This is a genomic window from Pedobacter sp. MR2016-24, assembly GCF_026239655.1.
GTDB lineage: Bacteria > Bacteroidota > Bacteroidia > Sphingobacteriales > Sphingobacteriaceae > Pedobacter.
In genome coordinates this window covers 288,356-518,602 of the sequence record NZ_JAPIVO010000005.1, presented here as the reverse complement: position 1 = coordinate 518,602, position 230,247 = coordinate 288,356, and the positions used below count along the sequence as shown (strand labels likewise).

At 41.1% G+C, this 230,247-nt stretch carries 204 protein-coding genes (1 of these 204 running past the window's edge); 131 read left to right on the top strand and 73 right to left on the bottom strand.

Annotation, left to right across the window (positions count from 1 at the left end):
* Positions 1-262: 262 nt before the first annotated feature.
* From OQX62_RS16305 to OQX62_RS16285, 5 genes are all read right to left on the bottom strand, one after another.
* Positions 263-1,921 carry an Eco57I restriction-modification methylase domain-containing protein gene (locus tag OQX62_RS16305; RefSeq protein WP_265832680.1) on the bottom strand — a complete coding sequence of 553 codons (1,659 nt, stop codon included), beginning with the start codon at positions 1,919-1,921 and terminating at the stop codon, positions 263-265.
* Positions 1,918-2,547 carry an HNH endonuclease gene (locus OQX62_RS16300; protein WP_265832679.1) on the bottom strand — a complete coding sequence of 210 codons (630 nt, stop codon included), beginning with the start codon at positions 2,545-2,547 and terminating at the stop codon, positions 1,918-1,920. The genes OQX62_RS16305 and OQX62_RS16300 overlap by 4 nt, the downstream gene beginning before the upstream one ends.
* Entirely contained in the window at positions 2,547-3,206 is a 660-nt protein-coding gene (locus OQX62_RS16295; RefSeq protein WP_265832678.1) for a hypothetical protein, read from the bottom strand. Before OQX62_RS16295 ends, OQX62_RS16300 begins: the two co-directional genes overlap by 1 nt.
* Before the next feature lie 4 nt (positions 3,207-3,210).
* Positions 3,211-5,376 carry an ATP-binding protein gene (locus OQX62_RS16290; protein ID WP_265832677.1) on the bottom strand — a complete coding sequence of 722 codons (2,166 nt, stop codon included), beginning with the start codon at positions 5,374-5,376 and terminating at the stop codon, positions 3,211-3,213.
* Between the two features lie 730 nt (positions 5,377-6,106).
* Complete coding sequence (locus tag OQX62_RS16285; RefSeq protein ID WP_265832676.1) at positions 6,107-6,667, bottom strand: RNA polymerase sigma factor; 561 nt, start codon at positions 6,665-6,667, stop codon at positions 6,107-6,109.
* A 704-nt stretch (positions 6,668-7,371) separates the two neighbouring features.
* Between OQX62_RS16285 and OQX62_RS16280 the strand changes: the two genes are divergently transcribed.
* The 3 genes from OQX62_RS16280 to OQX62_RS16270 all read left to right on the top strand — a co-directional run bounded on the left by OQX62_RS16280 (position 7,372) and on the right by OQX62_RS16270 (position 10,398).
* Complete coding sequence (locus OQX62_RS16280; RefSeq protein WP_265832675.1) at positions 7,372-8,490, top strand: TlpA disulfide reductase family protein; 1,119 nt, start codon at positions 7,372-7,374, stop codon at positions 8,488-8,490.
* A gap of 70 nt (positions 8,491-8,560) precedes the next feature.
* A complete protein-coding gene (locus OQX62_RS16275; RefSeq protein ID WP_265832674.1) occupies positions 8,561-9,424 on the top strand; it encodes a helix-turn-helix domain-containing protein in 864 nt (287 codons plus the stop codon).
* Positions 9,425-9,450: 26 nt separating this feature from the next.
* Positions 9,451-10,398, top strand: coding sequence for a nitrilase family protein (locus tag OQX62_RS16270; RefSeq protein WP_265832673.1), 948 nt, complete (start codon positions 9,451-9,453; stop codon positions 10,396-10,398).
* Here the strand turns inward: OQX62_RS16270 and OQX62_RS16265 are convergent.
* Both OQX62_RS16265 and OQX62_RS16260 read right to left on the bottom strand, forming a co-directional pair.
* Positions 10,391-11,083, bottom strand: a complete 693-nt coding sequence (locus OQX62_RS16265) for a YjjG family noncanonical pyrimidine nucleotidase (RefSeq protein WP_265832672.1) — start codon at positions 11,081-11,083, stop codon at positions 10,391-10,393. The two genes, OQX62_RS16270 and OQX62_RS16265, sit on opposite strands and share 8 nt — an antisense overlap.
* Positions 11,084-11,118: 35 nt before the next feature.
* Complete coding sequence (locus OQX62_RS16260; protein WP_265832671.1) at positions 11,119-11,730, bottom strand: helix-turn-helix transcriptional regulator; 612 nt, start codon at positions 11,728-11,730, stop codon at positions 11,119-11,121.
* Between the two features lie 418 nt (positions 11,731-12,148).
* Between OQX62_RS16260 and OQX62_RS16255 the strand changes: the two genes are divergently transcribed.
* From OQX62_RS16255 to OQX62_RS16240, 4 genes are all read left to right on the top strand, one after another.
* A complete protein-coding gene (locus tag OQX62_RS16255; RefSeq protein WP_265832670.1) occupies positions 12,149-13,276 on the top strand; it encodes an efflux RND transporter periplasmic adaptor subunit in 1,128 nt (375 codons plus the stop codon).
* 5 nt (positions 13,277-13,281) lie between these two features.
* On the top strand, positions 13,282-16,422 hold the full coding sequence (locus OQX62_RS16250; protein WP_265832669.1) for an efflux RND transporter permease subunit: 3,141 nt from the start codon (positions 13,282-13,284) through the stop codon (positions 16,420-16,422).
* 13 nt (positions 16,423-16,435) lie between these two features.
* Positions 16,436-17,821 (top strand): efflux transporter outer membrane subunit, encoded by a 1,386-nt coding sequence (locus OQX62_RS16245; RefSeq protein WP_265832668.1) that lies wholly within the window; start codon positions 16,436-16,438, stop codon positions 17,819-17,821.
* A gap of 885 nt (positions 17,822-18,706) precedes the next feature.
* Positions 18,707-19,603 (top strand): DUF2797 domain-containing protein, encoded by an 897-nt coding sequence (locus OQX62_RS16240; protein WP_265832666.1) that lies wholly within the window; start codon positions 18,707-18,709, stop codon positions 19,601-19,603.
* A 177-nt stretch (positions 19,604-19,780) separates the two neighbouring features.
* On the opposite strand, the gene OQX62_RS16235 is transcribed toward OQX62_RS16240, so the two are convergent.
* Together OQX62_RS16235 and OQX62_RS16230 are read right to left on the bottom strand one after the other, a co-directional pair.
* On the bottom strand, positions 19,781-22,216 hold the full coding sequence (locus tag OQX62_RS16235) for an outer membrane beta-barrel protein (protein ID WP_265832665.1): 2,436 nt from the start codon (positions 22,214-22,216) through the stop codon (positions 19,781-19,783).
* Positions 22,217-22,329: 113 nt separating this feature from the next.
* Positions 22,330-22,677, bottom strand: coding sequence for a hypothetical protein (locus OQX62_RS16230; RefSeq protein WP_265832663.1), 348 nt, complete (start codon positions 22,675-22,677; stop codon positions 22,330-22,332).
* Between the two features lie 125 nt (positions 22,678-22,802).
* Here OQX62_RS16230 and OQX62_RS16225 point away from each other — a divergent pair, with 125 nt between their 5' ends.
* Positions 22,803-23,369 carry an RNA polymerase sigma factor gene (locus tag OQX62_RS16225; RefSeq protein WP_265832661.1) on the top strand — a complete coding sequence of 189 codons (567 nt, stop codon included), beginning with the start codon at positions 22,803-22,805 and terminating at the stop codon, positions 23,367-23,369.
* On the top strand, positions 23,357-23,770 hold the full coding sequence (locus OQX62_RS16220) for a hypothetical protein (RefSeq protein ID WP_265832659.1): 414 nt from the start codon (positions 23,357-23,359) through the stop codon (positions 23,768-23,770). The genes OQX62_RS16225 and OQX62_RS16220 overlap by 13 nt, the downstream gene beginning before the upstream one ends.
* Positions 23,771-23,809: 39 nt before the next feature.
* Here the strand turns inward: OQX62_RS16220 and OQX62_RS16215 are convergent, their stop codons facing one another.
* A complete protein-coding gene (locus OQX62_RS16215) occupies positions 23,810-24,364 on the bottom strand; it encodes a DUF6843 domain-containing protein (RefSeq protein ID WP_265832658.1) in 555 nt (184 codons plus the stop codon).
* 251 nt (positions 24,365-24,615) lie between these two features.
* Between OQX62_RS16215 and OQX62_RS16210 the strand changes: the two genes are divergently transcribed.
* Together OQX62_RS16210 and OQX62_RS16205 are read left to right on the top strand one after the other, a co-directional pair.
* Entirely contained in the window at positions 24,616-24,864 is a 249-nt protein-coding gene (locus OQX62_RS16210; protein ID WP_265832657.1) for a hypothetical protein, read from the top strand.
* 38 nt (positions 24,865-24,902) lie between these two features.
* On the top strand, positions 24,903-25,079 hold the full coding sequence (locus OQX62_RS16205; protein WP_265832656.1) for a DUF3606 domain-containing protein: 177 nt from the start codon (positions 24,903-24,905) through the stop codon (positions 25,077-25,079).
* Positions 25,080-25,119: 40 nt separating this feature from the next.
* On the opposite strand, the gene OQX62_RS16200 is transcribed toward OQX62_RS16205, so the two are convergent.
* Positions 25,120-25,599: a hypothetical protein gene (locus OQX62_RS16200; RefSeq protein WP_265832655.1), complete on the bottom strand. Its 480-nt coding sequence runs from the start codon at positions 25,597-25,599 to the stop codon at positions 25,120-25,122.
* A 103-nt stretch (positions 25,600-25,702) separates the two neighbouring features.
* On the opposite strand from OQX62_RS16200, the gene OQX62_RS16195 reads away from it, so the two are divergent.
* Positions 25,703-26,185 carry a hypothetical protein gene (locus tag OQX62_RS16195; protein WP_265832654.1) on the top strand — a complete coding sequence of 161 codons (483 nt, stop codon included), beginning with the start codon at positions 25,703-25,705 and terminating at the stop codon, positions 26,183-26,185.
* A gap of 48 nt (positions 26,186-26,233) precedes the next feature.
* Here OQX62_RS16195 and OQX62_RS16190 read toward each other — a convergent pair whose 3' ends face one another.
* Entirely contained in the window at positions 26,234-27,163 is a 930-nt protein-coding gene (locus OQX62_RS16190; protein ID WP_265832652.1) for a beta-carotene 15,15'-dioxygenase, Brp/Blh family, read from the bottom strand.
* A gap of 214 nt (positions 27,164-27,377) precedes the next feature.
* Between OQX62_RS16190 and OQX62_RS16185 the strand changes: the two genes are divergently transcribed.
* The 5 genes from OQX62_RS16185 (at position 27,378) to OQX62_RS16165 (ending at position 31,976) form a co-directional block, all read left to right on the top strand.
* Positions 27,378-27,818: a LexA family protein gene (locus OQX62_RS16185; protein ID WP_265832651.1), complete on the top strand. Its 441-nt coding sequence runs from the start codon at positions 27,378-27,380 to the stop codon at positions 27,816-27,818.
* 3 nt (positions 27,819-27,821) lie between these two features.
* On the top strand, positions 27,822-29,066 hold the full coding sequence (locus OQX62_RS16180) for a Y-family DNA polymerase (RefSeq protein WP_265832650.1): 1,245 nt from the start codon (positions 27,822-27,824) through the stop codon (positions 29,064-29,066).
* A gap of 78 nt (positions 29,067-29,144) precedes the next feature.
* Positions 29,145-30,068 carry an alpha/beta fold hydrolase gene (locus tag OQX62_RS16175; RefSeq protein WP_265832649.1) on the top strand — a complete coding sequence of 308 codons (924 nt, stop codon included), beginning with the start codon at positions 29,145-29,147 and terminating at the stop codon, positions 30,066-30,068.
* A gap of 114 nt (positions 30,069-30,182) precedes the next feature.
* On the top strand, positions 30,183-30,878 hold the full coding sequence (locus OQX62_RS16170) for an SOS response-associated peptidase (protein WP_265832648.1): 696 nt from the start codon (positions 30,183-30,185) through the stop codon (positions 30,876-30,878).
* A 318-nt stretch (positions 30,879-31,196) separates the two neighbouring features.
* Positions 31,197-31,976 (top strand): hypothetical protein, encoded by a 780-nt coding sequence (locus OQX62_RS16165; protein WP_265832646.1) that lies wholly within the window; start codon positions 31,197-31,199, stop codon positions 31,974-31,976.
* Between the two features lie 586 nt (positions 31,977-32,562).
* On the opposite strand, the gene OQX62_RS16160 is transcribed toward OQX62_RS16165, so the two are convergent.
* On the bottom strand, positions 32,563-32,988 hold the full coding sequence (locus OQX62_RS16160; protein ID WP_265832645.1) for a hypothetical protein: 426 nt from the start codon (positions 32,986-32,988) through the stop codon (positions 32,563-32,565).
* A gap of 496 nt (positions 32,989-33,484) precedes the next feature.
* Between OQX62_RS16160 and OQX62_RS16155 the strand changes: the two genes are divergently transcribed.
* Complete coding sequence (locus tag OQX62_RS16155) at positions 33,485-34,243, top strand: hypothetical protein (protein ID WP_265832644.1); 759 nt, start codon at positions 33,485-33,487, stop codon at positions 34,241-34,243.
* Positions 34,244-34,285: 42 nt separating this feature from the next.
* Here the strand turns inward: OQX62_RS16155 and OQX62_RS16150 are convergent, their stop codons facing one another.
* The 3 genes from OQX62_RS16150 to OQX62_RS16140 are packed head-to-tail and all read right to left on the bottom strand — an operon-like array spanning position 34,286 to position 36,833.
* A complete protein-coding gene (locus OQX62_RS16150) occupies positions 34,286-35,302 on the bottom strand; it encodes an NADP-dependent oxidoreductase (protein WP_265832643.1) in 1,017 nt (338 codons plus the stop codon).
* Positions 35,303-35,314: 12 nt separating this feature from the next.
* Positions 35,315-36,079, bottom strand: a complete 765-nt coding sequence (locus OQX62_RS16145; RefSeq protein ID WP_265832642.1) for an SDR family oxidoreductase — start codon at positions 36,077-36,079, stop codon at positions 35,315-35,317.
* Between the two features lie 25 nt (positions 36,080-36,104).
* Positions 36,105-36,833, bottom strand: a complete 729-nt coding sequence (locus OQX62_RS16140; protein ID WP_265832641.1) for an SDR family oxidoreductase — start codon at positions 36,831-36,833, stop codon at positions 36,105-36,107.
* 95 nt (positions 36,834-36,928) lie between these two features.
* Here OQX62_RS16140 and OQX62_RS16135 point away from each other — a divergent pair, with 95 nt between their 5' ends.
* Together OQX62_RS16135 and OQX62_RS16130 are read left to right on the top strand one after the other, a co-directional pair.
* On the top strand, positions 36,929-37,345 hold the full coding sequence (locus OQX62_RS16135; protein WP_265832640.1) for a winged helix-turn-helix transcriptional regulator: 417 nt from the start codon (positions 36,929-36,931) through the stop codon (positions 37,343-37,345).
* Between the two features lie 182 nt (positions 37,346-37,527).
* The gene (locus tag OQX62_RS16130; RefSeq protein WP_265832639.1) at positions 37,528-38,175 is read left to right on the top strand and encodes a hypothetical protein; all 648 of its coding nucleotides are present in this window, start codon (positions 37,528-37,530) and stop codon (positions 38,173-38,175) included.
* Between the two features lie 134 nt (positions 38,176-38,309).
* On the opposite strand, the gene OQX62_RS16125 is transcribed toward OQX62_RS16130, so the two are convergent.
* Positions 38,310-38,780: a BLUF domain-containing protein gene (locus OQX62_RS16125; RefSeq protein WP_265832638.1), complete on the bottom strand. Its 471-nt coding sequence runs from the start codon at positions 38,778-38,780 to the stop codon at positions 38,310-38,312.
* 186 nt (positions 38,781-38,966) lie between these two features.
* On the opposite strand from OQX62_RS16125, the gene OQX62_RS16120 reads away from it, so the two are divergent.
* The 4 genes from OQX62_RS16120 to OQX62_RS16105 all read left to right on the top strand — a co-directional run bounded on the left by OQX62_RS16120 (position 38,967) and on the right by OQX62_RS16105 (position 42,260).
* Positions 38,967-39,227 carry a hypothetical protein gene (locus tag OQX62_RS16120; protein WP_265832637.1) on the top strand — a complete coding sequence of 87 codons (261 nt, stop codon included), beginning with the start codon at positions 38,967-38,969 and terminating at the stop codon, positions 39,225-39,227.
* Between the two features lie 116 nt (positions 39,228-39,343).
* On the top strand, positions 39,344-40,975 hold the full coding sequence (locus OQX62_RS16115; RefSeq protein ID WP_265832636.1) for a response regulator: 1,632 nt from the start codon (positions 39,344-39,346) through the stop codon (positions 40,973-40,975).
* Positions 40,976-41,068: 93 nt separating this feature from the next.
* On the top strand, positions 41,069-41,608 hold the full coding sequence (locus tag OQX62_RS16110) for a DinB family protein (RefSeq protein WP_265832634.1): 540 nt from the start codon (positions 41,069-41,071) through the stop codon (positions 41,606-41,608).
* A 193-nt stretch (positions 41,609-41,801) separates the two neighbouring features.
* Positions 41,802-42,260: a DUF6934 family protein gene (locus OQX62_RS16105; protein WP_265832633.1), complete on the top strand. Its 459-nt coding sequence runs from the start codon at positions 41,802-41,804 to the stop codon at positions 42,258-42,260.
* A 2-nt stretch (positions 42,261-42,262) separates the two neighbouring features.
* On the opposite strand, the gene OQX62_RS16100 is transcribed toward OQX62_RS16105, so the two are convergent.
* The 3 genes from OQX62_RS16100 to OQX62_RS16090 all read right to left on the bottom strand — a co-directional run bounded on the left by OQX62_RS16100 (position 42,263) and on the right by OQX62_RS16090 (position 43,472).
* Positions 42,263-42,541 carry a hypothetical protein gene (locus OQX62_RS16100; protein ID WP_265832632.1) on the bottom strand — a complete coding sequence of 93 codons (279 nt, stop codon included), beginning with the start codon at positions 42,539-42,541 and terminating at the stop codon, positions 42,263-42,265.
* Between the two features lie 118 nt (positions 42,542-42,659).
* Positions 42,660-43,064, bottom strand: a complete 405-nt coding sequence (locus tag OQX62_RS16095) for a hypothetical protein (protein ID WP_265832631.1) — start codon at positions 43,062-43,064, stop codon at positions 42,660-42,662.
* A gap of 42 nt (positions 43,065-43,106) precedes the next feature.
* Complete coding sequence (locus tag OQX62_RS16090) at positions 43,107-43,472, bottom strand: hypothetical protein (RefSeq protein WP_265832630.1); 366 nt, start codon at positions 43,470-43,472, stop codon at positions 43,107-43,109.
* 567 nt (positions 43,473-44,039) lie between these two features.
* Between OQX62_RS16090 and OQX62_RS16085 the strand changes: the two genes are divergently transcribed.
* From OQX62_RS16085 to OQX62_RS16060, 6 genes are all read left to right on the top strand, one after another.
* Positions 44,040-44,411, top strand: coding sequence for a helix-turn-helix domain-containing protein (locus OQX62_RS16085; RefSeq protein WP_265832629.1), 372 nt, complete (start codon positions 44,040-44,042; stop codon positions 44,409-44,411).
* A 212-nt stretch (positions 44,412-44,623) separates the two neighbouring features.
* Positions 44,624-44,827, top strand: a complete 204-nt coding sequence (locus tag OQX62_RS16080) for a hypothetical protein (RefSeq protein WP_265832628.1) — start codon at positions 44,624-44,626, stop codon at positions 44,825-44,827.
* A 517-nt stretch (positions 44,828-45,344) separates the two neighbouring features.
* Positions 45,345-45,854, top strand: a complete 510-nt coding sequence (locus tag OQX62_RS16075; protein WP_265832627.1) for an RNA polymerase sigma factor — start codon at positions 45,345-45,347, stop codon at positions 45,852-45,854.
* Between the two features lie 67 nt (positions 45,855-45,921).
* Positions 45,922-47,001, top strand: a complete 1,080-nt coding sequence (locus tag OQX62_RS16070) for a PAS domain-containing protein (protein WP_265832626.1) — start codon at positions 45,922-45,924, stop codon at positions 46,999-47,001.
* 63 nt (positions 47,002-47,064) lie between these two features.
* Positions 47,065-47,856 carry a hypothetical protein gene (locus OQX62_RS16065; RefSeq protein WP_265832625.1) on the top strand — a complete coding sequence of 264 codons (792 nt, stop codon included), beginning with the start codon at positions 47,065-47,067 and terminating at the stop codon, positions 47,854-47,856.
* On the top strand, positions 47,822-48,235 hold the full coding sequence (locus OQX62_RS16060; RefSeq protein ID WP_265832624.1) for a hypothetical protein: 414 nt from the start codon (positions 47,822-47,824) through the stop codon (positions 48,233-48,235). The genes OQX62_RS16065 and OQX62_RS16060 overlap by 35 nt, the downstream gene beginning before the upstream one ends.
* Positions 48,236-48,280: 45 nt before the next feature.
* Here OQX62_RS16060 and OQX62_RS16055 read toward each other — a convergent pair whose 3' ends face one another.
* The 5 genes from OQX62_RS16055 to OQX62_RS16035 all read right to left on the bottom strand — a co-directional run bounded on the left by OQX62_RS16055 (position 48,281) and on the right by OQX62_RS16035 (position 54,110).
* On the bottom strand, positions 48,281-49,342 hold the full coding sequence (locus OQX62_RS16055) for an HNH endonuclease domain-containing protein (RefSeq protein WP_265832623.1): 1,062 nt from the start codon (positions 49,340-49,342) through the stop codon (positions 48,281-48,283).
* Positions 49,343-49,467: 125 nt separating this feature from the next.
* Positions 49,468-50,223 (bottom strand): LytR/AlgR family response regulator transcription factor, encoded by a 756-nt coding sequence (locus OQX62_RS16050; protein ID WP_265832622.1) that lies wholly within the window; start codon positions 50,221-50,223, stop codon positions 49,468-49,470.
* Positions 50,216-51,304 carry a sensor histidine kinase gene (locus OQX62_RS16045; RefSeq protein WP_265832621.1) on the bottom strand — a complete coding sequence of 363 codons (1,089 nt, stop codon included), beginning with the start codon at positions 51,302-51,304 and terminating at the stop codon, positions 50,216-50,218. Before OQX62_RS16045 ends, OQX62_RS16050 begins: the two co-directional genes overlap by 8 nt.
* A 6-nt stretch (positions 51,305-51,310) precedes the next feature.
* Complete coding sequence (locus tag OQX62_RS16040; protein WP_265832620.1) at positions 51,311-51,958, bottom strand: hypothetical protein; 648 nt, start codon at positions 51,956-51,958, stop codon at positions 51,311-51,313.
* 43 nt (positions 51,959-52,001) lie between these two features.
* Complete coding sequence (locus OQX62_RS16035) at positions 52,002-54,110, bottom strand: TonB-dependent receptor (RefSeq protein WP_265832619.1); 2,109 nt, start codon at positions 54,108-54,110, stop codon at positions 52,002-52,004.
* A gap of 744 nt (positions 54,111-54,854) precedes the next feature.
* Between OQX62_RS16035 and OQX62_RS16030 the strand changes: the two genes are divergently transcribed.
* From OQX62_RS16030 to OQX62_RS15995, 8 genes are all read left to right on the top strand, one after another.
* Complete coding sequence (locus OQX62_RS16030) at positions 54,855-56,123, top strand: DUF6734 family protein (RefSeq protein ID WP_265832618.1); 1,269 nt, start codon at positions 54,855-54,857, stop codon at positions 56,121-56,123.
* A 22-nt stretch (positions 56,124-56,145) separates the two neighbouring features.
* Complete coding sequence (locus OQX62_RS16025) at positions 56,146-58,347, top strand: peptidase domain-containing ABC transporter (RefSeq protein ID WP_265832617.1); 2,202 nt, start codon at positions 56,146-56,148, stop codon at positions 58,345-58,347.
* A 1-nt stretch (position 58,348) separates the two neighbouring features.
* Positions 58,349-59,656: an HlyD family secretion protein gene (locus tag OQX62_RS16020; RefSeq protein WP_265832616.1), complete on the top strand. Its 1,308-nt coding sequence runs from the start codon at positions 58,349-58,351 to the stop codon at positions 59,654-59,656.
* Positions 59,657-59,689: 33 nt separating this feature from the next.
* Positions 59,690-60,790 carry a UDP-galactopyranose mutase gene (gene glf / locus OQX62_RS16015; RefSeq protein ID WP_265832615.1) on the top strand — a complete coding sequence of 367 codons (1,101 nt, stop codon included), beginning with the start codon at positions 59,690-59,692 and terminating at the stop codon, positions 60,788-60,790.
* Positions 60,791-60,993: 203 nt separating this feature from the next.
* Positions 60,994-62,526, top strand: a complete 1,533-nt coding sequence (locus OQX62_RS16010; protein ID WP_265832614.1) for a vitamin K epoxide reductase family protein — start codon at positions 60,994-60,996, stop codon at positions 62,524-62,526.
* Between the two features lie 113 nt (positions 62,527-62,639).
* Positions 62,640-62,831: a hypothetical protein gene (locus OQX62_RS16005; RefSeq protein WP_265832612.1), complete on the top strand. Its 192-nt coding sequence runs from the start codon at positions 62,640-62,642 to the stop codon at positions 62,829-62,831.
* A gap of 53 nt (positions 62,832-62,884) precedes the next feature.
* Positions 62,885-63,574, top strand: a complete 690-nt coding sequence (locus OQX62_RS16000) for a hypothetical protein (protein ID WP_265832611.1) — start codon at positions 62,885-62,887, stop codon at positions 63,572-63,574.
* A 3-nt stretch (positions 63,575-63,577) separates the two neighbouring features.
* Positions 63,578-64,747 carry a peroxiredoxin family protein gene (locus OQX62_RS15995; RefSeq protein ID WP_265832610.1) on the top strand — a complete coding sequence of 390 codons (1,170 nt, stop codon included), beginning with the start codon at positions 63,578-63,580 and terminating at the stop codon, positions 64,745-64,747.
* Between the two features lie 119 nt (positions 64,748-64,866).
* Here the strand turns inward: OQX62_RS15995 and OQX62_RS15990 are convergent, their stop codons facing one another.
* The 3 genes from OQX62_RS15990 to OQX62_RS15980 all read right to left on the bottom strand — a co-directional run bounded on the left by OQX62_RS15990 (position 64,867) and on the right by OQX62_RS15980 (position 70,072).
* Positions 64,867-66,468 carry a RagB/SusD family nutrient uptake outer membrane protein gene (locus tag OQX62_RS15990; RefSeq protein WP_265832608.1) on the bottom strand — a complete coding sequence of 534 codons (1,602 nt, stop codon included), beginning with the start codon at positions 66,466-66,468 and terminating at the stop codon, positions 64,867-64,869.
* A gap of 18 nt (positions 66,469-66,486) precedes the next feature.
* A complete protein-coding gene (locus OQX62_RS15985; RefSeq protein WP_265832607.1) occupies positions 66,487-69,465 on the bottom strand; it encodes a SusC/RagA family TonB-linked outer membrane protein in 2,979 nt (992 codons plus the stop codon).
* 154 nt (positions 69,466-69,619) lie between these two features.
* The gene (locus tag OQX62_RS15980; protein ID WP_265832606.1) at positions 69,620-70,072 is read right to left on the bottom strand and encodes a GNAT family N-acetyltransferase; all 453 of its coding nucleotides are present in this window, start codon (positions 70,070-70,072) and stop codon (positions 69,620-69,622) included.
* 259 nt (positions 70,073-70,331) lie between these two features.
* Here OQX62_RS15980 and OQX62_RS15975 point away from each other — a divergent pair, with 259 nt between their 5' ends.
* From OQX62_RS15975 to OQX62_RS15960, 4 genes are all read left to right on the top strand, one after another.
* Positions 70,332-70,757 carry a DUF6892 domain-containing protein gene (locus OQX62_RS15975; RefSeq protein WP_265832605.1) on the top strand — a complete coding sequence of 142 codons (426 nt, stop codon included), beginning with the start codon at positions 70,332-70,334 and terminating at the stop codon, positions 70,755-70,757.
* A gap of 355 nt (positions 70,758-71,112) precedes the next feature.
* Positions 71,113-73,527, top strand: a complete 2,415-nt coding sequence (locus tag OQX62_RS15970) for a TonB-dependent receptor (RefSeq protein WP_265832604.1) — start codon at positions 71,113-71,115, stop codon at positions 73,525-73,527.
* Positions 73,528-73,715: 188 nt separating this feature from the next.
* Complete coding sequence (locus tag OQX62_RS15965; protein WP_265832603.1) at positions 73,716-74,180, top strand: helix-turn-helix domain-containing protein; 465 nt, start codon at positions 73,716-73,718, stop codon at positions 74,178-74,180.
* A gap of 33 nt (positions 74,181-74,213) precedes the next feature.
* Positions 74,214-74,738 (top strand): hypothetical protein, encoded by a 525-nt coding sequence (locus OQX62_RS15960; protein ID WP_265832602.1) that lies wholly within the window; start codon positions 74,214-74,216, stop codon positions 74,736-74,738.
* Here OQX62_RS15960 and OQX62_RS15955 read toward each other — a convergent pair.
* From OQX62_RS15955 to OQX62_RS15940, 4 genes are all read right to left on the bottom strand, one after another.
* A complete protein-coding gene (locus OQX62_RS15955) occupies positions 74,722-76,095 on the bottom strand; it encodes a PAS domain S-box protein (RefSeq protein ID WP_265832601.1) in 1,374 nt (457 codons plus the stop codon). The two genes, OQX62_RS15960 and OQX62_RS15955, sit on opposite strands and share 17 nt — an antisense overlap.
* 241 nt (positions 76,096-76,336) lie before the next feature.
* A complete protein-coding gene (locus tag OQX62_RS15950; protein ID WP_265832600.1) occupies positions 76,337-77,434 on the bottom strand; it encodes a GAF domain-containing protein in 1,098 nt (365 codons plus the stop codon).
* Between the two features lie 13 nt (positions 77,435-77,447).
* A complete protein-coding gene (locus tag OQX62_RS15945; protein ID WP_265832599.1) occupies positions 77,448-78,560 on the bottom strand; it encodes a GAF domain-containing protein in 1,113 nt (370 codons plus the stop codon).
* Between the two features lie 161 nt (positions 78,561-78,721).
* Positions 78,722-79,393, bottom strand: coding sequence for a DUF6766 family protein (locus OQX62_RS15940; RefSeq protein WP_265832598.1), 672 nt, complete (start codon positions 79,391-79,393; stop codon positions 78,722-78,724).
* 85 nt (positions 79,394-79,478) lie between these two features.
* Between OQX62_RS15940 and OQX62_RS15935 the strand changes: the two genes are divergently transcribed.
* The 4 genes from OQX62_RS15935 (at position 79,479) to OQX62_RS15920 (ending at position 84,117) form a co-directional block, all read left to right on the top strand.
* Positions 79,479-80,321 carry a transporter gene (locus OQX62_RS15935; RefSeq protein ID WP_265832597.1) on the top strand — a complete coding sequence of 281 codons (843 nt, stop codon included), beginning with the start codon at positions 79,479-79,481 and terminating at the stop codon, positions 80,319-80,321.
* A 155-nt stretch (positions 80,322-80,476) separates the two neighbouring features.
* A complete protein-coding gene (locus OQX62_RS15930) occupies positions 80,477-82,954 on the top strand; it encodes a histidine kinase dimerization/phosphoacceptor domain -containing protein (protein WP_265832596.1) in 2,478 nt (825 codons plus the stop codon).
* 110 nt (positions 82,955-83,064) lie between these two features.
* Positions 83,065-83,766: an AIM24 family protein gene (locus OQX62_RS15925; RefSeq protein WP_265832595.1), complete on the top strand. Its 702-nt coding sequence runs from the start codon at positions 83,065-83,067 to the stop codon at positions 83,764-83,766.
* Between the two features lie 57 nt (positions 83,767-83,823).
* Positions 83,824-84,117, top strand: coding sequence for a hypothetical protein (locus OQX62_RS15920; protein ID WP_265832594.1), 294 nt, complete (start codon positions 83,824-83,826; stop codon positions 84,115-84,117).
* Between the two features lie 32 nt (positions 84,118-84,149).
* Here the strand turns inward: OQX62_RS15920 and OQX62_RS15915 are convergent, their stop codons facing one another.
* From OQX62_RS15915 to OQX62_RS15905, 3 genes are all read right to left on the bottom strand, one after another.
* Positions 84,150-86,096, bottom strand: a complete 1,947-nt coding sequence (locus OQX62_RS15915) for a sigma 54-interacting response regulator (protein WP_265832593.1) — start codon at positions 86,094-86,096, stop codon at positions 84,150-84,152.
* Positions 86,097-86,239: 143 nt separating this feature from the next.
* Positions 86,240-88,168 (bottom strand): sigma 54-interacting transcriptional regulator, encoded by a 1,929-nt coding sequence (locus tag OQX62_RS15910; protein WP_265832592.1) that lies wholly within the window; start codon positions 88,166-88,168, stop codon positions 86,240-86,242.
* A 112-nt stretch (positions 88,169-88,280) separates the two neighbouring features.
* The gene (locus OQX62_RS15905; RefSeq protein ID WP_265832591.1) at positions 88,281-89,888 is read right to left on the bottom strand and encodes a sigma-54 interaction domain-containing protein; all 1,608 of its coding nucleotides are present in this window, start codon (positions 89,886-89,888) and stop codon (positions 88,281-88,283) included.
* A gap of 332 nt (positions 89,889-90,220) precedes the next feature.
* On the opposite strand from OQX62_RS15905, the gene OQX62_RS15900 reads away from it, so the two are divergent.
* From OQX62_RS15900 to OQX62_RS15850, 11 genes are all read left to right on the top strand, one after another.
* Positions 90,221-90,853 (top strand): hydrolase, encoded by a 633-nt coding sequence (locus OQX62_RS15900; protein ID WP_265832590.1) that lies wholly within the window; start codon positions 90,221-90,223, stop codon positions 90,851-90,853.
* Between the two features lie 17 nt (positions 90,854-90,870).
* Positions 90,871-92,253 carry an alginate export family protein gene (locus OQX62_RS15895; RefSeq protein ID WP_265832589.1) on the top strand — a complete coding sequence of 461 codons (1,383 nt, stop codon included), beginning with the start codon at positions 90,871-90,873 and terminating at the stop codon, positions 92,251-92,253.
* A gap of 16 nt (positions 92,254-92,269) precedes the next feature.
* The gene (locus OQX62_RS15890) at positions 92,270-93,013 is read left to right on the top strand and encodes a M17 family peptidase N-terminal domain-containing protein (RefSeq protein WP_265832588.1); all 744 of its coding nucleotides are present in this window, start codon (positions 92,270-92,272) and stop codon (positions 93,011-93,013) included.
* 30 nt (positions 93,014-93,043) lie between these two features.
* Positions 93,044-94,927 (top strand): amidohydrolase, encoded by a 1,884-nt coding sequence (locus tag OQX62_RS15885; RefSeq protein ID WP_265832587.1) that lies wholly within the window; start codon positions 93,044-93,046, stop codon positions 94,925-94,927.
* Positions 94,928-94,935: 8 nt separating this feature from the next.
* Positions 94,936-95,373 (top strand): DoxX family protein, encoded by a 438-nt coding sequence (locus OQX62_RS15880; protein WP_265832586.1) that lies wholly within the window; start codon positions 94,936-94,938, stop codon positions 95,371-95,373.
* 26 nt (positions 95,374-95,399) lie between these two features.
* A complete protein-coding gene (locus tag OQX62_RS15875; protein WP_265832585.1) occupies positions 95,400-95,873 on the top strand; it encodes a Dps family protein in 474 nt (157 codons plus the stop codon).
* 12 nt (positions 95,874-95,885) lie between these two features.
* Complete coding sequence (locus OQX62_RS15870; RefSeq protein ID WP_265832584.1) at positions 95,886-96,569, top strand: YoaK family protein; 684 nt, start codon at positions 95,886-95,888, stop codon at positions 96,567-96,569.
* 88 nt (positions 96,570-96,657) lie between these two features.
* On the top strand, positions 96,658-97,596 hold the full coding sequence (locus OQX62_RS15865) for a ring-cleaving dioxygenase (protein WP_322973756.1): 939 nt from the start codon (positions 96,658-96,660) through the stop codon (positions 97,594-97,596).
* Positions 97,597-97,607: 11 nt separating this feature from the next.
* Positions 97,608-97,913 carry a GNAT family N-acetyltransferase gene (locus tag OQX62_RS15860; RefSeq protein ID WP_265832583.1) on the top strand — a complete coding sequence of 102 codons (306 nt, stop codon included), beginning with the start codon at positions 97,608-97,610 and terminating at the stop codon, positions 97,911-97,913.
* A 12-nt stretch (positions 97,914-97,925) separates the two neighbouring features.
* Complete coding sequence (locus tag OQX62_RS15855; protein ID WP_265832582.1) at positions 97,926-98,540, top strand: alpha/beta hydrolase; 615 nt, start codon at positions 97,926-97,928, stop codon at positions 98,538-98,540.
* A 12-nt stretch (positions 98,541-98,552) separates the two neighbouring features.
* Positions 98,553-99,173, top strand: a complete 621-nt coding sequence (locus OQX62_RS15850; RefSeq protein WP_265832581.1) for a TMEM175 family protein — start codon at positions 98,553-98,555, stop codon at positions 99,171-99,173.
* A 51-nt stretch (positions 99,174-99,224) separates the two neighbouring features.
* On the opposite strand, the gene OQX62_RS15845 is transcribed toward OQX62_RS15850, so the two are convergent.
* Together OQX62_RS15845 and OQX62_RS15840 are read right to left on the bottom strand one after the other, a co-directional pair.
* A complete protein-coding gene (locus OQX62_RS15845; protein WP_265832580.1) occupies positions 99,225-100,292 on the bottom strand; it encodes an SDR family oxidoreductase in 1,068 nt (355 codons plus the stop codon).
* Between the two features lie 107 nt (positions 100,293-100,399).
* Positions 100,400-100,966: a Crp/Fnr family transcriptional regulator gene (locus OQX62_RS15840; protein ID WP_265832579.1), complete on the bottom strand. Its 567-nt coding sequence runs from the start codon at positions 100,964-100,966 to the stop codon at positions 100,400-100,402.
* Between the two features lie 180 nt (positions 100,967-101,146).
* On the opposite strand from OQX62_RS15840, the gene OQX62_RS15835 reads away from it, so the two are divergent.
* The 3 genes from OQX62_RS15835 (at position 101,147) to OQX62_RS15825 (ending at position 105,927) form a co-directional block, all read left to right on the top strand.
* Positions 101,147-103,309, top strand: a complete 2,163-nt coding sequence (locus OQX62_RS15835; protein ID WP_265832578.1) for a multicopper oxidase domain-containing protein — start codon at positions 101,147-101,149, stop codon at positions 103,307-103,309.
* Positions 103,310-103,421: 112 nt separating this feature from the next.
* Positions 103,422-104,267: a bifunctional helix-turn-helix domain-containing protein/methylated-DNA--[protein]-cysteine S-methyltransferase gene (locus OQX62_RS15830; RefSeq protein WP_265832577.1), complete on the top strand. Its 846-nt coding sequence runs from the start codon at positions 103,422-103,424 to the stop codon at positions 104,265-104,267.
* 229 nt (positions 104,268-104,496) lie between these two features.
* Positions 104,497-105,927: a TonB-dependent receptor gene (locus OQX62_RS15825; protein WP_265832576.1), complete on the top strand. Its 1,431-nt coding sequence runs from the start codon at positions 104,497-104,499 to the stop codon at positions 105,925-105,927.
* A gap of 14 nt (positions 105,928-105,941) precedes the next feature.
* Here the strand turns inward: OQX62_RS15825 and OQX62_RS15820 are convergent, their stop codons facing one another.
* Together OQX62_RS15820 and OQX62_RS15815 are read right to left on the bottom strand one after the other, a co-directional pair.
* A complete protein-coding gene (locus OQX62_RS15820; RefSeq protein WP_265832575.1) occupies positions 105,942-106,634 on the bottom strand; it encodes a response regulator transcription factor in 693 nt (230 codons plus the stop codon).
* Positions 106,631-108,079 (bottom strand): sensor histidine kinase, encoded by a 1,449-nt coding sequence (locus tag OQX62_RS15815; protein ID WP_265832574.1) that lies wholly within the window; start codon positions 108,077-108,079, stop codon positions 106,631-106,633. The genes OQX62_RS15820 and OQX62_RS15815 overlap by 4 nt, the downstream gene beginning before the upstream one ends.
* A 145-nt stretch (positions 108,080-108,224) precedes the next feature.
* On the opposite strand from OQX62_RS15815, the gene OQX62_RS15810 reads away from it, so the two are divergent.
* The 9 genes from OQX62_RS15810 (at position 108,225) to OQX62_RS15770 (ending at position 122,147) form a co-directional block, all read left to right on the top strand.
* A complete protein-coding gene (locus OQX62_RS15810; protein ID WP_265832573.1) occupies positions 108,225-110,612 on the top strand; it encodes a TonB-dependent receptor domain-containing protein in 2,388 nt (795 codons plus the stop codon).
* A gap of 95 nt (positions 110,613-110,707) precedes the next feature.
* On the top strand, positions 110,708-111,544 hold the full coding sequence (locus OQX62_RS15805; RefSeq protein ID WP_265832572.1) for a phytoene/squalene synthase family protein: 837 nt from the start codon (positions 110,708-110,710) through the stop codon (positions 111,542-111,544).
* A 60-nt stretch (positions 111,545-111,604) separates the two neighbouring features.
* Positions 111,605-112,243, top strand: a complete 639-nt coding sequence (locus OQX62_RS15800) for a flavin reductase family protein (protein ID WP_265832571.1) — start codon at positions 111,605-111,607, stop codon at positions 112,241-112,243.
* Complete coding sequence (locus OQX62_RS15795; protein WP_265832570.1) at positions 112,240-112,911, top strand: MarR family winged helix-turn-helix transcriptional regulator; 672 nt, start codon at positions 112,240-112,242, stop codon at positions 112,909-112,911. The genes OQX62_RS15800 and OQX62_RS15795 overlap by 4 nt, the downstream gene beginning before the upstream one ends.
* A gap of 175 nt (positions 112,912-113,086) precedes the next feature.
* Positions 113,087-115,087 (top strand): tetratricopeptide repeat-containing sensor histidine kinase, encoded by a 2,001-nt coding sequence (locus OQX62_RS15790; RefSeq protein WP_265832569.1) that lies wholly within the window; start codon positions 113,087-113,089, stop codon positions 115,085-115,087.
* A 204-nt stretch (positions 115,088-115,291) separates the two neighbouring features.
* A complete protein-coding gene (locus OQX62_RS15785; RefSeq protein WP_265832568.1) occupies positions 115,292-115,687 on the top strand; it encodes an acyl-CoA thioesterase in 396 nt (131 codons plus the stop codon).
* A 120-nt stretch (positions 115,688-115,807) separates the two neighbouring features.
* Positions 115,808-118,492 carry a DNA ligase D gene (gene ligD, locus OQX62_RS15780; protein WP_265832567.1) on the top strand — a complete coding sequence of 895 codons (2,685 nt, stop codon included), beginning with the start codon at positions 115,808-115,810 and terminating at the stop codon, positions 118,490-118,492.
* A gap of 154 nt (positions 118,493-118,646) precedes the next feature.
* Entirely contained in the window at positions 118,647-120,740 is a 2,094-nt protein-coding gene (locus tag OQX62_RS15775) for an ATP-binding protein (RefSeq protein WP_265832566.1), read from the top strand.
* A gap of 87 nt (positions 120,741-120,827) precedes the next feature.
* Positions 120,828-122,147, top strand: coding sequence for a DUF6055 domain-containing protein (locus OQX62_RS15770; RefSeq protein WP_265832565.1), 1,320 nt, complete (start codon positions 120,828-120,830; stop codon positions 122,145-122,147).
* Positions 122,148-122,173: 26 nt separating this feature from the next.
* Here the strand turns inward: OQX62_RS15770 and OQX62_RS15765 are convergent, their stop codons facing one another.
* The 4 genes from OQX62_RS15765 to OQX62_RS15750 form a co-directional block, all read right to left on the bottom strand.
* The gene (locus OQX62_RS15765; protein WP_265832564.1) at positions 122,174-122,950 is read right to left on the bottom strand and encodes a hypothetical protein; all 777 of its coding nucleotides are present in this window, start codon (positions 122,948-122,950) and stop codon (positions 122,174-122,176) included.
* 137 nt (positions 122,951-123,087) lie between these two features.
* The gene (locus OQX62_RS15760) at positions 123,088-123,513 is read right to left on the bottom strand and encodes an SRPBCC domain-containing protein (RefSeq protein ID WP_265832563.1); all 426 of its coding nucleotides are present in this window, start codon (positions 123,511-123,513) and stop codon (positions 123,088-123,090) included.
* Between the two features lie 29 nt (positions 123,514-123,542).
* Complete coding sequence (locus tag OQX62_RS15755) at positions 123,543-123,920, bottom strand: DoxX family membrane protein (RefSeq protein ID WP_265832562.1); 378 nt, start codon at positions 123,918-123,920, stop codon at positions 123,543-123,545.
* Between the two features lie 199 nt (positions 123,921-124,119).
* A complete protein-coding gene (locus OQX62_RS15750; RefSeq protein WP_265832561.1) occupies positions 124,120-125,001 on the bottom strand; it encodes an SDR family oxidoreductase in 882 nt (293 codons plus the stop codon).
* A gap of 139 nt (positions 125,002-125,140) precedes the next feature.
* Here OQX62_RS15750 and OQX62_RS15745 point away from each other — a divergent pair, with 139 nt between their 5' ends.
* A complete protein-coding gene (locus OQX62_RS15745) occupies positions 125,141-125,521 on the top strand; it encodes a winged helix-turn-helix transcriptional regulator (protein ID WP_265832560.1) in 381 nt (126 codons plus the stop codon).
* A 55-nt stretch (positions 125,522-125,576) separates the two neighbouring features.
* On the opposite strand, the gene efp is transcribed toward OQX62_RS15745, so the two are convergent.
* The 3 genes from efp to OQX62_RS15730 all read right to left on the bottom strand — a co-directional run bounded on the left by efp (position 125,577) and on the right by OQX62_RS15730 (position 127,505).
* Positions 125,577-126,137, bottom strand: coding sequence for an elongation factor P (gene efp, locus OQX62_RS15740; protein WP_265832559.1), 561 nt, complete (start codon positions 126,135-126,137; stop codon positions 125,577-125,579).
* A 56-nt stretch (positions 126,138-126,193) separates the two neighbouring features.
* Positions 126,194-127,237 carry an NAD(P)-dependent alcohol dehydrogenase gene (locus OQX62_RS15735; protein WP_265832558.1) on the bottom strand — a complete coding sequence of 348 codons (1,044 nt, stop codon included), beginning with the start codon at positions 127,235-127,237 and terminating at the stop codon, positions 126,194-126,196.
* Positions 127,238-127,334: 97 nt separating this feature from the next.
* Positions 127,335-127,505: a hypothetical protein gene (locus tag OQX62_RS15730; RefSeq protein WP_265832557.1), complete on the bottom strand. Its 171-nt coding sequence runs from the start codon at positions 127,503-127,505 to the stop codon at positions 127,335-127,337.
* A gap of 153 nt (positions 127,506-127,658) precedes the next feature.
* Here OQX62_RS15730 and OQX62_RS15725 point away from each other — a divergent pair, with 153 nt between their 5' ends.
* From OQX62_RS15725 to OQX62_RS15715, 3 genes are all read left to right on the top strand, one after another.
* On the top strand, positions 127,659-128,270 hold the full coding sequence (locus tag OQX62_RS15725) for a hypothetical protein (RefSeq protein WP_265832556.1): 612 nt from the start codon (positions 127,659-127,661) through the stop codon (positions 128,268-128,270).
* Between the two features lie 170 nt (positions 128,271-128,440).
* A complete protein-coding gene (locus OQX62_RS15720; RefSeq protein WP_265832555.1) occupies positions 128,441-128,911 on the top strand; it encodes a hypothetical protein in 471 nt (156 codons plus the stop codon).
* A 9-nt stretch (positions 128,912-128,920) separates the two neighbouring features.
* On the top strand, positions 128,921-129,403 hold the full coding sequence (locus OQX62_RS15715) for a hypothetical protein (protein ID WP_265832554.1): 483 nt from the start codon (positions 128,921-128,923) through the stop codon (positions 129,401-129,403).
* Here OQX62_RS15715 and OQX62_RS15710 read toward each other — a convergent pair.
* From OQX62_RS15710 to OQX62_RS15700, 3 genes are all read right to left on the bottom strand, one after another.
* A complete protein-coding gene (locus OQX62_RS15710) occupies positions 129,383-129,670 on the bottom strand; it encodes a hypothetical protein (protein WP_265832553.1) in 288 nt (95 codons plus the stop codon). The two genes, OQX62_RS15715 and OQX62_RS15710, sit on opposite strands and share 21 nt — an antisense overlap.
* A gap of 18 nt (positions 129,671-129,688) precedes the next feature.
* Positions 129,689-132,262 carry an excinuclease ABC subunit UvrA gene (gene uvrA / locus OQX62_RS15705; protein WP_265832552.1) on the bottom strand — a complete coding sequence of 858 codons (2,574 nt, stop codon included), beginning with the start codon at positions 132,260-132,262 and terminating at the stop codon, positions 129,689-129,691.
* Positions 132,263-132,332: 70 nt separating this feature from the next.
* Positions 132,333-132,971 carry a hypothetical protein gene (locus OQX62_RS15700; RefSeq protein ID WP_265832551.1) on the bottom strand — a complete coding sequence of 213 codons (639 nt, stop codon included), beginning with the start codon at positions 132,969-132,971 and terminating at the stop codon, positions 132,333-132,335.
* Positions 132,972-133,162: 191 nt separating this feature from the next.
* Here OQX62_RS15700 and OQX62_RS15695 point away from each other — a divergent pair, with 191 nt between their 5' ends.
* Positions 133,163-133,300 carry a hypothetical protein gene (locus OQX62_RS15695; RefSeq protein ID WP_265832550.1) on the top strand — a complete coding sequence of 46 codons (138 nt, stop codon included), beginning with the start codon at positions 133,163-133,165 and terminating at the stop codon, positions 133,298-133,300.
* On the opposite strand, the gene OQX62_RS15690 is transcribed toward OQX62_RS15695, so the two are convergent.
* Positions 133,297-134,610: a BamA/TamA family outer membrane protein gene (locus tag OQX62_RS15690; RefSeq protein ID WP_265832549.1), complete on the bottom strand. Its 1,314-nt coding sequence runs from the start codon at positions 134,608-134,610 to the stop codon at positions 133,297-133,299. The two genes, OQX62_RS15695 and OQX62_RS15690, sit on opposite strands and share 4 nt — an antisense overlap.
* Positions 134,611-134,829: 219 nt before the next feature.
* Between OQX62_RS15690 and OQX62_RS15685 the strand changes: the two genes are divergently transcribed.
* From OQX62_RS15685 to OQX62_RS15665, 5 genes are all read left to right on the top strand, one after another.
* Positions 134,830-137,199 (top strand): TonB-dependent receptor, encoded by a 2,370-nt coding sequence (locus OQX62_RS15685; protein ID WP_265832548.1) that lies wholly within the window; start codon positions 134,830-134,832, stop codon positions 137,197-137,199.
* A 123-nt stretch (positions 137,200-137,322) separates the two neighbouring features.
* The gene (locus OQX62_RS15680; RefSeq protein ID WP_265832547.1) at positions 137,323-138,351 is read left to right on the top strand and encodes a hypothetical protein; all 1,029 of its coding nucleotides are present in this window, start codon (positions 137,323-137,325) and stop codon (positions 138,349-138,351) included.
* 86 nt (positions 138,352-138,437) lie between these two features.
* Positions 138,438-139,016, top strand: a complete 579-nt coding sequence (locus tag OQX62_RS15675) for an RNA polymerase sigma-70 factor (RefSeq protein WP_265832546.1) — start codon at positions 138,438-138,440, stop codon at positions 139,014-139,016.
* Positions 139,017-139,027: 11 nt separating this feature from the next.
* Positions 139,028-139,993, top strand: a complete 966-nt coding sequence (locus OQX62_RS15670) for a FecR family protein (protein WP_265832545.1) — start codon at positions 139,028-139,030, stop codon at positions 139,991-139,993.
* A 17-nt stretch (positions 139,994-140,010) separates the two neighbouring features.
* On the top strand, positions 140,011-141,549 hold the full coding sequence (locus OQX62_RS15665; protein WP_265832544.1) for a carboxypeptidase-like regulatory domain-containing protein: 1,539 nt from the start codon (positions 140,011-140,013) through the stop codon (positions 141,547-141,549).
* 6 nt (positions 141,550-141,555) lie between these two features.
* Here OQX62_RS15665 and OQX62_RS15660 read toward each other — a convergent pair whose 3' ends face one another.
* Entirely contained in the window at positions 141,556-143,532 is a 1,977-nt protein-coding gene (locus OQX62_RS15660) for a sensor histidine kinase (protein ID WP_265832543.1), read from the bottom strand.
* Between the two features lie 197 nt (positions 143,533-143,729).
* Here OQX62_RS15660 and OQX62_RS15655 point away from each other — a divergent pair, with 197 nt between their 5' ends.
* From OQX62_RS15655 to OQX62_RS15630, 6 genes are all read left to right on the top strand, one after another.
* Positions 143,730-144,437 carry an NUDIX hydrolase gene (locus OQX62_RS15655; RefSeq protein WP_265832542.1) on the top strand — a complete coding sequence of 236 codons (708 nt, stop codon included), beginning with the start codon at positions 143,730-143,732 and terminating at the stop codon, positions 144,435-144,437.
* 108 nt (positions 144,438-144,545) lie between these two features.
* Positions 144,546-145,385, top strand: a complete 840-nt coding sequence (gene prs / locus OQX62_RS15650) for a ribose-phosphate diphosphokinase (RefSeq protein ID WP_265832541.1) — start codon at positions 144,546-144,548, stop codon at positions 145,383-145,385.
* A 27-nt stretch (positions 145,386-145,412) separates the two neighbouring features.
* Entirely contained in the window at positions 145,413-146,864 is a 1,452-nt protein-coding gene (locus tag OQX62_RS15645; protein WP_265832540.1) for a nicotinate phosphoribosyltransferase, read from the top strand.
* Between the two features lie 3 nt (positions 146,865-146,867).
* The gene (locus OQX62_RS15640; protein WP_265832538.1) at positions 146,868-147,746 is read left to right on the top strand and encodes a hypothetical protein; all 879 of its coding nucleotides are present in this window, start codon (positions 146,868-146,870) and stop codon (positions 147,744-147,746) included.
* A 2-nt stretch (positions 147,747-147,748) separates the two neighbouring features.
* Entirely contained in the window at positions 147,749-148,690 is a 942-nt protein-coding gene (locus tag OQX62_RS15635; protein ID WP_265832537.1) for a hypothetical protein, read from the top strand.
* Positions 148,687-149,895 carry an adenylosuccinate synthetase gene (locus OQX62_RS15630; protein ID WP_265832536.1) on the top strand — a complete coding sequence of 403 codons (1,209 nt, stop codon included), beginning with the start codon at positions 148,687-148,689 and terminating at the stop codon, positions 149,893-149,895. Before OQX62_RS15635 ends, OQX62_RS15630 begins: the two co-directional genes overlap by 4 nt.
* Here the strand turns inward: OQX62_RS15630 and OQX62_RS15625 are convergent.
* The 10 genes from OQX62_RS15625 to OQX62_RS15580 form a co-directional block, all read right to left on the bottom strand.
* Positions 149,888-150,670 (bottom strand): ABC transporter permease, encoded by a 783-nt coding sequence (locus OQX62_RS15625; protein ID WP_265832535.1) that lies wholly within the window; start codon positions 150,668-150,670, stop codon positions 149,888-149,890. The genes OQX62_RS15630 and OQX62_RS15625 overlap by 8 nt on opposite strands.
* A 1-nt stretch (position 150,671) precedes the next feature.
* Positions 150,672-151,580 (bottom strand): ABC transporter ATP-binding protein, encoded by a 909-nt coding sequence (locus tag OQX62_RS15620; protein ID WP_265832534.1) that lies wholly within the window; start codon positions 151,578-151,580, stop codon positions 150,672-150,674.
* Between the two features lies 1 nt (position 151,581).
* Positions 151,582-151,755 carry a hypothetical protein gene (locus OQX62_RS15615; RefSeq protein WP_265832532.1) on the bottom strand — a complete coding sequence of 58 codons (174 nt, stop codon included), beginning with the start codon at positions 151,753-151,755 and terminating at the stop codon, positions 151,582-151,584.
* Between the two features lie 158 nt (positions 151,756-151,913).
* Entirely contained in the window at positions 151,914-152,288 is a 375-nt protein-coding gene (locus OQX62_RS15610; RefSeq protein WP_265832531.1) for an iron chaperone, read from the bottom strand.
* A gap of 105 nt (positions 152,289-152,393) precedes the next feature.
* Positions 152,394-153,482 carry a lysylphosphatidylglycerol synthase transmembrane domain-containing protein gene (locus OQX62_RS15605; protein WP_265832530.1) on the bottom strand — a complete coding sequence of 363 codons (1,089 nt, stop codon included), beginning with the start codon at positions 153,480-153,482 and terminating at the stop codon, positions 152,394-152,396.
* Positions 153,483-153,523: 41 nt separating this feature from the next.
* Entirely contained in the window at positions 153,524-154,942 is a 1,419-nt protein-coding gene (locus OQX62_RS15600; protein ID WP_265832529.1) for an alkaline phosphatase family protein, read from the bottom strand.
* A gap of 2 nt (positions 154,943-154,944) precedes the next feature.
* Entirely contained in the window at positions 154,945-157,089 is a 2,145-nt protein-coding gene (locus OQX62_RS15595; RefSeq protein WP_265832527.1) for an LA_2272 family surface repeat-containing protein, read from the bottom strand.
* 6 nt (positions 157,090-157,095) lie between these two features.
* Positions 157,096-158,076 carry a FecR family protein gene (locus tag OQX62_RS15590; protein ID WP_265832526.1) on the bottom strand — a complete coding sequence of 327 codons (981 nt, stop codon included), beginning with the start codon at positions 158,074-158,076 and terminating at the stop codon, positions 157,096-157,098.
* A gap of 2 nt (positions 158,077-158,078) precedes the next feature.
* A complete protein-coding gene (locus tag OQX62_RS15585) occupies positions 158,079-158,624 on the bottom strand; it encodes an RNA polymerase sigma-70 factor (protein WP_265832525.1) in 546 nt (181 codons plus the stop codon).
* Between the two features lie 215 nt (positions 158,625-158,839).
* Entirely contained in the window at positions 158,840-159,427 is a 588-nt protein-coding gene (locus OQX62_RS15580) for a DUF4142 domain-containing protein (protein WP_265832524.1), read from the bottom strand.
* Between the two features lie 225 nt (positions 159,428-159,652).
* Here OQX62_RS15580 and OQX62_RS15575 point away from each other — a divergent pair, with 225 nt between their 5' ends.
* Together OQX62_RS15575 and OQX62_RS15570 are read left to right on the top strand one after the other, a co-directional pair.
* The gene (locus OQX62_RS15575) at positions 159,653-162,037 is read left to right on the top strand and encodes a TonB-dependent receptor (protein WP_265832523.1); all 2,385 of its coding nucleotides are present in this window, start codon (positions 159,653-159,655) and stop codon (positions 162,035-162,037) included.
* A gap of 38 nt (positions 162,038-162,075) precedes the next feature.
* Positions 162,076-163,281 carry a DUF4374 domain-containing protein gene (locus OQX62_RS15570; RefSeq protein ID WP_265832521.1) on the top strand — a complete coding sequence of 402 codons (1,206 nt, stop codon included), beginning with the start codon at positions 162,076-162,078 and terminating at the stop codon, positions 163,279-163,281.
* A gap of 90 nt (positions 163,282-163,371) precedes the next feature.
* On the opposite strand, the gene OQX62_RS15565 is transcribed toward OQX62_RS15570, so the two are convergent.
* Positions 163,372-165,945: a TonB-dependent receptor gene (locus OQX62_RS15565; RefSeq protein ID WP_265832520.1), complete on the bottom strand. Its 2,574-nt coding sequence runs from the start codon at positions 165,943-165,945 to the stop codon at positions 163,372-163,374.
* Between the two features lie 481 nt (positions 165,946-166,426).
* On the opposite strand from OQX62_RS15565, the gene OQX62_RS15560 reads away from it, so the two are divergent.
* From OQX62_RS15560 to OQX62_RS15550, 3 genes are all read left to right on the top strand, one after another.
* Complete coding sequence (locus OQX62_RS15560; RefSeq protein ID WP_265832519.1) at positions 166,427-167,800, top strand: NAD-dependent succinate-semialdehyde dehydrogenase; 1,374 nt, start codon at positions 166,427-166,429, stop codon at positions 167,798-167,800.
* Between the two features lie 438 nt (positions 167,801-168,238).
* Complete coding sequence (locus OQX62_RS15555) at positions 168,239-168,886, top strand: DUF6266 family protein (protein ID WP_265832518.1); 648 nt, start codon at positions 168,239-168,241, stop codon at positions 168,884-168,886.
* Positions 168,887-168,891: 5 nt separating this feature from the next.
* Complete coding sequence (locus OQX62_RS15550) at positions 168,892-169,536, top strand: DUF6266 family protein (protein ID WP_265832517.1); 645 nt, start codon at positions 168,892-168,894, stop codon at positions 169,534-169,536.
* 4 nt (positions 169,537-169,540) lie between these two features.
* On the opposite strand, the gene OQX62_RS15545 is transcribed toward OQX62_RS15550, so the two are convergent.
* Positions 169,541-170,113, bottom strand: a complete 573-nt coding sequence (locus OQX62_RS15545; protein WP_265832516.1) for an acetate uptake transporter — start codon at positions 170,111-170,113, stop codon at positions 169,541-169,543.
* Between the two features lie 318 nt (positions 170,114-170,431).
* Here OQX62_RS15545 and OQX62_RS15540 point away from each other — a divergent pair, with 318 nt between their 5' ends.
* Genes OQX62_RS15540 through OQX62_RS15505 form a run of 8 tightly spaced genes read left to right on the top strand, consistent with a single transcriptional unit; the run spans position 170,432 to position 178,728 of the window.
* Entirely contained in the window at positions 170,432-171,391 is a 960-nt protein-coding gene (locus OQX62_RS15540) for an AAA family ATPase (RefSeq protein ID WP_416276576.1), read from the top strand.
* Between the two features lie 30 nt (positions 171,392-171,421).
* On the top strand, positions 171,422-172,306 hold the full coding sequence (locus OQX62_RS15535) for a DUF58 domain-containing protein (protein WP_265832513.1): 885 nt from the start codon (positions 171,422-171,424) through the stop codon (positions 172,304-172,306).
* An 8-nt stretch (positions 172,307-172,314) separates the two neighbouring features.
* Positions 172,315-173,328 (top strand): BatD family protein, encoded by a 1,014-nt coding sequence (locus OQX62_RS15530; protein ID WP_265832512.1) that lies wholly within the window; start codon positions 172,315-172,317, stop codon positions 173,326-173,328.
* On the top strand, positions 173,321-174,319 hold the full coding sequence (locus OQX62_RS15525; RefSeq protein WP_265832511.1) for a vWA domain-containing protein: 999 nt from the start codon (positions 173,321-173,323) through the stop codon (positions 174,317-174,319). The genes OQX62_RS15530 and OQX62_RS15525 overlap by 8 nt, the downstream gene beginning before the upstream one ends.
* Positions 174,320-174,323: 4 nt before the next feature.
* Positions 174,324-175,400, top strand: a complete 1,077-nt coding sequence (locus tag OQX62_RS15520; RefSeq protein WP_265832510.1) for a vWA domain-containing protein — start codon at positions 174,324-174,326, stop codon at positions 175,398-175,400.
* Positions 175,397-176,140 carry a tetratricopeptide repeat protein gene (locus tag OQX62_RS15515; RefSeq protein WP_265832509.1) on the top strand — a complete coding sequence of 248 codons (744 nt, stop codon included), beginning with the start codon at positions 175,397-175,399 and terminating at the stop codon, positions 176,138-176,140. Before OQX62_RS15520 ends, OQX62_RS15515 begins: the two co-directional genes overlap by 4 nt.
* Before the next feature lie 7 nt (positions 176,141-176,147).
* Entirely contained in the window at positions 176,148-177,968 is a 1,821-nt protein-coding gene (locus OQX62_RS15510; RefSeq protein ID WP_265832508.1) for a BatD family protein, read from the top strand.
* The gene (locus OQX62_RS15505) at positions 177,943-178,728 is read left to right on the top strand and encodes a tetratricopeptide repeat protein (protein ID WP_265832507.1); all 786 of its coding nucleotides are present in this window, start codon (positions 177,943-177,945) and stop codon (positions 178,726-178,728) included. The genes OQX62_RS15510 and OQX62_RS15505 overlap by 26 nt, the downstream gene beginning before the upstream one ends.
* A 1-nt stretch (position 178,729) precedes the next feature.
* Here OQX62_RS15505 and OQX62_RS15500 read toward each other — a convergent pair whose 3' ends face one another.
* Both OQX62_RS15500 and OQX62_RS15495 read right to left on the bottom strand, forming a co-directional pair.
* On the bottom strand, positions 178,730-179,380 hold the full coding sequence (locus OQX62_RS15500; protein ID WP_265832505.1) for a hypothetical protein: 651 nt from the start codon (positions 179,378-179,380) through the stop codon (positions 178,730-178,732).
* A 132-nt stretch (positions 179,381-179,512) separates the two neighbouring features.
* Complete coding sequence (locus OQX62_RS15495; protein ID WP_265832503.1) at positions 179,513-179,740, bottom strand: hypothetical protein; 228 nt, start codon at positions 179,738-179,740, stop codon at positions 179,513-179,515.
* A 32-nt stretch (positions 179,741-179,772) separates the two neighbouring features.
* On the opposite strand from OQX62_RS15495, the gene OQX62_RS15490 reads away from it, so the two are divergent.
* Together OQX62_RS15490 and OQX62_RS15485 are read left to right on the top strand one after the other, a co-directional pair.
* Positions 179,773-180,405: a LysE family translocator gene (locus OQX62_RS15490; RefSeq protein ID WP_265832502.1), complete on the top strand. Its 633-nt coding sequence runs from the start codon at positions 179,773-179,775 to the stop codon at positions 180,403-180,405.
* A gap of 38 nt (positions 180,406-180,443) precedes the next feature.
* A complete protein-coding gene (locus OQX62_RS15485) occupies positions 180,444-181,358 on the top strand; it encodes a SecDF P1 head subdomain-containing protein (protein WP_265832501.1) in 915 nt (304 codons plus the stop codon).
* A 49-nt stretch (positions 181,359-181,407) separates the two neighbouring features.
* On the opposite strand, the gene OQX62_RS15480 is transcribed toward OQX62_RS15485, so the two are convergent.
* A complete protein-coding gene (locus OQX62_RS15480; protein WP_265832499.1) occupies positions 181,408-181,875 on the bottom strand; it encodes a hypothetical protein in 468 nt (155 codons plus the stop codon).
* Positions 181,876-182,166: 291 nt separating this feature from the next.
* On the opposite strand from OQX62_RS15480, the gene OQX62_RS15475 reads away from it, so the two are divergent.
* From OQX62_RS15475 to OQX62_RS15460, 4 genes are all read left to right on the top strand, one after another.
* On the top strand, positions 182,167-183,711 hold the full coding sequence (locus OQX62_RS15475; protein ID WP_265832498.1) for a SulP family inorganic anion transporter: 1,545 nt from the start codon (positions 182,167-182,169) through the stop codon (positions 183,709-183,711).
* A 67-nt stretch (positions 183,712-183,778) separates the two neighbouring features.
* Positions 183,779-184,513, top strand: a complete 735-nt coding sequence (locus tag OQX62_RS15470; RefSeq protein ID WP_265832497.1) for an EcsC family protein — start codon at positions 183,779-183,781, stop codon at positions 184,511-184,513.
* A gap of 66 nt (positions 184,514-184,579) precedes the next feature.
* On the top strand, positions 184,580-185,242 hold the full coding sequence (locus OQX62_RS15465; protein ID WP_265832496.1) for a TerD family protein: 663 nt from the start codon (positions 184,580-184,582) through the stop codon (positions 185,240-185,242).
* Positions 185,243-185,266: 24 nt separating this feature from the next.
* The gene (locus tag OQX62_RS15460) at positions 185,267-186,832 is read left to right on the top strand and encodes a M36 family metallopeptidase (RefSeq protein WP_265832494.1); all 1,566 of its coding nucleotides are present in this window, start codon (positions 185,267-185,269) and stop codon (positions 186,830-186,832) included.
* A 148-nt stretch (positions 186,833-186,980) separates the two neighbouring features.
* On the opposite strand, the gene OQX62_RS15455 is transcribed toward OQX62_RS15460, so the two are convergent.
* The 3 genes from OQX62_RS15455 to OQX62_RS15445 all read right to left on the bottom strand — a co-directional run bounded on the left by OQX62_RS15455 (position 186,981) and on the right by OQX62_RS15445 (position 190,672).
* Positions 186,981-187,724, bottom strand: coding sequence for an SRPBCC family protein (locus OQX62_RS15455; protein WP_265832493.1), 744 nt, complete (start codon positions 187,722-187,724; stop codon positions 186,981-186,983).
* An 85-nt stretch (positions 187,725-187,809) separates the two neighbouring features.
* Positions 187,810-189,366, bottom strand: coding sequence for a TULIP family P47-like protein (locus tag OQX62_RS15450; protein WP_265832492.1), 1,557 nt, complete (start codon positions 189,364-189,366; stop codon positions 187,810-187,812).
* 16 nt (positions 189,367-189,382) lie between these two features.
* Positions 189,383-190,672 carry a TULIP family P47-like protein gene (locus OQX62_RS15445; RefSeq protein WP_265832490.1) on the bottom strand — a complete coding sequence of 430 codons (1,290 nt, stop codon included), beginning with the start codon at positions 190,670-190,672 and terminating at the stop codon, positions 189,383-189,385.
* A 334-nt stretch (positions 190,673-191,006) separates the two neighbouring features.
* On the opposite strand from OQX62_RS15445, the gene OQX62_RS15440 reads away from it, so the two are divergent.
* From OQX62_RS15440 to OQX62_RS15415, 6 genes are all read left to right on the top strand, one after another.
* Positions 191,007-191,606 carry a GNAT family N-acetyltransferase gene (locus tag OQX62_RS15440; RefSeq protein WP_265832489.1) on the top strand — a complete coding sequence of 200 codons (600 nt, stop codon included), beginning with the start codon at positions 191,007-191,009 and terminating at the stop codon, positions 191,604-191,606.
* A 125-nt stretch (positions 191,607-191,731) separates the two neighbouring features.
* Positions 191,732-192,283: an RNA polymerase sigma-70 factor gene (locus OQX62_RS15435; protein ID WP_265832487.1), complete on the top strand. Its 552-nt coding sequence runs from the start codon at positions 191,732-191,734 to the stop codon at positions 192,281-192,283.
* Between the two features lie 47 nt (positions 192,284-192,330).
* On the top strand, positions 192,331-192,984 hold the full coding sequence (locus OQX62_RS15430; protein WP_265832486.1) for a hypothetical protein: 654 nt from the start codon (positions 192,331-192,333) through the stop codon (positions 192,982-192,984).
* A 100-nt stretch (positions 192,985-193,084) separates the two neighbouring features.
* Positions 193,085-194,218, top strand: coding sequence for a PepSY-associated TM helix domain-containing protein (locus OQX62_RS15425; RefSeq protein ID WP_265832485.1), 1,134 nt, complete (start codon positions 193,085-193,087; stop codon positions 194,216-194,218).
* A gap of 1 nt (position 194,219) precedes the next feature.
* Positions 194,220-196,661: a TonB-dependent receptor domain-containing protein gene (locus tag OQX62_RS15420; RefSeq protein ID WP_265832484.1), complete on the top strand. Its 2,442-nt coding sequence runs from the start codon at positions 194,220-194,222 to the stop codon at positions 196,659-196,661.
* Positions 196,662-196,706: 45 nt separating this feature from the next.
* A complete protein-coding gene (locus OQX62_RS15415) occupies positions 196,707-197,468 on the top strand; it encodes a DUF72 domain-containing protein (RefSeq protein WP_265832483.1) in 762 nt (253 codons plus the stop codon).
* A gap of 45 nt (positions 197,469-197,513) precedes the next feature.
* On the opposite strand, the gene OQX62_RS15410 is transcribed toward OQX62_RS15415, so the two are convergent.
* The gene (locus OQX62_RS15410; RefSeq protein WP_265832482.1) at positions 197,514-198,074 is read right to left on the bottom strand and encodes a hypothetical protein; all 561 of its coding nucleotides are present in this window, start codon (positions 198,072-198,074) and stop codon (positions 197,514-197,516) included.
* Positions 198,075-198,400: 326 nt separating this feature from the next.
* Here OQX62_RS15410 and OQX62_RS15405 point away from each other — a divergent pair, with 326 nt between their 5' ends.
* The 6 genes from OQX62_RS15405 to OQX62_RS15380 all read left to right on the top strand — a co-directional run bounded on the left by OQX62_RS15405 (position 198,401) and on the right by OQX62_RS15380 (position 209,261).
* Complete coding sequence (locus OQX62_RS15405) at positions 198,401-199,375, top strand: methionyl-tRNA formyltransferase (protein ID WP_265832481.1); 975 nt, start codon at positions 198,401-198,403, stop codon at positions 199,373-199,375.
* Between the two features lie 10 nt (positions 199,376-199,385).
* The gene (locus OQX62_RS15400; RefSeq protein ID WP_265832480.1) at positions 199,386-199,919 is read left to right on the top strand and encodes a phage tail protein; all 534 of its coding nucleotides are present in this window, start codon (positions 199,386-199,388) and stop codon (positions 199,917-199,919) included.
* A 12-nt stretch (positions 199,920-199,931) separates the two neighbouring features.
* The gene (locus OQX62_RS15395; RefSeq protein ID WP_265832478.1) at positions 199,932-200,447 is read left to right on the top strand and encodes a phage tail protein; all 516 of its coding nucleotides are present in this window, start codon (positions 199,932-199,934) and stop codon (positions 200,445-200,447) included.
* Positions 200,448-200,481: 34 nt separating this feature from the next.
* On the top strand, positions 200,482-201,015 hold the full coding sequence (locus OQX62_RS15390; protein ID WP_265832476.1) for a phage tail protein: 534 nt from the start codon (positions 200,482-200,484) through the stop codon (positions 201,013-201,015).
* Positions 201,016-201,082: 67 nt separating this feature from the next.
* Positions 201,083-208,333 (top strand): MBG domain-containing protein, encoded by a 7,251-nt coding sequence (locus tag OQX62_RS15385; RefSeq protein WP_265832475.1) that lies wholly within the window; start codon positions 201,083-201,085, stop codon positions 208,331-208,333.
* Between the two features lie 7 nt (positions 208,334-208,340).
* Positions 208,341-209,261: a PorP/SprF family type IX secretion system membrane protein gene (locus OQX62_RS15380; protein WP_265832474.1), complete on the top strand. Its 921-nt coding sequence runs from the start codon at positions 208,341-208,343 to the stop codon at positions 209,259-209,261.
* Between the two features lie 56 nt (positions 209,262-209,317).
* Here the strand turns inward: OQX62_RS15380 and OQX62_RS15375 are convergent, their stop codons facing one another.
* Together OQX62_RS15375 and OQX62_RS15370 are read right to left on the bottom strand one after the other, a co-directional pair.
* Complete coding sequence (locus OQX62_RS15375) at positions 209,318-210,445, bottom strand: GAF domain-containing protein (protein WP_265832473.1); 1,128 nt, start codon at positions 210,443-210,445, stop codon at positions 209,318-209,320.
* Between the two features lie 197 nt (positions 210,446-210,642).
* A complete protein-coding gene (locus tag OQX62_RS15370) occupies positions 210,643-211,062 on the bottom strand; it encodes a response regulator (RefSeq protein ID WP_265832472.1) in 420 nt (139 codons plus the stop codon).
* Between the two features lie 280 nt (positions 211,063-211,342).
* Here OQX62_RS15370 and OQX62_RS15365 point away from each other — a divergent pair, with 280 nt between their 5' ends.
* The 8 genes from OQX62_RS15365 (at position 211,343) to OQX62_RS15330 (ending at position 223,283) form a co-directional block, all read left to right on the top strand.
* A complete protein-coding gene (locus OQX62_RS15365; RefSeq protein ID WP_265832471.1) occupies positions 211,343-213,088 on the top strand; it encodes a patatin-like phospholipase family protein in 1,746 nt (581 codons plus the stop codon).
* A gap of 372 nt (positions 213,089-213,460) precedes the next feature.
* Positions 213,461-215,269: a type VI secretion system Vgr family protein gene (locus OQX62_RS15360; protein ID WP_265832470.1), complete on the top strand. Its 1,809-nt coding sequence runs from the start codon at positions 213,461-213,463 to the stop codon at positions 215,267-215,269.
* A gap of 17 nt (positions 215,270-215,286) precedes the next feature.
* Positions 215,287-216,255, top strand: coding sequence for a hypothetical protein (locus tag OQX62_RS15355; protein WP_265832469.1), 969 nt, complete (start codon positions 215,287-215,289; stop codon positions 216,253-216,255).
* A gap of 5 nt (positions 216,256-216,260) precedes the next feature.
* Complete coding sequence (locus OQX62_RS15350; protein ID WP_265832468.1) at positions 216,261-216,737, top strand: DUF4280 domain-containing protein; 477 nt, start codon at positions 216,261-216,263, stop codon at positions 216,735-216,737.
* An 11-nt stretch (positions 216,738-216,748) separates the two neighbouring features.
* Positions 216,749-219,664, top strand: coding sequence for a hypothetical protein (locus tag OQX62_RS15345; RefSeq protein ID WP_265832467.1), 2,916 nt, complete (start codon positions 216,749-216,751; stop codon positions 219,662-219,664).
* A gap of 14 nt (positions 219,665-219,678) precedes the next feature.
* A complete protein-coding gene (locus OQX62_RS15340) occupies positions 219,679-220,632 on the top strand; it encodes a hypothetical protein (RefSeq protein ID WP_265832466.1) in 954 nt (317 codons plus the stop codon).
* A 21-nt stretch (positions 220,633-220,653) separates the two neighbouring features.
* On the top strand, positions 220,654-222,114 hold the full coding sequence (locus OQX62_RS15335) for a TPM domain-containing protein (protein WP_265832465.1): 1,461 nt from the start codon (positions 220,654-220,656) through the stop codon (positions 222,112-222,114).
* A gap of 203 nt (positions 222,115-222,317) precedes the next feature.
* Entirely contained in the window at positions 222,318-223,283 is a 966-nt protein-coding gene (locus tag OQX62_RS15330) for an ADP-ribosylglycohydrolase family protein (protein WP_265832464.1), read from the top strand.
* Positions 223,284-223,372: 89 nt separating this feature from the next.
* Here OQX62_RS15330 and OQX62_RS15325 read toward each other — a convergent pair whose 3' ends face one another.
* The gene (locus OQX62_RS15325) at positions 223,373-224,860 is read right to left on the bottom strand and encodes a serine hydrolase domain-containing protein (RefSeq protein ID WP_265832463.1); all 1,488 of its coding nucleotides are present in this window, start codon (positions 224,858-224,860) and stop codon (positions 223,373-223,375) included.
* Between the two features lie 125 nt (positions 224,861-224,985).
* Between OQX62_RS15325 and OQX62_RS15320 the strand changes: the two genes are divergently transcribed.
* From OQX62_RS15320 to OQX62_RS15290, 7 genes are all read left to right on the top strand, one after another.
* The gene (locus OQX62_RS15320) at positions 224,986-225,444 is read left to right on the top strand and encodes a GNAT family N-acetyltransferase (protein ID WP_265832462.1); all 459 of its coding nucleotides are present in this window, start codon (positions 224,986-224,988) and stop codon (positions 225,442-225,444) included.
* A gap of 187 nt (positions 225,445-225,631) precedes the next feature.
* Positions 225,632-226,135 (top strand): hypothetical protein, encoded by a 504-nt coding sequence (locus tag OQX62_RS15315; RefSeq protein WP_265832461.1) that lies wholly within the window; start codon positions 225,632-225,634, stop codon positions 226,133-226,135.
* A gap of 44 nt (positions 226,136-226,179) precedes the next feature.
* Complete coding sequence (locus OQX62_RS15310; protein ID WP_265832459.1) at positions 226,180-226,431, top strand: hypothetical protein; 252 nt, start codon at positions 226,180-226,182, stop codon at positions 226,429-226,431.
* Positions 226,432-226,439: 8 nt separating this feature from the next.
* On the top strand, positions 226,440-226,760 hold the full coding sequence (locus OQX62_RS15305) for a hypothetical protein (RefSeq protein WP_265832457.1): 321 nt from the start codon (positions 226,440-226,442) through the stop codon (positions 226,758-226,760).
* Between the two features lie 182 nt (positions 226,761-226,942).
* On the top strand, positions 226,943-227,800 hold the full coding sequence (locus OQX62_RS15300; protein ID WP_265832456.1) for an ATP-grasp fold amidoligase family protein: 858 nt from the start codon (positions 226,943-226,945) through the stop codon (positions 227,798-227,800).
* A gap of 673 nt (positions 227,801-228,473) precedes the next feature.
* Positions 228,474-229,694 carry a TlpA family protein disulfide reductase gene (locus OQX62_RS15295; RefSeq protein ID WP_265832455.1) on the top strand — a complete coding sequence of 407 codons (1,221 nt, stop codon included), beginning with the start codon at positions 228,474-228,476 and terminating at the stop codon, positions 229,692-229,694.
* A 36-nt stretch (positions 229,695-229,730) separates the two neighbouring features.
* Positions 229,731-230,247, top strand: partial view of a SusC/RagA family TonB-linked outer membrane protein gene (locus OQX62_RS15290; RefSeq protein WP_265832454.1) — the 5' portion only. 2,690 nt of this gene lie beyond the right edge of the window; 517 of the gene's 3,207 nt are visible here — the first part of the coding sequence; the start codon lies at positions 229,731-229,733; the stop codon falls past the right edge of the window.

Sequence of the window (230,247 nt, the reverse complement as noted above, 5' to 3'; positions counted from 1 at the left end):
CCGCAGGAGTCGACTGCATGCTGAGGGATAAGAAATAATATATAAATTTGAATTCTCGCCTCCTAAACCGGTTCGAAAAAAGGGAGGGTTACAAAAGTATGAAAGCAACTCACGACGGCAGATATTAGTGCCCCAAAACTTAAAAAGCCAGTATTATAGTTCATTTCGGCGAACATAATAAAAGGCGAAATTCTGGGACTCACATTAAAGCATTTTTTCGAGAGAGCCAAATTTATTTATCCCTCACAAATCTAATTTTTAGTTACTTGCTTGATTTCAATCGCCTAGAGCTTAGTTTCCTTCGAGATTCTCTCAATAAATCAACAACACTTCTAGGTTGATTATCCAAAACAATTGGGTCTGTATAATCCAAAATTACATGTAGTTCTGCATTAGCTTCAATAAGCAAATTCAATTCCTTAAACTGTTGATCAGTAATTTCTTTATACGGTACAGATAAACTTTTAAATTCATTTGGAGTAAGCTCTAATACCCCTCCGCCATAATATCGTCCTTCCAATTCAGCTAAGCACATTGTTAATGAATTATAAAAACAAAATGCAAGGGATTTTATTGAATGATTACTATTGACATTGATTCTGTAAAATGAATCTGTAACATTGGTTCCAGAACTGTTGACGATAACCTTAGGATATTTGTCGGAGCGTTTTATAAAAAAGCCGTCGGATTGCCAGATACTAGGTACGTTATACCAATTTTTTCTTCTGATCATCTTATAACGTTGATCTAAACTTTTACCTTCTGCATCTCTAATTTCTTTCCCTAAACCAATGTATTTTTTTTCGATATGACTAAGCGTTATTAGAGGTTTGTTAGGAAAATTTACAAAATTTACCCTTTTGTCATTTTCTAATAGTGAGTTAAAATGATCGGTTGAAAATTCTAAAGTATGAGGGACTGCTGTTCCTTTTGGTAAAATAGGTTTTATTAAACTTTCTATTTCATTTAGTTTATGAAATAGTACGTCGGTTTGGCTTAGAATAAAATAGTCATTTGCCGCAGTTACAATTCCTACTTCTACCTTGTCACAATATGACTTAATAGTTCCTATTCCAGAGCGTAAATTATGAATTAAATTGAGTTCCTCATCAGATAATATATAATTTGTCCATTTATCAAGATTAGTCCGATGTATATTGCTATATTTTTCTGTAAATTTTGGTTCTTTTAAGTCGTTTAATGAATCAACTTGAAAAAAGGAAACACCTCGTAATTCTTTTTGGCTAGATTTTTTATAACCAATCAATGCAATAACATCTTGTTCTATACCGTCAAATATGAGCTCATTAAAAGCAAAGACCTCAACCTTCTCGAACTCACAACGAATTAGCTCCCTAAGTTCTTTTGTATATTTTACTTGCAGTATTTCAGCTGGTAATACAAAGCATAATATGCCTCCGTCGTTAAGAGACATCACGCTAGCCTCAACAAAGGCTGGCCAGATATTTTTAATATTTCCTTTTGATACTATTTTATTACTATACTTCCTCGCTAGATGATGAACTGATTCACAAAACCCAATACTGTCTTCATTCATGTTTTTTTTGTTCACATAGGGTGGGTTGCCGATTATTATATCAAATTTGCATTTTTGGCTTAAAAAATACTCTAAAAAATCACCACAATAGCTTGATGAATTTATACTTGGTATCTCTTGTAAATATTTATAGGTCTTTTCCAATTCCGCCTTATTGATATCTACCACTTTCACATTCAAGTTGTAAGATGAGAAAAGATCAATTTTTTCAATCAACGAGAGAATAAACTGACCATCACCACAGCTAGGTTCTAAAATACTAAGGTCGTCTATTGTTTTAATTGATGTAGCAATATGGGCGATTAGAAAATCTGATAAAATCTTCGGTGTATAATATGATCCAGTTTTTTTATTTTCTGTCATCGATGTATCTGGTCTGCGTTGTAAGGGTTGATTTTACTTTCTTCAATCAATAAGAATGAGGTTTCTATTACATTTAGGAATACTTTAATAAGTGGATTGCTTGGATCCTTAAGTGAGAATTGATATAAAGTATCACGCGTTATTTCGAATTGTTTTTTTAATTCCTCGGTTAACTTATTTTTTCGCCTTTCCAAAACTAATTGAGGTCGATTTAAAAATATTCTTTGAATTATATATTTACCAGCAACGAAGTCACTTTTCAGTTTATAATCAGATTCCACAAAAAAAATTTCAGAATAATCGACTTTTGAAGGATCTGGGAAAGAATTATTATTAAAATTTTCATCAGGGTCATTTGGCCAAGCATTTCCTTTAAAGCAGTTGCAAATTGAGCATGCGTAGTAAAGATTCGAATAATCGTGCTCTAATGCAATAAAGGCAGGTAAGGACTTAGGTTTGTAGTGCTCTACATGAAAATTCCTAACGCCTCCAAAGGATCTATTGTTTATTGCACAATAAACACATTGACCTTTCGCTTCAAATGATAATTCCTCTTTCCAATCACTATAATAAAGGCCTTTAGTAGGCCTGGGGGATGTCTCTTTTGGAATTCGAAACCAATTCATCAATTATTATTTAAATATTTCAACAATACTTCATTCATATCCTTTATCTCTTCAATTTTTCGCTCTAAAAGTATTAAGTATTCTTCACGACTCTTAAGCTCTTCACTTAGATGTGGCAATGTCAATCTAGTTTGTATTGTATGTAATTCGCTTTTTTCAGGTTCAGTAGCGTCACCCAATGCATACTTTTCCGAAAGTTCCCCAAGTCTACTTAATTCATTGTTAAATTCTGTATAAAAAGATATACCTGATTTTACAAAAAGATTTAGATAATTGTCAAGATCGCTATCGAATTTTGATTTTCCCAAAATCAAATTAAAGTAGCTTAGCGAGGCTTTCAATTGATCGGTTATTTCCACATTTGTGAGACAGAATATCGGTAAGTCCTTGAAATAATTTCTAAGAAAAACTACTAAATCAGATCCAAAATAGTCAGCAAATCCACCACCGACTAGTGGCCCTTCATCTAAACGTTCATCTGTGATTAGGACACTAATTTCATTCTCTAAGATCCATGATCTATAAGATTCCTTATCAGCAAAAGGTTTAGTGTCAATAATTTGCCACCCAGGGTAAGATATTTCAAGTACGAGATCAAGTTTAAGTTTAAACGCTCGTCTTGCTTCATCCTTGTCATCAATTAGACCAATATTTTTCATAAATTTATTTTCGTGGTAACCAAATATTAAATTGGGCGCCCTTAATTTCGTCATCTGAAGTCAAAGTTATTTCACCTTCTAGTTCAGTAACGATTGACTTCACAATAGCTAGTCCTAACCCAGTTCCGCTCTGCCTTTCTTTTTTCCCAATTTTTGTTGTAAATAAGGCGGTCCAAATTTTTTCATGATACTCTGGTGCAATTCCAGGCCCAGAATCTGAAACAGACATCACCATTCCTTTGATGTCATTTCTATTTTCATGGCTAAGTAAAATCTTTATTTTTCTTTCCCTTTCAGAATTAGGTACTGCGCTAAATGCATTTGTTAAAAGATTGAGAAGAATAGACTCTATATCCATTGCATGTGTAAGCGCAACCACCCTTTCAAGCTTGCTTTCGACTTTAATTTCGAGGGCATCTAAGGCGGGCTTTATTTGCTCTAAAACTCTTTTTATAATATCTGTCACGCTTCTATTTCTTGGCTTTCTTTTGTCTTTCTCTATCCTCGATAAGGCGAAAACGCCCCAACTTGAAATCAGTTTTGCCTGTTTTAGTGCAACGGTGAGTTGCTCAACAGCAATATCAATATTAGGGATAGGTTTGGTTAGATATCCCTTCGCATTACTTGCAGAATCTTGGAAAACAGTTATAGCACTTTCTGTTTCATGACCGAATACAGCAGAAGATATTCCTAAAGTCGCTAATGCACTTAGTACTCTTTTTTCTTCTAAAAGGTCTTCAAAAGTTTTTTCCGTTTCATCAATAACATTCTCTATGGTGTCTATGGTACTAACTAAGCTCAATGCTCTCGGGTCGCTTTTATTTTCGAGGCTACTTTTTATAGCTTCAATATTTTCAACCACCGATAATAATCTTGCTTTAACTGAGTTTATATGCTTATTCGTAGACTCACTTTCAACAATTTTTTCCTGACTTTTTTTATTTATATCTACTCTATAAGCAGAAAGGAGTGTTATTGATGCATTTATTAGATCTTTAAGATCATAAAAGGCTTTATTTTCAACTAATCCCTCTCTCGACGCGCTATCTTTCAATAGTGAATTTTCATCTCGAGTAAAATAAGCATATCCAACAATATTATTAGATCCAGCTCTATAAGATTCTCTGCTTAGCCCTGCTGGGTCTTTCGATTTTTCCGAATCCAACCCTAACCAGTCTTGTCCGAATTGGCTATTTGAAAATCCATACGGTTTAACGACTACCTTATCACGATATAATTTAACACCATAGTTTTCCGATAAAAAGTCTTTCAGGTTGGTAAGTGAAAAAGTCGTCCCCTGAAGCATGCTTGATTTCCTAACAAAGAAATATAGGTTCAATTCAATTGGTCCGCACTCCAAAGGTTTATACTTCTCTTGTTGCATAAATTGCTTTAAAGAAAATATTTCTGTTTTATTTTTTAGCGGATTGATTTTGTTTTGAAATTCGTATATCAAGTTGTCTTTTCCATCATACTGTAACGTTAACTGTATTTCAGCTGTCGAATATATTGCGGAGGTAACTTGCTTTGAATACGCTGGATTAATATCATTCTTGATTTCTATTTCAAATTCATTACTAAATATTGGAGAAAAATAAGACAATTCTTGATATAGGTTTTTTATGTCTATTTCTTCCCATTCAGTCCTTAAAGAAGCGATTGTCATTTCTGTACCAGTACTTCTGGGAGGCTCATTTTCTTTTATCGGTATTTTAATTATTCCATCATTTATATCCTTTAATTCAATATCACCTATTGCTTTGTCGCTAACATCAAAATTATCCCAATTAACTTCAAGCCCCTGAAGCGAATCGTTCGATGATTTTGAAAGCATTCTGAGACTAGATCCTAATCTATCAGACGCTATTCTTCCAATTCCTTTCTCACCAGTTTTTCTTCTTCCATTTTTGCTGATTTTGGATTTTTTCTTCTCAGAAAAACCAATTCTTAACCAATTATCTTCTATTTCCTTAGCGGTCATTCCAAAGCCGTTATCCGCAATTCTGATGTATTTTTTTTCGCTTTTTGCATAAATTTCAACCTCAACCTTTGAAGCATCAGCATCAAAACTATTCTTAATTAATTCAACTAACGCCGTTGTGTGATCTTTGATACTATCTCTACCTAATTGTAAGATCAGTCGTGCATCGATAAAAAATTTTCTGCTCATATTTTTTTATAAAGCGTTAAGTTTGCTAATTTAGATGTTTTCTATTATAAATATAAAAGACTTCGGTATATGTTATTGTTTAAAGTACAGTGCTGTGTATATTTTGATTAACCTTAATAATGTCGTTTTTTATTTTCTTGTAAAATAGTGTTTTATTTATAAATATTTAGGTAATTAATAAATCTTATTATCCGAGTAATAGCGTTAGAAATCTGCAAGTGAGATTTATTTTGAATATTCACTTCAGATTGGCACAAATAGTTTTTTCTCTACTAAATATTATTACTGTGATAATATCAATGAACCACTCTAATAAATCAAATAATACTTTCATTTATTAGAGTGCTTTATACTACAAGTATTCAGTTGGATTGAACAAGAAATTGACAGTATATCCTTATCAACCAGCGTGGCATTTCGTATTGATTTCTTGCTCATCTCATGGCTGGTAGGCTGGCCTTATAATTTCTACGTTCAAACAGAGGCTAGACTTACTGACCCTTCCTATGCCGATCAATTAGGATTCTTTCCCACAAAATTCGCTGCAGATTTATTTATTTTATGTATTTCAATTATGGCCGCTAACATTGTAGTCATACGAATCAGGCAGGGAAAGCAATAAATAATTGTTATCCTACTTTATGATTTTAGCTATGCTAAGATTTCTGCCTTTCATCTTTACTGTTATGGCGAGTAGACAATTGTGCAAACTGTCTACCTTACTTAGGATTCAAGGCTTTGTGTTTTTCAGATAGGCTTCAAATGCGAGAAATAGCCGGTGCAATTCTCCTTTTACGTCTTCTTCAGTAAGATGAAGTTGCATAGCGATTTGTTCAACTGTCAATTCATCATACACATTCAGCCGGAAAATGTCCTGCCTGTTTTCAGGCTGAGTTTCGAGCCATATTTCAATGCAATCAAATAATGCCGGATCTGCTTTGATCTGCGATGGCTGCAGTAACAGATAGGCTAAAGCCATAATAGCCAACACCCTGTCAGGATGATTCTCTGGCAGTTCATAATAAATTGTTAACTCGTGTTGCAGTTCCTTCACCAGATTTGGATATATTTCCGGATAAAGATGCTTAGTCCTGTTTTTCCAGAAGGCAACCATCACTTTCATGGTCATTCCCGCTGCGATTTCCCGATCTCTAAGCGCATGGAATAGGGCGTTGTATAGTTCTTTCCACTTTCTTTGATAAATTTCATTAAAAGCTTCCCGGTTCCCAAGGCTGAGGCTCATCATCAGCTCCGCCTCTGATGAGTTTTTAAAATATTCACTTGACTTCATAAGCGTAATTAAAATTGCTAAGCTGGAGCAACTTTATCAGGTTTTATATGTGGTTAAAATTAAATTCTCGTCAATATTCATCACCAAGCCCGGCAGAATTCTGGCTGTTAGTTTTCGCTATTTTTCCAATGCAAAACAAGAGGGGGTTCTTATTTTTATTACAAATCTAATAGATCAAATAAATTTTCCAAATGTATAAATCAAGCATTTTTAGCTAAATCATTTTAAGATTAACCAATCTGAATATTTTTATTGAAATAAATTCCTAACATGCAAATGTTTGATATTCAGTATACTAATTGACCTAAAAAAATCCACTTCCTTATTTTATGGCAATGTCTCAATTGTACATGTACTACACCTAAAAGTAGATTAACTTTGATCATAGTTCAGTGTTGAAATAACTAACCCACATCCCATTCATATCATGGTTTTCAAGAAAATTAGTAAAATGCATGTTGGGGATAATATGTTACTCATTGTTGTTAATAAATGGATATATTAAAATTTTTAATATATCCATTTTTACTTTATCAGGAGTTAGAATAACCAACAGGCACTTTGCAGGTAAATAAAATTACTTTGAAGAGAGTGGTCAGGAAAACTATTCAGGAAGGAGATTGCTCAATTTTTTGTGAAATAGTAGAATACCTGCAATGGCCTTATCAGTGGCAGGATTAATAGCAATATCTAAAACGTTTCAAATGAAATCACTACTTATATCTATTATGTTCATTACTACGCTTTTTTGTGGATGTAGAAATAGTGAACAAAAACAGTCAATTACAATAACAGGTAATCTGCAAGGCTTGCCGGATGGAAAAATTTTTTTGATCAATGTGGATAACGGAAATAAGGTGATCGACTCAGGAGTAATCGATAATGGTAAATTCCAAATAATAACTGATAAAAAAAATAGATTTTTAACGGTAAATCTGATGGCGAAGGACCTAACAGACACCACAAGATTATTTGCGTATCCTACCCACAAGCTTCACCAGGGTAAGCCGAACGCATTTGGTTATTTTATCTTAGAAGATGGTATCTGTGTGAATGGCAGATTGGTAGACTTCAATTTTAAAGCACCAGGTAAATTGAAACTCGTCAACGTTAGTGAACCGGTTAATGGAAAACAATCATGGGTACTATATAACGTGACACTTGATTTTCCGACATCTTCAGTTGATACATTAAGATTTAATAAATTCAAAGAAAACGTTTTGAAATATCCATATTCTTACTATTTATTAAACGCCATCAGTGAAGATATCAGTTTGCTAACTAACAGACAATTAAAGGAAACATTGCAACTATTTGACAAGGATATAAAAGAAACAAGACTATGGAAAAGGTTACTAAATCTAAGTAGGGAAACTGTTAAAAATGATTCTATAAATTTCAAATTTATTAATAGTGAAGGAGATAGTATTTCAATGCTGAAACCCAAGGATCGTACCTTAAATATAATTATAATTTGGGCATCCTGGTGTGGACCTTGCATAAAAGAAATTCCTCTTTTAAAAAGAGTATATGAAATTAGTATTACAAAGAAAAATCTTAATATGATCTCAATATCAGTTGATACATCTTTTGAGAACTGGGATAATGCCGTAAAGAAATATAAGATGCCCTGGACACAGCTCATTTCGACAGATGCTGAAGAAACTCGTAAATTGTTTTTTCATTATAAAACGCCTTCAATTTTGCCAACCATTTTACTACTTGACAGCCAGGGTAATCTTTTAGATAAAATCACATCACACAATTCTAATAAAGAGTTTATTGAAAAAATAAATAATAGCATCGACATATTCACAAACTAAAAAAATCCTCAGTCTTATTTTATGGCAATGTCTCAATTGTACATGTACTCCACTTAAAAGTAGGTTAACTTTGATCACCAAAGAATCAAACATGCAATTGCCACCGTCAAAGCAGCTTTCGAATCTGGTTAAACATTATCTGTATCTAGAAAGCCAAACTACAAGTATCAAGACCTTCCGTCTTTTTACCGATGGAAATACAGGGATGGTATTTTCATTCAGAAACAGGCTGATCGCTAAGATCAATACATTGAACGCTACAGATGAGTTGCCGGATGCTTTTATTTATGGTCAGATCAATACGTTTAAAAACCTTTTCAGTGTCGACAAGACCTCATTGTTAATCGTTGTCTTCCATCCTCACGGACTTAACCAGTTACTGGGAATTCCAGCGCATGAACTCATGGATGAAATTATAGACCTACGGTCCTTGTCTGGTGCTGAAGGAAGCATAGTGATGGATAGTTTGTTAGATTGTACGAGTATTCCTGAACGCATTCAATTGCTAGAAGCTTTTTTAATCAGGTTATCAAAGAATCACATCGCCAAGTCTCAACAAATTGTGCTGTCGTCAATTCATCGTATTGTTACCTGTGGAGGATTAATGACCGTTAACCAGTTAGCGCACTATACAGGTTATACCAGTAAAAGTATAGAGCGCAAGTTCCTGGAAATTGTAGGTATTCCACCCAAAAGATTTGCGAACACCATCAAGCAGAATATTTATTTAAAAGAATTGCGCGATGGTCCAAAAGATAAACTGACCGATCTGGCTTTTAAAGTAGGCTACTATGATCATTCCCACGCCTTTAAGGAGTTTAAAAAAAATACAGGAGTTACGCCGCTACAGTATGTAGGAAACCTCAAAGCTCTGGCCTTAAACTTACTGGAGTTTCCTACAGATGCTCCTGGTTTGCAAGCCAACAAAGAATAAAAAAATAGTAAAGCTATAATCCATTAATGATGAACAACCTCAATATCGCAACCGCCCAATTTGAAAACAGGAGCGGGGATAAAAAATATAACCTCTCAGTGATTAAAAAAATGTCTGCAGATGCTGCAGCGGCAGGAGCTGATGTAATTGCATTTCATGAATGTTCAATTACCGGATATACCTTTGCGCGCAAATTGTCTAAAGAACAGATGCTCGGTCTTGCTGAATATATTCCTGCGGGGGAAAGTGTCAACGAGTTAATTGAATATGCCAGGGAATACAATATTGTTATTCTTGCTGGCTTATTTGAAAAGGACCAAGATGATCACCTCTATAAAGCATATGTCTGTGTAGACAAAAACGGATTGATCGCCAAACACCGGAAGCTGCATCCCTTCATCAATCCACATCTGCTACCAGGAAACGCTTATACGGTATTTGATCTGTATGGCTGGAAGTGTGGTATCTTAATCTGTTATGATAACAATGTCATTGAAAATGTAAGGGCTACAACATTGTTGGGTGCGCAGGTATTATTCATGCCACATGTTACGATGTGCACACCTTCACCAAGGCCGGGAGCTGGTTTTGTAGATCCTGTATTATGGCATAATAGAGCGAATGATCCTCAATCATTAAGAGCTGAATTTGATAGTTTGAAAGGGCGTAAATGGCTGATGAAATGGTTACCGGCCAGAGCATATGACAATGGCATCTATTGTGTGTTCTCTAATCCGATTGGGATGGACGATGATCAGTTGAAAAACGGCTGCTCCATGATCATTGATCCATTTGGGGATATCATCGCAGAATGCAGGGCGCTGGATAATGAATTGGTAATCGGAACAATGAGCAGCGATAAACTTGAAAATGCAGGTGGATCCAGGTATATCAATGCGAGGAGACCTGAGCTGTATAAAGCTATAATTGGCGGCCCTCATCAACCCCATCAAAAAGTATCATGGCTCAAATAATAGCCCTTAATTCGTTCAGTTGATTTATTTCAAATGTTGGATCATCGGAATGTTCTGTTTGCATTGGATTATATAAAACCTGATCCCAGCAGGCATTTTTTGCACCAATAATATCCATGGTCAGGGAATCTCCTACCATCAGGCTATTTGCTGCTGTTGCTCCTGTTACTTTCAGCGCATAATCAAAAATCTGTGGCATTGGTTTAAAGGCACTGCATTGATCAGCTGTTATAATTTCAGTAAAATACGGTAATATGCCAGAGCACTGTAGTTTTAGTGATTGAACTTCATGCGTTCCGTTTGACAGTACATGTATGGCGTAATGATTTTTACAGTACTGCAGTATCTCCTTGGTAAATGGCATAAGTGTGCACTGCGTAGGCAAGATCGCTTGAAATCTGACATTCAATTCGAAGGCAAGATCACGGTCGTCAATGTTATAGTCCATCATAGTCAACCACATTCTTTTCCATTGAAATTCTTCATGTGAGATCAGGCCATCTAAAAACTCCTTCCATACTTCACTGCTTCTGGTTGCATAACAACTATGGAAATCTGAAAAACTATCGACGTTATATTTCCTTAATTTAAATTCGTCATATAACGTGTTCAGCGTTAATTTTGAATTTTTCTCAAAATCCCAGAGGGTATGATCCAAATCAAAAAAAATATGTTTATACTTCATTTCCTAATTAATATTGCAATAGCATTGACACCTGCCTAATTACATGTGATCTGATAAGCACATCTTCGATCTCCGGAAATAATATGCGTAACACGGGTGACGGTTACGGCTTGTCCTAAGACCGACCTGAAGGTATTCAATTCAGAGGAGCAAAAGCCCTGGCAAATGCTCGCTGCCGCACAGATAGGACAATGATTTTCTATGAGCAGATAACCGTCCTGATTTCTCGCGTATTCAGCCATATAACCTTCTCTGGTTCTGATTTCTACGAGTTTTTCAATTTTCTGTTCCAGCTGGTCAATACCATCCATCTCCTCATGATATTTCTGTTTCCCTGTTTCCTCATAAACAGAGATGACTTCCTGCATGGCATTCCCGCCCATTGCACTAAGGATATTGATCAGCTTCAATGTCAGTTCTGCATGGGTGTCTGGAAACCTGGCGTTACCTTTTGCCGTAAGGCTAAAAGTTTTCTGCGGTCTGCCCACACCTCTTGAATGATGCCCGGTAGTTACCAGCTCTTCTTCTGAAAGTTTAAGCAGCTGCAGGCGGATACCTTCCTTGGTTATTTTTAGCTCGTGCGCAATCTCCAGTGCCGTAAGCGGACCGCGCATTTTGAGCAGCATAAGAATTTTATTTGTGGTCATAAACTAATAAAACAAGTTAATGCTTGTTTTATTATGCCAAATTATTAATTTCGCAGTACTTATCAAAGCTGATAGCAAGATAATATGTTATCTATCGCCATCAGCATACTGATTCAGAACATTATGAATACAATACTACAGATTATGCTACTTGATCCCAATGTTACTTCGATTAATTCGTATCATCAAATTGACTTACCTGTCTACATCGTTCCTTACTGGAACGTTCTAAAGAAGATCTGTTCATAAAAGAACCTCCCTCGGTTTTTACACATCCCTTTATACTGGTTAAAAAATAAAGCGGCTTTTACTCCATGCTAAAATTTTGTATGGAATTGAGCAGGGGATTGCTATGTCCAAAAATTAGCCTTTGCCCTATAAAAACAAACAAATTCACTAAGAAAAATAATAAATATTGATGATGAAAAAGATGATGACACTCTTGTTCGCCGGAACAATGGCGATGGTTTCCTGTGAAACGAAAAAAACAGAGCAGGCGGAACCTCCAAAAGGATATCCTGTGATGACGCTGCAGCCTCAGCAGGCGATTGCCACAGCAGAATACCCCACCATCCTGGAAGGGGAACAGACGGTGGATATTCGCTCCAAAATTGATGGTTATATCGAAAAGGTTTATGTAGAAGAGGGAGCAGCTGTGGCTAAAGGCCAGCCATTATTCAAGATCGATGACAATAGTTATCTGCAGGAGGTAAATCATAAAAAGGCAGCGGTATTGGCAGCGCAGGCGAGCCTGGAAACTGCGGTGATTCAAACCCGGCGATCAGCCGCACTGGCAGAAAAGAAAATCATAAATGCCTATGAACTGACCACGACTAAAAATGCAGAAAATGTAAGCAGAGCAGTGCTGAGTCAGGCGCTGGCCGATCTCTCTGCTGCCCGTTCAAAACTTGCTTTTACAAATATCTTAAGTCCGATCAGCGGGATAGTGGGCAGCTTACCGCATAAGACAGGTAGTCTGGTAAGCAGCGCAGCGCCGGATCCATTAACTACTGTGGCCAATACCAGCCGGGTTTATGCTTATTTCTCGGTAAGTCAGCAACAACTGGAGCTGTTCCTAAGCCAGTACCCGGGCGGAAAACTGAAAGACAAGTTCAGGCAGATGCCGGCGGTTTCCCTGTCGACTGCAGATGGGGAAATCTATCCTTTAAGGGGAAAGATTCAAACGCTGAGCGGAGTATTGAATGCCAGCACAGGTGCCGCTAACTTTAAGGCTATTTTCCCAAATCCGGACGGTAAATTATGGAACGGAGCAAGTGCCACTATTTTTATCCCCACGCAGTTTGAAAATGCGATTATGGTACCCAAGACTGCCGTTTTCGAATTGCAGGGTCGCTTTTTTGTCTATACAGTAGATGCACAGCAGACGGTGCATACCACAGCTATAAAAATCAGAAATATAGCAACGGAGAAAGCTTATATCGTAACCGAAGGATTGAAAGCCGGAGCGAAAATCATTACGGATGGTGTGGGCAATTTAAAAGACGGAGAAAAAATCAAGGCCTTAATGCCTTCATCTAAAATTTAAGAGACATGTTTAAGAAATTTATAGAAAACCCGGTATTATCTACTGTGATATCGATTATCATCGTGATCCTGGGACTGCTCGGATTAGCGTCATTGCCCATATCGCAATATCCTGAAATTGCACCACCTACTGTTGCGGTGACTGCTGCCTACCAGGGCGCCAGTGCAGATGTGGTGATGAAAAGTGTAATTATCCCGCTGGAAGAACAGATCAACGGGGTGGAGAACATGACTTATATGACTTCCACGGCAAGTAATAATGGCAGCGCGACCATCACGATCTTTTTTAAGCAGGGCACAAATGCAGATATGGCAGCGGTAAACGTGCAGAACAGGGTGACGAAAGCCACGAGCTTATTGCCGGAAGAGGTGATCAAATCGGGGATTACCACGAGCAAGCAATTGAGCAGTACAGCATTTAGTTTCCTGTTGTACAGTAAGGATGGGAAGTATGACCAGAAGTTCCTGGATAATTATTTGCGGATCAACATTATGCCGGAGATGAAACGTGTGGAAGGTGTGGGGAGCACCGAGATTTATGGCACACAGGAATATTCGATGCGGATCTGGTTAAAGCCCGGAGCAATGGCCAGCCACGGTTTGCTTCCTGAGGATGTGATCGCTGCGCTGCAGGAGCAGAATATTGAAGCAGCACCGGGAAAAATCGGCGAAAATAGCAGGGAAGCTGTTCAGTATGCGCTGAAATTTAGTGGTCGACTCGAAAATCCTGCACAGTTTGAGGATATCGTTCTGCGGAGTGACAAGCAGGGAAACCTGTTACGGCTGAAAGATGTGGCAGCGGTTGAATTTGGTGCGCTGGATTATACAACATCCTTGATTACACAGGGTAGGGTTTCTTCAGGAGGAGCAATCAGCCAGATCTCGGGATCGAATGCCCGCGAGCTGATCATTGCCTGCGAGGAGATATTAAAGAAAGCGGCAAAGGATTTTCCTCCGGGGCTGGAATACCATACCTTTTTGAATGCGAACGACTTTCTGGATGCGTCAATTGAGAAGGTGATCCATACCATTATCGAAGCTTTTGTGCTTGTTTTTATTGTGGTGTTTATTTTTCTGCAGGATTTGAGGTCTACCTTAATACCGGCGATTGCCGTTCCGGTAGCGATTATCGGTACCTTCTTTTTTCTGAAGCTTTTCGGGTTTACGATTAACCTGCTGACGCTTTTTGCTTTGGTACTGGCAATAGGTATTGTGGTGGATGATGCCATTGTGGTCGTAGAAGCTGTACATGCGAAACTGGATCAGGGGGCGAAATCGGCAAAGAAGGCAACGATCCATGCCATGAGTGAAATCAGCGGTGCGATCATATCGATTACCCTGATCATGTCGGCCGTGTTTATACCGGTCACCTTCATCACAGGCTCTGCGGGTGTATTTTACAAGCAGTTTGGTTTAACACTGGCCGTAGCCATCCTGATTTCGGCAGTGAATGCCCTTACTTTGAGTCCGGCACTCTGCGCCATCCTGCTGAAACCGCATCAACCAGGGAAAACGGATCATTCAACAGGATTTTTACCTAAATTTTATGCGGGCTTTAATGCGGCTTTTACAGCAGTGACCGATAAATACATTGGCGTAGTCCGCTTCCTGATCCGTAAGAAATGGATTGCCTTAGTGGCCATTGCTTTATTTGGAGGAATATTTTATACGCTGATGAAGACCACGCCAACAGGTTTTGTGCCGAACGACGATGGTGGGGCGATTTTTGGAAATGTGGTACTCCCGCCGGCATCCACATTGGAGCGTACGGAACAAATTACCAGGGCGGTAGACAGTATTGCGCGATCTATTCCTGAGGTCGAGCTTTCGTCCACCCTTTCGGGAATGGACCTGATTCACGGTTTCGGCGGCTCTTACGGCGCTTTGTTTATTCGTCTGAAACCTTGGGAAGAAAGGAAGAGGAAAGGCCAGGATGCACAGTCGGTCGTAAATCAGCTGTTCGCAAAAACCGCCCATTTAAAGGGAGCAAACATTGTTTTCTTTGCTGCGCCTACGCTACAGGGATTTGGCAATAGCAATGGATTTGAAGTGCAGCTGCAGGATAAAACAGGTGGCAGCTACGCGGATTTCGGCAGGAATATTAGCAAATTTATGGCTGCAATCAATGGCAGACCGGAAATCATGTATGCCACAAGTCCTTTTAATATTGATTTCCCGGAGCTGGAAGTAAACGTCAATGTGGCTAAAACCAAGGCGGCGGGAATCAGTGTAAATGCGGTACTCAATACATTGCAGGGTTATTTTGGCGGCATCTATGCATCTGATATCAATAAATTTGGTAAACAGTACAGGGTGATGTTACAGGCACATCCTGATTACAGGGCAAAAGAAAGTGATCTCAACACTGTTTTTATCCGGACAGCCGCAGGAAGCATGGCCCCGATCTCGGAATTCGTTACCCTGAAGAGAACCTATGGTCCTGAATTTATCAACCGCTTTAATCTTTTCAGCTCAACAACGGTTACGGGTGTGCCAAATCCAGGTTATAGCTCGGGTGATGCGATCAAAGCAATTGAAAAAGTGGCTGCAGAGACACTGGACAGGGGATATACCTATCAGTTTTCGGGCTTAACTAAAGAAGAGCTTTCCAGCGGCAGTCAGACTACCTTAATCTTCGGACTCTGCCTGCTTTTTATCTACTTCCTGCTGAGTGCACAATACAGGAGCTATATACTGCCATTTTCAGTGTTGTTATCTTTACCCATCGGACTTGCGGGCGCTTTTATATTCGCCAACCTGTTTGGTATTGATAATAATATTTTCCTGCAGATCAGCCTGATTATGCTGATTGGATTGCTGGCCAAAAATGCGATCCTGATTGTTGAATTTTCATTGCTGCACCGCCTGAGTGGCAGAAGCCTGGTACAATCGGCCATCTTTGGTGCAAAATCCAGGTTAAGGCCAATCCTGATGACTTCATTTGCTTTCATTTTTGGATTAATTCCGTTGATGATCGCAACCGGCGCCGGAGCTTTAAGTAACAGGTCTATTGGTACCGCTGCGGTGGGTGGGATGCTGATCGGCACCTTGTTCGGTGTATTTGTCATTCCGGTACTCTTTATCATTTTCCAATCCATACAAGAAAAAATCGGCGGTGTAAAAACAGCAACGCATCAATCAAGCTAAAAAATATGTTATCATGAATAAATACAGTTATAAAATAATAGTCCTGACCCTGTTCAGTGTGGGTATCTGGTCTTCCTGTAAAATCACAAAACCTTATGTAAGACCTATGGCGGATGTCGCATATCGGCAGCCCGAAAGTACTGATACCACCAGCATGGCAGTCATGAAATGGTCGGAACTCTTTACGGATACTGCCCTGCGGCAACTCATCAGCGAAGGACTCACTGCAAATCTGGACCTGAAGATTGCTGTTGAACGGATCGGTCGGTCGGCCGTTCAACTGAAAATGGCCAGGACTGCCTTTCTGCCTGCTGTCAACGGAAACCTGTCCGTAAAAGAATCCAGACTGGCATTTCCTCAAGGTTTCGGACTTTTTAACCAGGCTACACAGTACGATTTGGGCATCTCTAGCGGCTGGGAACTGGACGTTTGGGGAAAACTGAAAAGTGCCAAAAGGAGTGCCGTCGCCGATTTATTGGCGACAGATGCGGCTAAACGCGCAGTTCAGACACAGCTCATTGCCAATATTGCCAATGCCTATTTTGAGTTGCTCCTGCTGGATGCACAATTGAATGTGCTGCGGGAGACCGCACAAAACAGGGAGAAAGATGCCGAAACAATCAGGGTTCTTTTTGAAAACTCAATGGTCAATGGTGTAGCGGTGGTGCAGAGCGAGGCCAATCAGTATGAAGCTGAATTGGCAATCCCGGATGTGGAGCAGCAGATCCTGGAAACGGAGCATAGTTTATGCCTGTTACTGGCCAGATCACCGGGGCCGGTTAGGCGTAGTGTGCTGGCGGGACAAAAGCTGAGTTGTGATCTGCAGGTTGGAGTTCCCATGCAGCTCCTGGCCAACCGTCCGGATGTACAGGAAGCTGAATATCACTTCAGAAGTGCATTTGAGCAAAGTAATGTAGCAAGGACCCTTTTATATCCTGCGTTAACCATCAGCGGAGCCGCTGGCTTTTCCAGCTTCGGATTGTCGGACTGGTTCACCAAAGCAGGTCTCTTCGGCAATATTGCCGGGGGACTGACACAGCCTGTCTTTAACAGGGGCATAAATAAGGCGAAACTGGCTACTGCGCTTTCTGTACAAAAGGAGGCACGCTATCGCTTTGAACAGGTGATGCTGAAAGCGAGCGGTGAGGTTTCGACTGCTTTGTCTGACTACCATAAGGCTGCGATAAAGGAGAAAAAGAGAGATAAACAACTGGTGGCGCTGACCAAAGCGGTAGAATTCAACAATGAATTGCTCAACAATTCAACCACCAATTATACTGATGTACTTACCGCTGAACAGCAATTACTAAATGTGCAGTTTAAAGCTATAGCCGATCAGCGGCAGAAACTGCACGCTCTTGTAAACCTATACCGCGCGCTGGGCGGTGGTTGGAATTAGTCTCCAGCAATTATTAACCGTAAGCGTCGCTGCAATTATTTGTCAGGCGTTTACGGTTATATTCATCTTTCAGCATAATTAATGAGCTCATCAGGTTTAATAAGCTGGAAAAAACAGATCCGACTTTAAAGCAGAGATGTTCCTCCTGGATATAGATGAACTTTTTGCGGAGGCAGAATAAAATCACAGAATCCAATCTGACTAAATGATTTAAAACCAGATACAGCTCCTGATATGGGTACCAATTTTTTAGGAAATCCAAGAGCTGAAAGTTCAAAACCCGAACTATTGTTTTTTTAAATATTTGATCCATATGAAATTACATCCCCAAATGAATACCATTAACACCAGCATATCTAATAGAAAATTACCAGTATTAAAGCCGATATGGGCTAGTCCAATATCGGCGGGATCTATCTTGCCATAGGTGTATTTGTTAAACGTTAAAGGAAATCCAATCGAAGTAAAACCGTCTGATTCAGCTTCATATGTGGAGTAAATAAGCGTGATTACTATAAAAGCCGCAATAGCTAATAAAGTGGGTTTCGTATGTATGCGCATCAACCTGAATTTAATTTGCCATGGTGATCCCGGATTTTTTAACGATAACTAAGCTCGATAAAACTGACACCAGGACTCTTCAGTACCTAGTTAATAATTTTATTTAACTTTATCAAAAATGTTAAGCATATGGAATTAGTAGTAAACTCCTGGGTGCAGGTTTTATGGCCAATCTTCTTGATGATAGTGACATTCTTCATTGTAAGGTGGGTTTTTAGATTGATTTTAAAATTTTATAGAAGAAACGTTCTATAGCTATACAAAACATTTAAAAGTATCATTCATAGTGGGGGTGATTTCAAAAGTGATGGCAAATATTAAGAAATGGAAAACAGCATAAAAGTACTTTCTGGTTATGGTTTTAATGCTGATGGTCCATATTTTATTATTGATGAGATAGATGGAAAGCTGGCAACTCGTATTCATCGAAATATTATTGGTCGTGATTTCACCATCAGACCCTTACCGTCCAGATTTTGTATAGGTAGTTATGATTTAAAAACTTTTCATGCAATCCCATGCCCGCATATTAGTGTCATGACTCATAAAAAAGGAAATGTCTGTTTTGACTGTTCCAAAGCCAACAGCTTTAATCCTTCATTTTATAATGTACCTGTCTCATCACTAAGTTTAAAACAACAGGAATATAATTTACGACCTCATCATGTTTATTTAGCGCTGTTCGATGAATATCACATAAAGGTTGGCATATCTCAAAAGAACCGGATTCTTACCCGCTGGCTGGAACAGGGAGCGAGAGTGGCAACAGTTATTTTTGAATGCGACAATGCCTACCTTGCGCGGGAAATTGAAGAGAAAATTTCAAAAGAACTCAGACTGGCTGAAACCTTGAGAAACGATCAGAAAAGGCAGTATTTAAAGCATCATACCGACTTTGAAAAAGCCTCTGCTATACTGGATGAATTGATCCCTAAAATCAGTGCCCTTTTTGAACAGCAAATTACACATCGGGCGCCAACCAGATTAGATGAATATTATCTGCAAAATAATAGCATACGCACTAATATCATTGACATATCAAATGAGCTACCGGAGTCTATTTCTGGCAGAGGCATCGGACTGATAGGGGATACGCTGATCGTTGAAAATGAACACCAGCAATTTATGTTTTCATTAAAAAAAATAATAGGGCAACAGATTTCATTGGAGAATTTAGTGGTAAAACAGCATTTTGCTCCGACTCAAATTTCCTTGTTTTAAGCGCTCACATCTACATCAAATTTTGCAGAAGGATTTCTCTAATTTTCACTTATAATCTGTCTTTTTGAATAAAGGATATTGGAATATATTACCATAGGAAACAATTCATTGCGCTTATCTCTTTCATGTTCACCTTAGCAGGCTATATACTAATTATGCTGAATTATTTGTAATTACTTAGTTTGCGACATCATTATTTTTAATTCCTGCTTTATTTTTATTGATGTTATCCTTCAGCTTACCAAAATTGTAATTCAGGCTAATATTGAACGTTCTGAAATAATTCTGGTTTTCATATACCTGGCTAAATTGTGGACCAAAAGTTCTGTTTACACTATTGCGGTATTTGGTAAACGGATTTCTAATTCCGCCACCGATACTAAATTTATCCTTAATAACATCCTTGTTAAAATTGAAGGCACTTGAAAAGAAACCATTGGTATAGCCCTGTAAACCTGTCGGGTTGCGACTGTTTATACCCAGGTCAGCATTTAAAGCCCAGCCATCGCTAAGACGCACAACGTTTGACAGGGTGACAGCATAGATCAGCATGTCATTATTTATGGGCTGCCCGTTATCCTGCCCGCTGAGCCAAAAGTACATGGAGTTCCCGTTCAGACTGGCGTTGTAGCTGCTGCTTACCGGGTAGCTCAGGTTAAAATTAACTCCTGCACTGCTTGATTTGCCTGTATTGGCGTATGTTATTCGGGTGACCTGCGTAGCTGGATTAAAATTGACGACCTGCAGATCAAGATTGTTCATAAATGCATAATCAAACCCAATGTTAAGCGCTAGCTTTTTGTTGCTGCTGTATCCGAACTGGATATCGTTTAACAGAACCGGTCTCAGATCAGGATTGCCGGTAATTTCATAATTTGGGTTTGAACGGTCTATATAGGGGTTCAACCTGCTGATGCCCGGCCTCCTTATCCTTTGCGAAAAGCCAAAGCTGATACTGCTTCCGTTCTTAAAACCTTTTCCTACGGCCAGAGAAGGGATAAAATTGAAATAATCCTGATCGGCAACTGAAGCTGTACTTGAGAAATCAGCACGTATCACGGTTTCCTCTATCCTTACACCTGCATTGATATTCCAGCTATTTAGATTCAGCTGATAGGAGTTATAAGCGCTAAAAACGTTTTGTGTATTGCTAAACGAATTGGAGAGCACCGGATCTGTTTCGTATATGCCCAGTGCAGTGTTCAATGAGTTGTAAGCAAAATCACTGTTATTTTTCCTTAGTATTCCTTTGAGCCCGGCTTCAATGTTGAGTTTTTTCAGTGGTGTGACAAAATCGACCTGGAAGCTATGCTCTTTAAACCGCTGGTGATCGGTTTGCTGAAAATCCGGTGTAGCAAAATTCACGCGGTTATCAAAAGCAATTTTCCCGTTTTTATCGTTCAGGTTAGTGCCAAAGAGGTAGGAGAATGTGAGCAGCCTGTTCTTCATCCTTTTAAAACCCATTTCGTAATTGATGCCCGCATTTACACCATAACCTGTTGCTTTGTTTTCATTTTCAAATCCATATTGCTGTAAAAGCCCGTTTGCGCCTGTTAACGCAGAGGCCTGTGCTGAATGCTCTTTTACCCGGCTGCCATTGTAATTTAATTGGGCCGTCAACAAGTTCAGACTATCTGCAAGATAACTCCATTCCATTCCAAAATATGCTGTCTTGTTTGTGGAACGTTGATGGCCCTCTTGTTCAAGTGTCGTACCCACGGCATCAACGCGTTTATTGGTGTTAAAGGTTTGGGGTAACTGATACATACTTCCGCCCCCAAAAGATGAGATCCCAAACTTGCCGCTTTTTGCCGTAAATGAAGCGCCAACACCCGGGCCACCAACTGGAAAACTTTCATTAACGTTCAATGAGCCATTGAAACCATCGTTGTTTTTTTTGTTGGTGATGATGTTAATTACACCGCCCAATCCCTCCGCATCGTACCTGGATGGCGGATTGGTAATGACCTCTATCTTCTCTATGGTAGAGGCTGGAATGCTTTTTAATACCGCTTTAAGATTGCCCTCCATACTGCCTGATGGTTTGCCGTTGATGAGTACTTTAAAGCTTGAATTACCTTTCATTAGCAGGTTATCGTCGCCATCGACCGATAGATAGGGTATTTTGCGCATCATCCTAAGTACATTATTACTTTTGCTCTCCGGATCTGCTTTCAGGTCGTAAATTATCCTGTCGGCCTTTCGCCTGATGAGCTGCCTATCGCCGCTTATTGCTACTTCTTTTAAACCCAGCACCGTACCTGCCAGGTAAATAGATTTCAAATCTATTGTTTGCGATAGGAATGTTAACGAATCAACAGCAATTCTTTTGAGGGCATAACCAATAGCCTCAACAGAAAGTAAATACGACGCAGGAATAACGGAGGGAAATTTAAAAGATCCATCCTCTTGGCTAACCACAATTTGAATGGTCTCATTATTAGCTTTTTTGAGTCTTATGGTTACCATCGCTAATGGATTTTTTGTTGCGGAATCGACCACAATACCGGCAATACTGGCTTTGGGTGAGGTTTGGCCGAAGGCTGTGCTATATTGGTTGAAGAAGATGGTACTGATGATGACCAGCGCTAGGATAGCCTGTTTAAATTTCATAATAAAGTTGATCAGAGGACGCAATAATTAGGCAAGACAATTCCTGCAGGAAAATTTGTCCTTTAAATGTTTGGTAGAAAAAGAATATCTTATTGTGCTGTTCTGCGCTAAAGCTATAGCGTATCGCTATTCTTTTGTTTCTTCAGAAATAGGTAGTAGAGGAAGAATCCTGCCGCGATAAAAATCATTTCGATGCCATACGGTGCCGGCGAATCTTCGGCACTGAAGGGTACAAATTCCAGAACCACAAAACCAATACCGGCCGATAGTAAAAGCAGACCCCATTTTACTGCTTCATTTCCGGAGCCTGTTAACAGACGCAAAAATCTAAGGCCAGTTTCGTCCAAAGGACCTGCATCAATGATTCGTTTTTTCAGCCTGTAGTTATACAGCGCAAGGATGAATATAGCGATAAGTATAAAAAATACGATGACGACGATGAATGGCATTAATTGTTTCATGGTGCTGTTGATTAAGTTATTTGCTACAGTAGTCAGCACACCAGCCGCTCCGGTTGCAATTATTTAATAAATCTTTTATTTCTCTATTTTGCAACCGCTAATGTACATATCTTGACTACTGTTATATGTTTGATGAGAACGAAATTATAGACAGGATATTAAAGAAAGATTTACGAGCCTTTGAGTTATTGGTTAAACAATATGAGAAGCTTGTTTTCTTTGTAATCCACCGGTTAGTTCAGGACAAACAAAACAAGGAGGACATCTGTCAGGAAGTCTTTATTAAAATACATCACAGCATACCATCGTTTCGCTTTCAATCAAAACTATCTACATGGATCGCACGCATAGCTTATCTCACTGCTATAAATTATGTAAAAAGTAATAAAAGGAATTCGCCATACGAATATCCGGAAGACCTTGATAACTATTATTTTTCAGATGATAATCCTGAACGGGAACTGATAAAAAAGAATACTGCAGATTATGTTAACCATCTGATAGCACAAATGCCCCATCAATATAAATTGGTATTGACCCTATATCATTTGAACGAGTTTTCATTGGCGGAAATAAGGGAAATAACAGGAATACCGGAAGGCACGGCAAAAAGCTATCTATTCCGGGCACGCAAATTATTGAAAGAAAAAATTGAAAAAGACCTTAAAGAGGAAAACACATGGAAGAGTTAAATGACGATGAACTGCAGGATTTATTGAGTGGTGACTCCATCTCCGGCAATAATGAGCTTAGCGAAAAAGCAGTCAGTGATCTTTTATCGTACCAGGATTTATTTAGCACACTTAAAACGGCCCCTCAGACTGGATTGCCGCTGAGCTTTGCATCAAATGTAAGACGAACACTTCAGGAGCGACTTAACCGAAAAAGTGATATGCGGTTCAATGTTATGGCAGTAACTATTTTTGTGCTGAGTCTGGCACTAGGTTATGCGCTATTACAGCTAATTAGTCAAACTACCGCAGACCTTATCTTGAATATGGTTTTTAAATTTAAATGGCTTTTATTTTCGATAGTATGCTTGTTCTTTTGCGTATTGGCGATAGACCAGCGTCTGGTAAGAAGGGACTATTGAGGAATTATCTATGTTTTTCTTTCGAAATAGCACACATTGTTATTGACATGGCTTTTGTTTGGTCTGATGAGCACTAAATATTGAATCTATATGAGCTTTGAAATATTCTTCGCGATATGCACTATCCATAAACTTAGATTTCTTGTCCCTGGTAACGAAAAAGACAGCATATTGTCCGTAATTGTCTGAAACTGATAACCAACCTAATTTGTACATCTGATTGCTTTTTGTAATAGATACTGTATCAACGTAAGTCCCCGGATCAATCATTTCCAATTCCACTCTCGAACCCTTAACACTATCATAGCTGAAGTATTTCTCATCTTCGGGACTCATGTTTCTGGCTTTCATTTGAGTTTTCAGAAATCCATTTGCAGGGATTTTATACAATTCATAGTCGCCTTCCTTAACTTCAGGCTCTCCATCTTTCTGATCCCATGAGATCACAACCATTCCTTCATAACCCTGAGGTATCATGTATTTGAGAGTAGGAGTATGCCAATAACTACAAGAATACAGGAGAATGGTAGATATTAAAAGTGACAGTATTCCTTTTCCATGATACGTCATTCTCTCCGAATACTTCTTTGGCATACACTAATTTTTTAATAAGGCTAACTAATTTGTCTCTAAGCTATAAATATATACTATTCAAAATAAAAATGGAATTATAGTCAAACCACCGGACGCTACCACTCCCGCACTGCAGCAAGCTGATTAGCTGTTTGTAAAAGTTGTCATCTAAATATTTTAGCAAACATTAGCTATGATTAGTATTCTTTAGTATTTTTGCTTCAGGATGATAACGCTATTAATTATGATCGGCAATTACCAAAATAAAATCCATGGAAAATAAACCTTATCAATTTGAATTAGATGGTGTTGGTGAAATACTGATTTTTCCACCAAATGAAGTAGTAGATCAGTACAGAATTGTAGCTGACGGAATGGTTTGGGGATATATTTACCCTGAAAAGCTGGATGACGACACAGGAGAGGTCATCTGGAAAAGTGATTCGTCAGGCTTAAACATTGTGGCGCCAGTTCTTGGTAATATGATTGAGCGTTATGAAATTTCTCTTAAAACCATTTGAACAGGGATTTGTTCCTTAACAAATTTAAAACCAAGACTATGGCAGACGATAAAAGTAAACAAGGCACAGGAGACGATATCAGGATTGACGCTAACGATGCAAGCGAAGTAGAATATGCGGCAAAGAAAAGCGGAGTAACATCTGCAGAAATCAGAGAAGCGATTACCAAAGTAGGTAATCTGCGGGCAGATGTAGAAGCGTATTTTAAAAAGTAAATTTGGGGCCTCATCATAGGATGAGGCCTCAAATTTAGACTTACATCTTTTGAAAATGTACTTCGGTATAAGCCCTTCTGATTGTTCCGGGATTATCGTCTGCAGCTTTAATTTCACTGGTCCAGGTCATATCAGTACCGTTGATTGAAGTGATGTCATAATACTGACTGCTGTCTATCAGAATTCTCGATTTGCCTTCGGGTGTGACTGACACCGTGTAGAAGAATTCTCTGGGCTCTCCGGAATCCGTTACATAATACCTGTCATTTTCCCTGAAATCATATACCGGAATAGGATTTTGTCCGGAAAGATCCTGTGTGTTGACCACAGCACCCTTGGCATCGTATTCAGTATAACTTCCGCTCACCAGTTTCCATTTTGCCACAATTTTGGTTTTCAATGCCGCTGCTGTCTCCGGCTGATCGTCTGAATTATTGCTTTTTTTACATCCCACAGAGAGCATCAACAGCGCTAATAGCATGAACTGGCAGAAGTAGATTAATCGTATTTTTCTTTTCATATTAGATTTTTACCCATTTAACAACCTGCAACAGCTATTGTTGTTTAAAAAGTAAAATTTCAAAACCAAAAAACGGAGCACTTGTTAAAATGAAAACCTTTTTATGAAAAAAATCGCTCAAATCTTATTAATTGTATGTTTCTGCTCTTCATTAGCTGCCTGCAAAAAAAGCAAAAATGAAGAAGTTAAACCTGATGAAAATGCTGTTGTACATGGCAAAGTATACGGTAAGGAGTATACCACGGTAACCGGCCGCGCTACTACTGATGTTTCTAACAACGTAGAACGGGTAATCGTGAACCTGTCAGCAAACAGCAGTTTCAGTTGCGCAAGTCCGGAAAATAGCGGTTACAGTGTCTATTTCAGGGTTCCTAAAAAAGTAGGTGTCTATACACAGGGAAGTAACAACATCTGGTTAATCTTTAATGATTCTGCTTCAGATCAGGGTGTTGGCTTTGTAAGTGCTGATTGCAGGATAGAAATTACCTCTATCAGCAATGGAAGAGTTGCGGGTAAAGCTAGTTTTGCCGATCAGGAATCAGACAGCAGTGTAAGCGGGACTTTTGATGTTGCCTTTTGCCAATAATCCGGCATAAAGATCAGCAAACTCAGCGTAGCGGCTTTATCTTCGTTTTCAGGGTTTTTCATTGCCAGCGTAATGATGATACATACTGTGCATTACATGCATATGTGGTCCTGTGAGCGCTGCTAAACCAATAATTGCATACAGCACCAGATTGTCATTCCTGAAAAATAACGAACTGATATAACCGGCAAAACAAATTCCGAATAAAACAATCAGACTATTTTTTATAATCTCCCTGACCACCATTCCCTTGTCAAAACTCTGATGCTCCAGTAAATAGCCCAACATGCTTTTTAATGTGGTAATGGAGTGCCAGAAAATAAAATAGAAGGTGAAGCTTAACAACAGTGGGAGCTGATAGACGATGAGTACTAAAACTAAAAATCTCAGTATCTCTTTCCGGTTACAGGCAACAGTCTTTTTATACAACAGCCAGTACCCTAACCAGCTGATTCCAAACGCAGCAACCATACCCAAAAGCACAAGTTGAGGATGCTGATCTGCCCATTGGATACAAGCTGCACCAGGACCTGCAGGGTTTAAATGGATCAGCGTTTTTGATACGCTGGAGAAATTAGGTAATAAAATAAGTCCCAGGATGAACAGTCCGTAACTGAGTCTGATTAATTTCCCGGCATAAGAATGGTTGATGCCGGTCATATCCGTTTCTCCGAAATGGTAGGCAGATAAGAGTAGAAACAGCAGGATGGCCAAATGAGGAAAACAGTAGAAAAAAAAGAAAAACAGCAGAATTTGTCCGCAATAGATCAGTGTAAATTTTTGTGCGCTAAAATTCAGGTTGAGGCGGCTGGCAGTTTTCATCGCAATTAACCGGTCTGCACCTCCATGAGGAATGCCAACGGCGATCAGGCCAATTGCAAACAGGATGAGCTGAAGCAGGTAGGAGAGCGGGTAGAAGTACCAGTTGATGGCCAGCAGGATCAGACCTGCAGTTAACAGTAAACTCCTAAATAACATTTAAATTTATAACAGGCATCCAGCAAAGATACGCTAATAGCATTCCCCCAGATGTATTATTAAACCAGCTTGTACATTTTAAAATAGGGTAGATACATGCCTGTCCCTAAATGCTAAAATTCCTAAGCTAAAACGAAAGAAATTATAAAACTAACAATATTAGTATTTGTGCTAACTGTATTAGTAGATTTGTGGCGCACTAAACTTGTCATATATGCTGCGAAAAAATACGCCTGAACGAAATATTGATATGGATCCATTGGAAGATGCCGGTAAGGTTACCGGTTTCTCTTCTCCAGCTACAGACTATAGTCAGGACCGCCTGCATATTATTCAGAAGTTAGTGAAAGACCCTACAAATACCTTTTATTTTGAAATGGAAAACAACGACATGTCTGGCTTCGGGATCCTGAAAGGTGCCCTTTTAGTAGTCGACAGGTCTGTCAGGCCTAAAAATTCAGAAATTGTAATAGCCAATGTAGAAGGGGAGTGGGTAACGAGGAAGCTGATCGTCAAAAGTAGTACTGTCCACTTAGTCAGCTCCCTTGCAGAAGAAGAAGTTATCGATATTACTGATGGCCAGGTGGTCATCTTCGGTACCGTCATCTGGAGCTGCAACCCGATGGCAGGTATAGTAAAACGTATTATCGACTAATGCATGATTGCATTAGTAGACTGCAATAATTTTTACGCCAGCTGTGAAAGATTATTCAGACCGGAATATAACGGCAGACCGGTCATTGTGCTCTCCAATAATGACGGTTGCGTAATTGCCCGTTCCAATGAAGCGAAGGCTTTGGGTATAAAGATGGGGGCAGTATTTTATATGATGGAGGAGATGATCAAAGAACATCAGATCCTGGTGTTTTCTAGTAATTACACGCTTTACGGAGATATGAGTGCCCGTGTAATGAACAACCTGGCCCGTTTTGCACCTGCAGTGGAAGTGTACTCAATCGATGAATGTTTCCTGGATTTAACAGGTATGACAGATCTGGAAGCCTATGCCCACCGGATCCGTCATTCAGTAATTCGAAATACAGGGATTCCCGTAAGTGTAGGTATCGCGCCAACCAAAACGCTGGCCAAACTGGCCAATAAAATGTGCAAACATACCGGCGGCGTTTGTGTGCTGGATACAGAGGAAAAGATCAGGCAGGCAGTAGAAACTTATCAGGTGGAAGATTTATGGGGCATTGGTCGTGCTTATGCAGCAAAGCTGATCACGATGGGCATTAACACCGCTGCAGATTTACGCAACATGCCAATCGGGTTTATACAGGAGAGGCTCACCATACAGGGCGTGCGGATGTGGAATGAACTCTGGGGAAAATCCTGCATTCCAGTCAATGATGCGCTGGACCGAAAGAAAGCGCTATGTACCAGCAGGGCATTTAGCAGGCTGACCTCTGATCTGACCGTGCTTATTGAAGCGACAGCAAGTTATGCCAGCAGGTTATCCTTAAAGCTGCGGGAAGACAAAAGCTGTGCAACGGTGATCTCGGTCAGATTGCTGACCAACAGGTTCAAGACCGATCAGCCGCAGGCATGTCCGTCTATTGCCATCCCTTTAACCCATCCGGTAAATAATACCCACGATATTGTCCATACGGCATTGGCGGGACTGCGGGCAATTTACCTGGAGGGTTTCCTGTACCAGAAAGTAGAAGTGATGGCTACAGGTTTGATTCCGGAATCTGAAGTGCAGCTGAATATCTTTAGCAAATGGAATGGCCCTGTTTATGATAAATTAAGTGCAGTAATGGATCAGATCAATAAACATTACGGACGCGGAACCGTCAGGATTGCGGCAGAAGGACAGGAGCAGACCTGGGCTATGAAAAGGAGATATCTCAGTCCTGCCTATACCACGGAATGGAAGGATATCATTAAAACCAAATAACCAGCACGCAATTCAGACAAAAACCTTCGCCATATTCTATTTGTTAATAGACTGATGTATTAACCAATCCTTTTGCATATGTCTACAGAAGAATCAATGTTTATGAATGCCTTTCCTTTAAAAACTGTGGAAACCAAAAATCTGTCAGTAGCTTATTTTGAATTGGGCGACGACCAGGGCTGGCCAGTCGTACTGTCTCATGGATTTCCATATGATGTGCATGCTTATGAGGAAGTTGCCAGGCTCCTGATTGATACCGGTGCGCGGATTATCATTCCCTATACCCGTGGTTTCGGTCCAACCAGATTTTTATCAGCAGATATGATGCGCAACGGGCAGCAGGTGGCACGCGGATCTGATGTGATTGAACTTTGTGATGCACTAGGTCTGGAGCAACCCATTCTTGCAGGTTTTGACTGGGGAGGTAATGCTTCTTGTGTAGCCGCGGCACTTTGGCCGGAAAAAGTGGGAGGACTGGTATCTTATGCGGGTTACGATATTATTGATATTGAACAACAGAAGCAAGCTGCTTCACCAACACTAGAACGTGTATGCTGGTACCAGCACCTTTTTCAATCTGAACGCGGACGTCAATGCCTGGCTGAAAGTCGCTATGAGATAGGTAAGATCCTATGGCAGGAATGGTCGCCCGACTGGGAATTCGATGAGGCTATTTACGCGCGAACAGCCGTTGCTTTCGGTAATCCAGATTTCGTGGATGTGGTGATTCATACCTATCGTTTTATGCTCGGTAAGGAAGGTGGGGAACCTGAGCTGCAATTACTTGAAGATCTTTTAGCACATCAACCTAAAATAAACGTACCTACTGTTACCATAGACGGTGTTAATGATCCGTTGAAGCCAGGCGGAACTGCTGATCATAGTCATCTGTTCGCCGGTCTGCATGAACATGTTATTGCCGAAACAGGACATAACGTACCACTGGAAGCACCACAGGTGTTTGCAGATGCAATATTGAAAGTTCATGGCTGGCTGTCATAAGCAGTTTTTGACTTGAATAATCAGACAGATCATGAACAATACCATCGCAGAGCTGTTAATGGGTAAGAGGTAGTCTGACCAAACACCGGAAAAGACATCGTTTAATCAAAACATATGTGCGCACGTTACACGCTGACCAAAGAGCAAAAAGAATTATTGAAAGCTTATGCCGTGAAGTTGCCGGTAGATTATTCACCAAACTATAATCTCGCGCCAACACAGAACGGATTGGTGATTACGGGCGACGAACCTGATATTGCACAGCAAATGCATTTTGGTCTGGTGCCTTTCTGGGCAGAGAATACCAAGCTGAACTTCTCTACAATGAATGCGAGAAGTGAAGAGGCAGCGACTAACCGCACCTGGTCTCCTTTGTTGAAAAATCACAAAACCTGTTTGGTATTGGCTGATGGTTTTTACGAATGGGATAAAAAGACCGGAACAAGTTTGCCCTATCGCTTTGTACTCAATGACCGGGAATTATTTGCTTTCGCCGGATTGTGGAGCCAGTGGAAAGATAAATTTTCCGGAGAGGTATACCGTTCTTTTACGATCATGACCACCGTAGCAAATGAAACGGTAGGCAAGGTACATGACCCTAAATTCAGGATGCCGGTTATCCTGGGTGCAGAAACAGAAAAGTTATGGCTGAGCAAAGACTTAAGCGTGTCGGATTTGTTGAGCTTATGTAGTCCCTATCCGGATGAACTGATGAAGTCATACCGCGTATCTACCGCTGTAAATGCTACTGTAGTAAATAAATCACACAACAATGCGCCGGAATTGATGCTGCCGCTCAATAGTCAATAGACAAGATACGGGGCAACAAGGGAGACTGACCTACATGAATACGCATGTACAGCGCGTATACTCCGCATTGACTCCGCCTTTTTTAACTAGGTGAAAAATGCGGAGTCAATGCGCATTAAACGCTGATTTATGGCGCAGTGATCCAGTTCTAACTCCCTGCCTTCTCACTTCTCAGCCTGATCCTGTAATGATGAAGCAGACGTTGTCCAGTAATGTCCGCCAAATGTGGACATTACTGGACGTCAGTATAGATTGGTCGCCAAATACTTCATTTTGACTTTTTGTTCGATTATATTCGCCTTATAAAAATATAAAGTTATGGGACTATTCGATGGAAAACACTTTACTGGGCCGGTAGGTCCGGTAATCTTCAGAAAAAGAAAAGGCAAGCAGGTAGTTTGTGCGAGACCACTTCCGGGAACAATGAAGCAAACAGAAAGCACTAAAAAAGCTTCCGGTACTTTTGGAATGGCCAGTTCGATTGTAAAGCATATTAAGGAGGCAAATAGTGCAGAAATAATGAGCTACCATGATGGAACGTTGCATAACCGGCTCATGACGGAAATCAATCCGATCCTCTCCCAGTGCAGGGATCTGGCTACGATGCGATACAGTTTTGAAGTTAACAGTTTTAGTCAGCTTGCGGGACTGGACTTTAATGCAGAATCGCCCCTTCGGAAATATTTAGGGTTTGGTCCCCGGATTAGTCTGGAGAAAAATAGCCTCCATGTTAAATTCCCGGCGGGCCAATCTAAAAAGAAAATAAAGTTCATCAAAGAAAGTAATTCATGCGATCTTACCCTGAGCTTACTGTTATTCAGATTAAAAGATGGAAAGCGGTTAAAGGAACCCCTGAAGCAAACAATCGTAGTGGCTAAAAATGATCAGGACCTGCTGGATGCGAAGGAATTCATTTTTGTAGTTCCGGATGGCTGCCTTTGCCTGCTGAGTATATTTTTGAAATACTATGATTATAACCAGTTGCTGAATCATCCGATGCTGAGCCCTGCTGCCATTTGCTTTGCAGAGCTGGTTCCTGGTGATTTTGAGGGGGAAGATTTGAACGTCTGGAGAGATATGGGGCAGCAATTCGATTGATTTTTTTGCTCAATATTTTCCTGAATAACGTATTTTTAAATCAGGTTTTTAAGTCAGCACTTTCAGCAAATTTATTAGCGGGTTTCGTCTGATCAACTTTAAATACATATACATCACATCCCGTAGTTCCGGCCTTAATGGAACCCAATATATAACATTAAAAATTCAATGCAAGCTTACTTTTCAGCTATTCTATAGCTAAATCCACAACCATTTGGGATTTCTACGAAACGATAAACGACAGGTTAATGTATGGCCGTATTTTTGATAATTAGTTTCAAAATCAGCAGAATGCTTTCTAAGAAATACAAATCAGATAATATTGTCAGGCCATTAGTGGTTATACTTTTTCTTCTGGTAATTATAGCGAACCAGTTTTATCATGGTACTATATGGCCAGTTGTATGTGCTGCTAGTTTAGCAACTCTAATGCTTGGTGTTGAGATATATAGAAACTATATTGAAGGCAATAAGAACAAAACGATCTACTACACAATCGCTTTGTTAGCAGTTTATATCATACTTTTTTTCTTTAATAATTTTACGAAACAATAAAATGAGATCCTGAAGTTTGCCTTATAATATGCTATGGTTCAGAAGCATATACGTGCTCTCTATTGTGATCTTTCAAATAATGAATTAAGTTCTTTTGATCGCAATCAGATAGGCTGTCAACTGTATTCTTTGCATCGGGAAAATCTTTACTAAACATTCCGTTGTGCCTGGTCTTAAAAATATAAGAACTCAATTTAACACTGTCCATCAAAGATATTTCTCTGAGCAAAAGAATATCTTCACGCAATCTAGTTGCTTCGTCCCACGCGAAGTGACAATTTGTACAACTTAATTTATCCCCTAAAATACGACCTTTTATCCTATCAGCTTTACAGGTATCGGCTGATGTAAAAGCAACTTTAAGCTTTCCACTGGTTCCGCTTGTGCATGCAATGAGAAAGCCTGAAATTACCAGTATAAGTATAGCTAATATTTGCTTTAGGAATTTAAAACCCATTTTAAGATCTATTTGTACAACGAACTGAGGCTGTATTGCCACGGCAATGATATTTAAAGTGGATGAAAAAACCAATTATGTTTTTAGTTCAGCCTCATGTGGCAGTAATCAACTTCGACTTACTTATTTTTATGAGAAATTTAAATTAATTTAAAATATATTTTGTTTTCAAAATAAAGCTAAGTAGATTATCATATGGAAAAAATGAAAAAGAAATAGAGAATCGCAGTCCTGATGTATAATTAAGAATTGCTTTACAAGCCTCGCGGCAAAATCTAGTAAATTTCACGTAGCGAGCGTAAGTTGAGCAACCTAAATCCTATCTTTGTTATAGGGTTGGTGCTCGCTTATGTCATTGTTACGGCCCTTTCGAGAGAATGGGTGGCTTTACTAGAGCCTTGCCACAATTGACTGAGTGAGTTACCAGCCCTATACCTTTTAGGGCGGTAACCCCTCATAGAGGCTTATTTAAATTGAAAAATTAAATAAGATCAATATGAAAACAAAAATCAACCACGATGTAATTCACATCCCTTTAGAGTTCAGGATAGCCTGCTCCATTTACAAACTGGATCCGCAGGAAGTGCTGCAAATCTTTATCAACCATGCTACAGTTTACGATTCCTTAGCTGACGGTTACAGCGAAGGTTATTCTGAAGCTTCCAAAACAATCGGTTTATATGTAGTCTCTTTAAGGCGGACGGCCAGAGGAAGCCATGCCTATAGTCATTGTCTGGAAAGTACAGCCCTGAATTTCAAAGCTACCTCGGATATCGCCAGCAGGAAAATAGGGTCTACAGCCGCTAAAAGAAAAAGCGCATCAGCTTATATCGATGAGTTGTATGCTACCATGGAACGCGTATATACCGCATCTGATACCTTTTACCTGGATGAAAATACTACGCTGCATTTTACCAAAGATTTCACCGTACTGTGTGAATTGCACAATTGTTATCCGGCAGAATACCTGGAAAATTTCATGAGCAGGATCTCGCTGGCAGAGATGGAAGCAAAAACTGGTCTTCAGGTCCCCAACGATAACTTCACTATGGCCTTCTTTATGAAGATTGTACTGGGCTTTGGAATGGTGAATGACGAAGTTCCGGAATTAAATGAAGAAGAAATTGCGTTTGTAAGGGAAGCGGAAGAATTGAGAGTTCAAATGTTTACGACCAGAAGTTTACCGAAAAGAATAGTGGTATTCAAAGAACTCTATCACAAGCGTTATGCGCAAATTATCATTCAAATTAGATGATGACAATGGAAAAACCATTCATCACAACATACAAGAGGTTCGTTAGAACTTCTTGTACGATTCCATTTTAACCACTACTTTTCCTTTTGCATGCCCGCTCTCTACATATTTTAAGGCTTCATTAGTCTGTTCAAAGGGAAATACACGGTCTATCACCGGTCTTATCGCCTGCTGTTCAATGAGTTTTGAAATCTCTTGTAATTGTTCCCCGTTAGCCTGCATAAATAGAAACGAATAGTCTACCTCAAGTTTCTTTGATTTGCTGCGGATACCCCAGCTGATGAGCGACAGGATGATCTTCACAAACCATGGAGCAGAAATTGCCCTGGCAAAATCTGGTGTCGGTGGTCCCGAGATAGAAATCGCCTTTCCACCGGGTTTCAGCATCCGAAGTGATTTTTCAAGCGTTTTTGTGTCCTGGCTGTTCAGCACCACATCATAATCTTTCAGAATGGTTTCAAAATCTTCCTTTTTGTAATCGATCACCACGTCTGCGCCGAGCTTCTTCAGCATTTCAAAGCTTTTCTCACTGGCAGTGGTAGCCACCGTTGCCCCAAGATGTTTCGCCAGTTGTATCGCAATAGTGCCTACACCGCCTGAGCCTGCCTGAATAAATACTTTTTGTCCTTTTTGGAGATTCGCCTTTTCTACCAGAGCCTGCCATGCAGTGAGGGCAACCAGAGGAATAGATGCTGCTTCTTCCATGGAAAGGTTCTTCGGCTTAAGGGCTATATCTCTGTGGTCAATGGCAATAAATTCTGCAAATGTACCGATGCTGAAATCGGACGGACGTGAATAAACTTCATCTCCAACCCTGAACTGCTTTACGTTTTTTCCAACCTGGGTAATGGCGCCGGCTACATCGTGACCTAAAATGAGTGGTAATTTGTAAGGCAGGATCATTTTGAATTCACCGGACTTTATTTTAGCATCGAGCAGATTGAGGCCGGCAGCATGGATTTTCACCAGCACTTCATTGTCCTTCAGGATAGGGGTAGCGACATCAGCTAACTGCAGCTCCTCTTTTTTACCGTATTTTGTGATTGTAAATGCTTTCATAATTGATATCGGTTACCTGAGTTGAGCGTATATTTTTTTAGGATTAACAAGGTTAAAGGCTAAGCCTGGAAATAATCTGCTGAGCACATATATTATTTTTGTGTCGCCAACACGAATGGTCAATTGATCGTTTTTGATCCCTGAAAGGAGTGCCTTCACCAGGTCATGTGTAGTTATCTTTTTATCATTCCTTTTGGCTGTCATCTCTGTTGCTACAAGGGGTGGCAACAATTCAAAGACCTTTAAACCACTGCCAAGTATTTCCAGGTTTTTTCTTAAGAGCTTGGTATAGAAACTCAAAGCTACTTTGGATGCAGAATAAGTAGGTTCTTCCAGGGCGGGAACCAGGCTAAGGATGGAGGTAGTGATAATGATTGCCGCCTGGTTTCTGGACTTCAGCATATCCATAAACAGGTTGTTCAGTCTGATGACACCGAAATAATTCACTTTCATCTCATAAACAGCATTCTCCAGAATCTGGTCATTAGTGATACCCAGGTTGAGGGCGGGACTACCAACACCTGCATTATGGTACAATATATCAATACCGCCCAGCGCTGTGACTTGTGTAAAGAGCGCATACGCGTCTTCTTCCTTTTCAACATCGCTTTTGATGACGGTTACCGAAGGCATAGTTTGTTTTACAGCGTCTAATTTATCCTGATTTCTGCCGGTAATGATCACCCGGGCACCGATTTCCAGAAATTGCTTTGTTGCTTCCAATCCAATTCCCGATGCTCCGCCGGTAATGAGCACTATTTTTCCTTTTAAGTTCATTTCGATGCGAGATTATACCTGTTGATTAATGGGGTGCCTGCTCAGTAATAGGATTTACCAGAGCATGTATTTTTTTGGTATCACCTACCGGAACTTCAAACTGATTTTTCTCCAGAGCGGCGAATAGTTCATCTGCTACTTCTGACGGAGGGATGCCATTTGCGCCACCTATCTCTGCTGAAAATTCGGTATTGACCAAAGGTGGATATAACTCATAAACATTTAAACTGTCGTTTGTAGCAAGTGCATCTCTCAGCCCTTGCGTATAACTGTGCAGTGCTGCTTTGCTCGCGGCGTAGGTAGGTAAATATTTGTTGGACCTAAATACAACTATGGAAGAAACATTGACGATTGCAGCCTCTTCCTGCGCTAAAAGCAGTGGTAAAGTAAGTGTGGTAAAATCAATTACGCTGATGTAATTGGTATTGATTTCCTGCGCAGCTTTTTCTGCTGAATTATTATTAACGTCACTTAAGTCGTTCATAAAGGCAGATCCGGCGTTATTGATAATGATATTCAGCTCCGGATAATTTGTTTTCAGGTCTGCCGCAATGCGCACTCTGTCTGCTTTTACAGATAGGTCGCCCTGAATAGCAACGGCATTATCCAGTTCTTTCAGTGCACTTTGAAGACGTTCTTCGCTGCGTCCGTTGATGATAATTCTGTTTCCTGCCGCACTTAGTTTTTTGGCGATGGCCAGGCCTATTCCGGCACTTCCACCGCTGATGAATACTGTATTTCCACTTGTTTTCATTGTATCTCTAATTTAATTGTGTAAATTCGCTTGCATTATGCAAGTGCAAATATATAAACAACTTTCATTTTGCAAGTGATTTTTAAAATTATTTTATGATAGATATAAAAAAGAGGTCTGAATGCCCTATTAGCAGCTCATTGGATATTTGGGGAGACAAATGGTCGTTGCTCATTGTTAGGGATTTGATGTTTGCTAAAGAATGTACTTATGGCGATTTCCTGAAATCGGAGGAAAAAATAGCGACTAATATTTTGGCTTCACGATTACAAATGCTGGAAAGCGCCGGGGTAATCACTAAAAAAGACCATCCCCAGAGCAAAGCAAAAGTGTTATACAGGCTTACCGAAAAAGGAATTGATTTACTGCCCTTAATGATTGAAATCAATTTATGGGCTGATCGGTATTTTACGCTGCCAGCCTCAAGAAAAGAAATGCTGGAAGAAGTAAAAAAAGACAAAGAAGCTTTCCTGAGAAATAAAAAAGCAGAATTATTGGCGCATGCAGAATAGCCTGCAGAAAGCAGTACTGGCGGAAAAGGGCGAGATATATACGATCTTGATGATAAAGCATATTCAAGCTTAGCCTGTGGTTATTCGGTGCGCCGCATAGCTAAGCTTTTCATCGTTTGAAAATATTTTACAGGCCGCTCAAAGAAATTTTTCTCCTTACATCATTATTACTATTTTGCACCATGCAGGTACTGTCAATGCTATTCTATTTTCTGGCTCAGCACTCGATTCTGGCCTTTTTTGCTGTCAATATTATCGGTTTTATACTTTACCTGTGGAAATTGGGGAAGCGGTTTATGGTGTTAACGTTTATATTTTCTGTGGTCAACTTTTTTATCGGGCCATTGTATAATGCCTGGTTTCTGGCCAAATTCGGTACAGATGGTATAGCCATCATCACGTCGGCAGAGGAAACCAGCTCAATGATGAATGAACAGTATATCTGGGAATACAGCCTGCTGATGAAGACTGCAGAAGGCAAGTCAGTAGAAACACAATTCACAACAAGTAATGTAGCTATTTATCCGATCCGCAATAACATCCTGATTCCGGCAGAGAAACAGCCTTTTGTGATCCGCTATATCCCTGGTTTTGAGAAAAATATTGTGATCATGTCTGATAAGTCTGACTATGGAAAACGCAGGATCAATTATGATCATCTGAAAGTAGTGGAGAAAGAAAAGACGAAATATGATTTCAGTCCGGAAAATGCTGAGTTCAGAAAGCGTTATATCGCCGCGATGCAGGACTATATCAATAATCCGGAAAACAGGATAGATTCAGCAAATATCAAAAAATTCAAAGCCATCATACAAAACATGCGGCCATAACACAGCTTAAAAATCAGATCAGCAAGCTGACTCGTCTGCTGCGGATGTGATCTCAAGAGCACAGGTGGAATGAACGTCGTAGCTTAGCGGAATGCAGGAAGCGGAGGCAGGATCATGATTTGCAACCTGGCTGATTAGAGCTTCATCTTGCTCATCTGGTAAAACGAAGCTAAAAAGGCGAGTGGCCTGTTGCAAATTTCCTCTCCTCCCGATTCCAGAAAAACATTTTCCAGGTCTGCAAAGCCAGCATGTTGCTGCTCAATACTTGCTGCACAGCAACCCATTGCCCATTCTCCAAAATTTCTGCCGGGTATCATCTCTTCTTTAAGTACAATGTGATTTGTATGCTTTGGATCACGTTGAATCAAATCGTACAACGCTCTAACGTCGGATTCATTACCCTCCAGTACTTGTATAAAACGGCCGCTCATTTTCCTGGGAACCTGATGTTTTGTAACATCGAGGAATTTTCCTTCTACATATAATAACAATCCCGTGATATTAAGACGTGTATTACGCACTCTTGATTGTGTGAGGATCTCTTTCAGTTGTTGTTCACTCATTAACTCAGCAGATTTGCTGATGTAAATTAAGTAAAATACCATAATTTATATTTTTTTGGAAAAATAATAAATTAGCTGAAATTTTACCTCATTCCGGTCAACATTCACTGCATTAGTTGGAGCTGGAATAAGTTGTCACAGTAGGTTATTTCATCTTATCAACGCTATATCAGGGAATAGATTTGAGATATGTTGACAATAGTGAGTATGCTTTAGTATTTTTGCGCAATGAAAGTTTGGATCATTTCCTACGCGGGCAAAGATTGTATACCGGAATTGATTGATGCGCAGGTGAAACAGCCCTATCCGCAACTGATCTGTAAGTTAGACGGAAAGAAATTTTACGTTGAATTTGAAAACCGCAGTGATCACTATGCTTCCCTTAACGGATCAGCAGCCAGGGTTGAAATTGTGTCCTGGAACAGATCGGTAAGACAGAAGGGAATGGCTGTTTGTAAATTGGTGGCTGCAGATCAGACTTCAGGTTGAAAATTATAGGTTGGGTATCAGCTAATAATATAAATCAATTTAGTAAACAGCCAGATCATGGTATAGTGTTTGTTTAGCTCTCTGACTACATACCTAAACATTGTTACTTGCCTCATATGTCGTTATCTCAAAATCCTGTTAATATCCTCCTTGTTGATGATAACGTCAGTAATCTCACCATTTTAAAAGAAGTTTTAGACCGTCCTGAAGTTAATATCATTACGTCCAACGTACCCGGTGAGGTGGTAGACATTTGTCTGGCGGAAGACATTTCTATTGCTTTGATTGATGTAAAAATGCCGGGACTGTCCGGATTTGAGCTGCTGAATCAGATTAAACAGAATCCTTTAACGGAGAATGTGGTGGTAATATTGATGACTGGTTATTCCATGAGCTCGGAAGAGGTGTTTTTAGGGCTAAGCAGCGGCGCGGTCGACTACCTGTTTAAGCCATTGGATATGCATATCACCAATGCAAAAATCACTTCACTGCTGACGCTGGTTAATTATCAGCGGGAGGTAGAGAAGAAAAATAAAGAACTGGAATTTTATCAGAAGGATTTGTTCCAGGCAGTTGAAGAAGCTAAAAAAGGTAAAGAGATAAAAGAGAACTTCCTGGCCAATATGAGTCATGAAATCAGGACGCCTTTAAATGCGATAGTGGGTATTACGAACCTGTTAAAAACTTCAGAACTGGACGATCAGCAAAAGGAAATGATCAGACTAATGGATTTCTCTTCTCATGCATTATTAGGAATAGTGAATGATGTGCTGGAGAGTTTCCAGATAGATGCAGGTAAGATTAATCTGGATGTGACAGCTATAGATGTTACTGCTTTATTTATGTCTGTTGCAGATACCATGCGTCCATTGGCGGTCGAAAAAGGTTTGGTTTTACATCACAACATTATAGGCGAGGTGCCAGCCTGGGTTAAAGCAGATGCGCTGAGACTGAATCAGATTCTGATGAATTTGATTAACAATGCGATCAAATTCACTGTGGCCGGACAAGTAGTAGTGACCTTGAAAGTGGGAGAGATAAATGACGGACGTACTGCCCTGGAGTTTACGGTCAAAGATTCTGGTCTGGGCATCCCTGAAAATGCGATCAAGGAAATTTTTGAACGTTTTGAGCAGGTGCAGGACAAATCATGGCAGAAGTTTGGCGGTACGGGTTTAGGCCTGAGCATTGTGAAGCGCTTAGCAGAATTAATGGGTGGAAGTATCACAGTAAATAGTGTTCTTGGAGAGGGAACGAGTTTTATTTTCACGGCTTTGTTTGAGCATGCAAATGATCTCGTCACTGAAATTGAACAACCCCTGAGCCCGACAGCTGATGAACTCAGTGATTTATCACATGTGCGCGTCTTGTTGGTGGAAGACAATGTGATAAACCAGTTTGTAGCGATCAGGATTTTGCAGCAATGGAATGTAAAGGTGGATTGCGCGCTAAATGGTTTGGAAGCATTCCATAAGGTAGCTGCGCAGAAATACGATCTGGTATTGATGGATACACATATGCCGGTAATGAATGGTATTGAGTCCACCCGCAAAATAAGAACGGAATTGCCGGAAGGCAAAAATAACATTCCGATTATCTCCTTTTCTGCGTCCGTGATTGAGCATGAGCAGAAGGAAGCATTGGATGCAGGGGTGAATGACTTCCTGGAAAAACCTTTCCATCCGCAAATTTTGCATCAGAAAATAGTGAGTATGACAAAGGGGCGAGCGAACCCGTCTGCGGGTTAGCCCTATCAGGAAAGTATATACTTATTGAGCGGTATTGTAACAATTTGACGAAGCCATGATTTCATCTATAAAAATTGATGCTAGTTTTAGCACATGGTAAATCCCGCTAACCTTGATCTCTTCAAATTCCCTATAGGCGCTTTTGTAAAAAAAGACGCATACGGTGCTGATGAATTTAATTCACTTATAAAAGATATAGAAAATGCACCTGCTGCATATAAAAAGCTTGCAGGCTCTATACAGATAGAGGATTTCTCCAAAACCTATCGTCCGGCAAGCTGGAACATTCAGCAGTTAATTCATCATGTTGCAGATATTCAGTTACTCCACTTTTTACGCATGAAAAGAGCTTTAACCGAGTCGGACTACCAGGAGGTGACGCTGATTAATATGGACGGGTGGGTAAGTACACCGGATGGAAGTCATGCGCCTATTGAAGATTCATTACTGATGCTTGAAGGTATCACTAAAAGGTATGTATATCTGATCAGGTCGTTATCTGATGAGCAGTTGCAAATCGCATATTTTCATCCGCTAAGGGCATTTGATATTAATCAGGCACAGGCTGTTGCGATGTCGGCCTGGCATTTGAAACACCATTTGGCGCATATTAATCTGGCCTTGCAGGGCTGAGCTTGCGGTATTTAGTCACTCTCTTTCGAAAATCTATTTAAAGGTCATTGGGAAGTATTTGATCGTGTAGATAATTCATTTATTCTATAATTGAGTGGGTTTCATTCTAATTGATTCCTTATTATGTTTATTTTGATTAATTAAATATCTTTTAAATTACTAATTGTGTCTCTGCGTTGGGTATATTTGTTGAATGTCAATAAATCCATATCTGAACTTAGAAACATCTAGCAATTTTCAGATCTTTGATTTTGAGAGTGTTGGCAAGAACTCTCTCAAAAAAAGAGCAATATTCGATCTCATTGATGAGTCTGAGCAACTATATAATTTGGCACTATGTACAGTATTGAAAGATGGAACACAAGACTTTAATAGTGAATCCAAAAACGGTGATATGGACACAGTATTGGAAACAGTTGCATATATAGGATTGATATACAGCGAAAGATTCCCTGAAAGAAAAATTTACTTTCGAGGAAGTAATACCGTGCGCTCTAGAAAATATCAAATGGGTGTAAATAGGTATCTGGAAATTCTGATAAAAACCTTCTTTATTGAGGGCCTTATTATAGACAAATATGATGAGATATTAGTTAGAGAAACTTTTCAAATTGGTAAAAACTACACTGCATTAATATTTACCAGAAAATAGTGCTAGTGATGTTTGCGATATTTTGCAAACATACTTTTGGCAGCAGAAGCTTTATCATTTAACGGTCCTGTGGCTATTTTATCTAAGTTAGAATTGATTTGTAGAACAACTACTTTTATAGCTGCAGCACTTTTAGGTATAAGCTGTCTCAATCTGGAATTGTGAGAAATACCAATAGGATTTCCGTATAACCAAGCATTGCCCACAGCCGCCGTATTCATCTTCGCAGATGGGTTACGTTTACTGGATACCTTGTTTTTAAATGCCTTTGATGTTGCCATAACCACGCTTGTTATATACTACAAAGATAATGAATTAAATAGTTTAATAAAAATCCCAATAATAGTAACAAAGGGGATTATTAAAGCATTATATCGGAGACATCATTCGAATTTTATACTAGAGATGATGGTATTTAGTCACTCTCTTAAAAAACAGAATGCTTAATACAAAAAGTAAAAATATACGTCCACAACATAGGGTGATCAATTCTTTCACGATTCCATTATCATAAAGGTTATTCTTATTGAAGTAAATCTTCACAAAATCACCCTTATCCGCCAATAAGCGGCACCCGTCACTGCCCTCAACCGTATCGCCTTTATAATTGATGTCAAACCGGGCCCCTCCACCGTATTTTTTACATACGTTTTTGGTAAGCATAGATTGGGTGATCACATAATCATTGCGATGGAAGATAAACACAGTACTTATTTTACTGACTGACTCATAAGTTAGCCATAGAACCGGGATTAAGAGCAGCAGTAAGAAGCCTAAGATAATTGTTGATTCTCTTTTATTCATTGCCCTCACTGTATAATCCACCGTACACAAATGTTAGCAGGCTTATTGCTGTTTCCTGATCTTTCTCCACTCAGCCAAAGTATATTGACGGTTTTTTACTGCATCATAGTAGAAAATCTCATAAGTTTTGGGATCTACTGCAAATTGGTAATAGTTTTTATAGCTTGGGGCATTGTCATTTACATTGACCTGATAGTAGGGGATCGATAATTCCGGCTCGGCACTCACCATCAGGGTAATCTGGTTTTTTCCCTGACTTACACGCTTGATATGAGCTGCCCGTTCCTTCACCTCTGGCAGAGCTGCGATAAGCAAAAGAACTTTTTTCTCTTTGGGATTGTTTGCTCTGATTTCCTGTGCTGTTAATTTTGCTGCACCAAGACTTAGTAAGCAGATTGTGAAAAGCATAAGAAGCTTAGTTCTATAGATCATACTGATATACATGTTATGGCTTAAAACGTTAGAAATAAGTAAATTGTTTTCTTACCCATCACTTAAGCCTTCCGTCGCATTTAAAGCAAGTGCATGACTCCCTGTTGCAGCATTGTGATAACTTTATGGAAATCATCACGATTTTACAAATCCAAAAGCTGAATGAAAATATATAACATTCAGAAATTAGTTATCCTGCGTTAGTTACTACCGCAGGATCACCTTTAAATGATAGCTTCTTTAATCAGGAAGATATGTTGGGCCTTCTTTAAGAGTTGTAATCCATATCAAAATGGGTAAAAAAACTTTCAGGTATGTTTTTTTATTCAGGATCAACTTGCAGAAAAACAACGCTAATTGTGTTCGTCAGCAATTTGAAGATGAATCTATGCGAATAGAACAGTAGTGGCTATTGTCCAACGATGAACAATTTTTGTGTTTTTAACATTAAATATCAAACCTTACTAAAATTTTTAATTTTTATAAAAATATGTACCTTGCGTTTGAATTTTTTGTAGTATCTGTATCAATAAAACTTTTCGTATGGAAAAAGAAAATTTTAATAACGCAATTGGTAAGAAAGTTAAGGAGCTCAGATTAAAGCAGAACTGGACTCAACGTGACGTTGCTGTCCGGCTTGGTATTTCCATACCGGCATTTTCTAAAATTGAAACGGGGATCACTGATATAAATACGGCGCGTTTAAAGCAAATTGCTAACTTATTTGAAGTCCCGGTTGCAGAATTGTCATTCGGAGTGAAAGAAAAAGGATTAGATACTAAGACACAGTTAACGATAATTACAAACTTAAAAGCAACTATAGCGCAGCGAGAGCAGGACATTATCAAAATTCAAAGAAAGTTAATTGACCTCTATGAAGAGCTTGAAAATCTCAACCGCGAGAGACTGGGATGATGAACAGCATCATCGGCAAAAAATTGCTGTCTGGACATATTTCTTTGTCAGATCATGTACATTAAATTAAAAAATAACGTAGACAAATATCATATATCAGCAATTACTGCGTTACCAATATAGAATGTGTAACAAGTATGTTGCGTAATAATCATTATTTCCCTTTTCCATTTTACTGTAAAACGCCGGAAAAGGTTTAATAGAGGATATATATGAAAACAAATGATAAACCGTCTGAACTCATCAACCAAGCCATTACCAATTTACCGAAAGGTAGTCGTGAACTGGCGCTCAAACTCTGGGAATGCATGAAAGATGCAACCCTTATAGAATTGGAATCGCTCATTCAATCGGAAACTAAAAGGTCGATTGAACGCAAGATTATCTTAAGAAAACTATATCCGCTTGAAGCCTGAACAGCAATAGTATTCCGGCCTTCAAAAATAATCAAAACCGTGGTTTATACGCTTGCAAATTAAATACTTAATTGCTAAGTTTAAGTTCCTCATTTCTCAGACCTGAAATCTGAAAAAGGGCTCTGTAGGGGTACAGGGCCCTTACTTATTTATCAAGTGCAAATTTTTCTGTTTTCAACATTCTGTTTGGTCAAATTGATTAACGGTGTTGCTGTTTTTTACAGGATTAAGGTATTTTGGACAATTGTCCTGATGAACAAACACGTTTATTTTCCCTTTTCAAAACTGCGGGTTACACAAATAGATTTAATAAAATCCACTATTTTTCAGGTAATTAATTCCTGTTAATAATGCCTTTAGACCATCTGTGAGCAATATTAAGAGTGAATCAGACAGCGTAAAGAGGAGATATCTGGATTTATAACACAAGGGAATATAGAGCGCTGATTGTGCAGTTGGTACACATATTGATATACGAAAAATGCAACTACCATTGCTAATTTTAATCTATTTACCTATGAAAAACATATCCCTTAATTTCGACATCAACTCGCATAAATCGTCACTTTCTAAATTTGCTTTGGCTTTTACCAGGAATGAAGACGATGCCAATGATCTGGTTCAGGATACTTTCCTTAAGGCGATTCGTTACGAAAACCTGTATAAAGAAGGTACGAATTTAAAAGCCTGGTTGTATACGATTATGAGGAATACTTTCATCAATGATTACAGAAGACAGGGACTACGTGATAAAGTGATTGACACAACTACTGATCTGTTATCTTTTCAGCTAATAAATAGCGCCAGTTCTAATACTGGTACAAACAGCTTTATCAATGAAGACATCCACAAAGCTTTTAATCAGCTTTCTCCTGCCTATTCAGTACCTTTTATTAAATTTTTTGAAGGCTATAAATACCATGAAATTGCAGCAGAACTTAATATTCCCCTTGGAACGGTAAAAACGCGGATTCATGTAGCCAGAAAATTATTGCAGGATACGTTAAAGATGTATAAAATCAATTAGCAAATAGTTTGATGCAATATCATTACCTTGGTCGCGAAAGGACAGAATATAATCTTTTCGAAAGCTTATGGAGAATAAAACGCAGCAAATCAGTGCGCTGATTGAACTCAACGACGAGCTGGAAAACTATTTCAGGAATACCATTATCCCGCAGCTCTTTGTAGATGCCAACATGGTTTTGCGGAAGTTCACACCACCGGCAATGAAGCAATTTAATCTGCGTTTAGATGATGTTGGCCGTTCTATAGAAGACATCAGAGACAACTTTCGTTTTCATAGCATTATGGAGAATATCCAGCAAGTAATTACTACTGGTGATATTCTGGAGAAAGAGATTCAGACGACAGACCTCCGTTGGTTCCAGATGAATATCCTGCCTTATATTATTGAAAAAGGAAGCAGGACGAATGGAGTGATCATCACCTTTGTGGATATTACCTCCAGGATCCGCGATCTGAAGGAGCAGGAAAAGCTGATATCGGAGCATGAACTTTTATTGGATACCATTTCCCACGATATCAAAACGCCGCTGACAAGTTTGGGTCTCACTATTGAGATGCTGAAGAAGATTCCTGAAAAAGGTATGGCCAGGTTTCCTGTTTTACTGGAAAAGGTGGAGAACAGTTTGTTGAAGATGAAGGACATTATCCATGACCTGACCGACTCCCGCCAGTTTAATAACCGTTATAAAGCGGTGGAAGAGCTGTTGAATTTTGAGCATATCTTGGAAGATGTGAGGCTAACCCTGGCCCCGCAAATATTAGAATCGGGTACGGTAATCAAAAGCAAAATAAACCAGTCGGAGATTATCTTTGTGCGCCGTAAGTTGCGCAGTATTCTTTACAACCTGATTAATAATGCAATCAAATACCGCGACATTAATCGTCCGCTTAAAATCCTTATTGACGTTTCTCAGGAAGAGGATTTCACCGTTATTACAGTAGTGGATAATGGCCGGGGCATTGCTGAGCAAGACTTTGAAAAGATCTTCACCAAGTATGAAAGGATTGCATTGGATGTAGATGGATCGGGTATCGGACTTTACCTGATCAGGGAAATCATCAAACTGGCCGGTGGCAAAATTACAGTTGAGAGTGAGCTGGGAAATGGATCAAATTTTAAGGTTTATATTAAAAATGGGGGGTAGTGGGGGTAGTATAAATTTAAGTGTCTTAACAAGATTATTATAGAATGATTATTCAAAAAAAATATGTTTTTAGAAAACTTCGAGAGAGAAATATTAGCATCACAAACTAAACCGCTTTCAGGGGGGATCGTAGCTAGCAATCTAAAAATAAATGATAATCGGACGGGACTTTTAACTTTAACTGGCGATATTTTGATCACACTAAAAGTTTTAGATCTGACTACCTTGGGTGCTTTTCGTATCCAAAGTTTAATGAAATCATCTGAACAAACAATTATGAATAAGCTGCGAGGTGGCGCTGACAGTGATCAGATTATTTTTTATGAGTATAGTTCAGTCAAAAATACATTCACTAATAAACAGCGTACTTACAGTTTAAAGTACAATTTTAATTACACTGCTAAATTGATTCAGATTAATAGCTTAAGTCAGTTAGCTGGCAATGATTTCGTATTAGCATTAGTAGATGGTATTGGGCATCGTTTCACAGATATGTACGGTAGAAAATATGTATCTGGTGGTCTTGCAAAAAAAAATGGTGGACCTGCAGCTGTTATTTATAAAGAATGGGAAAAAAACTATCTTATTGGTGTTCACGAATTCTTTCATACATTAGGTCTTCCCGACTTGGAAGAATCAGGGATGGAGAATAGATTGATGTATCATTTAGGGAGAGTAGGAAGTAACATCACAAATAATGAGAAAGCGGCAATGAATAAATTTATTATGTATGATCTTCGGGATATGACTAAAGGAAGTTATTCTAATCCCGGATATAATACAGCTAATCAGTTAAGAACCTTTTTAAATGATAAATCCAATGGTTTTATATACAATAAAGCGAAATTTAGGTAGCATAATAATAGGTTGTTGCTTACTGGCTTGTAATAATTCCCATCATACAAATGAAAAGGTTTTAGCCGTCAAAATTGATTCGTGTCAGTTGAGCCTGTCATTTGGCGATGCAGTTATGGCGAAAATGGGAGAATGCCGTTATTGCCATTTAAGAGGTGATGTTCCGAGATTTGAGGAAAACGTTCCGACATTAACTGAGTTGGCAGCGATGGACAGTTTAAAGATAAGTAATTTTATATTTATAGGTGGCCATAGTGGTATGTATAAAGAATCCTCATCACCACTTTTCAAAAGAAAATTGGATAGTTTGGATGATTGTGAGAAAAGAAATCTGATTCATTTCATCAAGGATTATAAGCGTAGCCAAATAGCCAATTAACTTAAGTATCAATTCAACTTTTTCAAATCAGCCAGTGGGAGGTAACTAGCTCATATACTGAAACCCATTATTTGCGGCAATAGTAATCAGTGGCTGAATATTTTCCCTGAACCTGATCTTTAAAGTTTCTCTGTTTAGGCTGTTTAATGCATTTAAATCGGGTAGTATGGTTAGATAATCCTGCAGCAATTTATTGGCGGGCGACAAGTCAAATATAGTTTTCATCGCCAGTTCCTGCAGTTCAAAATAAGCGTCAAAGTGTTTGTCCATAATGGGCAGCTTATCAGATTTTGAGGAGTTGAAACGTTTATCGGCAGGGATCAGATTCCAGATCAGGTCATGGGATACAAAGGCAAAAGGCACAAAGTGTTCAACAGCATATGCATTGAGATGGAGATAGGTGTCGGTATAGATACATTTAACAGGCCCGCTCTTATTGATCACAATATCCCAGAACTCTTTCCGCTGTTTCAGCAAACCACTTCTTTGTGGTCTTTTAAAGAGCTTGTTGGCGATATCAGGCACATTGGGATTATGCTTCTGCAGATAGATACACAAATGCCAGTAACAGAAAGCTTTCAGGATACCGCTGTTTTCAGTCAGATAGGCAATCCATTTAGGATTGATGATCACTTCATGTTCGTTTACCGTATAGAGGCAATCATTGCTGAAATCCTGCGATAGTTGGTAAATCTCGTGCTTCGATCCTTTAATTCTGCTAAACCAGGGACTCAAAAAACGATAGGGAACCTCTCCGTCAAAATACCTCAGGTGTCTTATCGTATCGGGCTTCGCGGTTCTGCTTAGTGTTTCAATGATCTGTTCTTTCTTAGCATCGATAGCGATATGCTCTAAACTCAGGATTTGTTTGATCGCTCTCTGCAACCGATCCTGCTTACCAAAGGAGAGGTTGAAATAGTTGATAGTATACCAGGCATTAGCCACCATGCCGGCAAAAAGCCCCTGTTTTTTGATTTGATAATGCCCCTTTTCTACAGCTTCAAGAATAGACAAGAACCAGTAAAATTTATAAGTAGCTGAAGTATTGTTAAAGCAGGAGGATAAAAGTGAAACCGGAACGGTTTGATCTGCTGGCAGCTGGTTCATATCGAAGAGGATGATCCCGAAGATAATCAAAGCTGATCGAATCTGTTCAATTAAAATATCATTTGGCTATAATTTGATAAGATACGGGATTGGCCATGATGGATGATTAAATTGCAGGCCGCGTATTAAATATCAAAACGCGCTCTCAAAATGCTCCCGTGACTCCTGCTGGAACTTAGTTTGGTATGATTGCTGTCATTCATAATAAAATAGAAACTACCATTAAAGCCTTTTCTTATTTCTTCAATTAAATCAGCATTGATAAGCGTACCCCTGTTTATTTTAACAAAATGATCTGGCAGTTTTTCTTCCAGGGCAGCGATGGTGAAGTCGGTCAGGTTTTTGTTCCCGTCAACCGTATGTAGAAATACATATTTATCCTCTGCTTCGATAAATGCAAGGTCTTCCAGTTTAATCAGCAGGATCCTGTCGCCAATTTTAACGGTAAGGGTTTTAATGTCTTTTTTAATGTTCAGCTGACGCATCAGCAGCTCCAGAGGGATAGTATAACTGGCATTCACCTGCAGCTTTTTCAGTTTATTGACAGCTTTTTCCAATCGTTCCGCTTCAATAGGTTTCAACAGGTAATCGATCGATTCTTCCTCAAAAGCCTTAACTGCATACTGATCATAGGCAGTGGTAAAAATAACTTTAGGCGGTTTAGCTAACCTTGACAGTAATTCAAAGCCATTCATTACCGGCATTTCTATATCCAGGAAAACCAGGTCTGGTTGCAGCGATTCAATTTGCGCCAAAGCCTCCTTTCCATTTGCGGCCTCGCCAATGATATTAATGTTTTCATGCACTGCAAGGAGTCGCTTTAAACGCTGACGGGCCAGGGTTTCATCGTCTATAATGAGCGTATTCCAGATTTTATCCATAGTGGAGCGGGATTTGTATTTTTATTTGTTTTACAGGATGATTGATGAGCTGAACTTCATACTGGTTGCCATAGAGTAAAGCAAGTTTATCATAGGTACTTTGCAGTCCGTAACCAATTTCAAGTTCGTCTGGAAATGGGATTCCATTGTCGGTAATGCTTATCTCTACCTGTTCAGTTTTCTTTACCCGGACAGTCAGTTCGGCATGATCGGCCACGTCTTTTAACCCGTGTTTCAGGGCGTTTTCTACCAGGGGCTGGATCAGGAACCTGGGTATTTTTGCATAAAGCAATTCCTCATCCACTTCGATTGTAAAATTTATACGCTCTTCAAATCTCACTTTTTCTATATCCAGGTAGGTGTTCACAATTTCCATTTCTTCTTTAACGGTGACCAGGTCCTCCTGGTTTTGATTGATGCTGTACCTGAACAATTTAGACAGCTTCAGGGTCATGCTTTCTGCTTTATCCGGGTTTTCATGAATTAAGCTCGCAATCGCATTTAAAGAATTATATAAAAAATGAGGGTTGATTTTTGACTGGAGGGCAGCCAGTTCTGCCTGCGTTTTCATCTGGCTCAGTCGCAATACCTCCATGTCGCGCGCCTGTATTTTTGCATTTAAGCCCCTCTTCTGGAAAAAATAGACATAGATAATGGTGCAGCTGATCACTACGATAATGGTACTGAACCGTACATCTTCCCAATGGAAAAAATAATATTGCTCTTTAAATAACCATGCCCTGAGCAGGTAGATCAGCTCGATGGCGATAACCATTCCGATCACGGCAGAGGTATAATAGGCCAGGATCGAAAATAAGCGTGTTTCCTTTTTTAACCGTAAATATTTCTGGTTGATATAAATCACATTGGTGACTGAGAGGCTGATGACAATACTATATAAGAGCTGGAAGAACGTACTTCTCCAGCCTATCCATTGTCCTTTATGAGCACTGATGAGCAATGTAAGGAGTAAGCCGATAACTGCACCCAGCATCAGGTTATAAATGTTGGCCTTCAGCCAGCTGGCATAGATGAACCTGATCCCTTTTTTTTCCTGATGCTGAGTAAAGTTGGTCGACATAGCTGCTTAATTACATTGTGCCAACAAAGTTTTAGCTCTTTCTGATCCCCATGAAGGAGCAATTTCACTGGCCGCTTTAAAGATAGCAAATTTTGCTACTGCGTTTTCCAGGATCGGTTTGGCTTTCGCTTTTCCGCCGCCAAAGGCCTCGGGTGTGTAAAAGGTGTTTTGTCCGTTGATCAGATAGATGCGCGGGTTACCGGGGTTCAATGCCTGTGCTTTGCCTAAAGATGACCTGGACATACCCATAAATGATAACCTGGACTGAGGATCGATACTCATCTTCATGTATTGGATATAACCTTTCAGCGCATAGATCTCACTGTTTTCTGCAGATAGCGCATCGGACTGATCTATTTGTACCAAAGCCTTGTCATAATACTGATCCTGCAGTGACTTATCTTTACTGGTTAAACCCGCGATCAGGTTGGCATAGGCAGCATAGTACGAAGGCAGCCACTCTTTGGTCTCAACCTGGGCAATTCTTTCAAAATAATTTGAGGTCTTGAGGAAGTCGGCGGACGATTCAGCAGTCTTCAGCATATCGAGGCCTTTTTTTACGCCTGTTTGAAATTTGGTAGTGTTCGCCTGACCGAAACTGTTGAGGCTGATCATTATCAGCAGCAGGATAATTGATGTTGTTAAATTTTTCATGATTGTTTTTTTTATGGTTTTTAATTGTTTATTATTCTGGTGTTTATCTGACAAATGTGTTATCACCTATGGTGATTAAAATTCCCACAATCAGGTTCCTCTTTGCTGCCGGAACAATAGCCCTCCTGTTTAAACCATCGCTGCTATATTGATAACCATAGACATTATTAAAGCCGGTAACGTTATTGGCATTGAGGTAAAGCACGGTAAACTGGTTGAAGAGGCGGGTGAGGTGACTGACAGTGAGGCTCAAACTATTGTAATTCTTAGTCCGGTCTGACAGGTAAACCGCGTTATTCGGGTTCACATAAGGTCTGCCCGATGCGAATGAATACGTAGCGCCAACCTGGGTCTGGATGCTTTCTATGAACTGCTTGTAGACTACAGCAGCAGTGTGTTTCGCAGCGAAGGCTGGTGTGGCCATCGCTGGAAAGTCCCGGAAGTTTCTCTTCGTATCCAGGAAGGAATAAGAGATATAGTAATCACCGTTTTTAATACTTTGTCTGTCTCTCCAGAACAACTCGACACCACGTGCATAACCGCTGCCGGAATTGTTGAGGTTAGCCGTGATTTCTTTGGTCAGGTGGTTATAATCTTTATAATATCCCTCAATCCTGAAATTCCTGTGCGCAGTATTGATTTCATATTTCAGGATATAATGATCAGCGATTTCAAAGTCCAGGGCTTTCATCACCAGGTATTCATCTTCCGGGTTCTGATAAAAACGGCCATAAGCGAATGAGAGCTGGGAGCTTCTACCGGTCTTTAGTCCGAGTGAGCTTCTGGGTGCCAGGTTAGCTTTTCCCAGGTAGGAGGAATATTCGGTTCTTGCCCCTAATCTTAAGACCAGTTTTTCGGTTAAAAAGAGGTCTGTTTCTGCAAAACCGGCGCTAAGCTGATCGCTGTATCCCCGCTCCATTCCATTCAGGCTTTCTGTTCTGCCGCTATTAAAGGTTTCTGTACCAAACTTAAAGTTTGACAGCCTGCCAAAATAATTGGTGATGGTGATTTTGCCATTATACATATGGTCATTCCTCGTATAATTATCGACTGATTGTAATCCTGCATCGGCAGTTTTATCGTATGCAAATCCGGCATCCAGTTTCCAGCTACCAGTCAGGTACTCTTTATAGGTAGAATTAATATAAACGTTATGATTGTTATTGCTGAAATAATTGGGTGCTAATGGCGCATCAATATTTTCCTGCAAAAGTGCCAGCCTGGATTCGCCATAGGTAGCATAAATCTTGAACATACCGGTGGCCGAGGTCTTGTGTTTATACTGGAGACTGCCACTGAATTGTTCTGGTACTTTTACGTAGTGATGCTGTTGTCTGATCAGCTGGTAGGTAGGACCTAAGTTGTAATAGCTACCGCCCAGGGTGAGTGCGCTGTTTTTGAAACGTATATTTTGATCCACGCCAACACCTACACTCAACAGGGAAATTCCTGTAGTTGTTTTTTCCGGCAGATCGGTGGTTTCCAGGATGAGTGCAGAAGACAGTGCCTGGCCATATTGTGCGGAGTAACCACCAGCGGAAAAAGAGGTTCCCTTAAATAAAAAGGCAGAAAGGCGGCCTCGTGAGGCCTGGTCTGGTACTGTAGCATTAAATGGGCTTTTGATCAGCATCCCATCGAAATAGGTCTTGGTTTCGGCTGCCGAACCACCTCTTACAAATAAGCCGCTTTCAGAAAAGGAGGTTTGTGCACCGGGTAAAGTTTGCTGTGCAGCAAATATATCTGCATTGGTTCCGGCTGTTGTGGCGATGTCCAGTGCCGATAGAACCGCACCCTTTTTTCCGTCGCCCGCAATAAAATAACCAGCACTGATGGCAACAGTCTCCAGTAAATTGATGGAGGGTTTGAGGATTAAATGGAGGGCAAGGCTGCTGTGATTGAGATCTACCGTAACCGAATCGGTTTCATAATTCAAAGCCGAAAACTGGATGGTCTTTAAACCGGTTTCTGTCGTAGAAAAAGTGAATCTGCCCAGACTGTCAGTAGAAGAACCATCATAGGTGTTTTTAAGCGCAATGTTTGCATTGATTACCGGTTCGCCTTTTGCAGATTTCAGGGTGCCGGATATATTGATCTGCGCTTGTGTGAGTGTAACAAAACAGCTAAGGAAGAGGACTAATTTTAAAACTTTCATTTTCGTGCTACAATTGAATTATAGTCCGAAGATGCGGGGTAATGGGTTGGAATAAATTTTAAAACCGACGAGTTGCAGAATTAGTGGAGTGAGTTGTACTTTGATAGAATTAACTAAGCCTTGCTGTCCGCTTTGGATATTGCCTTATTAATGTCAGTATTTCCATCCAAGATACTGTAGTGCCTACTTTACGCATGAGGAATTGGCTAATTTCGCCGGTGCTTCTGCGAATACTTGCTTTTTGAACTAACTTGCTGTTTGTTTGTAATTGGAATTATAGTCCTGATTCAATTATGTGATGGACTTAGCACATGACTTGAACTGGCAGATAGCAATTTCGTAGTTAATCGACCTCTTAATTATAAGTTCGTGGTAAACATGTATCTAGAATCGATGGTCTCTTGCTTTTCATAATTATTATGAAATAGTACTGTATTAATTAGGGTAAATAAATACTATTTTTGGGTAATATAGTGCTTATTTGATATAATAGTACTTCATAATTTAAGCTATTATTTAAAAGAGAAAATTATTGCATTTAATTGCTGTTGATAAGCATTTGAACTTTTATTAAAATTTCGCTTTTTACGAGTTAACGTGTTTTTTTATAAAATTATTATTCTCTATCGTTTTATATCACGAAAAGGATCTTACGTAGCTAACGAGGATATAAATGGTCATTTTTTTTGTTATTACACTAATATTCAATTAATTGTAAATTTTACTACTGTTAATATTATACTTATGAAGATAATCCAATCGTTATGGACAAAACCAGCTTTAAATAATATTGAATATGAAAATTCTCGTATGCATGGTGGTTGGATTAATCACAAGTATTTTATTATGAGTACATGCTTAAGCTGTTTGACCGCAAAACGTTATTATAGTCAGGTTGAGCTATACACAGATCAGTACGGTCACAATCTATTTATTGATCAGTTAAATCTTCCTTATTCTTACGTTGATCAAAATTTAGATCAGTTAGACAGTGAAGATAGCAGATTATGGGTTTTAGGTAAGTTAAAAACAATAGAAATTCAATGTGAGCCTTTTATACATATGGACAACGATGTTTATATATGGGAAAAATTGAGCGATTCAAACAGCCCAGACTTTCTTATGGCTCAGAATTTACTGCCTGTACCATTGCCATATCAAAGGTCTCTTAAAGAAATAAATGATAATTTCAAATATATACCGAATTGTTTACTAAATAAGAATTCCAATTACAGTACTCTGGCTAATATCGGAGTATTTGGCGGGAATAATCTTGAGTTTTTTAGAGATTATTGCGACACAGCCTTCGACCTTTTATTCAAAAACAGGAATCAACTGGAGTTAATTAATGTTGGCAGATTTAATCAAATACTAGATGAATATCTATTTATTTGTTTGGTAAGAGAAAAAGGATTAAAAGTAAAATACCAGATTAATGATAAATATGAACTGGATCCTATACAGGCTGTTCTAAGGTTTAATTTAGTTCCGTTCATTGATAAATATATTCACTTAATTGGTATAGCAAAACAAAATACTTTGGCATGCGAACAGTTGGAGTTGAGATTAAAGTATGAATTTCCGTTGTATCACCAGAAAGTTGTAGAATATCTCAGAAACAACAATTGGGAAACGACGGACTCATTATCATCTGCTAATATTTCGAATGAAAATACTTATAAATTATTTGACATAATTTATAATAAATCCCTTGAGGAAATTCTAGATATACCAATAAAATTGAAACAAGAATTTAATCTCATTACAAAAAAAGGTGAAGGGAAGTCTTCAAAAATATTTCTACAAAAAAATGATTCTCATGATGATGTTCTTTTTTCAAGGGAATTAGCTGGGATAAATGAAATTATGCTGCATTTTACATCACCTATTAGTATGAATGATTTGATAGAAGGGCTTGATAAAGGAAGTAAAGATTTTGAATATCTGAAATTTAAGTTAATTGATATCGTAAGTGAAAGTATTATCACTGAGAATATACTGGAATTCGTTTAAAAAGCAACAATTACTATTATTCATGTCTTTCCCTAACTATCATCAATTTGATCAAATGGATTGCGGTCCAACTTGTTTGCGCATAATAGCAAAATATTATGGTAAGAACTTTAGCTTGGAACGCTTACGCAATATTTCGGGAATTAATCGGGAGGGAGTTTCTCTATTGGGTATCAGTGAGGCTGCAGAGAAAATTGGATTTCGTACAACAGGCTTGAAATTAGGTATTTCGGAAATTGTAAAAATTGATCTGCCATGTGTTTTACATTGGCGTAATAATCATTTTGTTGTTTTATACAAAATATCAAAAAGATCCGACAGGAATAAACGTACGTTTTATATATCAGATCCTGACAAGGGACTACTCAAATATACTCAAGTAGAGTTTTCAAAATGTTGGCGGAATAACTTTACTTATAATAATGAAGAAGGTATTGTTCTTTCCCTCTCACCAGGTCCAGAGTTTTATGCCGAAAATGAAGATGACTCTAAGGAAATGGAATTTTCTTACTTATTTAGTTACCTTTTCAAATATAAGAAGCTACTTATCCAACTGATTTTAAGTTTAGGTGTAGGTAGTGTTTTACAATTGATTTTACCTTTCTTGACGCAATCAATTGTAGATGTTGGAATAAATACCCGTAGTCTAAATTTTATCTATATCATATTAATCGCCCAAACTATGTTGCTGTTTGGAAGGATGAGTGTTGACTTTATTCGCTCTTGGATCCTTTTACATATTACTACTAGACTTAACATATCAATTTTAACTGATTTTTTAATTAAGTTGATGAAACTTCCTGTAAGTTTTTTCGATACAAAAATGACCGGGGATATTATGCAAAGAATGACTGATCAAAGCAGAATACAAAATTTCTTAACTGGTTCGTCACTGATTACTATCTTTTCTCTGTCTAACCTATTAATTTTCGGATTTGTATTGGCGTATTACAATGCTACAGTTTTTATTATTTTTTTAGCGAGTACTGGGCTTTATATGTCATGGATCTTTATTTTCTTACGGAAAAGAAGGGAAATAGATTTTAGAAGATTTGACGTTGCTTCAGAAAATCAAAGCAGCATTGTCGAGTTAATTAATGGAATGCAAGAAATTAAATTAAACAATTGCGAACGGCAAAAACGTTGGGAATGGGAACGTATACAGGCGAGCTTATTCAAGTTTAATGTGAAAAGTCTGGCATTAGGCCAATATCAGCAGTTTGGAACTTTTTTTATTAACGAAGGAAAAAATATCTTGATAACATTTATTGTAGCAAAGTTAGTTATTGATGGAGAGTTAACATTGGGTGCAATGATGGCTATACAGTATATCGTAGGACAGCTAAATAGTCCAATAGAACAATTGCTTGGGTTTTTACAACAATTTCAAGATGCAAAAATTAGTTTGGAACGTTTAAATGAAATTCATAAGCTAAAAGATGAGGAACCGGCATACGGAAAATTCATTCAAGAGTTGCCTTTTGAAAAACATATAACGTTGCAAAATATTAATTTCTCTTATCCTGGTGCTGGTAATGACTCGGTTTTGAGGAATATCAATTTGCATATACCTGAAGGCAAAACTACTGCGATAGTTGGTATGAGTGGAAGTGGGAAAACGACTATTTTAAAGCTGCTTTTAAGATTCTATGATCCGCAAAAGGGCGAAATTAAAATTGGCAGTACTCAGCTTAACCAAATTGGTTACAGATATTGGAGAAGTAAATGTGGCATTGTTATGCAGGATGGTTTTATTTTTTCTGATACAATTGCCAAAAATATTGCTGTTGGAGATGAATATCCAAATATGTCCAAATTATATAATGCAATAAAAGTCGCAAATATTCATGATTATATCAACGAATTACCTCAAGGGCTAGGTACAAAAATAGGTTCTTCTGGAAATGGTATCAGTCAAGGTCAGCGTCAGAGAATTTTGATTGCCAGAGCCGTTTATAAGAATCCTGACTTTATGTTTTTTGATGAAGCGACTAATTCCCTAGATGCAAATAACGAAAAGGTTATTATGGAAAATTTGACAAGTTTTTTTAAAGGACGTACTGTAGTTGTAGTAGCACATAGATTAAGCACAGTGAGAAATGCTGATAATATTATTGTTCTTGATAAGGGCGAAATTATTGAGCATGGTCCTCATCAGCAATTGGTTACTGCAAATGGAGTTTACTATAATCTAGTAAAAAATCAATTGGAATTAGGGAGTTAATATGGAAGATGATATATCAAAAAGCGAATTTTTGTTGGAAAATGGTGATCTAAATAGTGATGAAATTCAAGATATAATTACTGCTGTGCCATCTTGGATTCTACAATGGGGAACATTACTATTATTTACTTTAATGGTCTTGATTGTCATCTCATCGGCATTTATAAAATATCCAGATATAGTTAAAACCGAAATGAAAATAAATTCACTTAACGCGCCTAAGCCAATTTATGTTAAACAAAATGGGAAAATAGTCTCATTATTGGTAAAGGAGGGTGCTTTAGTAAAGCGTAAAAGTTTGTTAGCATTTATTGAAAGTACAGCAAATCACGAAGATGTTTTAGTAATGAACGAAGAACTGATGAGAGTTAGTGAAATTTTAAATAGAGGGGAAGTGCCAAAGAATTTATCCTTAAAAAATTGGAAATTAGGTGAGTTGCAGGGAGCGTATCAAAACTTTTATCAACAATATCTTCAATATGTTTCAACCAAATCTGGTGGATACTATATAAGTAAGAAAAAATTCCTCCAAAGAGATCTAGCGGAAGTACAGCTTCTGCGAAATCAAATTATTCTTCAAAAGAGAATAAAAGAGCAGGAGTATCGGAATATCGAGAGGGAATTTGACTCATATAAGAAATTGTATAAAAAAGGAGTCGTGTCTTTAAGTGAGTACAAGCAACAGGAAAACAAATACCTTTCAGGGAAATATCCACTCCAACAAAATGATACTGAGCTGCTGAATAATAATAGTACTTATTTAGCTAAACAAAAAGAAATCCTAGACCTAAATCATACAATAGCAGATGAGAAGGCAAAATTTGCGCAATCACTTGACAATATGATAACTGAAACGGATTCATGGATAAATAAATATATTATATCTGCACCGATTGACGGAAGGGTCAGCTATGCTGGTATCGTTCAGGAAAACCAAACTGTTAATTTAGGACAAGAGATCTTTGTAATTAATCCTGATAACACAGATTTTTTTGGTGAATTACAAATTCCCCAATATAGTATGGGCAAAGTTCGAGTGGGTCAACGTACGCTTGTTAAAATGAGAAGTTTTCCTTATGAGCAATATGGTATGATTGAGGGAAGGGTAAATTATATTTCTGACGTAGCATTTAAGGACAGTATTTTCATAGCTAAAATAACTTTTGAAGAATTTGAAAAGAAAAATGATGGACATGACATAATCTTAAAAAATGGTATGCAGGCGGATGTTGACATTATTACGCAGGATGCTACTATTCTCCAGCGTGTTAGTAGAAATTTTTTAAAAGTTTTAGATAATAAATACTAGAAATCTTAAAATACTCAATTTAATTTAAAGCTGATGAAATATGATTATCTGATTGTGGGTGCTGGATTTGCTGGCAGTGTTATGGCTGAAAGACTAGCCAATGAAGCTAATATGAAAATATTAATCATTGACAAAAGGGGGCATATAGGTGGTAATGCTTTCGATTATGTAAATGATGATGGCATTCTTGTTCACAAATATGGGCCACATATTTTTCATACAAATGAAAAGAAAGTTTTCGATTATCTTTCTCGATTTACTCAGTGGAGAAATTATGAGCACAAAGTTCTTTCTAGTATACAAGGTCAATTGTATCCCATCCCAATAAACCTTACGACTGTCAACAAATTCTACAATATTGAGTTGAGTAGCGGAGAGGTTGCGGCATTCTTAGCTTCAAAGTCTGAAGAACGCACCAATGTAATTACGGCGGAAGATGTTGTCCTGAGTAGTGTTGGAAGGGAACTATATGAAGCTTTTTTTAAAAATTACACAGCAAAACAGTGGGGCCTTGATCCTTCCGAGCTTTGTGCATCGGTAACCGCCAGAATTCCAACGCGTGTGAACAAAGACGATAGGTACTTTACGGATGTTTACCAATGTATGCCAGCGCTAGGTTATACAAAGATGTTTGAGAATATGCTGGATAATAATAATATCCATCTCATGCTTAATACCAATTATAAGGAGGTTATTAATAATCTTGACTATCAAAAGATTATCTACACTGGTCCTATAGACCAATATTTTGACTATTCTTTAGGTAAGCTTCCATATCGATCTTTGGAATTTAAGTTTGATACCGTTGATGCAGAAAAATTTCAGGAAACTGGTTCGATAAATTATCCAAATGAAAACGCCTATACTCGAATTACTGAATTCAAGCATCTTACAGGTCAAAAGCACTTAAAGAGTTCAATTGTTTATGAATTCCCTGTTGCAGAAGGTGATCCCTACTATCCAATACCAACACCTGCTAATACTATTCTCTACAACAAATACAAAGCTATGGCATCGAAAGAAAAGGATGTTTATTTTGTTGGAAGGCTTGCAACATATAAATATTATAACATGGATCAAGTTGTAGCCCAGTCACTTGCCGCTTTCAAGAAAATTTATACTTCAGGTCCGTGATTTATTTTATTATAGTAATATATTTTAGATTAATATATTACTATTTTGTGGTAATATAAAGCTATATAATATTTCATAAAATAATAAAATTGTGTTATTATTATATCTAAATTAAAATTCGTGTTCTCTAAATTACTTAAGCTAATGCTATGATAACTGTTTCTCGACCATTACCTAATGCTGTAAGTGTTATTTTATTATTGATGAAAAAATTAAGAATACAGGTCAGTTCTTTTACTATTAAAAAAGATTTGATTGATCACCCAGAATACCCAAATATGCTTGCAATGAGCGATTGCTTGACTTCTTGGAAAATTCCAAATGGGGCATTTCTCGTTGAAAAAGACTTAAAAAAGATCGAAAGTTTGACTTTTCCTTTTATAGCACATTTGAATGTTAGTGGAGGAAAATATATAGTTGTTGATGCGATTTCTAATGGCTATATATCATTCAGTAATGAAATAGAAAGAAATGGTTCATTAAAAATTGATGATTTCCTTAAAATGTGGGATGGGGTGATATTATTTGCTGAGAAGGGAGAATTTAGTAGAGAAGTAAACTATACGCAGTCTTTAATTAAAGGTTTTATAATCAATATTAGTCCATTTTTTCTCCCATGTGTTTTAATATTGATAATTATACTTCGATTAAACTTGCTGCATACAACTCAAGCATTTCTGTTTTTGATTATAGTGAAAATTTTTGGGCTTATATTAAGTGGATTTCTTTCAATGCATAGCTTAAATTCCAATAACACGTTTATTAATAAATTGTGCCGTCTGGGAAATAAAAGCGATTGCGATAAGATATTAAAATCTAAAGCTGCAAAATTGACTAATTGGTTAACTTGGAGTGAAGTTGGATTGTTTTATTTTTCATCTTCTCTGTTACTTCTACTTGTTATCCCGTCAAGTTTAGAGCTAATGAATTGGTATACTATTTTGTGTTTACCGTACACAATTTATTCAATAGCATATCAATTAAAAGTTAAAAATTGGTGTACAGCATGCTGTCTTGTCCAGGTCGTTCTTTGGTTAGAAGCTTCAATATTTTATTTTGGAAATATTTTCTTTAAATACTCTTTCCCATTCACATTCGAACTGTTACCTATCATAGTTTGTATTCTCCTGCCCATTGCTGCCTGGATATTTATAAAGCCTTACTTTATTAATGCATTTCAAGTTGAACCCTTAAAAGAACAACTCAAAAAATTTAAATACAATAAAGAGTTGTTTAGTCAATTTATGATGGCACAAAAAAAATATTCCACTGTAGATAATATAAGGCCGATCATATTAGGGAATCCTGAAGCGGAAACCGTTATTACCGTAATTAGTAATCCATTTTGTGATCCGTGTAGGATAACTCATCAGTTTATTGACAAGTGGATAAATGAAAGAAATGACATTCAAGTAAAACTCTTATTTGTTATATCAGGCGATGATGATGAAGGAACTATGTTTGCTAAGCATATGAATGCATTACAAGCACATCACGGCAATGAAATAGTAATGAAAGCATTAAATGACTGGTATAATAGAAAAAGTAAAAGGTATGTCTTTTTGTCTGATAACTATCCCGTAACCTTTAATAATGAAATAAATATTACCATGAAATATCAGAAGGAATGGATGGATAGAGCTTCGATCGCCTATACCCCAACGATTTTGATTGACGGATACGAATTAGTCAGTCCCTACAAATTAGAAGATGTAAAATATTTAATATTGACCTAGGCGATGGACTGCATTTAATTTAAAAAAATAGATAGAATAATATTAAGATAATACGCCTCACGTAATCCGGCGTGGTAGGATTACGAATTTAATCACAATTAATATCCAAAATTATGGAAAAATTAAAATTGAAAACTCCTGTTAATACAATAGGAGAGGTCTTAAAAAGAGATCAGATGAAAAAAATTCTCGGTGGCTATGGTGGTGTGTGTGATAGCTGGGCAACTAAACCTGCAACGGTATGCTATCACTGCTGTATTACTGTACATGATTTGCAGTATTGCTCAGATATATGCTACAAATAATAATCTTATATAAGGGGGGATTACCCCTCTTATATTAATTATAAAAGTCAGATATGAAATATCTATATGTATTAATAATCATATTTTGTTATCCTTTATCGATGTTTTCACAACTTACTACATTTACTGTAAGCGGAACTCTTAAGGATGTAAAACAAGCGAAATTTGCCTATTTATCTACACTTTCGCAGCGAATCCCTATTTCTAGTCCGGAAATATTTATAAAATCTCAAATTTTGAATGGTAAATTTTTGTTTAATGGAACATTTGATCTTAAAGGAAAAGATTATCAGCATGCTTGTGTCTTTGTTAGTGAACGTGGTAATATTTCCAAGGATGAGTTGGAATCGAAATTCAGACAGTTGATTTGGCTTGTAGGCCGAGAAAACGATTTTAGGGGAATCATCTTGGAAGATGTACAGCTAGATTCAGATAGTCCAGATAACCTAGATAGTGCTATAGTAGTCGGAGGAGGATTTTTAACTCGGCAACTGGACGAATGTAGTGAAGCATTTAAGCTTAAGAACAGAAAAATGCTGGAGTTTGTGAAGAAATATCCAGATTCACCGATAAGTTTTGATGCAGTGATTTCGATCACTGAGCCTCTTCCAAAAATCAAAAGAGACAGGTTGAATGGAGTTTGGGGTTCTCCTACAGAACTATACAACTTATTATCAGAGAGGTTAAGGAATAGTAAAAAAGGACAAGAGTTAAAGCGTATGATTTTACAGGGTGATCTATAAGTCATGAAAAGATTATTACTCATAGCTGTGCTGTTCACTAGCTTTTTTCGTCTATCGGCCCAGTCAAAGAAATATGATAACGTCAGCTTAACTATTGATGTAAGCCATTTAAAAGAATTACCAACGCAAATCCTTATCGAAAAAACTAACCTTGGAATTACCGATGCTAAAATTGATACTTGTATTCTAAAAGGCAAAATTTTCAGCTATCAATCTTCATTCTCAGAACCGGAGTTATTTAATATGGCTTTTTACTGGCTTGGAGGGAAAGTTACCTCTTTAACATTTTGGGCTGTACAAACAAAATATAGCATAAGCATAGATCAGGAATTCAAACCGATACTCATCAGTAAAAATCATAGTGACTTTGTGGCAAAAGTTGAAGACATAGAACAAAAGGTGAGTAGCCAGCGAGAGCGGCTGGATAGTCTGGTGAAGACGGTAAGCTATGAAAATAAAAAAATAGCTGATGTGGAACAAAGGCTCGATGAATTGCGTGACTCTATAGATCTTGAGATAGATGAAAATATATATAGAAAATATTTCACTGCCAATTTATCTTCAGCGATAGGTCTGTATGCATTGTGTATGTACGCCAACCGGCCATACGTAAATCAGCGGATAAAATCTCAAACGAAAAAAATAAGGGACCTGTTTAACCAGCTTCATGCTGATCTTAAAAAAATGCCCTCTGCGGTAACTTTATATCAGAAATTAAACCTCGGTACGCAAATGGAGCCGGGTAAAAGGTTTGAGGATATATCCTTACCAGATACAGCTGGTAAAATGTTTAATATCAGTAGTTTCAAAGGAAAGTATGTGTTGGTTGATTTCTGGGCTAGCTGGTGTATGCCTTGCAGACAGGAAAATCCTGCACTACTCAAAGCTTACAGCAGATTTAAAGATTTCGGTTTTCAGGTGTTGAGTATCACCTTGGATAAGAAGGCATCGAAGGATAAATGGTTACAGGCTATAAAAGAGGATCATGTATCGCTGTGGCCTCAACTAAGTGATTTTGATAATTTGGCTCAGGAGACTTATGGTATCCAGCTTATACCTGCAAATTATCTGCTCGATCCGCAGGGGGTAATTATTGCGAGAGACTTAAGAGCTGGGCAGCTGGAGGAGGCACTAGCTAAGTACATGAAAAGTGATAAAGGTCCACCTGAATAAAGAATAGCTCCGAAGAATTCAGTAGTGAGGTTTGAAACCAATTGAGCGTTAACTATGAATCTTTATCTGCGGTAAAACTAAAGGCCAGCATATTGATGTGCTGACCTGTAGTTTTTGTATTAATAACCCGGATTCTGTTTCAGGTTCCCGTTCTTCGCAATCTCGTCCTGCGGAATGGGAAATAAACTGCGGGTCGGATCTTTGGGTGAATGGTTAAACCATTGTTTGGTTGAATATACCCCAAAGCGGATCAGGTCCTGACGGCGGTGGGCTTCTGCGGCAAATTCCCAGCCCAGTTCATCGAGGAAGCGGCCAAACTGGATATCTGCACCTCCGTTTACTGTGGATACTTTACCATCAGGTGCCTGAATTCCATACTGATAAGTGCTTCCTTTCGTCAAATCTGCACCAGTTACGGTAGCTTTTGCAGGATTGTTTCTGAAGGCGCGTTGTCTCACCTCGGTGACTAAAGTAGCTGCACCACCTGCATCGCCTGTCCTGAGTAGTGACTCAGCTTTCATCATCAGCACATCGCCATAACGGAGGAAGGGGAAATCGTTATCCATATCGCCAGTAGCGTTTTGTTTGATCACATATTTACCGATCCTGAAACCTGCATTACTGGGTGCAACAATACCATCTAATCCGCCCATCCCTGGTACTGAATTCACATAAGTGATCATGACCTGGCCGGTTGAAGGATTGGTTTGTGGTCCCTGGATCCAGGAATCTTTCAGTCTGCTGTCTTCTGCGTCATAGGTATTAATGAACTGGGGAACAGCACAATTTCCGCCCCATGGCTGCGCAGTCATCTGGTAAACTGACTGACTCAGCGGATCCAGTGTTTTCAGGTGAATCTGGTTGCCTTTACCATAAATCTGATCGTAAGGGATAGCGAAGATGATCTCTGAGGAGTTCTGGTTGGTATAAGTAAATACGTCGGAGTAATTGACGTCGAGACGGTATTTCTGGCTGGCGATAATGTCATTGCATTCCTGGATACATTTTTCGTACTCAGCCTGACCTACATACACGCCTGAATTGAGGTATATTTTAGCCAGCAAAGCTTTCACACCCCATTTGTTCAAACGGCCATAGGTGCTTTTGGCATCTTCACTAAGCTCATTTACTACCTCATTGAGTTCCTTCACTACAAAGGCATACACTTCTGCCCGGGTATTTTGCTTGGGCAGGGAGGTATCATTCGGGTCGATCTTCGTGATGATTGGTACATTTCCGTGGTTATCCAGCAACAGGTAATAGCCAAAAGCCCGCACGGCGCGAAGTTCTGCAATGACTTTAGGCTTGATTTCCCCCAGGCTAAGTGTACCCGCATCGATCTGTGAAAGAATGGTATTGGCTTTGGTAATAGTGGCAAAAGCGTTTTGCCAGGTATTATAAGGCTGCCATTCCTGGGTAGTCCAGGTGTGCTGGTGCATCCGGCGGTAGGTCCCGGCATCATCCCATCCATTCGGACGAACAGGGGTAATGATACAGTCGGCCGCCTCTTCCTGGAGGTCAAAATAGCCCTGCCAGCCACACATTACTGTTCTGAGCGAAGCATATGTAGGTGCGATGATCGTCGGCAGGTCTTTCTCTGTCGGCGTAAACTTAGCTGGCAGGACTTCAGAATACACTTCTTCGTCCAGTTTGGTGCAGGAGCTGATCGCACTTGCACATCCAAAGGCTGCAATGAGCAGATATATTATTTTTGATTTCATGATATGATCATTTAAAGCTTAAAATGAGGCGTTAAGGCCTGCCGTGAAAGTTCTGGTAGTAGGATAGGTGTCCCTGTTTTCGATACCCGGTGCAAAACTGAAGTCGCCGGTATAACTTACGGCTTCGGGATCCAGTCCTTTGTATTTGGTAATGGTATACAGGTTAAGTCCGGAAACATATACACGCAGGTTACTCATACCCTTGATCAGGTTTTTGGAAAAAGTATAACCCAGGGTAACGTTGTCTATTTTTACGTAGTCTGCCTTTTCTATATACTCACTCACATAAACCAGGTCGTTATTCAGCGTTTTGCCATATTTGGGTTCATATGCTGTTTTGAGTGCGTTATACGCTTTGTTGACCGGATTTTCGTAATACATGCGCTGCATGTTGAGGACTTTATGGCCGAAAGCTCCCCTGAAATTCATTTCAAAGTCGAAATTTTTGATTTTGAAACTGTTGTTCCATCCTACAAGGTGTTTCGGAATACCGTTACCATAATACTGACGGTCATTATCCGTTGCGTCTGAAATAGGAATCACCTGGCCATCTTTGTTTTCTACCAGCCATTTCCCGTTATCATCTACACCTACAGTTTTGAGTACATAAAACTGGCCTATCGGACCACCTACCTGAACCCTGTGTGTGTAAGTCTGGATCGGTTCTCCCGTATAACCTGCGTTGATAAAGTCGACCGTTACATCAAATTTATCATTCGACAGATCAACCAGTTTGTTTTTATTTGTTGAGTAGGTCAGCCCCGTGTTCCATTGGAAGGTGTTGCTGTTAACAGCTTTAATGTTTACCAATGCTTCGAAACCTGAGTTTTTCATTGTTCCGGCATTCAGCAGCATGCTTGGGGTAAGGTAAGGCGGAGTAGGAACCCCAAAGGTATAAAGCAGGTCGTTCACCGTTCTGGTATAATAATCCAGTGAACCCGTAACCCTGTTTTTAAATAAACCAAAATCTATCCCTGCATTGTATTCCGTTTTTCGCTCCCATCGAAGATCGGGGTTAAAGTTTCTTTGTGGCACAAATCCTGGCACCCACTTTCCATCAATAAAAGCGCCTTCCGCATAGTCATATTTATAGCTAGTTTGAGAATTGTAGGGATCACTGGCAATTGTTCCTGTTACCCCAAATCCTGCTCTGATTTTGAGGTCAGAAATGGAAGGAATGTGCTGCATGAAGTTTTCTTTGCTCACTCGCCATCCTGCAGATACGGCAGGGAAGGAACCCCAGTGATAATTGGCGCCGAATTTTGAAGAACCTTCTCTCCTTAAACTCGCCATGAGCATGTATTTCTCCTTCCAGTTATAGGTTAACCGGCCGAAAAAACCTGCCAGCTGCCATTTGCTTTTATAGCTGGTCATTTCTGCTCTCCCTTCTTTCAGTGCAGCGCCGGTTTCCAGGTTGTTATAGCTGTAAGCATCCGTTGGGAAATTGAAATTGTTGGCTTTGAACTCTTCATAAACTGCATCTTGCCAGCTGTATCCGCCAAGGATACTGAAATTATGGTCGCCTATACTTTTACTGTAGTTAGTGGTAAATTCGACCAAATTTTCTGTATTTGCTTCGGTTTTACGCTCCGCTGTGCCATTGAGTTGGGATTTGGTAGTATTGACGTGATTGAATGTAGTACTGCTTCCATAGAGGTTATTGGTTTGAATATTGGAAGCCAGTAATTTAATACTCAGATCTTTGACAGGACGGTAATCGAGACTTCCGTTCACCCGGGTTTCCCTGAGTCTGGCATCATTAGTGGCTTCATTGATCCTGGACAGCGGGTTATCATAGAAATAGACGTCGCGCTCCTGCCATTTCCCCGCCTGATTATAAATATTGTCTGTCGGATTCCGGATAATTGCCTGACGATATGCATAACCATCTGCGCCACCCTGGGAAGAGGTAATACTGCGGTTGATGATGGTGATGCTGGATTTCAGTTTATCATCAAACATGGAGTGGTTGAGGGCAGCGCGCACAGTTAAACGTTTTTGTCCGGTCCGTAAAAAGATGCCTTCCCAATCTCTGTAATTGACAGATCCGCTGAAGTTAGTGGTTGCATTACCCCCAAAAAGGCTCAGGTTATGGTTCTGACTAACCGGGTTTTGCAGGATCTGATCCAGCCAGTTGGTATCGCCACCCAAATCCTGGTATTTTACGCCTTCACTGATGAGCCGACGGTAATCCGTTGCTGTTAACAGTTCAGGTTTATTGACGATCTTCTGGATGTTTACATAATTGGTGTACTCAATAGTAGCTTTTGATCCTGTAGTGTTTTTCCTGGTGGTGATCAGGATCACCCCGCCAGTGGCCCTTGTGCCATAAATCGCTGCGGCCGATCCGTCTTTCAGTACATCCATGGATTCAATATCTTCGGGGGCAACCGTATTCAGCGAACCCGGAATACCATCAATCAGAACCAGCGGTTCTGATGTTCCGTTCAGCGAATTCAGTCCGCGGAGATTGATTTGCGTGCCCCCTGTTGGATCTCCTGAGGGAGTGGTAATCCGTAATCCCGCCACTTTTCCCTGGATCAGCTGGCCCGCATCTCTTACTGCACCTTTGGTGAAGTCTTTGGCTTTGACCGTAGCAATGGAGCTGGTGACTTCTCCTCTTTTCTGCGTGCCGTAACCCACGACTACAATTTCATTCAGTCCCTTGGATTCTGCCTGGAGCGGGATATTGATTTGCTGGCGACCATTAACGGATACTTCCTGGGCCGTGTAGCCAATATAGCTCAATACGATTACGGCGTTCGCGGAATTAATCTTCAGGCTAAAATTTCCGTTATTATCAGTTATAGTGGCATTGCTGGTTCCTTTTTCTTTGACTGAAACGCCAATCAGCGGCATATTGTCGTTCGCATCGCTGATCTTTCCTTTGATGTTCAGGTTGTTCTGGGCAGCAGTAACCTGATAAATTAAACAGAGCATCAGCAGGGCAAGATACCTTCTGATGGTGTGATGAATGGGTTTTTTGGTAAAATTCATATCATTGTTGGTTAGGTTGAATATTTGGTAACTACTTCCGGGCGGAAGGATTTTTAAAGTTACCAGTGCCTAACACAATGTTTTATTCGGATTTTACCTTATATCGGCAATTTTTTAGCTGGTTAAGGATTGGTGTAGTTAAGGAAAATAGATATCAATCTTCTTCGCAATGTTGTCTCAATTGTTTTGGGCCCTGAGGCCATATAAATGCTGTGGTCTGCTTTTTCCAGCCCATACTTTTGTAGAAATCATCGGCTCCGGGTGCTGCACTTAAATTAACGAAGTGATAATTGACCAGCTGATCGTTTAGAGTCTTAACCAGGTATTTCCCCAGTCCCTGGCCCTGATAATCCGGGTCTACTACAATGTCAGCCAGCATTGCGTAATACCGGCCATCTCCGATGACCCGGCCGAAAGCAATAATTACCTCTTCATCATATATAAAGATAGTTGTGGTGCTTAACCGGAAAGCTTTCTCGATTTCTTCCGCTATTCTATGTTTCCAGTTTATTTTTTGGAATAAGTGAAGTATATGTTGCCAGTCTACGTTTGATAAATCCGGATTGATTTGATGGTGATAGGTATGGTTCTTTTCAGAAATGATCATAATGCTTTTTTTTTATCCAAAAGAAGCGAATAGCCGTTTATTGTTGAATAATCAGCGCAATTAACTAAAATTTTTGAAATTTTAGAATTATTTAATTTGGCATTTTTCCAGCACATGCATCAATGGAGATTTTACCATTTAAGCGAAACATTATTAAGCCGCTTATGTTCATAATGATACATGATCAGAGGAACGAGATTCCATTACATTTCTGAACTGGTCTCAAGGCATTTTTATCTAAAAAAAATATAAAGCAACTATGACTCAGGCAATCAATTTTAAGGACTTTAACTTTAAACTGTTAATCATTGAAGAGCTGATGTATAGAAAAAAGCTTATACAGCCTGAATTTGATGTATATAAATTTGTGAAGCAATATGATAAACGTAAGATTGACATTGAAGAAGAAGGATATGACCCTATCCCGGAAGTAATCGCTTATTTTAAAGAAATCAAAATAGATCAGTCCCTTGCACCAGAAGTAACTGAACTTTACCAGGATGGGGGGAATGAAGTTTACTTGCAGATTGTTCCTCTTTGGGATGGTGAAGACGATATATATGACATCACATCTTTTGCAGACGTTGATCATTTCCCTAATCTGAAAAAGATGACCTTGTTCAATTCAGAACCTGAAGTTTATGCAGCGCTCAAATCAAAAGGAATAACCGCACAGCAATTATAAATAGTGTATGAAGATTGGCTGCTCAACCGGTCTGGTTAGGCAATTGAACAGCTAATTGTTTCTTCATCTGTTCATCTATGATTTTTTTGAAGGCCTCAATTTTATCATCAGCTCCAATCAGGCTCAGAAATTCCACATTCGATAAAAAAAGAACTTTGTTTGCCGTACCAGATCCCCTCATGGCTTCCAGATAAGTTGTCTTTGAGAATCCACCGGTAGATGCATCGGTCAGGTACTTTTGTCATCATTTTGTCTTATTTAAAATTAGTCTTAACAACTTCGTTACATAGGGGGAACTTTTGTATGTTTGCGGTTTAAAATCATTCTAAATAGCAGATAAAACAATATGACAAAAATGTACTTTAAGATCTTGGCGACTGTAGTAATGGCGATACTGACAACGTCGGTATCATTCGGTCAGTCCGGGACAGGAACAATTAAAGGAACCGTAAGAACATCGGATGGTGTGGTTGCTGAATCAGTTGAGCTAGCCATTGCAGGTGTGGCAAATGGTACATCAGACAGAAATGGAGTGTACACACTTAAAAATGTTCCTGCTGGAAACTACACGCTTACGGCAAAACTAGTTGGCCTGAAGCCGGTTTCGAAAGAAGTTACAGTGACTGCAGGACAAACTGTTCAGGTGGAAATTACGCTCCAGGCATCTAATCAACAGCTGAAAGAGGTAACAGTTAGCGGTGGAAAGAAAAACAAGTTCGCTGTAAAAGAGAGTGAATTTGTATCAAAAATGCCATTGAAAAATCTGGAGAACCCGCAGGTTTATTCTGTAATTTCTAAAGAATTACTGACAGACCAGGTGATTACCAACTATGATGATGCACTGAAGAATGCACCGGGTGTAGATAAATTATGGTCATCTACTGGTCGCGGTACTGATGGAGCAGGATATTTCTCTTTAAGAGGATTTGCTGTACAGCCCACCCTGGTAAACGGCTTACCAGGTTTAACAAACGGATCACTTGACGTATCTAACGTAGAGAGAATTGAAGTGATTAAAGGTCCGTCAGGGACATTGTTCGGCAGCAGCCTTACTTCTTACGGCGGATTGATCAATACTGTAACCAAGCAGCCTTTTGACGCGGTAGCAACTGACGTAACCTATACCGGCGGAAGTTACGGATTAAACAGGATTACCGCAGATGTGAACACCCCATTAGATTCGGCTCACCGGGTTTTATTCCGGGTAAATGCGGCGTATCATGATGAGAATAGCTTTCAGGATGCGGGTTTCAAAAAAACAAGATTTATCGCACCTTCACTTTCTTATAAACTAAATGACAGGATTTCATTCTTATTGAATGCACAGTTTTTGAGTTCAGAAGGAACAAATCCTACAATGTTATTTTTCAGCAGGAATGCACCTTTAAAAGAAACAACACTGGAAGGTTTAGGATATGATCCTAAGAAGTCATATACCAGTAATTCACTGTCAGTTAAGAATCCTGTTAACACGGTACAGGGGCAGATGAATTATAAAATGTCGGAGCAGTGGAATTCTCAAACATTAATTTCCAGAGGTAGTGCGAAGTCTGTTGGTTTGTACTCGTATCTTTACGAGGGTACATTAATTGATACTACGGTTACGCCAAATGTAGCGGTTTCCGGAAATGGTATTTTTGGTAGAAATATCACGGATATGAATTCTACTACAGAATCGACAGATATTCAGCAGAACTTTATGGGCGACTTTAACCTGGGAGGTATGCGCAACCGTATTGTGGTAGGATTAGACTACCTGAACAGAACTTATATTGATAACAGTTCTAACTATGCCGCATTGGGTGGAGTTGTTGTTAAAGGTAATGATACAGGGATCTTAACGCGTGAAGCTGCACAAAAAGCGATTGCTGATCAGGGTGCCAGTTATAATCCTTCGAAGACAACGCAGGAAACTTATAGCGCTTACATCTCTGACGTAATCAATTTTACACCGAGATTTTCTGGTATGGCGAGTTTGCGTATTGACCGTTTCCAGAACGGTGGGTTAAGCACCTTGCCGGAAAACAAATTCGGACAAACTGCTTTATCACCTAAATTCGGATTGGTTTACCAGGTGCTGCAGGATAAATTATCTGTATTTGGTAACTATATGAATGGTTTCACTAACCAGGCGCCGGTAACAATCGTGACCAACAACGTACCTTCAGTAATTACCTTTGAACCGGAACAGGCAAATCAGCTGGAAGGGGGAATTAAGGCCGACCTTTTTGATGGTAAATTAACGGGTTCATTGAGCTACTATGATATTAAAGTTTCAAATATTATCTTAACTCCTGATATCAACGTTTACACACAGGGAGGTGATCGTTACAGCAAAGGCTTTGAAGCCGAAATTAATGCTAATCCTTTTCCTGGTTTCAACATCATTGCCGGATATAGCAAAAACAAAAGTAAGCTGACCAATACAGGTAGTGACGCTGAGGGAAGAAGACCTAATGGCGCTGGTCCGGAAGATTTGATCAACGCCTGGTTGAGCTACAAAATCTTATCAGGATCTGCGAAAGGTTTAGGTTTTGGTTTCGGTGGTAACTATGCCGGTGAAAACCTGATCGTTAACACCAATACCAGTGGTGTATTTGCACTTCCTTCCTACACGGTATTGAATGCGTCAGTTTCGTATGCCACAGGGTCATTTACCTGTGGAGTTAAACTGGATAATTTAACTAACAAAGCATATTATAAAGGATGGACTACGCTGGAGCCAATGAGACCGCGTACAGGTTCGTTAATGGTTGGCTATCATTTTTAGTTAAATCATATTGCCACAACCCGTTCCACGAAAAAAAGGGGCCGTATCCTGTGGATGCGGCCCCTTTCTGTTGATGCCTTAATTGTAATTATTTTGATCATCAGGATAGCCGGATAAATGAGTTTAAAAACAAAGACGTGCCGGCAACGTTATGTTTAAACTCTCTTATTAAAATCAAAATTCACTCCATGAGCATTATTATAGGCATTGATCAATTAAAAACGAATTCAAACGCAGAACAGCTGGAACAACTGGAAACAGCTGCAGGCATTCATAAATCGCAGTCGAACATAGAGTTTTCTATTTTAAAAGTGGAGGGCAATATCGTTCATCTGGAATCGGCACAATCGGAAACACGTTCGGGCAAATATGCAACAGAAGCATCCCTGCTGAAAAAAACACATGAAGTATTTGATAAATGGTTACCAGGTTATACGCTGCAGGTGAATCTTTCACCTTACCTGGCATCGCCAACTTCGGTGGTAAATCCGGCCTGGTTAGATAAAAAAATGCTGGAGAAGGGGGTGAGGATTAAACAGATCGCTTTCGAAACTGGTGTTGACCGGGCGAGTGTTGCCGATTGGATTGCCGGAAAAAGGGGCATGAGCCAGATCGTAAAGGCAATGTTTTATTTTTATATGCAAAGTAAGTAGCGTAACAGCTGCCTGATTGATAACAAATCATTAATGGGGGACAGACAACAATTAACAGAATGGGTAAAGACAAGGCATGGTGCTCAGTTGATCAGACGCACTAAAGAACCTTATTTTAATCATTTGACAGCTGTGGCCGAAATGGCAGCGCCGGCGCTGACACTGGGTTATGAAATTGGTCTCTGCCATGACTTACTGGAAGATACAGGCACCACGCAGGAAGAGTTGAAGGCAGCGCTGCTCAGTTTTGGCTATCCCAATGGGGATGCGGACTTCATTACCAGCTGTGTGGTGGAACTGACTGATGTTTTTACTGCTGATAACTATCCGGAGCTCAGCAAAGCGGAACGTAAAAAAGGGGAAGCTGCACGTTTGATCACGATGAGCGCAGCTGCGCAAACGGTTAAATATGCAGACCTGATCTATAACCTGAATTGGGTTTTAACGTATGATCAGAAACATGCACACAAATACAGGAAAAAAAAGTTATTGCTGTTAGCGGAGCTGGATAAAGGAAATGACGAACTGCGGCAGCATGCAATTAACTGCTTTTTTTGATGATATCTTTCACTACGATATCCAGTTCATTGACAGCATCACTGATCATTCCGGAAAGCTCCTTTAGCTCCTCGATAGTATTATCCGGCATAGCTATCAAGGCAGTTAATCCAAGTGTTCTGGCCAGGGGTGCCCGGAGACTGTGTGACTGCATCCAGGTGATTTCAGTCAGTTTTTTATTTTGAGCTTCGATGGCATTGATATGAGCAATTCTTTCACTGATATCCTGCATAGAACCAATGGATCGGATAGCCTCTCCACCTGCATCATAAATAATGAAAGAGCGGTCGAGCACATGTTTATAAGTTCCGTCGGAACATCTGAACCTGTATTCTACCACCTGGTTGTTCTGCTTATTTTGTATCAGGCGGTTGAACTGTTCCTGTACCTGAATCAGGTCTTCAGGATGTACATTAGTTTCCCACCATTTAAAATCAAAGCCTACATCGCTGTGCCCAAAAATACCTTTGATTCCTTTGTTCCACTGCACTGTTCCTGCCTTGATATCCCAATCCCAGATGGCATCACTGGTTGCTTTGGAAACAATATTATATCGGTTTAAAACCATTTGCAGATCCTGTTCTGCTTTCACTTTCTCGGTATGGTCAATAGCCAGTACCAGACGTGCATTTCTTCCTTCAAAAGTAACGGAATTACCTTCTACCAGCACAATGATAATATCTCCGTTTTTCTTGCGGTGTTTAACTGTACTCTGGCTATATTGTCCAACCTTCACCTTGCTGGCCATAATTCCATCCAGTACAATGATATCTTCCAGCATGCGGATGTCTTTTATGGTCATACTCAGAAATTCTGCTTTTGAATAACCATAGTGTTTTACCGCCGCCTCATTGACCTGAAGAAAGGCGAGTGTTTCAAAGTCATATACCCATTGGGGAATAGGACTGAAATTGAACAGATCTTCGTACTTTTTCTTTTCGAGCTCTAGTATATTTCTTGTTTTTACCCGGGCAGTGATGTCTTTGAAGTAGACTGAGAGACCAGCGCCGGAGGGGTAGGCTGAAACTTCCACCCAAAGATCCTGTGGCTCAAAATATTCTTCGAAGCGTACAGAAATATTTTCTTCCAGCGCGCGATGATATTCTGTGTAAAATTTCAAGGGAACTGCCTCCTGGTATACCTCCCATAAGTTTTTGCCCAGCACCTGATTTCTGGACATATGGAGTAATTTTTCTGCTTCTTTATTCCAGTAGGTTACTATCCACTTTTTATCTACTTCGAAAAAACCATCTGTAAAACTCTCCAGTATATGTGTGATACGCTGTTGGTATTCAAGTAGTTGACGGGAAGAATCCAGTTGTGCATCTTTTGCTGCAGAAGTCTCAATTTTGCCCATAATACGCGTTTAGGTAGAAGATAATACGTTTAATGTATGCATTTCGGATCAACATTCACGAAATAAAAAATATTTGGTTAAAAAAGATATCAGGGCTGGTTCCTTTACAGGATAGCTATATTATCCATAGTCTGGCAACCCTGCTCGTGTAGCAGCATAATTGATGGAAAGGTAACGATCTTTTAGTAGTATCCATAATAACATATTTAAAGTGCCGATGATCTGAATTGCTGAAACTGTACTAGTGTTTGGGTTTGGTAATGGTGAAGCTGACAATCTCCGCTATCTTTTCATCTATTTCATTGATAGCCTTTTTAATCACCTTTAGTTGCGGGTAAACTTTATCGTGCTCATCCATTTCCAGCAGGTTAAGTAAACCTTTAATCGTAGCAACAGGTCTGCGAAATTCATGAGACTGCATGTAGGCCATCTGGTCAAGCCTGGCCTGGTGCTGAATTGCTGCCTGCTGCCGTTCCATTCTTCTGGTCACATCCGTACAGTTAATGGAAATGCCGATGATCTGTCCGCTGCTGTCTCTTGCCGGATTATACGTAATCATGTACCATAGGGAGTAATCCTGAAAATCCAATAAGCGCTCGCTGGTAATGGTTTCACCATTCAGTGCCTTTTTACAGTTTTCGGTAAATGGCTTTAAATGCGACTGATGTAAAAATTGTTCTGCAGTCAATCCCAGCTGAAGATTTGCGTGATATACGCTGTTATAGGCTATTTGTGCAGCTTTATTATAGGCGACTATCTCCATGTTTTTATCCAGCAGGAGATGGATGGTTGCAGTACTTTCGAAAAATGACCTCATCTTTAATTCCCGCTTTTTTGACTCCAGGAACTGCATTTTCAGAAAATAGAGATTACTCTCGAATTCCAGCAACTGAATGATCTGCCGGGCCAGGTTTTCAAGCATATCCTTTTGAATCTGGGTCAGTTCTCCGGGTTTTTGATCAATAACACATAAACTACCCAGCCGGTAACCATCTTGAGTGGTTAAGGGTGCACCTGCATAAAAGCGGATACCTGCTTCCCTGGTCACTGCCGGGTAAGCTTTCAGCACCGGATCCTGTAAGGCATCTGATACGATCATTACAGCATCACTTTCAAGTACATAATGACAAAAAGATTCATTTCTTCCTGAGCTGACAACAAACATGTCTTCTTTTAAAATATACTCTTTATCTGAGTCGATTAAGGTGATTAAGCCGGTTGGCATTCCACAAATGTCTGCCGCCAGCTGAGCAATTTGCCTGAACTCTTCCTGTTTATCGATTTTTATTTTCAAAAAACGATTTACTGCTTCTAACCTGTTTAACTCTTTAAGCGGCATAAGTAAAAATCATTTAAAGTGTAGGTAAGTTAGGGGCAATTACCGGGGGTGTCAGAAACATCGCATTGAACTTTTCCCCGAGTTCAATGGCTGTATATTCCAGGAAGGCAAATTCATTCACCTCTTCGGGATAACCTTTCTGCTTGATTTGGGCAATAGCTGATTTCACTTGTTTCAGGGGCTGATGCAATTCACCGGATATAATTCTTTCAATCTCAAGAAATGCATGCTCTTGTTCGGTGACAGTTTTTCCATGCCGCATGGCTTGAGTGATGTCCGTTGCGGTATAAGAAACCCCTACAATATTCCCCTCAGCATTAAGGGCGGGTTCGTAAGTAAGATGCCAGGATATATCACCCTGTGGCGAGGCAATCACGTTTTCTGTTTTAACAATTTCGTTATTCAGTGCTTTGCCACAATTACAGATAAATTCTTCCAGAAAGGAAGGCTCCACATATTCATGACAGTTCATGCCTTCTGCTATAGGAATCAGATAATTATTACCGAGTATATCTAATAGCGCTTTATTGAACGCAAGAACACGGAGTTCTTTGTCGAGCAACAGGTGAACGGAACTGCAGCTTTCAAAATAGGAGCGGAGTTTATCTTCTTCCTGAATGGAAGTTTCATATTCCACTTTTAATAATTGCAGGCTGGCATCAAATTCAATCAGCTGAATCACCTGTTTACCTAATCTGTGCAGCATTTTCTCCTGAATGTCACTGAGCGTTCCCGGTTGCTGATCAAAAACGCATATGGTACCCATGTTTTGATTGTCATGCGTGGTAAGCGGAGCACCTGCATAAAACCGGATATTAGGATCGTTGATGACGAAGGGGTTATGCATTACGCGCTCATCCACTGCAGCATCGCTGATAATTAATACCTCTTTTTGTGCAATGGTATATTGGCAAAAAGTGTCTTTATAAGGAACTTCTTTGACAGTGGTACCGAAACTGAACATAATATGCTGAAAATCCCGATCCATGAAGGTAATCATTGCAATGGAAGAATTGCATATTCTGGCCGCCAGCTCTACGATCTGTTGCAGTTCTTTTTCTTTACTGATGTTCAGGTTCAAAAACCGGCGTACGGTATTTAGTCTTTTTTCTTCCTTTTCGGGCATAACCTTGCTGATTATTATCTGCCATCAAACCTGGTCGCGATCAAGGTTAATCTCCCATCCTGAGCTTAATGTATATAATGAACTGACATACGTAATTGAAGGCGATTGAGTTTACGGAAACATAATTTTTTTTACAGCACAGTTCTGGCAGGCGGATTTAATTATTTCCCGGTCTCTAAATGCGGGGCATCTACAGGTTTTGATTCAGGAGAACCTTTCTGACGCAGGTAAATGGTGAAAAATACAATAGATGCAACGGATAGGAATTCACTTTGCCAGTTCTGAAAGGTCTCAAACCAGAATTCCGGTTCAGCAAGATAGGCCATAACTGTAATTGTTGGGAGATGTTTAGCCAATTGTTCCACATTATGGTTTTGCCAGCTGCCATACAAATGTAAAGCCCAGCTGGCAAAAAAGAGCAGTGCAAAACAGATGGATAAAGAGTTACTATAGATTTTAAGGATCCAGCCACCTTGCCTCACAGACCAGGGTGCATCAGGAGACGGCTTTGGTGTTCTGTCTACTTCTTCCGGTTCATCCAGTTTCTTGGATTCCGCTGAACCTATTTGTCGCAGGGAAACGGTTAACATCACATAAAGCGCCATCTGTAGAAATTCACTTTCAAAGTTTTCAAACGTTGCCGAAATGAAATGTCCGCTGCGGAGATAAGTGCCTAAACCGATTTCCTGCGCGTGATTCTCTTTTAAATCTGCATTGTGCTGTTTCCAGCCGGTTAATCCCTGTGCAGCGAGGGTGATGATAAACAGGCTGAGAAAGACAATCGTTAGCCCGTTCCGATAGAAAAAACTGCGTTTGGGAGGTTTTACGTTCATGGTCATAATGTATATGTCAGGCTAAATGCTGAATTCATCAACAAAGCAGTACTGTAATTGTTGTGCCTATAAATAAATTATACGCATGAAATTCAGATTTTATATTTTCTTCATCCTAACAACTATCCCGGCACTCTTTTCGGCAGTGCAGGCACAGACTCCCGGTAAAACATCATTTAACCTTTTCCATCCGGTTCCGGCTCAGTACATGAGAGATATGGAAACAGACAGGCCTGATGTAACCGAATCTCCTTATACGTTGGATGCGGGACATATACAGTATGAGACGGACCTGCTGAGGCATGAACGCGAGAAAGGTGAAAGGGGTGAACAGCAAACCAATTATTTTAATAAGGGCAATTTGAAACTGGGTTTAACCAGTTCTACTGCTTTTCAATTTGGATTTGAAACATTTGTATGGCAGAAGGAAAGGGCTGAAGATGGTGAAATTACGAAAGGACACGGAATAGGGGATATCACGCTCAGGATCAAACAAAATATCCTGGGGAACAATGGCGGGAATTTTATACTCGCAGTTCTTCCTTATGTTAAAATACCTGCAGCAAAATATACTGACGACAGTAAATGTGAAGGCGGGATTATTGTTCCAATGATGGTCAAACTGCCGGGGGAATGGAGGTTAGCCGGACAGTTGGAGGCGGACAGGTTATATAATGGCGACGCCCATGCCATGCATACCGAATTATTACAGTCGCTCACCATTAGTCATGAGTTATTCAAAAATCTGGACGGCATTGCGGAAACTTATTACACTTATGATTTTAATGCGCACCATTGGAGTAATTTTCTGAATGCATCAGCACAATTGAAAATATCAGATAACTTTGCTTTGGATGCAGGATTGAACTATGGCCTGCAGACCGATGCGATGAAAAGTTATTTCATGGGGACTTCCTTCAGGTTTTAGTTGAGCTGGCTGCCATGATCACAATTTTTTCGTTTCCCGTCTCCTTCAGGAAGTAGTGTTTGCCCGCTAAGCTGACAGTAATAAAAGAGCGGGTACAGGGATTATTGGGGCCTGAATGCTGGTTAAATCTAATATTTTGATTAATTTGCCGTCCAATGTGGAATAGACTGATCATCGCCTTCCTGCTGTCTGTCACCTGCCCGGCTATTGCCCAGACATCTGTGGGCCTGATGGATTTTAAAAACGCATTGCCTGACCTTCAGAGTGCTTATACCCGGGCGGAAGAGGATCGCTCAAAGGTAAAAACGGCAATGGCCATCAGTAATTTCTACCTGAACAACAAAAGTTATTCAACTTCAGCGATAGACTCTGCTTTCAGGTATGCTGAGGCAGGAGGAAACCTCGCCCGAAAGATCGGCTATAAAAAAGGGGTGGAAGATGCAGAAGTCCTCAAAGGCAGTACGCTGATCGCACAAAAGAGATTCGGCGATTTCCAAAGAATGGCAGGGATCACTCAGGGTAGTTTGTATTGCCGGCTTCAACTGCTGATTGGTCGCCATTACCTGGAGATTGGGGGAGAGGAAAAGGCTGATCTTGATCTGGCAGATGGTTTTTTTAGTACAGCACAGCGCTATGCTGATCAGCATCAGCTGCCGATGCTTGCGCTAACCGGTCGTATTTACCGTTATACCGTGATGCTGGAACGGAGAGCGGACAGTACTGCGTGTGACAATGAATTCCGTAAAATCAGTGCCCTTTGTAAGGCTTATAAAAATCCGGCGCTCGATGCAAAAATCTGGAAAATCCGTGCGGCCTATATGATGGACGTGAACGTTCCGCTCGCCGCTACGTATTATTATGAAGCCGCAAGATTAGCTAACCTGGCGAATGACCGCAAGATAGCCATTGATTGTTTCAGGGAGATTGCGGATATCAATTTTCGTACAGGTAAACTGGATCTGGCAGAACAGCAATTGAAGGAGGTGATTAAAATGTACAATCATCTGGGCTACAAAAATTTACAGTTGCCAAACGAGATGTTGTCGGCCATTCAAAATGCCCGTGGTAACCTGGAAATTGCAGTACGTTATGCGCTGACTGCCATGACTTTTGCAGATGCTTCGGGAACAGACCTGCATACCAATTACCTGCAATACAGATTAGGCGACCTGTGTCAGAAACTGGGACAGCGTAAGGAAACTATTTACTGGTACCAGCGTGCTATTGAATCGACCATCAAGGCAGAACACCGCTTTCCTTACCTGGTATTCAGACAGCAGGCGATAGCGCTGATTGCCGAAGGAAAGGCAAGGCTGGTATTAAACAAACTTGCTGCCGCAATAAAAGCCTATCCACCACCTCCCACTTCTTATATCTTTATTTCAATGTTAAAAGGCGACTGTTATGCTGCTTTAAACCAGCCGGCTGTTGCAGAACAATATTATGAGCAGGTGATCAGCGGGTTTAAGACATGGGATGTTAATCCGGTCTATTATTACTGGGCTTACCAGAACCTGGCCGCCTTCTATACTAAACAGCGGAATTATGTGAAAGCTGATCAGTACCTGAAGAAGATCTTTTCGGCCCGAAAAAATATAGTGTCTGTAACAGATATGGCTGAGGTGCATCATCTTAAGTTCAAAGTAGATTCGGCCAATGGTCATTACGTTGACGCGATCCGGCATTTTCAGACGGCCAAATCGATTACAGATTCTATTTTCAACCAGGTGAAAGTTAAACAGTCAGAACAGCTGCAGCTGCAGTACCAAACCTCCCAGCGCGAAAAAGAGAATCTGACTTTAAGGAACAGCAATATGATTCAGCACAGTGAGCTGGAAAAAGAAGAGCTGAACAGAAGATTGATCACCACAGGTTTGCTGGGAGCAGTGCTGGTGATCTGCCTGCTGGTTTATTTGTATCTCGCCAAACAAAAGAGCCATAGAAACCTGTCCAGACAGCAGGATGAAATCAATGAACAGAATCAGGAGCTGAATGAGCTGGTGAATGAAAAGGAATGGCTGATCAAAGAAATACACCACAGGGTGAAGAACAACCTGCAGATCATTTCAAGCCTGCTGAACGCCCAGTCATCTTACCTCCACAATCCGGAGGCAAAAACTGCAATCAGGGATAGTCAGAACCGCATGCAGGCCATCTCTATCGTCCATCATAAACTTTACCAGTCTGATGACCTGGCTACGGTAAGTCTAAAGCCTTATATAGAGGAACTGGCGCACAGCATTTGCAACTCTTTTCATACTGAACAGCAGGTGAAGTTTGTTTTCGACATTAGCTCTGCCCGTTTAGCTACCGCGGATACTGTACCCCTGGGATTGATTTTAAATGAAGCGATTACGAATAGTGTTAAATATGCGTTCAATGAAAATGGGGAATGCATGATCCGGATTTCACTTCATGAAATTGAAGGAGGAGCGTATCAGCTAATGATCAGCGACAATGGAAAGGGTTTGCCAGCAGATTTTGATATCCGCTCTTGTCCATCTCTGGGTATGAAACTAATGGTGGGCCTTACAGACCAGTTATCGGGGAAATTTGATATCCGCTCTCAAAATGGTACAGTAATTACCATCACTTTCCCTCCGGCACCGCTCAGTATGCTGGGTAAATATTAAGGCTTGCCTGCAGCAAAATTTATATTGTCTTTTAAAGAATATTTTGGTTTGGTTTGTCTTTTAAATTTAGATATTTATCAATATTATTTATTTGAACCAAAATTTTAACCATGAACAAAAGAGAGTACACACTGAACGAGTTAATCCTTGAATCGGCTGAAGATCCGAACGAAAATGATTTCTTTGAACTGGAAAAACCAGCGATGCTGGAGATCAATCTTAAAGGACAGCAAATAATGGCCAAAGCAGGCTCTATGGTTGCTTATATTGGTCATATTGATTTCAAAAGAGAGGGGATGCTGAGTAAAGGACTGGGTGGATTGCTGAAAAAAGCCATATCCGGTGAAGGCACTTCTTTAATGTATGCTACAGGTTCAGGAAAATTATACCTTGCAGATGAAGGGAAAAAGGTGAAAATCATTAAATTGCAGAACGAATCGATTTTTGTGAACGGAAATGATGTGCTGGCGCTGGAACAAAGTATAACGAATGAGATCAAAATGCTGAAAAGCGTGGCAGGAATGATGTCGGGAGGACTATTTCAGGTGAAACTTTCAGGTTCAGGCTATATTGCAATTACCACGCATGGGGAACCGATTTTATTGAGAGTGAGCCCCGGACAGCCTGTGTTTACAGATCCCAATGCAACAGTAGCCTGGTCAGAAAACCTGTCGCCTAAAATAAAAACTAACCTTACGTTTGGCTCTTTCATCGGCAGGGGCAGCGGTGAATCTTTCCAGCTGGAATTTGGCGGTGAGGGATGGGTATTGGTGCAGCCTTATGAAGAGGTTAAATATGCTCAAAAGTCTTAAAGCTTATTAAAGATCAGTAGTATTTGCTTCGTGGCACTATTTTTAGGTATATAAGGTATGACAGCTATAAACAATATACAACCCTTAAGTCCGGAAGCAGTATTTGATCTTCTGAAGGTAGAATTCTCTGAATACGTGAACCAGGCACTTGGGTCTAACTTAAGTGTAGAATATGCACACGTTGCAGATATCGTTAATATTTCTTTCCCTGAAGTGATTGAAGGAACCGTTTTTACGCTGACAGTTTCAGACGATGAGATCCAGGTTTCGAAAAATGAGACCGAAGGAGATTACAATACTGATCTGTTAGAGCAGCATTTGAACGAATTCCTAACGGCTAAAGCAGGATAGTAATCTGTTTAATGGGGGCTGTTCAGTCTCCATTAAACAAATTCAAATTTAATACCCAGTTTCTTAATTTTGGAGTTGAGTGTGGTGGAGGGAAGGTTTAATACTTCTGCTGCTCCGCCAGGGCCAAATATCTTTCCTTTGCATAGTTTCAGGATACTCAGTATATGGTCGCGTTCCATCTCTTCCATCGTTTTTATTCTTGAAGGCTCCGGTTGCTGAGATAGCGTGCGGGTGTTGTTTGCCGGCAGGTTGATCTCCTGGATTTCAGGGCCTGCAGACATTAACATACTTCGCTCTATGAGGTGTTCCAGCTCCCTGATATTACCTGGCCAGTCGTAGGATACTAAAGTTTCCATCGCAGGTACAGAGATTCCGGAGATAGTTTTATAGGCGTTTTTATTGTATTTATCCAGAAAATGGGTCACCAGTGCAGGAATGTCTTCTTTTCTATCGCGCAAGGGCGGCAGTTCAATCGGGAAAACGTTAAGGCGATAATATAAATCCAGTCTTAACCGGCCTTCTGATACTTCTTTCTCCAGATTTCTGTTGGTCGCAGCAATAATCCTTACATTGATCTTTCTGGTGACCGTACCACCCAGTCTCTCAATTTCTTTTTCCTGGAGTACTCTCAGCAATTTCACCTGTGCCTCCAGCGGCATTTCACCAATTTCATCAAGAAATATGGAACCACCGTCTGCCTGCTCAAATTTCCCGATCCGCCGGTCGTTCGCCCCGGTAAAGGCTCCTTTTTCGTGCCCGAAAAGTTCAGACTCCAATAAGGAAAGCGGGAGCGCGGCACAGTTAACGGTAATAAAAGGTTTGTCTTTTCGTGGGGACAGCTGATGAATGACTGAGGCGATCCGCTCCTTGCCTGTACCACTATCGCCAAGAATGAGTACGGAGGTATCGTCTGGTGCGACTAATTTTATATGGTTAAAAACGGTCTTCAGTAATGGGCTGTTCCCGATGATGCCTTTGAAACTGTCTGCTGTAATTTCCTGCTGATCAGGTATAAGCTTTGCCTTTACTTCGGCCTGAGGAACAATGACGGGATCCTTACCGTAGACAATGCTGGTCACCATCAATTTGAGGCTCTGCCGGTACTGGTTGAGGTTTAACTTGTGGGATGCATTGTAATGCTCACTTGCTTTATTGAAAAAGATAAACTGAAATACTTCGTCATTGCTGACAATCTCTATCACTATTGCTGAACTTAATTTGAAGAAGTCTGACAGTGTCCTGATCCAGGTGTTTTCCATTCTCAGCTTCCTGAATTCATAACCGTTGAATATAGTCACACCTGCAGTTGAAGAAACAGTACGCGGCTCCCAGGATTTAAGCTCGCGCTGGGAAACGGATAATATGGATAGTAAATGGTCCTGAGGCAGTACAGTGAATTCATTAGCGCTGAGCTGCTGCAAATTGAGGTCTCTGCTGCTGCTTAGAGGTTGCGCGCGACTCACCCACAGGAAATCAAAGGGTACAATCTTATTGAGTATACTGCCGAGTTGTTTTGTTTTTTCAGTAAGTAAAGTGTCCAGATGAACTATTTGCTCCATCTGCTGATGAAGTTCTGTTCCCTGATCGCGGCGCTGATTATATTTCATGCTTTGCGCATGTCTGTACCGGGCAATATCCAGCATCACGAGCAGGTCTTTTTCACGGAAGGGCTTCACCAGAAAACCATAGGGAAGCGTGGCCTTTGCGGCTTCTAAAATAGTTTGGTTGGTATTGGCAGAAATAAAAATAAAAGGAATCTCCATTTCAGCTAATTGTACAGCCAGGTCAATACCGGTTTTGTCTCCCTGCAGAAAGATATCCATCAGCACCCAGCTGGGTTTTTCCGCACTGATCAGCTCCAGGGCCCTGGCAACGGATGGAGCGATACCGGTAACGTTGTAGCCTGATCTTTCGAGCATCATGCTCAAATCATTGGCAACAATAAATTCATCCTCAACTATCAGAATTTTTTCCCTCATCTTATTTTCTCATCACAATTCATATCCCATCATCAAATTCAGCACCAGAGGCCAAAACCTGATATCAGCGCTCTAAACGGTGTTTCCTCTTTAAGTAAATTCACGATATGTAGTGAATTTACGATGGTTTACAACCTTTGTGTTTACCGCAGAATACCGAGTTTCTTCATTTTTGAATTTAAAGTAGTGGTTGGAATGCCCAGCAGATCGGCAGCTCCACCAATTCCCGCAACTTTTCCCTTGGTTTTATTTAATACATTGATAATATGGTCACGCTCATTTTCTTCTATGGTTTTGATGCCGGAGTCATTAGGCAGCTCTTTTTCCGGCATGTTGAGTTCGAGCAGGTTTTCATGTAAAGTTTCTGCAGCAGAGAGCAGCATACTGCGTAAAATGACATGTTCCAGTTCCCTGATGTTACCGGGCCAGTCGTAGGCCATCAGTTTTTCCATGAATTTCCCGGACACACCGGCAATAGTTTTGCCTAAAGCCCTGTTATGTTTATCGATAAAACAACCCACCAGCAGGGGAATGTCGTCTTTTCTGGAACGCAGGGAGGGGACATGAAGCGGGAAGACATTCAGTCTGAAAAATAGGTCAAGCCTGAATCTGCCTCTGGCGATCTCTTTTTCCAGCTGTTGATTGGTGGCGGCGATGATGCGGAGGTCTACCGCAACCGGACTTCTTCCGCCAATCCGCTCTATCTCTTTTTCCTGTAATACCCTCAGTAATTTCGCTTGTAAATCGAACGGCATCTCGCCTATTTCATCCAGAAATATAGTACCGCCATTAGCTTCCTCAAACTTACCGATCCGCTGACTGATTGCGCCGGTGAAAGAACCCTTTTCATGTCCGAAAAGTATGGATTCGATCAGGTCTGCCGGTAAAGCTGCACAATTGACGGCGATCAGTGGCTTACTCCTTCTGCTGGAAAGCCGGTGCAGGTTTTGAGCAATGAGCTCCTTTCCTGTGCCGCTTTCGCCCGTAATCAGGACTGAAGTATCAGTAGGAGCTACAATTAATGCCTGATCAAGTAAGTTCAGCAGGGCTGGACTCTGACCAATAATATCATGGAATTTAAAATCTTTTAGTGGCGGAAAGGGACTGTGCTGTTGTGTTTCTGCAGGCTCCTGCTGGCAGGCACTGACTTTCTCCAATTCAACGATATGCGTGAAATGTTTTGCAAGTGTCTGTTCCAGCCCATTCAGCAGATCCAGGTGTTCCTGTTTGAATACATGCTGCAGGCGACTGTAAAAAGAAAATGTAATGAAATCTCCATTTTCCAGTACTACAGATTTAACCAGATTGGACTGCAGGCCATAGGTACCGGAGATCAGTTTTTTCACCGGTGCGATGGTCAGTAACTGCGTAAAATCATCTCCGTCATATACGGCATCATCCGTCATTGCAGGAGTCTGTGTACTTATCGGGCTGAGTTGATCAGCTGTAATGCGGGATTTTTTAATAAAGTCGTCTACACCAACGATTTCATATTCATCAAACTGCTTTCTCAGCATGCCAATTTCCGCATATCTGGACCGGTCGCCCGCAATTCCCTTCAATACCATAAAATCGAATGGAATATAAGGTTGGAAAGCTCCTGCAATCAGTACCAGTTTTTTCTGCCAGCTGAGTGGTTTCATGGAAATAGCGATGATGAAATCTTCCATAAATAGTTTGCTGCTGATCTTTAAATGCTGACTATGTGTTTTTCTGTAGCGTGCGATGTCTATGCTGAGCAATACATCTTTTTCGCGGTAAGGTTTAACAATAAATCCATAGGGAAGCGTAGATTTTGCAGCTTCCAGTACTTTTTCATTTGAATTGGCAGAGATATAGATAAAAGGAATCTGTTTGGTCATCAGTATCCTGGCCAGATCTATACCCGTTTGTTTTCCTTTCAGGAAGATATCCAGCAGGACCAGATCCACCTCCTGGGCGGCCAGTATTGTCAATGCATTTTTGACGGAGTCGGCCGTACCCGCAATGGTATAACCAGCACGGGACACGATCATTTCCAGATCATGTGCAACTATAAATTCGTCTTCTACAATTAAAATTCTTTCGGTCATCAGCTCTGTTTCATCATTTAATAAGCGGCGCGTATAAATTTTACTATTGCCTTAAGGCTGGCCTGGAATTAAAGTATTTAATTCCTGATCAGCCGGGCGGAATCAGCGAAGATCAGGAAACGATATGTTCCTTTTTGATCTTGAATTTCTTGATTTTTGAATTCAGGGTCGTCGCGGGAATGTCCAGCACCTTTGCGGCGCCACCAATTCCCGAGATCTTTCCTTTACACAATTTCAGGATAGACAGGATATGGTCGCGCTCATTCTCAAAAATTGTCTTCACCTTTGCTGCGCGGCTGGCTTCAGTTTGCGCTATCTGCCCGATTTTTGGGAGGTGCACTTCCTTGATTACATTTCCATTATTGAGCAGTACACTTCTTTCGATCAGGTGTTCCAGCTCCCGGATATTACCAGGCCAGGGATAATTAATCAGTGTGGAGGTGATGCCCTTGCTGAGTGTTTTGATTTCTCTGCCGGTCTTTTTTGCAAAGCGGGCTATGAAATGATGCGCCAGCAATATGATATCTTCTTTTCGTTCTCTCAGCGCCGGGACGGTAATAGGGAAAACATTTAACCGGTAAAACAGGTCGCTCCTGAATTTCCCGTTCTCTACTTCGCTGGCCAGATTCCGGTTTGTGGCAGCGAGGATCCTTACATTTGTTTTGATGACCCCTTTGCCACCCACCCGTTCAATTTCTTTCTCCTGGATGGCCCGGAGCAGCTTTACCTGCAGCTCGGGCGAAAGTTCTCCGATTTCGTCCAGAAAGAGCGTACCATTATGTGCCAGTTCAAATTTTCCTATCCTCCGTTCCAGTGCCCCCGTAAAACTTCCTTTTTCATGGCCGAAGAGTTCACTTTCTACCAGGTTGGGCGGGAGGGCGGCACAATTGAGTTTGATCATCAGTTTGTCCTTTCTGGGTGAGTTTGAGTGTATGGCTCTGGCAATCAGTTCTTTTCCTGTACCTGTTTCGCCAAGGATCAGTACTGTACTGTCAGCTGAGGCCACCTGCTCAATCAGATGGAATACTTTTTTTATTTCCTGACTCTGACCAATGATCTCCGTATGGTTATAATTCTTCTCCACCTGATCTTTCAGGTAGGACTTTTCTTCCTCGAGCTGTTGTTTGTATAAATTGATCTGCTGTAGCTGTTCTTCTATTTTCTCGTTAGCCTTGATATTGGAAACGGCAACGGAAATCTGCAGGGCAATGCTCTGCAGCAGGTGATAATATTGATTGGAAACCGCATTTGATTCTTTCGCATAGAGATAAAAAAAACCTGCGCAACGCTCCCCGTCAGAGATACTGAGACCTATCATTTCCCTGATACCCTGTTTATGCCAGAAACCCAGCCAGGCAGGCGGGGAGGGCCAGCTCAATACTTCTTCCACCTGAAATACGACGGGTGCTGTTGCGGCCATCATCACTTCACATAAGCCATCATCCAGGGAATAGCTTTTACTCGCTGCAGGAGCTATACCTTCATTCTTAACGAAGTCTTCTCTCTGATTGTATAAAAAGGGACTATGTGTCTGCTGGTCTTCATTGATCAGACAGATGACGAAATCCTGAAAATGGAATAACTTTTTAAGCTTCTGGTCAATGACGTCAAACAGATCTGATTTATTTCTGGTTGTGGCAATCGCATTGCTCAGGGAAAGCAGAATAAGCAGCTTCGCATTTTCATCCTGCAAGTTTAGATCTGTATGCACCTGTTCCATAGGATAAAGGTAGAATTAATATTAGATACTGGTGGCGAAAAAATGAAAATTGTGCTGACGATATTTCGTTAGCTGTTTAATCTATCTGCTGACTGTGAACTGATTACGTATTGATTATTTTGCCGGAAAAAAATTAATCCCGAATTTATCCTGAAGATTGAAGAGGCTAAAATGCCTGCTGATCTTTTAGGTATGATTCCGCAGGGTGCTCGTGAATTGACGATATATAGTTAATGAAAATTTTTAGTTATAATAGTAAGTGTTTGATTTTTAGTTGTTTGTGTGGTTGGTATGTTTCTTGGCTAATGGAAAGAAATAAAAATTAGAAAATTATGAAACCATCACCGAATCTGCTGTCTCCGGACAATCACGCCTTAATTCTGATCGATTTTGAAGGGCAAATGGCATTTGCCACCAAGAGTATTTCCATCAATGAGTTACGTACTAACGTAGCGATAGTTTCCGGAGCTTCTAAAATTTTCAACATCCCTACTATTGTAACTACAGTGGCTGAAGAGTCATTTGCAGGGCCGGTATTTCCGGAAATTGAAGAGTTTTATCCGCAGGCTACCTCAGGATATATAGACAGAACTTCTATGAATACATGGGAAGATGAAGCTGCTTATAACGCTATTACCGGAACAGGAAAACAAAAACTGGTGATGGCAGGCTTGTGGACCGGCGTATGTATTGTTGGTCCTGCGTTATCGGCTTTAACTGAAGGATACGAAGTATTTGTCATTACTGATGCCTGTGGTGATGTAAGTGATGAGGCTCATGAACGTGCAATTCAGCGTATGGTACATGCAGGCGTAAAACCAATTACCTCTGTACAGTATCTGCTGGAACTGCAAAGGGATTGGGCAAGAACGGAAACTTATGTTGCTGTGACTGACCTGATGAAAAAGTATGGTGCAGGTTACGGTCTTGGGATCCAGTATGCACACAAAATGTTGAATCACTAAAATTATCTGATCATTCCATGAGGATATTCAGGTACGTTCGCGCTGCGGTATTGTTTATTGCGCTGTGCAGTTGCTCTTTGGAGAGACTGTCAGCACAAAGCATAAAGCTGATGCGCTATGATGAAGATTACAATAAGCTTAAAGATTCGGTCAGGACTTTTTACCACAGGCTCAAGTTCATTCCCGTTTCGGCTGATCAAAAAACTTACCTGACTTTAGGGGGAGAACTGCGCTATGAATATGGCGGAAAGATCAATGAGGACTGGATCAGGGATCAGGGATATAATGCTTCCTTCCTGCAGCGCTATTCGGTTTATGCCGATCTGCATACAGGAAATAACCTGCGGTTTTTTGCCCAGCTGAACAGCGGACTGGAAGATGGAAGTAAATATGGTCCGGCACCGGTAGATGAAGATCAGCTGGCTGTACAGAACTTATTTGCAGAAGTTAATCTCCTTAAAAACGATCGTCACACACTCGCGTTACGGGTAGGGAGGCAGGAAATGAATTATGGCTCAGGCCGGCTCATCTCGGTGAGGGAAGGTACTACGGTCAGGCAGTATTTCACCGGGGCAAAAGCGATGTATACTTCGGGACGCTTCGCTATTGATGCCTTTGTGATGGAAGCGGATGAAGTGAATCCCGGCGTGTTTGACAACAGGCCAACGCATCAGGCCAACCTCTGGGGAGCTTATGCCAATCTTAACATTGCTGGTGGCGGGAATTTCGATTTTTACTATCTGGGGAGCAGGCGTGACAACGCGGAATTTGAGGAGGGCAGCGCCAGAGAAATGAGGCATACGGTAGCTACCCGCTATTGGAAAAGCGGCGGCGGATTTATCTATAATCTGGAAGCAGCGTATCAGTTTGGCGAATTTGGTCAGGGTAAGATCAATGCCTGGACAGGGGCTATCGATATAGGTTACACTTTTGAACAGCTGAAATTTAAGCCCTCTCTTAATCTGAGAAACGATTATATCTCTGGTGATCAAAAGGCAGGAGATGGGAATCTGCAGACTTTCAATCCGCTGTATCCTAAAGGAGGTTATTTTGGATTCAATCCGCTGATAGGCCCCTCAAACCTGATTGATCTGCATCCTTATCTGGTGATGACCATGTCGGAAAAGCTGAGCCTGCAGGCAGATGTAGTGCTGAACTGGAGGTATGCTGAGGGCGACGGTATTTACAGGCCGAGTGGTAATTTCAATACTGCCGGGTCAGTGTCTGACCATCGCTTTATAGGCACAGCTTATCTGCTGAGTGCGGACTACAGGTTTAATTCCATGCTGTCGGCAAGTGTTGGCGGTCAGTATTTTAAGGTAGGTTCTTTTATTAAGGACATCGTAAATCCGGCGGCCGACTCCCGCTTTTTTAATATCCAGATCTCCTATAAATTTTAAATCAAACAAAAAAACAATGAAAACAACATCAACTCAAAAACCACAACATTCCGGTAAATCATTATATTTTATATTCCTGCTATCTGCCTTATTATTTGCAGGCAACACCGGCTTTGCACAGCAGACAACTGCGGTGGGCACCGAAAAAATCTGGGGTAAGCTGGACGGAATTGAGATCGCTGGCGTAGTACAGGGACCATCTGCACAGGTAAGTCCCCTTCAGATTGCCTGCCTTTTTGAATATACAGAAAACGATATATTCAACTCTCCGCCTGCTCTGCCTGCCGCAGTGAACGGTCTGGTTCATCTTGACCATGATATGAAAGGTTTGGTGACCGAACTGCGTAAAACCGGAAAATTCTCCGGACACAGCAATGAAACTATTTTAATTAGTCCCCCGGCAGGTACCATAGGAGGTAAAATGTTACTGCTGATTGGTTTGGGCGACAGGAATAAATTCAATGCGGACGTGATGACTACCGTTGGTAGTGTAGCGATGCGCGAAGCACTGAAACTGGGCGTAAGCAGTTTCTCTTTTGCGAGTGACCTTAAAGATGCCGGAATAGATTCCCCGACTGCATTAGTAGCATCCAACGTGGTAAAAGGAGCTTTCAGTGCTTACCGTACACAACTTTGGCTGAAAGACAAAAAGATGGCCAGCTTTAAACCGCTAACAAAGATCATCCTTCTGGCTGGTCCGGCATTCTTTACCGTTGCAGGTGAAGGTATCTCGGAAGCGATTACCACATTAAAAAATTAAACATACATCCACATTTAATACAGCGAAAATATGAATGCAGATATGATTTTATTCAATGGCAGGATCCATACCATTGCCAGACATCAGGAAGAGATCACCGCAGTTGCGATCAAAGACGGACAATTCATCGCGATTGGCAGTGATGCTGATGTGATGAAACTTTCCGGCAGCCATACAAAACTGGTAGACCTGAAACAAAAACGGGTGGTTCCGGGCATCAATGATTCGCATATTCACTTGATCAGGGGAGGACTGAACTTTAACCTGGAACTCCGCTGGGATGGCGTGCCCTCTCTGGCAGATGCATTGCGGATGTTAAAGGAGCAGGTAGACAGGACACCTTCCCCACAATGGGTAAGAGTGGTAGGCGGCTGGTCTGAATTTCAGTTTGCTGAAAGAAGAATGCCGACCTTGGAAGAAATAAATACCATTGCACCGGAAACACCTGTTTTTATCCTGCATTTGTATGACAGGGCATTTATGAACCGGGCTGCGCTGCGTGCTGTAGGTTATACCAAAGATACACCCGCTCCTCCGGGCGGAGTGATCCAGCGCGATGCCTCAGGAGAACCCACAGGATTGATCATTGCCAGTCCGAATGCCATGGTTCTCTATTCCACGCTGGCTAAAGGGCCCAAACTTTCACTGGAACATCAGGTAAATTCTACCCGCCATTTCATGACTGAGCTGAACCGTTTCGGGATCACAAGTGTAATTGATGCCGGGGGAGGTTTTCAGAATTTCCCTGACGATTACCAGGTGGTGACCGAGCTGAATGAAAAAAAGCAGCTGACCGTCAGGATTGCCTATAATTTATTTACGCAGAGACCAAAACAGGAGTTTGAGGACTTTGAAAGCTGGACGGGTTCGGTAGAACTTTACCAGGGAGATGATATGTACAGGCATAATGGTGCCGGTGAAATGCTGGTGTTTTCAGCAGCAGATTTCGAAGACTTTTTGCAACCGCGGCCGGACCTGCCGGAAAATATGGAGGCAGAACTGGAAAGGATAGTGCGCTTACTGGTAGAAAAAAGATGGCCTTTCCGTTTGCACGCTACTTATAATGAAAGCATCAGCCGTTTCTTAAATGTATTTGAAAAGGTGAACCGTGATATACCTTTTGCGGGTATCCCCTGGATATTTGACCATGCGGAAACCATAGACGAAAGAAATATAGAAAGAGTAAAAGCACTGGGTGGTGGAATTGCGATACAGAGCAGAATGGCTTATCAGGGGGAATATTTTACCGAAAGATATGGTGAAAGAGCTAGCCTGCAAACCCCACCGGTGAAAAAGATGCTGGAGATGGACGTGCCGGTAGGCGGGGGATCTGATGCTACCCGTGTCAGCAGTTACAATCCCTGGGTTTCCATGTACTGGTTATCGGCCGGTAAAACGGTTGGCGGTTTAAAAATTTATGATGAAACTTCCGTGCTGAGCAGGGAAACTGCCCTGGAATTGTATACCCGCGGTAGTGCCTGGTTCTCTAACGAACAGCACAAAAAAGGAGATATTGCCGTCGGCATGTTTGCAGATCTGGCAGTGCTGAATAAGGATTATTTCACGGTAGGGGACGAAGAAATCAAAAGCATCGAGTCAGACCTGACCATTGTTGCAGGGAATATAGTTTATGCCAGGGATGATTTTTCAGCTTTCTCCCCGCCAAAAATACCTGTCCTGCCGGACTGGTCGCCCGCCCATATATATAACGGGTATTACAGTGCCGGAGCCCATACTGCAGCTGCAAAAAACGTTTTGCGGCCGACTCATCAGCATAACAATCAGATCCACTCCTGCAGCGGCAGCTGTGACGTGCATGCGCATCATCATGACGCAGTGCGTCAAAGTAATTTACCTGTCAACAATTATACAGCATTCTGGGGAGCCCTGGGGTGTTCATGCTTTGCTTTTTAAACATTAAAATGGAAACGATTATTAAAACCCTGCTATACTCTGACCTGGGCGCTGACATCAATAATATCTTTGTGTTGATATTCAGGTTATTACTGATGCTGGAACTCTTCCGTGTACATGGGATGAAGAAGTTCAGGGTAGAAAACGGACAGCGTGAACATGTCCCTAATCCGCTGCATCTTCCCGAAAAGCTGAATGCACTGGTGGCCACCTTTTCAGATACGGTAGTGCCATTTTTGGTCGCTTTAGGTCTGGGAACAAGACTGGTCTTACTGCCTACTATAGGTGTAACAGCTATAGGTTATTTTGTAGTACACCGCAAAGACAATATAGAAGTGAGGGATGTGCCTTATATGTATACGCTTGCTTTATTACTGCTGTGGGCTGTAGGCCCCGGTACCTATTCAATGGATACCTACTTATTACATACATTTTTTAAATTTTAATAAAATCAATCTTAAACATAACTATTATGGAAGCTAAAATTGGAATAAAAACAGAAAACCTGGCAGAAGTAGCCCACTCACTCAGCAAAATCCTTGCAGATGAATTTGTATTGTATACAAAAACACGTAATGCACACTGGAATGTGGAAGGACCAGATTTTTACAACAAGCATAAATTTTTTGAAGCGCAGTATGGTGAGCTGGAAGAAATTGTAGACGAAGTAGCGGAGCGCATTCGTAAATTAGGACATTATGCACCGGCTTCGTTGAAACAGTTTCTGGAACTTACCCACTTATCTGAAGACATCAGGGGTAAAAATGACAGTCTCACTTATATCAAAGTGTTGCTTGAAGATCATGAAAGTATCCTGATCCACTTGAGAGAACATATCAATGTATATGCAGATACATTAAAAGATTTAGGTACGAGTGATTATATCACAGGTTTGATGGAAACACATGAAACGATGGCCTGGATGCTGAGAGCGCATTTAGCATAGAAAAGGGAAATTATGGAAGATAACAAAATATGGTCGGTGACCCTGATCCTGACGATGATTGCCGGTTACTGTGATAGTATCACATTCGTTGCGGCAGACAAGATTTTTTCTGCCCACGTTACAGGAAACTTTATTGTTTTCGCCTACCAGCTGATTCAGGGCGGTGATGGTGATGCCTGGATCAAACTGCTTACCTTCCCGGTATTTATTGTTGCAGTAATGACCGGCGGATGGATTGCAACGCGCTTTATCAACAAACATACCTTGTTGTATTGTGAGGGAATTATCCTGATTGTGGGTGGCGCAATTGCCTGCTCGCTGGGCTACCTGCCCGACAGGGAAGTGACCTGGCCAATGTACCTGGTAACGATGATGATTGTTTTTGCAATGGGCTTACAGAATGCTTATGGGAAGTTGTTTCCAAAAGACACTTTTGGTCCCACCACAATGATGACGGGTAATGTTACGCAGCTCTCGCTTGATCTCAAAGGATTACTCTTTAGTGGTTTTAAGGATGCGGATTACCTGAAGGCATTCAAACATGGTCTGATTACTGTAAGTGGTTTTCTGATCGGCTGTTACTTCGGCGCCTATGTAGGGAAATTGTTTGGACTGGTAGGCGTGGTATTGCCGGGCATTGCCATGATGATCTGTTATTATTACAGCAGATCTGCCGTTGCACAGCTGCAAAAATAGTTTCCTGACTGATCAATACTGATGGGGATTTACAGCTCCGTGGCATGGATCAGCTGATTTGATAAAAAGATATATATAAAATAACAATATGATGAGCAATAGCATTTTAGGTCTGCACCATATCACTGCAATAGCAGGTAATGCGCAGCAAAACTTTGATTTTTACACCCGTATTCTTGGTCTGAGACTGGTAAAGAAAACCGTCAACTTTGATGATCCGGGTACTTACCATTTGTACTATGGCGACGAAAGTGGTGCTGCAGGTACCATCCTTACTTTTTTTCCATGGGAAGGTATAGGACAGGGAACGGAAGGCGTAGGTATGGCTACCGAAATTGGCTATGCCGTACCAGAAGGCAGCCTGGATTTCTGGCTGGAAAGGTTTAAGGAAAATAAGGTGGTTACCGGCGAAATCGCACAAAGATTTGGAGAGACTATCCTACCTTTCAAAGATCCGGACGGTCTTTCTTTAAGTCTGATCATTCCTGAAAAAGCAGACACCAGAACTCCATGGGAGACTGACACCGTTAAAAAGGAAATCGCTACAAGTGGTTTCCACAGTACGACACTGAGTTTGCAAAAAATTGATGAAACGGCAAAAGTACTTACGGATATCTTCGGTTACAGCCTGGTATCTCAGGAAGGCAACCGTTACAGGTTTATCACTGATACTGTTGAAACGGCATCTATTGTGGATATTTTGGAATTGCCGGATGGTACACGTGGAAGAAACGCTGCAGGAACGAATCACCATGTGGCATTCAGGGTTAAAGATGAAGCGGCTCAAATGGAATTCCGCGAAAAGATCCTGAGTAAAAACCTGCAGATTACCCCGAAGATTGACAGGGATTATTTCTTCTCGCTATATTTCAGGGAACCGGGCGGTGTGCTTTTTGAAATCGCTACAGAGAATCCTGGTTTTACCGCAGATGAGCCTTTGAATGAATTGGGTACACACCTGATGCTGCCTCATCAGCATGCACATCTTCGTGATGATCTGGAAAAGCTTTTACCTAAACTGGGTTAATTTTTAGCGATATGCCGGAAGTCAGGTTAACAACAGGTGCCGATGCACCAAAGTCCTTTGATATCTATGATGAAAAAGGAAAACAGGGAGAAATGATTTTTGATATAGCGGGAAATGATATGACCATTTATCATACCGAGGTAGAACCGGAAAGTGAAGGTAAAGGTTATGCAAAACTTTTATTGAACAACATGGTCGGCTATGCCCGTGAACATCAGCTAAAAGTAATCCCGATGTGTGCTTATGTTTATGCACAGTTTAAAAGGCATGAAGAAGAGTACGATGATGTCTGGAACAGACGAAATGATAATATATAAAAAGATAAGCATATGAACGATATAGTTTCAGCTGGCAAAAATCTGAGCCAGGCCAGTAAAGTACTGATCATGATACATGGACGCGGCGCAACGGCAGGGGATATCCTTTCCTTATCGGCCGAACTCCATGTGCCTGATTTTGCACTGATTGCACCACAGGCAAAAGGGAATACCTGGTATCCCACATCCTTCCTTTCACCAAGAGCAGAAAATGAACCCTATTTGTCAGGGTCCTTACAGACCCTGAAGGATATTGTGTCTGACCTTGAATCACAGGGCTTTACCAAATCGCAGCTTTACTTCCTCGGCTTTTCGCAGGGTGCCTGCCTGGTACTTGATTTTGCGGCGGCAAATGCAGCGCGTTATGGCGGTATAATTGCATTTACGGGTGGCGTGATCGGAGCAACGGTTGATCATAGAAATTACCATGGTGATTTTGATGGCACGCCAGTGTTTATCGGCAGCAGTGACCCTGATTTTCATGTGCCGGTTGAAAGGGTAAAAGCGACCACCGCCTTGTATGAAGATATGGGTGCTGAGGTCACAGAAATCATTTATGAAAATATGGGCCATACCATCAGCCATTCAGAAATAGTACAGGTCAACAAACTGATTTTTAATCACTAAAGCACAGGAAGAATGGAAAAAGAGACGGCCAGGATTGAGGCGTTCAGCGATGCTGTTTTCGCCATTGCTGTTACACTGCTGGTGCTTGAACTCCATGTGCCTGAGTTCAGGTACGGCAGCCAGCCAGCGATGCTGATCAGCGAACTGAAAATACAGTGGCCGGGATACCTGGCTTTCCTGATTTCCTTTTTCAGTATATTTATTCTATGGGTGAATCATCATAAGCTGTTTAAACAGATTTATAAGCGCAATACCGGGATCATGTTTGCCAATGGGCTGATTCTCTTCCTGGTATCGCTCGTGTCTTATCCAAGCGCACTGCTGGCCCGGTTTTACGAAACACCTTCCCGGCAGCTCACTGTATCGATATATACGGGAATGTTTGTACTGATCAACTTAGCGCATATTCTGCTGTGGTACCTGGCCAGTAAAGACCGCAGTCTGCTCAGACCCGAACTGGGAGAGAGGGAAATAGCAGCTATCCGCAACAATTATCGTTACGGTTTTCCTACCTATCTCGCTGCATTTGCTTTGTCTTTTTATTTTCCGGCAACAGCATTGCTGATTTGTATCCTGTTGTGGATTTTCTGGGCGGTATCCTCCAGGAAAATAGACTTCGAACATCAGCTTTAACAGCTTTTACTATAGTCCCGCCGGATTAATGGGCGGGACTGTTATTTTGTATTAAGGAATGAGTTTTTTTGCACGAAGCTGATCGAACAGTTCGTAAAATGATTCATTTGTTTTCTGAAAGACAGTGAAACCCAGTTTACGGCTTTTGGACATATCGGTCATGACCTCTATAGGGCGGCCCAGATCAAGATCCGTATGCCACGCTGATGCGAGACGGCTCAGGTCCTTTTCCACTAATTGGTAGCGTTCTGCGATTTCCTTCCAAAGGAGTCCGTCATTCGCTATTTCAGTTTCCAGGGGATGGATAGTTCCATCATAACCGGCAACTGCGATATCGAAATAAGCCGCCAGCTGTTTCCATAACCAGCTCCAGCGGAAGAAGTCGCCATTCACGATATTGAATGCCTCATTTTTCGCAGCTTCCGTTGTCGCAGCCCAGATCAGGTGCTCTGCCAGTACCCTTGCATCGGTCATATCCGACAATCCGTTCCATTGTGCTTCAGATCCCGGCCACTGGAAAGGGCGACCAGTTGCTTTACATATACTTGCGTATACAGCCAGCGTAGTACCCATATTCATCTGGTTACCCACTGCATGGCCGATGACGGTATGCGGACGGTGAATGCTCCAGGTAAAATTATCCCTTGCCGCTGCGGCATAAACTTCATCTTCCTGGGCATAGTAAAAATTCTCTATGTTCAATCGCGGATGTTCCTCACGTAAAGGTGTTTCCGGTAAAAATCCTTCTGCTGCATAAGCCTCAAAGGGACCTAAATAATGTTTTAATCCTGTGACCAGTGCGACATGCTGCACACTTTTTTTAGGAGATAAAACATCCAGAATATTGCGGACCATCTCCGCGTTTACACGGATATTTTCTGCTTCTGTATCATTTCGCATCCAGGTAGTGATGAATACGTGTGTAGGAGAGATATCAGCCAGTGCTGTATTCAGGCTATTGAGGTCGAGCAAATCTGCCCCAACCGGCAAAAGGCCAATGGTGTCGTTTTTGGGATTTCGTGATAAACCGTATGTTGTCCAGCCTTGTGATATCAGTTTTTCAGCAAGATTGCTTCCTGTGATACCGCTTGCTCCAACTACTAATGCTATTTTACTCATGTTGTTCGCTTTATAAAATTTATAATTCAATAAACAATGCAAAAATCGTTATCCCGGGGCGGGCGTCCAAGGATGTAGCTCACGAAATACATGTGCGGTAGGTCACATTACACTATGGGCATGCGGCTTAAGGTCTCTCTGCTGATCCCCAGATAAGAAGCAATCAGCGCCTTTGGCACCCTTTGCAGGAGTGTAGGATACAATTGAACAAACTGTGTAAAGCGCTCTTCGGCGCGCTGGCTCATCAGTGACAGGATTCTTTTTTGCAGCGCGATATAACCCGCCGTAGTTTTCTTCATAAAGAAGTATTCCATTTTTTGCAGTTCTGCACAAAGTTTTTCCCTGTTGTCTATCGAGATCAGATACACCTGTGTATCTTCCAGGCAGTCGATATTCAGCGTCGCGTTTAATTTGTTGTGATAGGCCTGCGGGTCAGATATCCACCAGTCTTCCATGGCAAATTGCAAAATATGTGTTTTGCCCAGCTCATCTGAATAGGAGGATTTCAGCAATCCCTTCACTACAAAATGATCATTTGGGGCCGGTTCGCCAGCCTGAACAAGGTATTGGTGTTTTTTAAGGGTTTTCATTGTAAAGTGAGATAGGGTAAAGCGGAATTCTTCATCACTGAGCTTTACAATTTTCTCTATTTGTTCCCTTAAAATTTCTTCCATATGCTGTACTGAAAAATGCAGTGGCTAAATTAGTATTTTAAAACCAGAAGCAAAAAAAGGATGCTTGGAGGTTGCTGAAAATTGTTGTTGTTTCTGCTAGAATTATATAGGTTTTTCACAGAATTATGTAACAGCCGGAAAAGCTATACAGCTAAATTTGTCTTGTAAACAATATTGCTGATGAAGGGAATGAATAGCATAAATATGATGATGAAGAAGCTTTTGGTGGTTTGTGTTTTATTGATGGGAGCAATTGCGTCTGCGTTTGCACAAGAGCCAGCCAAAGCCAGAACGATCAGGTATGATCTTTATATTGCTGACACCATGGTCAACTATTCTGGAAAAATGAAAATGGCCATGGCCATCAACGGCCAGATTCCTGGTCCGGCACTCACTTTTACAGAAGGCGACACTGCTGAAGTTTATGTGCACAATAAGATGGATATGGAAACATCTATCCACTGGCATGGTGTATTCCTGCCAAACCGGATGGACGGGGTGCCTTACCTGACGCAGCTGCCTGTCAAACCACACAGTACTTATTTATATAAATTTCCAATTGTACAAAACGGCACCTACTGGTACCATAGCCATACGATGCTGCAGGAACAGAGCGGCTTGTACGGTGCTTTAATTTTTAATAAACAAAAAGAACCCTTAATCCCGGCAATTCCGGTGGTTTTGAGCGACTGGACAGATCTGGACCCGGCAGAGGTTGATCGTTCCCTGCATACGGCGAATGACTGGTTTGCGATTCAAAAGGGAACAACGCAGGGATATGCAGAGGCCATTCAAAAAGGACACTTTAAAACAAAAATCACTAACGAATGGAAGCGGATGACTGCCATGGATGTGAGTGATGTTTATTATAATAGTTTTCTCAGCAACGGGAAAGCAGCTGCAGCCTATCCGGATTTCCATGCAGGTGATCGGGTAAAACTACGCATCGTTAATGGCGGATCTTCCACTTATTTCTGGCTGAGCTGGTCGGCCGGCAAAATAACTGTAGTCGCCAATGATGGTAATGATGTGACCCCGGTAGAGGTAGACCGCCTGATCATCGCTCCCTCTGAAACCTATGATGTCATTGTCACCATTCCTGATCAGAAAAGTTATGAATTTTTATCCACTTCCGAAGACCGTACAGGAACAACCAGTTTATGGCTGGGAAGCGGAGAAAAAGTGCCTGCTGTGCGTTTGGGCAAACTCAACTATTTTGAGGGGATGGAGATGATGAACGGGATGATGAAAATGAATGGCGATATGGCACCCATGGGCATGAAGATGAGTAACCAGAAAATGGACATGAACGATGTGATGTATCCTGAGGCGGATAGGGTTACCCTCAATTATGGGATGCTCAAAAGTACGGAAAAAACTACCTTGCGCACAGGTCCTGAAAGGCTGCTGAAATTTGAACTGACCGGCAATATGAACCGGTATGTATGGACCATCAACAATAAAACGGTATCAGAGTCTGATAAAATACGTATTAAAAAAGGAGAGAACGTAAAAATCATTATCTACAATAATTCCATGATGCGCCATCCTATGCACCTGCACGGGCACGATTTCAGGGTACTGAATGGCAAGGGCGAATATGCGCCCTTAAAAAACGTGCTGGATATCTTACCCATGGAAACTGATACCATCGAATTTGCAGCAACGGAGAGCGGGGATTGGTTTTTCCATTGCCATATCCTGTATCATATGATGAGCGGTATGGGCAGGATCTTCAGTTATGATAATTCTCCGCCCAATCCGGAACTCCCGGATCTGGCTTATGCACAGAGAAAACTGAACAGCGACGACCAGAAATTCCGCTTAAAAGCAGCGGTTGGTTTAGAGAGCAACGGAAGTGATGGAACTGCCGTACTTTCAAACACACGCTATCAACTATCGACCGACTGGCGAATTGGACTGAAAGCTAAATATGGTTTGGAAAGTGAGACCTACTTTGGTCGTTATATAGGGAATATGCAATGGTTTTTACCTTTTATCGGTTTTGATTACCACCATAATGGTGTGCTGAATGAAAGTGAAGATAATCTTTTCGGGCAGTCGGGCAACCAGAAAAACAGGCAGGCATTTGTTGCCGGTTTTCAATATACTTTACCGATGCTTTTTGTTGCGGAGACCAGGCTGGACAGTAAAGGTAAACTGCGCTTTCAGTTGAAGCGTGATGATATACCTGTAACTGCAAGGCTGAGGTTAAACCTGATGGCAAATACAGACAGGGAATATATGGCCGGACTGCGTTACGGTCTCAGCAGATATTTCTCTTTATCTGCCCATTACGACAGTGATATGGGATATGGTGCGGGGATTGCTGTAAATTATTAAAGTGCATCCTGATTCTTACCGGTTTTTTCTTCATCTTACCTTCAGTAAACAAAGCAAGAATCGGGTTGAACCGCAACTGTTTTGCAGGTAAATTTGAGCTTAAATCATCATCATGGAAACGCAGCAGGAACTGGATTACAGAAGAATTGCTTCGGCAATTGCTTTTTTTAGAGAAAATTATAAGTTACAGCCTAAACTGGAAGCTGTTGCTGCGCATGTGAACCTGAGTCCTTTTCATTTTCAGCGCATGTTTCACCATTTTGCAGGCGTAAGTCCCAAGGCTTTCCTTCAATATCTCAGTATAGGGCATGCAAAGCAGATTTTACAGCAAACAGGCGCAAGTTTATCAGCTGCCGCATATGAAACGGGACTTTCCGGTACGAGCCGCCTGCATGATCTTTTCATCAAAGTGGAAGGAATGACACCTGGTGAATACAAGAATGGGGGAGCGGCACTTGACATTAACTATTCATTTGCAGCTACGGTATTCGGAAAAGTGCTGGTTGCTTCTACTGCGAGGGGGATATGTCATATGTCTTTTGCAGATGAGGGCGAAGAAGCTGCCCTGCAGGTACTGACGACTAATTTTCCTGAGGCCCGTTATTATCCTGTAGCGGACGTTATTCAGCAAAATGCATTGTTTGTATTTTCGCAGGACTGGAGCAGACTGGATGAGATTAAGCTGCACCTGAAAGGAACTGATTTCCAGATTAAAGTATGGGAAACCTTATTAACAGTGCCTTGTGGCGGACTGACAACCTACGGTGATCTGGCCAGAAAAGCTGGATATGAAGGCGCCCCGAGGGCGGTGGGCACAGCGATTGGCAGTAACCCTGTCGCATTTCTGATACCTTGCCACAGGGTGATCAGGTCTTCAGGTGAAATAGGACAATACCGTTGGGGAGCAGACCGTAAAAACGTGCTGATTGGCTGGGAAGCCTCCACAATTTCCAATTAATTACGCTTCATCTTATCATCATCTTTTAATTGTGGTCAGAGTAACTTCGTGCAGCTCCTTCGCAGATACAGATTTTTGGTAAAGTGCTACAGCTGTAATAATGGAGGACGATGCATTAGATCAGGAGGAAAATTGAACTGCTAAATAGTAAAAGGATAGTGACGAAAGGGGTTATTGGCCTCAGGATTGCTATATTGCAGCATCTTAAGAAGCTGTACCCTATTTACGCATGGAGAATATTCACAACCAATTTATCAATACCAAACAGAAAGCACTGGGAATCAATCTGGATCCGAAGATTTACGGCTCATTTGCTGAAATCGGCGCAGGGCAGGATGTAGCTGCCAATTTTTTTAAAGCAGGTGCTGCCGCGGGAACTATTGCGAAAACCATGTCTGCATATGATATGGCTTTTTCTGATGCGATTTACGGGGTGCAGGAGACCAAACGTTATGTAAGCGAGCAACGTTTGATGGCGATGCTGGGTCATGAATATGACCTGGTGATAGAGCGGTTGGCCGCCAAGAGGGGGGAGACTTCTACCTTCTTTTCATTTGCGGACACCTTTTCCGCCCTGAATTATCAAAAGACCAATCAGGGACATGGCTGGATGGGAATGCGTTACCAGCAGGAGCCCGGCGGACCGTTCCATGATGTGGTTCTCCATGTTAAATTACTGGACAATGACCTGGGTTTACAACATTCGGCAGTGGGCACCCTTGGTGTAAATCTGGTGTACGCCTGTTTTAATTATTATAAATCACCCTCGGTGTTTTTGCTTTCTTTGCTGGATGACCTGAGCAGGGACCGTATTCAGATCGATATGATCCGTTTTGAAGGGCCTGGTTTCAATGAGGTTGATAACCGGCTGATGAGTCTGCACCTGGTAAAATACGGACTTTCCGATGCTGCTGTATTTGGCCCGGATGGTAAAAACCTGCAGCCTTCGGAAGTTTTGTATAAAAAGCACATCATGATTGTGAGGGGACGTTTCCGCCCACTCATCAATGTACATATGGACATGATCAATACCGGCGTGGAGAAATTCATGAAGGAACCTGACGTAGACAATACGAAGGTGATTGTGGTGACAGAGCTTACTTTGCAGTCCCTCAAGGAACGAGGTGCAGATGACAGGGCGGAAATTAATGAAAAAGACTTTTTAGACAGGGTTGATATCCTTTGCTCCATGGGGCAAACGGTTTTAATATCAAATTTCCATGAATACTATAAATTGATAGCTTACCTGTCGAAGATCACCACACTTAAAATAGGGGTGGTACTGGGTTATCCCAACCTGGAATTTATCTTTAATGAAGAGCATTACCAATACCTGCAGGGTGGTATTTTAGAAGCTTTCGCTACGCTGTTCAGCAGAAAAGTAAAGCTTTTTATTTATCCGACATTAGGACAGGGAGTAGTTTATAACTCGAAAAGATTTTCTCCCCCTCCGCACCTGATTGATCTATTTGAATACCTTATTGCTAATGATAAAATTGAAGATATTCTCAATTATAATGTCAACAATCTCAACGTGCAAACCGATCATGTACTGCATCTTTTAAAGAAAAATGCGGCTGGCTGGGAAGAATATATTCCGGAAAAAGTGGTGGCTCTGATTAAAGAGCGGTCATTGTTCGGCTTTTCGGCTGATCACTAAAGCACAGGCCTGAATCAGCAGATGAGTTTATAGCCGATACTCCTCAAGTTCATAATCTGCATATCAGGTTCGTCCTTGAGGAGTTTCCTGATATGTGTCATGAACACATCCATGCTGCGTGTATTGTAATAATTATCGTCGCCCCAGATTTTGATCAATGCCTCCTGCCGCTCCAGCACATCATTCTTCCGTATAATCATCATTTCCAGCAGGGCAGATTCCTTGAAGGAAAGTGCATATTCTCCTGATGAAGTTTTTAGTTTTTGCTGTACGGTATCCAGCTGGCAGCTGCCAAAGTGGTAAATGGTATTCTGTATTTCAGGCCCGGTGACGGCTGCCCTGCCAAAACGGTGTAACAAGGCTTCCATTCTTACCAGCAATTCTTCCATACTGAAAGGCTTTTTGAGGTAGTCATTTCCGCCAGATTTAAAGCCTTTTACCACGTCTTCTGTCAGCACCTTTGCACTTAAAAAAATAACAGGAAGGTCTGGTTGCACCGTTTTCAGTTCTTTTGCAAGGGTATAACCGTCTTTTGAAGGCAGCATAATATCCAGGACACAGATATCCGGCAGGAAACTGGCATAGGCATCCATCACCAGGTTACCATCGCCAACCACCTGAACAGTATAACCACTGCTCTTCAGCCCGTCGCTCACGATATGTGATAAAAACGGCTCATCTTCTACATATAATACTTTTAAGCTCATGATGCTGCAGGTAAGGTAATGATAAAATCCGCTCCGTTTCCGGGTTCACTTTTCAATTTAATACTGCCCCCATGCCGCTCTAACAGCTGTCTGACATAATGCAGGCCCAATCCTGAACCTTTGGTATCATGCGTATTTCCTTTGCCAGGGATCCTGTAGAACTTCTCAAATATATTTTTATGATAAAGTTTGTCTATACCCGGACCATTATCCCTGAAGCTCAGTGTTACGGCCCTGGCATCGCAGGCACAGGTAATTTCCAGGATCAGGGCATTCCCGGTATATTTAATTGCATTATCAATCAGGTTATAAAATATATTAGTCAGGTGAAAAGGATCTCCATCTACAAAACAGGGTTCGGCAGAAGAGTTAAACCGAATGCTGGCATTGCTATTTAATAACTGTAATTCCATGGAAGTAATGACTTGCTGCAAACCGGATTGTACATCATACAGTTCCCGGTGAAGTGGCTGTTCCCCATCTTCGCCGTTACTGATCTTCAATACTTTTTCCACCATCAGGTCCAGTCGGTGCAGTTCATGCTGACTGATATCAAGGTAATTTTGCAGTCGCTGCGGATCATTAACCAGATGATATTTTTTGATAGATTCCAATGCTACGGCTACCGTGGCAATGGGTGTTTTAAACTCATGGGTCATGTTACTGGTGAAATCTGCTCTGGCATCTGCATACAGCTGCTGGTTACGCAGGAGTCGCAGGATGAAATAAAATGCAATACAGGTCAGTACTACCATCAGTACCGAGGAGGCCAGGTAATAACGCATCCGGTACCATACCACATTATTTATCGCAGGAAGAACCACTTGATAGCTGTGTGAATACAATAGATTATAAATATACTTTCTGCTGCTAAACACAGGCTTCAATCCTGCAGGAACATTGCTCTCTGTTATTTCACGGTTATGGTTATATAAGTTATAATACAGTTTTGAACTGATCCCCAACTTCTTTAATTCGGCCCCTACTCTTTTTTTTGTTTCTATTAAAGACAAACTGTCGCTTGCTTTCATTTCAGCAGCAGTCAAACCCGACCCTGAACTTGTAGGTTTACTTTTCTTTGGACCAGCTTTATCTTTTAAACTGAAGTTCATAGCCACTGCTGTGCTGTCCTCATTGAAACTGATCATGAGACTGGTACGCATGCCGGTCATTTTCATATTGTCGAATGCCACCCTTAATTGTTCCCATTGCGGAGAGAGAAAGATCTGTTTGATCTGGCGCAGGTTTCCCGGATCCTTTAAGGAAGTCAGGCTATAATACATATTCGTCTGGGCAGTTCTGCTCACCACGTGCTCAATATCATCCTTCAGTTGTTTCTGCTGTGCTAAAAAAAGCTGCTGCAACCATACCACCTGCAGGCCGGTGCTGACCAGCAGTGAGAGTACGATCAGCAGGTAAATATATTTAGCTTTTAACCATTTCATGATGTGAAGTTCCTCATAATTTATAGGGTAACCATAACCTCAAGATACGATTTAACTCTATTTAACTCAACTTAACTTCCGTTTAGGAAGCAACAGGCTAGGTTTGTGGCATATTAGCATGAGCTATAAACTTGAATCTATACTTATGAAAACCATATTTTATTTTTTATTGCTGTGTTTTCCCTTTCAATTGTCAGCACAGCAAAAGGTGACAGGTGTTGTTAGTGATGAACAAGGGGAAACCCTGGATGCGGCTACTGTAACACTTTCGCAGAATGGGCAGGTAATCAGCAGTCAGCTGGCGGACCAGGGTCAGTTTACATTCAGTGGTATGAATCAGGGTGTTTATCAGCTTTCAGTTTCACTGATTGGTTATAAAGCTTCGTTACGTTCTTTTACTATGCCTAAAGATACACTTGCTATTATACTGCTGAACGAAAACAGACAGTTAAATGAGGTGGCGGTTACTTTTAAAAAGCCGACAATAGAACGTAAAATAGACCGGGTAGTTTTCAATGTGGAAAATAGCATTATGGCCAGCAGCGGGAATGCCTGGGATGCCCTGGGAAAGTCGCCGGGCGTGCAGACTACTAATGAAGGAACGATCAAAGCAAACAACAAAGGTGCTGTGGTTTATCTGGATGGCAAGCCCTTCAGGCTATCAGGAGATGATCTGGCCGCTTACCTGCAAAGTATTCCTGCAGATCAGCTTTCAAAAATTGAAGTGATGCCTAATCCTTCAGCTAAATATGAAGCGCAGGGAGGGGCAGTAATTAATATCATCTCAAAAAAGACAAAAACTGACGGATTTAATACCAGTCTGAGCGGAGCTTATACCCGCGGGGCATTGAACAGGTATACCGGGAATGGCGTATTCAATTACCGGAAGAACAAGCTGAATGTTTTTGGCAGTTATGGTTATTCCGACAGGGACATTCAGCGTGATTTGAATACCTTCACTATTTATGAAACGCCAAATTCCTATGCTTATTGGGATTTGAAACGCAGGAGTTTGGGGAATACCAGGGCAAGTAATTATTCTGCTGGTGCTGATTACAACTTAACCGGTAAACAGGTGATTGGTCTGCTGGTCACGGGAAACAATTCAGCAGGTTCCAGCGAAAGCAAATCGATCACTAATATTTTTAATCACCACAATGTTCAGCCCGATTCCATATTGTATACCAATACAACTGCAGAAAGCCGGATTAATCAATACAGTTTCAACGTAAATTATAAAGTGCAGCTGGATTCAGCAGGGCGCAGCCTGAACATAGATGTAGATTATGTTCCCTACACCAGGAACAATACACAGGGTTTAAGTAATCATACTGTACTCAGCGATGGTAGTCAGTCAGCTTCACCATACCAAATCTCCTCGCCGGCGGCACAAAGGATCAATATCTGGTCCGGCAAATTAGATTATAACTATCAGTTAGGTAAAACCTGGGCGATGGCTTCGGGCGCAAAATATACCAGCATCGTAAGTGAGAATCAGTTTGATTTTTTCAATACTGCCGGCACAGTTCCTGTACCGGATCCTTCAAAAAGTGATCAGTTTGACTATACTGAAAATACATGTGCTGCCTACACCGATCTATCCGGTGCCAGCGGTAAATGGATTTTAAAAGCAGGGCTGCGTGCAGAATATACCCGTACGAAAGGAAATTCACAATCATTGGATTCCATCAATACCAACAGCTATCTGCGCATTTTTCCTTCAATTTTTATCACCTATAAAGCCAGTGAAAATAATGAGTTTGGTTTTACTTATGCTAAAAGGATTGAACGTCCTGATTACAGACAGCTGAATCCTGCAAAGAGTTATTCGAGTCCTTATAATTATCAGAACGGGAATCCCTTTTTAAAACCTTCCATCATCAATAGTTTGCAGCTGAATTATACTTTGCACCATGATTATACTTTCGCTGCAGTGTATACACAAATTGATGATATGTCCAGTAACGTTACCGTTCAGGACAATGTGAACCAGCGCTTTTATGATACACAGCTCAACATTGGCCGTATCCAGGAGCTTGGAGCGGAACTTTCTGCTGTTCATCATCCTGCTCCCTGGTGGGAAATCAATCATCTTGCACAAGGGTATTACCGGACACAAAAGTCAGATCAGCCGGGAAATACTTATAATTACCGGCAGTTTTATTTTTACCTGAGAACCGATCATGCTTTCACGCTGAATAAAAACAATGGATTAAAAGCCGAACTGAGTGCATGGTATAACAGTGCTGTACAACAGGGAACATTATGGTTAGATAAAACTCACGACCTCAGTGCAGGTATCAGTAAACCGCTGTTTAATAAACAAGCTACGCTCAGGTTAAGTGCAGCAGATCTACTGTATGGTAATCCTTACCGGATTCGCATCGATAACCAGGGCCAAAATAACGGAATTTACCAGAAGAATGATACCCGTACTTTCACGCTGAGTTTTACTTATAAATTAGGTAAAAGCATGGCTGCGTCGCGAAAAAGAATCACTGCCAGCGAGGAGGAAAAGAAAAGAACGAATTAGATCGCATAAGGCTAATAACGGGGCTATTAGTACGATTTTGTATAATAATCTTGATAATAAAACAAATATGTACTATGTTGTGTTTTATTCATCATATGAAAGAGAGATTTGACATATTATCTGCTACCTGCAGCAGGGAAACTACAAAGCTTTACAGCACTAGTTTTTCTCTTGGTATTTATTTTTTGAACAAAGAACTGCGCGCGCCTATCTATGCGATATACGGATTTGTCCGGCTGGCGGATGAGATAGTGGATAGTTTTCATGATTATCCTAAATCAGTAATGCTTCAGGAACTGAAAAACGACTGTTTTATGGCGATAGAACGGGGAATCAGTATTAACCCGGTGCTGAATTCCTTTCAGCAGGTGGTGAATCAGTACCATATCGGACATGAGCTGATCAGTCTCTTTTTAAAGAGTATGGAAATGGATCTTGAAGAGCAGTCCTACACGCCCGAAACTTATGAAGAGTATATTCTTGGTTCGGCACAGGTGGTTGGATTGATGTGTCTGCATGTATTTACCAACGGAGATGCAAATGAATTTGCACGTCTTCGCTTACCGGCGATGAAATTGGGATCTGCATTTCAGAAGGTCAATTTCCTTCGTGATGTAAATGCCGATTACCAGGAACTGAGTCGTACTTATTTTCCTGACGTCAATCTTTCTTCTTTTTCAGATGCTGACAAAAGAGCGATTGAGCAGGAAATCCATCAGGAATTTAATGAAGCATTAAATGGAATCAGGGAACTTCCGCGGTCCTGCAGAAAAGGTGTTTACCTGGCCTATGTGTATTACCTGAAGTTATTCCGCAAGATAGGAAAGGTTCCTGCCGAAAAGGTATTGTCTGAACGGATACGCGTATCTAACGGACATAAATTCTGGCTGATGTTCGATTCACTTGTACGTTACAAACTGAATGTGTTATAAAAATAATTAAATCTGCGGGACAGATTTTCAGACCTGCCGCCGGAATTAAAAACGAATGATATGGTAAACATAAATAGTGATCAGATCTCGGAAATGGATAAGTTCTATCGCATTAGCCTGATGAACAGTATATCCGGGTATAAGTCTGTTAATCTTTTGGGCACGACCAATACCAATGGAATCACCAATCTCTGTCCTGTGAGTTCTGTATTTCATATGGGCAGTAATCCACCCTTGCTGGGCATGGTGATCAGACCCGAACGCGGGCATAATGATACGCTGCAAAATATCAGGTCAGTTGGACACTATACGTTGAATAACGTACTTCCGGAATGGTATACCCAGGCTCATCAAACCAGTGCAAGTTATCCTTCCGGTGTTTCAGAATTTGATGTGTGTGGCTTCAAAAAAATGTACGCCAGCAAATTCAAAGCACCTTTTGTAGCTCAGTCTACGGTTCGGATCGGGTTGGAACTGCGTGAAATCATTGATGTAGAAATTAATGGGACGAGTATAATTGTAGGAGAGATGGTGCTTATTCTGGCTGAAGATACACTGATAGGCGAAGATGGTTTTGTAGATCATGTAAAAGCAGGTACCCTGGCTGTAACAGGACAGGATAGTTATTATTTACCGCAGGCTTTAGGGCGGCTCAGTTATGCCAAACCGGACGAAGTACCCAATTCTTCCCTGTTATGAAATCCTATCAGTTAGTTCATCAGTTACTAACCCTCGTAGAGCAAATGGAGGAGGAGCATCACGGTGATGAGATTTCCCTGCAGGATTTTGCCGGATTTCTGGTCAGCCATGTGGGCAATGCAGCCACAACAGCGGCGACAGAAGATATACGTTTTGGTCAGCAGGAAGATAACGCGCAGGAGATTGCTTACCAGCTGGATAACAATATTGCCCGACTATTTGTATACATGAGCCGTTATGCCAAATCCTATATCAAAAAAGTATTAGATGGAACGCCACTGCAAACCGCAGAAGATTTTACCGGGCTGGCAATTTTGCTGACTCATGATCATCTCTCTAAAACCGAACTGATCAGCCATAACCTGCAGGAGAAAACCTCAGGGTCGGAAGTGATCAGGCGTTTGATCGCCGCAGGCCTGGTGAGACAATGGGACAGTTTAGCAGATAAAAGAAGCAAACAAATCGGCATCACGGATGAGGGGAAAGAATTACTTTACCGCGTATTCAAAGATATGAATCACGTAGGTAAAATGATCACAGGTAAGTTAACTGTCAGCGAAAAACTCACGCTGCAATACCTGCTGCAAAAGTTGGAGGATTTTCATTATGCACACTATCAAAAAAAGAACATCCAGAACAAAGAAGACCTGAAAACATTTTCAGAATAAAAGCAGCAGCGGTCCACAAATATGACCTGACAAGTTTCCGGATTTCATTACTCCTATTCGTTAAAATTAGAAATTAACATTTTTTAACATATAAATACGTAATAGATAATCATTTATGCATTATTCTTTTAATAATAATCCGATATTACAAGGCTAAAGTCATGTCCTGCCAAATATGAAACCCACTACTTTACTATTATTTAGTTTTTTTACTTTTTTTAAGCTCTCTGCACAAAGCCATCTGCCTTCCTTATTGTTACAGCTTAAGCGTAACAACAACGATACCAGTAAGGTCAATATGTTGGGTGACATTGCTTCTGCTTATCGTAATGTACGACCTGATTCTGCACGTTATTATGTAAAACAGCAGCTTCAGTTGGCTACCCGTATCAACTTTGTCTATGGAATCGCTAAATCCTACAGAATGCTCGCAGAATTGGAGATGGCACAGGGCGAAGTTGCTGAAGCGAAGAAGGATTTTGATATCGCATTGGCACTATTTACCAAGGAAGGAAAAAAACTGGATATTGCATCTGCACACAACGGTCTGGGTGGTGTGGCATTAAGACGGGGTGAATTTACGGAAGCGATTCGTCGCTTTTTATTGGCTCAGCGGCTATATCAGCTCTCTGGAAACAGGAGTGGGATAATAACGGCATACAATAAACTGGGGGCTGTTTATCAGCAGATGGGGGACCTGGAAAAGGCACTGACATCTTTCAACAAGGGGCTGGATATGGATAAGTCTTTTGCTCCGTCAGACAGAACCGGCCGGCTCATGAATAATATCGGTATCGTTTATTTTGGTCGCAGGGAATACCAGATAGCACTTGATTACTACCTCGCTGCACTTAAAAAAATGGATAAGCCGGAATTTTCTGATATCCGTATTTTGTTACTGAGTAATACAGGTGATGCCTATGAAAAAATTGGAGATCTGGCAGCAGCTGCCAGGTATCAGAAAGCAGCTTTAAAGTTGATCCGTGAAAGAAATCTTAAGGAATATGAAATTGGTATACTGACCAGTCTCGCCTCCGTAACCGGGAAATCAAAACCGGACAGCGGTAGATTATTACTGAATCAGGCTTTACAGCTGAGTAAGGAACTTGACCAGCGTTACATGATGCTGGATGTATATCAGGGTATGATCAATCTTTATAAACAGGATGAAAACTATAAAGCTGCGGTAGAAACACTGGAACTGCGTAACCTGTTGCAGGATAGTTTATTTACGATCAAAAAGGCAAAGGATGTTGCCGATCTGCAGTCCAGCTATGATCTCTCTACCTCTACTGTCAAAGTGCAGAAGCTGGAACTTAGCAATCAGCAAATCCGGTTTAACAGGAATATCGTCCGTGCATTTGCCATATTTATGGGCCTAATACTGCTGGCTTTCATCTTTTTCTATATCCGAACGCGCAAATTAAACCAGCAGCTGATGAAAAGGGAAGAAGCGCTTAAGCAGCAGCAATCCGAATTAAAAAAGCTGAATAACTTTAAAGATAAACTGTTTTCTATTATTGGCCATGACCTCAGAGCACCGATAACCAGTATTGTAAGTCTGATGGAAGTGGCGGAAATCAATCATCTTTCGGAAGAAGAGTTCCAGTCTTTCGTTCCGAAACTGAAAGAACAAAGCAATGCAACACTGGAAATTCTGGACAAGTTACTGATCTGGGGAAAGTCACAGATCAAGGGTACTGCCTACAGTAAATCTGCCTTTAATGCAAAAGAGCTGATTACTAAAAACATCACCCTGTATAAAAGTGCTGCGGCAGAGAAAGAAATCAGTATTACTGACCATACTCCGCAGGAACTGATGATTTTTGCAGATATGACCCAGGTTGATTTCATTGTCAGGAATCTGCTGGCTAATGCCATCAAATATACCTATAGCGGCGGGAAAATAGAACTGCATGCTGCAATTGATCAGCTCCACGGATATAATACGCTATTCATTAAAGATAATGGAGTAGGGATTGCAGGTGATTTGCAACAGCAGATTTTTGAACGGGAAAACCTGAGCCTGGAAGGAACGGCAAGTGAGAAAGGGAATAGTATCGGCCTGATGTTGTGTAAGGAATTTGTTGAAGAAAATGGCGGTAAAATCCAGATAGAAAGTAAACTGGGTGAAGGAACACAATTTTCAGTTACGCTACCATCTGTTAAATTTTGATATTTCAGCGCGCTATTTTAAGATCAGTGTAAACTCGGGACTCGCGGTTATATTGGTCTGGTATTCCTTTGGTATTGGTTTGGTATTCCTTTGATACTGTTTTGATAAATCAGACCAATGTTAATCCAAGGTGCGGCCAATCTTAGCGGATGATATAATCTTACCTGTACTTTTCAACCGATTGGCTACAATCGCTACCTTTACATGATGGAAGATTACAAATTTGAAATTCAGCTCAAAGTAAGGGACTATGAATGCGATATACAGGGTGTAGTAAATAACTCCGTCTATCAGGCTTATCTTGAGCATGCGAGACATGAGTATTTGTTGTCAAAAGGCAATTCATTCGAAGAACTCACTAAACAAGGTATATTGTTGATGGTATCCCGTATTGAAATGGACTTTAAGGCTTCGCTGACCAGCAGAGATATTTTCACCATAAAACTCAGAACGGAACGCTCGGGTGTGAAACTTGTATTTTATCAGGACATTTACCGCCTATCGGATAATGTCCTCTCTTTAAAAGCTAAAGTGGAAGCGATTGCCAAAGTGAACGGAAGATTAAGCAGGGGAGAGATCTTTGATACATTAGCCGTATAAAACGCCGAAATTAAATGAACGCATATGAGCTTTTACAGGCATTAATAGCCGGCAATTTATAGCTTATTTTTTTTGAACTGTTTCCCGCTTTGCTTGTTATAGCTTTTCAATATCATCTATATGAGCTTAACCAAGTACAATTCCAAACGCGACTTTAAAAAAACTGCTGAACCTAAGGCTGGTAAGAGCAGTAATAAAGATAAATTATTGTTTGTGATCCAGAAGCATGATGCTTCACGTCTGCATTATGACTTCAGGCTGGAGATGGGAGGTGTGCTAAAAAGCTGGGCAGTACCTAAAGGTCCCACTACCGATCCGAAGTTAAAAAGACTGGCAATGATGGTAGAGGACCATCCATTTGACTACAGAACTTTTGAAGGCACTATTCCTAAGGGTGAATACGGGGCAGGAACAGTGATTGTATGGGATCAGGGTACTTATGAAACAATAGCAGATATCAAGGGAAAAAAGGCGCAGGAAAAATATCTGCTTGATGAGCTGGAGAAAGGATCTGTGAAGATCAAACTTCATGGAGAAAAACTGGAAGGTGAATTTGCACTGGTTAAAACACATGGAATGGGGGAGAATGCCTGGCTCCTGATTAAACACAATGATGAATTTGCCTCAAAAACGGATATTACAATAAAAGATAAGTCAGTATTATCAGCTAAAGATTTAAAGGAAATGGCAGCCGGAGCGCATGTACCCGTGCCGGTCAAAGCTACAAAGAAATCCGGTACCTCTCGCGGGAAGAAAGTGCTGCCAGTGGATGCTGCTGAAGAAGAACTGGACGCGAAGATCGATGGGCATGAACCGGTTGAGATTGATTTGACAAGGCTACTGAAAAGTGCGCCCAAAGCTAAAATGCCAACTGCCATCAAACCAATGAAGGCGACGCTCGTGGAAGATCCTTTTGATAATGATGAATGGGTTTTTGAAGTGAAGTGGGATGGTTACAGGGCAATCGCTGCTGTTAACAATGAGGTGGAGCTGATTTCCCGTAATAAAATTCCTTTTGATAAATATTATCCAGTTGTTGCTGCGATGAAAGAATGGGATTTCAAAGCGGTGTTGGACGGGGAGATTCTGGTGTTGAATGACAAAGGGGTGGCCGACTTCGGTGCGCTGCAGAACTGGCGCAGTGAAGCAGACGGCAATCTGGTTTTCTATGTATTCGATATTTTATGGTATGAAGGAAAAAGTCTGGTTGATTTACCGTTGATTCAACGCCGGGCTATCCTGGAGAAAATCCTTCCGGCTGATGACGACAGTATAAGGCTGAGCAAGGTTTTTTATGGAAAGGGAATTGAGTTTTTTGATGCGGCAACACGGATAGGACTGGAGGGAATGATCGCAAAAAAAGCCAGCAGTACTTATACTTCAGATCTGCGATCCCGCGAATGGCTGAAAGTAAAAGTGAAAAAAAGGCAGGAAGTAGTTATAGCAGGCTTTACCAGGAACCCGGGTACAAATAAATCTTTCAGTGCCCTCATCCTCGGTATATATCGGGAGGGTAAACTGGTTTTTGCCGGAAAGGTAGGTACGGGATTTCCCATGCAGCTGCAAAAAGAGCTGATGGAACAATTCAAACCTTTGATTACGGATGAGGTACCCTTTGATCAGGAACCTGATATAGATAAACCTTCACGTTTCAGACCGCAAAGGCTGGGCGCGAAACCCACATGGCTTAAACCAGAGCTGGTAGCAGAAGTTGCCTTTGCTGAAGTTACGACCGACGGGGTATTCCGCCAGGCTTCTTTCAAGGGCATGCGTGAAGATAAAAATGCCAGGGATGTAGTGCTGGAAAAAGCGGTGCCGACCGATGAAACCGTGGAGGAAGTTGAGGCTATTCAACCTCCTGTAAACAAAGGGCGTAAAACATTGCTGAATCCTAAAGATGAAACGCAGGTACGCAAAGTCTGTGGTCACGATTTAAAATTCACACATCTGAGTAAAATATACTGGCCGGATGATAAAATTACCAAGAGAGATATGTTCAACTATTATTACCAGGTAGCTGAATATATTTTGCCTTACCTGAAAGACCGGCCGATGTCGCTCAACAGGTTTCCCGGCGGTATTACCGGTAAAGGGTTTTACCAGAAAGATGTTACCGGAAAGGCGCCGGATTGGGCAAAAACCTTTGCGCATACGACAGATGACGGAAAGAACAATAACTATCTGGTGGGTAATGATGAAGCGACGCTCCTGTGGATGGCCACCCTGGGCTGCATAGAGATGAACCCGTGGTTCAGTCGCATACAGTCTCCGGACAATCCGGATTACTGTGTGATCGACCTTGATCCGGATAAAAATACCTTTGATCAGGTAATTCAGACAGCACTGCATATAAAAGAAATGCTGGATGCGATAGACGTGCCTTCTTATTGCAAAACCTCGGGCTCTACGGGAATGCATATTTACATTCCCTTACATGGAAAATACACCTACGATCAGTCGCAGATGTTTGCCCGTATTATCGTTGAAAAGGTACACCAGGAGCTTTCGGAATTTACCAGCATAGAAAGGAAGATTTCAGCACGCAAAGGAAAAATGTACCTAGACTTTCTTCAGAACCGCCCCGGTGCAACAATAGCCTGTCCCTATTCCTTAAGACCGAAACCTGGTGCTACGGTATCTATGCCGCTGGCATGGGACGAAGTTAAAACGGGACTGAAGATGAGCGACTTCACTATTTTTAATGTGGTAGACCGCTTAAAGGAAACCGGAGATTTATTCCATGGCGCATTGGACGAAGGTATTGACCTGATGAAAGCGGTGAAAAAAGCGAAAGAGGTTTTTTAGTCTGCAGTTCTTCACAGGATTTTCGGAAAGGAAATCCTGTGAACATTACTCCTGAAAGGAGTGTTTCCACCTGACGCCTGCAGACAGGCTGGCAAAATATGTATATTTGATTTCTACGAATCACACCCCTGACATGATTGAAAATACATTTGGAATGAATATCATTCCAGAGAATGATTCCGAGCGCCTGGTTGCACTAAATCGATACCGGATTATGGACACGCCATCAGAAGCTTCTTTTGATAATATGGCAAAATTGTGTACCCAGATCTTCAGTGTACCTGTTTCCCTTGTTTCTTTGGTTGATGCCGAGCGGGTATTCTTTAAAGCCAATGCAGGAATGGGGAACGCAAGGGAAGCGAACAGGGGTAAAAGTCTTTGCGCACTTGCTGTACTTCATCCTGAAATTACTGTTTTTGAAGATGCGCTTAAAGAACCATGTCTGATCGCTAACCCTAATGTTGCCGGTGATTTTGGTCTCCGTTTTTATGCGGGAGCGCCATTGATTACGCATGATGGATTTTTAATAGGCACTTTGTGCATTATCGATCAACAGCCCAGAGTTTTTACGGAGAAAGAATCACGCATCCTTGCAGGAATGGCCACTGCGGTCATGGATCAGATTGAACTCAGAAGTTCTGCTTTAGAAGAAATTGAGAATCATCAGGTGACTAACGGATTGCTCAGCGAACAAAAGGAAGAAATGCAGGCTGTTAACGAGGAGTTGATTACGACTAATGAAGAACTGATTTCATCCAATAAAGAGCTTCAGACCAGTCAGGAACAGCTGATCAGTTTAAATCGTCAGCTCGCAGACAGTGAGGCGCGTTTCCGTAACCTCATCAAACAATCTCCTGTTGCCATTGCAATTTTACAGGGACGTGAAATGAGAATAGATTGTGCAAATGATGTAATTCTCCGGATTTGGGGCAAAGATGATTCCGTAGTGGGGAAAAACCTGGCTGTCGCATTACCTGAAATTAAAGGCCAGCCTTTTTTGGATTTGCTGGATGAGGTATATACCAGCGGTAAGGCTTATTTTGGTAAGGAAGTGATGCTTTCTGTAGTTGAAAATGGTATCAGTAAACATATGTATGTGAATTTTACTTACCAGCCTTTTGAGGTGGAGGGTATCACAAAAGACATTATGGTCGTCGCTAGTGACGTTACCGCCCAGGTGGAGGCAAGAATAGCTGTAGAAGATGTAAATCAACGTTTGCAAATTGCGATGGACGCCAGTAAACTGGGTTCTACAGAAGTTAATCTTGCTGATGGAGTGATGGAAAGTACTGCACAATTTAAAGCCAATTATGGTTATCGGGAAGACGAAACCTTCAATTATCCGGATCTTTTTGAAACCATGTTTCCTGAACACCGGGAGCGTGTAAGAAAATTAGTACAGGAAGCAATTGCTACTAATACGGTTTATCGGGCAGAATACCCGGTTACATGGCGTGATGGTTCTGTACATTGGATCAGCGCTCATGGAAGGCCACGTTATGACGAAAATGGTAAGGTAAACAGGATGGTGGGGATGACGGCAGATATCACTGAAAGTAAGTTATTTGAACAAAGGAAGGATGATTTCTTAAGTATTGCCAGTCATGAACTAAAAACTCCCGTAACCAGTTTAAAAGCTTCTTTGCAGTTATTAGACCGGATTAAGCATAAACCGAACTCGGCGATGCATATCAAACTGATCGAACAGTCTAACAGGAGTATGGCCAAGATGAGCGTGCTGGTGGATGACCTGTTAAACATGAACCGCATGAGCGAAGGTCAGCTCAAATTGAAAAAAACTACTTTCACGCTATCCGAAATGCTCAACCTATGTTGTAATCATGTACGTGTGGAAGGCAGATATGAACTGGTGATTAGTGGAGATATGGACTTGCGTATTTATGCTGATGAACACCGTATCGATCAGGTAGTTGTTAATTTCGTGAATAATGCAGTGAAATATGCACCAGATTCGATGAAGATTTTTCTTAACATCGAGAAAATAACAGGTTATGCGAAGATTTCCGTGCGCGATGAAGGACCTGGAATTGCCAGCCATATCCTGCCTCATCTCTTTGATCGTTATTATCGTGTGAACCACGAAGGTCAGAGTTATAGCGGGTTGGGGTTGGGACTGTACATTTGTTCAGAGATTATTAAGAGGCATGAAGGCAGGATCGGCGTGGAAAGCGAATTGAATCATGGGAGTACATTTTGGTTTACTATACCTGTAAATGAACAACAATAGAGGATAAAATAAGGGTTATATCGGTTAAATTCAGGCCGGACGACTTTGTGAGGGATGGATATCTTTAATGCAGCAAAAAAGATCATTATGGTATTCAATTTCTTCTCTAAGGGCACTGCGGCAATGCTCACAATAATTTTCTTCGCAGGAAGTGCAGCAGCACAAATCAGCAAACAAACATATGTACCTGCGAAGGTATGGCGGGTGCCTGATCATAATGATTACAGCGACAGCACCAGCGAGTTCAGCAATTCAAGAAAAGCAGAATCAGCTAACATTGCAATTTTCTGGTCGAAAGAATTCGGGCAGGATCCCATGCAAAATCCGGATGTAACTAAACGGTTTGATACCGGGGCTGCCCTGAAAGAATGCGAGCGTTTTTACGATTTCTACGTGAACAAATTGAAAATTGTACAGAAAGGCAAATCCCTGAGTGATCAGTATAAAATCCTGTTTTATGTGATTGGCGGGGAGGAACAAACTGCTTTTGGCGGCGGCGCAGAAGATAAAATCGGCATTCTGTGGACCCCCGCAGTGAGAATGAGCAAAGCCCCTTATGGTGCACTGGCACATGAATTAGGGCATGCTTTTCAATATCTGGCTAGTGCCGATAACGGTACGGGATTCCGTGGTCCGATCATGGAAATGTCTGCTCAGTATATGTTATGGCAGGTATATCCTGAGTGGATGACTTTTGAGAATTACCATCTGAAAAGCTATCTGAAAAAGACGCATTTTGCTTTTTTGCATCCGGAGAATACTTATCACTCTCCTTATGTGCTGGAATACTGGTCAAATCAACATGGAACAGACTTTTTTGGCCGGCTCCTTCGGGAAGCAAAAAAAGGGGAAGATATTGTAATGACTTACAAAAGAATGACCAGCAGAACCCAGAAGAAGTTCAATGATGATATGTTTACAGCTGTAAGCCGGTTTATCACCTGGGATATGGAAAGAATCAGGGATGTCGCCGCTCCTTATGCTAATCAGCACCACACTGTACTGGATACATTAAACGACGGCTGGTTTAGGATTGCGAAGCTCAACTGCCCTGAAAATTATGGTTACAATGGGATCAAATTGAGAGTTCCTGCAGCGGGAACAACAATAAGCCTAAACTTCAAAGGCATCGCGGGGGCTACGGGATTCCGTGCGTTAAAAGTTAATGAGGCGGGATGGCGCTATGGTTTCCTCGCTGTTAAGGAAGACGGTAGCCGTGTTTATAGTGATACCTGCTCCGATCCGGCCGGTACTGCTCAATTTAAAGTCCCTGCGGGGACTGCCTTTTTGTGGCTCATTGTCATGGGTGCTCCAGCAACACATGCTCAGGTGGCTAAAGAGGATATAAATAATCCGGAATGGCCCTATGAGTTTAAATTACAAAATACAGGGCCTGTCACGCAATAACAGGCCCTGTATGGATTGACTTTGACTTATTTGTTATAACTATCCACAGCATTCTCGAGCCGTCTGACGCCTCCTAAATGCACTGCGTAACCACCACCTGCCAGCCCGAGGCTGGCGCCCATCAATATAAAAGCAGCTGTAGTACCCCCGCGTTTTATTTTCGTGTCCTGGTTAAAACCGTTAGGGAATCCTTTGGGATCATAAGTGAAAGCCGGGGCACTGGTGTCTTTATTGTCCATTATGAAAGCCACGAGTCCGGCTATAATGGATACCCCTGCAGAAACATATAGAATTTTACTGGTGGTCATGCTTTTCCTGTAACCAGCAAGTAGCCGCATACTTTCGGCATTATCGGCCATGTCCCGCTTCAGGTTATTGTATTTCACTTTTTGCAGATCGCCCTCACCTTTAGTATAGTACATACTTAAATTAACGGTTTCATTTCTACGCCCGTTAAAATAATAAGGGCGGTCATAAAGGAAGGGATCCAGGTCCACTTCCTGGAAAACATTAATCCTGCCTTCAATAATCCTTTCGGCAAAACCAGCTGGTTGAATAAGGTTCAGCTTCCGTGTATTTGCAAAGAATCCGTCTTCGTTGTTAAAGAACTTAACCTGTGACATGGGGAATCTTTTAGCATCTGCCCTTAATTGCAGTGTACCTGTAAAATCTGGCCGGAGTCTGATTTTATCTGCGTAAATGACTGAATCAGAATAGAGGTGGATAAAATTTCCTGATGGGCGCAGCTGGGCGCGGGCGGTCAGGCCATAGCAGGCCATCACCACGATGAGTAGTTTTTTCATATTGATTTACATTTGTGTGTAATCAATACTACAAATTTTTCAACTCAGAAAAAACATTGTAATTGATAAGATACAAATCAATTTTCCTTCACCATCTGAGTCATCCTGATCGCTGTGTGATCAGGAATTTCCAGGCATTAATGGCTTTCAGTATAGGTTTTAAAGTTTTCCAGAATAGCCTGCCAGCCATCCTGCTGCATTTCTACAGGATTCTCATTTTCTGCTTCAAAAGTCTCCGTGATGCTTGTCGTACTACCAGTGCTGCTAAAAATAATTTCTGTTTTTCTTCCATCACCGATCGTATAGGCAATCCGTTCATTTGGAACTACTTCGTCGTATACACCCCAGAAATCAAAACCGAAACTGCCGTCTTTAGCTTCCATCCGGCTTAGAAATTTACCGCCCCTTCGTAAATCATTTTCTGCTGCCGGCGTGTGCCAGTCCTGAGAAGGACTATTCCATTTAACAATATGCAAGGGGTCTGTCCAGAAAGCCCATGTTTTCTCCAGGGGAGCGGCAATAGTAGTCTGAACAGTTATTTTCGTTTTTTCGTTGGTTTCCATGTGTAATATAATGATGCAGTTGAAGCTGATTATCTGACTAATGGTAATAATTTTTCACGGTCTTCGTACAGGGCCCAAAGGTTAATCACCATTAAAATCGCTGCAATGGGTAAGCCGGAAGGAGCATCATATATATTGGTTAAGAGGATGCCGATGTTGACAGGGAAAATGATCAGTGCACCAAGTGCTCTGTATCTGGGAATCATAAAAAGTGAGCCACCTACAATTTCAGCTACTGCAACTAGAGGCATCAACCAGCCTATAGCCATAAATGCGCCCATTAATTTTACCATGCTTTCAGGTAAATCTTTGGGCATAGGCATATAGTTAAAAAACTTGTTGAGGCCGGCATTGATAAACATGAGTCCGAATAACAGGCTTACGCCAAATAGAATTTTACTTTTCATATGATAATTTTTGTTTAGAATGATTTCGGTATTTTTTGATTCCTGAATCTAATCTCAGCATTTCAATTTAATAAAAAGGTAGGTGATTGCGACAATTTGTAAGGGTATTCGCGACAAACAATATTGCATACTTCCAATGGCAACTCGAAATGAAATAAAAAGCTACAGCGATTTCCATCGCTGTAGCTCGCTGCTACGGTTACTTTCCGTAAACAGATTGTAAGTACGATTTTACAGTTGCAGGTTTTCTTCCGAGAATAGTTTCAAGATCTGGTTTGATCTCTTCGAATTCACCTGCCGCTATGCCTGCATTAAAGTCAGCGAGCATCCCCACAATTTGAAGAGGCACACCTGCCTGCGTTAATACTCCCTTAAACTCATCTTCGGAGGGAGAGACATAAGCGATGGTTTCCCCGGTAATTCCGGAAATCATCTTTGCGATCTCCTCCCAGGAAACTGCTTCATTGCCTGTAAATTCCAGTTCCTTATTGTCGAACTTATGGGTTTGATCCAATAAAATAGTAGCTTCCGCCTCCGCTAAATCTGCTCTGACCGCAAAAGATACTTTACCTGTTCCCGAGGGCAGGTAAATAGTTTTTGTTTCCAGTAACTGTTCACCAGCGAATGCAGGAATAATATCCGCATACAGGCCGTGCTGGAGTATGGTATAAATCAATCCGGACGCTTTCAAAATGCGTTCAGTTTGAATATGACTTTCAGATACTTCGGCAATTGCGGAATGGCTGATGTTTTTTTTGCGCTGAAAACTGGTATAAAGCACCTGTCTTACACCTGCTTCTTTAGCCGCATTGATTACATTTTCATGTTGTGCAGCACGGTTTTCCAGGTCCGTTCCGGAAACTAGATATAACTTGTCAATGCCCCGCAAGGCCGCCAGCACAGCAGCATAATCACTGTAATCACCAACTGCTACGGTTACGCCTTTGGCCTTAAAGGCGGCGGCTTTAGCTGCATCGCGTACCAATATGCTGATATTACTGGCATCTGTTCTTTTTAACAGGCTTTCTGTCACTGCGGCACCCAGCTGTCCTGTGGCTCCGGTTACTAAAATCTTACTCATCTGATTATAATTTAAATTTATCCAAACCTTTACTTACTTTTAGAGAGTTAAAGGTAGTCAGTCGGTTAACACTTGTCAAGAAGGCACGGCAACATCAGTTACTAACTTTCAGGTTACTATTGTTCATTTTCAACAGTTTATGGTAAAAGAAAATTTAAAAAAATACGAAGGCATTTCAGATTGTCCGGTAAGAGATGTGCTGGACAGGGTGGGTGATAAATGGTCTATACTGGTCATCACTATCCTGGGAGAGGAGGGTACTTTAAGGTTCAATGAAATTAATGCTGTTATCGGAACCATTTCACAGAAAATGCTGACCGTAACGCTTAAAACTCTGGAAGCGGATGGCTTAGTGTCAAGAAAAGTTTATCCCCAGGTGCCGCCGCGTGTAGAATATACTTTAACTGAGCGGGGAAGTAGTTTACTGCCTGCTATGACACAGCTGATTGACTGGGCATTGCAGCATATGCCCGCTATAAAGGCTTCACGTACAGCGTATACCGATCATAAAATGGCATAAAAAAAGCGGCCCGTTTGAATGAGCCGCTTTTAAGAATTTTTAAAAGGAACAGGTATTATTTTACGCGCTCAATATATTCTCCTGTACGGGTATCTACTTTAATTTTATCTCCCTGGTTTACAAATAGCGGAACTTTAATCTCAATTCCGTTTTCGGTAGTTGCATATTTCTGAGCACCTGAAGAAGTATCTCCTTTAACAGCTGGTTCAGCATAAGTAATTTCCAGGTCTACAAAGTTTGGTGCCTGAGCCATAATCGGTTCTTCACTTTCAAAAGAAACGATCACATCCATTCCTTCTTTCAGGAACTTCGCTGATGGTCCGAACAATGCTTTAGGCACATTGAACTGATCAAAAGTAACATTATCCATTACCACGAAATAGTCACCTTCTTCATACAAGTATTGAAAATCGTTAGTTTCTACACGGCAAATCTCAACCTGCTCGTCAGTTCCCAAACGGGCCTCTACAATTTTGCCGGTTTTGATGTTACGAAATTTCCCTAAGTAGAAGGCGCCACCTTTACCTGGTGTACGATGTACAAATTCTGTAACCGTTACCAGTTCACCGTTGTAACGTAAAATATTTCCCACTTTTGTTTCAGATGCCTTAGCCATAAAATTATAATTGTAAAATTTGAGCCCAAATATATGTGCTTTTTGTCTATTTATAATTATAATGTTGCCATATCAATTACAAACCTGTAACGAACATCACCTTTTTGCATCCTTTCATAGGCAGATTTGATGTCCTTCATATCAATCATCTCAATGTCGGATACGATGTTATGTTCAGCACAGTAGTCCAGCATCTCCTGAGTTTCCGCGATACCGCCGATGGCAGATCCGCCAATACTTTTCCTGCCGGCAAGTAAGCTGAAAGCAGCTATCTCCGCTGGTTTTGACGGCACACCGACACAAATGAGCGTACCATCAGATTTTAATAAGGAAAGGTACATGTTAAAATCATGTTCCGCAGATACGGTATCTAATATGAAATCAAAAGTGCCCATCGCTGCTTTTACCTGTGCCTCATCTGTAGTGACTACAAAATGATGCGCACCCAGCTTTTTAGCATCTTCTTCTTTTTTAGGTGAGGTACTTAGTACTGTCACTTCAGCCCCAAAAGCTACACCAAATTTAACAGCCATATGTCCTAGTCCGCCCAGACCCAATACCGCAAGTTTATGACCTTTACCTACTTTCCAGTGTTTTAGAGGAGAATAGGTAGTGATACCTGCACATAATAATGGTGCAACAGCGGCCAGATTCAGTTTATCCGATACATGTAGTACAAATTCTTCTCTTACCACGATTGTATTGGAATACCCACCGTAGGTAGGTGTTACCCCATCCCGTGATAAACTATTGTAAGTTCCGGTATTTCCCTCCAGGCAATATTGCTCCAGGTCTTTTTTGCAGTTTTCACAAACCTGACAGGAATCAACCATACAGCCTGTACCGGCAAGATCACCCACTTTGAATTTGGTAACATGGTCACCCACCTTGATCACACGTCCTACAATTTCGTGACCAGGTACCATAGGGAAAATCCCTGGAAACCAGTCGTTTTTAATCTGGTGAAGATCTGAATGGCATACCCCGCAGAATAAAATATCAAACTGTACATCATGCGGACCAACTTCACGGCGTTCAAATGACCATGGGGCCAGGTCTGTTTCGGCACTTTGTGCCGCATATCCTTTTGCTTCTATCATTGTATAATTAATTGTTTGGATAAAGTTAATGACTTAAATTGATGTCCTGACAGCGAATATCAAACATATGATTGCAAAATTCAAACATTAACTAAGGCTATCCATAACCTTCCGCCGCACCATAGATTTGTCCGGTTGAATAGCGGTCTACTGGTATATGTACAGGCAGGGGTTGATACAGCTTATACTGCCAGGGTTTATCAGTAGTTTGATGCTGATCGTTCGCTGACCATCTGCGGTATTTGTAATAAATTATTAAATTCAGCACCCATCAGTAGCGCAGGCTTTTGAAGGGTGGTTTTATTTTATTTCAGATAATAAAGTGAAAGAGACGTTTATGCTATGGATATGCACAGATACTCAATCCCCCGTTTTTATGTAAATTAAAAGACGATCATAGCTAACAGTAACCTTATTTTGAATGATGTCAATTTACAAAACTATTTTATTTGCTGCACTATTAACAATTATATGCTCCTGCCAGGATAAAGGGGCACAAAATGTGCTCCGGGACAGTACCACTACTCCGGCTGAGCAGCCTATGGCTGATACTGTGATTGCCGTTCCGGATACGAACAGCGCTGCTTTGAATCGTCATTTTTCAGAACTTCCTGTTGCTATTTTAAGAGATGAAAAGGTGTATAATACATTGTTAAAGGGCATAGCGCAATGGAATTACCAGCATGGGGATAGCCTGGAGAACTATAAATCATCGACCTATTATAGTAAAATTCTGCTCCCTCATCTGCCTATTTTCCTGAAGGAAGGAGACCTGACTGAAGTGTATAAAAGCGGTTTAGATATGGATTTTAACCACAGAAAATCTGCAAGATCTGCGGTGAGTGACGAAGATTGCCCAGACTCCATTTCTCTGCTTTATGATGAAGAGATGCAGGTTTATTTCCTGCAGATTGAAGAATCCTATTGGGTTGAGGAGGAAGGCAGCACGACCTGTTATGGATCTGACCGGATCATTCATTTTAAAATTAATGGAAATAAAATTGAAGTGGTAACAATTACTGTAGCAGGATGATAATGCCGGAAACGTACTGATGTCTTTACTATTTTATTAAAATATCTCCAATAAGTAAATTTCATGGCATTAGATTTGTTGTCAGTTTTATTAATATTATACGCTAAAGGAATTTTAGTCGCTGTAATATGAATAAATAAATCTTTAAATATCTAAATTACCAATTACCAATGACTTATAAATATTTTGTACAGGACGGCAACAAATACCAATTGAAATCTCAGCTTGTGTTTATTGGACTGCTTAGTGGGCTATTTATCCTGGGCGGACTAAAATTTACTTTTTTTCATGACGAAGGTAAAGAAGGAGCAATGTGGGTGGGTGTATTTATGATTCTTCTTGGTGCTGCAGCGGCACTCAGACTGACTGCAAAAAATACAATTGATATGGATGCAAAGCAACTGCTCGTAAAGAAAAATATATTTGCCGGTGAAGTTGCTTACAACCTGAATGATTTTGATGGTTTCCTGGTGGCGAGTACTGTTGCTTTTTTCGGTGTGACGATGAATGCTACGGGAAATATGACTTTCAATGTGAATGGTAAGGAAAAAAATATAATGCTGAATCAATCGATGTTTACTGTTAAGCCGCTTAATGAAATGATTAATGAGGCGACGAGCATTATGCAATTAGAGAAATAAGGATTGTCTATGGCATTGTACAATTTAGAAGTCTCAGATAATATCATGCGCTTCCAGCCTAACCTGGGCTATTATACTAAGATCGTTATTTTCCTTTGCCTGGTGGGGGTCTGCTTTGTGGTAGTTCCTTTCTTAAATATTGGCTTTGATGTAAAACGTTTTGCCTACTTTATAGGCGCAGGGGTTTCTTGTTATGTGATGTATGACTTTCTCTTTGTGGTGAAGGTGACGATGATCTTTGATCGGAATACAAGAGCAGTTTATAAAAAAATACCTGGAATCTACACTAAGCGCTTAATGGGGTTTGAAGAAATAAAATTGGTTAATGATACCAGTTATGGTACGCTGACGTACCATATTGGGGCGAAATCAAATTATTTTGTGAAGAATTATGAGATCAGTGATACCTTTTCAAATAACAAAAAAGGACATCAGCGGCAGCAGGAATTTGAAACCACCATTCTGGAGCCATTATTGGAATTTATAAAATAGTTTTTCCCACTCTTCTTCAAGAGAAAGTTGCGGGCTCTTTTCACCTGCTCTGTTATACCAGTAATCAGCATTCCAGTTATCACCTTCTTTTCTGTGCAAATAGGCGTGAAGATGTGCGGCATTTTTATCCTGAAGCTGATCAATCAGGTCATGCGCAGCTTCCCAGTCGCCCTTTCCATCAAACCAAAGTGCCTGCAGCAATACAGAAAGGCCGGCGGGTATTTGTGTCTCGGAGAGGGAATCTTTGAATTTTGTCAGTTCGTTCATTTGAAAAAGCTCTTGTTACTACTCAGTTGATTTAAGGTATTTCAATAAATATGGAGCCGTGCGGCTGTTTTTATTTAATGCAAATTCGGCCGGAATACCTGATGTAACTACTTTGCCACCTTTCTCACCTGCCTCCGGACCAATTTCAATCACCCAGTCACTTCCGGCAATCACATGCATATCATGTTCTACAACAATGATTGTATTTCCCTGTTCTACCAAGTGATTCAACTGCGTCATCAGTTTTTCTACATCCGAGGGATGAAGACCAGTGGTCGGTTCGTCGAGAATGTATAGGGTGTTTCCACGTTGGGTACGCTGCAGTTCTGTTGCCAGTTTAATCCGCTGCGCCTCACCACCTGAAAGTTCTGTTGCCGGCTGTCCGAGTTTCAGATAACCCAGTCCAACCTGCCGCACGATATCAAGTCCGCGCGAAATGGACGGATCTGCCCTGAAAAATGTCCAGGCCGCATCAACCGTCATTCCCAGTACTTCAGCGATATTTTTATCCTGGTAGGTTACTTCCAAAGTTTTTGCATTATACCTCGTTCCCAGGCAGGTAGGGCATGGCGTATAAACGCTCGGTAAAAATAACAGCTCTACCATCACAAATCCTTCCCCCTGGCAATGCGGACACCGTCCTTTTGCTACATTGAATGAAAATCTGCCTGCATCGTACTTCATTTTTTTTGCCTCGGGTGTGGTGGCGAAAAGTTTACGTATAGGATCAAACAACCCTGTATAGGTGGCAAGATTTGATCTTGGGGTACGACCAATCGGCTTCTGATCTACCTGGACCAATCTCCTGATCTCCTCCGCACCTGAAGCGATTGAACCACCGGTTGTTTTGCTGCCAGACGCGTCCAGGTCAGGCAGATTCATTTCCTCCTGATCAGCAGCTGTAGCATCAGTTTTCGTGATTTTCTGACCCAGATGATCACTGATCAGTTCTACCAATATCTGACTTACTAAGGTGCTTTTTCCGGATCCTGATATGCCTGTCACGCTGGTAAATATTCCCAGAGGGAATTCCACATCGAGTTGATTCAGGTTATTTTTAGTCAGGCCTTCCAGTTTAAGCCAGCCTTTTGGTGTTCGCAGTTTTGTTTCAGTATGCACAGCTCGTTTTTTACCATAGATATAATCTTTAGTCTTTGAGTGTGCGATGTCTTTTAACCCTTCCGGGACTCCGCTATACAAAATATGTCCGCCCTGCTCTCCGGCCCCTGGTCCAACATCTACGATCCAGTCGGCGTGACTGATCACATCTATCTCATGTTCTACTACAAAAAGAGAATTGCCAGAGGCTTTTAATTTGTCCAAGGCCTTCAGTAACGCCTGTGTATCTGCAGGATGTAAGCCCGCGGAAGGTTCATCCAATACGTAGACCACACCGAAAAGATTAGATCTGATCTGTGTAGCCAATCGTAAACGCTGCAATTCTCCCGGAGAAAGGCTGGGCGTACTTCTTTCCAGATTCAGGTAACCCAGTCCCAGGTCCAGCATTACCTCCAGCCGCGATGCCATATCATCTGCAATGCGCTGTGCTACAATGACCTTTTCAGGGTGTTTTTTGTCTCTGTTTTCATTCAGTAAATCTTTTTCAGCGCCATAATCTTTGAAGAGCGTATAAAGACTGCTCAGCGATAATCTTGATAATTCTGTAATGTCCAGCCCGTTGAATTTGATGGAAAGAGATTCTTTTCTTAGTCTTTTACCCTGACAAACAGGACAGGCATTACTCAGCATAAACTGACTGACACGCTTTTTCATCAGCTGACTCTGGCTTTTAGCAAAGGTCTGCATCACATATCTTCTTGCCCCTGTAAATGTGCCCATATAATCGGGTTGCATCTTGTTTTTAATCGCTTTCTGCACCTGTTCGCCCGTAAAACGCGGATATACCGGTACTACGGGTGTTTCTTCTGTAAATAAGATCCATTCCCTGTCTTTTTTCGGCAGGTCTTTCCAGGGTATATCTACATTATAGCCCATGGTGATCAGGATATCGCGTAAATTCTGTCCCTGCCATGCGGTAGGCCAGGCTGCGATCGCCTTTTCCCGAATCGTTAAAGTATCGTCAGGAACCATAGACTGTTCGGTTACTTCGTACACACGACCAAGTCCGTGGCATTCAGGGCATGCCCCCTCAGGTGTATTGGGAGAGAAGGCTTCTGCATAAATGATAGACTGACCTTTAGGATAATCTCCGGCCCGGGAATATAACATCCGCAGCAGGTTGGATAAGGTTGTTACGCTGCCTACTGAAGAACGGGTACTGGAAGAACCGCGTTGTTGTTGCAGGGCTATTGCCGGGGGAAGACCTTCAATTTCATCTACTTCCGGGATAGACATCTGGTTAAATAACCGCCTTGCATAAGGGGAGACCGACTCCAGGTAACGTCTTTGTGCTTCTGCATAGAGTGTTCCAAATGCGAGGGAAGATTTTCCTGAACCTGAAACACCTGTAAAGACGACCATCGCGTCACGCGGAATCTGCAGATCTACATTTTTAAGGTTATTTTCTCTTGCTCCTTTTATTTTTACGTAACCGCTAAAGTCTTGCTGATCTGTTGTTGTTTTACCTGCCATGCTGTAGAAAAACAAGAAAGCGATAGGAAAGTTTTAGTTTAGGAGAGAGGAATTAGCATTGCGCTCGCATTCAGGCCTTTTTTGGTAGTTTGTAAAACAGCAGTCTGAAACCATTCAGTTCAACCCTCAAAGCAATAATCAGTTCAATGAGCAGTGCTACATTTGCATCATCCTGATTTAAAAGCCGGAAAGATTCATCATCAGGCAGGTTCATTTTACTTTTCAGTACCCGCGGTATTTTATTACTCCCGGCGGTTAGAGCACAGGCATACAGATAGAGGCATTCAATAAATCCGGATAATGCTCTTTCATATTGCAGCTTCAATTTTTTATAACTTTTGGATCTTTTAAAAACCAGGAAATAGGGACGAAAGCGGTGGCTTTGGCGGATGATTTCGTCATCGTTGAGGTCTTCTATCTCGTCGATTCCAAATCTCAGGGTAATTTCCTGCTTAAATTTAATCAGCTTACTTTCTGCCCTTGAGCAGTTTTGCACGAATGGATCGTCTACGTTATGAAAAAATGCTGCCTCCTCAATATTTTGCTCCCAGGGATCTTTGAAATCCATGGCATACTTTTTCATGGCCCGCTTAAATGTAAAATAATACATGTATTCATACAGGTCAGAGTGCATATAGGTAACTATATTACCTAATCCCCTCATGCATAAATTAAGGTCGAACGGGTCATTATTGGATATCTTGGTCATTTTTTCAAACTGGTTTAATCACCAGGGGCGGCAAGTTATTGATTTAATTTTGATGACAGATCATATTTTAGATATTTGAAATAGGAAATGGAACAGCTGTTACTACCGCTTTCAGGTGTATCATTCAGCACATTGATCAAGCCTGTGCAAGGGCTAATCATTTCAACCTGCCGGATTACTTCAGTCCAGTGGTGGATGAGCACAATGGCCAGAAAGCTGAACTAACGCCGGATGGTGTGCATCCAAATGTGGCGGGCTACAAAATTATGGCAGGAGTAACAGCGCAGGCCATTCAAAAGGCCTTGAAAAAAGATAAAAAGTCGCTCTAAAAAGCTTCATTCAGACCCAGGAACAAACCCCTGGCACCGTAGTTACCAAAAGCATAATCAATACACAGGTTTGTACGGGTAGCTTTGTTAAATAAGACACGCAACCCTGCGCCACCTGCAGGCTGCCATTTTTGAAATAACTTTGTACCCAGATCATCATTGGTACTCTCAATATTGAAGAAAGTTACACCACTCAGGAACTTGTTCGCAGTGATAGGAAAGCGGTATTCCAGTTCCGAATAAAAATATTTCGTTCCTTTGAAATAAGCTACGGTATAACCCCGGCCACTACGGAAATTAACGTCTTTACCCGTGCCCGGAAGCTCAAGATAAGGCAAAGCACCACCAACCAAATAAGATCCCCAGTTCCAGAAAGCAATTACGTGCTCAGGATTGCTGGCAGACAGACTCCAGTATTTCCTGAAATCTGTGGTGAACTGCACCGCACTTCTGGTACTGCCCATCCAGGTTTGGTTGACCCTGACACCCGCATCGGCATAAATCCCTTTGTAGGCACGGTTCTGATTGTCGCGGGTGGTATATTGTACGTTGAAAAGCAGCCCGTTGGACATATAGTGGTCTCGGTCAAATCCATTCCTGTCACTGTAGATGTTATAAGGTGTCAGCTCATCGGTATTTGACCTGTCTTCAATTTTTCTTCTGATATCAAATGATACTCCAGCTCCCACAAAAAGATTCTCATGGACCTGTTTATAGACCTTTTCCCTGAAATTATAATATTGTGCATGGAGAACATAACCTTTACGATCCGGGTTAGTCAGGATCCGGTCTTCCTCGCTGCCTTCAGCACCCTGGCCAATCCCCAGTCCAAAATCCGGCGTCACCGTTTTTGCGGCGACAAGACTTCCCTGGAAGTTCCATTTGTTACCGGGTGTGTATATATTATGACTTAAATAGAAGTAAATGATTCCTTTGGTAGTGATGGAGGCTGATGTAGCGGCGACCGACATCAGGGTGTTCGGATCACCTCCTAATTTTCTGCCTGCTACTGCTTTGATACCGATCTGTGCACCGATACTAGGGTTATAAGCCACATTTGGCATTAGCGTAATACCAGATTTCTTGCGCAGCGGATTTACTTTTTTATTCGGATGTATGATATCACGGAGCAGGTCGGCAATATCATATTGCTTATAGGTGGAGTCGGCCGCAAAAGAGGCTTTGGCCGCTTTTATACGCAGCGAATCTGCCTTTACCGAATCAACAGGGGGATTAATCTGACTAAATGCAGCCGTATGAATGGAGGAAACCAATACTGCGATCATGACTACCATTCCGATTCTATTCATGGTCAACAACCAGTGTATTCTATTTTTCAATCTCAATTTGCAGGTCTTTTTAGGTATAAAGATATATTTTAAACCAGCAGAAAGACCTAAATGTTTTGATTCAGGTGCTGACTATCGCAAGGACAATGTCATATTGCAAATATGCATTTAGCAGAAATAAATTTCTGAGCCGCATAAGGGTAAACCTGATCTGGCGTGTTCTGCAGGAAATTATAAAAAATGAGAAGAACTTTCTACCTGACAATAATTGTCGCCATTTTATTTATTTCCAGAAGTAGCGCACAGTTTAAAGATACCGCTGTCTTTACGCAATCCATCAGAGGGATAATTACCGATAAAAACTCAGGCCTGCCGATGCCGGGAGCGACGGTAAGTTTAAAAGGTAATCGTCCACTGTCCGCCACCACAAATAATGCAGGGGCTTTCCGTCTGGCAGGTATCCCTGTAGGGCGACATCACCTGCAGATTTCCAGTATCGGCTATCAAACGGTGATGCTTTCGGAAATTCTGGTGACCACCGGTAAAGAAACCGAAGTGGCTGTGGGCTTAGAAGCCCTGAATAAACAATTAGATGAAGTCAGTATCAGGACTTCATCCGGCAGAAAGCCATTAAACTTGATGGCGATGTCCAGCGGACGCTCTTTCTCTCCGGAAGAGACTAACCGCTATGCCGGAGCGATGTTTGATCCTGCAAGGATGGCCCAGAGTTTTGCCGGGGTAGTTGCTGGTGGTGATAACAATGAAATTATTGTCAGGGGAAATTCTCCTAAAAGTCTGCAATGGCGCCTGGAAGGGATAGAGATCATCAACCCCAATCATTTTAGTGGTCAGGGTGCCGCAGGAGGAGCTGTGAGCATGCTCAACGCTACCGTTCTGTCAACATCCGATTTTTATACCGGTGCCGTGCCGGCAGAATACAATAATGCCACTGCCGGTGTATTTGATTTAAAATTCAGGAAAGGAAATACGAATAAGCGGGAATATGCATTTACTGCCGGCGTGTTGGGCATAGGGGCAACACTGGAGGGGCCATTTAAGAAAGGCAGTGATGCTTCCTACCTGATCAGTTACCGTTATTCTGCACTCGATCTCCTGCAAAAAATAGTTAAAGTATCTGATGACGGGGTGCCGAGATACCAGGATTTATCTTTCAATTTTGTCATTCCCACTAAAAAAGCAGGAACATTCTCCTTATTTGGAATCGGTGGTGCAGGCGGACTGTTAAGCGATGCTGAACATGATTTTTCAAAATGGGAAGAACGCAGTGACGCGTATAATACCAATGTTACCTATGCGGCGGCTAGTACAGGTCTGAAACATGTATATAGTTTTAACAGCAGGCTGTATATGAATAATATCATTTCTTATTCGGGCGATCGCAGTAAACTGCGTGTCGATACACTCACGCAAACTTATCAGGCCAGCAGGATTCAGCAAAACCATTATGACAACAGCGCAGTCCGTTATGCAGGTATGATAAATTACCGTGCAGATGATGCGAATACTATCAGGGCGGGCGTAAATTCAAGTATATTAAGTTATAATTTATATGAACAACAGTATAAACGGGAGCAGGATGCCCTGGCAGAAGTACTCAATGAAAAAGGACATGCCAGTACTTTTGACGCCTTTATAGAAAACAAACGTCAGTTTGGCGGCGGACTTTCCTTGAATACAGGTATTCACGCCAATTACTTCAACCTGAGCGATAGCTGGTCCTTTGAACCGCGCTTAGGAATGAATTTACAGGTAAATGATCGTCAGAAATTATCTCTTGCGGGAGGTACTTACAGCAGACTGGAACCACTTTCTTATTATTTTGCCAAAAATGAGCAGGCAGGTACACCTGCCACTACACCACTCCAACCAACAAGATCGGCTCAGGTGGTAATGGGCTATGAAAACCAGCTTTCAGATCAGCTGAAATTCAAAAGTGAACTGTATTATCAGCACTTATCTCATGTTCCTGTCTCGGTAGATCCCGCCAACAGTTTTTCTCTGCTCAATGTGTCTGATAATTCGGCAATTTTATCCTCAGATTATACTGCACTGATCAATAAAGGGACAGGTAAAAACTATGGTCTGGAATTATCAATGGAGAAATCCATGCACCGGGGTTACTACTTCATGCTTTCCTCTTCCTTATTCAATTCGAAATTTAAGGCATTAAGCGGACAGGAATTTAATACCACTTTTAATACCCGTTATGTCGGTAATCTGGTCATCGGTAAAGAATGGACTACAGGCAGGCAGCATAAAAATATGTTTGCGCTGAATGGTAAAATCATTTATGCGGGTGGTAGACGGTATTCACTGATCCTCCTCGAAGAATCTCTTCGTTTAGATGAGCAGGTGATTGATCAGTCTAAAATCAATACACTCACCGCTGACGCGTATATCCGGGCAGATTTTTCGGCCAGTTACCGCATCAATAGAAAAAACGCAAGCCATTATATCCTGCTGGATATTCAGAATCTGCTGAGCCGGGAAAATAATATGGGTATGTATTACAATCCCAGCAAAAGGACCATTGAAGCGAATAAATGGATAGGCATATTCCCAACCATCAACTACAGGATAGAATTATAATTTTTTTATTGCAGGGCATAAGGGTAGATGCCTGGGAAGGTGTTATACCTGTAAATCATAGAAAACAGAGAAATGAACTCACATCAACGTATAAAATTGGCGAAAGCTAAAGCCACAGCTGCTATGACAATCCTACTATTGTTCAGCAGTCATACGCTGTTCGCGCAACAACATCAGCAACAAGGGAGAAATGCTAAAGTCAATGTGGGATTGGTGTATCCCTTAAGCAGTAACTGGACCGGAGCACCCCTGGATACCAATCAGTTCTCACTTAATTTGCTGGCCGGCGTATCTGCCGGAGAGCACAGTTTTTCCTTTGCGGGCATTTCCAATATCATTCGCCATGATGCAAATGGACTACAGCTGGCGGGCTTTTCAAACCATATCGGTAAAAAAGCAAACGGAATTTTAATTGCTGGCTTTATGAATACTTCGAAAAGCGGTAAAAATACGGCTATAGCAGGTTTTGGCAATTTCTCGAAAACAGCAAGCAATGTACAGGTAACGGGAATGATCAATATAGGGGGTGAAGTCTCCAGTCTGCAAGGCGCAGGTTTGATGAACATGGCAAGGAATGTGAAAGGTTTGCAAATCAGTGGTTTTATGAATAAAGCCAAAAATGTTAAAGGTGTGCAGATTGCTGGCTTTATTAATATTGCAGATACAGCAGCTTACCAGATCGGAATTATCAATATCTCCAAAAATGGAAACATGCGTCTTGGTGCGCAGATAGACGAGAACAATACCACCCTGTTAACTTTCAGGTCCGGCGGAAAATCAGTCTATGGTATCATTGGTGCGGGCTACAATTTCAAAAATAAAGAAAACGTTTATGCCCTGGAGGCTGGTTTAGGTTTACATCTTTATACATCAGGGCTGTTCCATCTGGATACGGAACTGACGCAGGGTAGTCTGTTGAACTTTGAAGGCAGCGCCACCTACAAATCTACTTTCAGGCTGATGCCAGCAATTTCACTTGCTGAAAAAATCAATCTGTTTGTTGCTCCCTCTCTGCATTATATCAATACGGATGTGATGGAAGACAGGTTACTGAGAAAAAAATATATCGCTTCCTGGAATGAAGATAATGGCCGTAATTTTCAGGGTCTATATTTCGGTTATACTGCTGGTGTTACTTTTTCACTGCGCTAAACAAAGGTTTAATTATAAAGGAGATGCCTATATTCGCAACAATAATCAGGCTTGCTCTATATCATATAGCATAAATTATAACAGCTTTGGATCTGAATAACGAACAACTGATACCCTTACTGCTTGCAGGTGACGAATCTACGTTTGAAAGTGTTTATAAACATTTTTTAAGGCCGCTGCATGTCTATGCGATCGCCATCCTGAAAGATGAAGACAGGGCAGAGGGAATGGTACAAAATGTATTTTTAAAACTCTGGGATAAAAAAGAGCGGCTATCCTTCAGCGGCTCCCTGCAGGCCTACCTGTATGGGGCTGTTTATCATGAATGCCTCAATTACCTGAGACATGAAAAGGTAAAACATAAGCACCAGCAACATGTGGTTTACACGATGGGAAATAATGGAGAGGAAAGCGGAAACATGGAATTAATGGATTTGCGTGAAAAATTAGCTGATGCACTGAATGAATTGCCGGAAAAATGCCGCACTATATTTCAGCTCAGCAGGTTTGAAGAATTAAAATATCAGGAGATCGCGGACAGGCTTCAGATCTCTGTTAAAACAGTGGAGGCTCAAATGGGAAAAGCGCTGAAAATATTAAGGATTAAACTGGTGGATTTCCTGCCGCTAATCCTATGGCTGATCAGTAAAACAAATAACTTTTAATCATGAATAATATGGACGAGTTATTAATTAAATATATTTTGGGAGAAGCATCTCCTGTGGAAATCAGCACAATAGAAGAGTGGATCGCTGCCAGTGAATGGAATAGCAAGTATTTCGCTCAGTTCAAAATGATATGGGAAACCAGTCTTTCAGTGAAGACAGAAAGCCGTTTAGATGCCGGTAAATCATGGACGGAATTTAAAAAACTGACAGAAAAGCGTGACGAACAGCGTCAGGAGATAGTGCAATTGCCTCGGAGAGGTTTCTACTGGATGAAGATGGCTGCGGTTCTGATTGCTTTATGTAGTGTTTCAATCATTCTTTTTAACTATCTGAAATCAGCAAAAGAGACGATGTTGAGTATACAGACCACTGATCAAAGCAGGGCTGTTACTTTAGCTGACGGCTCTGTGATTACGCTGAACAAAAATTCGCTATTGTATTATCCTGAAAAATTTGATGGCGACCAAAGGCTGGTGACCCTGCAAGAAGGGGAAGCATTTTTTACAGTTGCGCATGATAAAAATAAACCATTTATCATCAACGTAAAAGACATCAGGGTGCGTGTAGTAGGTACATCATTTAATATCAGGAATGCAGCCAGCCTGACTGAGGTGATTGTAGAAACGGGCATTGTGCAGGTATCCAGAAAAAAGGTTGTCATCAAACTGACACCTAAAGAAAAGCTAAGTATCGATTCGCGATCAGGGTTGTATAAAAAAGGCTTTAGTGCCGATCTTTTTTATAACTATTACCGTACCAATGAGATTTTAACCAATAACACCCCTTTATGGCGCATTGCTGAAGTATTAAATGAAATCTATAAAGTGGATATTGTTATCCCCGATAAAAAGAAGGCTGCCTTACAGTTAAGCACTACACTGCATTATGGTCAGCTCGAAAATAACCTCAATACTATCTGTCAGACTTTTAATCTGAAGGTAAACAGGCAGAAGAATAAAATTATAATTAACTAAACTTGTATTCACATCAAATGAAATACAAAGCATTACTGCTGGCAGCCGTATGTATATTTTTTACATACGGTTTTGCTGTGGGACAAAATAACCTTGATAGAAATATAGCTTTAAACCTTAAAAGCAAAAAGATTGCTGAGGTACTGACAACCATAGGCAGGCAAAATAACTTCTATTTTTCTTATAGTAATAACTGGGTTCCGGTTGACAGTGTTATTGATCTATCCTGTTATCAAACGATCAGGGAAGTACTGGATGGTATTTTTAAGGGGAAAGTAGATTATAAGGAAACACCGGGATACATTATTTTAAAGAGAGCGCCTTACAGACTGGCTGTTTTTCCCGATAACAGTACAGAACCCGATCAGACCTTTGTAATTACTGGTCATGTTGTTGATGAAAAAACCGGTATGCGACTTGCCGGTGCCTCGGTTTTTGAAAAACATATTTTACTATCCACACTAACTGATCAGAATGGTTATTTCAGGTTAAAAATAAAATACAAGGGGCCGCTTACCTTAACAGTGAGCAAAGAATTATATAAAGATATTGATGTAAATCTGCTGAATGATGTCACTGTATACCCCACCGCTAAAAACTATTATTACAGTGCTGATACAAGTTATAAAAAAGTGGAAAAGAGTTTATTGGGACGCTGGTTTATCTCTTCCCGGCAAAAAATGCAGAGTTTGAATATCGGAAATTTTATTTCCACTGTGCCGGTTCAAACTTCTTTAACGCCCGGCTTGAGTTCACATGGTATGATGACCAGTCAGGTGATCAATAAGGTATCTCTCAATATGCTGGGCGGGTATACCGCTGGTGTAAATGGCATTGAAGTAGCTGGTCTTTTCAATATCAATAAACTTGACGTCAGATTTATGCAGCTTGCGGGTTTGTTCAATGTAAACGGGGGGAATTTGGCCGGTATCCAGGCAGCTGGATTAACAAATGTAGTATACAAAGATACTAAAGGAATACAGGTCGCGGGACTGATTAACCTGGTTAAAGGCACCAGTGCAGGACTGCAGGTTGCCGGGCTATACAATAAAGCCCGGGTAATGAAAGGATTTCATGTGGGCGTACTGAACGTAGCAGATACTCTCGAGGGTTTTGCGTTTAATGTATTGAGTATATCCAGGAACGGCTACCATCAGATCGCGCTGTACAGCGATGAAACGGCGAATACTTCAATCTCTTATAAAACAGGAAATAAGCAGTTGTATACGCGCCTTTTAGCAGGATTCAGTTATCTGGATGAACTCAACTTTTATAGCCTTGGTTTTGCTTTGGGACATGATTTTACGATCAGTAAACGGCTTAAATTATCTGCAGACGCATCTACCCAGCAACTATATACCCTGAAATGGAAAAATGATGGTAATCTCTATAAGTTCAGCACTTTACTCAATGTAGCCCTGACAAATAAAACTGGTTTATTTTTTGGTCCTTCGCTTAAATTCTATCAGGAAGACGCGATGAACAGCAATGCGGCGCAACGGCTTGATATCAATAAAAACCTGGTAGGATGGACAGCCGGTATTACGGTCATGTAATATTCACTAAGTCATTTGCTGCCCGGGAACAGTAAAGGAGAAGGAAATGATCTTTTCTTTCAGGCTGATATGTAAGTCTCCTCCGCCATTGCTCCGGATATATTCCCTGCACAAATGCAATCCCAAGCCAACGCCTTTCTCATTCGCTGTTCCATAGGTTGCCTGGATGGAATTGATCTTCATCATCTCATCCGTATTGATTTTTTCTGTATCTGCGACTGTATTGGAAATGCAGATTTCTACGGCAGTGACTACATGCCTCAATCTCAATTCTACTTGTTGATGCTGCGGCGTAAACTTGATGGCATTATCGATCAGGTTACGCAGGATCAGGCGGATTTGATTCTCATCTGCAAAAACAGGATAGCTTCCCTCAATACTGGTGGCTAAGTGGATATGTTTTTTCTCCATCAGCGGAGCATAAACCAGTACCAATTCCTCGATCAGTTGTTTCAGGTCGAAAGCAGTCGGGTCTTTGGTAATTCCGCTCATCTGACTTTTCGCCCAGTGTAACAGGTTATTTAAGGTAGTATATATGGTTTCTATATTCTTTTTATTCTCCTTCAGCATATGCTGAATATCTTCCATGGTCAGTGCATCCATATCATTCAGAGACAAAATACTGATCAGGCTGTTGAGCGGACTTCTCAGGTCATGCGCAATGATAGAAAAAAGCTTGTTTTTAACCGCATCTGATGATTCAAGTTCGGCAATGGTACTGGTCAGCAGTGTGGTTCTTTTCTGTACCAATTCTTCCAGTCGCTGTTTCTGATTCTGAACCAAAGCCAGGTTTTCATCACGCACGCGCTGCTCCGTCTCAATAATAATCTTGTAACGGTCGCCCAATGCAAATGAAAGCAGTAGTAACTCCAGGGTTGATCCTATGGGAACCAGCTCCATTGTGAAGTCCTTCACCTCCAATGCACCTGCCAGACTAAAAGTCATAATACCTACCGTTACCCAGATAAAAAACCAGGCTATAATATAAAATTTAGCCGGCTTGTGTCCCCTTCTGTAGGCAACAATACCAGAAATCCAAAGCACTACCGATACCGTAACCGTAAGCAGCTGTGCAATAGAAGCTGAAAGACTTTTCTGTCCGGATATACTGGTGAAAAATAATACGATTCCACAAATACCCAGGAAGTAATAAAACTTAAGCATTCCCGGCACTGTCCGTTCCAGATTCAGGAATTTCCTGCAGAAGATCAGTGAAGTCACCACAGAAAGACTTAAAAAAACATGCGGATAACGACTGAATACTATCCTCAGATCTTCCCCGAACAGAAAGCCGTAACCCCGGATATACACCATGAGGTAGAGTGAAAGCGTCAAAACATATAATGTATAATACAGATATGTTTTGTCTTTCAGACTAAAATAGAGGAATAAATTAAATAACAATAGGGCAATCAAAACACCGACATAAATATATTCTATTCTGTCTTTTAATGCTTTGCCTTTCAGGAGGGCATCTGCTGTAGCCAGTTTCAGAGGCACCAGCATAATATTGTTTGTCTGTAACTTCAGAAAAGCAGGTTTAACCCCCTTATTTCCATTAAAAGGAAGCTTGAAAACAAAGTTGTTTTCTACAGCCACACCGGGCATGGTATAACATAAGCTGCCGGATTTTATGGTTTTAGAATTTCCATCCTCCCCGCTAAGGTGGCATTCGACATGCTCTATGTTAGGCGCATCAACAATCAGGTAAATCTGATCCTGTCCGGTATAATGCGGATCAATTTTGATCCAGATGGCTGCGCTGCTATTGCCAAAATTGAGGATCTCCTTTTTTCCGGGCAGGAATTTTCCTTTACGCTCCAAATCCTTTACCTGATCTAAAGACAGCGATGCAGTTTTATCTACAAAATAGGTAACACTTTTGCCAATGTTATGGTAATCGGGTGTGATGGTCTGACTGTATACACGAAGACTGTTTGATAGATATAAAAGGAAAAAAAGTAATGCTGAAAGAAAGCGCATAGAATTATTTGGCGGTAAAAATAATAGAATATTTCAGCACATCAAACGCCTTGTGATAAATTGCTAAATTAATTCAGCAATTGCCAGGAAGCCATTATGCCCATTCGCTTACAGGCAATGCGATCTGTGGAATCCGTTTAAAATGCTGCAAGATGTATTAAAATAGCGTTACTTTGTAATCAGCTATCTTTTTTAACATGACAAAAAAAAATACTACACCTCAACAGGATATAAAAGTTACAGTTGACGCTATTGTTTTTGGATATACCCAGGAGAATGGGATATCAGTCCTGCTGATTAAACGAAAGATCGCACCCTTTATCAATGAGTGGGCATTACCGGGTGGATTTGTTTTAAATGAGGAAACGCTGGAAGAAGCGGTGGAACGTGAGCTCAAGGAAGAAGCCGGTGTCTCTATCAATTACCTGGAGCAGTTGTTTACTTTTGGAAAGCCATTCAGGGATCCGAGAACGAGGGTAATTTCTGTCTCTTATTTTGGAATGGTTAAATCTTCCGACTATAGCCTGCTTGCCTCCACGGATGCTGCAGCAGCAGAATGGTTCAATATCTATGAACTGCCAGCGCTCGCATTTGACCATAAAGAGATTGTCGAAAAAGCAATTGCCCGTTTAAGAGCAAAAATTATTTATGAACCGGTAGGTTTTGAACTGCTGGACCGCAAGTTTCTTTTCTCTGATCTGGAGCAGTTGTATATGAAATTATTGGGGCGTGAAATTGATCGCCGAAACTTTAAACGAAAAATTATGTCTTTAGGCCTAATTATTGAACTAGAGGAAAAGGCGCCGGTTTTAACTGCTGGTCGCCCGGGGAAATTGTATTCCTTCGATAGTGAAAAATATAAACAGCTTAAAGTGAATGGTTTCGATCTTAATAAACTCCTGTAAAAGAGAATGATAGGTGTCCAGTGAATTAATTTGTGTAAAATAAACACAAATTAATTTGGATAAGAAAGAATAAAGACTTTAATTTGTGTCATAGTAACGCAAATAGATATGAGAGTTTTAAATTTATCAACCGGATTCAACCCATTTCAATCTTCAATAGAAGAGATAGAAAGCAAAAGCTTTTTATTTAGTGGGGGCGAAGTACACATTAAACTACAAGGTAGTGCAGATGATGTGCTGATTTCTACACGACTAAATGATTCAAATGATATCATGAAGTTATTATTGGCTGTTGATGCCCTGCGTCGCAGCGGCACCAAAAACATCAGCGTTTTTATTCCTTATCTGCCTTATGCACGACAGGACAGGGTGATGGTTGCCGGCGAACCTTTGTCCATCAAGGTAATGTGCAACCTGATCAATAGCTGCGGTTTTGAAAAAGTGTATGTATATGATGTACACTCGGAAGTATCACTAGCACTTTTGGAAAACTGCGAGCTCATCAGCAATTACAGTTTGGTCAAAGAAGTATTGAAGGACCGTACAGATTATCTGCTGGTTTCTCCCGATGCCGGTGCGCTGAAAAAAATATATAAACTGGCGGAGGCGCTAACTTATACTGATGATATTGTTTTGTGTAATAAAGTAAGGGACGTCAGCAACGGCAGGATCAAACAGATCACCGTAGATCAGGACGATCTGCAGGGCAAAGACTGTTTCATCATTGATGATATCTGTGATGGGGGAGCAACTTTTGTAGGCGTGGCTAAAGAACTGAAAAAGCGCAATGCTGGTAAAGTAAGCCTCATTGTTTCACACGGCATAATGTCTCATGGAGAAACGGAACTGGTCGACTGGATTGATCATATCTACACGACCGACTCGATAAAAGACACACAGTCAGCACTCATCAGCAGAATTTCGCTGTCCGATCTGATTCAATTATAATCTCATTCATCTTTAAAATCTAAAACCATGAACAATATCCTTTTACAAACCGACGTCTATAAAATGGGACATATGGAGCAATATGCTCCAGGATGTAATAAAGTTTATTCTTACCTGACTGCGCGCAGTGATAAAAACTTTGATGAAACTGTGTTTTTCGGCCTGCAATATTATATCAAAAGATATCTTTCGGCACCGATTACACCAGAAATGGGCGAAGAATTTCTGACTTACCGCAAAATGATTCTGGGTAGTAATTCTGAAGAAGTAGAAACTAAAATGCGGGCACTCTGCCAGCTGGGTTATCTGCCTATAGAAATCAAAGCAGTGGAAGAAGGTACAATTATGCCGGTAAGAAACGTACTGATGACCATCACCAATACACATCCTGATTTTTACTGGGTAGTGGGATTTATGGAAAGTCTGCTGTTAAAACTGTGGTATACGATTACCGTGGCTACCTGCAGTCACCAATACCGTAAAATCGTAACCAAATACTTCAACCAGACGGATGATGAGACAATGGATCCTGCAAAAGATTTCCAGGTGCATGACTTTGGCTACCGTGGGGATGCTTCTGAAGAAGGTGCAGCCATCAGTGGTGTAGCGCATTTATTATCTTTTCTGGGCAGTGATAATGTACCTGCACTACCTTGTGCAGTAGATTTTTATAATGCAGATGTAAATGGTGCGCCTATTTTACTTTCTGTTCCGGCAAGTGAACACAGTGTAATGTGCTCTTTCGGCAGGGAAGATGAGATCGGTGCATTCCGCCATATGCTGGAATTATATCCTACAGGAATTGTGTCTATCGTATCTGATACTTTTGATGTATATACTGTCTTGACCGATTTTGCTGAAACGTTAAAGGAAGTTATTCTTGCCAGGGATGGTAAAGTTGTTTTCAGACCGGATAGTGGTAATCCGGAATATATCATCTGCGGAAACCCGGAAGCAGCAGAGGGAAGTAATGAGTGGAAAGGGGCTATCCGTTTGCTGGATGAGAAATTTGGCTCAAGTCTGAACAGTAAAGGGTATAAAATACTTAACCCTAAAGTAGGACTGATTTATGGTGATGGAATGTATATCGAAAGATACATCCGTACACTGGAACGTCTGAAAGAAATGGGTTATGCAGCAAGTAATCTGGTTATCGGGGTAGGAGGAATACTACGTAACCATAGTCGCGATACCCTTGGTTTTGCCATCAAAGCTACTTATGTGGAAGTAAACGGAGAACCCCGAGAAATCGAGAAAGACCCTGTTACGGACCGTAAAAAGAAATCACACAAAGGTCTGCTCAGCTTGTTAAAAGAGGGCAATGAATACCTGACTAAAGATCAGTGTAATGTAGCAGAAGAGGCTAACTCTTTGCTGAAAGTAGTTTACCGCGACGGCAAGCTGATGAGGGAAACCAGTCTGGCAGCGATCAGGACGCTGGTAAAAAACCAGGAAGAAATAGCTGTTACAGCCTTGTAGCTCATGGAAGCGCAGCTGCTGCTGAACAAGATCATCTCCTCACGCCAGGCGGAGGAGGTGTTAAGCATCCGCAATTTCAAAAAGGAATATGTAGAGATCGTGAAAATGCTGCATCCTGATGTCTGTGCATTGCCGATGGCAGGCGATGCCATAGCCAAAATGAACGTCTACCGTAAAGAAATGGATAAGTATCAGCAGGGCGAAGACGATGCAGGATCATTTGTATTTGTTGCAGAAAATGAAGTGGCATTCAAAGGAGAGGAAGAGTTGCTGAAACGGTCCTTTCATAACTACCAGTTGCTCATGTCGATGAATGATGAAAGTGCTGTCCATTTTAAAAAGTATCTGCCGCAAAGCCTGTTTTTCCAGGATGGAGCGCTGCATGTTAAAAGTGAGTGCAGGATGTTGCCTTTAAGTCACCTGACCCTCACACATGAGCATGCCGACTGGATACTGAGCCGTATTTATGAACTCATTTCCTGGTTCCATCAGAAGGGCTATAGCCATTTGGGAATCAATCCGGAGTCGGTATTTATTGTTCCGGAAACACATGGTATAGTCTGTGTTTCATTTTATCACTTGACCCGTCTCGATACCCAACCGGAAAGTTTGTCCGGACGCTACCTGAACTGGTATCCTGCAATAGTGTTCAAACAAAAAAAGGCAATTCAGTATATTGATACCAGCCTGGCGCAACGTACTGCTATTTATGCAATGGGAGATCGTTCGGGTAATGGCATTGTATTGAAGAAATCGGTAAATCCGGAACTGGTGGACTTTTTAATCTCACCGCATTATTCCAGTTACCAGGGTTACCAGGAATTTAGAAAATTATTGTTCCGTTTATTCGGAAAACCAACGTTTCACCAGTTAAATATTTAATTATGGGATACACAAGATGGTCTGATGATGCTTACAGCAATCTGAAAGACAGCCGCACCAATTCAAGTGTGGATGATATTTTTACCAATAACAAAAGCGGAAGGGCAGCTGACGCCATGCTGCCTGCAGGTGTTCAGTTCAGGGAAAGCAGGGATTCTGATATCCACCCCGATTCTTTATCCATCGCCGTATTTTTAGATGTAACAGGAAGTATGGGAAGGATCCCTGAAATTCTGGTACGTGAAAAACTAGGTTCATTGATGAACACACTGATCAGCCACGGTGTGCTCCATCCGCAGATTTTATTTGGCGGAATCGGCGACCATCTCTCTGACCAGTATCCGCTCCAGATCGGGCAGTTTGAAAGCGGTACTGAAGAACTGGACAAATGGCTTACAGAAATCTTTCTGGAAGGCGGGGGCGGCGGGCAAAACCGTGAATCTTACCTGCTGGCATGGCTATTTGCTGCCAGACATACCAGTTCTGACTGCTTTGAAAAACGTGGACAGAAGGGTTTCCTTTTCACTATCGGTGATGAATCCAACTGGGATAAACTGGAAAAAAAGCGCCTGATCAAAATAATGGGCTATCCGGAAGCAGTTGATCTTACTGATAAGCAACTACTGGAAGAAGTACAGCGCAGTTATCATGTGTTTCATATCCATATCAATGAAGCTTCCTATAAAAATGACCCGGTGGTATTGGGTTACTGGAGAGCGATGCTTGGAGAACGTCTGATCGTCTTAGATGACTATAATGCAATTGCCGAGACCATTGCAGCCACGGTAGCGGTCATCCATGGTGTAGAACTTCAGGATATTTTAAGTTCTTTCGACAATCAAACAGCTGGCACGGTGGGCAGTGCGCTGATTCATATAGGCCATTCAGCAATAGTGCCGACAGATCAAAAGAAGGGATTGATTTCCAGGATCTTTAAATTATGAGCAATAAAGCCAGCATAGTGATTGGTCTGGGCTTTGGTGACGAGGGGAAGGGACTGACCACAGATTATCTCTGTAGCCAGTCTCTCTATCCGCTCGTCATTCGTTTCAATGGTGGTCAGCAGGCCGGTCATACGGTAAGTAATGCAAATGGCCTCCGTCATGTGTTTTCCAGTTTCGGAGCAGGCACTCTACGCGGGGCAGCGACTTACTGGTCATCAGGCTGCACCATGTCGCCCTCAGCACTGTTAAACGAATACCGTGCATTGAACAGCTCAGGGATTTCTCCGCGATTATACCTAGATCAACTTTGTGCAGTCACCACCCACTACGATGTATTGTACAACCGCCTTTTAGAGCAGCAACGCGGTTCTGCAAGACATGGCAGCTGTGGAATGGGATTTGGGAATACCCTGCAGCGGCATGAGGCAGAGGTAAGCCTGGTTGCAGGCGATCTGATTTATCCGGAACGCTGTATAGACAAATTGAAACAGATCAGACTATATTATGCCCTGAAGGCCAAAACGGAATTGACTATTGATTTTACTGCACTTCATCATGATGCCGAAGATCAGCGGTTTATGACTTATTTAGCTGAACTGCAAATGCTCCTCAACCATAACATCTTTATCACCTCAGAAAAAGCCATTTTTGCGGATCGGCAGTTTGATCAATACATATTTGAAGGTGCACAAGGTGTTTTGCTGGATATGGATTTTGGCTATTTCCCTCATGTAACCCGTAGTCATACCACATCTAAAAACGCATTGGATCTGATCCGTAGAAATACACTCCAGACCTCTTCCGTTACACTGTATGGTGTAAGCCGGGTTTATCATACCCGCCATGGTCAGGGACCATTTGTGGCGCATGCAGATCAATTGGTGCTGAAAAATAATGAGATGGAGACGAATGTATTGAATGATTTCCAGGGAAATTTCAGAACAGGACCACTGGACCTGGATCAGCTGAATTATGCCCTGGAATCGGAGAGCTCTCAAAATAATGGAATTGCTAAACACCTGGTACTTACCTGTGCGGACCAGGTGGATGAAGATTACCTCCCTTATACTTTAACAGGGAAACTGCATACCGGAGCTTTAAAAGACATTCCTGCATTTCTTAACACTTCCTTTAAGGAAATAATGATTAGTCGTAGTCCATATGCAGAGAACCTGCAGACGGCGGGATTTAAGACTGCTATTTGACACTTTTTTTAATCACTATAAAATAGCCAGCCAGGAAAAGAACTGCTGCATAGATCAGGCTGGCATAGATTTCCTGCGTAAAGATCTGACCTGCCACTCCTTCTTTTCTCGCTGAGATGACCATGGTGGCGTGACTGTAAGGTATAAAACAGGCATATTCCCATCCCCTGGTCACGGCTATTATTCCCGCGATCAGGCCGATAAAACCAATACCCATTGGCTTAAGGAAATCGCTCCAGATCAGACTGATGATAAACTGCACGGAGAGTATGCCCAGAGACGATAGAAATAGCCTCGTATAAATCCTGGAAAGAAAGTCAAGCGGCGAATAATCATTGAATTTATACCCATTGTTCAGTATATGCAATAGATTACCAAAAGCCAGGCTCAATGCAAAAAATAAAAATAAACAGATGAAGATCAGCAGGACTGCGTATATGTATTTAGCTGCGTAGATAGAAAACTTGTTTAGCGGCTGTGCGAAAAGCGATTTCCAGGTATCATTTTTATGTTCAATATTGTTGACAGAAAAAGCCATAAAGATCACGTAAAATGGCAGGATAAGTGAGCCCATTATACCCAGGATACTGCCAATGTAATTCATCCATAAAACTGGTGGGGAATAAAGCTGTGCAAGGATCTTTTCTGATTTAAAATAAAATGCTGCGGTTACCAGTGAACAAAGGCACAGTGGCAATAATATGGAAGCCCAGAAAGCAAGTGTTTTTCTGGATTTATAGAATTCTGATTGCAGAGAGATGAGTAGCGCATGCATATTAATTGGTTTTCGTAATATCCAGGAATAAACGTTCAAGATCTTTCTTTACAAAGTGGATACTGTAAACAGTAAAACCGTGTTGAATCAGCAAGGTGTTAATTTTTCCTGTTTCGGCGGTCGACTGAAAAGGGAGCTGAATGGTGTCCTCATTGATGTTGCTGACCACATAACCTAAACTGCTGAGAAAAGCAGCTGTGGCTTCCCGGTTATCCGTCTGTATTTCTACCACCGGTGTATTAAAAGTCTGCAATTCATTTATTGTGCCCTGAAAAAGTAGTTTCCCTTTATTAAGGATGCCCACGTGTGTAGCTACTTTTTCTATTTCATGGAGCAGGTGGCTGGAAACCAGTATAGTTTTATTGTGTTTTAAGCTGAGTTCTGACATTAAGTTACGGATCTCAATAATCCCGTTCGGGTCAAGTCCGTTAGTAGGTTCATCAAGCAATAACAATTCTGCATCAGCTAACAAGGCAAGTGCAATTCCCAACCGTTGTTTCATACCTAACGAGTAGTTACCGGCTTTTTTATCCGCTGCGTCAGTCAGGCCAACCAGGCTGAGCATGTCCTTTACTTTTTCGCGTGTTACGCCTAAAAGAATGCAACGGTTAATCAGGTTCTCTTTACCTGTAAGATGTGCATATATGGCCGGCTGTTCTACGAGTGCGCCTATTTTTTTTAAACTGGCAATACGGTTGGCATTAATTTCCTTTCCGAAGATAAATACGGTATCATATGGTGATTTCAACAGGTTCAGCAGGATTTTTATGGTCGTAGTTTTTCCCGCACCATTTGGTCCGAGGAAACCATAAATACTTCCTTTTGGAACTTTTAGGGAAAGATCGTCTACCACTTTTTGATTACCAAAATGATAAGTCAGTCCGCAGGTTTCGATTGCCAGATTGCTCATCTTATTTAGTCAGATAGCTCAGTACATTGGTTACCGAAGTAGTGCCTGAAGTTTTTACCGTTGCATCGTTCTGATCATCATTATTCTGTTTAACAGGGATAATAGTGAACAATGCCATTAAAAAAACCGGGATCAGTAATAGAATAAAGGGAGAGATGTTAGATAACCTTTTCATATTGATTCGTTTTGATAGAACAAATAGAATCATTTCTGTGATCCTGCTAAAATGTTTTATACGAAGCATGGATTATTGTAGATGAACGCCGCTTATCTTGCAGATAATCTGTTTCTTAGCGTTGGTAGATCAAAATTGCCTGTTCGTCGATAGTAGGGTCAGGATTTTCGCTTTAATCTACTCTTTTCCTGATTTTCTTTGACCCTGAATGCGACGATACGCTTGATCATTTCTACAGGCAAGGGCTGATCAATAGGAAACCTGATCGTACCTTTTGAATGCTCATAATCCGATAATTCATTGACGAAATGCTGAACACCTGATGATCCGGGATAAAATCCGATATGATTTTTATATCCCGCGAAATATACCAGATTGCCAGACAGTTCAAATGCGGGCATCTGATAACTTATCTTTTCCCTGGCTTCAGGAACAACAGTACTGATGATATTTCTCAGTTCCTGTAAAATGAGCCGGGTCGATTCCGGAAAACCCGCAATATATTCGTCAATGTCTGCTGCTTTATTATTCATATTTTCAGGATATTAACAGAGGATAATTTTAGTAAAAATCCTTATTTACCACGAGCTGTAAGCGGTGTGAACGTGACAATTTTGAGGGGTTCGGAAGACAATAAATTACTTGCTGGTATGTTTTTTCAATAGCCGTATCACTATAAAAGCCCCAATAAATGCCGGGAAAAACAGGAGGAATGAACGTTGAAGTAAGGTAAATACGGATAAAACCGAAGCAGGAACAATACGGGCAAAAAGTATAGATATACCAGCTTCAGCAAATCCACTGCCACCCGGACTTGGGGCAAAGTAAATCATAAACTGGATCAGTATCTGGATACTGATTACCTGAATGAAATCAGTTTGTACGCCTAAACCCAGGAGGATTACATATTGCATGCAGTATTTATTGAGATACAACAATGTGGTGATCAGTAAACTTAGTGGAAAAAGTAAAGGATGATCTGCCAGCAGCTTTTTACAGATCTGTTGATAATTGAGTATGTTAGTATAAGAACGGTCGGCCCGCTTACGAGATTTCTCTTTTTTGGATGGACGGATCCTGCCGTAAAAAGCAGCTATTTTAAGAACCATATTTCCAGCAAATTGCGGCTTCCAGAAAGCCATCAGGAAGACCATCAAAAATATAAAGAAGACCGCAAAACCATATTTTAGCAGGGTTAAAACCAGGCTGCTTTCCAACTGGTCGTTCATCACCAGTATAGCGAAAATACCGGCGATGGGCATAAAGAGAAGGGTAGCACCCATATTGATCAGGCTGACAATGAAGCCATCCAGCAATTTTACACCGTAGCGGTTATAAACATAAAGCTGAGCAGGGCCTGCACCACTGTGAAAAGGAGTAACTGCACCCATAAACATGTTGGCCACATTGGCCTGAAAACTGATCCAGTGTGATAAGTCAGGATTCAGCTTCCTGATGAAAATGTGATTGCGCCAGCTCCCCAGCATCAAATCGATAAAAACCATCCCGAAGCACAATATGATATAATCAGGTTTAATGGCAGACAGCGCCTGCAGCGTATCACCTGTATGGTTGTAAAAAAATACCACTGCAACAGAAGCAATTGTGATCAGGCATAACCATAAACTGCCCTTAAAAATCATTCCTTTGTTAAATACACTATCTAAAGTTTTTTCCTTTACAGGTACCGCCTCTTTGTCTGCAAGAACTTTTTTAGGGTCTGTCATTGTATGCTGAATTGTTCCGTTAAATTATTGTGGTCTGTTATTTAGTTTAAAGCATTTCCTTCATTTACCGGAACAGGCTTATCCATCCATTTCAGTATAGTAGGAAAAATGTCGGCAGTCCGGGCCGCATGTTCAGCCCAGCCTTTTTGATTATAGATCAGCGGGACATGGATATGTTCTTTTGTTAATGACCCATGTGAACCTTTATGTTCGGGGTATTCCCAGAAATCACGCAGGTCGTATCCGTTTCGGGCACTGACTACGATATCACCTGCACGCCTGCTTTTAAAAAGTTGAGAAATCTGCACCAGTGCATCCGGATAAAGGCTGTTAAAAGTGCTTTCCAGCGCTCCTCTGTGACCTTTGACAGTAATATTTTGTAAGAATAACGGATCAGCATCGATGGGGCGATAAGCGTAAGTTTCCTGATGCTGACTGATCAGTGCTTTTCCCTGGTGGTTTTGCACATAATATTCTCCTTCTCTATTGCCTCGGTAAGTGATAAAGTCTACTGCCTTTTTTTTCAGTAATTCATCCATTCTTTCTTTACTGAAATGATCAACCAACTCTTTTTCCTGTAAAACATGGTCGCCATCATGATTCAGTAAATGGACACTCCCAAAAGAATTGCCCGAGATCATTACCGCTGATTTTGGATTTTGCCGCCAGATGATCGGGTAGCCTACAGATTTCATTCCTTGTTTAGTCATCCAGTCGCCCAAATCGAAATGGGTATGGCTTGGTGTCAAACCATGATCTGAAGTCAGCATAAACAGCATGTTTTTCCACCAGCCTTTTTTTTCCAGGTAATCCCTTACTTCACCAATGCTGTTATCCGCAATCTGGTAAGCGGCTATCGTACGGTGATCCCTGATATGATGATAATGCGAATCCCAGTCTACACTAGGGAATACAGCAAACAGAAAGTCGAAATCTTTTCCGCTTTTCAATAAACCCATGATTCTTTCATGTCCTTGTATATCAACAGGATGATGTCTTTTTAAGAAGTGCGCCCGGGTATATAACCAGTTTTTACCCTTTTTCCCCAGATCATGAGTATCAGGGATATTTCTGGTGATCATATTGTACAAGTTATAAGATTCACCCAGCAGATCAAACAGCGTCGCCTTATCAGCTGGCATATCCGTATTGAACCAGCCTGCTTCTAGTCCGCAGTAAGATCGCATAGCCATTTTGTTCCATCTTGTTCGTTTAAATTCCTGTTTATCGAACCATCTGATTCCAGGTATATTCATTGTTCCCGGAAACTGTCCGGTAAGAAATGGCAGGTACGCCGGTCCGGTGGTTGAAGGGAAACAGGTAGTTGCGATTTGAAATGTGCCTTCCTCTACCAGTTGCTGTAAATGCGGGAGCTTGCCCTGAGCAATCAGCTCGGTCAGCATATCCGGCCTTGCCCCGTCCAGCAGGTAAAAAAGCACTCTTTTTTTGTCTGTACTCATCTTTATTTGCTCAATTTGATTTTGTAACCCAGGCGAAGGGTTAAGGGTTGTATATCTTTAGTAAAATAAGCATCATATTTAAGGCTTGCTTCAAGGTGCTTATTTAGCGCATAACCTGCAGATGCAGAAACGATCATGCAAGATGATGACTTCATATAATTCAGTATGGTTTCAGATTGATCGCGCTCGAGTTCTATATGGGATTGAGCCTTGTTCAGGCCAAATAATACGCCCATTTCTCCCGCAAAGAATACTCTTTTACCTGTGTAAGTTCTAATACCTGCTTTAACAGGTATTCCACTTAGCCGATTGGTCTTATAATAACTTTGGCTAATGGCTGTAGGTACAAACATGGGTCTGTTATTTTGCCGTTCTTCTATGGCAATGAAAGCCGCAGACAATGTAGCTGAGAAACGATCATTAAATTCCCTGATCGCAACTAATTCTCCTCCATATAAGGGCTTATCTGATTTCATTTCAAATCCGCCAACAGCATTAATACCCAGATACCATTTCTCAGATGTATGGGCAAGCCTGGAAACAGGTTTGAAGACGGAATTAAATGCGAGTCCCGCCTCCCAGCCAAATTTATTTTCATATCTGACTCCGATAGTGCTATAATTGACGTTACCATATTCGTCAACAGGATTAGGATTATAGTACAATTCTGCAGTGTAGTGCCTGAAGGTTGGCCCAGCAAATACACTTAAATGTTTGGTGAGCTGAGTATTAAGCAGTAATTTTCCCTGCTTCCAGTTTTCCTTCAGGCTATTGATGCCGTACCGCTGATAATCTGCAATCGCTGACAGGTATAGCTTTTCGCTGAACATGAAATCATGGCCTGCACTGAAACCCAATCCTGTCCTTGGCAAAGGGGAACCAAAATCCCTGCCGGCATGAATAGTAGTGTAAAAATTATGGGTACCTGAACTGAAAGACAGGTTAGTATTCAACAAGTCATTTGCAGAAAGACTCAATTTGAAAAATCCATTCTGGATGATGTTGACTAGTCCTATACTTACGCCATAAGAGCTATCTGCTACGTTAACCAATCCAATCTGGATGCCTTTCAACTTGCGTGTCTCGTTATTCAGTGCTGATACCTGTACACCTGAAACCATTCCCGCTGTCTTATTCATATAACCGGCAAGCTGGACACCCTTCACGTTAGCTAACGATTTGTTACTTACTCCGGCAATTTGCACACCCTTGACTGTGCCGCCGACAAGGTTGAAAATGCCAGCGAATTGAAAATATTTAGAATCCAGTCTGTTGATATTAAAAATTCCCCCTAATTCAAAGCCTTTAACCCCTGCAGTGTACCCGCCAACGAGATTCACAGAAAGTCTGTTTACTACCTGTGAACTCATCAATCCATGTGTACTTAAACCTGGTGTAAGGGAGATCTGAAATGGACGCCTGGCAAAGAAGTCGGGGATATTCAGACTCTGAATTTTTTGCCGCGCTCCAATCATAAACCTGCCGAGACCTTCTTTTTCGATGCCATTGCTATTTTCGGCAGCCGTGTTATAATTTGCCGACTGAATTCTGTCCGTAATAGATACGGACTGCAGGAAGTTGACACTGGCATCTTTAAATTGTAATTTACTTGCCGTGATGGTCAATGCCTTCGGCTCGCCGGTCTTGAATTTTAATTTAAAATAACCATGCTCGTCGGTTAAGGTTGCTACCAGCAAGCGCTTTTCATACACGCTGACATTCATCAGTCTAACCCCTGATACGTCGTCAACAATAAGTCCGCTGATCGAATAATTCTGCTTGTCGGAAGTGATATCAGTGGTAATAATTTTTAAAGACCTGAGCGGGGAGGTAATCACCAGGAAATTCTTGTTTTCACTGAACTCATATGTATGATGGAAAAGCATCTGCAGTGCATCTGATATAGCGATTTCGTTCACCTTTAAGCTGACAAGACTATCTGTTGGAATTAAATTACTATTGTAAGAAAAAACAAATCCACCATCCTTTTCCATTTGTTTAAATACAAATCCTAAAGTTTTTTGTCTGACATCAATGCTGATGCGCTTCTCGAGGATTTCCTGTGCTGTCACCTCAGCAGTTATCGTGTTAAGTAGAAAAATCACCAGTAAAACCGCTTTTAGTTTTACAAATTGTTTACAGTTCATATCAGATTAGTCAGCAATTTTGAATACTATTTTACTCCCGTTTTTACTGAATTTCAGGTTAAAAGTTCTGGCGATTACGGTCAGGATATCTTCAAGGGATTCATCTTTAAACGTAGTGCTCATCGGCAGATTTTTAATGTCAGCAGTCTGGAAAGAGATATGAACTTCATATGCCTCCTCAAGTATTGCCGCAAGTTTCCATAAAGGAGTTCCATTCGCAATGAACAGCTTGCTGCGATAATAATTATATAACAAATCTGTATGTTTTTCTTTTCGCAAATGCAGGTCTCCATCATGTATCAATATACTTTCAGCAGGTGTCAATACGAGTTGTTCATGGTTTTTATTCACACTCACTTTGCCAGATTCAACAATCACCTCCGTTTGTCCATCCTTTACTTTTACATTAAATGCAGTACCTACAACTTTTATTCTGATGCCGTTGGCAAGAACAAAAAATGGCTTTTTATTGTCATGGCTGACCTGAAAGAAAGCCTCTCCTTTATCTAAGTGCACTGTTCTGGTATGCTCAGCGAAAGATTCAGGGTATTTTAAAATAGAATTCTTATTCAGGATGACGATGGATCCGTCAGCTAACAAGGTAGTGTCGGTTTTGGCTGTTGTGCTCGCTGTCAGTTCATTACTGTCTTTTGTGCGGATTTGCACAGTAAAAAACCAGATCATGAGTGGAATACCCACCAGCACTGCCGCAACTTTAATCCAGTCTTGCAGGGAATAAGATTGCTTGATCGGAACACTAATGAGCGTTTTCTGAGCCGCCGCTTTTTCTTTAAACCTCAGTAATGATTGTGCAGCTTCAGATGAAGGATGAGCAGGTACTGCCGTATAACTCAGGTTCCAGATGAGCTGTAGGTTATCTAGTTCTTTCTGACTGTTGATGTCCTGCTTAGACCAATCTTCAACGCGAAGTTTTTCTTCAGCAGAAGTTTCGTTTGTGACGTAATGAATTAATAAATCTATATCCATCTTCATTTATTTAAGAACCAAAAAAATAGCAGAGGCAGATAGTCCTCTAATTGTATTCTAAGCTTTTTCAAAGCTTTTACCATATGTTTTTCTACTGTATTTACAGAGATATTTAGCGTAAGGGCGATCTCTTTGTATTTCAGCTCATCATATCTGCTCAGTTGAAAAACTGTTCTGCACTGCTCAGGTAAAAGTTTCAGTGCTTCAGCGACGGCATGCTTCAGTTCCTGATGTCGTAAATTACCGGCAGGCTCTTCAAGTTGTTCTCCGATTGTTTCTTTCTGAAAGGAAGTTTCTATGTGCTGATGTTTGATGTAATTCATACATTCATTGTAGATAGAGCGATATAGATAAGCTTTCAAGTTTGTTGATCTGATCAGATTGTCCGCGTTTTCCATCAGCTTCAGAAAGACATTATGCACCATATCTTCAGCAATAACATTATCTTTAACAATGGTATGAGCATATCTGCTTAAAGCAGGATAGTGCTGCAGATATAGTTCATCAAAGTCTGCCGGATCGCCCGGCCGCTTTGTTTCATCCATCATTTGTTCTCCATTTAAATGCCCGATTAATTTCTCTTTAATTCTAAGACAACCAAAATAAGGTTTACCGCCACTGGTTCCAGAAATAAATTTTATGAGGATGTGGCAGCAGGCTTGACTGATAAGACCAGTAACCAGAGCCTGAAACGAAAATATGCCCCTAAACAACAAATCCCGGCGGTAAGGCCAGGATCTGTGATGTGCGGTTGGACGGAATATTAATTCCGGCTTTCCTGAATTTTTTTAATCATCGTCAGGTGTGTCTGTACTACCGGAGCAGTTTTAGTAGCAAAAGCTTTCAGGTCGGTGTCTTTACCGTCTTTACCTTCGTCCTGCATCAGTTTAAGTGTTTTCTCATGGCCGTCTACCATCGCATCTACGTAGGCCTTGTCAAAATCAGTTCCTGTTTTTGTTTTTAGCTCATCCATCTTTTTCTGATGTTCTTCATCTACAGTTGCCGGAAGAGTAATGTTCTTCACCTTTGCCAGCGTCATTAACTCTTCATTTGCTTTTCCATGGTCATTCACCATCATTTCTGCAAATGCCTTGATCTTAGGACTGGATGATTTTTCAAGGGCCAGTTTACCTAAGGCAACTTCTGCCATGCCGCCTACAGCAGCTTTTGTAGCAAATTCAGCATCAGCAGGAGCAACAGCAATCCCACCTGTAGCTGCCGCATTAGAGGTAGTGTCTTTGGTTTTGTTCAGACTATCCGCCGTGTCTTTAGCATCTTTCGTGCTGTTGTTGCATCCCTGGAAGGCAAAAGCTGTTGCCGAGATCGCAAGTACATAAATTAATTTTTTCATCTGTTTATAATTTTGTTTTAAATGTTTATGAAGCGATCATGATCCTGGCAATTCCATAACATCATGATGTTTTCCTTTGGTTAGATTTTGCTTTATAACAATTTTCGGTTCAAAAGGTTTATCCCCAAATTCAATAAAAAGGCATTTCATGTAATTTTTTTTGCTGCAGACCTTCGGTAATATTTCAGTTACGCTACTACTAGCTAAATTCATCATATTAAAAATATGCCATATCGTAAAATTCTATTTGTTTTTCTCTTCAGCACACTTTCTATTTACTCTTATGCTCAAACCTTAGCCGGTATATCCGGACTCGTGAAAGAGGATAATGAAATAATAGCGGGTGCTTCGATCCAACTGAAAGGTACCAAAAATGGTGCTACCTCTAATGAAAGAGGGTATTATGAAATTAAAAACGTCGCTCCCGGGACCTATACTATGGTTATTTCCTATCTGGGATATCTTAAACAATCCAAACAGGTTACATTGAAGGCTAATCAGCAGTTGGATGTTAACTTTTCTCTGCAAAAGGATGAACAGCAGCTGAACAATGTAGCGATTAACGGGAAAACGAAAGTCCAGCAAGTAAAGGAATCCGGATTTGCGGTAAATTCAATCGACACCAAAAAATTCGCTAATACTACTGCCGACCTTAACCAGATCCTGAACAGGAGTACCGGTATCAGGATCCGCGAGCAGGGGGGACTGGGGTCTGATTTCAAATTCTCGATCAATGGATTATCTGGAAAACAGGTAAAGTTTTTCATTGATGGTATTCCGCTGGAAGTAATGGGATCGGCCATGTCACTGAACAATATCCCTGTAAACCTGGCCGAGCGATTGGAAGTTTATAAAGGAGTAGTTCCTGTACAGCTGGGTGCTGATGCAATGGGCGGTGCCGTTAATGTGGTAACCAACCAAAAGATCAGTAATTATCTTGATGCGAGTCACAGTTATGGTTCTTTTAATACAAACAGGTCTGCACTTACAGGACAGTTTGTCGATAAAAAAACAGGCTTAATCGTAAAGGGAAGTGGTTTCCTGAACTCGTCTGACAATAATTACAAGATGAAAGGGGTAGAAATTCTGGAAGGGGGTACCCGTGAGGGAGATCAGATCACTGACCTGAACGGTGCCAGTTTTGTGACTACAGATGCGAGACGTTTTCATGATAATTACAGATCTGCAATGGGGCAGGTGGAAGTAGGAGTGATCAATAAAAAATGGGCAGACGTACTCTTTGCAGGATTTGGTTATAATGAAGGTCGCCAGGACCTGCAGACCGGTTTCGACCAGAACGTGGTTTACGGTGGTATTACCAGAAAGAGTAAGGCCCTTAACGGATCAATCCGCTATAAAAAAGATAACCTGTTTACAGAAGGGCTGAGCCTAAGTCTCTTTGCAGCAAGATCGAAAGACACTTATACAACAGCGGATACCTTGTACCGTCAGTATTACTGGGATGGGAGCTGGACGACCAAAGGATATACTGAACTGGGCTCAGTTAAAACTGTAGCCAATATCATCAGACCAAGGACTTATGCACTGGCAAATTTAAGCTATGCCATCAACAAACAGCACTCACTGAATCTGAACTATACCAACGATCATCTTAAGAATGAAAGTTATAATGAACTGCTGGTTGACCATGATGAGATGCCTGGCCGTATGAATAAACAAATCGTTGGTCTTGCTTATCAGCAGGATCTTCTGGACCAAAAGCTGGTCAATACCCTGTTTGCCAAATACTATCATCTCGGCTTAAACAGAACCAAATATGTGAACAATGTCAATACGCTGCTGGATACTACCTTCAGTAATTATGGTTATGGTCTGGCCTCGAGGTATAAGATCCTGCCGGATTTAGGGATTAAAGCTTCTTACGAACATGCTTACCGCTTGCAGGAAGCGGAAGAGATGTTTGGAGACGGTTTGAATATACAGGCCAATCCGGATTTAAAACCAGAACGCAGTGATAACCTGAATTTAGGTGCTTATTATACCTTGCGTATTGGAAAGCACAATTTCTATATTGAAGCAGCCGGCTTTTACCGCAATGCGAAAGATTTTATTTTCCCTATTCCTGATGAGCATACAAAGTTTATCAAAAATGCAAATATGTCTAACGTCCGTGTTACCGGGATGGAAAGTGAGCTGAGGTATGGATACGCTAATCTGCTTTCCTTCAACGTCAATGTCACCTATCAAAATGCGATCAATACTACTCAATTTGGTAAAGAGAATTCGGTAAACAATGAAATCACCTACCTGTCCAAAATCCCTAATCAGCCCTGGTTATTCGGGAATGCTGATTTCAGTATAGGTCAGGATAATCTTCTTGGAAAAGATACGCGTTTACAGTTTAACTGGTTCACCCAATATGTAAACTGGTTTTATCTGACCTGGGCAGGACTGGCCAATCCAAATGGCAAATCATATGTGCCTACCCAATACGTCCACAATGCTTCGCTGAGTTATTCGCTTGAAAATGGCAAGTATAATCTTTCTGCCGAATGCAGGAATTTAACAGATAACAATGCCTATGATAATTTCAGACAACAGAAACCGGGACGTTCATTCGCACTAAAATTCAGATACTTCATTCAATAATTCAAGCTTTTCATCTATAAATATTAATCATCAAATACATGAATAAATTATTCTGTTATACAACGAAAATACTGCTGATCACATTTATGCTATTTTCTATCAGTGGCTGTGAGAAAAGAAAGGAAGGAAAAGTGGAAGAAAATACGCCCTATTCGGCTATTCTTTGTGTAGGCAGCTGGCCTAATACCGCCTATTATATTGCTGGTATTTCCTCTCTGACCAGCGGAACAATCAGTGTTAAAGGTAACGGCGCAGAAATGACCGGTAAAGTGTACGCACAAGATGTGATCCAGCGTAACGGCTTTTATTTTCACGCTAATTTTAGCAGCGGCCGTCTGGGTAAATATCACGTAGACAATGGTGCGCTGGTAATCGATAAAGAGATTCCATTTACCTGGTTAAACTGGAGTTCTTATACCTGGGTTGATGAAAACACACTGATTATTTTCGGTGATGGAAATAATGAAGCACGGTATGCCATCATCAAAACAGATAAGATGACGATAACTACAGGCAAACTTAACCTGAATCCTATCCCTGCCGGAATGGATGTGTATAGCATTGGTTTTGCTGAATACAGGGCAGGAAAACTATATATAGGTTATGGTTACGGATCTACAGATTTTACGAAGTATCCCGATAACATGGCAGTCTATAAGCAAGCCGCTGTAGCTGTAGTGAGTTATCCGGCAATGACGGTTAATCAGTCTGTGACAGATTCAAGAACGACCGGTGCCGGCGGACCTACGGTATATGCGCCGGTGTCTTTCATAGATGAAAGTGGCGACCTGTATTTTGCGAGTGATCCGGTAAATGCTTATGATTATCAGTCTCCATCTGTTATCTATCGTATTAAAAGCGGTACCGATGTTATTGACCCTACTTATTATTTCAACTACTCTGCAGCTACAAACAATGAGATGATCCCGGCCATGTGGTATATTGGTAACGGGAAAGCTATCGTGCGATCACGAGTTGCAGGCAAATCAATAGACGCTGATCATTACTTTTCGATTATCGATGTGAAAACGGGGGGCTTTGTGAAGAGACTTGATCTTCCCGCAGATAAAGGAGAACGCATGGTCAATGCGGTAATTATGGAGGATGGCAAAGCATTTATCATGGTAAATGCCGCTGATAAAGATTATATCTGGCAATATGATCCCCTAACCGGGGCGCTGACCAGGGGCGCTGAATTTATTGGCGGGATAGACTACATCCTGAGGATCGAGAAATTAAAATAATACACCAGGATTTTTTACACTAAATCAATCTTCATTATGCATAAAAAAACCGGATCTGATCCGGTTTTTTTATGCATAATGAAGATTGATTTATATTTTAACGGCCAGGCTCAGCATATACTGACGTGGCATTTGCGGTGCGATATTGCCAATGCCCGACCAGTATTTTTCATTACCAAGGTTGTTCACTCTGAAACCAAACGAATATTTAGCTTTATCGTAAGATAGCTTGGCATTGAAAAGTTTATAATCCGGGATAATGATTGCACCATCCGGATTCAGGTTTACTGCCAGCGTTTCTCCTACATAATTTCCTCCGAAACCAATACTCAAGCCATTTAACGGCGTTGTTTCATTAAAGTGATAATGCAGCCAGAAATTGAATTGGTGTTCAGGTCCGGAACCTGCAGGGCGTAAGCCTTCTACCAGGGCATCGGATTTCACCATCTTGCTCTTGTTATACGCATAACCCAAAATAATATTCAGTTCCGGGATCGGGTTGCCTAATACTTCTGCTTCAAAACCACGACTCACCTGAGTACCGTCCTGGACCTGATATAAGGGATGCAGATAATCCTGACGTACGACATGGTTTACCCTGATATCATAGTAACTCAATGTACTGGTAAAATGACCATCAAAAAAGCTGGTTTTAACACCTGTTTCCCATTGCAGGGCCTGCTCAGGAACGAAACCATTCTGATCAAAACTATAATCATCTTTATTGGTGAAACTGGTTTGATAATTACCAAACACGGACACTTTATCTTTGACCGGCTGGTAAATCAATCCGAATTTTGGAGAAAAAGCTGTCTGTTTGTAGCCATTTACCAATTGATTTTTAGTGCCATCATAACGACCCTTGTTCTCGAAACGGTCTACCCGGATTCCCGCAGAAGCAATCAGCTGGTCGGTAATGTTCAGTACATTGTTGATATAAGAGCTGTAAACGCTTTGTTCAACGCTATAATCGTCAGGTGCGCCAGGACTCTTCTGCAGCATAGCATCCAGACTTGCTTTGTTGAAATTATAATACGTTGGTGTATCTCCCGAAATGGCAATCTGATCAAACATATTAGCCAGTGGAATACCAAATAAACTGCCGCTAAAAGTTCTGTAAAGAGAAACAGTTTTATTGTGATAATAATCAAATCCTATCACAGTTCTGTTGCGCAGGTTACCTATTTTGTAATCGCCAACAAAATTTTGCTGAATTTGCTGAGTTTCCACACTGGAATTACTCGTTCTGCCAGTTCTTGAAAAATCGTCGGCACCTGGCGTTCCATAACCCGGGCTGCCAGCCATTAAAGTTCTGACAAGTGTTTTTATTTCATTTGGAACCAGAATCAGGTTGACATTATAACCACTGGAAGTGCCGGAGCCAGCAATGGCTGAAGTAATGGATTCCCATTGGTCATTTATTTTGTAATGTACTTCGGCATTTAAAGTTAGTGAATTCAGTTTACTGGTAAAGTCGTTTGAAATATAGGAGCGGTATGGATCGATATTAAAATCTTTAATATTGTTTGATCCGAAAGTTTGCAGAATGGTAGTCGGTGCAGCGGCAAGAATAGCACTCAATGCTGGTTCTCTTACACCAAAAGCTGGTAAAATTGCTGGTAAATAGCCGTTTACAAAACTTGGGCCTAAGGTGAAGTTGATTCCTCCGCCCATTCCGCCTTCATCCGTATGGCTGATTTCTGCGTTCAGATTGATTTTCACTTTGTCGGATAGTTTGTAAGTAAAAGCTGGTGCAACAAAAACGCCTTTGCTAAAGGCACCATTATCCTGAAAGGTACCGCGGTTCTGTACCGCCACATTCACCCTGGAGAGAAATGATTTATCCGCATTGAGCGGTGTATTTAAATCCACACTCATACGGCGGAATCCGTAGTTCCCACTGGAAATATCTACAGCGCCGCCAGCTGTTTCATAAGGTTTTTTAGTCACACGGTTGATCAGTCCCCCATAAGAACTGATAATATTGCCAAACAAGGTAGCTGACGGGCCTTTGATGACCTCAATCTTTTCCAGATTGGCTATATCTGAGCTTGTAGCCATAGTAATGGCCAGCCCATTCATTGCCCGTACTTTTGTTTGAAAACCGCGACTGACGAAGGAAATTCCTCCATAGTCAATCGTATTTCCGTAGGTATTGAAGCTGGAAGTAATCCCGGTTACATTTCTCAGCGCATCCTCCAGGTTGTATACCTTTTGCTGCACGATCAGTGCATTCGTTATGCCGGTATATACCTGTGCATTTTCGATGTTAGCCAGGGGCATTTTGCTTACATATTCGCTGCTGCTGGTGACTACAGGTTTATTACCCGTTACTGTTACTTCATCAAGATCCCTGAGACTGGATTGAGCGCTTAGGTTAAACTCCAGCTGCATCCCGTTTTTGAGTTCGACATCTTTGCTGATTCTTTTAAAACCCAGTCCCGAAAATATCAAAGTATACTTTCCCGCTGGAATATTGCTCAATTGATAATAGCCTACCGCATTTGTGGAGGTGCTGTATTTGGTGCCTTTTAAGGATACTGTTGCGGATTCCAGCGGTTGTCCGTCCGGCGTTAGGATCCTGCCGCTAATGGTTGATGCATGCTGTGCATTTGCATGGATTGCAAACAAGAACATGCATAAGAGGAGTAAATGTTTCTTCATAATTTTTAAGAATTTTAATTGGATGTCTGTGATGATAAATGGTTTTATCATGCTGGAAAATAGATTCATTTCCTGGGAAAGCGCAGGTTAATTCATTTCTTTAGATTAATTCTAAACAAAGAAACGCAGACGGATTGTTTAATCCAAATTGTTTTTAATAATTCTTAATAAATTTAATGTGACAAGTTGATCAATAACTCATAATTACCAGGTTTGGGATCAAATCATATCGTTTTTTTAGAAAAACATCAATACCGTTCCAGGCTGCTTTCATCATGTTTTTTTTCTAACCAGCTGATTGTAGCAGATGATAATTGCAATGATTACGATTAGTGCAGGAAAGAATACAATATAGCTGAGACTCATGTTTAATCAGGAAAGAAAAATGGTTAGCTATTTTGTGTGTAATACAAGATATTGTTCGACCAACAAGAAATCACACATTTCATGCATGTTTTTGTTATCATTTAAAACATAGCTTATGGGCCTTCTATCTATAAATCCATTAAACGGAGATAAAATACAGGAATATAATGAAGATGCAGCAGTTGATATCAATAACAAGATTGAGCAGACGCACCAAAGCTGGCTGAAATATCAGCTGACGGGTTATGCGCAGAGGGCAGCATTATTACGGCGGTTAGCTGAAATACTTACTTATAAAAAAGAAGAACTGGCTAAGCTGATGGGACTGGAAATGGGAAAACCATTTAAACAGGGCATGGCAGAAATAGTGAAGTGCGCTGCGGTTTGTGTGTATTACGCAGAAAAGGGTGAACAATTTCTGGCAGATCAGTATATCACTACTGATGCAACAAAAAGTTATGTGAGCTTCAGACCAATAGGGGTGGTGCTGGCGATTATGCCCTGGAATTTTCCTTTCTGGCAGGTTTTTCGCTTTTTGGCCCCAGCATTAATGGCAGGGAATTGCGGAATTTTAAAACACTCCTCGAATGTTACGGGTTGTGCCCTGGCTATCCAGGAATTGGTGAAAGAAGCAGGTTTTCAAGGTGATGTGTTTACCACTCTGCTCTGTAAGAGTAACGCGATTTCGGATGTTATAGCGCATCCGCTGGTTAAAGCCGTCACTCTTACGGGTAGTACTGCTGCAGGAAAAGAGGTAGCGGCGCAGGCGGGGAAGTCGCTCAAGAAAACGGTGCTTGAACTGGGTGGCAGTGATCCGTATTTAATCCTGAAAGATGCCGATGTGCCGATGGCAGCGAAAATCTGTGCCGAAGCAAGGTTGATCAATAATGGGCAGAGTTGTATTGCCGCCAAGCGTTTTGTTGTAGTGAAGGAAGTGGAAGAGGAGTTTACGCGATTATTCAAAGCCAACATGGAACGTAAAATTACAGGTGACCCATTTGATAATCTAACTGACCTGGGACCCATGGCAAGGGCAGATCTACGGGACGAGTTACATCAGCAGGTTTTAAAATGTATAGGCCAGGGAGCCAAATGTATTTTAGGCGGTAATATTCCCGAAGCTGAAGGAGAACATGCTTTTTATCAGCCTACTATACTTACCGGAGTAAAAAAAGGAATGCTGGCCTACCATGAGGAAATCTTTGGACCGGTAGCAGCCATCATTACTGCACAGGATGCAAATGATGCGATAAGGATAGCTAATGATACAGACTTCGGATTGGGAGCTGCTGTATTTTCTCAAAATATAACACTTGCAGAGAGTATTGCCAGAAATAAACTTTCAGCAGGTTCCTGTTTTGTCAACGCTGGTGTAAAATCAGATCAGGCATTGCCTTTTGGGGGGATTAACCAGTCGGGATACGGTCGCGAACTAGGCATGTTTGGTATCCACGAATTTGTGAATATCAAAACAGTATATATCAGCTGATAAATTTTAATGATTTAAGGTGTTAAATTTAGGTGATTAAAAGCAGCTGCTTCCAAAAAAGCTGATTACCCCTTTTTTCACATTTACCTACTGCATAGTAGTGCGCACATCATTACCCAACCCATTCAGAATAGATTATCGTGATTTAAGTTGGTGCTCGTATACGAGGATGGGAGGAAACATGTCATTGGAAAAGTATTGAAATTAGTTTACACCGATATTGAAACTATATGTGATAAGAGTTTGGTAAGTGTTTGATAAGGGTTTGGTAAGCCTAAAAGGCTTACCAAACCCTTATCAAACACTTACCAATGATTAACTAAAGATTTATTAAACAGCTTTTTATACTAATTTTATTTCAAGTCAACACTTGTTTCTTAATTAAGTATCCTGTATCTTGTATTGAGCAAAGGGAGTGTTACACTTAAACTTTTTGTTATGGGAATTAATAATGGCGGTCCGGGCGGACCGAGTATAGGTAAAAATAAGAATTATGTTTCATATTTTCGTATGGGACAATATATCACCAGAACTATTGGTGAAATCACCTCATGGACTGAACCGCAATATGAGAATCAAATGAGGATGGGTTTAACTACAGCCTTTCTTAAGCCTGTAAAGCAATTTACAGATGTGGGATTTAGATATTGCCCTAAGCCAAAATCTACTTGGGGTGCTTATACTATGGCTTTGTCACTTAATCGTAAAGCAATAACTACAGGAATATATCCGGATCTGGACATCGATTTTTCTAAAGCTATTCTGAGTATGGGTGATTTGCCTGTCCCTAAAAATGCGGAAGTTAATCTGACCGATAGTATTATAAAATTTTCCTGGTCAGCAGAGCTGGAACATGCGAAGGCCGACGAATCGGACAGGGTGATGTGTGTCGCTTATTTTCCGGAAAACGGACAGGCACTAACAGTTTTAAGTGGCGCAAAGAGAACAGAAGAGGAGCAAACGATAGTGCTCCCTTCATTCACAGAAGAAATGGTCATTGAAACCTATATCTGTTATATTTCAGAAGACGGTAAAAGGGTTTCCAACAGTGTTTATACAGGACAGCTCCATTGGAGCAAAAGTTAGAAATTATGGCTAGAGTTGCAAAAATAGGTTCTTTAGGTAATCTTAGGGGCAAAGTAGGTGAGGGAGTGGCCAGTAAATGGCGTAGTTTGACAGTCATAAAAAGTCTGCCGGCTAAAAGAACTAAAAAGCAGCGAAAAAAAAGATTGAGTCAGCAATTGAGTCTGCCTCTGGTATCTGGTTTCCTTGGGAACTTTGTTCATGAAATAAAAATTGGCTTTCACAATAAACAAGCGAAATTACCGCCATTTCAGGCCGCTGTTAAATATAATTATGAGCGGGCATTGCTGGGAACCTCCCCTGATTTCAGTATAGATTATAAAAAGGTTGTTTTCAGTTTAGGCGATCGGGAGATTGCCTGGGCAGGAAAAGTTGTTGCCGAAGGTAATGGGGCAAGGATAAGCTGGGAAATACCACAAACTTCAAAAATCAAATTAATCGGGGAGGATATAGCAAATCTGGTGATCTTTAATGCTACAAAAGATCTTCGTCCGGGTTATGAGTGGCAGCTGAGTACAAGGGCAGATCTTTCATTTTATATTCGCATCCAAAGAGGTTCCTGGGGAGATCATTTACATTTCTGGCTGTTTTTTACTTCCCCTGACGGTAAGACCAGGTCCAACTCTCAATATATGGGATCAATAGGATCATAACCTGTTAAATCCGGTTATTTACAGTACCAATCGGTAAAACTTCCCTTCCGTACATTTCATTCAACAGATTTGCGATGCCTGTATAAATTGCAGATGCACCACAGATGATGCCTTCATAACCTGCAATATGTTTGATGGTAGGATTGCCGGTAACATCACCTGCAACCAGCAGAAAAAACAACAGCGTTAAAGAAGCAAATACAAACTGCAGGGCACGGTTAAGTTTTAAGGTGCCGAAAAATAGCAGGAAAGTAAATACACCCCACATGCTCAGGTAAGCGATCATTGCTGCATTTGATGGAGCTGCTGCCCAGCCCATTTTAGGTAATACCCATAAGCCAACAAGTGACAACCAGAAAAATCCGTAAGAGGTAAAAGCGGTCAGACCAAAGGTATTGTTCTTTTTTGCCTCGATGATTCCGGCAATGACCTGCGCAAGTCCGCCATAAAATATGCCCATAGCCAGAATCATGGAATTCTGTTCAAAAAAGCCGGCATTATGTATATTCAGTAAGATTGTCGTCATGCCAAAAGCACATAGACCAAGGGGAGCAGGGTTTGCAGTAGTATCCATCATACAAATAATTTGGTTAGCAGCAATTTACATTGCTTTCTGTTTAGTTATGAGCTAAAATAAATCTTCTTCAAGATCAGGGTATTAAGGTAGGGAATTTATCAGCATATTAAATTAATTTTTCTTAATTGACCGATTTTAACACTTTTTAACATTTATAACCTATATTTCTCTGGTAAGAGACAGATCAACTGTTTAAGTTTGCTTAACAAAAAAATATAGGATTTAATGGAAGAATTGAAAAGTGATAATGAGCATCTTTCGTCTGGTGTAACGACTGCTAATTCGTATTCAACGGATATAAGGGCCATTAATGAAATGATACAACGGGAAAGTGCCTTTATCGACATCCTGAAACTGGAGATGGATAAAGTGATTGTAGGCCAGAAATATATGGTTGAACGCCTCCTGATCGGTCTGCTTGCAGATGGACATATACTACTGGAAGGGGTACCGGGTTTAGCTAAAACCTTGGCCATAAATACACTGTCAAAAGCTATTCAGGCAGATTTTAGCCGTATTCAATTTACACCAGATCTGCTGCCGGCAGATTTACTGGGCACAATGATTTACAATCAGAAGAAGGAGGAGTTTATCGTTAGAAAAGGACCTCTTTTTTCCAATTTTATATTAGCCGATGAGATCAACAGGGCACCGGCTAAAGTACAGAGTGCTTTGCTGGAGGCGATGCAGGAAAGACAGGTGACTATTGGGGATAACACATTTCCGCTGCCTAATCCATTTTTGGTACTGGCTACGCAAAACCCGATTGAACAGGAAGGAACCTATCCTTTACCTGAAGCACAGGTAGATCGTTTCATGTTGAAAGTGGTGATCGGTTATCCTACAAAAGAGGATGAGAAAAGAATTGTAAGAGCGAATATTGCCCCGCAAGGTATGTTAAAGCCTAATGCTGTGGTACATCCTGATGATATTATCAGGGCCCGTAAAGCGGTGAAGGAAGTGTATATGGACGAGAAAATCGAACAGTATATTATCGATATCGTTTTTGCTACACGTTTCCCGGATCAGTACAAACTGGAAAATTATAAAAACCTGATCAGTTTTGGGGCGTCGCCAAGAGCAAGCATCAACCTGGCACTGGCAGCAAAAGCCTATGCGTTTATTAAACGCAGGGGATATGTAATACCTGAAGATGTACGTGCCATCTGTCATGATGTTTTAAGACATCGTATAGGCTTAACCTATGAAGCAGAAGCGGAAAATATGACTACTGAAGATATCATTACCGGGATATTGAACGCGATTGAGGTACCATAACCTGTATCCTGTAAATATATAATCTTGTAAATGATGGCGAGAGACACAAAAGAGCTGCTTAAAAAAGTAAGAAAAATCGAGATTAAAACAAAGGGGCTAAGTAATCACCTGTTTTCCGGTGAATACCATTCTGCTTTTAAGGGTAGGGGGATGGCCTTTAATGAAGTGCGTGAATACCAGCCAGGTGATGAAATCAGAACGATAGACTGGAATGTAACCGCACGTTTTAATCACCCTTATGTGAAGGTTTTTGACGAAGAGCGGGAGCTGACGGTCATGATCCTGATGGATGTGAGCGGTTCGGAGAACTTCGGGACGCTGAACCAGCAGAAGCAGGATCTGGCGACTGAACTTTGTGCCGTACTCGCTTTTTCTGCGATTCAAAACAATGACAAGGTGGGAGTTATCTTTTTTAGTGATAAAATGGAAAAGTTTATCCCGCCCAAAAAGGGGAGAAGCCATATTTTAATGATTATCAGGGAGCTGATCGACTTTAAACCTCAGCATACCGGTACTGATGTAGCTGAAGCACTGCGGTATTTCACGAGTGCAATAAAGAAGAAGTGTACGGCCTTCATCCTGTCCGATTTTATGAGTCCCGAATTTGAACATCAGCTGAAACTGGCAAATAAAAAACATGATATTATTGCTTTAAGACTTTATGACAAACATGAAGAGGAATTCCCAGATCTGGGATTGATTCCGATGAAGGATGAAGAGACAGGCGAGTTATTATGGGTAAATACCAGTGATAAAAAAATACGCGAGGCGTTCAAAGCTGATGGCTTGAAGAGAAATGCATTATTAAAAGATGTATTTAAAAAATCTGGTGTCGATTTTACGGCTATAGGTACCCATGAATCTTATATTACACCGCTCAGAACATTATTTAAACAGCGGGGACGCAAGCGTTAATTGATTTTATGACAAAGAAATTTATACATTACATCCTGGTTTTCCTATCGTTGTCATCCTGTTTTAGTTTTAAAGCAATGGCGCAGGATATTCAGGCGGTAGCTAAATTAGAACAAACCACTGTCCGTATTGGTGATCAGATTCAATTGCACCTGTCGGTGGTACAGGATGTTAAAGAACAAGTGAAATTCCCGGTTTTAACAGACAGTATAGGGAAAATTCAGGTAGTGAGTACAGGCAAACAGGATACGCTCACAGATCCGGCTCATGCGGGAAAGATCACGGTAACACAAAGTATAGTGCTTACTGCTTTCGATGCAGGTGTGTATCCTATACCTGCCTTCACATTTACAGCGCAGTCGGGCACTATTCAGTCCAATGCACTAACGCTGGATGTACAATCTGTGAAAGTGGATACCACCAAAGCTATCTACGACATCAAGCAGCCACTGGCAGTTTCCTACACTTTTATGGATTGGCTAAAAGATAACTGGCAGGGTGTTGCAGCAGCTTTAGCTGTTGTTGTAGTAATTGGTTTAGCCATCTGGTACTTCAAAAAACGGCCAAAGACTGTCGAAGTCATCCAGCCAGCGGCGCCACCATTGCCCGTACATACGATTGCCTTAAACAGATTAAACGAACTCCGGGATAAAAAGCTGTGGCAAAGGGACGAGGTGAAGTTATATTATAGCGAACTCAGTGATGTGATGCGCGACTACCTGGAGCAGCGATACAGGATTAAAACACAGGAAAAAACTACTGAAGAGATTATTACGGGTATAAAACACCTGGATATTCAGCCGGAACAAAAAAATATGCTGCACCAGTTACTGATTACGTCCGATCTGGTGAAGTTTGCGAAGGAAAAACCCGTAGCGACAGAAAATGAACAGCAGATGGAGAATGCAATTGCATTTATTCTGAAAACAAAAGAGCAGAATGAGATTCAGGCCGCACAAAAAACAGCGGAAGATGATACTGCCGGCAATATAGAAGGAGGAGACCAAGGTGGAAATGCTTAAAGGAATAGAATTCGCAAATCCGGTGTTCTTCTGGTTACTGCTGCTCATCCCTGCAATGGTTGCCTTTTACATTTGGAGAGCAGAAAAAATGCAGGGCAGTCTGAGCGTTTCGGCAGTTAAAGGTTTTGCAGTCGCGCGAAATAGTCTAGTGCCACGGTTACGCCATTCGGGAATTGTATTGAGATGTCTGGCGTTGATTGCATTAATAGTAGCTTTAGCGCGACCACAATCTGCTTTCAGCTGGCAAAACAGCACTACTGAAGGGATCGACATTGTGATCGCATCTGATATTTCCGGGAGTATGCTGGCGGAAGATTTTAAGCCCAACAGGCTGGAAGCAGGAAAAAATATAGCGATTGATTTTATTAAAGCGCGGCCGGACGACAGGATCGGACTGGTGATTTTTAGTGGTGAGAGCTTTACACAGTGTCCCTTAACGATTGACCATGATGTACTGATCAATTTGTTCGCCGCCATAAAAAATGGAATGGTGGACGATGGTACGGCTATAGGAATGGGATTGGCTACGGCGGTAAACCGGTTAAAGGGCAGCGAAGCAAAAAGTAAAGTAGTGATTTTGCTGACTGATGGCTCGAATAATGGCGGTTCTATACCACCTGTTACGGCTGCGGAAATTGCCAAACAATTCAATATCAGGGTGTATACTGTTGGAATCGGAACCAAAGGCCTCGCGCCGTATCCGGTGCAAACGCCTATGGGTATACAGTACCAGAAGATGCCGGTGGATGTGGATGAGGTTACCTTGAATAAAATAGCCAGCATCACTGGCGGCAAGTATTTCAGGGCGACTGACAATGAAAAATTGAAAAGTATTTACGAGCAGATAGATAAACTGGAGAAGGCAAAAATTGATGTGACACAATACCATAAAAAAACAGAATGTTTTTTGCCTTTCGCCATCATTGCTTTATTCTTCCTGTTATCAGAATTCATATTAAAAAACACCTTGCTTAAAGGAGCTTTAACTTAATCAGATGCTACATTTTGCACATATTGACTTTTTGTGGGGATTGGCAGCAATTCCATTATTTATAGTATTATTCCTGCTGGTTAAACGCTGGAAAAACAGGGCTATCGCAAGACTGGGAGATCATAAGGTGGTACAAATGATGATTCCCCGTGTTTCTACTTTCAGACCATGGCTGAAGTTTATTTTATTTCTACTGGCCTATACATTTTTAATCGTGGGCATTGCTGATCCGCAGCTGGGTTCAAAGATGGAGGAAGTAAAGCAGAAAAGTGCAGACATCATGATTCTGCTGGATGTTTCTAACAGTATGCTTGCGCAAGATATTGCACCCAGTCGTCTGGAAAATGCAAAACGTGCTATCGCCCAGCTGATTGATAACCTGCACAGTGACCGGATAGGAATCATCGTTTTTGCTGGTGAAGCTTATGTACAGTTACCGGTTACGACTGACTATTCGGCCGCTAAACTATTTTTAAATACGATTAATCCGGACATGATGCCCACGCAGGGTACGGCAATTGGTGCTGCTATTGAGCTGGGCATGCAGTCGTTCGACTTCAAAAACGGTACAGGGAAATCAATGATCGTCATCACTGACGGAGAGAATCATGAGGATGATGCTGTTGCGGCAGCTAAAGATGCGGTGGACAAGGATGTAACGGTAAATGTAATCGGAATCGGTTCTATTGAAGGTGCTCCCGTACCGATTTATCAGAATGGAAAGATTTCCGGCTTTCATACGGACAGTGTTGGCAAAAATGTAGTGAGTAAATTGAATGAAGAGATGTGTAAGGAAGTAGCTGCAGGCGGTCATGGTGCTTATGTAAGGGCTACCAATACGAACAGTGGCCTGAGTATCGTAATGGATCAGATTGCCAAAGTACAGCGGAAGACTGTCGGTTCAAAGAACTATAAAGATTACGAGGACCGTTTTCAGGTATTCCTGGGTCTGTCGCTCTTGTTTTTGCTGGCCGAATTCCTGATTTCAACGCGTAAAAGTTTAAGGTTCAGCCATGTGAATCTGTTTGAAGTGAAATCTCCTGCCGCCAATTTAAACCCAACACCAATTAAGAAAAAATGAAGCAGTTAATCATTATATTTTTGTTTTTATTGTCAGCATCCGTTCTTTTTGCACAAGAGGGAAAACGTTATATAAAAAAGGGAAACGAGCTGTACCAGCAGAAAAAATACAAGGAGGCAGAAGCCAGTTACCGGAAGTCGGTAGGCAAAAAAAGCAAACCTGTTGAAGGGAATTTTAACCTTGGTGATGCCTTGTATAAGCAGAAGAAATTTGCAGAGGCTGGAGAGCAGTTTTCTAATCTGGCAGGTGCTTCACCTCAGAATAAGGCTCTGGCTGCACAGGCTTACCATAATTTGGGTAACTCTTTTGTAGAGAACAAAAAGCTGGAAGAAGGTATTTCTGCTTATAAAAAAGCGTTGCTGAACAACCCTAAAGATGATGAAACGCGGTATAATCTTGCTTATGCCCAGGAGATGCTGAAAAAACAGCAGCAGCAGAATAAGCAAAACCAAAAGAACAATAAGGATCAGCAGAATAAAGATAAAAAAGATCAGGACAAAAATAAGGATCCAAAGAAAGACCCGAACAAGGATCCCAATAAAGATAAAAAAGACCAGGATAAGCAAAACCAGGATAAAAAAGACCAGCAGGGTGAACCGAAACCTCAGCCTGGTCAGTTGTCAAAAGATGATGCCCAGAGAATGCTCGATGCCCTGAATAACCAGGAGAAGCAAACTCAGGATAAATTGAAAAATAAGAAATTTAAAGGAGCGAAAGTACGTGTCTCAAAAGATTGGTAAACAGAAAATGTTTAAGAGAATAAAGGTCAGCTATTTGCTGATCATGGTTTTACTGTTATGTTCCGGTGCATTGTCGGCTCAGCGTGTACAGTTTAATGCTTCCGTGAGTGGGAATGACGTGGCTACAGGTGAGCCATTTCGTGTTACTTTTGCGATTAATGGCAATGGGAGTCGGTTTACACCGCCCGATTTTACTGGCTTTCAGATCTTATCCGGGCCGAATGTATCTTCCAGCATTACATCCATTAATGGCAATACAACTGTAAGTAATTCTTACAGCTACGACCTTGTTGCGGTGAAAGAGGGGATATTAACTATTGGCTCTGCTTTTATTATGGTTGATGAACGCAGACTGAACACGAACCCGATCAGGATCAGGGTGAGTAAGGGGCAGCCTATGCAGCAGAACAGTCAGCAACAGCAGCAACGTCAGGAAGAAATGATTCAGGACAATGCGGAGGATCTTTCCAAAGCTTTGTTGCTCAGGGCAGAGGTGAATAAAACTAATGTGTATCAGGGAGAACAAATTCTGCTGAGCTATAAACTATATACCCGGGCCGGGATTGTTGACAGCAGGGTAGACAAACTGCCGGATCTGAATGGTTTCTGGACTGAGGATGTTAAAAATCAGCCTCAGCAGGTGCAGTGGCGCACAGAAACCTATAAAGGACTGAAGTATAATGTGGCTGATGTGAAACAGATGATCCTGTTTGCAGAACATTCGGGAGATATCAAGATTAATCCATTTGAAATGACTTTTATTGTGCGGGTAGCAGCACCGGCAAGAGATATCATGGAACAGTTTTTCGGATCCTATAAGGATGTAAAATATGCTGTAAAAAGTATTCCTGTTGTGGTGCATGTGAAACCTCTGCCGGAAGCAGGCAAACCAGCAGGATTTAGTGGTGCTGTAGGAAAGTTCTCGATTCAGGCCCGACTGGATAAAAAAGAGCTGAAGGCTAATGAAACCCTTAATTACAGTGTGAAGTTAACCGGTTCCGGTAATATCAAGCTGATTAACGCGCTTAACGTTAACCTGCCGGCTGATTTTGAAAAGTATGATCCCAAAGTAACCGATACCATTAAAGAAGAAGCGAATGGTGTGCGTGGGAACAGAACTTACAGCTATCTTTTGATTCCACGTCGCCAGGGAAATTATACTATTGATCCATTGGAGTTTTCTTATTTTGATACCAGCACTAAAAAATACGTGACAATTGCAACAAAAGCATTTGCAGTAAAAGTTAATAAAGGTTTGGTTGAAAACAATGTTACCGCATTCTCTGATGCAGATCAAAAGGATATTAAAAAGCTGGACAAGGATATCAGGTCGATCAAAACAGGTAATGCTGGTTTGAATAAAATTGGTGAACGTTTTTATGGATCGCAGGGATACTGGCTGTTGCTGCTGAGTGGACCTGTATTGTGTGCCCTTGCTTTTGGGTTCCGTAACCGTAACAGAAAAATAAATAGCGACGTAGTGCGGGTAAAAAACCGAAGGGCAGGTAAAGTTGCAGCCAGACATCTTGCTAATGCGCAGAAACAGCTGGCGGCAAAAAATACTGCTGCATTTTACGAAGCCATATTTAAGGGACTGTATGGATATTTGAGCGATAAGCTGAATTTGGCGGTGGCCGATTTAAACAAGGAGAGCATCGTAGATGGTCTTAAAGACAGGGAAATCGGTGATCAGCTTATCACCAAATTGCTGGAGACGCTGGATTTATGTGAAATGGCACGTTATGCACCCGTAACGCAACTCTCAGAACTGGAGGTATTGGAAAAGGCAAAAGGTATAATCAATGAAATTGAAGATGAAATTAAATAGCCCGAAGCGGATTTTATATCTGATTCTATTTACGGTGCTGCCAATGTTATCATTTGGTAGTCAGCAGTCAGCTGCACTATATACAGCAGCTAATAGTTATTATGCAAAAGGTCAATTCCAGCACGCCCTGGATAACTATAAGAAGGTGCTCGCTGGCGGAACCACCTCTGCAGCATTATATTATAATTTAGGGAATGCAAGTTATAAAACCGGCGATCTCGCCTCTGCGTTATTATATTATGAGAAAGCCAGGAAGCTTGCTCCGAATGATGATGATATCTATGCAAACATCAGGCTCGCGAATTCAAAAACCAGCGATAAAGTAGATGAGGCCCCTGAATTGTTTTTGACCAGCTGGTGGAAAGCTGTTTATTTGAGTGCCTCCGCGGATACTTTTGCTATTTTGAGCATTGTACTTGTTCTAGCTGGTTCTGCATTGTTGGTCACTTACTTTTTCGCACATGCGGTAATGCTTAAGAAAGCAGCTTTTTACAGCGCTGTTGTATTACTGTGCTCTGGGCTGGCTGTTATATTTATCGCCGGCAGGCAGGTCAGTTATTTTGAGCATAACAGGCAGGGGATAGTCTTCAATAGTCCTGTTGCGGTTAAGAGCGCACCATCTGACGACGCAAGAAATCTTTTTATTATTCATAGCGGTACTAAGGTGAGCATCATCGATATCAAAAAAGACTGGATTAGGATTACGCTGAACAATGGTAATGAGGGGTGGATGAAGGTAGAGGACCTAAAAGAAATCTAGATTAAGAAAAATACCGGGAGCAGGCAAATAAGATCAGCTGAAACCCCGCCAGCAACCAGACTAATAGATATCCCGGTTCTGCAGTAGCGGAAATATAAGCTTTGAGTTTGTCGGATATGATAGTGGTCAGACTCACTTTTTCATTGGCAAAATCAATATCGTCCAGGCGGATCTTTTTTAATCCGTAGCCTATAACTCTTTTATTTATCGGTGAAGTTCTCTTGTCTTGCCTGTTTTCCTGTAATAATCTTGCTTTTAGCATCGCGCCGTCGGCTACTTTTTTCGTACCATTATGCTGACTGGTTGCCCTTTCAACAATATTCTTCAGAGCCGGCTCAACATAGTGAACAGCTTTGTTTTTCCAGATCTGAAAGATCATATGGTGGATCGCTATCTTATTAGCGAGGATAATGTATAGTAAAATAAATATTGGAGCACCTGCCAGGAGTAAAAAAGCACCTGTATTATCCATAGCGAGATCTATGATGAAAACTGTTTTTTTTCTCTCGTCTTCACCAGTTGTACTGATATTTTGAAACAAAACAACCAGAAAGAGAACAATCGTTAAGGCTATTCCGCTAACTGCAATAAAGAGCCACCTAAAAAATGATTTGCCAGATATACGGGCATATAATTTTATATCTTCTTTCATTTATTTTAAAATTTTTCTAATTTAATATAAAATGTTAATACGATGGGAGTATTAGCATCATATATTAGTTTAGTATATTTTATGAAAAAATAATTCAGAGGTATTACTGCTGAATTGGATTTGATGCTGTACTCATTTTTTAATCGTGATTGTTCTTCCTGTCACGAGTTCGAAGGTATAAATCTTGTGATAACCATCATCATGGGTTTCCATCGACTCCACCATGCCTGTTTTACTGAATGTGTCAGTAACCATGGTGCCCACTTTTACGTTTTGCAGCACATCTGTCGGAGTGTCATTATTTAGTCTGATCATGGTAGGAACTGTAAAATTATCTGTAAAATTAGTAATTTTAGCCATAATTATCTGCACAACAATTACTCTACCATTATATGGGCATTATCAACTACCTGACATTTGTGATTACCGCTTTCATTTTTATAATTACACCCGGGATTGACACTATCTTTATCCTGAATAAATCTATTGCTCAGGGTAAAAAAGCAGGTATATATTCATTGTTGGGATTGAATACTGGTGTTCTGGGACATACCCTGTTTGCCGCGCTTGGATTATCACTGATTATTGCGAAATCGGTTATCGCATTTTCAGTCATTAAGTATCTGGGAGCTGCATACCTGATTTATCTGGGTGTTTCAAAACTGCTATCCAAAGAAAGCTTGTTGGATGTGGATACACAACTGGAAAAGGTCAGCGACTCTAACCGACAGAATTTCGTGTCTGGTTTTTTTACCAATATCCTCAACCCTAAAGTAGCGTTGTTTTTTCTGGCGTTCTTCCCGCAGTTTATCGCACCGGAACTGATCAATGACCCTAAGCCTTTTATTATATTAGGCCTCACTTGTGCAGTGATCGGCTCACTATGGTTTTTGCTGCTTACTTTATTTGCTTCTTATTTTTCTTCCTATTTTAAAGAGAACCCTAAGTCTGGTAACTGGTTAAATAAGATTACGGGTCTTGCATTTGTGGGAATGGGACTAAAAATCGCTTTGTCCAAAAGATAGGAGGGGTCAGATTAGCGATTTATTGCTTATGTTTAAATATGAATTTATCAGCCTTGAATCAGTCTGCCGGCATATTATTTTTACTGAGCTTATTTGCTTTACCCTCTTTTGCGCAGTCGCCTGAAAAAAAGACTGTGCTGACCTTTGCTGTCACTGAACGATCGCTTGCTGATGATTCCCTTTTTCTGCAAAGAATGCGTAATGCGATTACACATCGCCTGTCAGCAGATCTCACGACGCCTTTTCAGTCGCCATTGCAGAATATACAGATCAGCAACCATCAATTGATCTTAAGCTTAAGCGCAAACACAGACGTGGCTTTAATCATCAGGCAAGTTACACGTACTATAAATCTTGGTTTTTTTGGAGGGTATGCCGACCCATTGCGTATGATCAGGCAGATGAAACAAAAGTCGCCCGCCGGTCTGCTCGATTTCCCTCCTGAGCAGGTAACAAGTCCTACTTACCTGGCCACATTTGTCGCTAAAGATTCCGGCACAGTTAGCCAAATACTGAAACAAATAGGGCAACCAAATGGTCACCATTGGTATTTTCATCCGGGTAAAGAAAATATCATTGAATTATATTTGCTGCATACTGCTGCTCCTGTCATTTCCAACAACGAAGTTATGGAAGTCAGTCAGTATGAAGAACACTGGTCTGATCCGGAGCATAACGTAGGTCAGGACAACCCGATGCAGTGTGTGATGATCGTACTCAATCAATCCGGTACGGTGAAATTTGCAGCTTTTACCAGGACACATCTGCGGCAGATGCTGGCTGTTGTTACCGGTAACCAGGTTCTTGTTGCTCCTATTATACAAGGAGAGATTAATGGTGGAAAACTGACGATTAACAGTGGCTATGATCCGGCTATGACCAAAGCCATCATTAATCAAATTGGCTACCCATTTCCCTGTAAACTTACGCTGCTGAGCAATAAGACAGAGTAAAGGGGAGATTTATTTCATTTTTTTGGAAAGCAGTAAAAGTGCTACAGTACTAATTAGTTTTCTCCTTCACATATCTTTCAGTTATCGTACGGTCAACTCCTGCGGCCTCTACTTTCTCTATTCCCGTTTGAATCAACGTATCATTCTGGATTTTGATTGTAAACTTAAACGTCTTGCCTTCCCAGTTTTTATCTTTATAATAATCAAGAAACTCCGTATACTGATCACCTACCAGAGTATAACGTCCTCCTCCTGCATCAAAATTATTATTTCCTTCCTTATTCAGTTTAAGGTCATGTCTCAGGAATGCAAAATGGGAGTCGTTAATGATCTTGATCATGCGCTGATCTTTTGTGAAATCAATATGTGTACTTTTGCCTTTTTCTACTGTTGTTGCAGAGAATAATGTCCAGGTGCCAATCAGTTGATCCGGCGCTGTCTTTTTTTCGGTTGGATCGTTGGTACATGCTGTAGCGATAGAAGCTACAGCTAAAAGAGATAAAAATTTGAATTTCATTATATTTGGTTTTAATGGTTTAAGGCTGATTTTACTAATTGTATTATTTTAAATATAAGAAAATTATTTAATCATTCAACATTTATACCTAGACGGAAATCTGTCGAAAATTGGTTATGACAAGCAATCATCTGATAAAAAGAGGCGATTATTTTGTAGCTTTGTGCCAATCGAAATGAGAAAAGGAGATAAAGTTTCATTTAGTCCCGTGACAAAGCACTGATCCCATCACTGCACCTCTTATCCAAGATATTTTGGTCATATTCTATCATATTATTTAAAAAAATTACAATGTTTTCAGGTGTTCGTTTATTCGACTTTTCGCAAAAAGTTAATTATAAAACTGAAATTTTGGCTGGGCTTACTGTGGCGATGACCATGATGCCAGAGTCACTCTCATTCGCAATTTTAGCGGGTTTCCCGCCTTTGGTTGGATTGTATGCTGCTTTTATGATGGGATTGGTTACTTCCATTTTCGGTGGCAGGCCAGGTTTGATTTCTGGTGGTGCTGGTGCAGTAGTGGTAGTTGTTATTGCCCTGATGAAATCCAATGGGATTGAATACGTATTTGCTGCAGTTGCTTTGGCAGGAGTGATACAAATTGTGATTGGCCTTTTCAAACTAGGCAAATTTATCCGTCTGGTCCCTCAACCCGTAATGTATGGTTTCGTGAACGGTTTGGCAGTGATTATTTTCATGGCGCAGATGGAGCAGTTCAAAACGGTTGTAAATGGGAATGTTACCTGGTTATCTGGAGAACCACTTATGATTATGGCCGGACTTGTGGCTTTAACCATAGCTATCGTTTATATTTTTCCTAAAATCAGTAAAGCTGTACCTCCTTCTCTGGTTGCTATTATAGTTGTCTTTCTCCTTGTATTGGGATTTGGTATCCATACAAAAACAGTAAGCGATATTGCTTCTGTAAGTGGCGGTTTTCCTCCCTTTCATATTCCTGGCATCCCCCTTAATTTTGATACTTTACAGCTTATATTTCCATACGCGCTGATTATGGCCGGAGTAGGGCTGACAGAAGGATTGCTGACTTTAAATCTGGTAGATGAAATGACAGGAACCAGGGGGAATGGTAACAGGGAGTGTATTGCACAGGGCAGTGCAAATATTCTTAATGGCTTTTTCTATGGCATGGGCGGTTGCCCCATGATCGCACAGACCTTGGTCAATCTTTCTGCCGGATCCCGGGCCAGGTTGTCTGGTATTATTGCCTCACTTACCATTCTGCTCATTATCTTATTCGGTGCGCCAATTATTGGAAGGTTGCCCATGGCTGCCTTAACAGGGGTGATGATTATGGTTGCCTTTGGCACATTCGAGTGGCTGAGTTTTAAAATCATTAACAAAATGCCGAAGCAGGATATTTTTGTGATGATCGTTGTTGCGGTAATTACCATATGGCTCCACAATCTTGCATTGGCGGTACTTGCCGGCGTGATCATCTCCGCACTGGTATTTGCCTGGGAAAGTGCCAAACGGATCAGGGCAAGAAAATATCTGGATGAAAATGGTGTGAAATATTATGAGATTTATGGACCCCTGTTTTTTGGTTCTGTAACCGGCTTCAACGAAAAGTTCGATGTAAATGCTGATCCGGCGCAAGTGGTGATTGATTTTAAAGACAGTAAAATAACCGACATGTCGGCCATAGATGCAATCAATAAACTCACTGAGCGCTATAAAAATGCGGGCAAAAAGCTACTTTTGAAACATCTGAGCACGGATTGCCGAAGGTTACTCAACAATGCGGCAGAAGTTATAGAGGTAAATATTCTGGAAGATCCCAGTTACAACGTCGCCACTGAGGATCGTAAAAGTTAATCTGTGCGGGTTCGCGTTATGGTGATCATCATTTCTTTATGTATATTCATCTATACATGTTAAAGAAATGACACCTTACGAAGAACAGGCTTACATTGAGTTACAATTCTGGCAGCTAAAAATGCAGCAGCAACCTTCGTTTACCGACAGGCTTTCTCAAAAGGTACAGCATAAAATTAATCACTTTATTCCTGAGAAAGTGCATCAGGTGATTACGGTGACCATAGAAAAAATGGTTAAAACAGTTTTATTTGGTGCCAGGTATACCACAAAAGAAGCCAGGATGGAAGGCTCACTGCAATTACGGGAAGCACATGTTAAACAGCAGATTGAATTTTATAAAAAAACAGCAGGCATTGAAGGGGCGATCACAGGTGCTGGCGGCTTCCTGATGGGATTAGCTGAATTTCCGGTGCTCATTGGTATTAAGCTCAAATTGCTTTTTGAAATTGCGGCACTGTATGGCTTTGATGTGAAAGATTATAAAGAAAGGATTTATATACTTTATATTTTTCAGATCGCATTTTCGAGTCAGCAGAACCGCAATAAGGTCTATAAAACTATCGCTGACTGGGAAGGAGTATACCGCACGCTGCCGGCAGATGAAAATGAGTTCGATTGGCGCAGTTTTCAGCAGGAATACAGAGACTATATAGATCTTGCAAAAATGGCGCAATTGATACCGGTGATAGGTGCAGCTGTTGGCGCAGTTGCAAATTACCAGTTGCTGGATAATTTGGGGGAAGCGGCAATGAACTGCTACCGTATGAGAGCCAGTAAAAACCATCAGGTGCCAAACTAAGAGGTCGGCAATAGTGTTATATTGTTTTAGCTGTTTTTATCATTTCTACGAAAATAACTATCATCTATGACTATCAATCTACACAAAGGGCAGACCATTGACCTCCGTAAGAATAACGCGGGAGGAGATTATGATTTATCAACGGTTACCATTGGATTGGGCTGGGATGTTAAAGAGCAGAACAAAAGTTTTTTAGGGAGTTTATTTGGGCGGAGAACGGAAGAATATGATCTGGACGCAGTGGCATTTTTACTTGATGCGAATGATAAGGTCATCAATAAAGGCGAAGCAGTTTCCATGGGTGGTAATCCTTCTCAACTAGAGGGTGGTGATATTGTATTTTTCAATGCATTAAAGCATTTTTCTGGTCATGTATGGTTAACTGGTGACAACAGAAGCGGGGAGGGTGAAGGGGATGATGAACAGATTATTGTGCAACTTGATCAACTGGATATCAAATATCAGAAGATAGTTTTTATAGTCGCAATTTATCAGGGTGAAAAGAGAAAACAGCACTTTGGAATGGTTGATAACGCCTTTATCCGTGCCGTAGATAACAGGGGAACAGAAATAGCGAAGTTTAGTCTTTCTGGTAATTCTGACTTTAACCACACCCATTCAATGATCTTTGCAGAAATCTGCAGAAGAGCGGGAAGCTGGGAATTCAGGGCGATAGGTGAGCCAAGGAATACAGATAATTTTGTAGATATTCTCAGTGAATATCTGTAAATTACATTGTCTAAAACCTTACCTATGAAAGACTTAAAAGCTGCAATCGAGATTAATCCTCAGCGCAATGTGCCACGCCGTATTTATGATATTCAGTCTGAACCCAGCCATGAACCACCCCAGCAGATTGCCCATGATATCTTATTAAAGGTAACCGCAGATTTACAGATCAAGCCGGATCTCTCACAGCTTAAATTTGATCAGGTGAAAGAAAGCATTCTGGGTTATCACGTATTGTATCAACAGCAATACCAGGGAAAACCGATTTCCGGTGCATGGATCAGGGTAGACATCGACAAAGATGGAAAAGTATATAATATCCTTAATGATCTGGTACCTGAATCCCTGTTAGGGAAAACGGAAGAGATTGAAGTGCAAAAAGTAATGAAGGCTGAATCTGCAGCTGCTGTTCCGCAACTGACTGCAGCTGATGCGAGATTGCTTGCGCTTGAAGCAGTTAAACCTTCGCAGGCTACAGAGGATGATATTTACGCTACCGAACAAGTTTATTATCCTCATCATGGTATTCCGGTTTTAGCATGGAAGGTCATTATTAAAGTATACCATCCGGACGCAGAATGGAAAATATATTTTGATGTGCTTTCCGGTGCGATCATAGAGAAAATTAACCTGATCAAATATATTAACGGCACAGGAAGAGTATTTGATCCTAATCCTGTAGCGGTATTAAATGATACGACGCTGGAAGATACTTCAGTAATTCCTGAAAAGGCTTATGTAGAAGTGGTATTAAAGGAGTTGAACAATACTGGTATGCTGGAGGGCCCTTATGTGAATACGAGCACCACCGCGTCACGTTTTAAAAGCACGAATTTCAAATTTAACTTTAGCAGGGCAGATCGCGCATTTAAAGAAGTAATGGTCTATTTTCATATAGACAGTGCCCAACGTTATATTCAGCAATTGGGATTTGACAATGTGCTTAATCATTCCATCGCAGTGAATATCGATGGTACTACAGATGATAATTCCTTTTATAGCCCGGTAACTCAATCGCTTACTTTCGGCACCGGTGGTATAGATGATGCCGAAGACGCAGAGGTTATTTTGCATGAATACGGCCATGCTATCCAGGATAACCAGGTAAATGGCTTTGGTTCCGGAACAGAGACCCGGGCAATGGGAGAGGGCTTTGGTGATTATCTTGCTGCCAGCTTTTTTTCAGATAAAAAATCTGAACTGTTAAAACCCACCATCGGGAACTGGGATGCTGTGGCCTATAGTGGTGCTGAGCCACCCTGTCTGCGGCGTTTGGATAGCAATAAGAAATACCCTAAAGACATGACCGGAGAAGAACACAATGATGGCGAAATCTGGTCTGCCTGTCTGTGGGAAATCCGTTCTGCTATGGGACAGCGATTGGCAGACCGTTTGATACTGGCGCATCATTTTTTACTCGATCCTAAGGCTGCCTTTCAGGATGCAGCCAATGCCCTGATAACTGCTGATGGTAATCTGAGTCAGGGTCAGCATCAAACGATCATCAGTAATATCTTCATTAACCGGGGTATTTTACCTAATCCGGGAAGGAAAAATAAGCGTGCAGGTGCAAGATTTGATGATGTTTGATTATCGTATACCTGCCGTGAAAATTAAAACAGCAATACCAGATATTATGATGACGCACAGTATAGTAAAAACAAGGCCTGCCGTTCTTTGACAGGCAGGCCTTGTTTTTCGGTTCTAAATTCAATTGTTTTCCGCTTGTTTACAGCTGTTATAAAACATTGTCAGTCAGTCCGGCATACTCCTGAAAGTCTTTTGCCTCAGCATAAGTTTTAAAATTTTGAATATCAGAACGGATCATCCGCTCAAACACGCCATTAAACAGCGAAGTAATTCCTCTTCCTACACTTCCTGCAGGAGGGAAATAATCAATTTCTACATGCAATTCGGTTCCCGTTCCGTTTAAGGTATCTTTAAATTCAACTTTACCGGCATTGTCAATCATTGAACCGGTTACTGATTGCCAGCCAATATAACTGCCTTCATCTTCCCTGGTAATTTCTGCATTCCAGTTCAGGTCAATCAATCCACCAGGCGTATTTGCCACCCAGTGTGAACTGCCATCTCCTGTTTCTTCCACACTTTTAAGGTGTGTCATGAATTTAGGCAGGTTTGCTAAGTCTCTCCAGAATTCGTAAACTTTCTCTCTCGGTGCATCGATGACGATCACTTCCGTAATATTGATTGCTTCCGGATCAGTAGTATCTTTACCAAGCTGCTGGTAAATAGGGCATACACCTGTGGCACCACGGTAAATCAGGTATCCTCCGGCAACTGCGCCTTGTAAGCCCAGAAAAGGATGACTCACTATATTTGTTAATCCTTTGAATAACAAATAAGATCCTGCTGCGATAGAAATTGCGCGTTCTCCCGAGTCTATGTTTTCCTGTCCTGTAGTGTTTAAATTCAGCGACTTAATTCCGCTAAAAATTTTATCTGTTAATTCGTTGTTCATAGTATAGATTTTGACCATTTTAACAACGGCAGTGCGGGAAAGTTTTTGGAATTGGAGGAAAGGTGTATCAAGCATTAGTATTTATTTAAATGCTGGTAAGTGTTCCGCCAAACTGGATGGAACCATTTACATTCACACCAGTTAAGTCGAAATCAGCTGTATCACCCCACTGGAACGAATTCGTTGCATCAGTAATCATGGCATCAATAGATGGTAAATTATCAGGAATTTCTCCTGCAATCCATACAGGAATTTGTTCCAGTATTGCAGCGATTGCTGCAGCTATACCACCAATGATAGCAGCAACTATTACTCTATAAATAATTTTTTCAATAGTTGATGCCAGTCCACTTATTACGGAAGTAGCTACTGCGAGAACAATATCTGCAATTGCCTCCGTCCAGACCACCCAGTCAGCTATTACTGTTGATCTGTGTTGTACAGGTGTGCCAACAGGTAGATATGTAATAGATTGCCCGCCTGTTTTTTTATTTACACCTAACTGCAACTGATATTGTGAAGTTGTTTCTACATAGGCATCTATGCCCGCGGAAATATTGGTTCGTACATAAGTATATATCTCTATCACCTCATTCACAATACTAAAAGTAAAACTTTGCAACTCCGGAGTATAGTTTAGTCCTGCATGACGGATAGGATTCATCATAAGCTTTGTGCCAGGTGCTAATACGATCTGGTCATTTTTGATCACAAAAGTAGTTGGAGTTGCGTTCTTAAATGCACCAGGCAGCCCGGGCATTACCATCTGGGTGAGGAACATATCAGCGGAAATATTAAAGCCTGCTTTACTCCCCGGAGGGATTGCACCAGCATTTAATTCCTGGGTAGTTTGTGCTGGTGAATGGTTCAGTACCATACAAAGCACTCCCAGGTAAGATGAATCCATATCTTTTCCTAATGTAAATGCATAGCTGGTATATGTTGGTTTTACCCATTGAAATGAGGCTTTTGATGCCGTTTCATTCAAATTTACGATCGCAAAAATATGTTGGAACTGTGATAAGTTTTTGTCTGCCCAGTTGATAAGTAAATTCGCGATAGCCCCACCAGCGCCATCCAGACCGGAGACAGCAGGGCTGGAAGAAGTAATGGTTACGTTATCGACTGTTAATATTGGTTCAGATTCATTATCAGTGGTAGTTTTTACCATCAATTTTAAATGGTTTGGCTGCTCTGTAGTAGGTACGAGATTTAGTAGCACCTCTACTACTGCTATTCCCCCGCTAACAACGTGGGGTATATCATTTAATACGACGGTACATGTATTTAAAGGAAATTTCATGCTGATTTTTGTACCACTCGCAGACTGCCCCATTTCCAGTTGCCATGGACCAAATGTTCCGCTACCGCTATAGCCCCTGTTAAAATCGCTGGCTGGTACTGTCGCTGTCCAGGAAGTTGGATACTGATCAGGAAACTGCTGCATTCGCTTGGTAATATAGTTGTTTAAATCTGAGTAACTAGCCGCAAAAACTGTATCCCAGTTATTGGTTAAAAATGGCTCTGAGTTGTAAGCTCCATCTGTCAGAAGAGTTTTTTCTCTTTCAGATATTGGTAGCTCAGTTAATGTTTCCAGTCGTGTCAACTGGCTCTTTTCTGTCGATGAAATTGTTGGGTTCATAGTATTTATTTTAGAGTTAAGATTGTGTTCCCTGGATGGTACAGGCACCATTTACACGAACTGATTTCATGGTTGTCGATGAACTGCCAAACCAGTTAATGCCCATGGCTATGGTGTTAATACTTTGGTTATTAATATTATTTATAAGTTTATTGCTCAGACTGTTGCAAATTTCGAGCACCACTATATTTACTATGGTCTTCACTAAAAGGCCGGTAAACCACCAGTACCATGGGATAGACGCTTCGTGACTGGAAATAGGTTTAGGATCTGCTGTGAACTGCAGTTGCATATTATTGACTTTTGAATTGAGTGTGGGGCGGCTTTCAACCCTAAAGGTCATACTGATACCCGCTTTGAGATCGCAGTTTCCTATTAGATTTAATATTATCCCCTGATTCGTCATTGATGCAGTTAATTGTGCGACTTCGGGGTAATAATCTATCAGACCTACGGTTATCGGGTTTAGACTAAATGGTGACTTCAGTTGTATCTGATCTCCTGCGTTGTTTACTGATAGATCATTTAGTGACAAGTTTTTGCCGAATGAGCTTGCAAGAGCTGGTAATATTATATTTTTTAAGAAGAGATTGCCCGTAAAGGCGAAAGTGGCATTGTTTTCATTAGATGGGAGAATCTGTGCATCGTATTGTGGAATTTCCGCAATTGGCTGGTTATTCGTTAGCGACAAAATAATCAGATAGTCTTTACCCTGTAGCTGACTTGCATAACAATAAATCGAAGCAGTCGGTGCTAACCATGGAGTGCCCGAAGCTTCAGGCAAACCTAATTGTGCGAAAATATAATTCATTGGTTTAGCTGAGCTAACCATCATCTTCACAAAGCTATTCGCTAGGTCTTCCTGACCCGTAAGTCCGAGGGCAGCTATAATAGCAGCCGGCCCGCTGATCGCCAGGGGAGTGACAACATTTTTTTTAGGTGAATCCCCCAGGCGTCCGGCACTGTCGAAGGCAAAAATCAGTGAGTTCAGGTCTGCTGATGCCTGGGTAATGAAATTTAGTGATACGGCCAGTTTAATTGTTAAACCACTAATATCTATAGTTTGGTTCGAGGAACTGATTGTTCCGCTTTTGACAGGCAGAAAGACCGCGATAATATCTACGCTATCTGCGGAGCCTATCGACCATTGAGCCAGTTCACCTCTGCAAGAATAGGGTAAGATAATTCCTCCTCCTCCGCTGAATTGGAAATTGCTGAGGATCTGATTCCCATTTTTGCTTAAATCCTTGTTGATCTCCTCCAAAGAAATAACCGAAGCGGTGTCCCAATTGTATAGTGATATCATGTTTAAAAATTTAATAAATTAACATTATTCATTGTTACTTATTAAATTTACGTTGATATAACTTGCATTGAAACAGTGTATTGACCTGAATTTCGATGCAGGCATTTTCGCCTGTGATAGTATGTGAAATTTTGATAAGCTGTACTATATTTAATCTCTGGATAGCATCTGCCTCACAGTTTGATATTTATTCCTTGCAGAGCGGTATGTCTATCAATGATTTGAGGTAATAACACCGCTTAACTAATTATTCCGTATCTATGTAATCAGCCTTTTACCACTGGCAAATGCCATATCTTAGTATTAAACAGGTTGATTGATAACAATATAAACAATGAATAATTCCGACTTTACACAGCAGACAATCCTGGAAGATGAAACAGCTTTGCTTCGTCCCTTACAAATAACCGATGTGGAGCATCTTAAACCATTTTCGCTGACAGAGCCGGATTTATGGAAATATTCTATGGTGCAGGCGATCGGTGAGGAGGGGCTGAAAGATTATATTGCAGCAGCAATTCTGGGCAGAGAGGAGCAGAGGGAATATCCTTTTATTGTTTTCGATAAACGAACCGGCAGTTATGCAGGATGTACCCGCTTTTATGATATACAGCCTGCAAACAGCTCCCTTCAGTTAGGGTATACCTGGTACGGGAAGGGGTTTCAGGGAACAGGTCTCAATAAACATTGTAAGTTCCTGCTGCTGGAATTTGCTTTTGAGCATTTAGACATGGAAAGGGTAGAATTCCGTGCCGATAATGATAACAAACGGAGTATTGCCGCCATGAAAAGTCTCGGTTGTACAGTAGAAGGAATTCTTCGCAGCAATGGTGTGCGTAAAGACGGTTCAAGGAGAGATAGTATTGTCTTAAGCATACTTAAAGAGGAATGGGAAAATGAGGTGAAGGAAAACCTGCGCAGCAAACTAATATGAACCAACTTCAATTCAACGCGAATAACGTTAAACTGAAGTTGTAGCGCTAAATCGTATCACAATAGGTTTCACTATTTGGATTAATTATATATAAGCATATCTTTGCCGCTCAACTTCTATATAATTTGTCAGATCCGACTTCATATCATCAGGGAAAACTAATCAAAATCGATGAAAATAGCTTTTTTCAGTTGTATGAAACTTATTGGAAAAAACTCTACCAGGTTGCTTTAAAATACTTAGGTGATCATTATCGGGCGGAAGAAGTAGTGCAGGAAATTTTCACCTCCTTATGGCAACGGAAAGATACGTTGCTGCTTTCAGCAGATACCGTAGAAAATTATCTGATCAGGGCCGTGCGATTTAAGATTTCCAGAATCTACACTGATGAGATCCGTAAAACACAGAAATTAGATGAATTTAAACAGTTGCAACAGGAGGCAAGTAACCAGACCGAAAAGCAGGTGTTGTATAGTTTTTTGCAGGCCGATGTAGATAAGCTGGTTGATATGCTGCCAGACAGATGTAAGGGCGTTTACCTGTTGAGTCGTGTAAAGGGACTAAATAATAAGGAGATTGCTGTTGATTTGTTTATTTCTGAAAAGACCGTAGAGAACCAGCTCACCAAAGCGTTGAATTTCTTGCGGGGCCGGTTAAAAAAATATCCCAGAAATTAGGCATAGGGGAAAATACACAGTTATGATAATATATAGTTAAACCTTCCATGAATCCTAAATTATTAAAGAGATGTTTATCGGGCACGGCAACTGATGCAGAGCAGGAAATGTATCTGGAATGGATCAATGGTGAAGATATTGCAGCGGACTTTAATGATTTACCTGTCACGGAACAGCTAAAAAACCGATCCTGGGAAAAGATTTTACAGCAAAATAAACAATATGATCACAAACAGCGCAGGCGGAAGTGGATGTTAAACACCGGCATTGCTGCAAGTTTATTCCTTGTTGCATATTTTTCTTTTTTTGCCAAAACCAACGGTACCAGATTAAAGCACATGGAAGTATCACGATACAGCAAAAATGCGGTGTGCAGAGCCTATTCGTTTAACGGATTGACTGTGGAACTAGCCAAAGATAGTCAGGCAAGTTTAAAGCAGCAGCAGGATGCAGCTATAGATCTCAATTTTTCCGGCTCTGTATTATTAAAAAATACAGATGACCAGGACAAGTATCTTTATATTCAACCTAAAAAAGATACTGGCGATAGCGACAGAAAGGTATGTCTGCGGAAGGGCAGGTCTTATGTACTCAGTTATTTTAATGACAAGCAGGTAGAACTGATTGTGGTAGACAATCAGCATATGCTGAATATTCCACCTGCCTTAGCGATGAATATGAGGAAAAACTTTAATCTTTAAATTATTTAAAAATATTCTAAATAGCATAGGGGAAAATCGTCTGTCATGATAATTAGTATACAGAGCCACGCAACATCTGTATCTGCCTGGCCATACCCTTATGACAATTAAAACTACATTTAGCAAAATCAACGCCTGGCTGCACCTTTGGTTAGGGATTGCCTCTGGAATTATTGTTCTTGTTATCAGCATTACAGGCTGTATCCTTGTTTTTGAAACGGAGATTAAAGGAGTGCTGGATGCCAGGCTGAACGTTGTTGCACAGCATGAGAGCAAGATGCTGCCTCCATCTGCTATAGTTAGCGTGATTTCAGCAGCTATGCCAGGTAAAGAAGTACATTCTTTCTGGTACCACGGACTAAGCAAGACGGTGACTGTTACACTTGAGGATGATGTTACAATTTATGTAAATCCTTATACTGGTGTACTGATACCCCATAAAGATCATGATGAATTTTTTCATGTATTGAATGCCCTGCATAGGAATCTGATGCTGGGAGGTGATATAGGTAAGCCAATTGTGGGTTGGGCTACCTTCATCTTTTTCTTCCTGCTGATCAGTGGAATGATTCTCTGGTGGCCGAAAAAATGGAACAGGAGTAACCGTGATAAAAGCTTTAAGATCAAATGGAAAGCAAAATTTAAGCGAATCAACTATGACCTGCATAATGTGCTTGGGTTTTATACGCTATTAATTGCACTGCTAATGGCTATGACCGGGCTGTGCATGAGTTTTTTATGGTTCTCGAAAAGTGTGTATTGGCTGACAGGCGGGGAAGGGGAAGCTGGCCGCAGGCGGCCAACAAAGGAGGTTATGGCACCAGCAACAGCACCTGCATTGGTTAATGCCGATAAGATCTGGTATAAGGTGCGTAGTGAAATCGCACTTCACAATAAAAATGATATCATTATTCATCCAGCAGAAAAGCCTGATGAATTGATTTATGCCTGCACGGATATGTTCGCCGGAACATGGAGGGATCTGTATTTCGAACCGGCCACCCTGCAATTAGCTAAACAAAGTGCGAAACGGATCGGTGACCTGCCTTTTCCGGATCAGGTTCGGAAGCTCAACTATACCTTGCATGTAGGGGCCTTTGGGGGACTCACGACTAAAATTATCTATTTCATCTGCAGCCTGGTCTGTGCAACGCTGCCGTTGACCGGTTTTTATATCTGGTGGGGCAAAAAAAGAAAGAAGAAAAGCCCAAAAACTCAACTCAATACCGTTTAGAATGATAAAAATATACCTAAGCCTGATCCTGCTGTTCCTTTCCTTATTTGCCGTTGCCCAGAAGACTGTTTCAGGTAAGGTTGTGGATGAAAAATCTCAAACGATCCCCTTTGCGTCAGTCACTATCCTTCGTCAGGCTGATTCCGTTAAAGCACATACTGCGATAACCGATACCGCCGGTAACTTTTCTATGCCAGGTGTAGGTACTGGAAATTATCTGGTGAAGATCAGTTATATTGGCTATAAGGATTATTATACAGCCGTAATTGCCCTTAACCAAAATCAGCAACCCTACCATTTAGGCGAAATCCGATTAAAAGCAGATAGTCGTGCACTGAACATGGTGACCATTAGTGTACAGCGCCCGGTTATTGAACAGACGCTGGACCGTACGATCATGAATATCGAGAAAAGTGTGCTTGCAGAGGGCAATACTGCGATGGAACTGCTGTCTAAAGCACCTGGCGTAACCTTGAGTGAAAGTGGTGAGGTTGCGCTCAAAGGCAGATCCGGAACTGCCGTTATGATCAACGGAAAACCGACCTATTTGTCCGGAGACCAGCTCGCGAACCTATTACGCGGCACCAGCTCTTCTGCTATTTCACGTATAGAAATCATGGCCAATCCACCGGCGCAATACGACGCTGCCGGGAGTGGTGGAATTGTGAACATCATCCTGAAAAAAAACACTTTATCAGGATTTAACGGGGTTGCGACCGGTACGATAGGGAGTGGACGAGGTTTACGTTATGGTGAAGGACTTAGTCTCAACTACAGAGGTGGGCATGTAAATCTATTTGGCAGTTATAATGCCAATAATCAGGATATTAAGACCAGCAGTGCCACTGAAAGACAGTTTTATGCGGGAAATAGCGGTCCGGTTAATACAGCCATCAGAGGAGTATATCTCCAAAGTATTTTTCAGGATATCAGTGAAGAAGCAAAATTACGTTCTCATAATTTTCGCGCAGGGGCAGACATCAATCTTAACGATCATCATACAATCGGCTTTCTCCTCAATGGTGCGATCGGTAAATATCCGACAACACAACCGGGAGCTAGTCGTGTGATCCGCAATGACGGTACACTGCTCCTTAATGCACCTACACTTACCAAGAATGAGGAAAATTGGGAAGATCTTTTGTATAACCTGAACTATGTGCTCCGCTTTAAAAAAGAGGGACATGAGCTTAAAGCAGATCTGGATTATGTATCACACTTCTCCCGCATGGAACAGCAACTGGATACCAGGTATCTGGATGCCATTGGAAATAACCTGAGCACATCTTCCGGTCGCCGTGGTAATATTCCCTCATATAATGATATTTATGCCGGAAAAGTAGACTATTCCCTGCCACTCACTAAGAAGTCTAAACTGGAAGCCGGATGGAAGGGCAGTGAAGTTCGCACAGAAAATAACCTGCAATACGATACCCTGCAGATCGGTCAGTATGTTGCCGATGCATCTGCCAGTAACCATTTTATTTATAAGGAGAAAATTCAGGCAGCATATATTAATTTTAATACTTCATTTGATCAATTTAGTCTGCAGGCGGGATTGAGAGCAGAATATACAAGAACAAAGGGAAGGCAGGTGACAACAGATTCGGCATTTAAACGTAATTATAGCGGTATTTTTCCAAGCCTTTATCTTACCCGTGATATCGATGAAAAACACCAGTTAAAGACGGGGTATAGTCGCAGGATCAAAAGACCCGGTTACTGGGATCTGAATCCTTTTCGTGTTTATGATGATCCTTTTACCTATTACGAAGGTAATCCTTATTTAAAACCAGCGATTGTGAATGCTTTTGAACTGAGTTATTCTTATCAGTCCCGCTACTTTACTACCCTCAGCTACAACCATACCGGGAATGTAATAGGGGCAAAGATCGGGCAGACAGGAAATGTTGTTTACCAGCGCCCGGACAATCTGGGTTCTTTTACTAATTTCGGTATTAGTTTTACAGCTGCGACCAATCTCTTTAAATGGTGGTCTGGCAGCCAGTTCCTCAACCTGTACCATAACAGGTATATCATCAGTAATAATCCTGGTGATTTCGTAAACAAAGCAAATACCCTGAGCTTTAATTCGCAGCATAGTTTTGCAATTGGTGATGGCTGGAAAGGCGAATTAACAGGTTTTTATACTACAAAAGAGATTGACGGGACTGTCACCACCAAAGCTTACAGTATGATCTCTGCCGGTGTTCAAAAAGAGATCCTGAGGCAAAAGGGAAATCTGAAACTGATGGCCAATGATATTTTCAGGGGTTACCAGATTCGTCAAACTACGAGTTACGGAAATATTATTACCTATAGTCGCAGGAATGCCGATAGCCGTTATGTGCAGTTATCTTTCAGTTATAAGTTTGGCAGCAGCAACAATGCTAATGTTGAACGCAAAACAGGATCTGAAGATTTGAAAGACAGGATCAAGTAAAACGCAGGTCGCTAAACAAATTTATCTTTTGATAGTTATAGTCGCATGAGTGTAACAGCAATTGATAATTACTTTTCAGGAACGAGCGGCTTACTGCTCCCTGTTCCTAATAAACTGCATTATCCTGAAGCCTTTAAAGACAAAAGCCGTTTATGTTATTATGGTTCACTAATGAACAGCATAGAGGTGAACAGTTCTTTTTACAAAATTCCCATGGCTACCACTGTTCGTAAATGGGCGCAGGAAGTACCAGAAGGGTTTAAATTTACCTTCAAACTATGGAAGGAGATTACTCACCAGAAAGGACTGGTCTTCAGTCCTGATGTTGTTAGGCTCTTTATGGAAACCATTGCACAAGCGGGTGACAAAAAAGGTTGTTTGCTTGTTCAGTTTCCACCCAGTGTGAAGATGGGCAACTTTAGACAGCTCGGGCAGCTGTTGCGGCAGATCAGGGAAAATGATACAGATTTTTCCTGGAAAACAGCAGTTGAATTCCGTCATCCATCCCTGTATCATCCCGATGTTTATGAGCTGTTGAACAATTATCAAATGGGACTGGTCATCCATGATAAACCACCCGCTCATACACCATTATCAGATTCGGAACTGGATTTCATCTATCTGCGCTTTCATGGACCTGACGGGAGTTACAGGGGAAGTTATGGTGACGATGTGCTCTTTGAATATTCGGAATATATTAAAGAATGGCTTTCGTTAGGGAAAACTGTGTTTGTATACTTCAATAATACTATGGGGGATGCTCTACTTAATCTGGAAACTCTTAAAAGATATGTTGAGGAGTATTAGTTAACTATTATTCGAACGAAAAAGATGTTCCAAAGTCAGCCCAGATCAACATGGCGACCAGTATTCAATTTTACAGAGTTTGCCTTTCAAAAAGTAGAAAATGTACTTGTCATCAGAATTTTCCTGTAGATCTATACTTGTGGTTTGCAGTTTAGGATTTCCTTTCGCTTTGATCAAATCTTCCGGAATTTCTTTTCCAGTATTTTTCCTGAAATCTGTTAGGCCTGTGAAGTGCATGAATTCCTCCTGTGTAGTCTCACTGGACAGTTTTTTGTCTTTATAATGAATGATGTATTTCATTCCCGGAGTAATCAACAAATCTTCCATTATATATGCACTTTTCTTATTACCGGTCCATTTCATCAACTTGTAGTCTAGCGTATAAAAGATTTCTCCCTGTTCATCTGATGATAAAAATCCGCATTCATAATGGGGCTTGTACTGCTGCGCCGGTTTTCCGAAAGCTTTGAGTATAGATGATCTGTCAGCAGTGAATTTAATCCCATTTACTGACAATTTGCCAAGCGCATTTGCCGGTTCTTTTTGAGCTAAGCATAAACCGGAGAAATTAATAAGTATGAAGATGGTAAATAGAAAGCGTTGCATATCTTTTGGTATAATTCTTCGAATATAGCTTTTTTAGCGATATTCTTTATTCTTAATATTTACTCCATTATTATAAGAGTTTCTTCTTCTGTCTCCCGTGCAAACACAATCAAAGAATAAAATCTTCAGCTACTAAAAGGTTATAAAAGTTGTGACAATGAGCGCGTATTGTTATATGGATTAATGTCTGTGTATTTATTTGTCATGACGTATACTTTAAAGGTAAATTTTACTCTTTGTAATAATGAACGGAATGAATAGACGATTAATGTTATAAATTAAATACATATTCGTGACATTAGTACTATTATTAACGCTCTCTCCAGATGAAAATTATAGTGTTTACCACTCATGCAGCGGTTTTACCGATAATTGATTATTTCCACTCTCAGGGATGGATTCATTTAGTTGTTACCACGGAAAAACTTGGTGGGAATAACCTGCAGATTGAAGATTTGTGCATTGATAGAGGTATTGACTACCTTAAGATTAATCGTTCGCAATTGCTTTCTACTGTTCAAGATCGTTTGTTAGCTATTCAGCCGGATATGATCATCATGCTGGGCTTTTCTTACCGTATTCCTCAAGAAATTTATAACATTCCATGCTTAGGTTTTTACAATGTCCATTTTAGTCTTTTGCCTGCATACAAGGGGGCAGATCCTATTTTCTGGCAAATGAAAAATGGAGAAACGATCGGTGGAATAACCATTCATGAAGTGAACGAGGATTTTGATTCTGGTAAAATAGTACTGCAACAGGCTATTCCTTTTATCCCTGGGGAGACTGCCGGTATTTGTAACGGGCGATATGCAGTACCAACCTTTCAGCTGGTGCAACAACTTATTGAAAAATTATTAAGTGCGGGTGAGACCGCAGATTTTCCAATAGACAGCACTTCTCATAACTCTATACCCGAAAGCTACTTCACTACACCTGTACCAGATGATTTTGCTATCAGATGGGACACCGATACGGCTTCGCAGATTGAGAATTTGGTCAACGCTTGTAATCCTTCAGTTGGTGGTGCGGTATCAGTTTTCAGACAGCAGATGGTGCGTATTCTTGAAGTATCTCCGGTTGACGGGGAGGGAGAGGTTGCTGTACCCGGTGGAACAGTGATTCATGCTGATGGTAGTGGTCTTTATGTGCAGTGTACAGATAGAAAAATACTCAGAATAAATATTATAAAAGTTAACGAGGGTTTTATGACGGGCTTTAAACTAGCTGCTTTAGGTGTAGTGAAGGGAGACCGCCTCGAGAGTACGGAAATTGATCAATTAATAAATATTATAAACTAAAATTTAAAAAATGGAAGGTTACATTGGTGAAATTAGAATGTTTGCCGGCAATTTTGCTCCTTATCAATGGGCTATTTGCGATGGCTCGTTGTTACCTATAGCTCAGAATAATGCTCTTTTTGCTGTGATAGGAACCACCTATGGAGGGAATGGCACAACCACATTCGCAGTGCCCGATATGAGAGGACGCGTACCTGTACATTGTGGTGCAGGCCCTGGATTAGCAAATGTTGTGTTAGGTGAGAAAGCTGGTAATGAATCTACTACACTTCTAGTTGCAAATATCCCAGCTCATACCCACACTTTAAATGGCGTGAATGTTCCAGCAGCGTCAGCGACTCCATCATCTGCTGTTATGCTTGCGACGACTCCCTTTTCACAGTATGTTACAGCTACGGCAAGTCCTGCACCTGTACAGGTACCGATGAATGTCGGGAGTATTGCTGCCAATACAACAACTAATATAGGGATGTCTGTAGTACAGCCTTTTACAGCTATATCTTTCATTATTGCATTGCAGGGAATATTTCCTTCACGAGATTAAAAAAATTAATATATGGAACCATATTTAGGAGAACTAAGAATATTTCCCTACAACTTTTCGCCAAGAGGTTGGATGATTTGTAGTGGCCAGATCTTATCAATTGCTCAAAACGCAGCGCTATTTAGCATACTTGGTACAACGTACGGAGGTAATGGGCAAACCACATTTTCATTGCCTGACCTGCGTGGCCGGGTGCCTATCCATATGGGAAATAATTCCCAGACTTATGTTTTAGGGGAAGTTGCCGGAACAACTTCAGTGACGCTCACTTCGGGGAATTTACCTCTACATAGCCATAACCTTATTGCAAATACAAATTCTGCGGATGTAATACCAGCCGCTGGAGCCATGCTAGCCAGTACTACTGCTTTACAGTACGGAGCCGCTGCCGGCAATACACCAGTGCCTATGGCCTTGGCTTCAATATCTGGTGGTCCCAATGGTGCATCACCTATAAGTATAGTACAACCTTACCTGGCATTTACAATTTGTATTGCCACTGAAGGAATATTTCCTTCACGTAATTAAATAAAGATTTAAAACAGACTTAAATAAGATAATCATGGATGCATATATAGGTGAAATAAGAATTTTTGCAGGCAACTTTGCGCCAAGAGGTTGGGAATTATGTAATGGGCAAACTATGGCGATTAGTCAGAATAGTGCCCTTTTTAGTATTTTAGGAGTGCAATATGGCGGAAATGGCACTACGACTTTCGGGCTTCCAAACCTGCAGGGGCAGACGGTAATGGGGGTTGGTCAGGGACCTGGTCTCAGTCAACGTAGTATAGGAGAAACCAGTAGAAATAGCTCGGTAACACTTATCGCAAATAATTTACCTCCTCACACACATTCACTCCTAGGGTCGTCATCTAATAACAATTCTGCGAGTGTATCAAATGCTTTTATGGGAAGTAACGTAGGACGGGCGGCAAAAAGATATATATTAAATCCTATAGGTATTGCAAATACTTCATTAGCTCCGGGGAGTATAGGCTGGAGTGGGCCATCAAGCCAGCCGGTCAATGTTATGCAGCCATACCTTACATTAAATTATATAATCTGTCGTGAAGGGTATTTTCCGTCCAGAAATTAAAATAGATTCTTTTAAAGGTTGTTGCTGATCCTGGTGTCGTTTTCTGCTATGTTCTCAAAAAAAAAATATGAAACAAAAAATTCTACTTCTTTTCCTGTTTTTACTCAGTACTTTAACTATTTTCGGCCAAACGGTAACGTTTCGCGATTGTGGTACATGGAGTGGAGATCCCATAAAAACCGTCAGCTTTACTCAAAATGGGTATGATGCAAATGGGCATCCAACATATAATATAGGTGTAGATGACTTATATACCTATAAATTGATATACTGTGAAGGCAATGCTTCATGGCAGATTTTGGGTGACCAGACTGCCAATTGTGGAAATGCTCCGTTATGGAGAAATGGGAGTACTCAATTATCACCGCCTGTAGTTGGAAATGGTAATTGGGAAGATCTGATTGGTTGTAATGGCGATAATACATTGATATTAGGTGTTGGCCCAGCTGTAACAACGGCAGTTGCAGCAATAATAACAGGAAGATCAGCAACACTTGGTGGAAACCTAACCAGTACAGGAACCGGAACGGTGACAGAGAAGGGAATAGTTTATGGATTAACGGCAAATACAATAGATAACAAAACTATTGTGACTGGTACAACAACCGGAGCTTTTACATCAGATATAGTTGGTTTAACCCCCTCTACAGATTATTATGTGCGTTCATATGCAATCAGTGAGATCGGTACGACCTATGGTGTTGAGAGAACTTTTAAGACTGCGGCTACATTTCCAGTAATCACAGCTGCAGGAACATTAACGGCAATGACGACCGCATACGGAACGGCATCTGCATCTCAGTCTTTTACCGTATCAGGAGCAGATATGAATGCAGGCGTATTGGTTACACCGCCATCCGGTTTTGAAGTGAGTTTAAACAATACGGCTTTTACGCCAACAGTAACTGTAGGTGCAGCGGGTAATTTTGCTGCAACTAATGTTTACATTAGGTTAGCTGCCACCGCAGCTGCAGGGAATTATACTACTTCTAACGTAGCTTTAACAAGCTCAGGAGCAACGACTAAAAATGTAGCTACTGCAGCAACAAATACAGTAAGCCAACTTCCTTTAACGATTACAGCTACAGGTCCGCCAAAAGCTTATGGTACTGCTTTAACCGCTGGTACCAGTACTACCAATTTTACTACGACCGGTACACTTGTTACCGGACAGACTGTAACTGGTATTACTTTAACACCAAACGCTGCGGGGCTTTCTGCTACAACAGCAGCAGGTGCAGCTTACTTGGTTACCCCATCCCTGGCAACAGGCGCCGGCGGATTTTTAGCCAGCAATTACAATATTACTTATACGCCATTCAATGGTACTGTTGGGCAAGCAGCATTAACCATTGCAGCTACAGGTCCTGCTAAAACTTACGGTACAGTGCTCATTGGGGGCACAAGTACAACTAACTTCACTGCGACTGGTAATCTCGCTACCGGACAAACAGTAACTGGTGTTACTTTAACACCTGATGCTGCTGGCCTTTCTGCTACCACTGCGGCAGGCGGAGCTTATACTGTTACCCCTTCACTAGCGACAGGTGCTGGTGGTTTCTTAGCCAGCAATTACAATATTACATATGCGCCATTTAATGGTACCGTTACGCAGGCTGCTTTAACTATTGCAGCTACCGGCCCGGCGAAATCTTATGGTACTGCTTTGACCGCTGGCACGAGTACAGACAACTTCACTGCAACAGGTGCACTATTGAGTGGTGAATCTGTTACGGGTGTTACTTTAACCCCAAACGCTGCAGGCCTTTCTGCTACAACAGCAGCGGGTGCAACTTATGTCGTTACACCTTCCCTCGCAACAGGCGCTGGCGGATTCTTAGCCAGCAATTACAATATTACTTATACACCATTTAATGGTACTGTTACTCAAGCAGCATTAACGATTGCAGCAACAGGTCCGGCTAAAACTTATGGAACTGCTTTAACTGCAGGTGCCAGCACAATTAATTTTACTGCTACAGGTGCGCTATTAAGTGGTGAAACCGTAACAGGTGTTACACTGACACCAAATGCTGCAGGCCTTTCTGCTACTACTGCGGCAGGTGGAGCTTATACTGTTACTCCATCCCTGGCAACAGGCGCCGGCGGATTCTTAGCCAGCAATTACAATATTACTTATACGCCATTTAATGGTACTGTTGCACAGGCAGCATTAACCATTGCAGCTACAGGTCCTGCTAAAATTTACGGTACGGTGCTAACTGCGGGCACAAGTACAACTAACTTTACTGCTACAGGTGCACTGGCTGGCGGACAAACTGTTACAGGCGTTACTTTAACACCGGATGCTGCTGGTCTTTCTGCTACAACAGCGGCAGGTGCTACTTACAGCGTTACACCATCACTCGCAACAGGAGCGGGTGGTTTCTTAGCGAGCAACTACAATATAACTTATACACCATATAATGGTACCGTTACACAGGCTGCTTTAACCATTGCAGCTACCGGTCCGGCGAAAGCTTATGGTTCTGCTTTAACAGCTGGTACAAGTACAAACAACTTTACTGCAACAGGTGCATTATTAATCGGCGAAACAGTAACAGGTGTTACGCTGACCCCAAATGCTGCAGGTCTTTCTGCTACAACAGCGGCAGGTGATGCCTATGTAGTTACTCCTTCGTTTGCAACAGGAACAGGTGGCTTCTTAGCCAGTAATTATAGTATTATTTATACACCATTTAATGGTATCGTTGCTAAGGCAGCATTAACCATAGCAGCAACAGGACCTGCTAAAACTTACGGTACGGCATTAATTGCAGGCACAAGCGCAACAAATTTTACTGCTACAGGTGCTTTATCAAGTGGTGAAACAGTAACAGGAGTTACACTGACACCAAATGCTGCAGGCCTTTCCGCTACTACTGCGGCGGGTGGAGCTTATACAGTTACTCCGTCTCTGGCAACAGGCACTGGCGGATTCCTGACTAGCAATTACAATATTACTTATACGCCGTTTAATAGTACTGTTGCGCAAGCAGCATTAACCATTGCAGCAACAGGTCCAGCTAAAACTTACGGTACCGTGCTAACTGCGGGCACCAGTACAACTAACTTCACTGCGACTGGTAATCTTGCTACCGGCCAGACGGTAACGGGAGTGACACTTACACCAGATGCAGCAGGGTTATCGGCTACAACAGCGGCAGGTGCTACTTATCTGGTTACACCTTCGCTGGCAACCGGAGCTGGTGGTTTCTTAGCCAGCAACTACAATATTACTTATACCGCATTCAATGGAACGGTTGCTCAGGCAGCTTTAACGATTGCAGCAACAGGTCCGGCTAAAACTTATGGAACGGCTTTAACCGCAGGTACAAGTACAACTAATTTTACTGCAAGTGGCTCATTATTGAGTGGGGAAATAGTAACAGGCGTGACATTAACGCCGAATGCTGCGGGTCTATCTACTACTACGTCAGCAGGTGCTAACTATGTAATTACCCCATCGCTGGCAACAGGAGCAGGTGGTTTCTCAGCCAGCAATTATAACATTACATATACTCCATTTAATGGTACGGTAGCACAGGCCACTTTGACTATTGCAGCTACCGGTCCGGCTAAAACTTATGGTACAGCGCTAACCGCAGGAACCAGCACAACTAACTTTACTGCAACAGGCGCATTGTTAAGCGGCGAAACGGTGACAGGTATAACGCTGACACCAAACGCTGCCGGTCTATCTGCTACTACAGCAGCAGGAGCAGCCTACGTGGTTACCCCATCACTGGCAACAGGAACAGGTGGTTTCATAGCCAGCAATTACAACATTACTTATTCATCATTTAACGGTACCGTTGCACAGGCAGCTTTGACAATCGCAGCCACGGGACCGGCTAAAACTTATGGTAGGTCTTTGACAACTGGTACAAGTACCACTGATTTTGCGGTGACGGGAACACTCGCTAACGGCCAGACGGTAACAGGAGTTACACTAACACCAAATGCGGCAGGTCTGTCTGCTACTACAGCAGCAGGGGTTACCTATGTAGTTACCCCATCGCTGGCAACCGGAGCTGGTGGTTTCCTTGCGGCTAATTACAATATTACTTACACACCATTTACTGGTACGGTTACTCAGGCAGCTTTAACTATTGCGGCTACAGGTCCTGCTAAAAATTATGGAACAGCTTTAACTGCAATAACCAACGCTACAAACTTCACCGTTACAGGAACAATGCCAACCGGACAAACAGTAACAGGTATCACCTTAACACCTGATGCCGCTGGTCTTTCTGCAAATACACCAGCAGGTGCGGCATATGTGGTTACGCCATCATCCGCCACAGGTACTGGTGGTTTCTTAGCAGCCAATTACAACATTACTTATACACCATTTAATGGTTTAGTAGGGCAGACTGCCTTAACAATTACAGCTACCGGACCTGTTAAAACTTACGGGGCAGCTTTAACTGTGGTTACAGGAGCGACTGATTTTACAGCAAGTGGTGCACTATTGAGTGGTGAAGCTGTTACGGGTGTAACATTGACACCGAACGCAGCTGGATTATCTGCTACTACAGCAACTGGTACTGCCTATGTAGTTACACCATCAGCAGCTACAGGGATTGGCGGCTTCTTGGCGGAAAATTATGCTGTTACTTATGTGCCATTTAATGGTACGGTAAGTCCGGCGTTGCTTACCGTTACCGCTACTGGTCCGGCCAAGACTTATGGTACGGCTTTGGTTTCAGCTGCAAGTACTACTAATTTTACTGTTACGGGTACATTATTTGCAGGACAAGCATTAACCAGTGTTACCTTAACGCCAAATGCAGCAGGTATTTCTACAACAACGGCGGCGGGGGCGGCATATACTGTAACGCCATCTGCTGCTACTGGCACGGGTGGTTTCTTAGCCAGCAATTATTCGATTGTCTATACACCGTTCACTGGTACTGTAGCACAATTGCCGCTAACCGTTACGGCTACTGGGCCGGCCAAAATTTATGGTACGGCATTAACAACAACAACCAGCACCGGCAATTTTACAGTTACGGATGGAACGCCTGTCGCCGGTCAGGCACTAACAAGTGTTACGCTAACACCAGATGCAGCGGGGCTTTCGGCAGCAACAGCAGCGGGCGCAGCTTATGTGGTAACACCTTCAGCAGCTACTGGTACGGGAGGATTTCTGGAAAGTAATTATGCAATTAATTATATTCCATTTAATGGTACAGTGGGTAAGGCGGCGTTGACTATTGCAGCTACTGGTCCTGCTAAAATTTACGGGACTGCACTAACAGCAGGAACAAATACGACTAACTTCACAGCCATTGGCACATTGTTAAGCGGACAATCGGTTACAGGTATTACTTTAACACCAGATGCAGCAGGTCTATCTGCTACTACAGCAGCGGGAACAGCTTATACAATTACTCCATCCCTTGCCACAGGCGATGGTGGCTTTCTGGAAAGCAATTACAATGTTACTTATACTCCATTTAACGGCACAGTTGGGAAAGCTGCTTTAGCTGTCGCAGCTACTGGTCCGGCTAAGGTTTACGGTACTGCTTTAACAGCGGGACCAAGCACGACTGACTTTACAGCTACTGGTGCACTAGCCACTGGCGAAACGGTAACTAGTGTTACTTTAACGCCAAATGCAGCAGGGCTTTCTGCTGCAACGGCAGCAGGAGCAACTTATGTGGTTACCCCATCAGCCGCTACCGGCTCCGGAGGTTTCTCAGCAGCCAACTACAACATCAGCTACGCACCATTCAGCGGTACGGTGACAAGGAACACCATTACTATTACCGCTACTGGTCCTGCTAAAGTTTACGGAACTGCTTTAACAACAGGTACAAGTACCACCAATTTTACCACCGCAGGAACACTTGCTGCTGGTCAGGCTATTACATCGGTTACCTTAACACCAGATGCAGCCGGCTTATCTGCCGCAACTGCGGCAGGGACAAGGTATCAGATTACGCCATCTGCGGCGATTGGTACCGGTGGTTTTGATGCCGCAAACTACAATATGGTTTACACTCCATTTAGTGGGACGGTAAGTAAAACACCAATCACCATTACTGCAAATACGGTTACAAAAACGTATGGTACGGTACTTACTGGCGGAGCGGCTAACACCAACTTTACCCTCAGTGGCGGTACATTGCAAAATGGCAATACCATTACGGGGGTAACGGTTAATTATACCGCAGGAAATACAGCTAATGCTACTGTCGGTACTTATGCTGCAGCGGTAACACCGTCGTTAGCCACAGGTGCCGGAGCTTTCAATGCAGCCAACTATCAGATCACTTACAATAACGGTGATGTGGTAGTCAATAAATCAGTATTAGGCGTTACTGCGGATGCGAAAACTAAAACTTTTGGCGCAGCAGATCCTGCTTTAACTTATAGCATTACATCAGGTGCACTGGTAGGAACTGACCAGATCAGTGGTACGCTGACAAGAACTGCAGGAGAGAATACTGGTGTTTATCCGATCGTGCAAAACACGCTTACTGCAGGCAGCAATTACACATTGAACTACACTGGTGCTAACTTATCAATTACTGCTGCGGCACAAACGATTACTTTTGCTGCATTAGCTACTAAATTGTCTACTGATGTTCCATTTACATTAATTGCTACGGCAAGTTCAGGATTAACTGTTACTTATTCAAGCAGTGACGCGACTGTTGCCAGGATTGTAAACGGTAACCAGGTTGAGATTGTTAAAGCAGGCACAGTGGTTATCACCGCAAGTCAGTCCGGAAATGCAAACTATTCAGCAGCAACGCCTGTTACGCAGAACCTTATCATACTGAACTCTCCACCGCCAGTTATAACTATTGTGAGCAGCAGAGGAAGCAGTCTGAGTAAAGGACAGACTGCGGTATTAACGGCTAGCGGCGCAGTAACTTATCAGTGGACAAACTCAAGCGGAATTATAGACGGTATAAATACTGCTGCTTTGACTGTGCGACCTTCGGTGACCACTACGTACACCGTAACAGGTGCCAATCAGTATGGAAGAACCAGTACTCAAAGTTTCACCATAGAAGTGCTGAATGATTATAAAGCACTAAATATTACCAACGTAATGACACCTAACGGTGATGGTGTGAATGACCGCTGGATAGTTGAAAATATTGACTTGTATCCAAACAATACCGTAAAAATTGTGGATCGTTCGGGTAGAATGGTTTACGAGAAAAAAGGCTATGATAATAGTTGGGATGCCATGTTCAGGGGCTACCAGCTCAGTGAGGGTACTTATTATTATCTGATTGATTTTGGACCTGGAATTGGTACCAGAAAAGGGTTTATCACCATTGTGAAACAGCAATAACAGCATTATGAAGGATTCCATCAAGAATAACAGGAAAATGAAAATAAAAAGATATTTATCAGTGCTGCTGCTCATGACAACAAGCATTTCCGCTCACAGTCAGCTTAACCCTATGGGAAGCCTGTATTATCAGAACCAGTACCTTGCAAACCCGGCGTTTGCCGGTGTTGCAACAGGATGGGAACTGAATGCCGGATATAAGGGGCAATGGAGCAATACAGAAGGAGCACCAAAAATGCAGGCCGTAACAGCTACTTACGGTTCGGAAAGTAATAAGGTTGGACTGGGATTGAATTTCTATAATGAAAAGGCCGGTCTCATTCAGCAGACCAGTTTTAAAGCCACTTATGCTTACCACTTACCACTAAACGGCGAGTCCAGTTATCTCGACTTCGGTTTATCTGCCGGACTCACCAATGAGTCGCTCGATATGGCTATGTTAAATGGTAATTCCGGGGACGTAGTGCTGAGTAATTTCAGGGATCGGAAAGCTTATTTTGATGGTGATTTTGGTTTGGCTTTCCGGAGTAGGGGACTTACTGTGCAGGCAGCGTTGCCAAATATGAAACGTTTTTTTGACTCCGATCCTGATCCGGACAGGCCTTCAGTAGATCAGCCACAGTATTATGCTGCTGCAAGTTATAAACTGATTAACGACAATGCAGCGATAAATAGTCTGGAGCCAAAGGTGGCTTACCGGAGTATTAAAAACTATAACGGTATAATTGATCTGGGATTAAATGCTATGTTTTTTACTGATAAGTTGACCCTGACAGGTGTTTACCATACAACTAAGAGCATAACAGCTGGTATAGGTACTACTTATCAGAAGAAATTATCGATCATTGTATTTTATACGACTAATACTGCTGCCATGCAGAATTATAGCAACGGTGAATTCGAAGCAGGGTTGAAATACAGCTTCTGATCATTCTCTGGTTCAATATATTTTTATGTAAACCCGGTAAGAAATTGCCGGGTTTTTTATTGGTCTGCCTCCAGAGATCTGAGGTCGTTAATCAGCAAAATAACTCTTTTTGTTTTCTCGTCCAAATTTTTGACTGCCACATGCAGCATCTCTAAATACTCCTTATCAACCTCATATTTCTCTTGTTCTATTAAGTACATCATGCCTAAAATAGAACATACTGGTCCCCGGTATTCATGAGAATGAATTTCAGCTATTTGTGTAAGCAGGCGATTTTGTGCGATAATCTTTTCTTCATCGGTTTTGCGTTTCGTGATGTTGCGCGCAGTAAATGATACACCCATGATCTCACCATTTGTACCAGATACCGGTTCAAACAACGCATCCCACCAGATCCGGTTTTCCGGATCTCCGTAAGTACGCATTTCCAACTGTCTTCTTTCTCCTTTCAGTGCGTAATTGAAATTAGTCATGAATGCCAGATTATCTGCTTCAGTTAAATAGTCTGCCGTAAATGAGCCATAATTCATTTTCTTGCCGGTATGCTCTTCAATATGCGAAAAAGCCGAGCGGTTAAAATCAATGATATTACCATCAATTCCCAGGTAAACATATACATCAGTCATGCTTTCAAAAAGAGACCTTAGTTTGATCTCATTTTTACGTCCTTTCTCTCTTTCACAGTTAAGCAGTTCATAACTCGCGGTAAGCTCTTTATGGCGAATCTTAGCCTCCATCACGCTCATGACATGTCTGGAAAGTATCTTCAGCATTAGTTTTTGCTGACCGCTAACCGTACGGGGTTTATCATCCACTACACACAGTGTGCCTATCCGATGGCCCTGGCTGGTAATCAACGGGGCGCCGGCATAAAATCTGATTAATGGTATGTCAGTAAATTCTATAGATTCTGACTGTGCTCTGCTCGGCGTAACATCGCCCACTACAAAAAGCCGGTTGCTTTTAATAACCTGAGTACAAAAGGACAATTTGCGCGGATATGATTCAAGTTTAGTACCCTGTTTTACACGAATATAAACGGTATCATCATCTATCAGCGTGACCATGGAAATTGGAGCGTTGAATACTTTTGATGCAATTGAGATAGTGTCTTTCAGGTCCTGATCGTTTAAATCCAGGGCCATGAAATCCTGTACTGCTTTTAATGTCCCCTGTTCTTCCATAATAACCTTATATGAAAGATAAACAATGGAATTAACATTTGGTTAGTTAAGGGAAACTTAGCTGAAAAGGGTAACATTCATGCTTTAACAGTAACTAAATCTTTTCATCCAATTTGGATGAACACACTAATTTATCAGTGTGTTTTGTACCGTACAGTTGAATTTTAGGCTTTTAAGCGTGGATTTAACATTTGTAATTATTCTGTTACTTCTGGGAGTGTAAGACCCATGCTATCGAAAATATTAATGAGCTGATGATTTGACATTGGTTTAGACATGAAATCTTTTACATTAGGAAAAGTCCGGGCCTTATCAATATCATTCTGGAATATAGATGAGGACAGCATATAAACCGGTATCATCTTTTCTATACCTAACTTTTCATATTCCACAAGGAATTCCCAGCCTGTCATGATGGGCATATTGATATCCAGAAAGATTAAATCAGGCAGCGCCAGATTTTGGCTATTTTGTTTTTTGAGGTGTTCAATGGCAAGTTCGCCGTTAGACATAGAAATAATTTCTAACAGGTAACCTGTCTTTTCAATTAGTTTTTTAATAATGAATATGTTAATAGCATCGTCATCAATGACCAGCAGCTGGAACGTAGATTTCATAATTTTTCAGTTAAGGCTTATCTGAGTGCCCCGTGGTGTGGGGACATGATGCCTAACAACCTGTTTTTATAATTGTTTGATTTATATCCCTAACAGGATATTTAACGTATTGCGCTAAGAAGACCATAAGTTTCAGTTGTTGTTGCGGAGGACAACCCCCCAGTTGAAATTAACATACGGATCATAAATAGATTATTTATTTTGTGCACTGATTTACAGTATTTTAATTAAATTAGTTCTGGGGCATCGCTGATTTTTATAAACAATAATTAAAAGAGATATGAAGAATATAGCACTTGCTTTTTCCGGAGGTGGTTTCAGGGCTGCGGCGTTCTCCTTAGGCACCTTGTCTTATCTTGATCACATTCCTTACCTGGATCAGCCATTATTGGAGCAGGTAAAGTTTATTGGTTCCACTTCGGGCGGCAGCATTACCAATTTAATGTATACTGCTGGCTTATGTGCTGATGAGCCTTTCAATATCATTTATAAAAAGATTTTTTGTGCGATGGAAGGGGAGAAATTGCTTGGACGCGTATTTGAAATTCTTAATGACAATCAATTGTGGCAAAAGCGTAAGGATAAAAGCATCAATCTGATTAATGCTTTTTCGATGGCATATGACGAAGCAAATATGTTAGGGGGAAAGACGTTTGGTGAGTTGTCAGAAAATATAAAATATACACATTTAGATGAAATTACGGTGAATGCCACGGAATTTACCAATGGCATCAGCTTCCGCTTTCAGAGCCAGCATGGTAATCCCTCGTTCCCAAAAGGCAGAGTGGGCAATAACTATATTAATTTTAAGAGAGATCAGCTGGAGGTTGCCGGATTGATGAAACTTAGCGACCTGCTGGCCTGTTCATCCTGTTTCCCGGGTGGGTTTGAGCCTTTTCTTTTTCCGGAAGATTTTACCCATAAAGAGCTGAATACTAATGTGCTGTTGCGCGCCATGCAGTATAAGAACAATCCCTTTAATCCACCTCAAAAGGAAGAGGAGCAGGAGAAAACGACAAGATTTTTCCTGATGGATGGAGGCATCGCCGATAACCAGGCCATAGAGAGCGTGCTCCTGGCCAATAAACGGAGACAAAAAAATAACCGGCCTACATTTGATCTCATTATCGCTACGGATGTGACCAGCTATTTTATGGATGGTTTTGATCTTCCTGAAGATGATGACCTCGCCGGCTCAGGAAATACTGGAATAAGTCCGTTATTTATTAAACGTGCATTATTTGTTGCAGGATGCTTTTTCCTAGTGTTGGTTGCCCTTTATTTTACGCCTTACTGGAGAGACTGGATGTATTTGCCCGTGATTCCAGTGGCGCTGTCTTTAGGTGTATGGCTCTATCTCAGCATCCACTTTGCGGCTGCCGGTAAAAAAGCCAAACGGGATAATGATACCTGGCTGATCGTGCTCCTTAAATACGGCGGTTATTTCACGCGACTAAAGATGAACGTTTTAAAGTTTATGATTATGGCCCGCTTAAAGTCGGTATTACTGCTGGCAAATGATATCTATCTGAAGCAGATCAGGCGCCATTACTATAATATGGTATATCGTGATCCGGATCTGTCTGGTCTTTTTATCAGCAATGCCATTTATGATTTGAGTTTGGTGAAACAGAAGGCCTCTGCAGATAAAGATCTGGTGCAGGTGATGGGCTTTGATAGTCTTAATGATGCCGAGGATAATCAGATCCCTGCACCATCCACTGCACTTAAAAAAGTAGCAGAAAGAGCAAGGCTGGTCCCCACTACACTTTGGTTTGATCTCAACAACCCTGATCAGCAGCTCAGGGAAACGATTATTGCCACGGGGCAGTTTACTACTTGTTATAATTTGCTTAAATATTTAATCAGGCTTGAGAAAATCAGCAAAGCATCACCAATGGGAGAAGCTCTGCCATTTGGAGAGGACTTAACAGCACTTAAAAATACGATGGCTGCCGACTGGAAAAAGTTCAATGAGGATCCTTATTTTATGTTGCCGGTAATCACACAAGTTAATCCGTGTTAGTATTGCTGTACAGTGGATTATCCAAAAATAGGGACATTTGTCTGTTTTAAATTTCTCTTAGCGGAAAAGATCTACTGCAAATAATAGCTAAATAACGACGAATAATAAAATTTCCTGATTAAACTTGCTTTTTTTGAATCTCCAAAGAGTTGCCATTGTATTTTTGCTATTTCAGACACAAATCTGGCAGTATTGTTGTTAGGACTTGTATTTATTTCAACATAATAAACAACACTTATGGCTTCCAAAGCAAAAAGCACTTGTTCATTTCAGTCCTGCACTCCGGCAGGTAATTCCCTGTTCAAATATAGTTTTCGATTTGTAACACATACAGATAATGGTGGTACAATTTTTCAATACAATTTATAATTCATGGAACTGAGAACAAATATCCAGATCGAAATTGATGGCGAGCAGGTGCTGCATTTTAATTCTTTCACGCTTTCACAGAAATTTAATGAACATCATAGTTTTGAACTTACTGTTAACTACGATGCCATTGAACAATCCGGATCACACAAGCTGAATGAAGCCCAGAAATGGGTTGGGGCTGTGCTGATCTCCAGCTTTGATAACGGAAAGAATAACTTTCGGGGAATAGTCTGTGAAGTTGGATTAGTACAGAATCATGGTCTCCGGTCAAACATTGTAGTGAGCGGTTATTCCTGCACCATCCTTATGGAAGGTGGTGCTGCAATTACTTCCTTCAGTGATATGAACCTGCAGGATATTGCGGCAAAGGTAGCCAGTCCCGCATTGTCTGGTTACGCCGAATTAAAAGCTAATACGATTTTTAAAGGAGTGATCACTTATCAGACGCAATTCAAAGAAAGTGATTTTGCATTTCTGAACCGGTTGGCCACAGAATATGGAGAGTGGTTTTATTATGATGGTACTTCCCTGTGCTTTGGGAAACCCGGGAGTCAGACTGAAGTATCTCTTGTGCTGGGACAGAACTTATCGTTGTTAAACTCCTCGTTGCGTGTCCTCCCGACCCAGTTTTCTTATTACAGCTATAAATCTAACGAGGACCTGCTGATTGATGAACATACCAGTACGGATAATGAACCTGCCAACGGGTATGCTGCCGTAGCAAGCAGCCGTTCCAGGGAATTGTTTAATAGCAAACCAAACCTGCCGGTAAAACCAAGGCCAGAGAATAAATCACAGCTTTCTACCTTTATCAAAAATCACCAGGCAGGCGTAATTGCCGGCCTTACTGATGTAGCAGGACAGAGTACCCTTGCTGCCCTGGCTATTGGCAGCATTGCTGATATACATGTTTCCTTAAAGGATGGTCTGGATAGTTTTAAAAAAGAATCTGTAGATAAATATCTTATCACAGAGATTACGCATTATATAGACGGTCTGGGTCGTTATACGAATAACTTTAAAGGTATCCCAGCAGATGTGAAAGTAATCCCTGTAGCTAATGTCGTGGCGCCGGTAGCAGAGTCGCAGATTGCCACTGTGACTGATAACAAGGACCCTAAAAATCAGGGCCGTGTAAAAGTACAGATGCTCTGGCAAAAGAATAACAGTACGACCGACTGGATCCGTGTGCTGACGCCCGATGCAGGAGGCAGCAATGTGCTTACACAGAACAGGGGGCAGGTTTTTATCCCGGAAACGGGCGATCAGGTGATTGTGGGTTTCAGGTATAATGACCCTAACAGGCCATTTGTGATGGGCAGTATTTTCCAGGGCAGCACTGGTGCGGGAGGTTTTGCGCAGAACCATATCAAGAGAATTTCTACGCGAAGCGGCCACATTATTGAATTTGACGATGAAGAAGCTACGCAGGGCATTAAGATTACGGACCATCATAACAATATCATTCACATCGATACCAAGAACAATAATATTACGGTTACGGCGATAGAGACCATGACTTTCAATGCGAAAAATCTGGAGATACTTGTACAGGAGAACATGAATGTAAACGTGGGTAAAGACATGAACAGCCAGATCTCTCAGAATAATAAAACCACTGTAGGTAAACAATCTACCTTGCTCGCTCAGAATATTGAAGAGCGTGCAGATCTCGATATTATCAGTACAGCCAAAAAAGTTGAGAAGACTGCAGATGTAGTTACGATCAATAGTAAAGTAGAGAATCTGACCATGTATTCCGGTAAGTCTGTGGTATCAAAGAGTGTAGAAAAAAACAAGCTTTTTTAATTCTAACCTGACAGCAAATGGAACTGCCTTTTAATCACCACGGTCATGTGCTGAGCAATACGCTAAATTATCGTCCTTCAAACCTGAACAGGACTTATGGTGTAGTTTTTAATACTGCTGACGGCGATAAGAAGCTGGAAATACACTATGAGCTCACTGTTAAATTACTAAACAGTCCCCATGAAGGCTACCTGTTATTTGAGGTGGTTAAAAAGGATATTTATATCGACCATAAAATGCCCGATCTGATGATTGATCAGCTGAATGCGGCCTGTGGCAAAGTACTTTATCCACTGAATGTGCTGACTGATATGAATGGTGTGTTTAAAGGTGTCCACAACATCAAAGCCATACTGGAACGCTGGAAGGAACTGAAGCAAGAACTTTTGAGGTATTACAAAGGAGACAAGGCAGAACAGGTAATCCGCAGTATGGATGGTGCGTTAAATAACAGTCGCCATTTTCTCACATCCCTGGTAAGAGACCAGTTTATGTCACTTTATTTTGCAGACGTGCTTGCGGTTCATCGCAAAATCGGGGTAGACCAGTTCGATATTCCATTTTCTGTTATGCCTTACCAGCAGCCATTACAATATAAAATACGGCAGATTTTTGATGACAGTATTACTGATAACGGTACAGTGAGTTTTATCAGGCAGGGAATCTGCGTGGATAGTCGCAGTGCAGAAGATATTGCTGCCGGAAGGCCTGTTGCGATGTCTGCCGAACTAATGAATATTCATACGCCACTTACAGGTACGCTGCACTTAAAGTATTCCATTTATACAAAAGATGGCACTATCAATTCCATTACCGGAAATGTGAACGTCGATTTTGGCGATAGACTAAGGCAGGTAAATCTGCAGATTTATCATTTGCGGGAGAAAGACATAGCCGGGGAGTTCTTGTTGCCTGTAGCAGAAAATAAAACCGAAGAACATACAAACGTGAAAAAACGCAGTGGTTTTTTCTCTTTTTTTAATTGATAATTATGAGTGAGAAACATCTGGTATGCCAGGGTGGGATCTGTATGTGTAAATACGGAACTGCACCTGATAAATTTAAAGTTATTTCGCAGAAAAAACATTTCATTAATGATGAACAAGGCAGTGAAAAGCCACTGGGCAATACCAAAGATATTGGTCAGCCCTTCGAGGCGAAAACTTTCGGCAGCTGTAAAAAGATGAACAATAATCCCTGCAAGCCCGCTATTACCAAATGGACAAAATTTTACGAGAACGTGGTGCTTGATAATGGCGGGAAATTATTGCTGGAAGATAGCAAAGCGATCTGCTCGGTTGCTGGTGATCCCTGTGTCGAATTTACTTTTCATGGGCAAACAGCAGCAGTTTCCAGTAAAAGTGCCGACAAAGCAGATCCTGACGTGTCCTCCAATCTTAATCCAATGATCAACGTGGCAAAGATGGATGATGAATATTTAAATTTTATGCTTGAACGAGCAGACTAAATATAAGCAAAATGCGTAAAATTAAGGATGTAAAGGTAACTATCAATTCGGGCAATGGATCTGTAAATGCCAGCAATCATCTGGTTATACTTCAGGAAGCAGGGATGTTTACTGTTGAGGTAACTGAAGAAGACGTATATGATCCGAATGAAATTATTATAACAGCGAAAGCAAGACCTAAGAAAAAAGGTGTTAAACCTGCTGAGCCAGTAGTACCTAAAGAGGCACCAGTAGCAGATACGGACTGGGTTTGGTCTACAATTAGTAACAGCAACCTTGAAAGCCGGAGTAAAAATGCCGGTCTCACTGGCAATAAGTTGAGTTTACGATTCCCAAAAGTCCTTGAAGGCGGTGGTCTAGCCTGGCTGGAACCATTTATTGGCGGATATCAACCGACCAACAAAATTCCAAACGGTTATTATATTTCTGCTAAAGGCGAAGCAAAAATACTGGATATGGTATGGCGTGAATACAGTCCGACATACGAAGGTAAAATCATTAATGGAAGTGTAAAGAAATTCAACGACACCGTACAATTGCATGTATATACGCAGGGATTATTTGGTCGTGATATTAATGTTGGACTGATGGACAATGGCTTAATCAGAGATGATGCACTGAATGTTTATAATCGTGGCGCCCAGATGTTATCCTCCTTTTTTACCGCCGAAGTAAGGGCCTATAAAATGCTTGGTGATGAGAAAGGGCTGATCCTGGTGAAGGATACGATGACCAACCAGACTAATAATCAGGCAGGAAATGAGCAGAGTGATTATTTTGTGCAAAAAGCTGTATTTGATGTTTATATAGATCCCGTATGGAAACAGATTGGCAAAACGCTCGAAATCTATTCCAGGATAAGGATTCCGGGTAACAGTGTTGAAACTGTCAATAAAAAAATCTTCATCGAAGTTGAAGGTGAGGCAGCCAATAATTCTGCACTTAGTATGACCGGGAATACACCGGTACTGGTAGATGAGGTTCCTACAGAAATTAATGCTTTTGCACCCTGTAAGTATACTGCTGTAGTACTTCGCATACCTGAAAAAGATGAAACAACCGGGAAGGACATAGAAAAGGCGATCTTTCTTTATAAACAGGATGTTGCCAGTTTACGGACGCTCAGACATTTTGAAGTGGTGACGGGTGAAACCCAGGGGCTTAAAAAGATTACCCTTCAACTCAGTGATCTGTCAACATTGGAGAGCGATTGCTCCAGACCTGCAGGCCAGAAGCATAAGGGAAATGTGCTGAAACTGCTCAGCTTTCCTGAAGCGCGGGGAGATGCGAAAAACATTAAAAAAGCTGAAAAAGAAGTCAAAAGTCCCTGGGAAAATAGTACCAAGGGAGGCTTTAGTATTTTTGGTGCAGGTAGTAGTACCACCAAAATCTGGGGTGCCGATTCCGTATTGGAGGTATTAAGTCATACTGATTATGAGATTAGTTTTAATTCCAGGTTCATATATGACAGGTCGCCCATACTGCTCACGAACATAGAGATGCCATGGATTTTGAGGTATTTCTGGATGTCAAACCGTGTAGCGGGGAAGCCCTATATTATTTCGGCAAGCACTTGTCGCCATGACCAGCAGATCAAAATTTATCCTTATCCGGACGTAGTATGGGAACTGGCACTGGAATTTAAAAATACCAAGATTAAAAAGACTTTAGTGACTTCTGCGACCTATAACCAGTCGGCCGCAGACAAGAAGAAAAAGTTTAAAAGCGTTGGCGACAGGGAGCTGACTCTCGCATTGCATGCCAAATGGGATGGTGGCGAGAAGGTAGACCTGACTGAGAAAGTCTGGGAAAGCATCGAAACTAAATTTGAAAAGCTGATTGCTGTAGTGGACATTGTGAAAAGTATTCTATCGGGTTCCAGGAATGGTCAGGATCCAAATGCTGCTCAGCCTACAGCCTCCCAAAGGCGTAAGATGGATGAGCTGAAACGTAGATTTGAAGCCGATAAGCTAAAAAATGAGCGCAATGATCTAGAGGCAGAAAGGCAGGAACGATATTATCAGGATAAGCTGAGGACATTATGGGATAAAGACAAAGATAGTCCTGAATATCGGAAGGCCGCGAAAGACGTAGCCAACCTGCAGCGCCGAACCCACAAAAAATTCCCCAAGCTGAAAAGAGATGTTATAGGAATGGAAGTAGAATGGCCCAGCATAAATGTTGCAGTGGGCTGGAGCAGGGTGAATACCAGTTCCAAACAGGCCGATGCCGTAAAAAATCAGACAGGTATTTTGCTTACTGGTAGCATTGAAGCCAAACCGCTGATTTCGGTATCCGTATTCCTGGATTTTCTGGCATTGGTGCAACGTGCACATCCTATTGCACTGGCCGTTGTAGCTATAGTTGATGTAGCGCTGAGTGCATTAAGTGAAGATAATGCCATTACCTGTGAACTTCGTGCTACCGGTAGTGTGGGCGGAAAGCTGGAAGGCTTTTTAAACACACTTACGGGTGAAAATTCGCTGAGCCCAAAAGACAGGAAGGCTAATAATAAACCCGGTATCACTTTTACCGGTGACCTTGAGCTGAGTTTACTCATTCAGATTAATGTACAAGTGGAGCAGGATTATCTTTTTGTGAAGGTGCAGGGGGGGGTGGATGCAAGTATGAAAGCTTCCGCAAAAGTATCTGCAAGGGCGATAGTAGATTCTGACGAAAAAGGTTTTTATACCAAATTTTACAGTACATTCGAAGGGCTTGAAATCGTAGGAAAGGCGAAGATACAGGGAAGTATATCAGGGAAGATTCCAAAGCGTCAGCCTGAACCAGGCGCAGCTGCATCTACAGCTGTACAGCCCAAAGATGCCAGTCTGGCCAAAGGTGAATTAGAACAAGGTATCAAATGGCAGGCTATTGATAAACAGGACGAAGTAGAATTGGGAACAATCCATTTTTATCCGGATTAATCACAACATCAAAAATGAAGAGAATATTCGTTTATTTACTATTAGGCAGCTCATTACTGTCATGTGCACAAAACAATAAAAAGATGAACAACCCATCCATACCAGATTTATATAAAGAAGTACAGTTTAAAGACCAGAATACAAATTACAGAGCTAATGTACAGGTAGGTGCCTGCAATTTCAGTCTCCTGATCAACGATGTGCCGATTGTACAGTATCTCGAAGAATCAAGCGGTACCTTCAATACCACTTCACCCATCAATAACGTTATCCTTAAATCCGGTAAACAGACCTACAAACTTATTTTATATCCTGGATATAAGGACGGGCAGCCTGCAACAGCCCTTTCTGAAAATGTATTAGTAGATATCAATATTGAGGGTTTCAGGTACAGGGGATACGCTGTGGAAAAAGTAGTTCCCCCAGTATCACTCGTTAATATTTCCGCTAAGCAACAAAATTTTAAACAGGCTGGTCAACCTGTAGCCATATTTGAAGGCGTGTTTGATATTCAGGTGCCTTATGACATCACGGGCTGGTCCGAAAGTCAGGATTTGCGTAAAGAAGATCCTGATGCATTACTAAAAGAGATCCTTGCAGCTTATAAAGAATTTGGGGATATTGTTACCACCAAAGATTCCGTGCGCCTCAGCAATCTGGTCTATCAGAAAGAAAAAGATTATGCGCAGGCCCTGTTCTTAGATCAGGAGGGGACGAAAAAGCAGTGGGACACTTACAGCAGCATTCTGCATGCGAAGAAACTCGAAATGGAACCCATAGAAAACTATAAGCTGAAGTTTTACGGTAAAGGTCGACTGGTTACTTTGGAGCGGATTGATTATCCTTATGCGGGGCAGCCTGCATTACGTGCTGATGTAACCGATGCACAGGGTGAGGAATACACAGAATACTATTTTTACTATCTCCATAAAAAGGCAGGTAGTAATAAACTTGAACTGATCCATTAATAATACCCTGACGCCATTCTCTTGAAAAAGTATTTTTCATTACTGCTACTGCTTGTTTCATTGTCTTTTACAGGTTATGCAGCTTCAGTTTTAGACAGTATCCCCAATCCTAAAACACAGGGTAATAGTTATGTAAGTGATGCTGCTGCGTTCCTTCGACCGGAAACCATTCACAAAACGGACAGTATTCTGGCGCAGCTTAACCGCGAAAAAAAAGCCCAGGTTGCTGTGGTGCTGGTTAGTTCTATTGGTCGCGCGGTGCCAAAAGATATTGCTACCCAGCTGTTCAGAAAATGGGGATTGGGTGATCAGGTCACTAACAACGGGCTTTTGATCCTGCTTGTAAAAGACCAGCGTAGGATAGAGTTTGAAATAGGCTACGGGCTGGAAGGTATTTTACCTGACATTATAACTCAGCGGATACAGCAGGAGGTTATGATACCCGCGCTGAAAACGGGTAATTATGATGCCGCCGTTCTTGAAGGAGTGGTGCGTATTGCTGCCACATTTACGGAGTATGATCAGCAGGTGGCAAGCGCCGGTGCTGAAAGTGATAATGCCGGGGCTGCGGACCAGCAGGATCCACGCCTTATTTTTGTGATCCTGCTATTGGTTGTTTACCTTATTGCTATTTCTTTTTATGCGGCCTTCACGCCAAAAAAAGGAATGTTTAAACAGTCACCCTTATTATTGCGCTTATTCATGATTTTCGGCCCGATGCTGCTGGTGGTCTTACTCGCTGCATTTAGCCCGGTAAAAATCAATTATTGGGTTGTATTACTACTCATATACCTGTGCTGGGCAATTTATTATAGTTATAACATTCCCGTACGCCAGCGAAAAGGGATTAAAAAAACTTCCGGAACCGGCAGAAATAAAAGCTATGAGGCTCTCCGGGATGCTACAACAGACGATGGTATTTATGTGCTGTTATTTCCGTTTCCTGTATTACTATTTCACTATTTATCTGTCCGTAACCAGTTAAGTGCCATTCGTTATGCACCTTTTAAGGCGGATCAATGCAAAGGAGTGATGTGGCTTGTTAAAAAAGACCGAAATGCATTGCTGTCAGAAACAGAACAGCTGGAAGAAAAATTGGGCGGTTTGACTTATGACATCTGGCAATGTGATCAGAATGATTTTGTTGTGAAGCTACCTTACACGGAAGCTGGCGATAAGGTATGTTTTTGTAAGAAGTGTAAGAACTATACGGCTGTTCGTGTGAAACGAACCGTGGAAATAAAAGCAAGCACACGCCATGCGGGTTCTGGATATAACGATTATGTATGTCGTAATTGCGCAGCGGTGTTCAATCAGGATTTTACCCTCGCAAAAAAACTTTCCGGCACTTTTACCACAAATAATGGTAGTAATTCGCGTAGTAGTTCCGGCAGTAGTTCTTCCGGTTCCGGAAGTTCATCTTCCGGCGGTAGCTGGGGAGGAGGCAGTTCCGGTGGTGCAGGTTCAGGTAGTAACTGGTAATATAGCTCCTGCATTAGAATGGCGTTAAAAAGCTGTACTGACTAAATTAATAAATTTGTCAGTAAAATTAAATTATGTATATTTTTTTTATAAAATGTGCGGTTATTGCCTTATTTTGCAATTCTATCATATATATATTAAAGTAGATCTATAAGAATAGAAAAATATGTATAATTATTAACTCATCAGCCTCGAACCAAATTATGATACAAAAAAACATCACTAAAGATATTTTATTAGGAGTAGCAACAGGAGACGCACTAGGAGTACCTGTTGAATTTTTGTCCAGAGAAATTCTTTCAGTAACTCCGGTTTCAGGCATGCTGGAGTATGGCTCTCATGATGTTCCTAAAGGAACTTTTTCTGACGATTCGTCTTTAACCTTTTGTTTGGCAGAAGCATTAACTAAACCCTTTCAGTTGATGAATGTTGCCGATAATTTTGTGAGCTGGTTAAATGATGATTATTGGACGCATGGTGGTAAGCTCTTTGATGTAGGCATTGCTACACAAAAAGCGATCAGGAATCTGGCGAATGGCGTGCATCCGGAGTTAGCGGGCGGGAATGGGGAAGATGACAATGGTAACGGCTCACTGATGAGAATTCTTCCGTTGGCTATCTTCCTGAAAGATAAACCTGTTGAAGAACGATACAGAATAGTACAACAGGTTTCATCATTAACACACAGGCACATCCGTTCTGTTATTTCGTGTTTTTATTATGTGGAATATGCGCTGGGCCTGATTGACGGGACGGATATCTTCACTATTTATGATAACCTTAAACAATCCGTTTTCAGATTCCTGGCCTCAATCAATGTAGATCAGCAGGAAATTGAACATTTAGACCGTTTATTAAAAGGAGATATTTATACACTCGCTGAAAAAGACATCCATAGCAGCGGTTATGTGGTTCATACGTTGGAAGCAAGTATCTGGTGTCTTTTAACTACCAGTACTTATGCCGACGCAGTGCTGAAGGCTGTGAACCTGGGTTTGGATACTGATACTACTGCGGCTGTTACAGGGGGGCTGGCCGGGCTGCTGTATAGCTATCAAAGTATACCAAAAGAATGGCTTAATGAACTGGCAAGGGTGAAGGATATCGAAGAGCTGGCAGATCGTGTACAGAATTTTCAGATTCCTTCATTGTCTATGTCTGACGTTTAATATTCAATTTCATCATTCGTTTGCTGTCAGTATAAAACAAACGAATGATGAAGCTTACCCTATTTTTTAGGGATTTGATTCCAGACGAATTAGTTTTTAGACAGTATTTTTATCCGATTAGCAGCATGTTGATTTCCCGGATTAAGCGACAGAGATTTTCTATAATTCAGGAGGGCATTTTTGTTATTGCCCTCTAATTCCAGCATTTCTCCCAGACTGTCATACGTATTCGAACTTTTGGGAAACAGCTTTGTATTTAGCGTAAAAATAGATAAAGCTTCTTTTGGTTTTTTCTGACTGAGCAGTTGATATCCCCAATCGTTCAGTTCGTCTTCATCAAATTTCAGTACGGTATCTTTCTTTAACAAGCTTGCTGCAACCCGATCAGCATTTGAAAATCCTTGTTTCAATAGTTCAGTTCGTAATTTAGTCAGGGCAATTGATAAACCAAAACCATTAGCGGTGTGCATATCTGGAATATAATAACCTGCTATTTCATCTATAAACTGTTCAGGATTGGAACCCATTAAATTGGAAAGGACGATTATAGAAAGATCATCTTTTAAATAAATGAATAGTGCTGATCTGCCGCCACCTACAGGTCCAACAGCAGGGTGATCTGCACGTGTTACAGTAGGCCAGCCTAAACCATAGCCATTATTCAGTTTGTTGAAACCATCAATTTTGCCATTATTTAAGACAGCAGGCGTCCACATGCTGTCGATACTGGCTTTGTTTTTTAACAGCTTTCCAGACTCTAATGCAATGATCCAGTTGGCCATATCCGTTGAAGTAGATAAAATACCCGCTGCTGTTCTAAAAAACACAGGAAACTGCATATAGCCAATGCCTGGAATTTTGTTTTTTATAAAACGGTTTCCCACCTGCCTGTTCATCGTATAGGCACCAGCATAATCAGGTATCACGTCATAAGAATCACCAAAGCGCGTCAATTTCATTCCTGCAATTTTGAATTGCCTGTTTTCTATAAATTGAGTAAAATGCATACCACTTAATTTAGTGATGATTTGTCCCAGTAACACATAACCCGTTTGGTTATAACGGAATTTGTCGCCCGCCTCAAATTCAACCGGCAACTTTTTTACTTCATCCAAGGCCAGGTTCTCGTCTCCGTGCCCCATTACCTGTTCTTCTGCATCTAAAATATCCGGCAGGCCGGAGGTATGTGTTAAGACCTGCTGTAGTGTGATCTTTTGCCAGGCTGTCGGCAAGCTATCCAAATAAAGAGATAAAGGATGGGTGATTTTGAGCTTGCCCTCTTCGGCTAACTGCATAATAGCTACGCCGACAAAAGCTTTGGTAATTGAATTTACTGAAAATATGCTTTCAGGTTTTGCTATGATATTATTTTCAAGATTGGCAATTCCATAGGTAGTATTTTTAATAATCTTTCCCTCGCGGACGACTGCTACCTGCAATGCGGGGATATGTCTTTCCTGCATTTTTTGCTTTAAAAATAGGTCTACACTGTCGGCGGTGTTTAATTGCTGTGCTATAGAAAAGATCGGATTTAAGCCAAAAAGCAGTAAAGTGAAAGCAGTATTTTTTAGGTTCATCTGTTTTATATTATATCCTATTGACGCTCCTGACGGAAATAGGTTACAGAGAAAGATAGAATTTGTTAAGTTTTTGATACCTTATCATCGTTTTTAGAAATGGCAGCCCAAAAATTAATTATTTAATGGAATTTAGAACAGCAGAAACAACTGACATCGCACAGATGCAAGTTGTGAGACATCTGGTCAAAGAAAATATGCTCAGCAATCCAGATCTGGTTACTGACAAAGACGTTGCTAAATACATTACAATAAGAGGAAGAGGATGGGTATGTGAGATCAATGGCAGAGTTGCGGGGTTTGCTATTGTAGATCTGCAGCATAAAAGTGTATGGGCACTATTTGTTGATCCGGAGCATGCAGAGAGAGGTGCGGGTAAAGAACTGCATCGCTTGATGATTGAGTGGTATTTTGAGCAAACTAAAGATACTGTTTTTTTGGGAACAAGTCCCGGCACCCGCGCAGAACGTTTCTATGCATTACAGGGATGGAAAAATGTTGGAAGTTATCCCAATGGAGAAATTAAGTTTGAACTGAGCTATCAGGACTGGATCAGAAATGGATTAGCCGGTCGATCAAAATAAATGCTATTGTTACGAAAGAGCTGCATTTAGCACTCAGACTATACCTCACGAATACTCACAGCTGTTTTTCAGGGCAATTCTTTGAAAAACAAAGCGTTGCCTAAAATGGTAAACATTGTCAGGAATTTGTTGTTGTTACCTCAGTAAGATTGGTGATCATCAATATTTATTCGTAAAATTTAAAACAATGGCTTTCAAAGCAAGGTTAAATTTTTCTGTATATCTGCTAATGAGCTTTTTTATCGCTTGTATATTACTTGTTTTATGCCCGGGGTGTAAACCTGAAAAAAATCAGGAATCAAATAATGAGTTGCTTATCAGGAATCATGTTACAAGCAAATCAAAAGAATTCGATCCTCCGCAATCCTTTATTCTTGAGCTTAAATCAGCCGCAACAACTATCGTATCCCTAGAGCTTATGCAAGTATACGCTGTAAGGGGGACGACGAAAATATTTTCCGGCAGGGTTTTAAAAAGCTATAAGGGAGGGTTGGTAAAAGGCAGCTTATTACAATATGCAGGAATATCTGAAAAGAATTACTCCGCAAATCCTTCAGATACACTGATCGTATTTTTAACCCGGCACCCGAAACCCCTGTTAAATGTAAATAGAAATCATGTTTATTACAGTACAGTTGAAGACAATGCCATAATTAAACCTTATACAAAACTCGATAGCTTATTAAGATAAAAATCAGTTCACCCGAAGAAGATATAATTTTAAACAAAACATGTATGGATAAAATTGAAGAAGGTATAAACCTGATAGCATTCGATCCGGAAGATAACGGGGTGGACGTGACAATGAAGCTAAAAAAGCTGAGGGAGGATATGTATGTCATATCGCCCGGTGAGGGTGGAAGTACAGTTCTCAGAATTTGCATCGAAATTGATCAAACAATTTTCTTTATGACATGCTTCTTATGGAGAAAGGGATTAGTCGATTGTTTTGACCTACATACTGAATTAATTAGAAACAATAAATAAAATATACAATGAACCGGAAGCTTATTTTTTCCCTGGCAGGATTATTAATTATGATTGGTGCTGTTGTCAGCATATGCTATGACAATGATCAGGAGAAGCTGCTAAAAATCAACATACCGCTAATTGTGTTTGGCAGTTATTTTATGGGCACCTTTCTGGTCTCGTACATATTCGACAGAATCATCACCGGTGCCCGTGAAAAAGGTTTGCACATGGTGAACCCTTACCAGCTGTTGATCCGTATAAATCCTTACATCAATTGGTTTGTATTTGGCTTTTTTGGTTTTATCTGTACACTGACCATTTTACTTCTGCTATTTGTGGCTTAAAATTTAAAAATGACGGTTTTTACGGCTACCCTAAAGTGATGACTGGCCAAGCTTAAACTAGATGGTCATCTTTGCCATGTGACAGATGGGCCATATTTGGCTAAAAGTTAAATTATCCAAACTTTTTCAGATAGCGTCTCTTTTTAGGGTTTGATCAGATATTAACCAAATAGAGCAATCACATGATATTGAAGAACATCTACAAAATGGTGCGGGACTCAGGAGAATTCCCGGCACGTATACGAGCGCGACATAAAATATTCTGGTCGGATCCACTTGCTGAGGACGTCAGGAATGATAAAATGGATAAAATGGATCCTTTAGAGAAGTGGATGGACGTACCTAACTGGCAAAGAAAACTGTCAAACAAATTTAATGCAAGAGAATTTGCTAAGATGCAAGGCTGTCAGGTGCCGGATCTTTATTGGAAAGGCAGGGATATTGACTCGATCGACTTTTCATCTTTACCTGCACAGTATGTAATCCGGCCTACTATTGGCCATTCCGCTAATTTGGTGTACTTAATGAAAAATGGCTTAAACCTTTTTGACAACAAGACATATACTCCAGATGAGATTAAACAGGATTTAAAGAAAGCGATTAACAATGTTTCTCATCTGGAATTTCTTTTCGAGGAATTTGTACAGACAGAAGCAGGGGAGTATACCATTCCTAATGATTACAAATTTTTGTGCTTCCGTGGTGTGATTGCTTCTATAGCAGTGATTGATAGAGTAAGTCCTAAACTCGGATATAGCCGTTTTTATAATGAAAACTGGCAAAAGATGAAGAAGATACATTTTAAATACCCCGGTAAGGAAGAGCTTCAGCCTCCTTTATGTTTTAATGAGATGCTTTCGCATGCAAAGAAGTTGAGTAAAGCTTATGGCATCTTTGTGCGGCTTGATTTTTTTGCCACGAATAAGGGGCCTGTATTTGGTGAATTTACACCTACCCCTTCCATCGGCAAGGGTTTTACACCATATGGTAAAAAGTTGTTGCTTGCTTACTGGGATAAATACTGTCCGGGACTCATATAACATTTGGAGATCTTCATTGAAGTCGTCATTAAGATCGTCAAAATTGACTAACAAATGATGCCACATTATGGTTTTCAATTACGTAAACCCACATTTCTATTTCTTTAAAAATTATATGTTGAAAACTATTTGAAATTAAATTGCTAATCTAATGATAATAGACTTATATTAGTTGAATGAAGTACAAAATACATATAAGATAAATAAGATATAGCACATAAAAGTGCATTTGGATAATTTTCAAGAGTCTTCGTTGTAAAAACTACCACTTTTTATCGACGCGAAGGACAATAGGAGAGAACCCGAATCTGTAATTGCGTATATTGCGCGATAATGGAAACGGGTTCCTATTGGAAACTGCGTCAGGTCCTAGTGGTAGTACCCTACAGCAGTGAAAGATAGGGCCCGTTCCGTTTTTTCTTTAAAGACTCGTCAAATCATTTTAAATATGAAAACGAGCGCATACCTGTCATTCTTCCTTTTCCCAAAATGTACCAGCACTGGTACAGATATGGTATGCCCGAAAATCCCACTAAAACCATTAGCTGAATGCTACCAGAAAATAGCTAAACCGCCTGATTAATATCTCATCATTACGATTTTTTGAACAAACGATAAAATTCGTAATGGCCACGCTTTGTTAAAAATTTACTAATCAACTAACCTTAGTTTTATGAAAAAAATAACGATGTCAATCGTCATGGCCACGCTTTGCTTTTTTTTTAAAGTTGGCGCCCAATCCCAAAATACACAAACCACCGTCGTGAATGCCAGTCTAGCTGGTTATAAAGCTAAACTCGTTATTCTGGACTTCTGGGCTACCTCTTGTACTCCTTGTATTGCAGCGTTCCCTAAACTGGAGTTGCTGCAAAAAGAATTTGCGGGAAAAGTGCAGTTTGTTAAGATCACCTCGGAAAAGAAAGCTAAAGCAATTCCATTTCTTGAAAATATCTACAAAGATTTTCCTTCGCTAATCCCGGTGATTACTGACGATACGATCTATAGAAAGATGTATCCTCATATTTATATACCGCATTATGTATGGCTGGATGGTGGTGGTCACTTGATCGGCGCTACTACCGGAGAAGATGTCACTCCAGAGAATATTAATCTGGTATTAAAAACAGGGAAACTTAATGTTGATCATAAGAAAGATCTTAAAGCTGACAAACCATTATTCTTAGATACGAATTTACTGAATCACCATGAAATTAGCCATTACTCGCTACTTTTTAAAGGGCATTATTCGGGATTAGGTTCTGGGGTAAATGCATTCGAAAATCGAGGTGGAAAGAAAAGTGGATTTGTGCTAAGTAATATGCAATTGTATCAAATGTATCAATATGCAATAAGTCATTTATTTCGGCTTAGAAAACAGCACCTGTCTTACAAAAGACAGGTGATTTTACTTAAAGATTCTGCAAGTTTTTTTACCGGACTAAACGAAATTAAACAGGATAACTATACGTATATCTGCAATAATGCGGAAATACATCAAGACCAGCTTCTCAGAGGGCTTCTCGATAACTTAAACAAATCTACAGCCTATTTTGCAAGTATAGAGAAGAGAAAAGTTAAATGTTTTGTACTAAAGTATGTGGGCAATACTGACCGTTTGAAGACTAAAGGTGGGAACAAAAGGAATTCATTATTTAATACTTACAATTTAAAATTAACTAATGGACCAATCTACAATCTGATTATCAAAATGGATGAACTGCCATTCATTAATCTACCAATAGTAGATGAGACCGGATATCAAAATAACATTGATATCTCACTTGATAATTGCAAAAATTTAGAAATTCTGGCAAACCAACTATTATCATACGGACTTAAGCTTGTCCCGACAATAAGGAACATAGATATGTATGTATTGCGTGATAAGATTTAGTCATTTATAAATTAACCAACTCAAATAATTCAGCTAATGATCAACTTAAAAATTTTATCTTTTAACCTTCTATGTGTTTTCGCTTCCCTAAATGTACTGGCGCAATACAAACTTACAGGTAGAGTAATTTCTGCTACAGATTCAAGTCCATTATACGGAGTTAGTGTCGAAGGAGTCGGTATTTCCCTGACAGCAATGCCCAATAGTGAAGGTTATTTTGTCATTTATACTAAAGCACAGAGATATACTCTGAAATTTTCCCATGTAGGCTATGTCACAAAAATATTAACGGTGAATGCTCTGGATAATAAGCAATTACTTGTGGTGCTGGAGCCGTTAAATCAACATCTGGAAGAAGTTAATATTGTCTCTTCTGGTTATCAAAAACTCCCAAAAGAAAGACTTACTGGTTCCTTTAGTACAATAGGAACCAAAAAATTCAATGAACAGGTAGGCGTAACAGTCTTAAGCCGATTAGAGGGAGTAGCAAACGGGCTTTTTACTGATAGGACTACCTCGGCTTCCGGATTGCTGATGGTAAGGGGATTGGGAA

Excerpts from the sequence above, each read along its gene's own strand:
- OQX62_RS16305 (WP_265832680.1), bottom strand. The coding sequence starts at position 1,921 with ATGACAGAAAATAAAAAAACTGGATCATATTATACACCGAAGATTTTA.
- OQX62_RS16300 (WP_265832679.1), bottom strand. The coding sequence starts at position 2,547 with ATGAATTGGTTTCGAATTCCAAAAGAGACATCCCCCAGGCCTACTAAA.
- OQX62_RS16295 (WP_265832678.1), bottom strand. The coding sequence starts at position 3,206 with ATGAAAAATATTGGTCTAATTGATGACAAGGATGAAGCAAGACGAGCG.
- OQX62_RS16290 (WP_265832677.1), bottom strand. The coding sequence starts at position 5,376 with ATGAGCAGAAAATTTTTTATCGATGCACGACTGATCTTACAATTAGGT.
- OQX62_RS16285 (WP_265832676.1), bottom strand. The coding sequence starts at position 6,667 with ATGAAGTCAAGTGAATATTTTAAAAACTCATCAGAGGCGGAGCTGATG.
- OQX62_RS16280 (WP_265832675.1), top strand. The coding sequence starts at position 7,372 with ATGAAATCACTACTTATATCTATTATGTTCATTACTACGCTTTTTTGT.
- OQX62_RS16270 (WP_265832673.1), top strand. The coding sequence starts at position 9,451 with ATGATGAACAACCTCAATATCGCAACCGCCCAATTTGAAAACAGGAGC.
- OQX62_RS16265 (WP_265832672.1), bottom strand. The coding sequence starts at position 11,083 with ATGAAGTATAAACATATTTTTTTTGATTTGGATCATACCCTCTGGGAT.
- OQX62_RS16260 (WP_265832671.1), bottom strand. The coding sequence starts at position 11,730 with ATGACCACAAATAAAATTCTTATGCTGCTCAAAATGCGCGGTCCGCTT.
- OQX62_RS16255 (WP_265832670.1), top strand. The coding sequence starts at position 12,149 with ATGATGAAAAAGATGATGACACTCTTGTTCGCCGGAACAATGGCGATG.
- OQX62_RS16250 (WP_265832669.1), top strand. The coding sequence starts at position 13,282 with ATGTTTAAGAAATTTATAGAAAACCCGGTATTATCTACTGTGATATCG.
- OQX62_RS16245 (WP_265832668.1), top strand. The coding sequence starts at position 16,436 with ATGAATAAATACAGTTATAAAATAATAGTCCTGACCCTGTTCAGTGTG.
- OQX62_RS16240 (WP_265832666.1), top strand. The coding sequence starts at position 18,707 with ATGGAAAACAGCATAAAAGTACTTTCTGGTTATGGTTTTAATGCTGAT.
- OQX62_RS16235 (WP_265832665.1), bottom strand. The coding sequence starts at position 22,216 with ATGAAATTTAAACAGGCTATCCTAGCGCTGGTCATCATCAGTACCATC.
- OQX62_RS16230 (WP_265832663.1), bottom strand. The coding sequence starts at position 22,677 with ATGAAACAATTAATGCCATTCATCGTCGTCATCGTATTTTTTATACTT.
- OQX62_RS16225 (WP_265832661.1), top strand. The coding sequence starts at position 22,803 with ATGTTTGATGAGAACGAAATTATAGACAGGATATTAAAGAAAGATTTA.
- OQX62_RS16220 (WP_265832659.1), top strand. The coding sequence starts at position 23,357 with ATGGAAGAGTTAAATGACGATGAACTGCAGGATTTATTGAGTGGTGAC.
- OQX62_RS16215 (WP_265832658.1), bottom strand. The coding sequence starts at position 24,364 with ATGCCAAAGAAGTATTCGGAGAGAATGACGTATCATGGAAAAGGAATA.
- OQX62_RS16210 (WP_265832657.1), top strand. The coding sequence starts at position 24,616 with ATGGAAAATAAACCTTATCAATTTGAATTAGATGGTGTTGGTGAAATA.
- OQX62_RS16205 (WP_265832656.1), top strand. The coding sequence starts at position 24,903 with ATGGCAGACGATAAAAGTAAACAAGGCACAGGAGACGATATCAGGATT.
- OQX62_RS16200 (WP_265832655.1), bottom strand. The coding sequence starts at position 25,599 with ATGAAAAGAAAAATACGATTAATCTACTTCTGCCAGTTCATGCTATTA.
- OQX62_RS16195 (WP_265832654.1), top strand. The coding sequence starts at position 25,703 with ATGAAAAAAATCGCTCAAATCTTATTAATTGTATGTTTCTGCTCTTCA.
- OQX62_RS16190 (WP_265832652.1), bottom strand. The coding sequence starts at position 27,163 with ATGTTATTTAGGAGTTTACTGTTAACTGCAGGTCTGATCCTGCTGGCC.
- OQX62_RS16185 (WP_265832651.1), top strand. The coding sequence starts at position 27,378 with ATGCTGCGAAAAAATACGCCTGAACGAAATATTGATATGGATCCATTG.
- OQX62_RS16180 (WP_265832650.1), top strand. The coding sequence starts at position 27,822 with ATGATTGCATTAGTAGACTGCAATAATTTTTACGCCAGCTGTGAAAGA.
- OQX62_RS16175 (WP_265832649.1), top strand. The coding sequence starts at position 29,145 with ATGTCTACAGAAGAATCAATGTTTATGAATGCCTTTCCTTTAAAAACT.
- OQX62_RS16170 (WP_265832648.1), top strand. The coding sequence starts at position 30,183 with ATGTGCGCACGTTACACGCTGACCAAAGAGCAAAAAGAATTATTGAAA.
- OQX62_RS16165 (WP_265832646.1), top strand. The coding sequence starts at position 31,197 with ATGGGACTATTCGATGGAAAACACTTTACTGGGCCGGTAGGTCCGGTA.
- OQX62_RS16160 (WP_265832645.1), bottom strand. The coding sequence starts at position 32,988 with ATGGGTTTTAAATTCCTAAAGCAAATATTAGCTATACTTATACTGGTA.
- OQX62_RS16155 (WP_265832644.1), top strand. The coding sequence starts at position 33,485 with ATGAAAACAAAAATCAACCACGATGTAATTCACATCCCTTTAGAGTTC.
- OQX62_RS16150 (WP_265832643.1), bottom strand. The coding sequence starts at position 35,302 with ATGAAAGCATTTACAATCACAAAATACGGTAAAAAAGAGGAGCTGCAG.
- OQX62_RS16145 (WP_265832642.1), bottom strand. The coding sequence starts at position 36,079 with ATGAACTTAAAAGGAAAAATAGTGCTCATTACCGGCGGAGCATCGGGA.
- OQX62_RS16140 (WP_265832641.1), bottom strand. The coding sequence starts at position 36,833 with ATGAAAACAAGTGGAAATACAGTATTCATCAGCGGTGGAAGTGCCGGA.
- OQX62_RS16135 (WP_265832640.1), top strand. The coding sequence starts at position 36,929 with ATGATAGATATAAAAAAGAGGTCTGAATGCCCTATTAGCAGCTCATTG.
- OQX62_RS16130 (WP_265832639.1), top strand. The coding sequence starts at position 37,528 with ATGCAGGTACTGTCAATGCTATTCTATTTTCTGGCTCAGCACTCGATT.
- OQX62_RS16125 (WP_265832638.1), bottom strand. The coding sequence starts at position 38,780 with ATGGTATTTTACTTAATTTACATCAGCAAATCTGCTGAGTTAATGAGT.
- OQX62_RS16120 (WP_265832637.1), top strand. The coding sequence starts at position 38,967 with ATGAAAGTTTGGATCATTTCCTACGCGGGCAAAGATTGTATACCGGAA.
- OQX62_RS16115 (WP_265832636.1), top strand. The coding sequence starts at position 39,344 with ATGTCGTTATCTCAAAATCCTGTTAATATCCTCCTTGTTGATGATAAC.
- OQX62_RS16110 (WP_265832634.1), top strand. The coding sequence starts at position 41,069 with ATGGTAAATCCCGCTAACCTTGATCTCTTCAAATTCCCTATAGGCGCT.
- OQX62_RS16105 (WP_265832633.1), top strand. The coding sequence starts at position 41,802 with ATGTCAATAAATCCATATCTGAACTTAGAAACATCTAGCAATTTTCAG.
- OQX62_RS16100 (WP_265832632.1), bottom strand. The coding sequence starts at position 42,541 with ATGGCAACATCAAAGGCATTTAAAAACAAGGTATCCAGTAAACGTAAC.
- OQX62_RS16095 (WP_265832631.1), bottom strand. The coding sequence starts at position 43,064 with ATGAATAAAAGAGAATCAACAATTATCTTAGGCTTCTTACTGCTGCTC.
- OQX62_RS16090 (WP_265832630.1), bottom strand. The coding sequence starts at position 43,472 with ATGCTTTTCACAATCTGCTTACTAAGTCTTGGTGCAGCAAAATTAACA.
- OQX62_RS16085 (WP_265832629.1), top strand. The coding sequence starts at position 44,040 with ATGGAAAAAGAAAATTTTAATAACGCAATTGGTAAGAAAGTTAAGGAG.
- OQX62_RS16080 (WP_265832628.1), top strand. The coding sequence starts at position 44,624 with ATGAAAACAAATGATAAACCGTCTGAACTCATCAACCAAGCCATTACC.
- OQX62_RS16075 (WP_265832627.1), top strand. The coding sequence starts at position 45,345 with ATGAAAAACATATCCCTTAATTTCGACATCAACTCGCATAAATCGTCA.
- OQX62_RS16070 (WP_265832626.1), top strand. The coding sequence starts at position 45,922 with ATGGAGAATAAAACGCAGCAAATCAGTGCGCTGATTGAACTCAACGAC.
- OQX62_RS16065 (WP_265832625.1), top strand. The coding sequence starts at position 47,065 with ATGTTTTTAGAAAACTTCGAGAGAGAAATATTAGCATCACAAACTAAA.
- OQX62_RS16060 (WP_265832624.1), top strand. The coding sequence starts at position 47,822 with ATGGTTTTATATACAATAAAGCGAAATTTAGGTAGCATAATAATAGGT.
- OQX62_RS16055 (WP_265832623.1), bottom strand. The coding sequence starts at position 49,342 with ATGAACCAGCTGCCAGCAGATCAAACCGTTCCGGTTTCACTTTTATCC.
- OQX62_RS16050 (WP_265832622.1), bottom strand. The coding sequence starts at position 50,223 with ATGGATAAAATCTGGAATACGCTCATTATAGACGATGAAACCCTGGCC.
- OQX62_RS16045 (WP_265832621.1), bottom strand. The coding sequence starts at position 51,304 with ATGTCGACCAACTTTACTCAGCATCAGGAAAAAAAAGGGATCAGGTTC.
- OQX62_RS16040 (WP_265832620.1), bottom strand. The coding sequence starts at position 51,958 with ATGAAAAATTTAACAACATCAATTATCCTGCTGCTGATAATGATCAGC.
- OQX62_RS16035 (WP_265832619.1), bottom strand. The coding sequence starts at position 54,110 with ATGAAAGTTTTAAAATTAGTCCTCTTCCTTAGCTGTTTTGTTACACTC.
- OQX62_RS16030 (WP_265832618.1), top strand. The coding sequence starts at position 54,855 with ATGAAGATAATCCAATCGTTATGGACAAAACCAGCTTTAAATAATATT.
- OQX62_RS16025 (WP_265832617.1), top strand. The coding sequence starts at position 56,146 with ATGTCTTTCCCTAACTATCATCAATTTGATCAAATGGATTGCGGTCCA.
- OQX62_RS16020 (WP_265832616.1), top strand. The coding sequence starts at position 58,349 with ATGGAAGATGATATATCAAAAAGCGAATTTTTGTTGGAAAATGGTGAT.
- glf (WP_265832615.1), top strand. The coding sequence starts at position 59,690 with ATGAAATATGATTATCTGATTGTGGGTGCTGGATTTGCTGGCAGTGTT.
- OQX62_RS16010 (WP_265832614.1), top strand. The coding sequence starts at position 60,994 with ATGAAAAAATTAAGAATACAGGTCAGTTCTTTTACTATTAAAAAAGAT.
- OQX62_RS16005 (WP_265832612.1), top strand. The coding sequence starts at position 62,640 with ATGGAAAAATTAAAATTGAAAACTCCTGTTAATACAATAGGAGAGGTC.
- OQX62_RS16000 (WP_265832611.1), top strand. The coding sequence starts at position 62,885 with ATGAAATATCTATATGTATTAATAATCATATTTTGTTATCCTTTATCG.
- OQX62_RS15995 (WP_265832610.1), top strand. The coding sequence starts at position 63,578 with ATGAAAAGATTATTACTCATAGCTGTGCTGTTCACTAGCTTTTTTCGT.
- OQX62_RS15990 (WP_265832608.1), bottom strand. The coding sequence starts at position 66,468 with ATGAAATCAAAAATAATATATCTGCTCATTGCAGCCTTTGGATGTGCA.
- OQX62_RS15985 (WP_265832607.1), bottom strand. The coding sequence starts at position 69,465 with ATGAATTTTACCAAAAAACCCATTCATCACACCATCAGAAGGTATCTT.
- OQX62_RS15980 (WP_265832606.1), bottom strand. The coding sequence starts at position 70,072 with ATGATCATTTCTGAAAAGAACCATACCTATCACCATCAAATCAATCCG.
- OQX62_RS15975 (WP_265832605.1), top strand. The coding sequence starts at position 70,332 with ATGACTCAGGCAATCAATTTTAAGGACTTTAACTTTAAACTGTTAATC.
- OQX62_RS15970 (WP_265832604.1), top strand. The coding sequence starts at position 71,113 with ATGTACTTTAAGATCTTGGCGACTGTAGTAATGGCGATACTGACAACG.
- OQX62_RS15965 (WP_265832603.1), top strand. The coding sequence starts at position 73,716 with ATGAGCATTATTATAGGCATTGATCAATTAAAAACGAATTCAAACGCA.
- OQX62_RS15960 (WP_265832602.1), top strand. The coding sequence starts at position 74,214 with ATGGGGGACAGACAACAATTAACAGAATGGGTAAAGACAAGGCATGGT.
- OQX62_RS15955 (WP_265832601.1), bottom strand. The coding sequence starts at position 76,095 with ATGGGCAAAATTGAGACTTCTGCAGCAAAAGATGCACAACTGGATTCT.
- OQX62_RS15950 (WP_265832600.1), bottom strand. The coding sequence starts at position 77,434 with ATGCCGCTTAAAGAGTTAAACAGGTTAGAAGCAGTAAATCGTTTTTTG.
- OQX62_RS15945 (WP_265832599.1), bottom strand. The coding sequence starts at position 78,560 with ATGCCCGAAAAGGAAGAAAAAAGACTAAATACCGTACGCCGGTTTTTG.
- OQX62_RS15940 (WP_265832598.1), bottom strand. The coding sequence starts at position 79,393 with ATGAACGTAAAACCTCCCAAACGCAGTTTTTTCTATCGGAACGGGCTA.
- OQX62_RS15935 (WP_265832597.1), top strand. The coding sequence starts at position 79,479 with ATGAAATTCAGATTTTATATTTTCTTCATCCTAACAACTATCCCGGCA.
- OQX62_RS15930 (WP_265832596.1), top strand. The coding sequence starts at position 80,477 with ATGTGGAATAGACTGATCATCGCCTTCCTGCTGTCTGTCACCTGCCCG.
- OQX62_RS15925 (WP_265832595.1), top strand. The coding sequence starts at position 83,065 with ATGAACAAAAGAGAGTACACACTGAACGAGTTAATCCTTGAATCGGCT.
- OQX62_RS15920 (WP_265832594.1), top strand. The coding sequence starts at position 83,824 with ATGACAGCTATAAACAATATACAACCCTTAAGTCCGGAAGCAGTATTT.
- OQX62_RS15915 (WP_265832593.1), bottom strand. The coding sequence starts at position 86,096 with ATGAGGGAAAAAATTCTGATAGTTGAGGATGAATTTATTGTTGCCAAT.
- OQX62_RS15910 (WP_265832592.1), bottom strand. The coding sequence starts at position 88,168 with ATGACCGAAAGAATTTTAATTGTAGAAGACGAATTTATAGTTGCACAT.
- OQX62_RS15905 (WP_265832591.1), bottom strand. The coding sequence starts at position 89,888 with ATGGAACAGGTGCATACAGATCTAAACTTGCAGGATGAAAATGCGAAG.
- OQX62_RS15900 (WP_265832590.1), top strand. The coding sequence starts at position 90,221 with ATGAAACCATCACCGAATCTGCTGTCTCCGGACAATCACGCCTTAATT.
- OQX62_RS15895 (WP_265832589.1), top strand. The coding sequence starts at position 90,871 with ATGAGGATATTCAGGTACGTTCGCGCTGCGGTATTGTTTATTGCGCTG.
- OQX62_RS15890 (WP_265832588.1), top strand. The coding sequence starts at position 92,270 with ATGAAAACAACATCAACTCAAAAACCACAACATTCCGGTAAATCATTA.
- OQX62_RS15885 (WP_265832587.1), top strand. The coding sequence starts at position 93,044 with ATGAATGCAGATATGATTTTATTCAATGGCAGGATCCATACCATTGCC.
- OQX62_RS15880 (WP_265832586.1), top strand. The coding sequence starts at position 94,936 with ATGGAAACGATTATTAAAACCCTGCTATACTCTGACCTGGGCGCTGAC.
- OQX62_RS15875 (WP_265832585.1), top strand. The coding sequence starts at position 95,400 with ATGGAAGCTAAAATTGGAATAAAAACAGAAAACCTGGCAGAAGTAGCC.
- OQX62_RS15870 (WP_265832584.1), top strand. The coding sequence starts at position 95,886 with ATGGAAGATAACAAAATATGGTCGGTGACCCTGATCCTGACGATGATT.
- OQX62_RS15865 (WP_322973756.1), top strand. The coding sequence starts at position 96,658 with ATGATGAGCAATAGCATTTTAGGTCTGCACCATATCACTGCAATAGCA.
- OQX62_RS15860 (WP_265832583.1), top strand. The coding sequence starts at position 97,608 with ATGCCGGAAGTCAGGTTAACAACAGGTGCCGATGCACCAAAGTCCTTT.
- OQX62_RS15855 (WP_265832582.1), top strand. The coding sequence starts at position 97,926 with ATGAACGATATAGTTTCAGCTGGCAAAAATCTGAGCCAGGCCAGTAAA.
- OQX62_RS15850 (WP_265832581.1), top strand. The coding sequence starts at position 98,553 with ATGGAAAAAGAGACGGCCAGGATTGAGGCGTTCAGCGATGCTGTTTTC.
- OQX62_RS15845 (WP_265832580.1), bottom strand. The coding sequence starts at position 100,292 with ATGAGTAAAATAGCATTAGTAGTTGGAGCAAGCGGTATCACAGGAAGC.
- OQX62_RS15840 (WP_265832579.1), bottom strand. The coding sequence starts at position 100,966 with ATGGAAGAAATTTTAAGGGAACAAATAGAGAAAATTGTAAAGCTCAGT.
- OQX62_RS15835 (WP_265832578.1), top strand. The coding sequence starts at position 101,147 with ATGAAGGGAATGAATAGCATAAATATGATGATGAAGAAGCTTTTGGTG.
- OQX62_RS15830 (WP_265832577.1), top strand. The coding sequence starts at position 103,422 with ATGGAAACGCAGCAGGAACTGGATTACAGAAGAATTGCTTCGGCAATT.
- OQX62_RS15825 (WP_265832576.1), top strand. The coding sequence starts at position 104,497 with ATGGAGAATATTCACAACCAATTTATCAATACCAAACAGAAAGCACTG.
- OQX62_RS15820 (WP_265832575.1), bottom strand. The coding sequence starts at position 106,634 with ATGAGCTTAAAAGTATTATATGTAGAAGATGAGCCGTTTTTATCACAT.
- OQX62_RS15815 (WP_265832574.1), bottom strand. The coding sequence starts at position 108,079 with ATGAAATGGTTAAAAGCTAAATATATTTACCTGCTGATCGTACTCTCA.
- OQX62_RS15810 (WP_265832573.1), top strand. The coding sequence starts at position 108,225 with ATGAAAACCATATTTTATTTTTTATTGCTGTGTTTTCCCTTTCAATTG.
- OQX62_RS15805 (WP_265832572.1), top strand. The coding sequence starts at position 110,708 with ATGAAAGAGAGATTTGACATATTATCTGCTACCTGCAGCAGGGAAACT.
- OQX62_RS15800 (WP_265832571.1), top strand. The coding sequence starts at position 111,605 with ATGGTAAACATAAATAGTGATCAGATCTCGGAAATGGATAAGTTCTAT.
- OQX62_RS15795 (WP_265832570.1), top strand. The coding sequence starts at position 112,240 with ATGAAATCCTATCAGTTAGTTCATCAGTTACTAACCCTCGTAGAGCAA.
- OQX62_RS15790 (WP_265832569.1), top strand. The coding sequence starts at position 113,087 with ATGAAACCCACTACTTTACTATTATTTAGTTTTTTTACTTTTTTTAAG.
- OQX62_RS15785 (WP_265832568.1), top strand. The coding sequence starts at position 115,292 with ATGATGGAAGATTACAAATTTGAAATTCAGCTCAAAGTAAGGGACTAT.
- ligD (WP_265832567.1), top strand. The coding sequence starts at position 115,808 with ATGAGCTTAACCAAGTACAATTCCAAACGCGACTTTAAAAAAACTGCT.
- OQX62_RS15775 (WP_265832566.1), top strand. The coding sequence starts at position 118,647 with ATGAATATCATTCCAGAGAATGATTCCGAGCGCCTGGTTGCACTAAAT.
- OQX62_RS15770 (WP_265832565.1), top strand. The coding sequence starts at position 120,828 with ATGGTATTCAATTTCTTCTCTAAGGGCACTGCGGCAATGCTCACAATA.
- OQX62_RS15765 (WP_265832564.1), bottom strand. The coding sequence starts at position 122,950 with ATGAAAAAACTACTCATCGTGGTGATGGCCTGCTATGGCCTGACCGCC.
- OQX62_RS15760 (WP_265832563.1), bottom strand. The coding sequence starts at position 123,513 with ATGGAAACCAACGAAAAAACGAAAATAACTGTTCAGACTACTATTGCC.
- OQX62_RS15755 (WP_265832562.1), bottom strand. The coding sequence starts at position 123,920 with ATGAAAAGTAAAATTCTATTTGGCGTAAGCCTGTTATTCGGACTCATG.
- OQX62_RS15750 (WP_265832561.1), bottom strand. The coding sequence starts at position 125,001 with ATGAGTAAGATTTTAGTAACCGGAGCCACAGGACAGCTGGGTGCCGCA.
- OQX62_RS15745 (WP_265832560.1), top strand. The coding sequence starts at position 125,141 with ATGGTAAAAGAAAATTTAAAAAAATACGAAGGCATTTCAGATTGTCCG.
- efp (WP_265832559.1), bottom strand. The coding sequence starts at position 126,137 with ATGGCTAAGGCATCTGAAACAAAAGTGGGAAATATTTTACGTTACAAC.
- OQX62_RS15735 (WP_265832558.1), bottom strand. The coding sequence starts at position 127,237 with ATGATAGAAGCAAAAGGATATGCGGCACAAAGTGCCGAAACAGACCTG.
- OQX62_RS15725 (WP_265832556.1), top strand. The coding sequence starts at position 127,659 with ATGATGTCAATTTACAAAACTATTTTATTTGCTGCACTATTAACAATT.
- OQX62_RS15720 (WP_265832555.1), top strand. The coding sequence starts at position 128,441 with ATGACTTATAAATATTTTGTACAGGACGGCAACAAATACCAATTGAAA.
- OQX62_RS15715 (WP_265832554.1), top strand. The coding sequence starts at position 128,921 with ATGGCATTGTACAATTTAGAAGTCTCAGATAATATCATGCGCTTCCAG.
- OQX62_RS15710 (WP_265832553.1), bottom strand. The coding sequence starts at position 129,670 with ATGAACGAACTGACAAAATTCAAAGATTCCCTCTCCGAGACACAAATA.
- uvrA (WP_265832552.1), bottom strand. The coding sequence starts at position 132,262 with ATGGCAGGTAAAACAACAACAGATCAGCAAGACTTTAGCGGTTACGTA.
- OQX62_RS15700 (WP_265832551.1), bottom strand. The coding sequence starts at position 132,971 with ATGACCAAGATATCCAATAATGACCCGTTCGACCTTAATTTATGCATG.
- OQX62_RS15690 (WP_265832549.1), bottom strand. The coding sequence starts at position 134,610 with ATGAATAGAATCGGAATGGTAGTCATGATCGCAGTATTGGTTTCCTCC.
- OQX62_RS15685 (WP_265832548.1), top strand. The coding sequence starts at position 134,830 with ATGAGAAGAACTTTCTACCTGACAATAATTGTCGCCATTTTATTTATT.
- OQX62_RS15680 (WP_265832547.1), top strand. The coding sequence starts at position 137,323 with ATGACAATCCTACTATTGTTCAGCAGTCATACGCTGTTCGCGCAACAA.
- OQX62_RS15670 (WP_265832545.1), top strand. The coding sequence starts at position 139,028 with ATGGACGAGTTATTAATTAAATATATTTTGGGAGAAGCATCTCCTGTG.
- OQX62_RS15665 (WP_265832544.1), top strand. The coding sequence starts at position 140,011 with ATGAAATACAAAGCATTACTGCTGGCAGCCGTATGTATATTTTTTACA.
- OQX62_RS15660 (WP_265832543.1), bottom strand. The coding sequence starts at position 143,532 with ATGCGCTTTCTTTCAGCATTACTTTTTTTCCTTTTATATCTATCAAAC.
- OQX62_RS15655 (WP_265832542.1), top strand. The coding sequence starts at position 143,730 with ATGACAAAAAAAAATACTACACCTCAACAGGATATAAAAGTTACAGTT.
- prs (WP_265832541.1), top strand. The coding sequence starts at position 144,546 with ATGAGAGTTTTAAATTTATCAACCGGATTCAACCCATTTCAATCTTCA.
- OQX62_RS15645 (WP_265832540.1), top strand. The coding sequence starts at position 145,413 with ATGAACAATATCCTTTTACAAACCGACGTCTATAAAATGGGACATATG.
- OQX62_RS15640 (WP_265832538.1), top strand. The coding sequence starts at position 146,868 with ATGGAAGCGCAGCTGCTGCTGAACAAGATCATCTCCTCACGCCAGGCG.
- OQX62_RS15635 (WP_265832537.1), top strand. The coding sequence starts at position 147,749 with ATGGGATACACAAGATGGTCTGATGATGCTTACAGCAATCTGAAAGAC.
- OQX62_RS15630 (WP_265832536.1), top strand. The coding sequence starts at position 148,687 with ATGAGCAATAAAGCCAGCATAGTGATTGGTCTGGGCTTTGGTGACGAG.
- OQX62_RS15625 (WP_265832535.1), bottom strand. The coding sequence starts at position 150,670 with ATGCATGCGCTACTCATCTCTCTGCAATCAGAATTCTATAAATCCAGA.
- OQX62_RS15620 (WP_265832534.1), bottom strand. The coding sequence starts at position 151,580 with ATGAGCAATCTGGCAATCGAAACCTGCGGACTGACTTATCATTTTGGT.
- OQX62_RS15615 (WP_265832532.1), bottom strand. The coding sequence starts at position 151,755 with ATGAAAAGGTTATCTAACATCTCTCCCTTTATTCTATTACTGATCCCG.
- OQX62_RS15610 (WP_265832531.1), bottom strand. The coding sequence starts at position 152,288 with ATGAATAATAAAGCAGCAGACATTGACGAATATATTGCGGGTTTTCCG.
- OQX62_RS15605 (WP_265832530.1), bottom strand. The coding sequence starts at position 153,482 with ATGACAGACCCTAAAAAAGTTCTTGCAGACAAAGAGGCGGTACCTGTA.
- OQX62_RS15600 (WP_265832529.1), bottom strand. The coding sequence starts at position 154,942 with ATGAGTACAGACAAAAAAAGAGTGCTTTTTTACCTGCTGGACGGGGCA.
- OQX62_RS15595 (WP_265832527.1), bottom strand. The coding sequence starts at position 157,089 with ATGAACTGTAAACAATTTGTAAAACTAAAAGCGGTTTTACTGGTGATT.
- OQX62_RS15590 (WP_265832526.1), bottom strand. The coding sequence starts at position 158,076 with ATGGATATAGATTTATTAATTCATTACGTCACAAACGAAACTTCTGCT.
- OQX62_RS15585 (WP_265832525.1), bottom strand. The coding sequence starts at position 158,624 with ATGATGGATGAAACAAAGCGGCCGGGCGATCCGGCAGACTTTGATGAA.
- OQX62_RS15580 (WP_265832524.1), bottom strand. The coding sequence starts at position 159,427 with ATGAAAAAATTAATTTATGTACTTGCGATCTCGGCAACAGCTTTTGCC.
- OQX62_RS15575 (WP_265832523.1), top strand. The coding sequence starts at position 159,653 with ATGCCATATCGTAAAATTCTATTTGTTTTTCTCTTCAGCACACTTTCT.
- OQX62_RS15570 (WP_265832521.1), top strand. The coding sequence starts at position 162,076 with ATGAATAAATTATTCTGTTATACAACGAAAATACTGCTGATCACATTT.
- OQX62_RS15565 (WP_265832520.1), bottom strand. The coding sequence starts at position 165,945 with ATGAAGAAACATTTACTCCTCTTATGCATGTTCTTGTTTGCAATCCAT.
- OQX62_RS15560 (WP_265832519.1), top strand. The coding sequence starts at position 166,427 with ATGGGCCTTCTATCTATAAATCCATTAAACGGAGATAAAATACAGGAA.
- OQX62_RS15555 (WP_265832518.1), top strand. The coding sequence starts at position 168,239 with ATGGGAATTAATAATGGCGGTCCGGGCGGACCGAGTATAGGTAAAAAT.
- OQX62_RS15550 (WP_265832517.1), top strand. The coding sequence starts at position 168,892 with ATGGCTAGAGTTGCAAAAATAGGTTCTTTAGGTAATCTTAGGGGCAAA.
- OQX62_RS15545 (WP_265832516.1), bottom strand. The coding sequence starts at position 170,113 with ATGATGGATACTACTGCAAACCCTGCTCCCCTTGGTCTATGTGCTTTT.
- OQX62_RS15535 (WP_265832513.1), top strand. The coding sequence starts at position 171,422 with ATGATGGCGAGAGACACAAAAGAGCTGCTTAAAAAAGTAAGAAAAATC.
- OQX62_RS15530 (WP_265832512.1), top strand. The coding sequence starts at position 172,315 with ATGACAAAGAAATTTATACATTACATCCTGGTTTTCCTATCGTTGTCA.
- OQX62_RS15525 (WP_265832511.1), top strand. The coding sequence starts at position 173,321 with ATGCTTAAAGGAATAGAATTCGCAAATCCGGTGTTCTTCTGGTTACTG.
- OQX62_RS15520 (WP_265832510.1), top strand. The coding sequence starts at position 174,324 with ATGCTACATTTTGCACATATTGACTTTTTGTGGGGATTGGCAGCAATT.
- OQX62_RS15515 (WP_265832509.1), top strand. The coding sequence starts at position 175,397 with ATGAAGCAGTTAATCATTATATTTTTGTTTTTATTGTCAGCATCCGTT.
- OQX62_RS15510 (WP_265832508.1), top strand. The coding sequence starts at position 176,148 with ATGTTTAAGAGAATAAAGGTCAGCTATTTGCTGATCATGGTTTTACTG.
- OQX62_RS15505 (WP_265832507.1), top strand. The coding sequence starts at position 177,943 with ATGAAATTGAAGATGAAATTAAATAGCCCGAAGCGGATTTTATATCTG.
- OQX62_RS15500 (WP_265832505.1), bottom strand. The coding sequence starts at position 179,380 with ATGAAAGAAGATATAAAATTATATGCCCGTATATCTGGCAAATCATTT.
- OQX62_RS15495 (WP_265832503.1), bottom strand. The coding sequence starts at position 179,740 with ATGGCTAAAATTACTAATTTTACAGATAATTTTACAGTTCCTACCATG.
- OQX62_RS15490 (WP_265832502.1), top strand. The coding sequence starts at position 179,773 with ATGGGCATTATCAACTACCTGACATTTGTGATTACCGCTTTCATTTTT.
- OQX62_RS15485 (WP_265832501.1), top strand. The coding sequence starts at position 180,444 with ATGAATTTATCAGCCTTGAATCAGTCTGCCGGCATATTATTTTTACTG.
- OQX62_RS15480 (WP_265832499.1), bottom strand. The coding sequence starts at position 181,875 with ATGAAATTCAAATTTTTATCTCTTTTAGCTGTAGCTTCTATCGCTACA.
- OQX62_RS15475 (WP_265832498.1), top strand. The coding sequence starts at position 182,167 with ATGTTTTCAGGTGTTCGTTTATTCGACTTTTCGCAAAAAGTTAATTAT.
- OQX62_RS15470 (WP_265832497.1), top strand. The coding sequence starts at position 183,779 with ATGACACCTTACGAAGAACAGGCTTACATTGAGTTACAATTCTGGCAG.
- OQX62_RS15465 (WP_265832496.1), top strand. The coding sequence starts at position 184,580 with ATGACTATCAATCTACACAAAGGGCAGACCATTGACCTCCGTAAGAAT.
- OQX62_RS15460 (WP_265832494.1), top strand. The coding sequence starts at position 185,267 with ATGAAAGACTTAAAAGCTGCAATCGAGATTAATCCTCAGCGCAATGTG.
- OQX62_RS15455 (WP_265832493.1), bottom strand. The coding sequence starts at position 187,724 with ATGAACAACGAATTAACAGATAAAATTTTTAGCGGAATTAAGTCGCTG.
- OQX62_RS15450 (WP_265832492.1), bottom strand. The coding sequence starts at position 189,366 with ATGAACCCAACAATTTCATCGACAGAAAAGAGCCAGTTGACACGACTG.
- OQX62_RS15445 (WP_265832490.1), bottom strand. The coding sequence starts at position 190,672 with ATGATATCACTATACAATTGGGACACCGCTTCGGTTATTTCTTTGGAG.
- OQX62_RS15440 (WP_265832489.1), top strand. The coding sequence starts at position 191,007 with ATGAATAATTCCGACTTTACACAGCAGACAATCCTGGAAGATGAAACA.
- OQX62_RS15430 (WP_265832486.1), top strand. The coding sequence starts at position 192,331 with ATGAATCCTAAATTATTAAAGAGATGTTTATCGGGCACGGCAACTGAT.
- OQX62_RS15425 (WP_265832485.1), top strand. The coding sequence starts at position 193,085 with ATGACAATTAAAACTACATTTAGCAAAATCAACGCCTGGCTGCACCTT.
- OQX62_RS15420 (WP_265832484.1), top strand. The coding sequence starts at position 194,220 with ATGATAAAAATATACCTAAGCCTGATCCTGCTGTTCCTTTCCTTATTT.
- OQX62_RS15415 (WP_265832483.1), top strand. The coding sequence starts at position 196,707 with ATGAGTGTAACAGCAATTGATAATTACTTTTCAGGAACGAGCGGCTTA.
- OQX62_RS15410 (WP_265832482.1), bottom strand. The coding sequence starts at position 198,074 with ATGCAACGCTTTCTATTTACCATCTTCATACTTATTAATTTCTCCGGT.
- OQX62_RS15405 (WP_265832481.1), top strand. The coding sequence starts at position 198,401 with ATGAAAATTATAGTGTTTACCACTCATGCAGCGGTTTTACCGATAATT.
- OQX62_RS15400 (WP_265832480.1), top strand. The coding sequence starts at position 199,386 with ATGGAAGGTTACATTGGTGAAATTAGAATGTTTGCCGGCAATTTTGCT.
- OQX62_RS15395 (WP_265832478.1), top strand. The coding sequence starts at position 199,932 with ATGGAACCATATTTAGGAGAACTAAGAATATTTCCCTACAACTTTTCG.
- OQX62_RS15390 (WP_265832476.1), top strand. The coding sequence starts at position 200,482 with ATGGATGCATATATAGGTGAAATAAGAATTTTTGCAGGCAACTTTGCG.
- OQX62_RS15385 (WP_265832475.1), top strand. The coding sequence starts at position 201,083 with ATGAAACAAAAAATTCTACTTCTTTTCCTGTTTTTACTCAGTACTTTA.
- OQX62_RS15380 (WP_265832474.1), top strand. The coding sequence starts at position 208,341 with ATGAAGGATTCCATCAAGAATAACAGGAAAATGAAAATAAAAAGATAT.
- OQX62_RS15375 (WP_265832473.1), bottom strand. The coding sequence starts at position 210,445 with ATGGAAGAACAGGGGACATTAAAAGCAGTACAGGATTTCATGGCCCTG.
- OQX62_RS15370 (WP_265832472.1), bottom strand. The coding sequence starts at position 211,062 with ATGAAATCTACGTTCCAGCTGCTGGTCATTGATGACGATGCTATTAAC.
- OQX62_RS15365 (WP_265832471.1), top strand. The coding sequence starts at position 211,343 with ATGAAGAATATAGCACTTGCTTTTTCCGGAGGTGGTTTCAGGGCTGCG.
- OQX62_RS15360 (WP_265832470.1), top strand. The coding sequence starts at position 213,461 with ATGGAACTGAGAACAAATATCCAGATCGAAATTGATGGCGAGCAGGTG.
- OQX62_RS15355 (WP_265832469.1), top strand. The coding sequence starts at position 215,287 with ATGGAACTGCCTTTTAATCACCACGGTCATGTGCTGAGCAATACGCTA.
- OQX62_RS15350 (WP_265832468.1), top strand. The coding sequence starts at position 216,261 with ATGAGTGAGAAACATCTGGTATGCCAGGGTGGGATCTGTATGTGTAAA.
- OQX62_RS15345 (WP_265832467.1), top strand. The coding sequence starts at position 216,749 with ATGCGTAAAATTAAGGATGTAAAGGTAACTATCAATTCGGGCAATGGA.
- OQX62_RS15340 (WP_265832466.1), top strand. The coding sequence starts at position 219,679 with ATGAAGAGAATATTCGTTTATTTACTATTAGGCAGCTCATTACTGTCA.
- OQX62_RS15330 (WP_265832464.1), top strand. The coding sequence starts at position 222,318 with ATGATACAAAAAAACATCACTAAAGATATTTTATTAGGAGTAGCAACA.
- OQX62_RS15325 (WP_265832463.1), bottom strand. The coding sequence starts at position 224,860 with ATGAACCTAAAAAATACTGCTTTCACTTTACTGCTTTTTGGCTTAAAT.
- OQX62_RS15320 (WP_265832462.1), top strand. The coding sequence starts at position 224,986 with ATGGAATTTAGAACAGCAGAAACAACTGACATCGCACAGATGCAAGTT.
- OQX62_RS15315 (WP_265832461.1), top strand. The coding sequence starts at position 225,632 with ATGGCTTTCAAAGCAAGGTTAAATTTTTCTGTATATCTGCTAATGAGC.
- OQX62_RS15310 (WP_265832459.1), top strand. The coding sequence starts at position 226,180 with ATGGATAAAATTGAAGAAGGTATAAACCTGATAGCATTCGATCCGGAA.
- OQX62_RS15305 (WP_265832457.1), top strand. The coding sequence starts at position 226,440 with ATGAACCGGAAGCTTATTTTTTCCCTGGCAGGATTATTAATTATGATT.
- OQX62_RS15300 (WP_265832456.1), top strand. The coding sequence starts at position 226,943 with ATGATATTGAAGAACATCTACAAAATGGTGCGGGACTCAGGAGAATTC.
- OQX62_RS15295 (WP_265832455.1), top strand. The coding sequence starts at position 228,474 with ATGAAAAAAATAACGATGTCAATCGTCATGGCCACGCTTTGCTTTTTT.